This window comes from Nocardia sp. NBC_01503 (genome assembly GCF_036327755.1).
GTDB lineage: Bacteria > Actinomycetota > Actinomycetes > Mycobacteriales > Mycobacteriaceae > Nocardia.
The window spans coordinates 5,780,104-6,010,010 of record NZ_CP109596.1 but is presented as its reverse complement, the minus strand read 5'-3'; the positions used below and the strand labels follow the sequence as shown (position 1 = coordinate 6,010,010).

General features: G+C 66.5%; 226 protein-coding genes and 2 pseudogenes (2 of these 228 only partly in view). 79 read left to right on the top strand and 149 right to left on the bottom strand.

Annotated features, from left to right (window positions below; translation table 11 throughout):
* The 5 genes from OHB26_RS27320 to OHB26_RS27300 form a co-directional block, all read right to left on the bottom strand.
* Positions 1-18,839: the 5' portion of a non-ribosomal peptide synthase/polyketide synthase gene (locus OHB26_RS27320; protein WP_330180111.1), read on the bottom strand. 4,318 nt of this gene lie to the left of the window's left edge; the window shows 18,839 of its 23,157 coding nt (coding positions 1-18,839); the start codon lies at positions 18,837-18,839; its stop codon lies beyond the left edge, outside the window.
* 240 nt (positions 18,840-19,079) lie between these two features.
* Entirely contained in the window at positions 19,080-20,624 is a 1,545-nt protein-coding gene (locus tag OHB26_RS27315) for a molybdopterin-dependent oxidoreductase (protein WP_330180110.1), read from the bottom strand.
* Positions 20,621-21,370, bottom strand: a complete 750-nt coding sequence (locus tag OHB26_RS27310; RefSeq protein ID WP_330180109.1) for an anti-sigma factor — start codon at positions 21,368-21,370, stop codon at positions 20,621-20,623. Before OHB26_RS27310 ends, OHB26_RS27315 begins: the two co-directional genes overlap by 4 nt.
* On the bottom strand, positions 21,367-21,984 hold the full coding sequence (locus OHB26_RS27305; protein ID WP_442943045.1) for a sigma-70 family RNA polymerase sigma factor: 618 nt from the start codon (positions 21,982-21,984) through the stop codon (positions 21,367-21,369). Before OHB26_RS27305 ends, OHB26_RS27310 begins: the two co-directional genes overlap by 4 nt.
* Before the next feature lie 183 nt (positions 21,985-22,167).
* Positions 22,168-22,803 carry a fasciclin domain-containing protein gene (locus OHB26_RS27300; protein ID WP_330180107.1) on the bottom strand — a complete coding sequence of 212 codons (636 nt, stop codon included), beginning with the start codon at positions 22,801-22,803 and terminating at the stop codon, positions 22,168-22,170.
* 476 nt (positions 22,804-23,279) lie between these two features.
* Between OHB26_RS27300 and OHB26_RS27295 the strand changes: the two genes are divergently transcribed.
* On the top strand, positions 23,280-23,585 hold the full coding sequence (locus OHB26_RS27295; RefSeq protein ID WP_442942725.1) for a sigma factor: 306 nt from the start codon (positions 23,280-23,282) through the stop codon (positions 23,583-23,585).
* Entirely contained in the window at positions 23,578-24,306 is a 729-nt protein-coding gene (locus OHB26_RS27290; RefSeq protein WP_330180105.1) for an anti-sigma factor, read from the top strand. The genes OHB26_RS27295 and OHB26_RS27290 overlap by 8 nt, the downstream gene beginning before the upstream one ends.
* Before the next feature lie 63 nt (positions 24,307-24,369).
* Here OHB26_RS27290 and OHB26_RS27285 read toward each other — a convergent pair whose 3' ends face one another.
* The 7 genes from OHB26_RS27285 to OHB26_RS27255 form a co-directional block, all read right to left on the bottom strand.
* Positions 24,370-24,750: a hemophore-related protein gene (locus OHB26_RS27285; protein WP_330180104.1), complete on the bottom strand. Its 381-nt coding sequence runs from the start codon at positions 24,748-24,750 to the stop codon at positions 24,370-24,372.
* A 106-nt stretch (positions 24,751-24,856) separates the two neighbouring features.
* The gene (locus OHB26_RS27280; protein ID WP_330180103.1) at positions 24,857-26,329 is read right to left on the bottom strand and encodes an SDR family oxidoreductase; all 1,473 of its coding nucleotides are present in this window, start codon (positions 26,327-26,329) and stop codon (positions 24,857-24,859) included.
* Positions 26,330-26,490: 161 nt separating this feature from the next.
* Positions 26,491-27,366 (bottom strand): MerR family transcriptional regulator, encoded by an 876-nt coding sequence (locus OHB26_RS27275; RefSeq protein ID WP_330180102.1) that lies wholly within the window; start codon positions 27,364-27,366, stop codon positions 26,491-26,493.
* Positions 27,363-27,758, bottom strand: coding sequence for a hypothetical protein (locus tag OHB26_RS27270; RefSeq protein ID WP_330180101.1), 396 nt, complete (start codon positions 27,756-27,758; stop codon positions 27,363-27,365). The genes OHB26_RS27275 and OHB26_RS27270 overlap by 4 nt, the downstream gene beginning before the upstream one ends.
* Positions 27,755-29,068 (bottom strand): cyclopropane-fatty-acyl-phospholipid synthase family protein, encoded by a 1,314-nt coding sequence (locus OHB26_RS27265; RefSeq protein ID WP_330180100.1) that lies wholly within the window; start codon positions 29,066-29,068, stop codon positions 27,755-27,757. The genes OHB26_RS27270 and OHB26_RS27265 overlap by 4 nt, the downstream gene beginning before the upstream one ends.
* The gene (locus OHB26_RS27260) at positions 29,065-29,790 is read right to left on the bottom strand and encodes a DUF1365 domain-containing protein (RefSeq protein WP_330180099.1); all 726 of its coding nucleotides are present in this window, start codon (positions 29,788-29,790) and stop codon (positions 29,065-29,067) included. The genes OHB26_RS27265 and OHB26_RS27260 overlap by 4 nt, the downstream gene beginning before the upstream one ends.
* Positions 29,787-31,106, bottom strand: coding sequence for an NAD(P)/FAD-dependent oxidoreductase (locus tag OHB26_RS27255; RefSeq protein ID WP_330185800.1), 1,320 nt, complete (start codon positions 31,104-31,106; stop codon positions 29,787-29,789). The genes OHB26_RS27260 and OHB26_RS27255 overlap by 4 nt, the downstream gene beginning before the upstream one ends.
* Positions 31,107-31,306: 200 nt before the next feature.
* Between OHB26_RS27255 and OHB26_RS27250 the strand changes: the two genes are divergently transcribed.
* Positions 31,307-32,254 (top strand): SDR family NAD(P)-dependent oxidoreductase, encoded by a 948-nt coding sequence (locus OHB26_RS27250; protein ID WP_330180098.1) that lies wholly within the window; start codon positions 31,307-31,309, stop codon positions 32,252-32,254.
* Position 32,255: 1 nt separating this feature from the next.
* Here the strand turns inward: OHB26_RS27250 and OHB26_RS27245 are convergent, their stop codons facing one another.
* Positions 32,256-32,576 (bottom strand): ArsR/SmtB family transcription factor, encoded by a 321-nt coding sequence (locus OHB26_RS27245; protein WP_330180097.1) that lies wholly within the window; start codon positions 32,574-32,576, stop codon positions 32,256-32,258.
* Positions 32,577-32,604: 28 nt separating this feature from the next.
* A complete protein-coding gene (locus tag OHB26_RS27240) occupies positions 32,605-32,976 on the bottom strand; it encodes a hypothetical protein (protein ID WP_330180096.1) in 372 nt (123 codons plus the stop codon).
* Between the two features lie 195 nt (positions 32,977-33,171).
* On the opposite strand from OHB26_RS27240, the gene OHB26_RS27235 reads away from it, so the two are divergent.
* The gene (locus tag OHB26_RS27235; protein ID WP_330180095.1) at positions 33,172-33,615 is read left to right on the top strand and encodes a VOC family protein; all 444 of its coding nucleotides are present in this window, start codon (positions 33,172-33,174) and stop codon (positions 33,613-33,615) included.
* Positions 33,616-33,636: 21 nt separating this feature from the next.
* On the opposite strand, the gene OHB26_RS27230 is transcribed toward OHB26_RS27235, so the two are convergent.
* The 3 genes from OHB26_RS27230 to OHB26_RS27220 all read right to left on the bottom strand — a co-directional run bounded on the left by OHB26_RS27230 (position 33,637) and on the right by OHB26_RS27220 (position 35,873).
* On the bottom strand, positions 33,637-34,197 hold the full coding sequence (locus OHB26_RS27230; RefSeq protein ID WP_330180094.1) for an ester cyclase: 561 nt from the start codon (positions 34,195-34,197) through the stop codon (positions 33,637-33,639).
* Between the two features lie 194 nt (positions 34,198-34,391).
* Entirely contained in the window at positions 34,392-35,351 is a 960-nt protein-coding gene (locus tag OHB26_RS27225) for an acyl-ACP desaturase (RefSeq protein ID WP_330180093.1), read from the bottom strand.
* 186 nt (positions 35,352-35,537) lie between these two features.
* The gene (locus OHB26_RS27220) at positions 35,538-35,873 is read right to left on the bottom strand and encodes a hypothetical protein (RefSeq protein ID WP_330180092.1); all 336 of its coding nucleotides are present in this window, start codon (positions 35,871-35,873) and stop codon (positions 35,538-35,540) included.
* Between the two features lie 194 nt (positions 35,874-36,067).
* On the opposite strand from OHB26_RS27220, the gene OHB26_RS27215 reads away from it, so the two are divergent.
* Genes OHB26_RS27215 through OHB26_RS27205 form a run of 3 tightly spaced genes read left to right on the top strand, consistent with a single transcriptional unit; the run spans position 36,068 to position 38,845 of the window.
* Positions 36,068-37,783, top strand: a complete 1,716-nt coding sequence (locus OHB26_RS27215; protein WP_330180091.1) for a fatty acyl-AMP ligase — start codon at positions 36,068-36,070, stop codon at positions 37,781-37,783.
* On the top strand, positions 37,780-38,058 hold the full coding sequence (locus tag OHB26_RS27210) for an acyl carrier protein (protein WP_330180090.1): 279 nt from the start codon (positions 37,780-37,782) through the stop codon (positions 38,056-38,058). The genes OHB26_RS27215 and OHB26_RS27210 overlap by 4 nt, the downstream gene beginning before the upstream one ends.
* Positions 38,059-38,065: 7 nt before the next feature.
* Complete coding sequence (locus tag OHB26_RS27205) at positions 38,066-38,845, top strand: sigma 54 modulation/S30EA ribosomal C-terminal domain-containing protein (protein ID WP_330180089.1); 780 nt, start codon at positions 38,066-38,068, stop codon at positions 38,843-38,845.
* Here the strand turns inward: OHB26_RS27205 and OHB26_RS27200 are convergent.
* The 11 genes from OHB26_RS27200 to OHB26_RS27150 form a co-directional block, all read right to left on the bottom strand.
* Entirely contained in the window at positions 38,785-39,498 is a 714-nt protein-coding gene (locus tag OHB26_RS27200) for a response regulator transcription factor (RefSeq protein WP_330180088.1), read from the bottom strand. The genes OHB26_RS27205 and OHB26_RS27200 overlap by 61 nt on opposite strands.
* Positions 39,498-40,259: a sigma 54 modulation/S30EA ribosomal C-terminal domain-containing protein gene (locus OHB26_RS27195; protein WP_330180087.1), complete on the bottom strand. Its 762-nt coding sequence runs from the start codon at positions 40,257-40,259 to the stop codon at positions 39,498-39,500. Before OHB26_RS27195 ends, OHB26_RS27200 begins: the two co-directional genes overlap by 1 nt.
* A gap of 88 nt (positions 40,260-40,347) precedes the next feature.
* Positions 40,348-41,001 (bottom strand): class F sortase, encoded by a 654-nt coding sequence (locus tag OHB26_RS27190; RefSeq protein ID WP_330180086.1) that lies wholly within the window; start codon positions 40,999-41,001, stop codon positions 40,348-40,350.
* Between the two features lie 111 nt (positions 41,002-41,112).
* Complete coding sequence (locus OHB26_RS27185; RefSeq protein ID WP_330180085.1) at positions 41,113-45,273, bottom strand: hypothetical protein; 4,161 nt, start codon at positions 45,271-45,273, stop codon at positions 41,113-41,115.
* Between the two features lie 219 nt (positions 45,274-45,492).
* A complete protein-coding gene (locus OHB26_RS27180) occupies positions 45,493-45,639 on the bottom strand; it encodes a hypothetical protein (protein ID WP_330180084.1) in 147 nt (48 codons plus the stop codon).
* 42 nt (positions 45,640-45,681) lie between these two features.
* Positions 45,682-46,353, bottom strand: coding sequence for a hypothetical protein (locus OHB26_RS27175; protein ID WP_330180083.1), 672 nt, complete (start codon positions 46,351-46,353; stop codon positions 45,682-45,684).
* Between the two features lie 219 nt (positions 46,354-46,572).
* Positions 46,573-47,628, bottom strand: a complete 1,056-nt coding sequence (locus OHB26_RS27170) for an Lrp/AsnC family transcriptional regulator (protein WP_330180082.1) — start codon at positions 47,626-47,628, stop codon at positions 46,573-46,575.
* Positions 47,629-47,679: 51 nt separating this feature from the next.
* Positions 47,680-48,327: a response regulator transcription factor gene (locus tag OHB26_RS27165; RefSeq protein WP_330180081.1), complete on the bottom strand. Its 648-nt coding sequence runs from the start codon at positions 48,325-48,327 to the stop codon at positions 47,680-47,682.
* A 324-nt stretch (positions 48,328-48,651) separates the two neighbouring features.
* Positions 48,652-48,930 (bottom strand): WhiB family transcriptional regulator, encoded by a 279-nt coding sequence (locus tag OHB26_RS27160; protein WP_330180080.1) that lies wholly within the window; start codon positions 48,928-48,930, stop codon positions 48,652-48,654.
* Positions 48,931-48,963: 33 nt separating this feature from the next.
* On the bottom strand, positions 48,964-49,791 hold the full coding sequence (locus tag OHB26_RS27155) for a universal stress protein (protein ID WP_330180079.1): 828 nt from the start codon (positions 49,789-49,791) through the stop codon (positions 48,964-48,966).
* 168 nt (positions 49,792-49,959) lie between these two features.
* Positions 49,960-50,679: a sigma 54 modulation/S30EA ribosomal C-terminal domain-containing protein gene (locus OHB26_RS27150; protein ID WP_330180078.1), complete on the bottom strand. Its 720-nt coding sequence runs from the start codon at positions 50,677-50,679 to the stop codon at positions 49,960-49,962.
* Between the two features lie 352 nt (positions 50,680-51,031).
* Here OHB26_RS27150 and OHB26_RS27145 point away from each other — a divergent pair, with 352 nt between their 5' ends.
* Together OHB26_RS27145 and OHB26_RS27140 are read left to right on the top strand one after the other, a co-directional pair.
* Entirely contained in the window at positions 51,032-51,787 is a 756-nt protein-coding gene (locus OHB26_RS27145; protein WP_330180077.1) for a hypothetical protein, read from the top strand.
* Positions 51,788-51,901: 114 nt separating this feature from the next.
* Positions 51,902-52,336 carry a low affinity iron permease family protein gene (locus OHB26_RS27140; RefSeq protein WP_330180076.1) on the top strand — a complete coding sequence of 145 codons (435 nt, stop codon included), beginning with the start codon at positions 51,902-51,904 and terminating at the stop codon, positions 52,334-52,336.
* A 24-nt stretch (positions 52,337-52,360) separates the two neighbouring features.
* On the opposite strand, the gene OHB26_RS27135 is transcribed toward OHB26_RS27140, so the two are convergent.
* Positions 52,361-53,176: a DUF72 domain-containing protein gene (locus tag OHB26_RS27135; protein ID WP_330180075.1), complete on the bottom strand. Its 816-nt coding sequence runs from the start codon at positions 53,174-53,176 to the stop codon at positions 52,361-52,363.
* 105 nt (positions 53,177-53,281) lie between these two features.
* On the opposite strand from OHB26_RS27135, the gene OHB26_RS27130 reads away from it, so the two are divergent.
* Positions 53,282-53,653, top strand: coding sequence for an SRPBCC family protein (locus tag OHB26_RS27130; protein WP_330180074.1), 372 nt, complete (start codon positions 53,282-53,284; stop codon positions 53,651-53,653).
* 168 nt (positions 53,654-53,821) lie between these two features.
* Complete coding sequence (locus tag OHB26_RS27125) at positions 53,822-54,586, top strand: SDR family oxidoreductase (RefSeq protein ID WP_330180073.1); 765 nt, start codon at positions 53,822-53,824, stop codon at positions 54,584-54,586.
* Positions 54,587-54,656: 70 nt separating this feature from the next.
* Here the strand turns inward: OHB26_RS27125 and OHB26_RS27120 are convergent, their stop codons facing one another.
* Positions 54,657-55,604, bottom strand: coding sequence for a hypothetical protein (locus OHB26_RS27120; RefSeq protein WP_330180072.1), 948 nt, complete (start codon positions 55,602-55,604; stop codon positions 54,657-54,659).
* 90 nt (positions 55,605-55,694) lie between these two features.
* On the opposite strand from OHB26_RS27120, the gene OHB26_RS27115 reads away from it, so the two are divergent.
* The gene (locus OHB26_RS27115; protein ID WP_442942724.1) at positions 55,695-56,795 is read left to right on the top strand and encodes a lycopene cyclase family protein; all 1,101 of its coding nucleotides are present in this window, start codon (positions 55,695-55,697) and stop codon (positions 56,793-56,795) included.
* Between the two features lie 80 nt (positions 56,796-56,875).
* On the opposite strand, the gene alc is transcribed toward OHB26_RS27115, so the two are convergent.
* From alc to uraD, 18 genes are all read right to left on the bottom strand, one after another.
* Positions 56,876-57,898 carry an allantoicase gene (alc, locus tag OHB26_RS27110; RefSeq protein WP_330180070.1) on the bottom strand — a complete coding sequence of 341 codons (1,023 nt, stop codon included), beginning with the start codon at positions 57,896-57,898 and terminating at the stop codon, positions 56,876-56,878.
* A 31-nt stretch (positions 57,899-57,929) separates the two neighbouring features.
* Positions 57,930-59,105, bottom strand: a complete 1,176-nt coding sequence (locus tag OHB26_RS27105; protein WP_330180069.1) for a glycerate kinase — start codon at positions 59,103-59,105, stop codon at positions 57,930-57,932.
* Positions 59,102-60,904 (bottom strand): glyoxylate carboligase, encoded by a 1,803-nt coding sequence (gene gcl, locus OHB26_RS27100; RefSeq protein ID WP_330180068.1) that lies wholly within the window; start codon positions 60,902-60,904, stop codon positions 59,102-59,104. The genes OHB26_RS27105 and gcl overlap by 4 nt, the downstream gene beginning before the upstream one ends.
* Before the next feature lies 1 nt (position 60,905).
* On the bottom strand, positions 60,906-61,085 hold the full coding sequence (locus tag OHB26_RS27095) for a hypothetical protein (RefSeq protein ID WP_330180067.1): 180 nt from the start codon (positions 61,083-61,085) through the stop codon (positions 60,906-60,908).
* Complete coding sequence (locus tag OHB26_RS27090; protein ID WP_330180066.1) at positions 61,082-62,011, bottom strand: NAD(P)-dependent oxidoreductase; 930 nt, start codon at positions 62,009-62,011, stop codon at positions 61,082-61,084. Before OHB26_RS27090 ends, OHB26_RS27095 begins: the two co-directional genes overlap by 4 nt.
* On the bottom strand, positions 62,008-62,805 hold the full coding sequence (locus OHB26_RS27085; protein WP_330180065.1) for a hydroxypyruvate isomerase family protein: 798 nt from the start codon (positions 62,803-62,805) through the stop codon (positions 62,008-62,010). The genes OHB26_RS27090 and OHB26_RS27085 overlap by 4 nt, the downstream gene beginning before the upstream one ends.
* Positions 62,802-63,182, bottom strand: coding sequence for an allophanate hydrolase-related protein (locus OHB26_RS27080; protein ID WP_330180064.1), 381 nt, complete (start codon positions 63,180-63,182; stop codon positions 62,802-62,804). Before OHB26_RS27080 ends, OHB26_RS27085 begins: the two co-directional genes overlap by 4 nt.
* Positions 63,183-63,310: 128 nt before the next feature.
* Positions 63,311-63,907 (bottom strand): solute carrier family 23 protein, encoded by a 597-nt coding sequence (locus OHB26_RS27075; RefSeq protein ID WP_330180063.1) that lies wholly within the window; start codon positions 63,905-63,907, stop codon positions 63,311-63,313.
* Positions 63,908-64,036: 129 nt separating this feature from the next.
* Entirely contained in the window at positions 64,037-64,942 is a 906-nt protein-coding gene (pucL, locus tag OHB26_RS27070) for a factor-independent urate hydroxylase (RefSeq protein WP_330180062.1), read from the bottom strand.
* Positions 64,943-64,950: 8 nt separating this feature from the next.
* Positions 64,951-66,060, bottom strand: a complete 1,110-nt coding sequence (locus OHB26_RS27065; RefSeq protein ID WP_330180061.1) for an XdhC family protein — start codon at positions 66,058-66,060, stop codon at positions 64,951-64,953.
* Between the two features lies 1 nt (position 66,061).
* A complete protein-coding gene (locus OHB26_RS27060; protein WP_330180060.1) occupies positions 66,062-67,504 on the bottom strand; it encodes an NCS2 family permease in 1,443 nt (480 codons plus the stop codon).
* A 119-nt stretch (positions 67,505-67,623) separates the two neighbouring features.
* On the bottom strand, positions 67,624-69,957 hold the full coding sequence (locus OHB26_RS27055; protein WP_330180059.1) for a xanthine dehydrogenase family protein molybdopterin-binding subunit: 2,334 nt from the start codon (positions 69,955-69,957) through the stop codon (positions 67,624-67,626).
* Positions 69,954-71,333, bottom strand: a complete 1,380-nt coding sequence (locus OHB26_RS27050; RefSeq protein ID WP_330180058.1) for an 8-oxoguanine deaminase — start codon at positions 71,331-71,333, stop codon at positions 69,954-69,956. Before OHB26_RS27050 ends, OHB26_RS27055 begins: the two co-directional genes overlap by 4 nt.
* Positions 71,330-71,803 carry a (2Fe-2S)-binding protein gene (locus tag OHB26_RS27045; protein WP_330180057.1) on the bottom strand — a complete coding sequence of 158 codons (474 nt, stop codon included), beginning with the start codon at positions 71,801-71,803 and terminating at the stop codon, positions 71,330-71,332. Before OHB26_RS27045 ends, OHB26_RS27050 begins: the two co-directional genes overlap by 4 nt.
* Positions 71,803-72,675, bottom strand: a complete 873-nt coding sequence (locus tag OHB26_RS27040) for an FAD binding domain-containing protein (protein ID WP_330180056.1) — start codon at positions 72,673-72,675, stop codon at positions 71,803-71,805. The genes OHB26_RS27045 and OHB26_RS27040 overlap by 1 nt, the downstream gene beginning before the upstream one ends.
* Positions 72,676-72,691: 16 nt before the next feature.
* Positions 72,692-73,564 carry a factor-independent urate hydroxylase gene (gene pucL / locus OHB26_RS27035; protein ID WP_330180055.1) on the bottom strand — a complete coding sequence of 291 codons (873 nt, stop codon included), beginning with the start codon at positions 73,562-73,564 and terminating at the stop codon, positions 72,692-72,694.
* Positions 73,565-73,566: 2 nt separating this feature from the next.
* Positions 73,567-73,866 (bottom strand): hydroxyisourate hydrolase, encoded by a 300-nt coding sequence (gene uraH / locus OHB26_RS27030; RefSeq protein ID WP_330180054.1) that lies wholly within the window; start codon positions 73,864-73,866, stop codon positions 73,567-73,569.
* Positions 73,863-74,399 carry a 2-oxo-4-hydroxy-4-carboxy-5-ureidoimidazoline decarboxylase gene (gene uraD / locus OHB26_RS27025; protein WP_330180053.1) on the bottom strand — a complete coding sequence of 179 codons (537 nt, stop codon included), beginning with the start codon at positions 74,397-74,399 and terminating at the stop codon, positions 73,863-73,865. Before uraD ends, uraH begins: the two co-directional genes overlap by 4 nt.
* A gap of 162 nt (positions 74,400-74,561) precedes the next feature.
* Here uraD and OHB26_RS27020 point away from each other — a divergent pair, with 162 nt between their 5' ends.
* The 4 genes and pseudogenes from OHB26_RS27020 to OHB26_RS27005 all read left to right on the top strand — a co-directional run.
* A complete protein-coding gene (locus OHB26_RS27020) occupies positions 74,562-76,070 on the top strand; it encodes a PucR family transcriptional regulator (protein WP_330180052.1) in 1,509 nt (502 codons plus the stop codon).
* 63 nt (positions 76,071-76,133) lie between these two features.
* Positions 76,134-77,810, top strand: coding sequence for a bifunctional metallophosphatase/5'-nucleotidase (locus OHB26_RS27015; protein ID WP_330180051.1), 1,677 nt, complete (start codon positions 76,134-76,136; stop codon positions 77,808-77,810).
* Positions 77,811-77,858: 48 nt separating this feature from the next.
* On the top strand, positions 77,859-78,530 hold the full coding sequence (locus OHB26_RS27010; protein ID WP_330180050.1) for a hypothetical protein: 672 nt from the start codon (positions 77,859-77,861) through the stop codon (positions 78,528-78,530).
* A 159-nt stretch (positions 78,531-78,689) separates the two neighbouring features.
* Positions 78,690-79,487 (top strand): annotated as a pseudogene (locus OHB26_RS27005) (EamA family transporter); the annotation flags it as partial.
* 55 nt (positions 79,488-79,542) lie between these two features.
* On the opposite strand, the gene OHB26_RS27000 reads toward OHB26_RS27005, so the two are convergent.
* The 4 genes from OHB26_RS27000 to OHB26_RS26985 all read right to left on the bottom strand — a co-directional run bounded on the left by OHB26_RS27000 (position 79,543) and on the right by OHB26_RS26985 (position 83,156).
* On the bottom strand, positions 79,543-80,970 hold the full coding sequence (locus OHB26_RS27000) for an amino acid permease (protein ID WP_330180049.1): 1,428 nt from the start codon (positions 80,968-80,970) through the stop codon (positions 79,543-79,545).
* 161 nt (positions 80,971-81,131) lie between these two features.
* Entirely contained in the window at positions 81,132-81,929 is a 798-nt protein-coding gene (locus OHB26_RS26995) for a maleylpyruvate isomerase N-terminal domain-containing protein (protein WP_330185799.1), read from the bottom strand.
* A gap of 52 nt (positions 81,930-81,981) precedes the next feature.
* Complete coding sequence (locus OHB26_RS26990; RefSeq protein WP_330180048.1) at positions 81,982-82,638, bottom strand: GAF and ANTAR domain-containing protein; 657 nt, start codon at positions 82,636-82,638, stop codon at positions 81,982-81,984.
* 104 nt (positions 82,639-82,742) lie between these two features.
* Positions 82,743-83,156 carry a hypothetical protein gene (locus tag OHB26_RS26985; protein WP_330180047.1) on the bottom strand — a complete coding sequence of 138 codons (414 nt, stop codon included), beginning with the start codon at positions 83,154-83,156 and terminating at the stop codon, positions 82,743-82,745.
* A gap of 249 nt (positions 83,157-83,405) precedes the next feature.
* Between OHB26_RS26985 and OHB26_RS26980 the strand changes: the two genes are divergently transcribed.
* The 5 genes from OHB26_RS26980 to OHB26_RS26960 all read left to right on the top strand — a co-directional run bounded on the left by OHB26_RS26980 (position 83,406) and on the right by OHB26_RS26960 (position 87,568).
* On the top strand, positions 83,406-84,074 hold the full coding sequence (locus OHB26_RS26980) for a PAS and ANTAR domain-containing protein (protein ID WP_330180046.1): 669 nt from the start codon (positions 83,406-83,408) through the stop codon (positions 84,072-84,074).
* A 65-nt stretch (positions 84,075-84,139) separates the two neighbouring features.
* Entirely contained in the window at positions 84,140-85,411 is a 1,272-nt protein-coding gene (locus OHB26_RS26975) for a hypothetical protein (RefSeq protein WP_330180045.1), read from the top strand.
* A gap of 60 nt (positions 85,412-85,471) precedes the next feature.
* Positions 85,472-86,386 carry a non-homologous end joining protein Ku gene (gene ku / locus OHB26_RS26970; RefSeq protein ID WP_330180044.1) on the top strand — a complete coding sequence of 305 codons (915 nt, stop codon included), beginning with the start codon at positions 85,472-85,474 and terminating at the stop codon, positions 86,384-86,386.
* A gap of 69 nt (positions 86,387-86,455) precedes the next feature.
* Positions 86,456-87,031 (top strand): GNAT family N-acetyltransferase, encoded by a 576-nt coding sequence (locus OHB26_RS26965; RefSeq protein WP_330180043.1) that lies wholly within the window; start codon positions 86,456-86,458, stop codon positions 87,029-87,031.
* A 60-nt stretch (positions 87,032-87,091) separates the two neighbouring features.
* The gene (locus OHB26_RS26960) at positions 87,092-87,568 is read left to right on the top strand and encodes a hypothetical protein (protein ID WP_330180042.1); all 477 of its coding nucleotides are present in this window, start codon (positions 87,092-87,094) and stop codon (positions 87,566-87,568) included.
* Positions 87,569-87,621: 53 nt separating this feature from the next.
* Here the strand turns inward: OHB26_RS26960 and OHB26_RS26955 are convergent, their stop codons facing one another.
* From OHB26_RS26955 to lexA, 3 genes are all read right to left on the bottom strand, one after another.
* A complete protein-coding gene (locus OHB26_RS26955) occupies positions 87,622-88,245 on the bottom strand; it encodes a hypothetical protein (RefSeq protein WP_330180041.1) in 624 nt (207 codons plus the stop codon).
* A gap of 131 nt (positions 88,246-88,376) precedes the next feature.
* Complete coding sequence (locus OHB26_RS26950; protein ID WP_067564670.1) at positions 88,377-88,832, bottom strand: DUF4189 domain-containing protein; 456 nt, start codon at positions 88,830-88,832, stop codon at positions 88,377-88,379.
* Positions 88,833-88,919: 87 nt separating this feature from the next.
* On the bottom strand, positions 88,920-89,585 hold the full coding sequence (lexA, locus tag OHB26_RS26945; protein ID WP_330180040.1) for a transcriptional repressor LexA: 666 nt from the start codon (positions 89,583-89,585) through the stop codon (positions 88,920-88,922).
* A gap of 88 nt (positions 89,586-89,673) precedes the next feature.
* Between lexA and OHB26_RS26940 the strand changes: the two genes are divergently transcribed.
* Positions 89,674-90,300, top strand: a complete 627-nt coding sequence (locus tag OHB26_RS26940) for a hypothetical protein (protein ID WP_330180039.1) — start codon at positions 89,674-89,676, stop codon at positions 90,298-90,300.
* Between the two features lies 1 nt (position 90,301).
* Here OHB26_RS26940 and OHB26_RS26935 read toward each other — a convergent pair whose 3' ends face one another.
* Positions 90,302-90,877, bottom strand: a complete 576-nt coding sequence (locus OHB26_RS26935; protein WP_330180038.1) for a DUF7691 family protein — start codon at positions 90,875-90,877, stop codon at positions 90,302-90,304.
* A 127-nt stretch (positions 90,878-91,004) separates the two neighbouring features.
* On the opposite strand from OHB26_RS26935, the gene OHB26_RS26930 reads away from it, so the two are divergent.
* Positions 91,005-92,744, top strand: a complete 1,740-nt coding sequence (locus tag OHB26_RS26930; RefSeq protein ID WP_330180037.1) for a sensor histidine kinase — start codon at positions 91,005-91,007, stop codon at positions 92,742-92,744.
* Between the two features lie 80 nt (positions 92,745-92,824).
* On the opposite strand, the gene OHB26_RS26925 is transcribed toward OHB26_RS26930, so the two are convergent.
* The 4 genes from OHB26_RS26925 to OHB26_RS26910 all read right to left on the bottom strand — a co-directional run bounded on the left by OHB26_RS26925 (position 92,825) and on the right by OHB26_RS26910 (position 95,813).
* Positions 92,825-93,262, bottom strand: a complete 438-nt coding sequence (locus OHB26_RS26925) for a VOC family protein (protein ID WP_330180036.1) — start codon at positions 93,260-93,262, stop codon at positions 92,825-92,827.
* Positions 93,263-93,401: 139 nt separating this feature from the next.
* Positions 93,402-93,791: a hypothetical protein gene (locus OHB26_RS26920; RefSeq protein WP_330180035.1), complete on the bottom strand. Its 390-nt coding sequence runs from the start codon at positions 93,789-93,791 to the stop codon at positions 93,402-93,404.
* Positions 93,792-94,021: 230 nt separating this feature from the next.
* Positions 94,022-95,017 (bottom strand): aldo/keto reductase, encoded by a 996-nt coding sequence (locus OHB26_RS26915; RefSeq protein ID WP_330180034.1) that lies wholly within the window; start codon positions 95,015-95,017, stop codon positions 94,022-94,024.
* Between the two features lie 307 nt (positions 95,018-95,324).
* A complete protein-coding gene (locus tag OHB26_RS26910; RefSeq protein ID WP_330180033.1) occupies positions 95,325-95,813 on the bottom strand; it encodes an FBP domain-containing protein in 489 nt (162 codons plus the stop codon).
* A 203-nt stretch (positions 95,814-96,016) separates the two neighbouring features.
* On the opposite strand from OHB26_RS26910, the gene OHB26_RS26905 reads away from it, so the two are divergent.
* Positions 96,017-97,069 (top strand): fatty acid desaturase family protein, encoded by a 1,053-nt coding sequence (locus tag OHB26_RS26905; protein ID WP_330180032.1) that lies wholly within the window; start codon positions 96,017-96,019, stop codon positions 97,067-97,069.
* 209 nt (positions 97,070-97,278) lie between these two features.
* On the opposite strand, the gene OHB26_RS26900 is transcribed toward OHB26_RS26905, so the two are convergent.
* From OHB26_RS26900 to OHB26_RS26850, 11 genes are all read right to left on the bottom strand, one after another.
* Complete coding sequence (locus OHB26_RS26900; protein WP_330180031.1) at positions 97,279-98,130, bottom strand: alpha/beta fold hydrolase; 852 nt, start codon at positions 98,128-98,130, stop codon at positions 97,279-97,281.
* A gap of 102 nt (positions 98,131-98,232) precedes the next feature.
* Positions 98,233-98,649, bottom strand: a complete 417-nt coding sequence (locus OHB26_RS26895) for a metal-sulfur cluster assembly factor (RefSeq protein WP_330180030.1) — start codon at positions 98,647-98,649, stop codon at positions 98,233-98,235.
* Positions 98,642-99,130: a Fe-S cluster assembly sulfur transfer protein SufU gene (sufU, locus tag OHB26_RS26890; RefSeq protein WP_067564653.1), complete on the bottom strand. Its 489-nt coding sequence runs from the start codon at positions 99,128-99,130 to the stop codon at positions 98,642-98,644. Before sufU ends, OHB26_RS26895 begins: the two co-directional genes overlap by 8 nt.
* A 3-nt stretch (positions 99,131-99,133) precedes the next feature.
* Positions 99,134-100,387, bottom strand: coding sequence for a cysteine desulfurase (locus OHB26_RS26885; RefSeq protein WP_330180029.1), 1,254 nt, complete (start codon positions 100,385-100,387; stop codon positions 99,134-99,136).
* 12 nt (positions 100,388-100,399) lie between these two features.
* Complete coding sequence (gene sufC / locus OHB26_RS26880; RefSeq protein WP_330180028.1) at positions 100,400-101,170, bottom strand: Fe-S cluster assembly ATPase SufC; 771 nt, start codon at positions 101,168-101,170, stop codon at positions 100,400-100,402.
* 46 nt (positions 101,171-101,216) lie between these two features.
* The gene (sufD, locus tag OHB26_RS26875; RefSeq protein WP_330180027.1) at positions 101,217-102,419 is read right to left on the bottom strand and encodes a Fe-S cluster assembly protein SufD; all 1,203 of its coding nucleotides are present in this window, start codon (positions 102,417-102,419) and stop codon (positions 101,217-101,219) included.
* A complete protein-coding gene (sufB, locus tag OHB26_RS26870; RefSeq protein ID WP_330180026.1) occupies positions 102,419-103,879 on the bottom strand; it encodes a Fe-S cluster assembly protein SufB in 1,461 nt (486 codons plus the stop codon). The genes sufD and sufB overlap by 1 nt, the downstream gene beginning before the upstream one ends.
* Positions 103,876-104,685, bottom strand: coding sequence for a helix-turn-helix transcriptional regulator (locus OHB26_RS26865; protein WP_442942723.1), 810 nt, complete (start codon positions 104,683-104,685; stop codon positions 103,876-103,878). The genes sufB and OHB26_RS26865 overlap by 4 nt, the downstream gene beginning before the upstream one ends.
* A 137-nt stretch (positions 104,686-104,822) precedes the next feature.
* Positions 104,823-105,413, bottom strand: a complete 591-nt coding sequence (locus OHB26_RS26860; RefSeq protein ID WP_330180025.1) for a TetR/AcrR family transcriptional regulator — start codon at positions 105,411-105,413, stop codon at positions 104,823-104,825.
* Positions 105,414-105,552: 139 nt separating this feature from the next.
* Entirely contained in the window at positions 105,553-105,945 is a 393-nt protein-coding gene (locus tag OHB26_RS26855) for a DUF302 domain-containing protein (protein ID WP_330180024.1), read from the bottom strand.
* 24 nt (positions 105,946-105,969) lie between these two features.
* Positions 105,970-106,239, bottom strand: coding sequence for a metal-sensitive transcriptional regulator (locus OHB26_RS26850; protein WP_330180023.1), 270 nt, complete (start codon positions 106,237-106,239; stop codon positions 105,970-105,972).
* Positions 106,240-106,740: 501 nt separating this feature from the next.
* Between OHB26_RS26850 and mptB the strand changes: the two genes are divergently transcribed.
* The 4 genes from mptB to OHB26_RS26830 all read left to right on the top strand — a co-directional run bounded on the left by mptB (position 106,741) and on the right by OHB26_RS26830 (position 111,171).
* A complete protein-coding gene (gene mptB, locus OHB26_RS26845; protein WP_330180022.1) occupies positions 106,741-108,423 on the top strand; it encodes a polyprenol phosphomannose-dependent alpha 1,6 mannosyltransferase MptB in 1,683 nt (560 codons plus the stop codon).
* Positions 108,420-109,352: an ABC transporter ATP-binding protein gene (locus OHB26_RS26840; RefSeq protein ID WP_330180021.1), complete on the top strand. Its 933-nt coding sequence runs from the start codon at positions 108,420-108,422 to the stop codon at positions 109,350-109,352. Before mptB ends, OHB26_RS26840 begins: the two co-directional genes overlap by 4 nt.
* Positions 109,349-110,131 carry an ABC transporter permease gene (locus OHB26_RS26835; RefSeq protein WP_330180020.1) on the top strand — a complete coding sequence of 261 codons (783 nt, stop codon included), beginning with the start codon at positions 109,349-109,351 and terminating at the stop codon, positions 110,129-110,131. The genes OHB26_RS26840 and OHB26_RS26835 overlap by 4 nt, the downstream gene beginning before the upstream one ends.
* 65 nt (positions 110,132-110,196) lie before the next feature.
* Positions 110,197-111,171 (top strand): COX15/CtaA family protein, encoded by a 975-nt coding sequence (locus tag OHB26_RS26830; RefSeq protein WP_330180019.1) that lies wholly within the window; start codon positions 110,197-110,199, stop codon positions 111,169-111,171.
* Between the two features lie 27 nt (positions 111,172-111,198).
* Here the strand turns inward: OHB26_RS26830 and OHB26_RS26825 are convergent, their stop codons facing one another.
* On the bottom strand, positions 111,199-112,074 hold the full coding sequence (locus OHB26_RS26825; protein ID WP_330180018.1) for a class I SAM-dependent methyltransferase: 876 nt from the start codon (positions 112,072-112,074) through the stop codon (positions 111,199-111,201).
* A gap of 128 nt (positions 112,075-112,202) precedes the next feature.
* On the opposite strand from OHB26_RS26825, the gene OHB26_RS26820 reads away from it, so the two are divergent.
* Positions 112,203-112,574: a DoxX family protein gene (locus tag OHB26_RS26820; RefSeq protein ID WP_330180017.1), complete on the top strand. Its 372-nt coding sequence runs from the start codon at positions 112,203-112,205 to the stop codon at positions 112,572-112,574.
* Here the strand turns inward: OHB26_RS26820 and OHB26_RS26815 are convergent.
* From OHB26_RS26815 to OHB26_RS26790, 6 genes are all read right to left on the bottom strand, one after another.
* Positions 112,562-113,011 (bottom strand): hypothetical protein, encoded by a 450-nt coding sequence (locus OHB26_RS26815; protein WP_330180016.1) that lies wholly within the window; start codon positions 113,009-113,011, stop codon positions 112,562-112,564. The genes OHB26_RS26820 and OHB26_RS26815 overlap by 13 nt on opposite strands.
* Positions 113,012-113,191: 180 nt before the next feature.
* On the bottom strand, positions 113,192-113,974 hold the full coding sequence (gene nagB / locus OHB26_RS26810; protein ID WP_330180015.1) for a glucosamine-6-phosphate deaminase: 783 nt from the start codon (positions 113,972-113,974) through the stop codon (positions 113,192-113,194).
* Entirely contained in the window at positions 113,962-115,128 is a 1,167-nt protein-coding gene (locus tag OHB26_RS26805) for an N-acetylglucosamine-6-phosphate deacetylase (RefSeq protein ID WP_330180014.1), read from the bottom strand. Before OHB26_RS26805 ends, nagB begins: the two co-directional genes overlap by 13 nt.
* 79 nt (positions 115,129-115,207) lie before the next feature.
* Positions 115,208-116,863, bottom strand: a complete 1,656-nt coding sequence (ptsP, locus tag OHB26_RS26800; protein WP_330180013.1) for a phosphoenolpyruvate--protein phosphotransferase — start codon at positions 116,861-116,863, stop codon at positions 115,208-115,210.
* Complete coding sequence (locus OHB26_RS26795; protein WP_330180012.1) at positions 116,853-117,116, bottom strand: HPr family phosphocarrier protein; 264 nt, start codon at positions 117,114-117,116, stop codon at positions 116,853-116,855. The genes ptsP and OHB26_RS26795 overlap by 11 nt, the downstream gene beginning before the upstream one ends.
* A complete protein-coding gene (locus OHB26_RS26790) occupies positions 117,116-118,348 on the bottom strand; it encodes a PTS transporter subunit EIIC (RefSeq protein ID WP_330180011.1) in 1,233 nt (410 codons plus the stop codon). The genes OHB26_RS26795 and OHB26_RS26790 overlap by 1 nt, the downstream gene beginning before the upstream one ends.
* 111 nt (positions 118,349-118,459) lie before the next feature.
* Here OHB26_RS26790 and OHB26_RS26785 point away from each other — a divergent pair, with 111 nt between their 5' ends.
* On the top strand, positions 118,460-118,690 hold the full coding sequence (locus OHB26_RS26785) for a PTS glucose/sucrose transporter subunit IIB (RefSeq protein ID WP_330180010.1): 231 nt from the start codon (positions 118,460-118,462) through the stop codon (positions 118,688-118,690).
* Between the two features lie 5 nt (positions 118,691-118,695).
* Positions 118,696-119,145 carry a PTS sugar transporter subunit IIA gene (locus OHB26_RS26780; RefSeq protein ID WP_330180009.1) on the top strand — a complete coding sequence of 150 codons (450 nt, stop codon included), beginning with the start codon at positions 118,696-118,698 and terminating at the stop codon, positions 119,143-119,145.
* Positions 119,146-119,206: 61 nt separating this feature from the next.
* Here OHB26_RS26780 and OHB26_RS26775 read toward each other — a convergent pair whose 3' ends face one another.
* Both OHB26_RS26775 and OHB26_RS26770 read right to left on the bottom strand, forming a co-directional pair.
* The gene (locus OHB26_RS26775) at positions 119,207-119,902 is read right to left on the bottom strand and encodes a GntR family transcriptional regulator (protein WP_330180008.1); all 696 of its coding nucleotides are present in this window, start codon (positions 119,900-119,902) and stop codon (positions 119,207-119,209) included.
* Between the two features lie 61 nt (positions 119,903-119,963).
* The gene (locus tag OHB26_RS26770) at positions 119,964-120,314 is read right to left on the bottom strand and encodes a hypothetical protein (protein WP_330180007.1); all 351 of its coding nucleotides are present in this window, start codon (positions 120,312-120,314) and stop codon (positions 119,964-119,966) included.
* 80 nt (positions 120,315-120,394) lie between these two features.
* Here OHB26_RS26770 and OHB26_RS26765 point away from each other — a divergent pair, with 80 nt between their 5' ends.
* Positions 120,395-121,360: a quinone oxidoreductase family protein gene (locus OHB26_RS26765; RefSeq protein ID WP_330180006.1), complete on the top strand. Its 966-nt coding sequence runs from the start codon at positions 120,395-120,397 to the stop codon at positions 121,358-121,360.
* A gap of 1 nt (position 121,361) precedes the next feature.
* On the opposite strand, the gene OHB26_RS26760 is transcribed toward OHB26_RS26765, so the two are convergent.
* Complete coding sequence (locus OHB26_RS26760) at positions 121,362-121,967, bottom strand: TetR/AcrR family transcriptional regulator (RefSeq protein WP_330180005.1); 606 nt, start codon at positions 121,965-121,967, stop codon at positions 121,362-121,364.
* A gap of 87 nt (positions 121,968-122,054) precedes the next feature.
* On the opposite strand from OHB26_RS26760, the gene OHB26_RS26755 reads away from it, so the two are divergent.
* A complete protein-coding gene (locus tag OHB26_RS26755) occupies positions 122,055-123,542 on the top strand; it encodes an FAD-dependent monooxygenase (RefSeq protein WP_330180004.1) in 1,488 nt (495 codons plus the stop codon).
* Between the two features lie 211 nt (positions 123,543-123,753).
* Entirely contained in the window at positions 123,754-125,241 is a 1,488-nt protein-coding gene (locus OHB26_RS26750; protein WP_330180003.1) for a hypothetical protein, read from the top strand.
* A 64-nt stretch (positions 125,242-125,305) separates the two neighbouring features.
* Here the strand turns inward: OHB26_RS26750 and OHB26_RS26745 are convergent, their stop codons facing one another.
* Positions 125,306-125,773: a DUF6194 family protein gene (locus OHB26_RS26745; RefSeq protein WP_330180002.1), complete on the bottom strand. Its 468-nt coding sequence runs from the start codon at positions 125,771-125,773 to the stop codon at positions 125,306-125,308.
* Positions 125,774-125,856: 83 nt separating this feature from the next.
* Complete coding sequence (locus OHB26_RS26740; RefSeq protein WP_330180001.1) at positions 125,857-126,153, bottom strand: hypothetical protein; 297 nt, start codon at positions 126,151-126,153, stop codon at positions 125,857-125,859.
* Between the two features lie 334 nt (positions 126,154-126,487).
* Between OHB26_RS26740 and OHB26_RS26735 the strand changes: the two genes are divergently transcribed.
* Together OHB26_RS26735 and OHB26_RS26730 are read left to right on the top strand one after the other, a co-directional pair.
* A complete protein-coding gene (locus OHB26_RS26735; RefSeq protein ID WP_330180000.1) occupies positions 126,488-127,198 on the top strand; it encodes an LppP/LprE family lipoprotein in 711 nt (236 codons plus the stop codon).
* A 152-nt stretch (positions 127,199-127,350) separates the two neighbouring features.
* On the top strand, positions 127,351-128,247 hold the full coding sequence (locus tag OHB26_RS26730) for a hypothetical protein (protein WP_330179999.1): 897 nt from the start codon (positions 127,351-127,353) through the stop codon (positions 128,245-128,247).
* Positions 128,248-128,305: 58 nt separating this feature from the next.
* On the opposite strand, the gene OHB26_RS26725 is transcribed toward OHB26_RS26730, so the two are convergent.
* Positions 128,306-129,292 carry a heme o synthase gene (locus OHB26_RS26725; protein WP_067564605.1) on the bottom strand — a complete coding sequence of 329 codons (987 nt, stop codon included), beginning with the start codon at positions 129,290-129,292 and terminating at the stop codon, positions 128,306-128,308.
* Between the two features lie 386 nt (positions 129,293-129,678).
* Between OHB26_RS26725 and tkt the strand changes: the two genes are divergently transcribed.
* From tkt to pgl, 5 genes are read left to right on the top strand one after another with little or no spacing between them, the layout of a single operon-like run.
* On the top strand, positions 129,679-131,823 hold the full coding sequence (gene tkt / locus OHB26_RS26720) for a transketolase (protein WP_330179998.1): 2,145 nt from the start codon (positions 129,679-129,681) through the stop codon (positions 131,821-131,823).
* Positions 131,824-131,829: 6 nt separating this feature from the next.
* Positions 131,830-132,963, top strand: coding sequence for a transaldolase (gene tal / locus OHB26_RS26715; RefSeq protein WP_330179997.1), 1,134 nt, complete (start codon positions 131,830-131,832; stop codon positions 132,961-132,963).
* 2 nt (positions 132,964-132,965) lie between these two features.
* On the top strand, positions 132,966-134,531 hold the full coding sequence (zwf, locus tag OHB26_RS26710) for a glucose-6-phosphate dehydrogenase (protein WP_330179996.1): 1,566 nt from the start codon (positions 132,966-132,968) through the stop codon (positions 134,529-134,531).
* Positions 134,528-135,436, top strand: a complete 909-nt coding sequence (gene opcA / locus OHB26_RS26705; RefSeq protein ID WP_330185797.1) for a glucose-6-phosphate dehydrogenase assembly protein OpcA — start codon at positions 134,528-134,530, stop codon at positions 135,434-135,436. Before zwf ends, opcA begins: the two co-directional genes overlap by 4 nt.
* A complete protein-coding gene (pgl, locus tag OHB26_RS26700) occupies positions 135,429-136,166 on the top strand; it encodes a 6-phosphogluconolactonase (RefSeq protein ID WP_330179995.1) in 738 nt (245 codons plus the stop codon). Before opcA ends, pgl begins: the two co-directional genes overlap by 8 nt.
* Here the strand turns inward: pgl and OHB26_RS26695 are convergent, their stop codons facing one another.
* Positions 136,167-136,340, bottom strand: a complete 174-nt coding sequence (locus OHB26_RS26695; protein WP_330179994.1) for a hypothetical protein — start codon at positions 136,338-136,340, stop codon at positions 136,167-136,169.
* Between OHB26_RS26695 and OHB26_RS26690 the strand changes: the two genes are divergently transcribed.
* From OHB26_RS26690 to OHB26_RS26680, 3 genes are all read left to right on the top strand, one after another.
* A complete protein-coding gene (locus OHB26_RS26690) occupies positions 136,339-136,737 on the top strand; it encodes a hypothetical protein (protein WP_330179993.1) in 399 nt (132 codons plus the stop codon). The two genes, OHB26_RS26695 and OHB26_RS26690, sit on opposite strands and share 2 nt — an antisense overlap.
* A 34-nt stretch (positions 136,738-136,771) precedes the next feature.
* On the top strand, positions 136,772-137,659 hold the full coding sequence (locus OHB26_RS26685) for an LLM class flavin-dependent oxidoreductase (RefSeq protein ID WP_330179992.1): 888 nt from the start codon (positions 136,772-136,774) through the stop codon (positions 137,657-137,659).
* An 84-nt stretch (positions 137,660-137,743) separates the two neighbouring features.
* Complete coding sequence (locus OHB26_RS26680; RefSeq protein ID WP_330179991.1) at positions 137,744-138,388, top strand: dihydrofolate reductase family protein; 645 nt, start codon at positions 137,744-137,746, stop codon at positions 138,386-138,388.
* Between the two features lie 33 nt (positions 138,389-138,421).
* On the opposite strand, the gene OHB26_RS26675 is transcribed toward OHB26_RS26680, so the two are convergent.
* The 4 genes from OHB26_RS26675 to OHB26_RS26660 all read right to left on the bottom strand — a co-directional run bounded on the left by OHB26_RS26675 (position 138,422) and on the right by OHB26_RS26660 (position 141,274).
* Complete coding sequence (locus OHB26_RS26675; protein WP_330179990.1) at positions 138,422-139,033, bottom strand: class I SAM-dependent methyltransferase; 612 nt, start codon at positions 139,031-139,033, stop codon at positions 138,422-138,424.
* Between the two features lie 50 nt (positions 139,034-139,083).
* Positions 139,084-139,443 carry an ADP-ribosylation/crystallin J1 gene (locus tag OHB26_RS26670; RefSeq protein WP_330179989.1) on the bottom strand — a complete coding sequence of 120 codons (360 nt, stop codon included), beginning with the start codon at positions 139,441-139,443 and terminating at the stop codon, positions 139,084-139,086.
* Between the two features lie 48 nt (positions 139,444-139,491).
* Positions 139,492-140,301 (bottom strand): MerR family transcriptional regulator, encoded by an 810-nt coding sequence (locus OHB26_RS26665; protein ID WP_330185796.1) that lies wholly within the window; start codon positions 140,299-140,301, stop codon positions 139,492-139,494.
* A 166-nt stretch (positions 140,302-140,467) separates the two neighbouring features.
* On the bottom strand, positions 140,468-141,274 hold the full coding sequence (locus tag OHB26_RS26660; RefSeq protein ID WP_330179988.1) for an LLM class flavin-dependent oxidoreductase: 807 nt from the start codon (positions 141,272-141,274) through the stop codon (positions 140,468-140,470).
* A gap of 254 nt (positions 141,275-141,528) precedes the next feature.
* Here OHB26_RS26660 and OHB26_RS26655 point away from each other — a divergent pair, with 254 nt between their 5' ends.
* From OHB26_RS26655 to OHB26_RS26640, 4 genes are all read left to right on the top strand, one after another.
* Positions 141,529-142,188: a response regulator transcription factor gene (locus OHB26_RS26655; protein ID WP_330179987.1), complete on the top strand. Its 660-nt coding sequence runs from the start codon at positions 141,529-141,531 to the stop codon at positions 142,186-142,188.
* Positions 142,189-142,303: 115 nt separating this feature from the next.
* Positions 142,304-142,456: a hypothetical protein gene (locus OHB26_RS26650; protein WP_330179986.1), complete on the top strand. Its 153-nt coding sequence runs from the start codon at positions 142,304-142,306 to the stop codon at positions 142,454-142,456.
* A gap of 883 nt (positions 142,457-143,339) precedes the next feature.
* A complete protein-coding gene (locus OHB26_RS26645) occupies positions 143,340-143,810 on the top strand; it encodes an NUDIX hydrolase (protein WP_330179985.1) in 471 nt (156 codons plus the stop codon).
* A gap of 35 nt (positions 143,811-143,845) precedes the next feature.
* The gene (locus OHB26_RS26640) at positions 143,846-144,499 is read left to right on the top strand and encodes a L,D-transpeptidase family protein (RefSeq protein ID WP_330179984.1); all 654 of its coding nucleotides are present in this window, start codon (positions 143,846-143,848) and stop codon (positions 144,497-144,499) included.
* A gap of 48 nt (positions 144,500-144,547) precedes the next feature.
* On the opposite strand, the gene OHB26_RS26635 is transcribed toward OHB26_RS26640, so the two are convergent.
* The 3 genes from OHB26_RS26635 to OHB26_RS26625 all read right to left on the bottom strand — a co-directional run bounded on the left by OHB26_RS26635 (position 144,548) and on the right by OHB26_RS26625 (position 146,992).
* Entirely contained in the window at positions 144,548-144,982 is a 435-nt protein-coding gene (locus OHB26_RS26635) for a hypothetical protein (protein WP_330179983.1), read from the bottom strand.
* Positions 144,983-145,082: 100 nt separating this feature from the next.
* The gene (locus tag OHB26_RS26630; RefSeq protein WP_330179982.1) at positions 145,083-145,742 is read right to left on the bottom strand and encodes an RraA family protein; all 660 of its coding nucleotides are present in this window, start codon (positions 145,740-145,742) and stop codon (positions 145,083-145,085) included.
* Positions 145,743-145,957: 215 nt separating this feature from the next.
* On the bottom strand, positions 145,958-146,992 hold the full coding sequence (locus OHB26_RS26625) for an Lrp/AsnC family transcriptional regulator (protein ID WP_330179981.1): 1,035 nt from the start codon (positions 146,990-146,992) through the stop codon (positions 145,958-145,960).
* A gap of 104 nt (positions 146,993-147,096) precedes the next feature.
* On the opposite strand from OHB26_RS26625, the gene OHB26_RS26620 reads away from it, so the two are divergent.
* Together OHB26_RS26620 and OHB26_RS26615 are read left to right on the top strand one after the other, a co-directional pair.
* On the top strand, positions 147,097-148,257 hold the full coding sequence (locus OHB26_RS26620) for a lactate 2-monooxygenase (protein ID WP_330179980.1): 1,161 nt from the start codon (positions 147,097-147,099) through the stop codon (positions 148,255-148,257).
* 152 nt (positions 148,258-148,409) lie between these two features.
* Positions 148,410-149,555 (top strand): FG-GAP repeat domain-containing protein, encoded by a 1,146-nt coding sequence (locus OHB26_RS26615; RefSeq protein WP_330179979.1) that lies wholly within the window; start codon positions 148,410-148,412, stop codon positions 149,553-149,555.
* Here the strand turns inward: OHB26_RS26615 and OHB26_RS26610 are convergent.
* Positions 149,550-150,431 (bottom strand): helix-turn-helix transcriptional regulator, encoded by an 882-nt coding sequence (locus OHB26_RS26610; protein WP_330179978.1) that lies wholly within the window; start codon positions 150,429-150,431, stop codon positions 149,550-149,552. The two genes, OHB26_RS26615 and OHB26_RS26610, sit on opposite strands and share 6 nt — an antisense overlap.
* Before the next feature lie 64 nt (positions 150,432-150,495).
* On the opposite strand from OHB26_RS26610, the gene OHB26_RS26605 reads away from it, so the two are divergent.
* Positions 150,496-151,176 carry a class I SAM-dependent methyltransferase gene (locus tag OHB26_RS26605; RefSeq protein WP_442942722.1) on the top strand — a complete coding sequence of 227 codons (681 nt, stop codon included), beginning with the start codon at positions 150,496-150,498 and terminating at the stop codon, positions 151,174-151,176.
* 48 nt (positions 151,177-151,224) lie between these two features.
* Here the strand turns inward: OHB26_RS26605 and OHB26_RS26600 are convergent, their stop codons facing one another.
* Both OHB26_RS26600 and OHB26_RS26595 read right to left on the bottom strand, forming a co-directional pair.
* Entirely contained in the window at positions 151,225-151,773 is a 549-nt protein-coding gene (locus OHB26_RS26600) for a hypothetical protein (protein ID WP_330179976.1), read from the bottom strand.
* Between the two features lie 144 nt (positions 151,774-151,917).
* Positions 151,918-152,859, bottom strand: coding sequence for an alpha/beta fold hydrolase (locus OHB26_RS26595; RefSeq protein ID WP_442943044.1), 942 nt, complete (start codon positions 152,857-152,859; stop codon positions 151,918-151,920).
* 96 nt (positions 152,860-152,955) lie between these two features.
* Here OHB26_RS26595 and OHB26_RS26590 point away from each other — a divergent pair, with 96 nt between their 5' ends.
* The 4 genes from OHB26_RS26590 (at position 152,956) to OHB26_RS26575 (ending at position 157,206) form a co-directional block, all read left to right on the top strand.
* Positions 152,956-153,804, top strand: coding sequence for an SDR family NAD(P)-dependent oxidoreductase (locus OHB26_RS26590; RefSeq protein WP_330179974.1), 849 nt, complete (start codon positions 152,956-152,958; stop codon positions 153,802-153,804).
* 44 nt (positions 153,805-153,848) lie between these two features.
* Positions 153,849-155,042 (top strand): thiolase C-terminal domain-containing protein, encoded by a 1,194-nt coding sequence (locus OHB26_RS26585; protein ID WP_330179973.1) that lies wholly within the window; start codon positions 153,849-153,851, stop codon positions 155,040-155,042.
* A gap of 21 nt (positions 155,043-155,063) precedes the next feature.
* Entirely contained in the window at positions 155,064-156,671 is a 1,608-nt protein-coding gene (gene fadD8 / locus OHB26_RS26580; protein ID WP_330179972.1) for a fatty-acid--CoA ligase FadD8, read from the top strand.
* An 88-nt stretch (positions 156,672-156,759) separates the two neighbouring features.
* The gene (locus tag OHB26_RS26575) at positions 156,760-157,206 is read left to right on the top strand and encodes a nuclear transport factor 2 family protein (RefSeq protein WP_330179971.1); all 447 of its coding nucleotides are present in this window, start codon (positions 156,760-156,762) and stop codon (positions 157,204-157,206) included.
* Here the strand turns inward: OHB26_RS26575 and OHB26_RS26570 are convergent, their stop codons facing one another.
* The 7 genes from OHB26_RS26570 to OHB26_RS26540 form a co-directional block, all read right to left on the bottom strand.
* Positions 157,207-157,608, bottom strand: a complete 402-nt coding sequence (locus tag OHB26_RS26570; RefSeq protein ID WP_442942721.1) for an NAD(P)H-dependent oxidoreductase — start codon at positions 157,606-157,608, stop codon at positions 157,207-157,209. It lies immediately after the preceding gene.
* A 63-nt stretch (positions 157,609-157,671) separates the two neighbouring features.
* Entirely contained in the window at positions 157,672-158,109 is a 438-nt protein-coding gene (locus OHB26_RS26565) for a DUF2628 domain-containing protein (RefSeq protein WP_330179970.1), read from the bottom strand.
* 63 nt (positions 158,110-158,172) lie between these two features.
* Positions 158,173-158,991: an ESX secretion-associated protein EspG gene (locus OHB26_RS26560; RefSeq protein WP_330179969.1), complete on the bottom strand. Its 819-nt coding sequence runs from the start codon at positions 158,989-158,991 to the stop codon at positions 158,173-158,175.
* On the bottom strand, positions 158,988-159,803 hold the full coding sequence (locus OHB26_RS26555) for a hypothetical protein (RefSeq protein ID WP_330179968.1): 816 nt from the start codon (positions 159,801-159,803) through the stop codon (positions 158,988-158,990). The genes OHB26_RS26560 and OHB26_RS26555 overlap by 4 nt, the downstream gene beginning before the upstream one ends.
* Before the next feature lie 80 nt (positions 159,804-159,883).
* A complete protein-coding gene (locus OHB26_RS26550; protein ID WP_330179967.1) occupies positions 159,884-161,581 on the bottom strand; it encodes a hypothetical protein in 1,698 nt (565 codons plus the stop codon).
* Positions 161,582-162,632: 1,051 nt separating this feature from the next.
* The gene (locus OHB26_RS26545; RefSeq protein WP_330179966.1) at positions 162,633-162,839 is read right to left on the bottom strand and encodes a DUF397 domain-containing protein; all 207 of its coding nucleotides are present in this window, start codon (positions 162,837-162,839) and stop codon (positions 162,633-162,635) included.
* Positions 162,836-163,711, bottom strand: coding sequence for a helix-turn-helix domain-containing protein (locus OHB26_RS26540; RefSeq protein ID WP_330179965.1), 876 nt, complete (start codon positions 163,709-163,711; stop codon positions 162,836-162,838). The genes OHB26_RS26545 and OHB26_RS26540 overlap by 4 nt, the downstream gene beginning before the upstream one ends.
* Positions 163,712-163,968: 257 nt before the next feature.
* Between OHB26_RS26540 and OHB26_RS26535 the strand changes: the two genes are divergently transcribed.
* The 4 genes from OHB26_RS26535 (at position 163,969) to OHB26_RS26520 (ending at position 165,870) form a co-directional block, all read left to right on the top strand.
* Positions 163,969-164,295, top strand: a complete 327-nt coding sequence (locus OHB26_RS26535) for a hypothetical protein (RefSeq protein WP_330179964.1) — start codon at positions 163,969-163,971, stop codon at positions 164,293-164,295.
* 7 nt (positions 164,296-164,302) lie between these two features.
* Positions 164,303-164,551: a hypothetical protein gene (locus OHB26_RS26530; RefSeq protein ID WP_330179963.1), complete on the top strand. Its 249-nt coding sequence runs from the start codon at positions 164,303-164,305 to the stop codon at positions 164,549-164,551.
* Positions 164,552-164,650: 99 nt separating this feature from the next.
* Positions 164,651-164,848 (top strand): hypothetical protein, encoded by a 198-nt coding sequence (locus OHB26_RS26525; protein WP_330179962.1) that lies wholly within the window; start codon positions 164,651-164,653, stop codon positions 164,846-164,848.
* 539 nt (positions 164,849-165,387) lie between these two features.
* Positions 165,388-165,870: an MmyB family transcriptional regulator gene (locus OHB26_RS26520; RefSeq protein ID WP_330179961.1), complete on the top strand. Its 483-nt coding sequence runs from the start codon at positions 165,388-165,390 to the stop codon at positions 165,868-165,870.
* Between the two features lie 18 nt (positions 165,871-165,888).
* Here the strand turns inward: OHB26_RS26520 and OHB26_RS26515 are convergent, their stop codons facing one another.
* The 15 genes from OHB26_RS26515 to OHB26_RS26445 all read right to left on the bottom strand — a co-directional run bounded on the left by OHB26_RS26515 (position 165,889) and on the right by OHB26_RS26445 (position 177,134).
* Positions 165,889-167,142, bottom strand: coding sequence for an amidohydrolase (locus OHB26_RS26515; protein WP_442943043.1), 1,254 nt, complete (start codon positions 167,140-167,142; stop codon positions 165,889-165,891).
* Positions 167,143-167,300: 158 nt separating this feature from the next.
* Positions 167,301-167,747 carry a hypothetical protein gene (locus tag OHB26_RS26510; protein WP_330179959.1) on the bottom strand — a complete coding sequence of 149 codons (447 nt, stop codon included), beginning with the start codon at positions 167,745-167,747 and terminating at the stop codon, positions 167,301-167,303.
* Between the two features lie 98 nt (positions 167,748-167,845).
* Positions 167,846-168,292: a MarR family winged helix-turn-helix transcriptional regulator gene (locus OHB26_RS26505; RefSeq protein ID WP_330179958.1), complete on the bottom strand. Its 447-nt coding sequence runs from the start codon at positions 168,290-168,292 to the stop codon at positions 167,846-167,848.
* A 110-nt stretch (positions 168,293-168,402) separates the two neighbouring features.
* Positions 168,403-169,287 carry an ectoine hydroxylase gene (gene thpD / locus OHB26_RS26500; protein WP_330179957.1) on the bottom strand — a complete coding sequence of 295 codons (885 nt, stop codon included), beginning with the start codon at positions 169,285-169,287 and terminating at the stop codon, positions 168,403-168,405.
* A gap of 23 nt (positions 169,288-169,310) precedes the next feature.
* Positions 169,311-169,706, bottom strand: coding sequence for an ectoine synthase (locus tag OHB26_RS26495; RefSeq protein ID WP_330179956.1), 396 nt, complete (start codon positions 169,704-169,706; stop codon positions 169,311-169,313).
* Complete coding sequence (ectB, locus tag OHB26_RS26490) at positions 169,703-170,977, bottom strand: diaminobutyrate--2-oxoglutarate transaminase (protein WP_330185795.1); 1,275 nt, start codon at positions 170,975-170,977, stop codon at positions 169,703-169,705. The genes OHB26_RS26495 and ectB overlap by 4 nt, the downstream gene beginning before the upstream one ends.
* Positions 170,977-171,561 (bottom strand): diaminobutyrate acetyltransferase, encoded by a 585-nt coding sequence (gene ectA, locus OHB26_RS26485; RefSeq protein ID WP_442942720.1) that lies wholly within the window; start codon positions 171,559-171,561, stop codon positions 170,977-170,979. Before ectA ends, ectB begins: the two co-directional genes overlap by 1 nt.
* A gap of 73 nt (positions 171,562-171,634) precedes the next feature.
* Entirely contained in the window at positions 171,635-172,423 is a 789-nt protein-coding gene (locus OHB26_RS26480) for a sensor histidine kinase (protein WP_330179954.1), read from the bottom strand.
* Positions 172,423-173,148 carry a response regulator transcription factor gene (locus OHB26_RS26475; RefSeq protein ID WP_330179953.1) on the bottom strand — a complete coding sequence of 242 codons (726 nt, stop codon included), beginning with the start codon at positions 173,146-173,148 and terminating at the stop codon, positions 172,423-172,425. The genes OHB26_RS26480 and OHB26_RS26475 overlap by 1 nt, the downstream gene beginning before the upstream one ends.
* A 121-nt stretch (positions 173,149-173,269) precedes the next feature.
* Entirely contained in the window at positions 173,270-173,956 is a 687-nt protein-coding gene (locus OHB26_RS26470; RefSeq protein ID WP_330179952.1) for a DUF1361 domain-containing protein, read from the bottom strand.
* A 79-nt stretch (positions 173,957-174,035) separates the two neighbouring features.
* Entirely contained in the window at positions 174,036-174,269 is a 234-nt protein-coding gene (gene secG / locus OHB26_RS26465; protein WP_067564549.1) for a preprotein translocase subunit SecG, read from the bottom strand.
* A 73-nt stretch (positions 174,270-174,342) separates the two neighbouring features.
* Positions 174,343-175,074: a MerR family transcriptional regulator gene (locus OHB26_RS26460; protein ID WP_330179951.1), complete on the bottom strand. Its 732-nt coding sequence runs from the start codon at positions 175,072-175,074 to the stop codon at positions 174,343-174,345.
* 31 nt (positions 175,075-175,105) lie between these two features.
* Entirely contained in the window at positions 175,106-176,008 is a 903-nt protein-coding gene (locus tag OHB26_RS26455) for an alpha/beta fold hydrolase (RefSeq protein WP_330179950.1), read from the bottom strand.
* Positions 176,009-176,042: 34 nt separating this feature from the next.
* Positions 176,043-176,348, bottom strand: coding sequence for an MFS transporter (locus OHB26_RS26450; protein ID WP_330179949.1), 306 nt, complete (start codon positions 176,346-176,348; stop codon positions 176,043-176,045).
* A gap of 153 nt (positions 176,349-176,501) precedes the next feature.
* On the bottom strand, positions 176,502-177,134 hold the full coding sequence (locus tag OHB26_RS26445; RefSeq protein WP_330179948.1) for a TetR/AcrR family transcriptional regulator: 633 nt from the start codon (positions 177,132-177,134) through the stop codon (positions 176,502-176,504).
* A 161-nt stretch (positions 177,135-177,295) separates the two neighbouring features.
* On the opposite strand from OHB26_RS26445, the gene OHB26_RS26440 reads away from it, so the two are divergent.
* From OHB26_RS26440 to OHB26_RS26420, 5 genes are all read left to right on the top strand, one after another.
* A complete protein-coding gene (locus OHB26_RS26440) occupies positions 177,296-178,702 on the top strand; it encodes a lipase family protein (protein ID WP_330179947.1) in 1,407 nt (468 codons plus the stop codon).
* Between the two features lie 19 nt (positions 178,703-178,721).
* Entirely contained in the window at positions 178,722-179,504 is a 783-nt protein-coding gene (locus OHB26_RS26435) for an META domain-containing protein (protein WP_330179946.1), read from the top strand.
* A gap of 58 nt (positions 179,505-179,562) precedes the next feature.
* Complete coding sequence (locus tag OHB26_RS26430) at positions 179,563-180,117, top strand: 3'-5' exonuclease (RefSeq protein ID WP_330179945.1); 555 nt, start codon at positions 179,563-179,565, stop codon at positions 180,115-180,117.
* A gap of 139 nt (positions 180,118-180,256) precedes the next feature.
* Complete coding sequence (locus OHB26_RS26425; RefSeq protein WP_442942719.1) at positions 180,257-182,821, top strand: thiamine pyrophosphate-dependent enzyme; 2,565 nt, start codon at positions 180,257-180,259, stop codon at positions 182,819-182,821.
* 282 nt (positions 182,822-183,103) lie between these two features.
* Entirely contained in the window at positions 183,104-184,066 is a 963-nt protein-coding gene (locus OHB26_RS26420; protein ID WP_330179944.1) for a M56 family metallopeptidase, read from the top strand.
* Here OHB26_RS26420 and OHB26_RS26415 read toward each other — a convergent pair.
* The 7 genes and pseudogenes from OHB26_RS26415 to OHB26_RS26385 form a co-directional block, all read right to left on the bottom strand.
* Positions 183,978-184,355: pseudogene (locus OHB26_RS26415) on the bottom strand (hypothetical protein); the annotation flags it as partial. The gene OHB26_RS26420 and the pseudogene OHB26_RS26415 overlap by 89 nt on opposite strands.
* Before the next feature lie 193 nt (positions 184,356-184,548).
* Positions 184,549-185,016, bottom strand: a complete 468-nt coding sequence (locus OHB26_RS26410) for a hypothetical protein (protein WP_330179943.1) — start codon at positions 185,014-185,016, stop codon at positions 184,549-184,551.
* 180 nt (positions 185,017-185,196) lie between these two features.
* Positions 185,197-185,571, bottom strand: a complete 375-nt coding sequence (locus OHB26_RS26405) for a BlaI/MecI/CopY family transcriptional regulator (protein WP_330179942.1) — start codon at positions 185,569-185,571, stop codon at positions 185,197-185,199.
* Positions 185,572-185,695: 124 nt separating this feature from the next.
* Complete coding sequence (locus OHB26_RS26400) at positions 185,696-186,058, bottom strand: ACT domain-containing protein (protein ID WP_330179941.1); 363 nt, start codon at positions 186,056-186,058, stop codon at positions 185,696-185,698.
* 54 nt (positions 186,059-186,112) lie between these two features.
* Complete coding sequence (locus OHB26_RS26395) at positions 186,113-186,769, bottom strand: response regulator transcription factor (protein WP_330179940.1); 657 nt, start codon at positions 186,767-186,769, stop codon at positions 186,113-186,115.
* Entirely contained in the window at positions 186,736-187,914 is a 1,179-nt protein-coding gene (locus tag OHB26_RS26390) for a sensor histidine kinase (RefSeq protein WP_330179939.1), read from the bottom strand. The genes OHB26_RS26395 and OHB26_RS26390 overlap by 34 nt, the downstream gene beginning before the upstream one ends.
* Positions 187,915-187,919: 5 nt before the next feature.
* Entirely contained in the window at positions 187,920-188,408 is a 489-nt protein-coding gene (locus OHB26_RS26385; protein WP_330179938.1) for a hypothetical protein, read from the bottom strand.
* A gap of 132 nt (positions 188,409-188,540) precedes the next feature.
* On the opposite strand from OHB26_RS26385, the gene OHB26_RS26380 reads away from it, so the two are divergent.
* From OHB26_RS26380 to OHB26_RS26370, 3 genes are all read left to right on the top strand, one after another.
* Complete coding sequence (locus tag OHB26_RS26380; RefSeq protein ID WP_330179937.1) at positions 188,541-189,224, top strand: DUF4291 domain-containing protein; 684 nt, start codon at positions 188,541-188,543, stop codon at positions 189,222-189,224.
* A gap of 168 nt (positions 189,225-189,392) precedes the next feature.
* Positions 189,393-189,785, top strand: coding sequence for a hypothetical protein (locus OHB26_RS26375; RefSeq protein ID WP_330179936.1), 393 nt, complete (start codon positions 189,393-189,395; stop codon positions 189,783-189,785).
* An 88-nt stretch (positions 189,786-189,873) separates the two neighbouring features.
* On the top strand, positions 189,874-190,530 hold the full coding sequence (locus OHB26_RS26370) for a methyltransferase family protein (protein ID WP_330179935.1): 657 nt from the start codon (positions 189,874-189,876) through the stop codon (positions 190,528-190,530).
* On the opposite strand, the gene OHB26_RS26365 is transcribed toward OHB26_RS26370, so the two are convergent.
* The 8 genes from OHB26_RS26365 to uvrC form a co-directional block, all read right to left on the bottom strand.
* Positions 190,434-191,549 carry a hypothetical protein gene (locus OHB26_RS26365; protein ID WP_330179934.1) on the bottom strand — a complete coding sequence of 372 codons (1,116 nt, stop codon included), beginning with the start codon at positions 191,547-191,549 and terminating at the stop codon, positions 190,434-190,436. The genes OHB26_RS26370 and OHB26_RS26365 overlap by 97 nt on opposite strands.
* A gap of 205 nt (positions 191,550-191,754) precedes the next feature.
* Positions 191,755-192,540 carry a triose-phosphate isomerase gene (gene tpiA / locus OHB26_RS26360; RefSeq protein WP_330179933.1) on the bottom strand — a complete coding sequence of 262 codons (786 nt, stop codon included), beginning with the start codon at positions 192,538-192,540 and terminating at the stop codon, positions 191,755-191,757.
* A gap of 3 nt (positions 192,541-192,543) precedes the next feature.
* Positions 192,544-193,755 (bottom strand): phosphoglycerate kinase, encoded by a 1,212-nt coding sequence (locus OHB26_RS26355; protein WP_330179932.1) that lies wholly within the window; start codon positions 193,753-193,755, stop codon positions 192,544-192,546.
* A gap of 5 nt (positions 193,756-193,760) precedes the next feature.
* The gene (gap, locus tag OHB26_RS26350) at positions 193,761-194,780 is read right to left on the bottom strand and encodes a type I glyceraldehyde-3-phosphate dehydrogenase (protein WP_330179931.1); all 1,020 of its coding nucleotides are present in this window, start codon (positions 194,778-194,780) and stop codon (positions 193,761-193,763) included.
* Between the two features lie 172 nt (positions 194,781-194,952).
* Positions 194,953-195,936, bottom strand: coding sequence for a DNA-binding protein WhiA (gene whiA / locus OHB26_RS26345; RefSeq protein WP_067564519.1), 984 nt, complete (start codon positions 195,934-195,936; stop codon positions 194,953-194,955).
* The gene (locus OHB26_RS26340; RefSeq protein WP_330179930.1) at positions 195,927-196,997 is read right to left on the bottom strand and encodes a gluconeogenesis factor YvcK family protein; all 1,071 of its coding nucleotides are present in this window, start codon (positions 196,995-196,997) and stop codon (positions 195,927-195,929) included. Before OHB26_RS26340 ends, whiA begins: the two co-directional genes overlap by 10 nt.
* Positions 196,994-197,944, bottom strand: coding sequence for an RNase adapter RapZ (gene rapZ, locus OHB26_RS26335; protein ID WP_330179929.1), 951 nt, complete (start codon positions 197,942-197,944; stop codon positions 196,994-196,996). Before rapZ ends, OHB26_RS26340 begins: the two co-directional genes overlap by 4 nt.
* A gap of 171 nt (positions 197,945-198,115) precedes the next feature.
* Complete coding sequence (gene uvrC / locus OHB26_RS26330; RefSeq protein WP_330179928.1) at positions 198,116-200,116, bottom strand: excinuclease ABC subunit UvrC; 2,001 nt, start codon at positions 200,114-200,116, stop codon at positions 198,116-198,118.
* 220 nt (positions 200,117-200,336) lie between these two features.
* Between uvrC and OHB26_RS26325 the strand changes: the two genes are divergently transcribed.
* A complete protein-coding gene (locus OHB26_RS26325) occupies positions 200,337-200,501 on the top strand; it encodes a hypothetical protein (protein ID WP_330179927.1) in 165 nt (54 codons plus the stop codon).
* A 106-nt stretch (positions 200,502-200,607) separates the two neighbouring features.
* A complete protein-coding gene (locus tag OHB26_RS26320) occupies positions 200,608-200,940 on the top strand; it encodes a hypothetical protein (protein ID WP_330179926.1) in 333 nt (110 codons plus the stop codon).
* Positions 200,941-201,089: 149 nt separating this feature from the next.
* Here OHB26_RS26320 and OHB26_RS26315 read toward each other — a convergent pair whose 3' ends face one another.
* The gene (locus OHB26_RS26315) at positions 201,090-202,340 is read right to left on the bottom strand and encodes a winged helix-turn-helix domain-containing protein (RefSeq protein WP_330179925.1); all 1,251 of its coding nucleotides are present in this window, start codon (positions 202,338-202,340) and stop codon (positions 201,090-201,092) included.
* A gap of 80 nt (positions 202,341-202,420) precedes the next feature.
* Here OHB26_RS26315 and OHB26_RS26310 point away from each other — a divergent pair, with 80 nt between their 5' ends.
* The gene (locus tag OHB26_RS26310) at positions 202,421-204,085 is read left to right on the top strand and encodes an FAD-binding dehydrogenase (protein ID WP_330179924.1); all 1,665 of its coding nucleotides are present in this window, start codon (positions 202,421-202,423) and stop codon (positions 204,083-204,085) included.
* Positions 204,086-204,192: 107 nt separating this feature from the next.
* Here the strand turns inward: OHB26_RS26310 and OHB26_RS26305 are convergent, their stop codons facing one another.
* Together OHB26_RS26305 and OHB26_RS26300 are read right to left on the bottom strand one after the other, a co-directional pair.
* Entirely contained in the window at positions 204,193-204,690 is a 498-nt protein-coding gene (locus OHB26_RS26305) for a hypothetical protein (protein ID WP_330179923.1), read from the bottom strand.
* Positions 204,691-204,931: 241 nt separating this feature from the next.
* Positions 204,932-206,401 (bottom strand): amino acid permease, encoded by a 1,470-nt coding sequence (locus tag OHB26_RS26300; protein WP_330179922.1) that lies wholly within the window; start codon positions 206,399-206,401, stop codon positions 204,932-204,934.
* Positions 206,402-206,639: 238 nt separating this feature from the next.
* Here OHB26_RS26300 and OHB26_RS26295 point away from each other — a divergent pair, with 238 nt between their 5' ends.
* Positions 206,640-208,595: a gamma-glutamyltransferase family protein gene (locus OHB26_RS26295; protein ID WP_442943042.1), complete on the top strand. Its 1,956-nt coding sequence runs from the start codon at positions 206,640-206,642 to the stop codon at positions 208,593-208,595.
* Positions 208,596-208,646: 51 nt separating this feature from the next.
* On the opposite strand, the gene OHB26_RS26290 is transcribed toward OHB26_RS26295, so the two are convergent.
* The 4 genes from OHB26_RS26290 to OHB26_RS26275 all read right to left on the bottom strand — a co-directional run bounded on the left by OHB26_RS26290 (position 208,647) and on the right by OHB26_RS26275 (position 211,893).
* Positions 208,647-209,300: a PH domain-containing protein gene (locus OHB26_RS26290; protein ID WP_330179920.1), complete on the bottom strand. Its 654-nt coding sequence runs from the start codon at positions 209,298-209,300 to the stop codon at positions 208,647-208,649.
* Between the two features lie 2 nt (positions 209,301-209,302).
* The gene (ribH, locus tag OHB26_RS26285) at positions 209,303-209,782 is read right to left on the bottom strand and encodes a 6,7-dimethyl-8-ribityllumazine synthase (RefSeq protein WP_330179919.1); all 480 of its coding nucleotides are present in this window, start codon (positions 209,780-209,782) and stop codon (positions 209,303-209,305) included.
* Positions 209,783-209,818: 36 nt separating this feature from the next.
* Positions 209,819-211,087 carry a bifunctional 3,4-dihydroxy-2-butanone-4-phosphate synthase/GTP cyclohydrolase II gene (locus OHB26_RS26280; RefSeq protein ID WP_330179918.1) on the bottom strand — a complete coding sequence of 423 codons (1,269 nt, stop codon included), beginning with the start codon at positions 211,085-211,087 and terminating at the stop codon, positions 209,819-209,821.
* 179 nt (positions 211,088-211,266) lie between these two features.
* Entirely contained in the window at positions 211,267-211,893 is a 627-nt protein-coding gene (locus OHB26_RS26275; protein ID WP_330179917.1) for a riboflavin synthase, read from the bottom strand.
* Positions 211,894-212,328: 435 nt separating this feature from the next.
* Between OHB26_RS26275 and OHB26_RS26270 the strand changes: the two genes are divergently transcribed.
* Positions 212,329-212,775: a hypothetical protein gene (locus OHB26_RS26270; RefSeq protein ID WP_330179916.1), complete on the top strand. Its 447-nt coding sequence runs from the start codon at positions 212,329-212,331 to the stop codon at positions 212,773-212,775.
* Here the strand turns inward: OHB26_RS26270 and rpe are convergent.
* On the bottom strand, positions 212,761-213,426 hold the full coding sequence (gene rpe, locus OHB26_RS26265; protein WP_330185793.1) for a ribulose-phosphate 3-epimerase: 666 nt from the start codon (positions 213,424-213,426) through the stop codon (positions 212,761-212,763). The two genes, OHB26_RS26270 and rpe, sit on opposite strands and share 15 nt — an antisense overlap.
* 183 nt (positions 213,427-213,609) lie before the next feature.
* Between rpe and OHB26_RS26260 the strand changes: the two genes are divergently transcribed.
* The 3 genes from OHB26_RS26260 to OHB26_RS26250 all read left to right on the top strand — a co-directional run bounded on the left by OHB26_RS26260 (position 213,610) and on the right by OHB26_RS26250 (position 215,795).
* On the top strand, positions 213,610-214,032 hold the full coding sequence (locus OHB26_RS26260; protein ID WP_330179915.1) for an ATP-binding protein: 423 nt from the start codon (positions 213,610-213,612) through the stop codon (positions 214,030-214,032).
* Positions 214,033-214,250: 218 nt separating this feature from the next.
* Entirely contained in the window at positions 214,251-215,081 is an 831-nt protein-coding gene (locus OHB26_RS26255; RefSeq protein WP_330185792.1) for a SigB/SigF/SigG family RNA polymerase sigma factor, read from the top strand.
* Positions 215,082-215,099: 18 nt separating this feature from the next.
* Positions 215,100-215,795, top strand: a complete 696-nt coding sequence (locus OHB26_RS26250) for a hypothetical protein (protein ID WP_330179914.1) — start codon at positions 215,100-215,102, stop codon at positions 215,793-215,795.
* Positions 215,796-216,165: 370 nt separating this feature from the next.
* Here the strand turns inward: OHB26_RS26250 and OHB26_RS26245 are convergent, their stop codons facing one another.
* The 6 genes from OHB26_RS26245 to OHB26_RS26220 form a co-directional block, all read right to left on the bottom strand.
* Positions 216,166-217,533, bottom strand: coding sequence for an RsmB/NOP family class I SAM-dependent RNA methyltransferase (locus OHB26_RS26245; RefSeq protein ID WP_330179913.1), 1,368 nt, complete (start codon positions 217,531-217,533; stop codon positions 216,166-216,168).
* Between the two features lie 920 nt (positions 217,534-218,453).
* Positions 218,454-219,377: a methionyl-tRNA formyltransferase gene (gene fmt, locus OHB26_RS26240; protein WP_330179912.1), complete on the bottom strand. Its 924-nt coding sequence runs from the start codon at positions 219,375-219,377 to the stop codon at positions 218,454-218,456.
* The gene (def, locus tag OHB26_RS26235) at positions 219,377-219,937 is read right to left on the bottom strand and encodes a peptide deformylase (protein ID WP_330179911.1); all 561 of its coding nucleotides are present in this window, start codon (positions 219,935-219,937) and stop codon (positions 219,377-219,379) included. The genes fmt and def overlap by 1 nt, the downstream gene beginning before the upstream one ends.
* A 76-nt stretch (positions 219,938-220,013) precedes the next feature.
* Positions 220,014-221,063, bottom strand: coding sequence for a lipase family alpha/beta hydrolase (locus OHB26_RS26230; RefSeq protein ID WP_330179910.1), 1,050 nt, complete (start codon positions 221,061-221,063; stop codon positions 220,014-220,016).
* 60 nt (positions 221,064-221,123) lie between these two features.
* Positions 221,124-221,822: a PadR family transcriptional regulator gene (locus OHB26_RS26225; protein WP_330185791.1), complete on the bottom strand. Its 699-nt coding sequence runs from the start codon at positions 221,820-221,822 to the stop codon at positions 221,124-221,126.
* Between the two features lie 115 nt (positions 221,823-221,937).
* Positions 221,938-222,633, bottom strand: coding sequence for an HAD family hydrolase (locus tag OHB26_RS26220; protein WP_330179909.1), 696 nt, complete (start codon positions 222,631-222,633; stop codon positions 221,938-221,940).
* An 87-nt stretch (positions 222,634-222,720) separates the two neighbouring features.
* Between OHB26_RS26220 and OHB26_RS26215 the strand changes: the two genes are divergently transcribed.
* Positions 222,721-223,614, top strand: coding sequence for an ABC transporter ATP-binding protein (locus tag OHB26_RS26215; RefSeq protein ID WP_330179908.1), 894 nt, complete (start codon positions 222,721-222,723; stop codon positions 223,612-223,614).
* On the opposite strand, the gene OHB26_RS26210 is transcribed toward OHB26_RS26215, so the two are convergent.
* Positions 223,515-224,090, bottom strand: coding sequence for a TetR/AcrR family transcriptional regulator (locus OHB26_RS26210; RefSeq protein ID WP_330179907.1), 576 nt, complete (start codon positions 224,088-224,090; stop codon positions 223,515-223,517). The two genes, OHB26_RS26215 and OHB26_RS26210, sit on opposite strands and share 100 nt — an antisense overlap.
* A 75-nt stretch (positions 224,091-224,165) precedes the next feature.
* Here OHB26_RS26210 and OHB26_RS26205 point away from each other — a divergent pair, with 75 nt between their 5' ends.
* The 3 genes from OHB26_RS26205 to OHB26_RS26195 are packed head-to-tail and all read left to right on the top strand — an operon-like array spanning position 224,166 to position 225,945.
* A complete protein-coding gene (locus OHB26_RS26205; RefSeq protein WP_330179906.1) occupies positions 224,166-225,011 on the top strand; it encodes an NAD(P)H-binding protein in 846 nt (281 codons plus the stop codon).
* Between the two features lie 51 nt (positions 225,012-225,062).
* Positions 225,063-225,494, top strand: a complete 432-nt coding sequence (locus OHB26_RS26200) for a hypothetical protein (RefSeq protein WP_330179905.1) — start codon at positions 225,063-225,065, stop codon at positions 225,492-225,494.
* Positions 225,495-225,504: 10 nt separating this feature from the next.
* A complete protein-coding gene (locus OHB26_RS26195) occupies positions 225,505-225,945 on the top strand; it encodes a MarR family winged helix-turn-helix transcriptional regulator (RefSeq protein ID WP_330179904.1) in 441 nt (146 codons plus the stop codon).
* Positions 225,946-225,954: 9 nt separating this feature from the next.
* On the opposite strand, the gene OHB26_RS26190 is transcribed toward OHB26_RS26195, so the two are convergent.
* Positions 225,955-228,645, bottom strand: coding sequence for a primosomal protein N' (locus tag OHB26_RS26190; protein WP_330185790.1), 2,691 nt, complete (start codon positions 228,643-228,645; stop codon positions 225,955-225,957).
* A gap of 93 nt (positions 228,646-228,738) precedes the next feature.
* A protein-coding gene (gene metK, locus OHB26_RS26185) for a methionine adenosyltransferase (RefSeq protein ID WP_330179903.1) crosses the window boundary here: on the bottom strand, positions 228,739-229,907 show its 3' portion. 46 nt of this gene lie beyond the right edge of the window; only the last 1,169 of its 1,215 coding nucleotides appear in the window; its start codon lies off the right edge, out of view; its stop codon occupies positions 228,739-228,741.

Genomic DNA, 229,907 nt, shown 5'->3' with positions numbered 1-229,907 from the left:
GGCGCCCGGCCGGTGTCGATGACCGTCCAGGTCGGTGCGGGCAGCGCTCGCCGATCCAGTTTTCCGTTGGGCGAGAGCGGAATCGAGTCCAACATGACGAAGACCGAGGGCACCATATGCGCCGGGAGCCGCTGGGCGGCGACATCATGCAGTACGCGAGCCGCGGGCGACTGCCCGTCCAGCGCCACCACATAGCAGACGATATGCGCCCGGCCCGCCTCGTCATCGCGAACCTCGGTGTGCGCGAAGCGAACTCCCTCGCAGGCCGCGATGGTCGCGGTGATCTCACCCAGTTCGACGCGGAAGCCCCGCACCTTGACCTGGTCGTCGGCGCGGCCGGCGAAGACCAACTCGCCCTCGGCGTTCCAGCGCACCAGATCACCGGTGCGGTACATCCGCTCACCGGTGTCACCGAAGGGATTGGCCACGAACCGCTCGGAGGTCAGCGCGGGCCGACGGTGATAGCCCTGCGCCAATCCGATTCCGCCGACATACAGTTCGCCGATCACACCCGGCGGAACCGGGCGCATGCGCGCGTCGAGCACCACCGCGGTCACCCCGCGCATCGGGCGGCCCAGCACGATCGGCCGCTCCGGGCGCATGGGGTCGGAGAAGGTGGTGGCGATGGTCGCCTCCGACGGCCCGTACCCGTTCACCAGGTCGCGATCTCGGCCCCACTGTTCGACCAGCTCCCGATCGAAGGCCTCACCACCCACCACCATGGTGCGCGCCCGGGGCAGCGGCCAGCGGTCCGCGTCCATACTGGCCAGCGCGGCCGGGGTGATCACCACATGGGTCACCCCGCGCCGATCGATCAGTTCGGCCAGCGGATCGCCGCCGTACACATCGATCGGCACGATCACCATCGTCGCGCCCGCGGACCAGGCCAGCAGCAACTCGAGCACCGCCACGTCGAAGCTCGGCGAGGCCAGATGCAGTGTCCGCGAGGCACGCTGGACGTCGAACAGATCGCGTTGCACCTCGGCGCAGTTGAACAGACCCCGATGGGTGACGGCAACGCCCTTGGGCAGGCCGGTGGACCCGGAGGTGTAGATGACGTAGGCGATATCGTCCAGCCGCGGGGCGCGCGCGAGCTCGCGGTCGGACAGCGGTGTGGCGGCCAACTCCTCGTCCGTGTCGACGCGCATCCATTCGATGCCGAGGTCGGTCGGCAACGCCGCGGCATTCGCGGGCACGGTGAGACCGAAGCGCACCGCGGAATCGGTGAGCATATGCCGGATCCGATCCATCGGATGGCGCACATCGACCGGCAGGAACGCCGCACCGGTCTTGGCGATGGCCAGGGTGCCCACCACCGACTCCACCGACCTGGCCAGACCCAGCGCGACCACCTCGCCCGGACCGACGCCGTGCCGGATCAGCATGCGCGCCAAACGATTCGACCACGCGTCCAGCTCACCGTAGGTCAGTGTCCCGGCGTCGGTGACCAGCGCCGGGTGATCCGGTGCCACGACGCGCGCGAACAGCTCCGGCAAGGTGATCGACGCCGCCGCCCGCGCACCCCGCGCCGGGGCCAATACCGAACGCTCCCAGGCGGACAGCACATCCGCGTCCCCGACGGCCCGGGCCGGTTCGCTCAGTACGGCCGTGAGCAGGCGTACGAAGCGGCGACCGAGCCGATCGGCGGTCGCGGTGTCGAACAGATCGGTCGCGTAGGCCAGGCACATCTCGACACCGTCCGGATCCCCCTGCGGGGTCCGCGCTTCGGTGAAGGTGAACTGCAGATCGCACTTGGCCAGACCGGGATCGACGGGGAACGCCTCCACCGCGACCTCGGGCAGCCGCACCGTGGGCGTTCCCATATTGGTCAAGGACAGGCTGACCTGGAACAGCGGATGATGCGCGGTCGAGCGGACCGGATTGAGCACCTCGACCAGTCGCTCGAAGGGCAGGTCGGCGTGCGCGAAGGCATCGAGATCGCATTCGCGCACCGCCTCCAGCACCTCGACGAAGCTGGCGCCCGGATCGATCCGGGTGCGCAGTACGAGGGTGCCGACGAACATGCCGATCAGCTCGTCCAGGTCCGCGGCGCCGCGCCCGGCCACCGCCGTACCGATCGCGACATCACCGCTGCCGCTGGTGCGGGAGATGAGCACCGCGAGCACCGCGTGCAACACCATGAACACGGTGACATCGTGCGTTCGCGCCGAATCTACAAGGCGGGCATGGGTTTCGGCGTCGATACGCACCGAGGTGGTGGCGCCCCGATGCGAGGCCACCACCGGGCGCGGTCGGTCGGTCGGGAGTTCCAGGCACTCCGGCAGATCCGCCAGGCAGCGCGTCCAGTAGTTCAGCTGCGCGGCGGTCACGCTCTCCGGATCGTCTTCGCTGCCCAGCAGTTCCCGCTGCCACACACTGAAATCCGCGTACTGCACCGGCAGTGCCGACCACCCCGGCGCACCGCCCGCACAGCGCGCCGCGTAGGCCGTGGTGAGATCCCGGGCCAGCGGTGTCAGCGACCAACCGTCGGCGGCGATGTGATGGATCACCACGACGAGCACATGGTCGTCGAGCCCGACGCGCAGCAGCGTCGCGCGGATCGGAATCTCCAGTGCCAGGTCGAATCCCGCCTGTGCCACCTCGAAAGCATCGGCGTCCACCGTGCGCGGACTGGAGACGATGCGCGTGAACGGCACATCGGGTTCGTCCAGCACCACCTGATGCGGACCCGCCGCGTCCTCGGGGAACAGGGTCCGCAGTATCTCGTGGCGGGCGACCACATCCAGGACCGCCTGCCGCATGGCGTCGGCGTCGAGGCTGCCGACCAAGCGCAGACCCAGCGGGATGTTGTAGGTCGCCGCGCCCTGATCGAAGCGGTTCAGGAACCAGAGTCGCTGCTGGGCAAGGGATAACGGAACGCGCGCGGGCCGCGAACCGCCGGTCAGCGCGGGGCGGTCGACTGCCGACGCACCGGACTCGGCGTCCAGCAGCCGTGCCAGTTCGGCCGGGGACGGATGCTCGAAGATCGCGCGCACCGGGAGCTGATAGCCACTGGCCGTGGCGATCCGCGCGACCAGCTGTGTCGCCGAGAGCGAATTGCCGCCCAGATCGAAGAAGCCCTGGTCGGCGTAGACCGCGTCATGCCCGAGCAACTCGGCCATCACCGTCGCTACCAGTCTCTCATTGGGTGTGTGTGGCGCGCGTCCGCGCGCGACCGTGCCCCAAGCGGGTTCGGGCAGCGCGCGCCGGTCCAGTTTTCCATTGGGCGACAAGGGAATCGACTCCAACGGCACGAACACCGCGGGCACCATATGCGCGGGCAGTCGCTCCGCCGCGACGGCGCGCAGGTGGGCGAGGTCGAGCGGTGTACCCGGCGTCTGCGGTACGACGAAGCAGACGATGGCCGGACGCCCCGCCGCGTCCGCGCGGATCTCGGTGTGGGCGAAGCCGATTCCCTCGGCGGCGGCGATCACCGCGGTGATCTCGCCGAGTTCGATGCGGAAGCCGCGAATCTTCACCTGATCATCACTGCGGCCGACGAAGACGAGCTCCGCGGCGCGCGTCCAGCGCACCACATCGCCGGTGCGGTACAGCCGCTCCCCCGGCAGTGCCGCGTAGGGATTGGCCACGAAACGATGCGCGGTCAACCCCGGCCGCGCATGGTAGCCGCGCGCCAAACCCTCACCGGCGATGTAGAGATCACCGGCCACACCCGGCGGGACCGGTCGCAACCGCTCATCGAGCACCACGACGGCGGTACCGCGAATCGGGCCGCCCAGGACCACCTGATCGGCGGCGCGCAGCGGTTGGGAGATCGCGCTCATGATGGTCGTCTCGGTGGGCCCGTAACCGACGTGCAGGGCGCGACCCGCGGCCCAGCGCGCCACCAACTCCGCGCCGACCGCCTCACCGCCCACGGTGAGCGAGCGCAGCCGCGGCAGCGGCCACCGCCCGGCGTCGATGCTGGCCAGCGCCGCCGGGGTGAGGAAGGCGTGCGTCACGCCCTCCCGATCCAGCAGCGCGGCGAGTTCGTCGCCGCCGTAGACATCGGGCGGCACGATGATCACGGTCGCGCCCGCACACCAGGCGAACAGCAGTTCCAGCACCGAGGCGTCGAAGCTCGGTGACGCGAAATGCAGTGTCCGGCAGGAGGAGTCGACTCCGTAGCGGGCACGCAGTTCGGCGGCGAACCCGGCCAGACCACGATGGGTGACCGCCACACCCTTGGGCACACCGGTGGACCCGGAGGTGTAGATGACGTAGGCGATATCGTCGATCCCCAGCCAGCGGCGCCGATCCGAATCCACCAGCGGCGCGGCGGATTCGAACTCCTCCAGCGCGGCGAGGGTGACGCGGTTCAGCGATGCGGGCAGCGCCTCGGCATCGGCGTCGGTGGTAATGCCCAGTCGCGCAGCGGAGTCGGCGAGCATATGGGTGATCCGCTCGGCCGGATAGCGGATATCGATCGGTACGAAGGTGGCGCCGGTCTTGGCGACCGCCACCGTGGCCAGCACCGACTCCGCCGAGCGCGGCAGGCCGAGCGCGACGACATCTCCCGGGCCGACGCCACGCGCGATGAGCGCTCGGGCGATCCGATTTGATCGATCATCGAGCTCGCCATAGCTCAGCGAGCCCGAATCCGCTACCAGCGCAGTGGCTTCGCGATCGACGGCGGCCGCGGTGAACACCTCCGGCAGGGTGGCCGGAACCGCCGCCTGCCCACCGCGTGCCGGAACCAAGGCGGCGCGCTCGGACGCCGACAGCAGCTCGATATCGCCCACCGGAAGGTGCGGTCGGCCGGTCACCCCGGACAGCAGCCGCACGAACCGCGCACTCAACCGCTCCGCCGTCTCGGGCTCGAACAGATCGGTCGCATAGGTCAGGCGCACTTCGATACCGTCCGGATCGCCCTGCGCACTGTGGAATTCGGTGAAGGTGAAGTGCAGATCGAATTTGGCGATCTCGAGCGCGATCTCCTCGACGCTCACCCGCACGCCGTCCAGTCGCGGCGGTTCGGGCATGGCGTCCTGCACCGACAGCATGACCTGGAACAGGGGATGGTGCGCCGTGGAGCGCACCGGGTCCAGGGCCTCGACCAACCGCTCGAACGGAATCTCCGCGTGCGCGAAGGCATCCAGGTCGTGATCGCGCACCGTCGCCAGCAACTCGCTGAACGAGGCGGCCCGATCGACCTCGGTCCGCAGGGCGAGCGTACCGGCGAACATGCCGATCAGCGGGTGCAGCCGGGCATCGGCGCGACCGGAGATCGGGGTGCCGACGGTGACGTCACCGGTGCCCGACAACCGCGCCAGCAGGACCGCCGACACCGCGTGCAGCACCATGAACAGACTGGCATCGTGATCACGGGCCAGGCGCGACAGCGCCGCGTGTGACGCACCGTCCAGTCGGGTCGAGACCGTCGCACCGCGCTGGGTTCGCTGGGTCGGGCGGGGCAGATCGGTGGGCAGTTCCAGGCATTCGGGAATACCGGCCAGCCGCTGGGTCCAGTACCGCAGCTGCCGCGCCGCGAGACTGTCGGCAGCGTCCTCGTCACCGAGCAATTCGCGTTGCCAGACACTGAAATCGGCGTACTGCACCGGCAGTTGGGTCCACTCGGGCGACCGGCCCGCGCGGCGCGCGGCATAGGCGGTCGCCAGATCCGTGGCGAGCGGAACCGCGGATCCACCATCCGCGGCGATATGGTGCAGCACCACCACGAGCACATGATCGCGCTCGTCCACGCGCAACAACTCCGCCCGCACGGGCGGTTCGCTCGCCAGCTCGAATCCGCGAGCGGCGGACTCGCACAACCGATCAGCGACCTGATCGGCGGTCAGCTCGACCACCGGCAGTGCGAGGCCCGCCTCGACCGCGCTCGCCGTCATCGGCAGTACGAGCTGGTGCGGGCCGTCGGCGTCGCGCGGGAAGACGGTGCGGAGCGATTCGTGCCGGTCGATCACATCGCGCAGGGCGGCACCGAGCGCGATCGGATCGAGCGCACCGTGCAGGCGCAGCGCCACCGGGATGTTGTACGCGCCCGAATCGGTGTCGAACCGATTGAGGAACCACAGTCGCTGCTGGGCGGGCGAGAGCGGAATCCGCTCGGGACGCCGCACCGCGGACAGGTCCGGCAGGCCCGGATCATCCTGTGCCAGCAGCTCGTCCACGACGCGCGCCAGCTCCTCGGGGGTGGGGTGCTCGAAGACCGCGCGCACGCCGATCCGGCGGCCGGTCCGGGCGGCGAGCAGCGCCACCAGCCGGGTCGCCGAGAGCGAGGTGCCGCCGAGTTCGAAGAAGTCGTGGTCGGCGCAGACCCGTGCCTGCCCGATCACCTCGGACATGGCGGATGCCACCAATATCTCACTCGGAGTGCGCGGTTCCCGCCCCTCGCCGAGTTCCCAGCCGGGCTCCGGCAGTGCGCGCCGATCGAGTTTTCCGCTGGGCGAGAGCGGGATCGTCGCCAGTGCGACGACGGCCGTGGGCACCATATAGCCCGGCAGCTCTCGCGCCGCCGCCGCGCGCACCGCCCGCACATCCGGCTCCGCCGACCCGGTGGGCACGACATAGCTGACGATGCGCGGTGTCCCCGCCGTATCATGCCGGATCTCGGTGTGCGCGAAGCGGATTCCCTCCATGCCCGCGATCACCGTGCTGATCTCACCGAGCTCGATCCGGAAACCACGGATCTTCACCTGGTCGTCATCGCGACCGACGAAGACCAGATCGCCGTCGGCGGTCCAGCGCACCACATCACCGGTGCGGTACATCCGCTCCCCCGGCACGGCCGCGAACGGGTTGGCCACGAAGCGCGCCGCGGTGAGATCGGCGCGGCCCAGGTATCCGCGCGCCAGGCCCGCGCCCGCGACATACAGCTCACCCGCCACACCCACCGGCACCGGCCGCAGCCTGGTGTCGAGCACGGCCAGCGCGGCGCCTCGAATCGCGCGGCCGAGCACCACCTGCCCGCGCGGAGCGAGAGCGTGCGAGATGACCGGGGCGACAGTCGCTTCCGAGGGTCCGTAGGCATTGAACATGGCCCGGCCCACGGCCCATTTCGCGACCAGATCCGCGCCGACCGCCTCGCCGCCGACCACCAGGGCGCGCAGCTCCGGCAGTTCCCAGCGGGTGATATCGATACTGGCCAGCGCCGCGGGGGTGATGAAGGCGTGCGTCACCGACTCGAATTCCATCAGCACCGCGAGTTCGTCGCCGCCGTACACCTCGGCGGGGATCACCACCATGGTCGCACCGGAGCACCAGGCCAGCAGCAACTCCAGCACCGAGGCGTCGAAGCTGGGCGAGGCGAAGTGCATGGTCCGGCTCCGCGCGTCCAGCCCGTAGCGGTCGCGCTGTTCGAGGGCGAACGCGGCCAGGCCACGATGCGGTACGGCAACGCCCTTGGGCACACCGGTGGAGCCCGAGGTGTAGATGACGTACGCGACATCGTCGACGGACAATGCCCGTGAGCGATCCGAATCCGTCACCGGCGCAGCCGATTCGCCCACCGCCACCTCATCCACCAGCCGCCAGCTCACCGCCGGATCAGCGGGCAGCAGCTCCCGGTCGGTCGCGGTGGTCAGGCCCATGCGCACACCGGAGTCGGTGAGCATATGCCGGATGCGGTCGGCCGGATGCCGAACGTCCACCGGCAGGTAGGCGGCGCCGGTCTTGGCGACCGCGAGCGTGGCGACCACCGATTCCACCGATCGGGCCAGGCCCAATGCGACGATCTCGCCCGGACCCGCACCGTGCGCGATCAGCGTGCGCGCCAAGCGATTCGACCATTCGTCGAGTTCGCGATAGGTGATGGACCGGCCCGGAGTGACCATCGCGGGGTGATCGGGATCGGCCATCGCCGAGGCGAAAAGCTCCGGCAGGGTGAGCACGGTATCGGCGACGGGCCCCCGCACCGGGGCCAGCGCCAGCGACTCCGCCGCGGTGATGAACTCCAGATCGCCTACGGCGGTGCGTGGTTCGGCCACGGCCGCGGCCAGCGTGCGCAGGAAGCGGCGGCTCAGCTCGGTCGCGGTGTCCGCGTCGAACAGATCGGTGGCGTAGGTGAGGCACAGCTCGAGTCCGGCTCCCGCCGCCGCGGGGGTGAAGGCGAATTGCAGATCGAACTTCGCCACCGTGGAGTCGACCTGCCCGATCGCGACCTCGAGGCCCGGCAGCCGCGGTGACACCGAGGCGAAGTCGTCCACGGAGAGACTGACCTGGAACAGCGGATGATGCGCGGTCGTGCGCACCGGATTGAGCACCTCGACCAGTCGCTCGAAGGGAATATCGCTGTGCGCGAACGCGTCCAGATCCTGATCGCGGACCTCGCGCAGCAATTCGACGAAGGGCGTGCGCACATCGACGGCCGTCCGCAGCACCACGGTGCCGACGAACGCGCCGATCAGGTGATCCAGCTCCGGTTCGCCGCGGCCGCCGACCGCGGTCCCGACCGCGATATCGGTACCGCCCCCGAGCCGCGCCAGCAGTACCGCCAGCGCGGCGTGCAGCACCATGAACTCGCTGGCTCCGTTGCTCCGAGCCAATGCCGTTACCCGGGTGTGCAATTCGGTGTCCACCCGGAGCCGGACCGAGTCGCCACGCAGGGTCGCGACGGCCGGACGTTGCCGATCCGCGGGCAGTTCGATGCAGTCCGGCAGACCCGACAGGCGCGTGCGCCAGTACCCGAGCTGTTGTGCGGCAAGGCTGTTCGGATCATTCTCATCGCCGAGCAGCTCCTCTTGCCAGAGCGCGAAGTCCGCGTACTGCGCCGGCAATCCGGTCCACTCCGGGGCGTGCCCGGCCAGGCGGGCGGTATAGGCGGTCTGGAGATCGGCGACGAGCGGAGCCAGCGATGAGCCGTCCATGGCGATGTGGTGCACCACCAGCAGCAGCGCGTACTCCTCACCCCAGGTGCGCAGCAGGACCGCCCGCAGCGGAATCTGGGTGCTGAGGTCGAAGCCGTCCGCGGCCGCGACCTCGATATGCAGGGCGACCTCGAGCGGTGAGGATTTGAGCGGCTCCAGCACCGACGACACCTCGTCGACGGGGAGCACCACCTGGTGTGGTCCCTGCTCGTCCTGCGGGTATACGGTGCGCAGAATCTCGTGCCGGGCAAGCACATCCGCGAGCGCGGCGGCCAGGGCGGCTTCGTCCAGGGCGCCGCGCAGGCGAACATCGATCGCGATGTTGTAACCGCCCGAACTGGTGTCGAGCTGATTGAGGAACCACAGTCGCCGCTGCGCCGAGGAGAGCGGCAGGCGCGCGGGTCGCGGCTGCGCGCCCAGTCGCGGCCGATCCGCGGCCTCCGCACCGGCGGCCGCGTCCAGCAGCCGCGCCAGACCCTCCGGCGTCGGATGCTCGAAGACCTCGCGAACCGCGAGCCGGTGCCCGCCGACGGCGGCGATCCTGGAGACCAACTGGGTGGCCGAGAGTGAGTTACCACCCAGATCGAAGAAGCTGTGATCGGCGCAGACCCGATCGTGCCCGAGCACGCGCGCCATCTCGGCGGCCACCATGGCCTCGGTGCGGGTGGCCGGCTCGCGGCCCTCGGTGCCGAGATCCCACACCGGTGCGGGCAGTGCTCGGCGGTCCAGTTTTCCGCTGGGCGACAAAGGAATCGACGCCAGCGGTACGACCGCGGAGGGCACCATATGGGCGGGCAGCCGGGCGGCGGCCAGCGCCCGCAGCGCCCTGGTGTCGAGTTCGCCGTCCGTGCCGAGCACATAGCTCACGATGTGCGCGCGGCCGGCCTCGTCGTGGCGAACCTCGGTGTGCGCGAATCGAACTCCGTCGAGTCCGGCGACAACCGCGGTGATCTCACCCAATTCGATACGGAAGCCACGCACCTTCACCTGATCATCGCCGCGACCGACGAAGACCAGTTCGCGCTCGCCGGTCCAGCGCACCAGATCGCCGGTGCGGTACAGGCGTTCGCCCGGGGTACCGAACGGGTCCGCGATGAAGCGCGCGGCGGTCAGGCCGGGCCGGGCGATATAGCCGCGGGCCAGGGCGGCTCCGCCGATGTACAGCTCACCGACCACACCCACCGGAACCGGGCGCAGACGGCTGTCCAGCACCACCAGTTCCGCACCCCGGATCGGTCCGCCCAGGACGATTCGCCGGTGCGGTGCGAGGGTATTCGAGACAGCGACCGCGATGGTGGCCTCGGAGGGGCCGTAGGCATTGAACACGCGGTGCTCGACCGCCCAGCGCTCGAGCAGTTCGGGACCGACCGCCTCACCGCCGACGATCAGACTCCGCAGCTCGGGCAACGCCCGCGCGCCCGCGTCCAGGCTGGCCAGCGCCGCCGGGGTGAGGAACGCGTGCGTGATGCGCTCGCGTTCGAGCAGTTCGGCCAATTCGTCACCGCCGTACACCTGCGGCGGGACGATCACCACGGTGGCGCCCGCGCACCACGCGAGCAGCAGCTCGAGCACCGATGCGTCGAAGCTCGGTGAGGCGAAAAGCAGTGTCCGCGCGCCAGATTCGACACCGAAGCGGTCTGCCATGGTCCGCGCGAAGTTGGCCAGACCGGCGGCGGTGACGGCCACGCCCTTGGGCGTTCCGGTCGATCCGGAGGTGTAGATCAGGTACGCGGTATGCGCGATACGCGATGGTGCGATCCGATCCGCGTCGGTGACCGGACCGTCCGGTAATGCCGCGACGGCCGCGGCGGTCTCCGCATCGTCGAGTACCAGCCAGTGCACGCCCGCATCGGGCAATTCGGCGCGGTGCGCACCGATGGTGAGCCCGATCCGGGTACCGGAGTCGGTCACCATATGGTGTTTGCGCGCCGACGGGTAGGCGGGGTCGATCGGCAGGAAGGCCGCACCCGCCTTGGCGACCGCGACCGTCGCGCACACCCAGTCCAGGGTGCGCGGAATACCCAGGGCGACAATATGTTCCGGGCCGACTCCATGCCCGATCAACAGGCGGGCAAGGCGGTTGGAACGGCTGTCGAGTTCGGCATAGGTCAGCTCGCGGTCACCGCAGCGCACCGCGATCGCGGTGGGATCGACCGCGGCGGCGCCGTGGAAGATATCGGCGAGGGTGCCGACCGACGCCGAACCGGGCCCCGAAACCGGTGCCAGCGCGGCGAGTTCGGCGGGGGCCAGCAGTGGGAGGTCGCCGACCTTCACCTCGGGATCGGCGGCCACCGCGGTGAGCACCCGGGTGAACCGCTCGACAATGCTGTCCGCGCTCGCCCGCTCGAACAGATCGGTGGCGTAGGTGAGATTCAGCTCGACGCCCGCGGGATCGCCTTCCGCCCCATGCGATTCGACGAGGGTGAATTCCAGGTCCCACCGTGCCGCATCGGTGGTCAATGCGGTGGTCGCGCAGCGCAATCCGTCCAGCTCCAAAGCGTCCGGCACACTGTTGTGCACCGAGAGCATCACCTGGAACAGCGGGTGATACGCGGCCGAACGGACCGGCTCGAGCACGTCCACGAGACGCTCGAAGGGCAGCTCCGCGCTCGCGAAGGCGTCCAGGTCGGTCTCGCGCACCGCGTGCAGCAGTCGGGTGAAGGACGCTCCGGTGTCGACGGCCGTGCGCAGCACCAGAGTGCCCACGAACATGCCGACCAGATCATCGAGTGCGGGATCGATCCGGCCGGAGACCGGGGTGCCGATGGCCACGTCATCGGTGGCGGCCAGCCGCGCCAGCACGCTCGCCAGCGCCGCGTGCAGCACCATGAACAGGCTCACGCCGTGGCGCTGCGCCATATTCACGAGTGCCGCATGCAGATTCGAGTCCAGCCGGGCGTGAACGCTCGCACCCCGTTGGGAGGCGGTCGCGGGGCGGGGCCGATCGGACGGCAGTTCCAGGCACTCCGGCAGTCCGGCGAGGTGTGCTCGCCAGTACGCGAGTTGACGCGCGGCCGGACTGAGCGGATCGTCCTCGCGGCCGAGCAGATCCTGTTGCCACACAGTGAAATCCGCGAACTGCACCGGCAGCGCGGACCACCGCGGCGAATCACCCCGGCGGCGTGCGGAGTACGCGGTCACCAGATCGGCGGCCAGCGGGGTCAGTGACCAGCCGTCGGCGGCGATGTGATGGACGACCACCACCAGTACGTGCTCGTCCGCGGCCAGGCGCAGCAGCGCGGCGCGCAGCGGCGGTTGGACCGTGAGATCGAAGCCGGCGGCGGCGAACTCGGCGGCGTCGGCAGCCACGGTCGCCGGACCGGATTCCAGCTGTACGAACGGGACCACCGTATGCGGTGGCAACACCACCTGATGCGGGCCGTGCGCGTCCTCCGGGAAGAGGGTACGCAGCACCTCGTGCCGGGTGACCACATCCGCCAGCGCCTGCTCCAGCGCCGGAACATCCAGCGGCCCGGACAGATTCAAACGCGCCGCGATGTTGTATACCCCGGAGTCGGTGTCGAAACGGTTCAGGAACCACAGTCGCCGCTGTGCGGAGGACAGGGCCACCCGCTCCGGACGCGGCCCCGCGATCAGCGCCGGACGGGCCGCACCGGCGGCGGAGCGTTCCAGCAGGCGCGCCAGCGCACCCACCGTCGGCGCCTCGAACAGCGCCCGCACTTCGACCTGGGTGCCCAGCAGACGGCCCAGCCGTCCGGCGACCCTGGTCGCCATCAGGGAGTTGCCGCCGCGCGCGAAGAAGTCGTCGTCGAGGCCGATTCGCGTACCGCCCAGCACCTCCGAGAAGACCTCGGCCACCGCGCATTCGGCGGGGGTGACCGGCGCCCGGAAGCGGGCCGCGGTGAATACCGGCTCCGGCAGTGCCCTGCGATCCACCTTGCCGGTGGCGGTCATCGGCAGTTCGGGCAGCACCATGACGGCGGCGGGAATCATATAGGCGGGCAGCACCGTACCGAGCCGGGCGCGCAGCGCGTCGGGGTCGACGGTATATCCGGGCGCCGAAACCACGTGGGCGACCAGCTGATCGCCGCGATGCGCATCCGAATGCGCCACCACGACCGCGGTTTCGACGCTCGGCTCGGCCAGCAGCGCGGCCTCGATATCGCCCAGCTCGACCCGGAATCCGCGCACCTTCACCTGGAAGTCGGTGCGCCCGTGGTACTCGAGTTCGCCGGAGGCATTCCACGCCGCGAGATCGCCGGTGCGGTACATCCGCTCGCCCGCGCGCAGGGCGAACGGGTCGGGAATGAATCGCTCCGCCGTCAGCCCGCCCCTGCCGATGTAGCCGTGCGCCAACTGAACTCCGGCCAGGTACAGATCACCGACCACTCCGGCCGGCACCGGCCGCAACCGCGCATCGAGCACGTAGACGCGAGAGTTCCACTCCGGTCGGCCGATCGGCACGGTGTCGGTATCGATCTCGTCCACCCGATGCGCGGTGACCGAGACCGCGGCCTCGGTGGGACCGTACAGATTCCACAGCTCTGTATGCGGATTCGCGCGGCGGAATCGTTGGGCGATGGCCGCGGGCAATGCCTCACCGATCGCGAGCACCAACCGGAGGGTGGCGGGCAGTTCGGTCTGCGGGGCGGTGGTCAGGGCCGTCAGCATGGACGGCACCAGATGCAGCACCGATACCCGGCGATCGCGAATCAGCGCGGTCAGATAGGACGGATCCCGATGCCCGTCCGGGGTGGCGATGACGGTCGTACCCCCGGCCAGCATTCCCGACCAGAATTCCCAGACCGACAGGTCGAAGGTGGCGGCGGTCTTCAACAGCACGGTGTCATCGCTGTCCAGACCGAAAGTCTGCTGCTTCCAGAGCAATTGGTTCACCACCGCGCGGTGCGGCACCGCTACGCCCTTGGGGCGGCCGGTGGATCCGGAGGTGAAGATGACATAGGCGGTGTGCTGCGGGCGCAGCGTTGCGATCCGCTCGCGATCCAGTACCGGATACGGCGGCAGCGCGGACAGCGCCGGTGCGTCGATCTCGAGCACCGGAACCGAGGTCCGCGGTAGATCCTTCGCGTCCGAGGAGGTGCTCAGCACGCAACGGGGAGCCGCGGCGGCGAGGATGTACTCCACGCGTTCGGCGGGCTGATCGGGATCGATCGGTACATAGGCGCCACCGGCGACGGTCACCGCGTACATTCCGACCAGCAATTCGACCGACCGGCGGACGGCCAGTGCGACCCGGACCTCCGGACCGACACCGACTGAGATCAGATGGCGGGCAAGTCGATTGACGCGCTCGGAGAATTCCCGGTAGGTCAGCGTCACCGGCTGGGGCGCACCATCGGCGATCAGTGCCACCGCCGAAGGCGTACGTGCGGCCTGCGCCGCGAACAGCGCGGCCAGCGTCTGGCGGGGGTCCACCGGATGTCCGGTGTCGTTCCAGCCGTGCAGGATTCGCTGCCGCTCACCCCGCTCGAGCAGCTCGGCATCGCCGATCGGCCGATCCGGACCGGCGGCCACCTCGGCGAGCAGACGGTTGAGGCGATCGGCGAAACCGGCCACCGTCCCCTGATCGAAAAGATCGGTGGCATAGACGAAATGACCCGTGATACCGGCAGGCGCACCGGATTCGTCATAGTGATCGGTGAGCACCAGCTGCAGATCGAATTGGGCGACGCCGGTCTCGATCTCGCTGCCGCGCACCGTGATTCCGGGCAGCTCCACCTCGATCCGGCCCAGGTTCTGGAAGGAGAAGCCGACCTGCACCAGCGGGTGCCGGGCGGTGGAGCGAACCGGATTCAGCTCCTCCACCAGACGCTCGAACGGCAGCCGCGCGTGTGCGAAGGCCGCGAGGTCGATCTCGCGCTGGCGGGCCAGCAGGGCGTGGAAGGATTCACCGAGGTCCGGGCGGGCCCGGAACACCACGGTATTGACGAACATGCCGATCAATCCGTCCAGCCCCTGCTCACCGCGACCGGCCACGGGGGTGCCGACCGCGATATCGCGACCGCCCGACAGCCGGGCCAGCAGTACCGCGAAGGCCGAGTGCACCGCCATGAACAGCGTCGCGTCGGCCGCGCGGGCCACCCGCAGCAGCTCGGCGTGCACCCGCGCGTCCACCGCGAGCTCGACCTTCGCGCCCCGGAAGGACTGCACCGGGGGGCGCGGCCGATCGTAGGGCAGGGACAGCTCATCGGGCAGCTCCGCGAGCGCGGTCCGCCAGTAATCCAGTTGTGCCGCGGCCGGACTCGACGGGTCCGCGGTATCGCCGAGCGTCTCGGTCTGCCAGAGGCTGTAATCGGCGTACTGCACCGGCAGCGGCGTCCAGTCGGGGGCGTGCCCGATCGAACGCGCCGCATAGGCCCGGGACAGGTCGGCGAAGAAGGGCGCCAGCGACCAGCCGTCACCGGCGATGTGGTGAATCACCACGGCCAGCACATGTTCGCGGTCGCCGGTCCGCAGCAACTCCACCCGCAGCGCCGTCTCGGCGGTCAACTCGAAACCGCGAGAGGCGAAGGCGCGCAAGTGCTCATCGAGCCGCGCCGCGGGCACCTCGGTCGGTGACAGCTCCGCGCTGAACTCGGCGGCGGGCAGAATCACCTGATGCGGACCGTCCGCGCTGTCCGGGAAGACCGTGCGCAGCGGCTCATGCCGCGCGATGAGATCCGCGACCGCCGAACTCAATGCGCCGCAGTCGAGTTCGCCGCTCATGCGCACCGCGAACGGAATGTTGTAGGTGTACGCGTTCGAGTCGAAACGGTTGATGAACCACAGGCGCTGCTGGGCCGGGGAGAGCGGAATGCGGGCCGGGCGCGGGCGCGCCACCAGTTCGGCACCGGCGGATTCGGGCAGCAGCACCGCCACCCGGGCCGCCAGCCCCACCACCGTGGCCTCCTCGAGCACCAGCCGAACCGGTACGGCCACACCGAGTTCCGCACCGATCCGCGCCGCCACCCGGGTCGCGCTCAACGAGTTGCCGCCCAGGGCGAAGAACCCGTCGTCCAAGCCGACGCGGGCGACCTCGAGCACCTCGGCCAGCACCGCGGCCACCGCCCGCTCGGCGGCGGTGTGCGGGGGCCGATAGGCGGCGGTCACCGCGACCGGCGCGGGCAGGGCCCGCCGGTCGAGTTTGCCATTGGCCGTCAGCGGTATCGCCTCGAGCGCCACGAACGCCGCGGGCACCATGTACTCCGGCAGCCGCTGCCCGAGCGCGGTCCGCAGTCGCGAGATATCCAGGGCGACACCGGGTTCGGTGACCGCGTAGGCGACGATATCCGCCTCGCCGGAGTCACCGTGCCGGACGATCACCGCGGCCTGGCGAATATGCTCCTGCGCCAGCAGCGCGGCCTCGATCTCACCGAGTTCGATACGGAATCCGCGCACCTTCACCTGATCGTCCGCGCGACCCAGGTATTCGAGCTCACCGGCCGCGGTCCAGCGGCCGAGGTCACCCGATCGGTACAGGCGCGTACCGGGCGCACCGTAGGGGTCGGCCACGAAGCGCGCCGCGGTCAGTGCGGGCTGTCCGAGATAGCCGCGCGCGAGCTGTTCACCGCAGACGTAGATCTCGCCCCCGACACCGATGGGCGCGGGGCGCAATCGGTTGTCCAGCAACAGAATTCCGAGTCCCGGAAGCGCCCGGCCGATACCGCCGCCACCGGCGGCCGCCGCCGCGCGATCGAGGGCACGGTAGGTGACGTGCACGGTGGTCTCGGTAATGCCGTACATATTGATCAGGCGCGGCGCGGCGGCGCCGTCATGCCGCCGATACCAGTCGGCCAGCCGGCGCGGCTCCAGCTCCTCGCCACCGAAGATGATGTAGCGCAACGACAGTGGCGTCGCCAGCGGATCGAGCTCGGCCTCGATACGGTCGGCCGCCACCAGTTGGGAGAAGGCCGAGGGGGTCTGGTTGAGCACCGTCACACGCTCGCGCCGCAGCAGCGTCAGGAACAACTCGGGCGAGCGTGAGGTCTCGTAGTCGACGACCACCAGGGTGCCGCCGTACAGCAGCGGGCCCCACAACTCCCACACCGAGAAGTCGAAGGCGTAGGAGTGGAACAGGGTCCACACATCACGGTGGTCGAATCCGTAAGCGGCGGCGACATTCCCGAACAGTGTCAGCACATTGGCATGCGGGATCTGCACGCCCTTGGGTCGGCCGGTGGAGCCGGAGGTGTAGATGACGTAGGCGATATTCTCCGGTGCGAGCACGCCGATGCGCTCGGCGGCGGTGATGGGTGCGCCGTTCCCGGCCGGGTCGACGGCCGCCACATCGATGAGCGGCAGCCCGGCCGGGAATCCCGCCGCCAGGGCCGGGGTCGTGATCACGCAGGCGGGGCGCGCATCGCTGAGCATGTAGGCGATGCGGTCCGCCGGATAGGTCGGATCGACCGGCAGATAGCCGCCACCGGTCTTCACCACGGCCAGCAGCGCGATCACCAGATCCAGGGAGCGCGGCAGCGCCACCGCCACCAGCGTTTCGGGGCCGACACCGTGCCCGATCAGCGTGCGGGCCAATCGATTGGCCCGCTCGTCCAGCTCGCGGTAGCTCAGCGCCACCCCCGCGCATGTCACCGCGGTGGCGGTGGCGTGCGCGGCGACGGTCGCGTCGAACAGATCGGCCAGCGTATCCCGGCTGGGCCGGGCCTGCGCCGGGGTCAGCGCCCACTCCCGCAGCACCAGTTCCCGCTCCGCCGGACCCATGACGGTCACCTGCGCCAGCTTCGATTCCGGTGCCGTGCGGAGGAATTCGCCGAGGTAGTCCAGGAATCGGCGGTGGTGGGCGCGCAACTCGTCGACGGTGTAGCGCGCCGGGTTGCCGATGAAATCGATATGCAGCTCACCGGCTCCGGCGCCGTTGTAGATATTGACCGAGAGGTCCTCCACCGGTCCGGTGGACAGCAGATGCATGGTCGCGTCGGCAGATCCGAAGCGAATGCCGTTGTGGAACAGCATGATATTGACGACCGGGCCGAACAAGCTGCGTTGCGCTCCGGCCGCGCCCCGGTCACGCTGCATATCCTCGTGCCGGTAGCGCTGATGGCGCAGAGCGTCGCGAATGCTCGGGTCGACCGTGCCGACCAGTTCGGCCACGGTGGTATCGGCGGCGATCTCGACGCGTACGGGTACCACATTGGAGACGTACCCCGCCGACATGCGCAGTTCGGGAGTGGTGCGGGCGGTCACCGGCAGGCTGAGGGTGACCTCGGTACGGCCGGTGACCGCGGCCAGGTAGGCGGCCACACCGGCGGTCAGCAAGGCCGGGCGGGAGGCGCCGAATCGTTCCCGGACCGAATCGAGTTCGGCGCTGCGGGCCGGATCCAGCACACCGCTCTCGATCCAGCGATCGGTCTCGGCGGGACCGTAGTGGTCGCTGAGGCTGAAGATCGAGCCGATGGCATTCATGCGGCCGCGCCAGTACCGCTGGTCCTCGGCGAAATCGGGCGAATTCCGATAGGCGCGTTCGGATTCGTAGATGGAGTGCAGATCGCCCGCGGCCGTCGGGCTCGGCGGTACGCCATCGGTGAGCGCGTTGTAGTGCTCGGCGATGCGCGCCACGAGCAGCATCGCGCCGTACCCGTCGATGGCGATGTGGTGCATCTTCGCGTACCACAGGTATTCGCTCTCGCCGGTCCGCAGCACCGCGCTGCTGAACAGGCGCGCGCCGAGCAGCGGAATCGGGACGGCGGCATCACGACGCATCCAGGTCATGGCGGCCGCGTGCGGCTCATCGCAGGAACGGAAGTCGTGCCGTGCGATATCGACCGGTTCGTCCGGTCCCACCAGCTGACGCGGGGTTCCGTCCACCTCCACAATGCGCAATCGAAGGCTCTGCAAATCATCAGCACACAGACGCATGGCGTGCGACAGCCGCGCGACATCGAAGTCTCCGTGGATCGCGACGTACTGCGCGACCGTCAGCGGCCGGTCAGGCGCGATATGTTGCGCGTTCCATATCCCAATTTGCGCTTCGGACAAGGGAAAAGAGAAGACGGTGTCCGATGCGTCACGACCTGCGGGCTCCGAGGTCAGTGCGGTCATCAAAACACTCCAATCGCCGAGAGAGGATATGGACGGTGCCCCTAGGGCATGCAGCAACATTTCTGCAAAGCTCCAGAGGGAGTCGTCCAGACCAGGCGGCCGGATTGGTCAGATTGCGAAATCTTTTGGAGAACCAGTCAATTCGGACAATTGGCGTGATTCATTCACTGCCGCAGCACGTTTCGGCCGGACGTGCGCACGTCCGGCCGAGAGGGGACATACGGGTGATCAGGCGGGCGGTCAACGGACCGTCACCACGCGGCTGTGCCAGCCGGTGGAACCGCTCGGGAACGGCGGCGTGCGCTGCTCGGTCTGGAGCTCGCCCCGGCCGTCGGTGGCGCGCACCCGCAGCGTGTGATTGCCCGGGGTCGCCTGCCATTGCCAGGTCCATTGCCGCCAGGTGTCGATCGAGTATTCGGCGGCGAGCGTGGCGGACTGCCAGGGCCCGTCATCGACCCGCACCCGCACCGCGGCGATACCGCGCCGCTGCGCCCAGGCGGTTCCCGCGACCGTCACCGGTCCGGCCGCAACCGTCGCGAATGCCGCGGGCACATCGATCCGCGAGGCGGTCTTGATCGGCGCGCGATCGGCCCAGCCGCGCTCGGTCCAGTAGGCGCGCACGGCATCGAACCGCGTCAACTCGAGATCCACCACCCACTTGGTGGCAGAGACATACCCGTAGAGGCCGGGCACGATCAACCGCGCCGGATAGCCGTGCGCGAGCGGCAACGGCGCACCGTTCATCCCGATGGCGAGCAGGGCATCGCGCCCATCGAGAACCGCCGATAATGGTGTGCCGGCGGTGAATCCGTCGATACTGCGGGACAGCAGCATATCGGCGTCCGGCTGCGCACCGGCCTCGGTGAGCAGCTCGGCCAGCGGATATCCGAGCCAGCGAGCGGTACCGGCCAGCTCACCACCGACCTCGTTCGACACACAGGTCAGGGTGATGACGCGCTCGACGGCCGCACGCCGCCGCAGTCGATCCATATCGAATTCCACGGTGCGATCGGTCATTCCGTGAATCCGCAGCCGCCAGTCGCCGCTGGTGAGCGCGGGCACCTGCAATGCCGTATCGACCCGATAGAAGCGATCGGCGCCGGTGAGGAAGGGCGTGAGCCCGCCGACCTGCGGCTGGACCTCCTCGGTGATCGCCGGTGCGGATCGGTCGGGCCGCGGCAGTACGAAACGAGCCCGGTCCGCGACGACATCGCGCAACCGCGTACCCAGCCACCTCCCCGCCGCCGCGGCACCGACCGCGATCGCGCCGACACCGGCCGCGGAGATCAGAAAACGGCGGCGCGACATCGATATCGGCTCGGCGATACGCGGCGCGGGCGATCCGGTCGTCAGCGTGCGCAACGCCACGATTCCCGCGATGATGCCGACTATGGTCGGCACCGCGAACCATACGGTGGCGGTGGGCCGCCGCAGTGCGGCGGCCACGGTCAGCGCACCCAGTCCGATCAGCAGCAGACTCCCGAGCGGCCGACGGCGCTCCAGCATGCCCGCCAGCGCCGCGCCCAGTGCCATGACCATGCCCATGGAGACGAACAGCGCGAGCTTGTCATTGCTGCCGAAGCGCCGAATCGCGGCGTCCTTCAAGGCATGCGGCGTGTGATCGACCATGGTGGCGCCCAGAACGAAGAACGGCGAGGAGGCCGGATCGATCAGTACGGCCGCCAGATGTCCGACGCCCAGTACAGTGGCCGCCGCGAGCAGTCCGGCTGCCGCACCGCGTATTCGGCGGTGGCCGGCGCCCGGGCCCGCTCCGCCCGCGCTCATGTGACGAGGTTGAGGCTGACGATCGGCGTGGTCGTCGGCTGCGGCGATCCACCGAGTGGTTCCACGGTGACCGCCAGGGTGTCCACCGACTGGAACGGCATCACCAGCGGATCGCCGACGATCGTATCGAGTACGGCGGTCGAGCGCGGAGTGCCGCCCAGCGGCACCAGCCACATCTGGTAGGTGTGTCCGGCGGGCGGCTCCGGAACCGCAAGAAACCGGACAGAAGCGGCGGAAAGTGTTGCGGAGGTGTGAATCTCGAGCTCCCCGCCGGAGCTGACCGGCACCACCCGCGCCGTCATATCGGGCTGCCGATCGATCAGGGCAGCCGAGAGCACATCGGCGGCGGGGCGCTCGGCGGATCGAAAGACGGTGAACCCGAGCCCCATTCCGATCGCCACGATCACCACGGCCGCCGCGGTGAGCCAGTACCACCGATGGGGCTGGGTGCGGCGCCGAGCGGTCTCGGCGGGCGGCGGCACCGTCACCCGGTCGAGGGCGCGCATCAGTCGATCCTCGAGATCAGCCGGAGGAGAACAGGAGTCGGCGATGCTGAGATCCGCCATCGTCTCCCGCACCCAGGCCACGATGGCATCGAACTCGGCCGCGGTCAGCCGATCGGCATGCGCGCGCCGCAGCTCGATCTCCTCGCGTTCACCGTCGGTCACCGCGTCGATCGCATAGGGGTAAGCGAGCTCGAGCAGATCGCTGCCCGGCTCGATGCCGGGCCGCTCGATGGCGCTCATGGGAGTTCACCTCCTGTCAGACAGGCCGCTAGGCGCTTGAGACCGTCACGAATACGGGTTTTCACGGTGGGCACCGGTGTGCCCAGTTGTTCGGCGACCTCGGTGTAGGTTCGACCGCCGTAGTAGGCGAGCGCGATGGTGTCGCGCTGCAGCGGGGTCAATGTCGCCAGGCAGCGCAGCACATCCGACTCGTCCATCCGCTGTTCGACGGCTTCGAGTACGACATCGTGATCGCGGCCCATATGTAGTTGCCCGTAGACGAGTTCGCGATTCGCGGCGGAGTTCTCCACCCGAATGCGATCGACCGCGCGCCGGTGGGTCAGCATCATGAGCCAGCCCATCGGGCTCGACACGCGCTCGTCGTAGCGGTCCGCCAATGACCACGCCTGGAGGTACACCTCCTGCGTGACCTCCTCAGCCGTCGCGCGATTGCGCGACATACGTAGCGCCAGGCCGAAGACGCGGTGACTGGTCAGTCGGTACAGCTCGGTGAAGGCATCGCGATCACCGCCGCCCACCGCCACGACCAGACCGCTCAGGCGCCGGGTCAGCTGTTCGTCACGGGCGATCCCCCCGGTGGGGCAGGCCGGACCGGGCGCCGAATCCCCGGCCACGAATTCCCCGCCGAGATCCCGGAACAGTGGTACGACCCGCGAATGCTCTTCCTCTGTCACGCTGGCACCTGCGCTATTCCTCCAGTTCTGGCCCGGGTGAACGGAATTCGCGGCGTCGACATCTGTCCCTCGTCTCCTGACGGCGTATTGAATCTGAGCGACCATGGCGTATGAACCGTCCGATCAGGCGGGCGGCATGAGAACGCTGTCGATCATGTAGACCGTCGCGTTCGCGGTACGCACCCCACCGCAGATCACCGAGGCGTCACCGACTTTGAGGTTGTCCCCGCTGCCGGTGACGGTCACCTCGCCCCCCTCGACCGTCTTATGCGCACCGGCGATCTTGTCGGGCGCGATCTGCCCGGGCACGACGTGGTACGTGAGGATCTTGGTGAGCGTGGCCGAATCGGTCTCGAGCGAATCAACAGTAGCCGCTGGGACTTTCGCGAAGGCCGTATCCACCGGTGCGAAGACGGTGAATTGTCCGCCGTCGAGGGTGTCGACCAGGTTGACCTGCGGATTGAGTTGGCCCGAGACCGCCGCGACGAGCTTGGTGAGCAGCGGATTATGCGAGGCCGCGACCGCCACCGGATCCTGGGCCATACCGCTCACCGATCCGGCACCGGTGGGCACCTGCTGTGCGTAGTCCTTGCATCCGGGACCCACCAGGTCGGCCGCGGCCGCGGCGGAGCTGGAGGCCGCCATCGTGGTGGTCGAGGTGCTGCTCGAATCCGACTTGTCATTGCTACAACCGGAGATACCGGCGGCGGCCGCGGTCAGGGCGATGGTCACGGCAAGAGTTCGCTGGGTCAGGTTCATGTTCGTTTCCTTTGTGATCGGGCCCGGTCTCAGGGCCCGGGGCGTAAAAGATTTCGCAATCCCCCGGTCTCGCGCGATCACCGGCCGAATCAGGTCGGGGTGGACTGGGGCCGACCGGTGATCTCCGCGCACGGGGCTGGCTCAGGGCCCCGGTGGCCGTCGATATTCAACGACTACACAAAGGGTTTCGCCCAGACCCGGGCGAGGGTTTGGTCCAATCCGAAAAAACTCCGTGCCGAATCCAAATCGGGTGAGTGCGCATGTCGAAGCCGAGCTCCGGGGTCGCGACGTGATAACGCCGTGATCAGCGGTGCCGTCGCCGAACCTGCGGCGGCGCCGGCGCCGGGGGGGACACTCCCCGGTTCGCCACGCTGAATACCGGCGGGATGCTTCCCCTGGATCGACGAGCACAACTAGTCTCGCGGTGACGCGGCGTGACCCCACATCCCATGCCTCGCACCGACTGACCAGTTTGTTTGCCGATTTCGCCGCGGCGCCCGCAACGCTTTCCCCAGTGCTACCGATCCACCCATGACCGAGTATTCGGACCGGCCTTGCGCGTACCGCGCCGCGATACCGCGGCCGCGGAGATCACCCAGGAGGTCTACCTGTACGTCTGGAACGCGGCGACGCACTATGACGAACGACTGGCCAGTCCGATCGGCTGGCCGATGATGCGCACCCATCGCCGGGCAGTTGACCGAGTGCGCCTCGAACTACGCATCCGCGAGGGTCTGAAACGCCTGCGGACCTGTTTGGCAGGATCGATGAACGATGCCTGAGCACCATGAACCCGACCTGCTCGAGTCGGCGTACCCGTACGCCCTCGACGCGCTCACCGACAGTGAACGCGAGGCGGTCGAGCAGTTGTTGAACGCCGCCGACGAGAACACCGCGGCCGACTTCCGCAGCGCCGTCCACGAGATTCGCGAGACCCTGGCGGTAATGACGACGGCGGACGCCCATCCCGCGCCACCCGGCCTGGAAGCGGCCCTGCAACGCGCCCTGGACGATCAGCTCGGCACCACACCGCCGCAGTCGCCGCCCGAACATCGGGTGCGCGGGCGGCGCTGGGCACTCGCCGCGGCGGCCCTGATAGCGATGATCGCGATCGGGGCGGTGATCGCGGTGACCATGGGCCGTTTCGGTGAATCCGGCCGCGTCACCGCCGAACAGGTGCTCAGCCACGCCGACACCCACGGCCGAACCGCGCGACTCACCGGGGGCGGCACCATAACCGTCCGATTCTCGCGCGAATTGAACACCGCCACAGTATCTTTCGTCGCGGTACCGGATCCGCCGACCGGTCACGCGTACCAATTGTGGTTGATACTCCCGGCGGGGCAACCACAATCGGTCACCGTCTTCGCCGCGCTGCCCACCGACCGAGCTCCCCTGCTCGTGCGCCTCGATCATGCCGAACTGGTCGCCCTGTCGGTCGAACCCGCCGGAGGTTCGCCGCAACCCACCACCGCCCCGGTCGTCGCGGTGCAAATCATCTGATTCCGATATGGCACAACGGCTGCGGCGCCGAGACCGGTTGACCTCGGCGGCCGATACGTCAGCTCAGTACTGGTGGCAGGTGTCGACCACCTGGCTCATCTTGGCGCCGAAATCCTGATTGGCGGTCGCGGTGACACCCATTCGCTGCTGTTCGGCGATCAACTGCTGGAAGGAGGCCCGCCGCTGATCCGCCGGCTGGTCGTAGGCGTTCTTCAATGCGGCCTTCTGCCCCGGAGCCGCGTCCAACTGCGCGGCGGTATCGGGCGCCACCTGGTGCAGGGCCGAATCGATCTGCGCGAACGAACAGCTCGAGCTCAACAGCGGTTCGAGATCGCCCATCGGATCGGCATAGGCCGCGCCCGCCCCGAATAATGCTGTCCCGGCGGCAAATCCGCCGATGGCCAAGGCGGCGCCGATTCCGTGCAGGGTACTGATCGATGTCATGAACGAGCCCTCTCGAATTGTGGAGCAGCGAATGACCGCTCCCGAGTCGGAACGGCCAGGGAGGGTATCGGAGCCGATCCGCGATCGGATTGGTGCGAATTCGAATTCACCGGTGCTGGATGCGGCTCACCCGTTCCGCCGCGCCGGTGATATTGCGCGCCATGCCGCCGAAGATGACGGCGTGGAACGGGACGATCGTCTTCCAATACAGATGCCCGGCCAGGCCGTGTGGTTCGAAGACCGCGCGCTGACGGTAGAGCGCGCCGCCGCGCGCGGCCGGGGTGACCGACAGTTCCAGCCAGGCCCGGCCGGGAACCCGCATCTCCGCGCGCAGTCGCAGCACATTCGGACGGTCGATGGCGTCCACCCGCCACCAGTCCAGGGCCTCCCCCGCGCGCAACCGGTGCGGATCACGACGCCCGCGGACCAGTCCCGCACCGCCGGCGAACCGGTCGATCCAGCCGCGCAGCGACCAGGCCAGCGGGAAGGAGTACCAGCCGTGCACACCCCCGATGGATTCGATCACCCCCCATACCGCCTCCTGACTCGCGGTCGTATGCCGTTCGCGCACATCGAGATACAGCGAACCGCCGGACCAGTCCGGATCGGTGGGCAACGGATCCGACGGGGCCGGAACGGTTTCGGCGTCCGACCATCGGGTCGGCACCTCGCGATCGCGGATACGTTGCAGGGCCAGTTCCAGGGCGCGCCGATAGGGGGTCAACCCCGCGGGCGGATCCGGAATGTATTGCGCTATCGCGTGATCAGCGCAGACCACATCGTTCACCAGCGACTCCATCAGCGGCACCGCGATCGCCCGGGGCACCGGGGTGACGAGGTTGACCCATTGGGCCGAGAGCCACGGGGTCAGCACGGGCACCGGCAGGATGATCCGGCGGGCGAGTCCGGCGGTTCGAGCGTATTCGCGCATCATCAGCTCATAGGTCAGCACCTCCGGGCCGCCGATGTCGAAGGCGGCGCTCACGTCGGCGGGCAGCTCCGCGGCACGGGTGAGGTAGTACAGCACATCGCGCACGGCGATCGGCTGGATGCGATTGCGCACCCACCGCGGAGTGATCATGATCGGCAGTCGTTCGGTGAGATAGCGCAGCATTTCGAAGCTGGCCGAACCCGATCCGATGATCACCGCGGCCTGCAACACCACCGCCGGGACCGCGCCCGCGAGGAAGATCCGGCCCACCTCCGAGCGGGAGGACAGATGCCGGGACAGCCGTTCACCCGACGGGGCGATACCGCCGAGGTAGACGATCCGCGCGATACCCGCCTCGGCCGCCACCCGTGCCACCGTGGTCGCCGCCGCACGATCGACGGTCTCGAAATCGGTTCGGGTCAGCGAGTGCACCAGGTAGAACAGCACGTCCTGCCCCGACAGCGCGGCGGCGACATCGGCCTCGGAATCGGCGTCGCCCCGGACGATCTCGACATCATCGCGCCATGCGGCCTCGATCAGTTTGCCCGGATTGCGGGCCAGCACTCGAACGGTGTGACCGGCGGCGAGCAATTCCGGGACGAGGCGGCCGCCGATATACCCGGAAGCTCCGAATACGACGCAGCGCATAGTGTTGGCACCTTCCCTCGAGGTCGAGCCGAGACGCTGTTGTCATCGTCGCCGTACGGCCGGAGTGCGGGATGCTACTCCACAAGCCTACGCCGATCGATGCGAAATCGATGCATCGAGTGCCGCTTACCTGCCGCCACCACGACGCAGCTCGCCGCGGCCTAACGAATCACATCCAGAATCACGGCGAGCGCCTTCTCCAGTGAGCCGAGATACCTTCCGCCACCGGCGTATTCGGCCGCCGTCCAGCCAGGGCCCGCCCGCAGTACCGCCACGCCGTGCGACTCCGCGACCCGGACCGACTCCGCGGTCGCGGTCGCGGCGGTCTGCGACCACAGCACAACGACGTTCGCCGTGGTCTGCCGGTCCAGCGCGTCGGACAATGCCTCGGCGGGCAGGTCCGCACCGAGTGGCAAAGCGGCACAACGACGTTCGGCCAGCGCGGCCCGCAATACCTCCAGCGGCAGCGTATGCCGTTCACCCGCGGTGCAGGCCAGGAGTACGCGGGGTTCGCGGCCGGGACCCACCAGCGCCGGAACACCCCGGTAGAGACCGGTCAGCACCGCCCAGGACAGCAGATGCTCGACATCGATATATCCGCCACCCGCGTCCTGACGATCGACGATCGCCTCGAAAGTCGGGCGGCACAAGCGATTCCAGGTATCACAGACCCCGTGATGAGCCAGATGCCCGGAGATGAGACGCACCAGCGCGGCGACGTCCATGCGCTCGGCGGCCGCGAGCAGTGGTCCGAACTCACCCGGCGCCGGTGCGGGTTCGAGCACGATCAGCGCCGCCTGGGCCGCGCTGGCCGGGGTCGCACCGGCTCGGATCAGCTCGGTCATCCGGCGTGCGACGGACAGGTCGGCGACGCTGTAGTAGCGGTGTCTGCCCGGCAGATGATGCCGCGGGCCGATGCCGTACCGCTGATTCCAGCTGCGCAGCGTGGCCACCGGAACACCGAGCAGCCGGGCGACCGCTCCGACGGTGTACTCGGTCGACTCGCCCGGTTCGGGTGTGCCCGGCGGCGCTGTCATGGTGTCGCCGTACGCCGCGGCCAGCCCCCGCCCCGTACCTCGTACCCCGCGGCCAGCGCGCACAGCGCACCCCAACCCGCGGTCACCGCAAGGGTTTTCACGCGTTCCCGACGACCGTCCAGGGCGATGCCGAATACCGAGGTGTCCGCCGCGTCGCAGGCCACCCGGATGATCGCGGCGGTCCGGCGGGCCGCGGGATCGTCCGCGATCGCCAGGGCCAGACCCGAGACCAGATCACGCAGTGCGATCAGCCGAGCCGTGGCCCGCAACTCGGGTTCGGTGCCGCTGCCCAGCCCGGTCGGTCGCAGCAGCACCTCGGGCCGGATGACCACCGCCGCACCGTAAACCGCCGTCGCGACGCCGACCAGCCGCGCGGGAATGGTGGCGTTCACCGTGCGACCGCCGCGCCGAGATCCGCCGCAGTGTCCTCGCGATGCTCGAGCACCAACTGCACGACATCGAGGTAGCCGGACCGGAATCCCGCCTCGGAGTAGGCCAGGTAGAGACGCCACATGCGCTGGAACGTCTCGTCGAAGCCGAGTTGTTCGACGCCGGTGGTGGCTCCGTCGAACCGTTCCCGCCACAGGCGCAGGGTGTGCGCGTAGTGCGCGCCCAGCGCCCGCCGGTGTGTCGCCACCAGCCCGGAGTGTTCCGAGAGCTGCTGCGCCAGTAGCGTTTCCGATGGCAGGAAGCCGCCCGGAAAGATGTACTTCTGAATCCAGGTGTGCGTGCGCCGCCCGGCGAGCATCCGCTCATGCGGCATGGTGATCACCTGCACCGCGACGCGCCCGCCGGGTGCCAGCACGCGGGTCAGCGTCCGCAGGTATTCCGGCAGATATTCGAATCCGACGGCCTCCATCATCTCGACCGAGACCACCGCGTCGTAGACCCCGTCCACCGCGCGGTAATCGAGCAGCTCGATCGAGACCCGCTCCGCAACCCCGGCGGCGGCCACCCGTTCCCGCGCCAGCCGCTGCTGTTCCGCGGAGAGGGTCACCGATCGGACGATTGCCCCGCGCTCGGCGGCACGGATCGCCAATTCGCCCCAGCCGGTGCCGATTTCGAGCATTCGGGTGCCGGGGCCCACCTCGGCGTCGTCGAGCAGCGTATCGATTTTGCGGCGCTGGGCGTCGGCGAGGTCCCGCCAGGCCGGGGCGGGTTCGAGCCGGTCGAACAGCGCCGAGGAGTAGGTCATCGTCTCGTCGAGGAACAGCGCGAACAGCTCGTTCGACAGGTCGTAATGGTGCGCGGCATTGGTTTCGGCCCCCGAGGCCGTGGCGCGATGCGCGCGCGGCTGACTCGGCAGCAGCGCCGATCGCAACGATTGCAGGGGTGCGGGCACCAATCGATCGATGGCTCCGGCGAATACGGTCAGCACCGCGGCGGGATCGGGTGCGGACCAGTCACCCGCCATGTACCCCTCACCGAAGCCGATCAGGCCCGTCGCTGCGATACGCGCGGTGAAGGCTCGCGGATCATGCAGCACCATGACCGGGGCCGCCGGGTCGTTCGCCCCCGCGCCCAGTGCCCGACCGTGGGGCAGATCCACTCGAACAGGCAAGCGGGACACCGCGTTTCGGAACAGGCGCGATACGATCGGGCTGCCCAACGCGGGCCGGATTCCACGTGGCGCCCGCCGCAGCCCGGCCCACTGCTCGGGCATCGGCGCGGCCGGCGTCTCCGGGTACACGGTGGTGGTCATCGCAGAGCCTCCTGAGGCGAGGGCGTGGTTCGAGGAACGATCGGCAGACCGCGCAGCCACAGCAGCAGGCCCTGCCGGCGGATGCGGGCGGTGATCCGCCAGGTTTCGAGGGGATGCGCACACAGGATGCGCAGCAGGGTTCGGGTGTGCGCGGGAACCACGCGCCCGGTGACGGTCGCGTCGAATATCGTTCTGCCGTCGGGATTCTCGAGCGATATCGCCAGTCGCAACCGGTCGTCCGGGACGGGAAGGCGCAGGAGGTAGCGGCCGGATACGGGGTTGAACGGTGATACGTAGAACTCCTTGGCCACCTCCGCGCACGACTCCGGGGGAATCAGGTATCGATGCCTTCCGCCATAGGTGTTGTGCACCTCCGCGATCACACAGCGCAGTCGGCCGGTCGGGTCGTGACACCAGAAGACGGTCAATGGGTTGAACACATAACCCAGAACCCGGGCATTGGTGAGCATGAGAATCTGCCCGCCGCTCAGATCGATTCCAGCCTCGGCGAGGTATGCCTCGATATTCTGTCGCACCGTGGCGGCCGGATCGCCGAGATGGTCCCGAGCCTCGAAGCCCGCGAACGGACGCAGCGGCCGGGGCAGTACTGGCAGTTCGTCGAGGTCGACCAGCCAGCTGTAGCTGCGGTAGGTGAATGCGTGTCGCACCGGTTCACGCCGGGTATGCCCGATGACGGTGCGCGCCAACCGAGCTCGGGTCATGACCGGGTCCCCGAGGAGCGCACCGGCACCGACGGCCGGGCCGACCATCGCCCGCCGACACGTTCGGCCGCCCGCAGACCCGATACCGCGCCGTCCTCATGGAATCCCCACCCGTGATAAGCACCCGCGAAGGCGACGGTGTGGTCACCCAGATCGGGCAGCCGACGACGAGCGGCCACGGATTCGGTGGTGTACCGCGGGTGTTCGTACTCCATGGTGGCCAGCACGGCTTCGGGCGCGACCCGGTCGCCGTCTCCGAGGGTGACCAGGAAGCGGCGGTCCGCGCCGCCGGGCAGCCGCTGCAATCGGGACAGGTCGTAGCTGACCAGTACTCGGTCGGGCGCGGTGTGGCATTGCGGCAGTCGGTAGTTCCAGGAGGCGCGAGCGCCGGTGCTGCGCGGCAGCACCGATTCGTCGGTGTGCAGCACCGTCCGATTCGGCGAGTAGGGCAATGCGCCGAGCACCGCGGACTCCGTCGCGGTCGGCGTATCCAGCAGTCGCAGTGCCTGATCCGGATGTGTGGCGATGATCGCGGCATCGAAGAACTCGACCTGGTCGGCGTCATCGCGCACCGCGACCGTATGCGAGGCCCGGTGTACCGACCGCACCGGCACGCCCGCGCGGACCTCGTGCACGCCCGCGGCCACGGCCCGCACATAGTTGGCCGAACCACCCGAGACGGTTCGCCAGGTCGGTGAGCCGAAGACGGTCAGCATGCCGTGATGTTCGAGGAAGGTGAACAGGTAACGCGCGGGGTACTCCAGCGCCAGATTCGGCGGGCAGGACCAGACCGCGGCGACCAGCGGAACCATGAAATGCGCGGTGAAGTAAGCGGAGAACGCGGCTTCGCGCAGGAACTCCCCCAGGGTGCGCAGTTCGTCCCCGTCGCCCCCGAGCTCGGCGCGCGCCAAGCGATGAAAACGCGTGATCTCGCCGAGCATGCGCAGGTACGCGCCCCGGCGCAGGGTGCTCGGCGCCGGGAACAATCCGCGCGGTCCCTTCGCTCCGGCGTACTCCAGGCCGCAGCCGTCGCAGCGCACGGACATCGACATATCGGATTCCTGTGTGCGGATTCCCAATTCGCCGAACAGTCGCGACAGGGTCGGATACGTGCGGTCGTTGTGCACGATGAATCCCGAATCCACGCCCAGCCGTAGGTCCTGCCCCGCGGCCAGTTCGTGGGTGTGGGCGTGCCCGCCGAGCCTGGAATCCGCCTCGTACAGCACGACTTCGGAGTCGCGCGCCAATACCCACGCGGCGGTGAGACCCGAGACGCCGCTGCCGATCACCGCCACTCGGCGGGTGGCTCCGGTCAGCGCGCGCACAGCTGATCGGTCCTGTGAGATGTCGTGTTCATCGTTTCCTCCGGCGATCGAACGAGCCGATCGGAGATGTGGCCCGGCTCGTGCGATCGACGGTAGCATTGAATCGATGCAAAAACGATGCATCGGTTGACGCGACCGGATTCCGCCGGTCGAACCGCCAGCGACACCAGCCACCGAGAGATGCCCGCGACATGCACAATCGCCTCGACACCCTGCTCGACCGCACCGTCCTGCTCGGCTACGGCAAACCCGGCCTGCTGCTGCGTCGCACGTCCTGGGAACCCCTCGCACCGGATGCGCTGCGCGGGCGCACCGCGCTGATCACCGGCGCCAACTCCGGCATCGGTAAGGCCATGGCGGCCGGGATGGCCGAACTCGGCGCGGAGGTGACCCTGGTCGTGCGCGATACCGAGCGCGGGGCCGCCGCGGCCGCCGACATCACCGCCGACACCCCCGGCGCCACCGTGCGCGTGGCGCGCTGCGATATCTCGGACCTGACCGATGTGCGACGCTTCGCACACGAATTGCTCGACCACACCGACCGGGTGGACATCCTGGTACACAACGCGGGCGTGCTGCCGCGCACTCGCGCCGAAAGCCCGCAGGGCCATGAAATCTGTTTGGCCACACACGTTCTCGGCCCACTACTGGCCACCGAACTGCTGGCGCCCGCGCTGGAGCGCTCGGGCGCGGGCCGGGTGATCCTGGTGTCCTCGGGCGGCATGTACTCCCAGCCCCTGCCGGTCCAGGACATCGAATACCGCACGGGCGACTACCACGGTGCGACCGCCTACGCCCGCACCAAACGCATCCAGGTAGCCCTCACCCCGAAATTGGCCGAACGATATGCCGCACAGCACATTTCCGTACATTCCATGCACCCCGGCTGGGTCGACACACCGGGCGTGGCGACCTCACTCCCCCGGTTCCGCCGCCTGACCGGCCCACTGCTGCGCACCCCCGCCGAAGGCGCCGACACCGCCCTCTGGCTCGCCGCCACCGAGGTCCCGCCCGGCCACTTCTGGCATGACCGCCGCATCCGCCCCGAGCACTACCTGCCCCGCACCCGCACCTCCGAGACCGACCGCGAATATGTGTGGCAGTACTGCACAAACGCGGCCGGATTCGAATCGAGCTGATCTATCCGAGGGCTTCGACCTGGCCCGCGACCACTCCGGTGAGAATGGCGCGGGCCACGGCCAGCAATTCCGCGACGTGCGGGGAGGTGAGCTCGTAGGTGACCGACAATCCGGTCCGGCGAGCTCGCACCAATCCCGCACGCCGCAGAATCGAGAGTTGCTGGGACAGGTTCGCCGCCTCCACATCGATCTCCTCCAGCAACTCCGAGACCGCATGCGCACGGGCACTGAGCAATTCGAGGACGCGAATACGGACGGGATGGCCCAGAGTTTTGAAGAACTCCGCTTTCATCTGATAGAGCGGCCGCTGCATCGATGGCATTACGTGGCCACCCTTTCCGACAGGTGGGTCAGAGTTCGAGCTCTTCCTCGATGTCCTTCAGCCGATGCCGGGCCAGGGCGAGGTTGCCACGCTTGCGGTCAAGCGCCACATAGAGAAACAGACCTCGCGCCCGGCGACCACGCGTCGGCCGAATAATATGGTACTGACTGCCCAGCGTGATCAGGACGTCTTCGATCTCTTCATCCAAACCGAGCTGCTCCATGGTGCGCAGCTTGGCCCGCACCAATTCGGTGTTCCCCGCCGATGCGACCTCGACGTCCAAATCCCGTGAACCGCCCAGTATTCCGAGCGCCATACCGCTGTTGTAGTCGACGACCGCCGCGCCCAGCGCGCCATCGAGCATCATCATGTCCTTGAGCGTGACCTCTATGTCCGCCATGGTCTTTCCTCTCTCACATCGCCATTGGTTATGGCGTGCCGAGACGCTACACACGGGCCGGGTCGAATCACGCGCGTTTGCTGAAGGATTCCGCAAGGTATGCAGTTCGCTATTTCTGCAACCAGGCAGCCAACCCTTCCGGCCCAGTACAGCCATGTCAGGGGGGCATGACGGAATCGGTGTTACGGTCCAAACATGGGTTTCGCACAGCGCTTCGACCATGTGGGCATCACCGTCGCCGATATCGACACCGTGACAGCGTTCTTCGTCAGCCTCGGCTTGGAGGCCGATCAGAAGATGGCCGTGGAAGGCGAGTTCCTCGACACGGTCATCGGAATGAAGGGGGCCGCCACCGAGATCGTCATGCTCCGGGTGCCCGGTGGCGGAACCACCCTCGAACTCTCCAGTTTCAAACGCCCCGACCATCTCCCGGGCTCACCCGCCGCCCCCGCCAACGAACTGGGCCTGCGCAACGTCGCCTTCGAGGTCCAGAACCTCCGCGCCGCGGTCGACCACGCCGCCGCGGCGGGCTACGGCCTGGTGGGCGGCATCGGCGAATACGAGGGCATGTGGCGGATGGCCTACGTCCGCGGCCCCGAGGGCATCATCGTCTCCCTGGCCGAACAGATTCAGGACTGACAACCTGTCGAGTAGCTCCCGCTAGGACGCCTGGCCGATCTGGTGCAGGAAGGTGAGGTTGTCCTCGATATGCCAGTCCTCGGTGATGACGGTGTGGTCGCCGCCGAGGTGCTGTAGGTCGATGGCATTGAATTCGACGGGCTGACCTGTCCCCTGGGTTCCGTTGTAGGTGCCGGTGAAATGACCTCGGAATACCAGCCGGGCGGTGAGGGTGTCACCGGTGAGGTAGAGATCGGACAATTCGCAGGTCAGATCGGGTACGGCGGTGCGGAAGCTCTTCGAGGCCGTCGCGGGACCGGTCGGCCCCTGCGGTCGGCCGGGCGGCAGGGTGTTGTCCCGGAATGTCGGGGCGATCGCCCGATCCAGGTATCCGGTATCCCCGGTGTTCCAGAACGTGTACAGCAGTTGCGCCACCCGCACTTGCCGCTCGGCCTGCTCCGCACCCAGCCCACCGTCGATGTGCACCGCCTGCGGTATCAACAGCCTGCCGGACCGATCGACGGGGTCGGCCGATGGTTTCGCCTGCGTCGAGCAGGCGCCGAGCACTGTTGCGGCGCATACGAAGAGCACTGCGCCGAGCATCCGCGAACTCCGCACTCGCACCGTCCCATCGGTACGTCGGCTGACTCCCGCCCGAACGTCGGCGGTAACCGTTTTCTCGTCTTGCTGTGTCGTCATAACCGCTTCAGCAGCACGGCCACCGCCGATCATCCCGTCGCGATCTGAATCTTTTCAATCGAAGCCATCGATTTACCGAATACCACGACCGGCGACGATCAGGACCGCGCGCGCTCCCGAGCCAGGGCGCGATCTCGTTGCTCCTCGAAGCGAGGGATCTGTACGTACCGCAGATCATCGACGTACTTCGCCAAACGCTCCCTCGCCTGCTCGCCCACGGGGCCGAAGTCGTTGCGACCGAAGATGTTCCAATGTCGCAGTACCGGCATGAGCACGTCCTCGAGGTGCTGGCGTAGGTCGTAGATGCCATGTTTGGCCATCAATACACCGCGACGCCGGAAGTTCGGCATTCCAGCGCCCGGCATACGGAAGTTCTCCACGATCAGGTCGATGGCCCGCATCGCCTGGTCGGGAACGAGATCCAGCGCCGCGCCACACAATGTGCGGTAGAAGATCATGTGCAGGTTCTCGTCGAGCGCGAGCCGTTGCAACATACGATCGGCGATCGGGTCGTCGCAGACCCCGGCGGTATTGCGATGGCTGATGCGGGTGGCCAACTCCTGAAAACTGACATAGGCCACCGAGTACAGGAATCCCGCGTGCGCGGCAGCGGCAGCGGTATCGACCGGCGGAGCGAACCCGCTGGTCATATGCGCCATGCGGTCGTTCTCCAGTGCGACCGGGTCCACCCCGCGAGTGACGACCAGATAGTCGCGCAAGACGACACTGTGCCGGTTCTCCTCGGCTGTCCAGCGACCGACCCAGGTACCCCAGGCACCGTCACGGGAGAAGTTCTCGGCGATCTCACGGTGGTAGGAGGGAAGGTTGTCCTCCGTGAGCAGATTGGTCACCAGCGCCGCCTTCGCCACTTCCGAGAGTCGCGATTGCTCCGGATGCCAGTCGACGCCACCGAGTCGCGCGAAGTTCCGCCCGTCGTCCCAGGGCACGTAGTCGTGTGGATGCCAGTCCTTGAACACCGCCAGATGCCGGTCCAAGGCTTGCCCTGCGACCGGTTCGAGTTCGAGGAGAATCTCGCGCTGCGTCAACTCACGGGCCATGCCGGAATCCGCCTTTCTGTTCAGGACTGGGGAGTCCCGCTCAGCCTCGCGCGCGGTCAGCGCGGGGCATAAGGGGCGAATGTCCCACACATCGATTTGATATCCCACAGCGGATGTCTCGTATTTCTCGCCGAATGTCCCGAATCGGACGGCAAGCCTTGTCGCATTCTCGAGCGGGCGGTTACCTTACTTCCGGCCGGCCAATACTTCAGCGACCAGATGGGGAAACCACATGGGAAAGAAAAGAATTGCCATTCGAACACTGGCAGCAATCGCCGGTGCCGGAATCGCGCTTTCCGGAACAGGAATCGCCTCGGCCGCAACCGCCGAGGAATCACCACATGGATTCGGTTCGTCCGATATTCCGGAACTCGTCACCGGCTCGGCGGAGACAGGCAGTTCAATCGGATCGAAGGTTATCGAGACCGGTAGCGGTGCGGTATCCGGAGGTCTGAACCTGATCTTCCAGCTCATCGGCAGCGGGAGCTCGGCACTGGAAAGCGGGAGCTCGACCGTTCCCACCCTCTTCGACCTGTTGGGCTCGGGCAGTTCCGCAGCGAAGTCGCTGTCGTCCGCTCTTCCCGCGCACGACTGATCAACGTATCCGGGAGCGCTGCCGACCGGTCCGGGCCGGTCGGCAGCGCGTCACCGATCACCAATCGACCGAGGTCTCCATGCTCCCAGCAGCCAGAATCGATCGCGACGACTACACCGACGTGGTCACCATCGTCCGTCGGCACACCACGCACACTCCAGATCGCCCCGTCTTCACAATTCTTCCCGACGGCGACGACGCGGAGCCTTCGATAACATTTGAAATGCTCGATTCACGGGCACGCAGGATAGCCGATCTCCTCCTACGCCATACCGAATCCGGAGAACGCGTCCTATTACTGTGCCGACCGGGAAAGGAATTCATCTACTCGTTCTACGGCTGTTTGTACGCGAGTGTCATCGCGGTACCGACTTATCTCCCCGAACCCGGACAACGCACGCAAGGTACGGACCGATTGGCCGGAATTCTCGAGGACTGCACACCCGCAGTCATATTGTCGACCGATGAAATTCGGTCCGAAATAAAAAATGGAATCATCGAGTTTCCACGCTGGGAACACTCGGTCTGGCTGACGCTCGAGGCGGTGGAGCACGAAACTCCATCGGAATGGATACCGGAACCGGTACCATCGGCGACCGTCGCATTGCTGCAGTACACCTCCGGTTCGACCGCTGATCCGAAGGGCGTGATCGTCACTCACGGCAATCTGATCCACAATATCCGGCTCATCAACCGGTCCCTCGGTCTGGACGAATCGCCGGTCATCGTCGGATGGCTGCCGCCGTACCACGATATGGGCCTCGTTTCCATGATCGTCGCCCCGGCAATCCTGCCCGGCCACGCCGTCTTGATGCCGACCATCGCCTTTCTTCAGCACCCGATCCGCTGGTTGCGGGCGATCTCCGAATACGGGGGCACAGCGTCGGCGGCCCCCAACTTCGCGTTCGATCTGTGTGCGACGCGAATAAGCCAGCAGGCGCGCCGGACGGTGAATCTGTCGTCCCTGGCGGTGGTGGCGAATGGCGCTGAACCCATCCGGCCCGAATCGATGCGCAGGTTCGCCGATGCGTTCGCCGCCTCGGGATTCAGACCGGAAGCGATCGTTCCGATGTACGGGCTCGCCGAAAGCACACTGATGGTCAGCGGAACTTCTTCTCAATCCCCCTGGATACTCAGGGATTTCGACACCGAATCGCTCGCACGAGGCATAGTGCGAGAAGTACCGGAGGGGTCGGCGAACTGCCGCACCCTCGTCGGTTGCGGATCAAGCCACGACCTCGATGTGGTCATAGCCGATCCGGAGCACCGAACCCGTTGCGCCCCAGGGACGGTCGGAGAGATCTGGGTCGCGGGCGCCAGTGTGGCCGCAGGTTACTGGGGGCGCACGGAGCTCAGCAACGAAACGTTCGGGGCACGACTCGCGGACTCCGGCCAGGGACCGTACCTGCGGACCGGCGATCTCGGGTTCCAGATCGATGCGGGTCTATTCGTCGTCGGCAGAATGAAGGACGTCCTCATCGTCGCGGGGCGAAACCACTACCCCCAGGACATCGAACTCACCGTCGAAGGGGCGCACTCCGCGGTCAGACCGGGCTGCGCCGTGGCCTTCGCCGGTCGGCCCGATGCCCCGGAATCCGTCGTCGTCGCAGCCGAATTACGCGGTACGAGGGAACAAACGCCCGACCTGGATCAGACGAGAACCGCGATCCGGTGCGCCGTGATGCGAGAACACCACCTCTCGATCGGCGAGATCCTGCTGCTGCCACCGGGTTCCATCCCCAAGACACCGAGCGGCAAACCACAGCGCAGCGCGTTGCGAGGCGCCTACCTCTCGGGCGTATTGACACCCCACCGCGAAGAACGGAAGCAGCGATGAAACCCATCGAGTTCGAATCATGGCTCCGAGACCGAATAGTGGAGCTCTCGAGCATCGGATCACGCGATGAGATCCGCTTCGACGAGCCACTCGCCAGCCACGGCATGTCCTCGCCCGAACTGATCATGCTCACCGGCGAGATCAGCGAGCAGCTGGGTCGGCAGATCTCACCGACGGTCGTTTTCCGATACCCGACGCTGCGACTGCTCGTGCAGTACCTGACGTCACCGGGAGACGACCGATGCCCGCCGCCCCCGGCCGATCATGAGGAATGAGGCCCGGATGAGTAGGGAAATCGACCTTCCCGGTGACTCTCGGATCGATGTCCGCGGTACGCCGCTCTCCGAGGAATGTACGCAGGCCGCGGAACGAACCGTGCGGGATCTGCTCGGATCGCACTGCGTCGCCGGACCGGTGACCGTCCGGTTCACAACGATGATGAACAACCGTCTACTTGTTCAGATCAATGTCCGCACGCGCCTGCACACCGTCCGTGTTCAACTTCTGGACCGGACCGAGGTCGCCTTCGGGCTGGCCGTCCACCGACTGGACGAGCAACTCACCCGACTGGCAGCCGGAATTCTTTGCTTCCCTTGGCATCACCAGGGCTCGCGATTGACGCGCGCGAGCGATGTCAGGCCGATCGTTCGGCGCAAACTGTGCGGTCTGCGGACCTGCACCCCCGGCGACGCCGCCGAATTTCTACGCGCGATGAATTTCGACGCTCATCTCTTCATCGACCAGGAAACCGGCCTGGACGCGGTGGTCCACCGTGACGATACCGGCGACTTCGTCGATCAATCCGGGGCTACGAGCCTCCGCCTGATCAGGCAGACAACGGTGGGCCCGGTGGGCGGTGATCCGGTCTCCTCGCTCTTGTACGCGGGCTGCGCCGAGGTGCTGGAGGAGACCGCGGCAATGCGCCGGCTGTGTGATCAGGGCCTGCCGTTCCTGTTCTTCACCGATCGATATCAGCATCGCGGGCGGTTACTCTATCGCCGTTACGACCGCGACCTGGGTTTGGTCGTTCCGGTCGAGTCCGGCGTCTCGCGTGACGAGTAGGGCCCGGTGATCGGTGACCACAGTCCCCCCGCAAGGGCGGCGACCTCACCCGCCAGCAGTACGGCTTCTCGCCGACTCCGCATGCCCAGCCGGGCCAAGAGTCGAGATACGTTGTTGCGCACCGACTTCTCGCTGAGAAACAGCTGCGCCGCGATCTCGCGATTGCTCGCACCGGTGCCGATCAGGGTCAGCAAACCACGCTGCTGAACAGTCAGCCCCGACAGCCGGTGCTCCAGCCGGGCGCGAGATCGAACAGCCTGCACGACAACGAAACTCAGTCGTTCATCCAACAGCGTATGGTCTCCCCTGATCCCGGCATTCAGTTCCGCCGGTGACACCTCGGCGGGCAGCGCCGACGCCGCGCCGGCGCGGACGGCGCGGACCATCAGCTCCACGTTCAGCTCGTCGGCCAGCAATACACAGCGCAGTCCCTCGACACGCGAGCGTAAGTAGGCGCACAGGTCGATGCCATCGCCGTCTGCCAGGCAGGCCGCGAGCAGAACCACGTCCGGGGCGGCCTCGGGAATCAGGGCCTTCGCCGCACCGATGGAACCGGCCGCCCCGGCGAAGACGAGATCGGGAGCGGTGTCGATCACGCAGCGCAGTTGCTGCCGAATCCACCCGCGATCGGTCGCGTCGAAGATACGAATCATCAGCGCCGGGTGTCCGGTACCGGCTCGAGCAGCGCGAGATTCCCGTCGTACCGACGGTAGAGCAACCGCCCGCGCGCAGTCTCCGGCTCGGTGAAGAATACGAACGGCAAACCATTGCCGCACAATCGCTTCGCGGCCACCAACTCCGGGACGATCACGGTCGGCATCAGATCGACCGCCAGGCGGGCCGCGCCCGGACCGGCCGGAAGACCGACCCGTTGCTGCCGGACCAACCGCATATCCTGAGGTCCTGCCCGGTAGACGATCGCGTCCTCGCCGGTGTCGGCATCGCGGAAGAAGAAGGCATCGAAATCCATCGAATCCATGATCTCCGCGGCGGCCATCGGAGTCAGTACCAGCATCCTGCACAACTTGCGCCGCACGATCGGACGCACCTCGGTGATCATCGCCAAAGTCCGCCCCGGCGAACAGCGCCACGGATCGGTTGCCCCGTAAGCGATTCGAGCGATCTGGTTATCCAGGCGCTCGGCGATCGCCCGGGCCCCACCGGAGCTGTTGCCGGCTGATTGAACCCGGCACTGACGGCCCTCGATACTGGCATTGATCTGGAAGACGGTCATACCGATCTCCCGCCGATGCCTCGTCACCCGCAGGTGGCCGATGGTATCGACCAGTCGGCTCCGCAGCACACGACTGACCGCCAGCACCGCGCACGCCAGGTCGGCGGCTGGTACGGGCCCGTTCGTGTTCACGGTAAGACCGCGATCGATATCCGCCGCCGGCAGTTCTTCCCATCGCATGCGATACCCGCCTCATTGATTCGCCCTGCCGCGGCGGCGCATAGCGCTGACACGGCCAGGCTGATCGGTCTCCGATTCTTCGACCGCGCTAGGCCGAACCGACTCGCTCGGCGATGACGACGATGTTGTCCGCACTCGCTCGGCGATCGGCGTCGAACAATCCACCGCAGGTGATCAAGGCGATGCCCGCGGTGTCCGCGTGATCGGACAGCACCCGGGACAGGTTGCCCGGGTCACGTTTGTCGATACCTGAAACAACCTCACGCACAACGAAACTCGCGGCGGCATCGACTCCGGTCACATCGATCCGCTCTCCGGGCCCCAGGGTGCCGATATCGTTGAAAACCCCGTATCCGCCACCGATCTGGGTATGTCCGAGGATGACCGCCAGTCCCCCGGAACCGGGTGCCGGGCCCTCCGACCACCACGTGGTGGAGCGCATATCGTCGGGAACACCGAAACTGTCCACCGCTCGGCCGAGGAAGGGGTCATAGGCGACCGTGGTACCGGCGGGCGTGACCGCGGCATCGATACTCAAGCGCGGCAACCTGATTCGGTCCGGGCGGAAGCCCTCCCCCGCTGGAAGCGGCGGCGCCACGATAACCGGCGCGGTCTCGTGGACCGTTTCGGCAGAGCTCTCATCGGGAGGCCCGCCATGAGGTATCACCGTCGGTAACGCGACGGCGAGCAGTACCCACAGCAGCAGCCAGAGCAGTGCCGACCAGACGGCCCGCGGTCTCATCCCACCGATTCGATCCGCTCGCACCATCATCGTCCTTTCCCGCGCATCGCCGATCGCGAGCGGATGCCGGGGCGAAGTGATGAGTCCGCCACCGGCATCCGCCGCTTTCATCTACTGATCGACGCGTTCACGCCGCGTCGCCGCCGCGGCGACCAAGGCCGCCAGCAGCATTCCCAGTGCGGCCATACTCATTCCGGTCAGCGGCGCCGACGAGGACTCGGCCGAGCCGGCATCCTCTCCGGTACCACCGGTGCCGGCCTGTAGCGGATAGTGCTGCTCGGACCCCTGCGAAGTACCGGGGGTCTCGACCACCACCGGCGCCTCCGGGACAGCCGGTTCGGCACCACCGCAACCGCTTTCGGCCGGAGCGGACGCACCGGGCGCCGGGCTCTCCTGGCAACCGCAGCCCTGCGGAACACATACGTGTCCGTCCAGGATCCGGTCCAGCGCGGACAAGGCCCTGTCCCAATCCACCTCCGGGACGTCACCGTCCCGGCGCGGCAGGATCGCACCGACGCCCGCGCCCACGGCGAGACCGAGCCACGCACCGGCACCGCCGGCGAACGACCCGGCCGCGACCGCACCGAAACCGGCATGCGCCACCGCGGTAGCCAGCACCGCGAACAACGCCGCCAGTACCGCGCCGGGCACGATCCCGGCAGTGGCACCGAGCACCCAGCCGAATCCCATTCCGACAGCGGCGCCGGGCGCCGCGCCGAACAGGTTGACCGGATTCGACAAGCCGACCACCGCACCGAGCAGTGCGCCCAGCAAGGCCCCGAGCCCGCCGACCACCGGACTGACCAGCAGTCCCGTCAGTCCACCGAGCACCGCGCCCACCACAATGGCCGCCGGGAAGGCGAACACCGCGGTCACCGCGGTCACCACGCCCTGCACCATCAGCGCGACAGCTCCGCCGACCGCGACCACGAGCGCTGCCGTGGCAGCCAGCGCGAGTGCGGTGAGCACACCCGCCAGCACCAGGATCGGCAGACCCGCCAGCGCTTGGAAGGCCAGATAGGCCGCAATGGCCAGTGGCACACCGACAATCACCGTGAAGCCGATCGACAGCACCACTGCCAGCGCGGCCGCACCGGCGAGCACGGCGAGAGCACCGAGCAGCGCCACCGCGAACACCGGCAGTGCGAGCGGCCCCAGGAACAAGGCCGCCACCGCACCGACGACCAACGCGCCGATCACCAGGATCACCGCGGGAATCGCCGCCAGCACCAGCACCGCACCGATGACAAGCACCGGAACGATCAGCGGCGCGATGAAGGCCGCCACCGCCGGCACGAGTCCGGTCAACAGCACCACCGCGGCAGCCACCGCGAACGGCAGCACCGACAGCACGCCGAGCACCACCGCGGTCACCGCGCTCGCACCGAATCCTGTTGCCAGACCGGCAACTCCACCGACCAGCAGCGTAATGATGCTTGCCGATGCGGCGCCGAGACCGGCACCGGAGAGCGCTCCGGTGCCCACCGCCGACACAGTCCCGGACAGATAGCCCGTGACCGCCCCGAGCACGGCGGACAACACCGTGTCGGTGATCGTCGCGACGACGATCCCCGCCAACGCGCCGGGCAACGCGGCCAGCGCGGCACCGACGATCCCGCCGATCTGCGCACCGAGCACCGCTCCGAAGAGCCCGCCCGGGATGCCGGCCACCAGGTTCAGCGGGCTGAGCAGCCCACCGGTCGCACCCAGCACCGCCGCGACCGCACCGGCCAGACCGGTGGCCACCAGCGCACCGACGATCGCGCCGAAACCGATGTTCTCGGCATCGACATGACCGCGGCGCCAGGCATCGAGCTCCGCGACAACCTCATCGAGGTCGCATGTGAAGCGCGCGGTGAAGCCGTCCAGGAACCGTTTCAGACTGCTGTGTTGCCATGCCACACAGGCGGATTGCCACAACCGACTCCGCTGCGCGAGGTCGGCCGCACCCATCCCCGCCTGCCAGGCGGTGACATGGTTCGCCACGAGCAACGCGCCCACCGCGACAGCGGCCAGCGCGGCCCACGGCAGCGCCGCGAGGACCAGCACCGAACCACCGAGCAGCACGCCCGGAGGCGCGGCCAGCAGGAATCCCAGCAGACCCGTGATCAGTGCCGAAACCAAGGCCACCAGCAACGAACCCAGCAGCGCGCCGAGTACCGCACCGATAACGACACCGGCGATACCACCGGCGATCATCCCGATCAGCACACCGAGCACGGCACCGGCCAACGCTCCCAGCAGATTCAGCGGATTCAACGCACCCAGCAGCGCACCCAACAGGGCGCCCAGCGGAGTCGTGATCACCGCGACCACCAGACCCGCCAACAGGCCCAGCAGCGCTCCGGCGAGCATCCCGGGCAGCGCCGCAACTGCCAGCGCCAACGGCGCCAGCAGCAGACCCAGACCCAGCACGGTCATCGCCAGGGCTCCGCCTATCGCGCCCATCAGTGCGAACGCGGCGCCGGCGAGGATCGCGACGGGCAGCATCAGCACCATCGACAGCAGATACACCACCGCCCCCAGCGCCAACCCGGCCGCGAACATCGCCAGTGGCAGCACCAGCAGGAAGAACAGTGCCAGCGCGGGCGTGATGATCGCGACGGCTGTCATACCGGCCAGAATCAGGCCGACGACAGGCCACCAAATCGGCAGTGACACAACAGCGATGGCGAGGATGGCCACGCCTCCGCCGATCACCATGGCCGCCATTACGACGACTCCGGCGATGACGAAGGGCAATCCGATGATGCCGATGATCCCGATCGGTGTCGCCAGCACGAAGCCGACCACGATCCAGAAGATCGACCAGACCACGTAGCCGATCGCGATGACGATCACGATCGGAATCCAGATCGGCGCCAACAGGATCGTCAGCACCAACGCCACCGCTCCGATCGCCAGCAGCGCACCGCCGACCAGCACGGTGATCAGTGCGGCGACAGCGCCGATGATCAACGCGGGCAGCATCAACGGCAACGCGACCAGCAATGCCGGAATGAGCGGAATCAGCACCAGCGGCAATGCCAGCAGCAGGACCGGCAACCATATCGGTGCGGTCAAGGCAGCCAACGCGATTCCGAGTGCGCCGAGTAGCAGCACACCGCCGCCGAGCACGGCGCTGACGGCTCCGCCGAGCAGCGCGCCCAGCAACGGAAGCAGCAGGTTCGGGCCCAGGAATCCGGCCCCCGCACCGAGCAGAGCGCCCAGCAGGGCATCCGCCACGGCCGTGAGCAACCAGCCGATCAGAGCGCCACCGGGCAGACCCGTGAGCGCTCCGATCACCAGACCCGGAATCGCGCCCAGCAATCCGCCCAGCACCGCACCCGGAACACCGCCGAGTATCGGAGCCAGTGGATTCAGCAGACCCAGCAGGCCACCCGCGAACGCACCCGAGATTCCGGTGGTGATTCCACCCAGCACGCCGCCGAGGGCTCCGGCTCCCAGCGAAACCGCCGCAGCGCCACCGACGGCGGCCAGCAGGTCACCCGCCAGGGGCAGCACACGCGAATCGAACAACACATCCACGCACGCGGCCAACTCCGCTCCGCCGACCGCCGTCGCCGCGGCGGCCAGTGCCGCACGCGGATCGACCAGCACGGCTCCCGGCGCCGCCAACGCGGTCACCGCGGCTCGCACCGACTCGCCCGGATCGGCGAGAAAGTGCCGCACCGCGGGATCGATGACGGTGTGGGCGAAGCTCTCCGGATCGGCGATGAACGCACCGAACGCGCGATCGGCCTCGATCCCGAGATCCAGGGCGGCGGCGCCGACCTGGTTCTCGCATCCTGCTGCCGTGCAACCACTTTCGTCGATAGACGGCAGAATCAGATCGGTGGGCGGATGATCGGGTGCGCGCGGCTCCACCTGATGCCGGAGTCCGGAGACCGCATCGGAGACCGTGTCCACCAAGGGTTGCGCGGCGGTCCGCAGATCCGCCAGCGCACCTTCGACGGGCGAATCCTCCAGTACGGTGGCGGGAATCGGATCCGCGGTCACGGGGGCCGGTGCGTCGTGACGTTGCTGATCCACGAACACCGCGGCGAGCGCGTCACCGAGCTGGCCCAGCGGCTGCCCCGCCGGGTCGGGAACCGCGGGTGCGCCGCCGTCGATGTCAGTCACCGCGGGACTCGATTCCGGCAAGACGATCGCCGGAACGGACCGGGCGAAATCGTTCACCTGATCACTCAGGCCCGCGAACGGATTGTCCGGACCTTGCGCCTGCGCCGATGACCCGCTCAACAGCAGAAACCCGATCGCCGGAATTCCCACGGCCAGTAACCGAAGACACCAGGACGCTACCCCCCACCCCCTTTCGACCGTATCGAGGCGTGTGTTTTCCACCATCTGTACCTTTCTTTTCTCGAGATTCATCCGATTCGCCGGGCTCGGGGTATCGCCTCCACAACCGGCGAAATGCGGTCGAGGGCGGATCCCTGCCGCCGCGCAGTCTTTGGTACATGGTCGAAATCTCTTCTTGCCGAAGGCGTTTCAGTGCCATCCAATGGTGACGCCGAGTGCCACGAGGACCTGTGCGATAGGCCGGGTCATGAGGATCGCGACCAGCAGGCCGATGATTCCCCAGACGGCGGTTCGCCGCAGTCGATCGTTTCGGCGCGAACGAGAATGGGCGTACATGGGAATTTCCCTTCGTGAATATCCGGAAGATCGCGGGCGGTGTCAGTCCTTCGAGAAGGCGCACACACCCGAAGAGCGAAGTGCCGCATCGGTTTCCGAGTTCGGGATCGGCAGTCGAGACATCACGTCGTCGATGGCGGCACCGAGCGCGGAGAGCCGCGTCCCGGCCGCATCGTTCGCGCCGCTGAGCGCCCCCGATGCCGCGGCCGCATCGGCGTATCGGTGCGCGTCCAAACCGTCACCGATACCACGCAGCACACCGCTCGTGTCCCGGAAAGCACCCGCGGCCTGAACACGCAGCGACCGCCAGGTCTCGCCGTCGACTCCGGGGGTGAGCACCCGGTCGGTAGCGGGAAGTGCGACCGAATCGATCCGGTCCGCGGCCAGCGCCGCCGCGTCGGCGAGCCCTCGCAGGTCCGACTTCGATTCCGCGACAGCGCGTTCCACGGTCCGGGGTTCATCCGACCGCTCGGTCACCGCGGTCCGAACCGATTCCGTCGCGGTACAGACGGCGTCCGCGAACGTGATCACGTCGGCGTGCACATCATGCTTGTGTGCTGCGAGATATTCGCGGTCCCCGGCCGCGACTGCCACCGATCGAACCTGCTCGTCCTGCTGGCGGCTCGCGGTGGAGCCGGGATCCAACAGACCGCCGTCGATATCACAGCGGGCCGCTCCGACCGCGGCGACCGAAAGGACACCGCCGATCAGCACTGCCCTGAAGAATTGTTTTTGCCAGGATTTCGGCGTCTTTTCGTGAGACCGGCCGCGAGCACCGGGTCGAACTTGTCGCATGACTCCTCATTCGAACGAAGAAACTCTCCATTCCAGAAGACCACCGCGGCGGTATCACCCCTAGGGGCTAATGTCCCGGATAATTTCTCCGGTGATGCGAGTCACCCCATTCAATATGAATGAGAGGTGAACAGATAATTACGACCAGATTCTTATGGGGATGAATTCCAGGGCCCTTCCCTGGTCATCCAGAACACGGCCCATCCGCTTGACAGTCCGCAGACTGACCTGGCGATCGATGATTCGCAATTCAGGAAACGCGCGGGACAGACGCGCTTCCAGATCGATAGCATCATGCGCCATGCGCAACCAGGCGATAATGATCAGATTGGTATCGCCGCCGAAGGTCGCGGTGCACAATCGGATTTCACCCCAATCGGCGACGGTCAGGCCGAGACTCCGCAGTTGTTCGGCGGGCAACTCGGCCCGGTAGGTGACTGCGATCGGCCAACCCGCTATCTGCCGCGACATATCGCAACGCAGGATCAACCTGCCCGAGGCAAGCAATTCTCCGAGTCGGCGGCGCACCGTCGTCTGACTCGAGCCGACGGCGGTCGCGAGCTCGGCGAGGGGAAGGCGCGCATCCTCACCGAGGGCCGCCACCAGTAGACGGTCGGTCTCGCGCCGGACCGAACGGACCAACCGAGCATGCTCGTCATCATCGGTCAATCTGGCGCGCTCATCGCGGTCGAGGGCCTCGGGACGCCAATCCGCGCCCTCCACGTACATATCGAGCCCGACCACCGCTCGAATCGCCGCAACACCCGGCAGCGCACCCAACCAGCGAACGACGAAATCATCGAAGGCCGCGAGATCGGCAACAGCGACCGTGAGATCGAACTGGAAGCTGCCACCGGTGCTCTCGACGCTGTAGATACTCGGACACCGGCATACCAGCTCCGCCACTCGCCCCAGCGAGTCCGGCCCGCAACGCAATTGAACCCACCCGACCACCGCGTATTCGGGCGCGTACGCGGTGGTCCAGGCCAGGCCCGCCGCCGTCAGCCGCTGCCAGTGCCGGGCCGCGGTGGCCGCGTCCACACCCAGGGCGGGACCGATCCGAGACCATGGCGCCCGTGGGTTGATCTGCAGGGCGTTGACGAGATTCAGATCCCATTCGCTGAAACGTGTATCGGCATGCGGCGGTGGCCGGGTCGAGTCGGGCGTTCTCGGGCCATTCGGTGATTCCACCACGAAGGCCATTCTCCGGGCCGCGAAGCGACCTCGGTGTATGGCGCGCGGAGGTCAATCCCGTTCGCCCCGGAGTCGCTCGCGCATCCCGACGGCGAGCACAGCGGCCTGCGTCCGAGTCCGCACACCGAGCTTGGCGAAGAGGCCGGTCAGATGATTGCGCACCGTCTTCTCCGCGACGTACGAGCGCTCGGCGATTTCCTTGTTGGTGAGCCCCTCCGCGAGCATGGCGAGCAGCCTCCGATCCCGCTCGCTCAAAACATCCAGATCCGCGTTCCGGTTCCGCCGCCGATCCAGGGCGGCTGCCACACGCGCGTCGAACAGCGATCCTCCGGCCCCCACCTCGCGGATCGCCCGCACCAGTTGCCCGCCGTCGACGTCCTTGACGATGAATCCGCTCGCTCCGGCGTCGATGGCGTCGGACAATGCGGCTTCGTCGCCGGTCGCGGTGAAGATCACGCAACGCAAGCCGTCCATCCGTGCCAGCAACTCACTACACAGATCGATACCGCTGCCGTCCGGGAGGTGGACATCGATCACCACCACATCGGGGCGTTGTACGGGTATGCGAGCCATGGCCTGCAGGACCGTCGCAGCCTCGCCGGTCACGTGCATCCCGGACTGGTCGCCGAGCAGAGTGGCAACGCCTCGCCGCACGATCTCGTGGTCGTCCACCACGAAGACACGCAGTTCCGCCGGCACGTCAGGCCGTTCCGGCCGTTCGCCACGCCGATTGATCGAAGCGTGGGCGGAGCAGGAACGGCACCGTCGAGGCAACGGTGAGGACTCCGGACGTCGTGCGACGCGGCGATCGTGACCGACCGAGTGCCGGATCGTCTCTCTCACGCTGCTGTCCTTTCAATCCGTCTGCGTCCCGACGCGGAACCGAACCGATGACACGGCCGGGAAATCGGCGATCCGGCTCGAATACCGCTCTTCGAGAATCACCCCGATGCCGGATACTTCGCCCGAATTGCCAGAAAACACCGATTACCATCTCGATCTGCCTGGATTCGCCAGCCCACCTCACCGCTCGTACTCGCCCTCTCCGGAATCGGCGATCCGACGCAGTTCCTGCAGCGAACCCTGCTTCGGTGGCCCCTCGGCCCCCAGATCCACTCCGGCGAAGATCCCGCACACCACCGCCTGCTCGAGCGCGAAGGTCGCACAAGCACGTCGCACCCGGCACCGCTCACAGATCGCACGCGCCCGGGCCACCTCACGGGCCCGGGATTGACGGCATGGAAAGAACACCTCGGGGTGAATCACCCGGCATGCCGCGTCCTGCGCCCACTGATAGTTCATTTCGCATCACCTTGAAATGTCGGCGCGGGTGGATCACCTCGCGCGGGCCACCAACATCGGGCAACGCACCGAGTCCAGCAATGCCGCGACGGTGGATCCGGACAGTGCGCGCGGGTCGCCGCCGTGCCCGATCACCACCAGCTGAGCCAGCTCCGACTGCTCCCGCAATGAACGGATCGGCTTGTCACACAACAGCTCTCGACGCACTCGCACATCCGGATAGCGTTCCGCCCAGCCCGCCAGGCTCTGCCCCAGCGCAGCCGCCTCGCGGTGGTACCGCGGGTTCCAGATGCCCGGCAGCGCCAGTCCGGTGTCATCGCACCACGCGTGCAGTGCGACCAGTTCCACCCCGCGGCGTGATGCGGCGTCGAACCCGGCGGCGATCGCGGGGACGCTGCGCTCGGTACCGTCGATCCAGACCAGCACCGGGCCGTCGATCGGAGCTCGATCCGATTCCGAGGGCACGACAGCCACCGAGCATCTGGCATATCGAGCCACCATGGTGCCGACCGAACCGTGCGCGACACAGCTCACGTCCTCCATCGAGCCGCCGACGACCAGGATTCGCGCGGTACGCGAAGCCGCGACCAGGACCGGAAGAATCGGCCGGGCCGCACGTTCGGTGCTGACGATCAGGTCGTGACCGGCCGCGACGGTTCGGGCCACGCGGGCCGCGGCCTCGAGCACCGGTCCGGCACCGGCCCATGACGGATCACCTTGACTGCCGGAGAAGAGGCAGGGGGAGATGATATGCAGTGGGGAACGACGCAGAACCGCCTCGGCGGCAGCCCACACCGTCGCTCGAAACGAACTCTCGGAACCGTCGACCGCCGCCACCACCGGCGAGGAATCAGAGCACATACCATTCCGTCCGTTTTCTCGATCGGGCCGGCGGTGGTCGGAGTACCACCGGCGGGTAACTCCACAGCACCACAGCTACTTTGCGGCAAATAGTGCCGAATGTCCCTGTGCCACATGCGCATCCCCGCATGCCAGGACGCGGATCGAGCCCACGGTCGCGATCTCACGCTACGAAGTCAGCCCGCCACACTCCCCCTGCACCAATCCCAATTCACCAGCGTATCGGCGGTAGAGCAGCCGCCCCCGCCGCTCGATCACATCGGTGTAGAACAAGAACGGCAATCCGTATCCGCACAGCCGCTCGATCGCGGCCCGCTCCGACAAATACAGGGCGGGAATGGGATTGACCGTGAATGACCCCGACAAGGACGGTGGCTCCATCCTCGACTGCCGAGCAAGTCTGGCACCTCGCGGCCCTGCCCAATAGACGACCGCGTCCTGCCCGGTCTCCGCGTCGATGAACAGATGCGCGTCGAAATCGAACGCATCCATCACCGCCATCGCGGCCTGCGGCGTAGCGACCATGAGCCGACAGCGCTTACGCCGGACGATCGACCCCGGCCCCGATACGAGCCCCATCGTGGGGCGGAGCGGATCCGGCCAAGGACGAACCGGCATTCCCGTCAACTGGCGTCGAATATGGCAGTCGAGACGATCGGCAACCGCCGCAACACCGTCCTCACCACCGATCGGCAGCTGAATCCGCAGAACGACGAGGGGGGATCGATAGTTCACCTGAGCCACGATCCGATCGACGGCGCCCAGCGCTCGCTGCAGGCGCAGATGTACGGATCCGCCGAACCCATACCTGCGCAGCACACACATCAACGCCTCGACCGCCTGCTGCGCGCAATACGGCGAGATGACCTCGGTACGGTGCACAGACATGGCGAGATCGCCTGCGGTCGAATAGAACTCGTGGATCCTCATAACCAGCCGCCCAGTTTGATCACCATTACCGACGGGTGAATCCCACCATCGAGCCGACGGCCGAAACAGAGGCGAATGTCCCGGTTCTTCATGTTGATGGTTACACAAGGGATTCGAAATAATCCGGCCGCGTGAACTCGTTGACCATCGACGTATCAGTTACCGCGCGAAAAACTTACGCGCTCAATTTGCAGGGCAATCGAACACTGCGAATTCACGACAACAGAGTCGAATACCGACAAGAAAGAACGAGAGAACAATGCGCTCACGGATCACGAAAATCACAACCTCGGCGACAGCAGTACTGGCAATGATGGTCACGGGTTCGGCAATCGCCTCGGCGGGGGATGTCGATCAGGTCGAGCCAGGAACCGCATCCTCGGTCGAAGTGGTCGACGCACCGCCATCCCCCGGCAAACCACGCGACCTGCCGGATTTCACGCCCGCCGACCCGGAGTCCCGGCAAGCGCCCACACCGGCGCCCGAGTACCTTCCGCTGATTGATCAGCGCCGCCGTGACCTGGTCGGCGCAGCAGCGGTTCAAGGTGCCGCCGACGGCGCGGCCCAAGGTGCCGCCCAGGGAGCCCTGGTGGGCGCCGGGGTCGGAGTAGGCATCGGCGCGGCCACGGCAGCGATCACAGCGACAACCGGCGCCGGACTCGGTGCGGCAGTGGGCACGGCCGCCGGACTCGCCGTCGGCCCGCCGATCGGTGCGACCGCCGGAGCCACTGTCGGGTGCATTGCCGGAGCTCCGGTGCCGATTGTCGGTTGTATGGTCGGCACCGTCGTAGGCGGCGCGATCGGCGGTGCGGCCGGAGCTGTAGTCGGGCCGGTCGCCGGAGCCGGGGCGGGCGCCCTGGCCGGAGCGGGTGTCGGCGCGGGCGTGGCGGTGCTGGGCGCACTTCCGGTCACCGCGGCCACCACAGCCATCGGCAGTGGAATCGGCGCTGGAGCAGGGGCGGCCGCCGGCGCCGCGACCGCCGCGGCGCAAGCCAACATCGAGCTGGCACAGCAAAACCTGGACGATCTCGCCGCCTTCGCTTACCCCCCGGTTCTCGGATATTGACCCGTTTGCTGCGCGTCTGCGCGGGTAGCTCACAAGCACACGACCATGTCCGGGCAGCGGTTCACCGCACGCTCGGCGCGTGACCCGGTTGGCTCTATCTGGAAGGTAACTCCCATGCCGGACCGCAGCACCCACCACACCGGCAAGCGGGCGCGGCCGACGACAATGCCGTCCGAGGTCACCGGCAAGCTGTCGTTCTTCGACCGGTTCGCCACCGCGACAGCCACTTTCGCCTCACACGCGGGCTTCTTCGCATTCTGCGTCCTACTGGTGGTGCTCTGGGTGCCGAGCTTCCTGATTCTGCCCAGCATCGACACCTGGCAGCTGGTCATCAATACCGCCACCACGATAATCACCTTCCTGATGGTGGCGCTGTTGCAGAACACCCAGGCACGCACAGATCGCGCGACCCAGCAGAAGCTCAACGCCATCGCGGACGGGCTCGCCGAGATGATGGGCGAACTCAGCGACAATTACCCGGAGCTGCAACGGCACCGCACCGAGCTACGTGACGCTGTCGGTTTGGAGAACCGCGAGGGATCCGACTGACGCGAACCAGCCGAACGGATCCGTTCACTTCAGCCGGGGCGACGCCGCGGCCGTATCGGGATGTCCGACATCGCAATTCGTTTCCGCCGCCGGGCGGGACGCGCGAGTCACCGGCCAGCCTGCCGCACCGGCGAGTTCGGCGAAGCGGATCGCGTCGAGAATCGCCGCGCCACCCGGGTCATTGTTGAAGTACACGAAGACATCTCGATCCCGGCCCCACGACGCGTCGATGCGGATGACCCAATCGGACAGCACCTCGTCACGGTAGCTCGGCGACGGTTCGCCCGTGCCTTCGTGGAAACGCAGGTAGCCCCAGCCCGCGGTCGGCCACAGCGGCGTCGCCGACTGATCCAGCCGGTCCGCCCAGCAGAGCGCGACATCATGTGCCTCGAGCACCTCTCGCACCTCGTCGGTCCACCAGGTCTCGTTCCGCGGCTCGACGACCACCCGAAGGCCGGTGGGAACGAGCTCCAGCACCGAGCGAAGACGGTCGGGTTCGGCAGGCAGGTTCGGGGGCAGTTGGAGCAGCAGCGGACCCAGCTTGTCACCGAGCCCCCGCGCGGCCTCGACCGAGCGCTGCAACGGAATCTCCGGATCGAGCAGTCGGTGAAAATGGGTGATCACCCGGCTGGCCTTCACCGCCATCACGAAATCGTCCGGCGTCCGCTCCCGCCAGCCCTCGAAAGTGGCGCGCGGCACCGGCCGGTAGAACGAGGCATTCAATTCCACCGTCGCGAAGGATCGCGCGTAGAACTCCAGCCATCGCCGCTGGGCCACGCCCTGCGGGTAGAAGACCCCACGCCAATCGGCGTACTGCCACCCGGACGTACCGATCAACATCGTCATACGGCAGTGATTCCCGCTACCGTCGGGCGCAACCGCAACCGCATCCGAGCCGCCCACGCCACAGGAAAACGGACGAACATCGTCCGCGGATCGCGTTTCATGGCCGGCGTCGAACGCGTCGACCAACTCGATGACACCCATATGCATTGGAAGGTCAAGGTGGGCCCCGTCGAGCGCGAGTTCGATGCGACCATCACCGAGCAGCATCCCGACGAACGCGTGGCGTGGCGATCCGACAGCGGCCCCGAACACGCCGGTGTGGTGACCTTCCACCGCATCGACGACGAAACCACCCGAATCATCACTCAGATGGACGTCGATCCGGAGGGATTCATCGAGAACGTCGGCGACAAGCTGGGGCTGCTCGACCATCGCGTGAAGGGCGACCTCGAGCGTTTCAAGACGTTCATCGAAGACCGGCCCCACGAAACCGGCGCCTGGCGCGGAGACGTCCCGCGTCCCGGCGTGTAAGGCCACACTCGCCGACCGTGCCCGAGCTGCCGCGAGCGTGCTCGGGCACGGCCCGGTGAGCCGAGTGCCTACCCCGCATCAGCGACCCGCAGGAACTCATCGGTCCATGAGGTGGGGTTGATCAGCCCGATCAACCCGGATGATGTGACTGAAGTACGCTGCCGTCACATGAGCGATGATCTGGTTGGGAAGAGTGCGCTGGTTACCGGTGCGAGCCGGGGGATCGGGTTCGCGGTGGCTGCGGAGCTGCTGCGGCGAGGGGCCGATGTGGTGGTGACGGCGCGGAAGCAGGGGCCGTTGGAGGAGGCGGCCGAGGAGCTCAGGGGGCTGGGGTATTCCGGTAAAGTTGTTGCGGTAGCGGGGAATTCGGGGGAAGCCGAGGCTCGGGCGGAACAGGTTGCCGCCGCTGTGGCGCAGTTCGGGTCGCTGGATGTGCTGATCAACAACACCGGGATCAATCCGGTGTACGGGTCGCTCATGGAGGCTGATCTGGATGGGGTGCGCAAGATCTTCGATGTGAATGTTGTTGCGGCGCTCGGGTATGTGCAGGAGGCGTACAAGGCTTGGATGGGTGAGCACGGTGGGGCCGTGGTGAATGTGGCCAGTGTGGCCGGGTTGCGGTCCACCGGGGTTATCGCCGCCTACGGGGCTTCCAAGGCCGCGCTCATTCGGCTCACCGAGGAGTTGGCCTGGCAGCTCGGGCCGAAGATCAGGGTGAACGCGGTCGCTCCGGGCGTGATCAAGACCAAGTTCGCGGATGCGCTGTACTCGGCCGATGAGGAGGCGGCGGCGGCCGTTTATCCGATGAAACGGCTGGGGTCGCCGGAGGATGTGGCGGGGCTGATCGGGTTCCTGGCCTCCGCCGAATCGGCGTGGATCACCGGCACCACCGTTCGCGTGGATGGCGGCCTGCTCGCCACCGGCGGTATCTGACCGGCAGTAGCCGAGAATACGAAAATTTCCGCCCCGCATCGTGATTCGATGCGGGGCGGACGTCCGCGAGCTAGCGGAAGATCAAGGCGCCGAGGGTGTCGCTGTGGCGGTAGCGCAGGTACTTCTCCACGGTGGGCTCGTCGACGGTGGTGTCCGCCGTGGCGAGGGTGATCACCAGGAACTCCGATTGGCTGCCGTCACGCCATTTGCCGGTCTCGAAGTGCGAGATCGTGCTGCCCGCGGGCAGCTTGATGTCATTGTCGTCGAATTGACCTTCGGCGGCCGAGGCTTTGCCGGCATCGCTCATGGTGAGGATGAACTGGGTCAGCATGAGACCGCCGTTCTCGGACTTCCAGACCAGTTCGGACGCGTATTGGCAGCCGAGGCCGGTGAGTTTGGCCGCCTCCTCGATGGGGGCACAGGAGCTGTAGTCGTGCCCCTCCACCCAGTCGGCCTGCAGCGCCACATCACCGAGCCGGAAGTTCCACGCCTCGCCGTACTCGGTGTACGTGAAGCGCCCACCGGCCGGAGCGGCCTTGGTGGTCGTCGTCGGACGGGTGGTGGTCGCCTCGGTGCGGGTCGGCGTCTCCGTGGTCGTGGTGACGGTCACCGCCTGATCGGAGCTGTCCTTGCCGGTGAGGACGACGATCGCGCCCACACCGACGGCCAGCATCGCGACCACCGCGAGCGCGAGACCGACGATCAGACCGGTATTGGAGCGCTGCGGCGGCGGTGCGCCGTACCCGGGCGGCGTTGAATATCCTTGCTGCCCAGGCCATCCCGGCTGCGCCGCGGGCTGCTGCCAGGTCGGGTCGCTCTGCTGACCGGGCCAGCCCGGTTGCGCGGCGGGCTGCTGCCAACTCTGATCACCCTGCGGGCTCGGCCAGGCCGGCTGCGGCGGTTGCGTGGGTTGCGACGGCTGGTCCCACCAGGCGGGGTTCTCGGGCTCCTGCCCGCCCTGCCCTTGCGGATCGCCACCGAATCCGGGTCCGGACGGCGGTCCGGGTGGATAAGTCATGTAGTCAACCTTTCACGGTGCGCCGGAACCTCCCGACCCGGCGACAGTCCCGAAAGCGTATGACGGTCGTCGATCATGATCCAATCAGGTGTGTCTTCCGATCTCATTGTCTGCGGAGCCGGCCCGGCCGGGCGGGCGCTGGCGCATCGCGCGCTGGCCCAGGGGCAGTCGGTGACGGTCATCGACCCGCGACCGGAGTTCCGGTGGACCGCCACCTACGCGGCCTGGGCCGATGAGCTGCCCGAATGGGTGCCGTCGCATACCTTCGCGGCCACGGTGGAGCGTCCGGCCGTGTGGACCACACGGCGCATCGAATTGGATCGTGAATACGTGGTTTTCGATACCGCGGCACTCCAGGATTCGCTCGATCCGACCGGTGCCACGATCATCACCGACCGGGTCGTGGATATCGTTCCGCCGTCCCGATCCGGCTCGCACGCCCTGGATATGCCCTCGGTGCGCCTGGCTTCGGGTTCGATGCTCCCCGGCGGCCGCGTCATCGATGCCCGGGGCATCCCCCGCTCCCCCGGGCTCGCCGAGCAGACCGCGTACGGCGTGGTGATCGATCGCGCGCAGTGGGCCGAACCGGAGACCCTCTTCATGGACTGGCGATCGGACAATGGCGCGGACTCCGTGGAACCACGTTCGTTTCTCTACGCGGTTCCCCTGAGCGACAACACAATTCTGCTCGAGGAGACCTGCCTCGCCGGTCGCCCCGCCCTGGACACCCAGCTGCTCCGGGACCGTCTGGCGCACCGATTGCGTTCTCGCGGAATCACCCTCACCGGTACGGAGCGAATCGAACGCGTCCGCTTCCCCCTCGAGGGCGGCGCCCCGCGCCCCGGATCCTTCGGTGCCGCGGGGGCGCTGACCCATCCTGCCACCGGCTACAGCGTCGCCGCCGCCCTCCACACCGCCGATACCGTCGCGGCCGGTGACGGCATCTGGCCGTCCTCGGCGCGCGCGGTATATCGCCTGCGCCAGGCCGGATTACAAGCCCTGCTCAGCCTCCCACCGCAGGACCTGCCCTTGTTCTTCGACGCCTTCTTCGTCCTCTCCCCCGCCCGTCAGCGCGCCTACCTCTCGGCCCGCGACGACCTGCCCGGTACCGCCGCCGCCATGTCCGCCCTCTTCGCGGCACTGCCGTGGCGAATACGGCGCGGACTCGTCACCTCGATCATGCGCCCCTGAAAGGAGTCGCCGGTGGCCGACCCAGGCATCAGCGGCCGACCACCGGCGAATTCACCCGCCGGACCGCGTGGGTGTACCGGTCAGGCCGCACCCCAGCGGGTGACGAGCGCCTCGAGACCCGCCGGAGTGAGAGCACCCAGCAGTCGCAGACGGGCGATACCGCCGTCCGGATAGATATCGAGACGCACGTGTGTGACCGGCCGGGCGCCCTGCACACGGAAGCGGTGCGGGGTGTCGGGCTGGATCGCCACCGTCGGCAGCAGTTCGAACCAGGCCGGGGAGTCGGCGGCGGGAACCGGTGTGCCGCTGGGCAGATCGACGCCGAGCAGGCGCACTTCGGCCGGTGCGTTGAACACCAGGTTGGTGGTGTCGACCTCGATCAGCTCCGGAACACCTTGGGCCGCAAGACGAATCACCGCCCAGTCATTGTCGTCATCGCGGCGGCGAGCGGTCTCCCACCCCTCGGCCTGATTGCGCGCGAGGCCGGGCGCGAGCATATTGTCCGCACCCGAATAGAACAGATTCGAGCAATCGACGGCGCGGCCACCGTGTTCGAGCGCGGCCAGATCCACGGTCAGGCCGCTCAGCAGGACCGGATCCGGCACCACGTCACCGTGCACGCGAAAGCGGGCGATACCGCCGTCCGGATGCATATGCAGGCGCACGTGGGTGAAGATCAGCTCGCTGTCGACGGGCAGCTCATGTTTGGCGTCACCGTGTAGCGGCGTCTTCGGCACGATCTCGACCCATTCGGCCGAATCCAGCTCCGCCACACCGGGATAACCCGATACCCGGCAGGCGTCCACGGAGGCGAAAGGCGGATAGTTGCCCTTGAACCACGCGGTGTCGATGACCACGCCGCGCACGATGCCCGGCATACCCAGTCGCACGATCGCCCAGTCGCTTCCGGGCGCGTTGCGCCGACGTCGGGTCTCCCAGCCGTCGTACTCCTGCCCCTTGGTGCCGAAGGTCTCGGCGGAGAAGCGCGGTTCCCAAGGCTGGATGAGGTTTTCGCGCTCTTCGAAGGATTCGTCGCTGGCGGCGATCACGCTGGCGCGGTAGCTGCGCAGCGCCAGGTCCGGCAGGCTGGTGAAGTCCGACATCGCTTCCTCTTTCAGTAGATGTGTTCGGGCGCTACGCGTTTCGGGACAGCAGATCGCCCAGGCGGGTTTCGGCTATCCGCACGGCGAGCAGTTCCAACAGCGGCCCGGCATTGCTGATGCACAGCCGCGGATCGGGCTCGATATCGGTGAGCGCGTAGGCGTCCTCGAATCCGAAGCGGCGCAACATATCCCGGGTCAGCAGCCGCTGACCCGCGACGGCCAGCACCGGAACCCCGGCCGCGGCGGCGGCCCGGGCCACGCCGATCGGGGCCTTGCCGTGCAGGGTCTGCCGATCCAGGCAGCCCTCACCGGTGATCACCAGTCGCGCACCCTGCAATCGATCCCCGAAATCGAGGTGCCGCAGCATCAATTCGATTCCGGGTTCACTGCGCGCACCCAGGAAGGCGATGGCGGCGAATCCGACGCCACCGGCCGCACCGGCCCCGGGCCGATCCGCCAGATCGACTCCGAGATCGCGGCGCGCGACCGCGGCGAAGCGCGCCAGTCCTCGTTCGAGTGCCGCGACATCTTCCGCGCCGGCGCCCTTTTGCGGCCCGTACACATGGGCGGCACCGCGCACGCCCAGCAGTGGGTTGTCCACATCGGAGGCGACCGTCACCGGAACACGCATCATCTCGCCGATATCGATGCGCTCCAGGTGCACCAGCGCCGCACCGCCGGGCGGCAGCTCGACGCCGTCGGCATCGAGGAAGCGCGCCCCGAGTGCGCTCAGCATGCCCGCCCCACCGTCGGCACAGGCACTTCCGCCGAGCCCCAGCACAATTCGCCGGGCGCCGCGGGTGACCGCGGTGCGCATCAACTCTCCGGTTCCCGCACTGGTGGCGGTGCGCGCGGTGGCCGGGGTGGGCCGGTCGGGTAAGCGCCGCAGCCCGGAGGCTTCGGCGAGTTCGATAACGGCCGTCTCGCCCCTCATCGCGAACGAGGCGACCACTCGATTCCCGACCGGCCCGGTGACGGCGGTCTGCAGGCCGGCGAAGCCCGCGGCCACCATCGCGTCCACGGTCCCGTCCCCGCCATCGGCAACGGGGACGGTGACCACGGGCAGCTCCGGACGGATGCGCCGCAGCCCGGCCGTGATGTGCGCGGCCACCTCCGCGGCGGTGAGCGAGCCCTTGAACTTATCCGGGGCGACGATCACCTGCCCGTCCCGCCAGCCCCGTGCCGAACCACCGCGCGCGTGAATCACGAAGGGCTCCCGGCCGATTCGTATTCGGGCTGGGCGGCGATGGCGGTGGGTGCGTCGTCGAAGGAGTCCGCGAGCTCCTCGAACTCGTTGATATTGTCGATCTCGAGCCCCATCGACACATTGGTGACGCGTTCGAGGATGACCTCGACCAGTACCGGCACCCGATGTTCGGCCGTCAACCGCTTGGCCTCGGCCATGGCGGAGCCGATCCGATCGGGGTCGGTGACGCGAATCGCCTTGCAGCCCAACCCTTCCGCGACCTTGAGGTGATCCACGCCGTAGCCGCCGACCTCCGGACTGTTGATATTGTCGAACGACAGCTGAACGTAGTAGTCCATATCGAAGGCACGCTGGGCCTGGCGAATCAGCCCCAGGTACGAATTGTTCACCACCACATGCACATACGGGATATTGAACTGTGCGCCGACGGCCAACTCCTCGATCAGGAACTGGAAGTCGTAGTCACCCGAGAGCGCCACGACCGTCTCATCCGGCACCGCGGTGGCGACACCGATGGCGGCGGGCAGGGTCCACCCGAGCGGACCGGCCTGTCCGGCGTTGATCCAGTGCCGGGGCTTGTACACGTGCAGCATCTGCGCCGCCTGGATCTGCGACAACCCGATGGTGGTGACATAGCGGACGTCGGGCCCGAACGCCGCGTTCATCTCCTCGTACACCCGCTGCGGTTTGATCGGCACGGTGTCGAAGTGCGTCTTGCGCAGCAGGGTTCGCTTGCGATCGCGGCAGGTGGCGGCCCAATCGCCGCGCTCGCGCAACTGACCGGCGAGCTCGAGCTCATGCGCCACATCCAGGAATTCGGCCAGCGCCGCGCCCGCATCCGAGACGATCCCGTAGTCGGGCGCGAACACCCGCCCGATTTGGGTCGGCTCGATATCGACATGCACGAAAGTGCGGTCCCGCGTATAGGTTTCGACACCACCGGTATGACGATTGGCCCAGCGGTTACCGATGCCGAGGACGAAGTCCGCCTCCAGCATGGTCGCATTGCCATAGCGATGCGAGGTCTGCAATCCGACCATGCCCGCGTGCAGCGGATGATCATCGGCGATGGTGCCCCAGCCCATCAGCGTCGGCACCACCGGAATGCCGGTCAGCTCGGCGAATTCGACCAGCAGATCCGCCGCGTCGGCGTTCACGATGCCGCCGCCCGCCACGATCAACGGCCGCTCGGCCGCGTTCAGCATGGCGATGGCCTTCTCGGCCTGCGCCCGGGTGGCGGTGGGGCGCTGTACATCCAGGGGCGTATAGGTCTCGATATCGAATTCGATCTCGGCGAGCTGCACGTCGATCGGGAGATCGATGAGCACCGGTCCCGGACGCCCGGAACGCATGAGCTGGAACGCCTTCTGGAACGAACCGGGCACCTGCGCGGGCTCCAGCACCGTCACCGCCCACTTGCTCACCGGTGCGGCGATCGAGGCGATATCGACCGCCTGGAAGTCCTCCTTGTGCAGCTTGGACACCGGAGCCTGCCCGGTGATGCACAGGATCGGAATGGAATCCGCACTCGCCGAATACAATCCGGTGATCATGTCGGTGCCCGCCGGACCGGAGGTGCCGATGCAGATACCGATATTGCCCGCGGCGGCGCGGGTGTACCCCTCGGCCATATGCGAGGCCGCCTCGACGTGCCGGGCGAGAATATGTTTGATCCCGCCGTGCGCCCGCATAGCGCTGTAGAAGGGGTTGATCGCCGCGCCCGGCAGCCCGAATGCCTGTGTCGCGCCTTCTTTTTCGAGAATGAGCACCGCGGCGTCCACGGCCCGCATACGTGTCATATCAGATCCCCTTTCGGATCAGCGTCAGTGGCCGACCGGTCGATGCGGCGGATATCGGAGCGTTGCGCGGCTGCACCGTGCACTCGTGCACCACCCAGCCCGTGGGTACGCCGATGGCGCAGATTCCGTGTCCGTCCGCCATGCGTGGTCCGTGACCGGTGCGCAGGGTCTGCGCCGTCACGCCTGTCCCTTACCCGAGAGCGCCTCGGCGACCAGCAGCAGCGCGGAGTGATCGAGGGAACCGTGGCCCATGGCGCGGGCGGCGGCGATGAGCTGCGCGGTGAGCGCGCCCATGGGGATGGCGACCTCGGCCTGGCGCGCGGCGGCCAGGATGATGCCCATATCCTTGTGATGCAGGTCGATGCGGAAGCCGGGCTGGAAACTACGCTCCAGCATGGTCTTTCGCTTCAGCTCCAGGATCTTGCTGCCCGCCAGGCCACCGGCGAGCACATCCAGTCCCGCCTCGGCGTTCGCACCCAGGTTCTCCATGAGCAGGATGGCTTCGGCGACCAGGGCGTAGGTGCCGCCGACCACGAGCTGGTTGGCGGCCTTGACGACCTGACCGGCACCGTTCGGTCCCACCAGGGCGACGGTCTTGCCGACGGCCTCGAAAACCGCTCGGGCGGAATCGAAGTCGTCGCGCGAGCCGCCGACCATAATCGACAGCGCCGCGTTCTTGGCACCGGGCTCGCCACCGCTGACCGGGGCGTCCAGTACGCGCAGCCCCTTCTTCGCGCCTTCGGTGGCGGTCCACTCGGAGGTGCGCGGGGTGATGGTGGAGAAGTCGATGTACAGCGTGCCGGGGGCGGCGTGCTCGAGCACCTCGGCGAAGACCGACTCCACATGCTCGTCCTGCGGCAGCATGGTGATGACAATGTCCTTGTCGCGCACCGTCTCCGCGGCATTCGCGCCCGCCTTGCCACCGGCGGCGGTGAGGCGATCGACCGCGGCCGAGCTGTGATCGTAGCCGGTGACCTCGTGCCCGGCAGCGACCAGGTGACCGGCCATCGGGCCGCCCATGATGCCGAGTCCCACGAATCCGATGCTGCGCCCACCCGTCGCCCGACCGCCGCCCCGCACGGAATCGCTGCGCGATGCTTCACTCATTTGATCCACTCCCAATCCAGTTCGGGGTCTTTGTATTCCAGGCCGATCCAGCCGTCGTAACCGGCGGCGTCGAGGTTGGCGAAGAGCTCCTCGAAGTCCAGCGCGCCGGTGCCGGGACGTCCGCGACCCGGGGTATCGGCGATCTGTACGTGGCCGAAGTAGCCGCCGTAGGTGTCGATCACCCCGGCGAGGTTCTCGCCCATCCGGGCCAGGTGGTAGAGGTCGCAGAGGAACCGCAGATTCGGCTCCCCGACCTGCTCGATAATGCGAATCGCGTGCGCGGCCGAGACGATCGGATAGTCCTGCGACTCATAGGCATTGAGCGCTTCGAGCAGTACGGTCGCACCGATGCGCCGGGCCGCGGTAGCGGCCAGCCGCAGATTCTCCAGGGCGAGCTCGTCCTGCTTCTCCGCATCCTCGGCGGCAATCCGATTGCCGTACAGCGCGTTCAGCGCCTTGCATCCGGTGCGCTCGGCGATTCCGACCGCGATATCGATATTGTCCCGGAACCGGGTCTCTTGTCCGGGAATCGAAACCAGGCCGCGGCCCGCCGGAATCAGGTCGATGAAGTTCAATCCGACCAGCTGCACGCCCGCGTCCTCGATGGCCGAGACGAAGGCATCGATATCCGCGTCGGCGGGTGTCGAATCCTCGCCGAACGGCCACCAGAATTCCACCGCGTCGAATCCGGCGGCCTTGGCGGCGGCTGGCCGTTCCAGCAGCGGGAGATCGGTGAAGAGAATCGAGCAATTGACATCGAATTTCCGGAGCGCGCCCCCGGAGGTGTATTTCATCGAATTCCTTCGCGATAGGTCGTCCAGCTGCCGAATTCGGTGATGTCGATCAGCTGCGGATAGGAGACGGGCGGGCGGCGCAGCACCATGGAGAGCACCGAACGCTTGTCATCGAGTTCGATCACGCCGAGTTCGAGCTCCGGCGGTTCGGCCGGGAGCAGGCTGGTGCGCAGCACATCCATAGGCACATCGAATAATTCACCACTGACGGGGGCTCCGCCGTCGGAGACCGGGTGCAGTCCCGGGAAGCGATCGCCGACCGAATAGAACCGGTACTGCGGTGCGGTGGTCACCTCGCCGGCGAACGGTGCGCCCGCGAGCAGGTGATTCAGCGGCCCGCCGCGCATGGCGCCGCCGTTCAGGAAAATGAGGGGCATAATATGGTCCTTCCTCCCCCGTTGGTCGAAATTATGTCGGCCGTCACAGTGGGTTCGTAAGCCGTGATCAGCACAATGGTCGGAATCGTTCTGGGCGGGTTTTCGTAGGTTCATCCAGCCCGGGTCGATCAGTCCCGGATGTCGTCGTCGATGCGCTCGCCTAAGCCGTCGCGTTCGTCCTGTGCGGCGGCGAAGACCGAGGCGCCCGAGCGATTGCCGATGGTCAATTCGTTGAACAGCAGATTGAGCAGGATCGCCACTATGGCGGTCGCGCTGATCCCCGAATGCATGATCACGGCGAACGATTCCGGGAACGCGTCCCAGAATGTCGGGGCCGCAATGGGAATGAGCCCGGCGGCAATCGCCACGGCCACAATCAGCATATTCAGGTTGTCGTGGAATCGGACTCGGGTCAGGGTCCGAATCCCGCTCGCCGCAACGGATCCGAACAGCACGACTGCCGCGGTGGCGGCCATATCGGCGCGCAGGCCGTCCGCGACGCGACCCGAATCCACTTCGGTGCCTACGATCTCACCGATGGGGAGGATATCGGCGATGTTCTCGGTCATGATCACCAGAATCACGATGGTCATCGAGACGATGGCCCCCACCTCGAAAGTGGGTGTGCCCGACGGGAAGAACGTCGGCAGCGCGATCAGCTTCGCCCGGCCGACGTCGGAGAAGTCGGTCCGGCCCGCGACGGCGGCGATGACCGTGCCGACCACCCAGCCCGATCAGGATCGACAGCCGCGATATCGCACCCTGGAACACCCGGCTGATCACCAGGATGATCAGCAGCGTGAGCCCCGCTGTCGTTGTCGTCCTTGTGGTTTCATGGCGTCGCCCGCCTCTCCTCAACAGAATCCCGGTACGCCGAGCCAGGCATTGCCCGCGGGAATGGCGTCATCGCGATGCAGGCTCGCCTCGATGAGGCCGTAGGGCCGATCGGCGGCGATGAACACCTCGCCGTTGTTCTCCACATGGAACGGGCTCAGATCGACCAGGAAGTGATGCTTGTTCGGGGCGGAGAATTTGATCTCGGCGACTTCCCGATGCTGTTCCAGCACAGCGCGTCCCATGCTGTAGAGGGTCTGCTGCAGCGCCATCGAATGCACCACCGCGAACTGCCGCAACAGGGTGGAACGAATGGAGGCGAACGACTTGTCCCAGTCCACATCGGTGCGGTCGTAGCGCCAGCGCGCCACCAGCGAGGTCGCCATGACGCGATCCTTGGTGGGCCGCAGCGTGGTGTACTTGTCCTCGAAGAAGCCGTGGAACTCCGAACCGGTGGACTTGAGCAGCACCAGATCCCGGATGCCGGTCACCACGTGCGTGCGCCGGTCGTCGCCGTGGCCGTCCATATTGACCACGGTGGTGCGCACTCCCCCGCCCGCCTGCACGAATGAGAAGTCATGTCCTGCACCGTCGACCGGAATCCGGTCCCAGGCGTACTCCTCGATCTCGATGCGCGCGCCGTCCGCGCCCGGACAGCGCGAGATGAAGTGATCGGCCAGGGTCAGCCCGAAATCCTCGATGGCGTCGATACCCTTCTCCTTGGCGAAGGAGAAGGCGGTGTTCTTCTGCGTATCGGTGGGCAGGATGTCACCCTGATCGCCGGTGATGTGCGCGTCCTCGAAGCGCCCGCGCAGGGCGGAGGAGACATTGAGATCGCGAATGGTGTGCCGGGCGCTGTCGCGGTAGACGCGAACCACGCGGCTCTCGGCCTTGCCGTACTGATTCTGTCCAAGCTGGATTGCCATGGAAACTCTCAACTTCCTCGATAGGCGGTACACGCGAATGGGCTGAGCAGCAGTGGCACTGGGACGGCGTCACGGTGGATGGGCGCGCGGCTCACCCCGAGGGGAACACCGGAGCCGCCACGGCGCACCGCGATGATCTCCGCGGCAATGGAGACGGCCGTCTCCTCGGGCGTGCGGCCACCCAGATCCAGGCCGATGGGTGAACGCAGCCGGGACAATTCGGCTTCGGTCATCCCGACCGCGCGCAGACGCTCGAGCCGGTCATTATGGGTGCGCCGCGATCCCATCGCGCCGACGAAGGCCACCGGCAGGCGCAGGGCCACTTCCAGCAACGGCACATCGAACTTGGCGTCATGGGTGAGTACGCAGAGCACGGTGCGGGCATCTACGTGGATACCGGCGAGATACCGGTTCGGCCAATCCACCACCACCTCATCGGCTTCGGGGAAACGCGCGCGGGTGGCGAAGATGGGCCGGGCATCACAGACGGTGACGTGATAACCGAGGAATTTACCGATCCGCGCGACCGCGGCAGCGAAATCTATTGCGCCGAAGACGATCATGCGCGGCGCGGGTACCTCGGACTCCACGAAGACGGTGGTTTCGGCAGCATCGCAACCGATGGTGCGGACACCGGTCGCGCCGGTGTCGATCATGGCGCGCCCCTCGGCGAGCACGGTTTCGTCGAAACCCGCGCCGACGGTCCACCACGAGCCCAGGGCCATGGCGGCACCGGTAGTCAGGTCACGCACCAGGGCGACCGGCTCCTCCGAGCCCAGAAAGGCTTCGAAGGCAGCATGATTCGCGGCGGTGACCGGCTGTACGAGGACTTCGATCGTTCCACCACAGGTCAATCCGACCGCGAAGGCATCGGAGTCGCTGTAGCCGAACGTTTCTCGTTGAATCTCACCGGTGCGCAACGACTCGCGGCACAGCTCGTAGACCGCGCCCTCCACGCATCCGCCGGAGATGCTCCCGACGACCACGCCGTCGGAGTTCACCGCCAGCGCCGCGCCCACCGGCCGGGGCGCGCTGCCGCCGATTCCGATGATCGAGGCTACGGCGTAATCCTGCTGCGCCGCATGCCATTCCAAGAGTTGTGCCGCGATGTCGCGCATATCAGCCTCCCAGGACCGATTCGATGGCGTTGATTCCGAAGTAGGCGGCGAACACCACGCTGACCACGCTTACCAGCCAATGGATTTCCCGGAACTTGCCGCGTGCGAGCTTGATGACCGTGTAGCAGATCAGGCCCGCGCCGACGCCATTGGTGATGGAGTAGGTGAAGGGCATGAGCGCGATGGTCACGAAGGCCGGTACCGCGATCTCCAGGTCGTTCCAGTCGATCTTGCGGGCCTGGGTCATCATGAGCGCGCCGACCAGCACCAGCGCCGGAGCCGCGGCCTGGATCGGCACCACCGCGGCCAGCGGGGTGAAGAACACTGCCGCACAGAAGAATCCGCCGGTGACCACGCTGGTGAGTCCGGTACGTGCGCCCTCACCGACGCCCGTCGCGGATTCCACATAGACCGTGCTGCCCGCACCACCGCTGACGCCGCCGATGATCTGGGCGACACCGTCGACGGTGAGGATTTTGCCGATACCGGGCATGGTGCCCTGCTCGTCCAGGAGCTTCGCCTCGTCACAGACGCCGAAAACCGTTCCCATGGCGTCGAAGAAGCCGGTCAGCACCAGCGTGAACAGCACCACGCTCGCCACCAGTCCGCCGGCGCGGGCGAAGCCGCCGATCAGATCGATATTGAACATGAGGCCGAAATCCGGTGTGGCGAACAGGGAGTCGGGCCGCTGCGGCACCACGGTCCCCCACGCCTTGGGATCGATATCGGCGAGGGCGTTGATCACAATCGCGAGCAACGTCGACAGGGCGATGCTGATCAGGATCGCGCCGGGCACCTTGCGGACGTACAACCCCAGCATGAGCAGCAGGCCGAAGGCGAAAACGACGACGGGCCAACCCTGTAGGTGTCCGTCGACACCGAGCGTGACCGGTGGACCGCCCGGTGAACCGTGGCCGACGACTCCGGAGGAGACCAAGCCGATCATGGCGATGAACATGCCGATACCGACGCCGATGGCGTTCTTGAGCGCCACCGGAATGGCATTGATGATCATGGTCCGCAGGCCGGTCGCGGCCATGATCACAATGATCACGCCCATCAGGACCACCAGGCCCATGGTCTGAGGCCAGGTCATATGCGGCGCCGCTTGGAAGGCGACCACCGGGACCACCCCGAGACCCGCTGCGAGAGCGAGTGGTACGTTGCCGATCAGGCCCATGAGGACTGTGGAGAGTCCGGCCGAGAACGCGGTGGCTGTGGTGAGCTGAGCGATGCCGAGATGGTTGCCGTCGATATCGGTGACCCCGCCGAGGATGAGCGGGACGAGCAGGATAACGTAGGCCATGGCGACGAATGTGGTGATTCCGCCACGGATTTCGCGTGAGACGGTAGTGCGACGTTCACTCAACTTGAAGAACCGGTCGAGTGCCGAACCCCCGGCGATTGTGGTGGTTGTGGGGGTCGGGTCTTGGATTTGGGTCATGGCATGCCCTCCTAAGGGCGTAGCCGACCTACGGTCCGGGATTCATCGGCTCCGGACCGCGGATTCGGTTGCTGCTGTTGTGGAGTCCCTACCGGCATGCACCGGTCTGCCCCTGTTGATCAACTGCTCCGGATGATGTCTTCCGGTCGTACCGGCACGCGGGTGATATGCCCGGTGCCGCCCTGCTTGCGGCAAGCGTCGCGAATGGCTGCGGCAATCGCCGGTGTCGAGGAGAGGGTGGGCGGTTCGCCCGCCCCGCGTAGCCCGTACGGTGCGTGCGGGTCCGGATTCTCCAGGATCTCCAGCCGCTGCGGGGGTGTGTCGAGAATGGTGGGAATCAGATAGTCCGTGAAGGACGGGTTCCGCACCTTGCCATTGCTTACCTGGATTTCCTCCATCACTGCCAGACCCAATCCTTGAATCGATCCGCCGTGGATCTGGCCCTCGAGGGACAGGCGGTTCATGATCTTGCCAACGTCCTGGACCGCGTCCAGGGCAACGACTTTCACCAATCCGAGTTCGGTGTCGACATCGACCACGGCCCGGTGCACGCAGACCGCGAGCTGGGTGTGGCTATAGCCCTGACCGGTCACCGGATCCATACCCGTGGTGGGCTTGTGGTGGTATTCGCGGGTCGCCTCGACGACCTCGTCACCGAGGACATCGGCAATGGCCGAGAGGACCTCGCCGGTGCCCGAGACGACCTTGCCGCCGATGAGTTGCAACGCGCTGTGCGCACCGTGCTTGGCCTGGGCCAGGGCGAGCACGCGCTCGCGCACCGCCTCACACGCGGTCTTCACCGCGCCGCCGGTCATATACGTCTGACGCGAGGCCGACGAGGAGCCGGAGTCACCGACACCGTTGTCCGCCGGATGGATCACCACCCGTTCGATACCGAGTTCGGTGCGGGCGATCTGCGCCTCGACGGTGACCAGCCCCTGGCCGACCTCCGCGGCGGCGGTGTGTACCAGGGCCACCGGTTCACCGCCGATGACCTCCAGGCGGACCCGGGCGGTGGAGAGATCGTCGAAACCCTCGGAGAAGCAGATGTTCTTGATGCCGACGCCGTAACCGACACCGCGCACCACGCCCTCACCGTGGGTGGTCTGCGACGCACCACCGGGGAGATTGCGAATATCGCCGGCGTCCACGGCCTCCGGGAGCGGCATCGCACTCAGCGTGCCGAGCATCTCGGCCAACGGGGTCGGCGCGTGCACCACCTGGCCGGTGGCCAGCTTGGAGCCCTGCGAGACCACATTGAGCTGGCGCACCCGCACCGGATCCATATCCAGGGCCTCGGCGAGTTTGTCCATCATCGACTCGTGCGCGAAACACGCCTGGACAGCGCCGAATCCGCGCATCGCGCCGCACGGCGGGTTGTTGGTGTACACCCCGTACGCGTCGATCTCGATGTGCGGGATTTCGTAGGGACCTACAGCCAGTGAGGAGGCGTTACCGGTGACGTTCAGCGTCGCGGAGGTGTACGCGCCACCGTCCAGGACGATGAGAACCTTTGCGTAGGTGAGCTTTCCGGTGGCCGTGGCACCGTATTCGTAGAGCATCTTGGCCGGGTGCCGGTGCACGTGGCCGAAGAATGACTCCTCGCGGTTGTACACCATCTTGATGGGCTTACCGGTGTGCATGGCGAGCATGCCGGCGTGGATCTGCATGGACAGGTCCTCGCGGCCGCCGAACGCGCCGCCCACCCCCGCCATGGTCATGCGGATCTGATCGTCGGCCAGGCCCAGACACGGCCCGATCTGCGAGAGGTCGTTGTGCATCCACTGGGTCGCGACGTAGAAGTCGAGTCCGCCGTCTTCGGCCGGAATCACCATGCCGGACTCCGGGCCCAGGAACGCCTGGTCCTGGATACCGACCTCGAACTCCTCGGTGATCACCACCGCGGCCATCTCGCGGCCGACCGAGATATCGCCCACGCGGACCGGCTGGTGCCGGGCGATACCGCCGCGCTCCTGCACCGCGAGCTTCTTGGGAGCCGACAGCACCGCCATCGGGTCGGTAATGGGTTCCAGTACCTCCCAATCGATGTCGATGGCGGCGACGGCACGCCGGGCGATCTCGGGATGGTCCGCCGCGACCAGCGCGATGGGCTCACCGTGATGGCGCACCTCACCGATGGCCAGTACCGGCTGATCCCAGGTGTGATCGAGGCCGTACACCTTGCGTCCGGGCACATCCTCATGGGTGAGCACGGCGTGCACACCGGTCATGGCCAGTGCCGGAGCGATATCGATACTCCGGATGACGGCGCGCGGATGCGGGCTGCGCAGGGTCGCGCCCCACAGCATGCCGTCCATCCACAGATCCGAGGCGTAGGCGAACTCGCCCTTGACCTTCAGGGTGCCGTCGGGGCGCAGCGGGCTCTCGCCGACGCCGCCGCGACCGGGTGCGGCCACCTCGCCCGGGAATCGAGTGGTGCGGGATGTCGTCATCGGATCTCCTGACGCAGCAGGCGCTTACGGGCGAGTACACCCGCGCGGCCGACCTGATCGTGTGGGAGGGTGCGGAGTTCGTCGTTCCGCACCACGGTGCGGCCACCGACGAGCAGACGTGCCAGCGGCGGGGTGGGGCCGAAGACCAGGGCGCACACCGGATCCTCGACCGCGGCGCGGAAACCGTCGACACGCCAGATGGCGATATCGGCGAGTTTGCCGGGTTCGAGACTGCCGATCTCGTTCTGGCGGCCCAGGTTTCGCGCTCCGCCGAGGGTGCCCATCTCCAGGGCCTGGCGGGCGGTGAGCGCGGTCGGACCGTGTACGGCGCGCTGGAACAGCATGGCCTGGCGCATTTCGCCTGCCATGGAGGTCAATTCGCTCGATGCGGCTCCGTCGACGCCCAGGCCGACCGGCGCACCGGCGGCGAGCAGTTCGGAGACGCGGGCGATACCGGCGCCGAGGCGGGCATTGGAGCTCGGGCAGTGCGCCGAACCGGTGCCGGTCTCGGCGAAACGGCGGATATCGGCATCGTGCAGGTGCACGGCGTGTGCGAACCAGACATCGTCACCGAGCCAGCCGAGCTTGTCCATGTACTCGACCGGGGTACAACCGACCTGCTCGATGCAGTGCTGCTCCTCGTCCAGGGTTTCGGCCAAATGCGTATGCAGGCGAACACCTTTGGCGCGGGCGAGCTCGGCGGCGTCGAGCATCAGGCCCTCGCTCACCGAGAACGGCGAGCAGGGCGCGACGGCCACGCGCAGCATGGAGTCGAACGAGGCGTCGTGGTATCGGTCGATGATCTCCTGGGTGTTGATCAGGATCTCTTCGCGATTCTCGACCACCTCGTCCGGCGGCAGCCCGCCCTGGGACCGGCCGCGATCCATGGAGCCACGGCACGGGTGGAAGCGCAGTCCGATCTCGCGCGCGGCCATCACCTCGGCCTCGAACAGATCACCGCGGCCCTTGGGGAACACGTAGTGGTGATCACTGGAGGTGGTGCAGCCGGTCAGCGCCAGCCAGCCCAAACCGGCTGTGGCAGCGCCGTATACGACATCGGCGTCCATTCCCGCCCAGGTGCGGTACAGGCCGGTCAGCCATTCGAACAGCGTCGAATCCTGGAACATGCCCTGGGTGGCCCACTGGTAGAGGTGGTGGTGGGTGTTGACCAGGCCCGGGGTCACCAGGCATCCGGCGCCGGAGACGCGTTCGGCTCCCACCACCGTCGGAGCCGGTCCGGCTCCGAGGGCTTCGATACGGCCGTTGTCGACAATGAGGTAGCCCGAGGGGATCTCATCGCCGACGACCGGTGCGATATAGGCGTTCTCGATAACGATCTTGCCGGTATCGGGCAGGGAGAAGTTCACAGTGCTCACCGCGCGACCGCCTTCCGCTGAGCCGCGAGGCGCACGGCGTCCAGAATCTTCTCGTAACCGGTGCAGCGGCACAGGTTTCCGGCGAGGGCCTCACGGATCTCCACATCGGAGGGGTCCGGATTGCGCTCGATCAGGTCGTGCGCCTGCACAATGAGTCCCGGGGTGCAGAAACCGCACTGCACCGCACCGGCCTCGACGAAGGCCTGCTGCATCGGATCGAGCTTGTCGCCCGCGGCCAGGCCCTCCACGGTGCGCACCGAGCGCTCGTGCACCTGCCCGGCGGCCACCAGACACGAACACACCGGCGTGCCATCCAAATACACTGTGCAGGAGCCACATTCGCCCTGCTCGCAGGCGTTCTTGGAGCCGGGCAGCCCGGCGCGTTCGCGCAGCAGGTAGAGCAGGCTCTCACCCTCCCAGACATCGTCCACGGTCTCCGGGGTGCCATTGACGGTGAAGTTCACCCGCATCAGGCGGCCCTCCTCTCAGCTGTGTAGTCGTTCCAGGCCCAGCCGAGGCTGCGGCGTGCCATCACCGACAGGGCGTGCTTGCGATAATCGGCGGTGCCGCGCACATCGTCGATGGGCTTGGCGGCGGCGGCGACGAGCGTGCCGAATTCGCGCAACAGAGCATCGCTCAGCGGTCCCGGGTTCCCCCAAGGCAGTTGTGCCGCAAGGAAATCCTGGGCGTCATGCGCGCGCAGCGGAGTCGGACCGGCCGAGCCGATACCGGCGCCCACCGTGCGAGTATCCGGGTGCAGGGCGATGCCGAAGGAGCAGACCGCGATGACCATGGCATTGCGGGTGCCGACCTTGGCGAAGTACTGCGGACCGGTGGCGGGCTTCAGCCAGATGGCCCGAATCAGCTCGTCCGGCTCCATGGAGCTCTTCTTCACCCAGACGTAGAAGTCGTCGATCGGGATCATCCGGGTGCCGCGCTCGGCGGACTCCACCTCGATGGTGGCATTGGCGGCCAGCAGCGCGGGATGCGCGTCACCCGCCGGTGAGCAGCCGCCGAGATTGCCGCCCACGGTGCCGCGATTGCGGATCTGCGGGGAGCCGACGGTGCGCGAAGCCTGTGCCAGACCGGGCAATTGGTCACCGAGACGGCGGATGATCCGCTCGAACGGCACACCCGAGCCGATACGCAGCCGGGCATCGGCGGTCTCCTCGTATTCGAAGAGTTCGCGGCAGGGGTTCAGATCGAGCAGCGCGTCCGGGCGGTGCCGGTCGAAGTTCAGCTCGACCATCACATCGGTGCCGCCCTGAATCGGCTTGGCCTCGGGTCGCCGCGCCTTCAACGCGAGTGCGTCGGCCCAGCTGTCGGGTCGTAGGAAATCCATTGCATCACCTCCGAATTCAGGACCACGCCGGGCCGGCGGCGGGCACTTCGCGCACCACCGTGCCCTCGATGAGCCCGTAGGGACGGTCCGCGGCCCAGAACACCTCGTTGTCATTGACCATGCCGAACGGCGACAGGTCGACCTCGAAGTGATGCTTATTGGGCAGGGTCAGCTTGACCTCGGCGATATCGGAGCAGGTCCCGAGGACGCGCTCGCCCATCTCGTAGAGGGTCTGTTGCAGCGAGAGGCTGTGGGTGTCCGCGAAGGCTTGCAGCAGACAACGTTTCACCACTTCGTAGTTCTTGTCCCACTCGACGTTCTCACCGGAGTGCCGCCACTGCGCGTTCACCTCGGTGGCCAGCACGCGGTCGCGGGTCTCGCGCAGCGTGGTGTATTTGTCCTTGATGAAGCCGTGGAATTCGGACTTGGTGGTGTTCAGGACGGTGAGGTCCTTCAGACCCGAGACCACCCAGGCCCGATCACCGTCGTAATGCACCAGGGCGGTGCGGGTTTCGCGGCCCGAGCGTACGAACGAGTGCGGATGAGCGTTCAGCCCCACCACATTTCGCTCCCACTCGTACTCCTCGAGTTCGATGCGGGCGTGATCGATGGTGGGCTGGGAATCCACGAAGTGGCGGGCCAGCTTCAGGCCGAAATCCTCCGGGGAGGCGATCCCGTGCTGTTTGGCGAAGGCGAAGACGGTGTTCTTCTGGGTATCGGTGGGCAGCACCGCGGCATTGTCGCCGGTCAGGTGCACCTGCTCCATATCACCGGAGAGCGCGACGCTGACATTGAGATCGCGGATCTGGTGTTTGGTCCCGTTCTTGTTCACCCGCACCACGCGGGTCTCCGCCTTGCCATAGCGGTTGGGACCGAGCTTGATCGACATTGTCAGCTACCTCGATATGTGGAGAAGGAATAGGGGCTCAGCAGCAGCGGCACGTGATAGTGCTGCGCCGGATCGGTGACGGTGAAGGCGATGCTCACCTCCGGATAGAACGGGCTCAGGTCGCCGGTGTCGAAGACCAGCCGGTGCACACCCGGTTCGGGAGCGGGCAGATCCTTGATGCGACCGTCCGCATCGGTCGTGCCCTGAGCGAGCAGGGTGCCGTCGGCGGCTTCCAGCCGCACCGACACGCCGTCCGCGGGGCGACCGGTGGCCGCGTTCAGCACATGGGTGGAGAGGCTCATATCAACCCCAGCAGTTTGCGAATACGCAGCCGGGTGATGGCGGCCAGTTCGGCGCGGACCACGGCGCGTTCGGCCTCCACCGAATTGCCCAGGCGGCGCTCGAGCTCGGCGAGCATCTCCTCGGCGGTACGGCCGGTGGCGCGGATCAGAAAGACATGACCGAAGTGGTTCTCATAGGCCACGTTCAGGTCCGCGAGCCTGATCTTGACCGCATCGGAGGCCACGGTCGCACCGGACTGTTCGTCCCGCGACCACCGTGCCTCCCGTTCGGCGAACGTACCCGAAACACCTTCGGCGCGTGGGGTTTCCGCGCGCTCACCGATGCGGGGGTGGGCCTCGAGTGCCTCGGCTATATCCGTCCAGTCGAGGGCGTCCAGGCCCCAGAGCGCGGCCTGCATGAGGCTGGACTCGTCGATGTACGGCCGACCGGCCACCATCTTGCGGGCCCATTCCCGCGAGGCGCAGCAGGTGAGCAGCTGGGCCTCGGCCTCTTCCAGGGGCAGCGACCCGAGCCATTCCAGGCGACCCGACATCCGACCTCCATCCATTGGCGACTTGCCCGATAAGTACATCCGCCGGGGACCGTCGACGGCAGGGACGAGACCTCCGAACCTGTGGTCCAGTTCACAACACCCGTTTTGTAGATACATCCAAGCCGGTAACCCGGAGGTCATTGGCTGTTAGCGTTGGCAATCATGCGGTTGCGTTCTCTGCTCGCCCTGACCGAAGCCGGTCTGGAACTCGTCACCGGGGAGGACGAACTCGAAAGGTTCGTTCGCTGGGTGGTTACTACAGACATGCTCGACCCTGCCAGATATCTCTCCGGCGGGGAACTGGTGCTGACCGGATTGCAATGGCGGCGCGAGCCGCAGGACAGCGAGGTGTTCATCTCGGCGCTCGCGCGCGCCAAGGTCGCGGCGGTGGCCGCGGGTGACGCCAAGTACGGCGCGCCCCCGCCCGATCTGGTGGCGGCGTGCGAGCGGTATCGTATCCCGCTGTTCCGGGTGCCCGAGGATATTGCCTTCGCCACCGTCACCGAGCAGGTCAACCGGAATCTCTCCACCGGGCGGGCGGCGGATCTGGCCGCGATCCTGGACCGGCATCGCCAGCTGGTCTCCGGTGGTGGATTGAATTCGGTGCTCGAGCTCATCCATCGCAATCTCGGCACACCGTGCTGGGTGGTCTCCTCCACCGGCCGGGTTGTCGCCGGACCGCAGCAGCCGCTCTCGGCGCAGGTGCAGGCCGCCTGCCTGTCCGCTCAACGCCTACCGTCCACCTGTTCGCTGGACGGTAGCCAATTCTCACTTTTCGCGGTCGACGCGGATGGCACCTCGCGGGTCGCGGACTGGTTCATGGTCTTCGAGAGCGATTACAAGGACTGGCCCGAGGAGCATCGGGCGATTATCGGCGAACTCGCGGCAGTCGTGGCGCTCGAGCGTGTCCGACAGGACGACCGCCAGAATGCCGAGGGACGGCTGGCCCAGGAGCTCATCGAACTGGTCGTCTCCGATGCCAAACCGGCCGAGATCGTCTCGCGGCTCGAGCTCACCGGGCTGGCGCTTTCCGAACGGTATCTCGCCGTCGCGGCCACCGCCGATTCGGGGGCGGTGCGGCCCCGGGAATTACGGTCGCTGTTGCGCGAAATCCTTTACGGCAGAAGTCCGGCCGCCGGTGTGGTGGACGGTGAGGCCATCGCGCTGGTGCCGATCGACGATGACGGCAACCTCGAGGATCGCATTCATCGGGCGGTGGAGGCGCTCGAACCCGGCTTGCAGGGCAGTAGGCTCGCGGTGGGCATCAGCGGCGGGGTGGATGGCGAAAGTCTGCGTGGCGCAGTCGAAGAGGCGCGCTACGCCCGGCGGATGGCGGCCGAACGCAATCAGCCCACCAGTGTGGTGCGGCATGACGAACTGGCCACGCATATGTTGCTGCTGGCCAGCGTGCCCGATGAGGTGCGGCGGATGTTCCGGGTACGGCTGCTGGATCCGCTCGCCACCTACGACCGGGATAATCGCGCCGATCTGGTGCACACCCTGGAGACCTTTCTCCAGGTCTCCGGCTCCTGGTCCAAATGCGCGGATCTACTGCACGTGCACGTGAATACGCTGCGCTATCGGGTGCAGCGGATCGAGGAGCTCACCGAACGCGATCTGTCCCGGCTGGAGGATCGCGTCGACTTCTTCCTGGCACTGGCACTGCGCTGAATCGCTCCGGCGAATTCACCTGCCCGTTGTGCGGCTGCCAGCGGTATCTGCCAGAGTCGGCGTATGACTCGACGCACCCGCGGCGTATGCGCGGTCCTGTGCAGCGCGCTATTGTTCGCCGGATGCGGTAGCACCGACAGCCCCGCGCCCACCACATCCGCTGCGGCACCGGTGGTTTCGACCGGTGAGCTGCCCGCCGCGCGGCCCGGCGAGGTACATCTTTTCGGCATCAACGATCTGCACGGAAATCTGCGACCGCCGTCCGGGAGCAATGGGCAGATCGGCGGGGCGCAGGCGGGCGGGGCGGCCTATCTCGCCGCGCACCTGGCCAAGTTGAAGGCGGCCTATCCGGCCAGTGTCGTCCTGGCCTCGGGTGACAATGTCGGGGCGAGTCCGTTGATCTCGGCGCTGTTCCACGATGAGCCGACCATCGATTTCCTGAACTCGGTGGGGGTGGCGGCGTCTGCGGTCGGCAATCACGAATTCGACGACGGTGTAGTGGAATTGGCGCGGCTGCAGCAGGGCGGCTGCGCGATCGACGGGTGCGCACCGGGCGAACCGTTCACCGGTGCGAAATTTCCCTACCTGGCCGCCAATGTGACCGACGGCAATGATGTGCTGCCGAAGGGACTCCGGCCCTGGACCATGCTCGAGGTCGGCGGGCACAAGATCGGCGTGGTCGGCACCGTCACCCCGGACACCGCGAATATCGTGCTGCCCGAGGGCATTCGGGGATACTCCTTCGGCAATGAGGCCGATGCGATCAACAAGTATGTGCCCGAGATGAAGGCCGCGGGCGCGGAGACCGTGGTCGCGCTGCTGCACGACGGCGGGGCACAGCGGACCAAGGGCGCACCGGTCGACTACAACGGATGCGCCGATATCACCTCCCCCGTCACCGATTTGGCCAACCACACCGATGAAGCGGTCAAGGTGCTGCTCACCGCGCACACCCACCAGGCGTACAACTGCACCATCAATGGCAAGGTCATCACCCAGGCTGCTTCCTATGGCCGCCTGATCACCGACGTCACCCTGCGATTCCACGACGGCGCCGTGGACGCGAAGGCCGTCAACCGCGTGGTAACCCGGGATATCACCCCCGATCCGCCCGCCACCCAACTGGTGAATTTCTTCGCGGACCAATCCAAGCCGCTGGCCGAGCGCGTGATCGGCACCGCCACCGCCGCACTCCCCGCCGATATCGCCCCCTCCGGTGATTCACCGCTCGGAGATCTCTTGGCGGACACCATGCTCGACAGCACCACCGCCGCCGGAGCGGTGGCCGCGGTCATCAATCCCGGCGGTGTACGCGCGGGCCTGCCCGCCGGACCGATCACCTACGAACGGGCGTACACGGTGCAGCCCTTCGGAAATCAGGTGGTCACGGTCAGCTTGACCGGACAGCAGATCATCGACCTGCTCGAACAGCAGTGGGACAATGTCAGCAAACAGGCTGTGCTCTCCATCGCGGGCCTGACCTACGCCTACTCCGATGCCGCGCCCAAGGGGCACAAGATCCTCGCCGATACCGTCCGCATTGCCGGCCAACCACTGAACCCCGTTGCCTCCTATCGGATCTCGACCAATAACTTCCTCTCCTCGGGCGGTGACGGCTTCACCGTCTTCACCCGAGCCACGAATCTCCAGGTCGGGCCGACCGACCTCGACGCGTTCGAGTCGTACCTGCGCGCACACGGCGCGGTGACCCCCGCGCCCACCCGCATCGAGCGCCGCTGAGGACTTCACACACCCTGGGTTGGGCCGCACACTGCTACCGTCTGCGGCGTGAGCACAAGTCAGGGACCGCCACAACCGAAATATGTTCGTTCGCAGCGCCTTTGGCGGACGGTGCGCCGGATCGCGTTCGGCGGGCTGGTGATTGCCCTGCTGACGGTGGTGGGGTTCTTTCTGCAGGGGGTGCCGCAGGGGACCTGTTCGTGCGCGGTCGTCGATCCGGATGGGGCGGTGGCGGGGGCGGCGGGGGTCTTCATCGGGACGCCGACCAAGGTGTTGCACGGGCGGGACTCGGATCTGTACGAGATTCAGGTGACCGAGGTGTTCAGCGGTGAGGTGGGGGCCGTGACCACGGTGGGGACGAGTACCAATACCGAGTGCAGTACCAGCTTCGTGGTCGGGCGGCCGAGTCTGCTACTGGTCACCGCGCCGGTCTCGGCGGGTGCGCGGTGGCAGGCGCACGGGTGTGGACCCGATGTCAGTGCGGCCGAATTGCGGGCGACCGCGCAGACCACCTACGGGCCCGCGCACGCACCGGAGGGGGACCGCGCCGAGATCACGACGTGGACCCGCTTCAACTACAAAGTGCCTCGTACACTGCAGTTTCTGATACTCGCCGCGCTCGGTTGCGTGAGTGTGGCCGGGTATGCGACACGGGAGTTGCACCGGGCGCAACGGGCCGCTCCCAGCGAATCCGAGCGAGGCGATACGATCGCCGAGTGAGTACCTACTGGCACCGCGTCACGCCGCCGCCGCCCGGCTGAGCGGGCGCACCGGCTGAATCTCGCCGCACGCACCGGCTGACCCCCTGGGCAGCCCGGGTCTTCGTGCGCCCGTTCTCGAATTCTCGCTCACAGAAATTCGACGACGGAGTACACGACTGTGTCAGAGAGATTTTCGGGGACCGCTGCGATTCTGCTCGCCGCGGTGCTGTGGGGCAGTACGGGGACAGCGGCCGCGTTCGTGCCCGCCGGGACACCGGCGGGAGCGGTGGGATCGGCCGGGCTCGCCTTCGGCGGATTACTGCTGTTCCTCACCTCACGAGGTAATCGATTACAGCCCAATGGGTTCGAGTGCCGACTGCTCGTACTGGGCGCGGTCGCGGTCGCGGTCTATCCGGTGACCTTCTATCCGGCGGTGGCGCGGACCGGTGTCGCGGTCGCGACCGTGACGGCACTCGGGAGCGCGCCGGTCTTCGCCGGACTGCTCATCTGGACAACCGGACAGGGCAGGCCGAGCAGGCGATGGACAGTGGCGACTATATTCGCCGTAATCGGCTGTGCCGTACTGGTTCTGGGACCGGAGTTGACCGGCTCCGGGACGCCGGTGGACCCGATCGGCATCGCACTCGCCGCCTGCGGTGGCCTGACGTATACCGTCTATTCGCTCGCGGGCGCGAAACTCATCGCGCGCGGCCATCCTTCGGGCGCGGTCATGGGGATCATGTTCGGCATGGCCGGGCTCCTGGTGTCGCCGGTGGTCCTGCACGCCGGAATCCATTGGCTGGCAACACCGCGGGGTGCGCTGGTCGCACTGCACCTCGCGGTGTTCACCTGCTTCCTGGCCTACCGCCTGTTCGGATACGGGCTGCGGCACACCGGCGTCGGCACCGCGACCACACTCACGCTCGCCGAACCGGCGGTCGCCGCGATGCTCGGCGTCGGCCTTGTCGGCGAACGGCTACCGGCACTGTCCTGGTGCGGAATCGCGGTGCTGGCACTGGGTTTGGCGCTGCTCACGCTGCCGTCACCGAGCCCGTTTGCTCGAGTTTGGAGTGCTTTCGCGAGTAGGCGAAGTACACGACCAAACCGACGACCAGCCAGACCGCGAAGCGCACCCAGGTCTGCCAGGGCAACGACCAGATCAGGTAGATCGAGAATCCGATACCGACGACCGGAACCACCGGCATGAGCGGCAACCGGAATTCGCGGGGCTCATCGGGGCGCTTGTAACGCAGGATCATCACCGCGATGCTGACCACGATGAAGGCCATCAGAATGCCGATATTCGTCAGCTCCGCAACGGTATTGATGGGCAGCACACCCGCCAGGACGGCCGATCCGACGCCGACGATCCAGGTGACCCGGGTCGGCACCTTGCGGGTGGGATGGGTTTTGGCGAACCAGCCGGGCAGCAGACCATCGCGGCTCATGGCGTACCAGACGCGGGTCACCGCGAGCATGAACGCCAGCACCACCGTGGCGATACCGACAATGGCGCCGACCGCGATGATATTCGCGATGCCCGGCAGCCCAACGGCTTTGAACGCGCTCGAGAAACCACTGGTCGGATTGATCTCGGTGTACTTCTGCATACCGGTGAGCACCAGGGTCGCCAGCACATACAGCACCATGGCGATGGCCAGGGAGTACAGAATCGCCCTGGGCAGATGCTTCTTCGCCTCGGTGGACTCCTCGGCGGCGGTGCTCATGGCGTCATAGCCGAAGACCGCGAAGAACACCGTCGCCGCGCCCGTCCACACCGCGGCATGACCGTACGGGAAGTACGGCGTGTAATTCGCGCTGTCGATATGGAACACACCCAGCCCGATGATCAACAGCACCACCGCGACCTTGACCGCCACGAAGAACGCCTCGAAACGCCCGACGCTCTTGATACCGCGCGTCAGCACGTATGCGGTACCCAGGCAGAACAGCACCGCGAACACATCCACCACATGCCCGTCCCCGGTCCCGGACGCGCCGAGCATCCAATCCGGCAGGGTCAAGCCGATCTGATCGAGCAGAAAGTTGAAATACCCGGAGACGCCGATGGCCACCACCGCCGAGACCGCCGTGTACTCGAGCAGCAGATCCCAGCCGATGAACCAGCCACCCAACTCCCCCAGCGACACATATCCGTACGTGTACGCCGATCCGGCCTTGGGCACCATGCCCGCGAACTCGGCATAACACAGCGCCGCACACGCACTCGCCACACCGGCGATCAGGAAGGAGATCAGCACCGCGGGCCCGGCGGTCTTATTGGCCACCGATCCCGCCAGCGAGAAGATCCCCGCACCGATGATTCCGCCGACCCCGATGGCGGTCAGCTGCCACAACCCCAAATGCCGGGCCAGCCGCTCATCGACCGGCGTATCGTCCTCGATCTCCCCGATCGGTTTGCGCCGCACGATCTGACTACGCAACTCCGCAATGGACATACCGCGTCCCTCCGTCCCGCCGCGCCCTCGTCGGCGCAGGCTCGACTCGTCCGAGATCGCTCCATCCGATCATGGACCCCTGCGATTTGTCCGGATATCGGCGCGCTGTTATCGCCCGGTAACTGCCGACGGGTTGACAACCCGCCGTGAACTGACCGGGATCACACCAAATTGATCGAATCCAGCACTCGCTCGCCGAGCTCGGCATCACCGTCGATGGTCACATCGCAGCCGCGCCAGGCGCGGCGAGTGGTGGCCCAGGCCGGAAACTCCAACGCCTGACCGCGGATATGGGCAGCCGTTCCCACCTCGGCGGAAACATTGACCCGCAACCGATTTCGAGGAGCGGGCGTGATCCGCCAGGTTCCGCCACCGGGGCCCGACAGGGTGAGCGACACCGGTGCCTCCAGCCATCGCAACCGTGTCCGATGTGACTGCTCGAGCAGCGCCGTCAACCAGTCCAGGATGGCGGTCATCCGCCGCGCATCGGTCTCCGGTGCGGACAGCCCCAGCGCCGGTGCGATGTCGTGCCGCAGGTGGGTATGGCAGTCGAAGACGTAGAGCGCGGGCAGGATTCGCATCGGATACCAGCCGAGCTCACCGACGCGCAGTGGCATCGCACCGATTCCCGGCAGGGTGACGGCACTCAACCCGGTGATCCCCCGCCCGCTCCAGGTCGCGAAGTCCGCCAGCGCCGCTTCCGGTGTCCCCGCGGCGCTTTCGGCGACCACCTCGGCATTCATCCGCTCGATCTGCCGAGAAGTCATGGCCCGCACCGCCGCTGGCGTAATCGCGGTCCGGGTCACGGCCGTCATGTGCACCACCACATCTCGCACACTCCACCCGGACGCGGCACTGGGCATGGCCCACTCCCGCGCGCTCAGCGCACCGCAGAACTCGAGCACACTGGCTCGCTCATCCCGCAGTGCCGCCAAGGATTCCGAACGCCCCACCCGCATCGTCGCCACACCGACAACCTACCGGCGGCCGTTCGACGACCGCGGCGACAAGTCAATTCGGGGTGCTGTCGGTGAGCATGTCACTGCCGTCGTCGGTGCCGTCGACCACCGCTCGAGCGATATCGACCAGGCGACGGCGGGTACGCCGGGCGTGGCCGCGGATGAGATCGAAGGCGGCGTCCGGGGACAGGCCGGTGCGCATGGCCAGCATGCCCTTGGCCTGTTCGATCAGCACGCGACTGTCCAGCGCCTGTTGCAGGCGGCCGTTCAGGAGGCGGGTATCGGCCAGGACTCTGGTATGCCAGATGGCACCGGCAGCGAGGGCGGCGAGCGCACCACCGTAGCCCGCATCGTCGGCGATGGCCGCACCCGGTCTGTCGCCGAACAGGTTCAGCGCACCGAGCGCTTCGCCACGCCAGAGCAGTGGGAGAACCCGCACGCTGTGCAGGCCGAGGCGGGCGGAGCGGATCGCGAAGGCGGGATGACGCGGGCGCAGTCGGGAGATATCGTCGATCGCCAGGGAACGGCCGGCGCGACAGGCGTCCACGCAGGGTCCGGCGGTGGATTGCAACCGGAGCAGGGCGTGCCTGCGCGCGGCGTCCGCGGGCATCGCGGATCCGGACAGCTCCCCTTCGGGGTCGATGAGCAGAACCCCCGCCGCCGACACCAGGGGCAATCCGCCGACCGCCGTCAACAATTGATCCGTCACCCAGGTCGCATCCGTTCCTTCCATTGAGTCCATATATGCCGGGTGCCCAACAAATGACGCTCGATTCGTCTCCGCCACGATCGAATTCGACTCCCCGTCGCGCTTCAGCAAATCCGGCGCGGATCCAGTTGCGCCAGATAGCCTTCGGCTGGCTCCCATTCGGTGGCGTGCCACCTCGCCCCCGAGGCGTCCACCCGATTCACCCAGACGGCGCGGCTTTCCGAGATCAATCGACCGTTGCCCGGCTCCACCGTGGCGGGAATCGCGACCAGGTACCACGCATCCACCCGCACCGGTGGCAACGGCAGGCGTGCGCACATCTGATCGGTCGCCAGGTCCAGATCACCGGCGACCACCACACCGACCGGTAGCAGCTCCGCGGAGTCGGCGGCGAGCACCGCCGCGACCACCGCCCACTGCCGAGTACTTCGATAGCCCCGGGTGTCGGTGATCGTCCTCACCGTCGCACTGCCGCTCGACGCGAAATCGTCGGTCGGGGTGTGGTCCGCGTACATCATCGCTCCTGTCCAGATCAGCTCACGGTCAGCGGAGCCGCCGGGGTCTGGGGCGGTGGGCTCGGAATCACGCGGCCACCGGGAGCTGTGAGCGTGATCCGGGCACCATGGATACTATCGCCAATCCAGCTGCGGGATACGAAAATCATTGCAAGCCAGTCGGTCTCGGCCATCAGGCAGCTCGGTTCGGAGGTTTGTGCCAATCATCTGCGAAAAGAAGCCTTGTCACTCCATGTCGGCCATACTTGGCCGATGATGGACGAGCAGGAGAGGCGAACCATCGAACAGGTCATCGCCGCGGGTTCCCCGCAGGATATCGGCTGGTTCCGGTTCTGGTTCGGCGACAACCGCTGGGAGTGGTCGCCGGAGGTTGCCCACATGCACGGGTACGAAGCCGATGAGGTCACCCCGACCACCGAACTACTCCTGTCGCACAAACATCCGGAGGACCGCGAGCGGGTGGAGGCCGATCTGGTCACCTCGGTCCGCGACCACGCGCCGTTCTCCAGTCGCCACCGGATTGTCGACACCGCCGGTAAAACTCACCATGTCATCGTCGTCTCCGATGCCGTCACCGATGAGAAGAACGAAGTCATCGGCACCGCGGGCTATTACATCGACCTCACCGATATCGTCGCCGAACAGCGCAATGAGGTGCTGGACGAACTGCTTCCGGAGATGATCGAGCATCGCGCCCAGATCGAACAGGCCAAGGGACTGCTCATGATGACCTACGGCATCAATGCCGAACAGGCGTTCCGAGTCCTGGTGTGGCGCTCGCAGGAGACGAACATGAAGCTCCGCGTGCTGGCCGAACGGATCATCGCCAGACTCGACGAACTCCCGCCCGCCGCACCCGCGCTGCGCACCAGATTCGATCATCTCCTGCTCACGGTCCACCAGGACACGCCTCCGACCTAGCTGTCCCGGATTGCCGGTGTGTCGTTGCGGAGCAACATCTGAAATGTCCGATTTCATTGCGGTTGATGACGCGAATCGGCAGGACCTGGCGGGCGACATTCGTCGTGGCAATGGCACTGACCACGGTCTCGGTGTGGTCCGGCAGCGCGCAAGCGCGGCAGGAGACGGCCTGTCTCACCGGAACCCTTACCTATACCCGGCCCGACGCCGAAGCGGGCACCGGGCTGCCCATGGTGACCTCCCCTGCCCGCAACGCGAATTGGGCCCTTTACAGCACCGCGCATCCCGGATTCCTCGATCGACCGCTCGCCGCCGATCTCACCGATCGCGATGGCAACTTCAAAGCCTGCGCCGACGGAGTCGCGGGGTCGGATCTGTATTTGACCTTCATCGCCGAGAGCTCCGCGCTGTGGCAGGTGCTGCCCCAGCGCGGCGATGCCGAACAGCCGTACACCTTCACGGTTCCGGCGACATCGATCACCGGCACCCGCGACCTGGGCGCGATTGCCGTACCGGACGATATGGCCGGTGCGTGGAAGGTGCTCGACACCTTGAATCTGCTGTGGTGGAAACGCCCCGCCACCGCGGGCAATTGCTGGACTCCGCAGCCACACTGCACCTCGATTTCGGTGATCTGGCCCTCGGCGGGCGGTCAGAACGGGAATTCCTACTTCACCACGGCCGGATTCGTATATCTCACCGAGGACGATGCGAATACCCGGCATGTCACCCTTCATGAGGCCGGGCACAATCTGCAATGGCTCTGGCAGCACGAACAATGGGCGGACGTCACCAATTGCAGCCCGCACTACATCAACCTGGCCTCCTCGCCCTCGTGCGCGTTCACCGAGGGATTCGCCGACGCGGTCGCGATGCACGCCCTCGACGATTACCGATTCGTTTGGAACTCAGGCTTTTCGGCGAATCTGGAGAACGACGCCGACACCCGGAATTGGGATATCGGCGATTCGGTCGAAGGCCGCGTCGCCACCTCGCTCGTCGACCTGTGGAACGGCCCCGACCACGGCTGGGACGCCACCCTCGGCATTCTCGGCAAAACTGTCCCGGCCGACTTCCACGATTACTTCTACAACGCCCGCCCCACCGAAAACCTCAGCACCACAGGCCAAGCCGCCACCATCATTCACAATCACACCGCCGACCGGTCCAGCCCCAATGGCGCCGCCAGCCCGCAACCCATCGACGAAGCGGCCCGCAATAAACCTCTCGGCCCGCCGGACAATGATCCGGGCGTGAAACTCGAGCCCAGGCATCAGTGGAAGAGCGCTCGCCAACATTGGACGCTGCGCCCGCCGTATCCGCGCTCCGCACCGTGAATCCCGAGCTCGAGGGCGAGTTACCGACCGGAAAGTCTCGTCCGAGTTACGATCGGGATCATGCGGTCCATTTGGAAGGGCTCCATCGCGTTCGGGTTGGTCAATGTCCCCGTGAAGGTTTATACAGCCACGGAAGACCATGACATCAAGTTCCATCAGGTGCACGCTGCCGATGGGGGGCGCATTCGGTACGAACGGGTGTGCACGGTGGACGGGCAACCGGTGCAGTACGCCGATATCGACAAGGCATATGAATCACCGGATGGGGATCGGGTGATTCTCACCGATGAGGACTTCAGCAAACTGCCCGCGGCCGAGAAGCATGAGATACCGGTCCTGCAGTTCGTGCCCGCCGAGCAGATCGATCCGATTCTCTTCGACAAGAGCTACTATCTGGAACCAGATTCCAATACGCCCAAAGCCTATGTGCTGCTGGCCAAGACGCTCGAACAGACGGATCGGATCGCGCTGGTGCACTTCACGCTGCGGCAGAAGACGCGGCTCGGCGCGCTGCGCGTGCGGGACGGGGTGCTCGTCCTGCAGACCATGCTGTGGCCCGATGAAGTGCGGTCGGTGGCCTTCGACAAGCTCGACGATGTCTCCGAACCGCGGCCGCAGGAGTTGCAGATGGCCGAGACGCTGGTGGATACGCTCTCGGACGACTTCGATCCGACGCAGTATGTCGACGAGTATCAGATCGAGTTGAAGAAGATGCTCGACGAGGCCATTGCCAGTGGCAGCGGCAAGGTCACCCGGGCGCCCGAGGCGGCCGCACCGGAGATGGATGCCGAGGTGGTGGACCTGGTCGCGGCCCTGCAGCGCAGTCTGGAGGCATCCGGCCGGGGTGGGTCGAAGGCTCCGGCCGCGAAGAAGGCACCCGCCAAAGCAGCGGCGAAGGCCACCGCGGCAGCGAAGAAGCCCGCCAAGAAGGCCGCGAAGAAGGCTCCGGCCAAGCAAACTCGTAAGGGTGCTTGATTCCGGCCGGTCGATCGAATCGCGGGCCGGAGCCGGTGGAAATGGCATCCAACTGGCAAACTGTCCGGTATGGAACCCGCCATAGCCATCGTCCCCATGGGACTCGGACACCTGCGCCAGGTCCTGGATCTGGGCTACGAGGTGTTCGACACCTCCACCAAGCCGTACACGTCATGGTCGCTCACCTCGGTGGCCGAGCATATGGACAGCCCCAGCCGCTCCTGCTGGGTCGCGGTGGATTCGGACCGGGTGGTGGGTTTCGTCCTGGGATCGATGGAGTTCGAACTGCGCGATGACTGGGCATATCTGGAGTGGATCGCGGTCGCACCGGATATGCAGGGCCGCGGCATCGCCGGGCGACTCATGTCCGCGTGCTGCGACACGCTGTTCCAGAGCGGGGCGCGCCGGATTGTCACCGATGTGGAGATCCACAACACCGCCTCGGCGGCGCTGATGAAGCGCAACGGGTTCGGCGAGGGCACCACCGTCACACTGTTCGTGCGGCCGAATCCGGCGCCGGTCAGCGAAGAGGCCGCCGCGACGAGCGACAGCGATCAGGTCACGCTGACGCCGGGCACCAAGCGGGAGCTGATTCGCAAGGGGCGCATAGCCGGTGAGGGCGGACGACCGCGCATCAGCCGCTAACCGATCGGCATCGGGTTCGGCGATGAAGATCTGTCGGACCCCTTCACTATGGTGTGCGGCATGACCGATGCCACCATGACCGCCATCAATGACGCCGTAGTCCTCGGGCGGCAGGGCAACACCGCGCGGGCGCGGGAAGACCTTGCCGCACTGTGGAATTCGGTAGGCGTTGCCGGCGATCCGCTACATCGGGTCACGATCGCGCACTTTTTGGCCGATCTGTTCGATCACGCGGCGGATGCGCTCACCTGGGATGTGCGCGCACTCGATGCGGCGGACTCACTCACCGACGAGCGCGCCCAGCGGGAGCACTCCGCGCTGAGCGTGCGCGGCTTCTATCCGTCGCTACACCTGAATCTCGCCGACAACTACCGGCGACTCGGCGCGTTCGACACGGCGCGCCAGCATCTGAACGCCGCGCTCGAACGGGTCGACGCGCTCGAGGACGACGGCTATGGCGCGGGCGTCCGGGCGGGCATCAAGAATGTGGAAACCGCACTGGCCGAAGGTAATACGGACCGACTACCGACCCACTGAATCGCTGGACGCACCCGTCGAACATTCCCGACGGGCGCGTCGCGCGAATCCCCTCACGCGTCCGCGACGGCTCTCGCCTGGCCCTCCCGGAAGAATTCCAGCAGGCCCTGAACGGTCGGGACCTCCGTGCGTGCGCGTTTGGCTCCGAACGGCGCGTTCCAGAATTCACCATGCCGACGGGTCCACGGCCCGACATAGGCGTACGGGTGCGGATTTTCCCAATCACCCGGCGAGACACCGTAATTCACTTCACCCACCGATGCCGACAGGTCGAACCGCTCCGGCCATAGCACCGGTTGTTCGGTGGCGAAGCGCCGTAATGCGGTGTCCCCCACCGCGAACCAGTCGTGCACCGACGCCGCCGCTTCGGTATCGACGGTGAATGGCTCGTTCGGATCCATACCGGTGCCCTCGGAGTACAGGCCGTCCGGCGGACCGTCGGCCTCGAAACCCGCGGCCATGGCCAGATCGGTATACGTGCCGTGCAATCGGATACGCCCCTGCGGCCAGACCAGATCCGCGCCGGTCACCGAGACCGGCCATTTGACCCCGATGAAGCCACCCAGCACGATGCGCATTCGAATACTCCCGAAGCGACGGTACTGCGGACCCGCGATGAGCAGTTCCGCCGCCGCGTGCATGGCGAACCGGGTGTCCTCGTAGGTGATGTCGTCCACCCCGAAATCATCTCCGGCGGGATGGGCGTGTTGCTGGAGAATGGGGTCCGGCAAAACAAAAGTGCGCCGTACCGGAGGAATCCGGCACGACGCACAGTTGATCGCGCTGGATCAGCGCGGTCTCGGCAGAATCAGCGCGCGTTATCGGTGCACGCCGACAGGATCACCTTGGCCGAACGCGGCGAGGCGGAACCGACATCGGGGAACTTCGGCGCGCTGTTGCCCAGCACGTCGATCGCGCCCTTCTCCGCATCGACCTTGGTGGCCGCCCACGCCCAGCCGAAGCGGGTGTCGGCGCCCTGTGCGACAGCGCCGCACGCATTGGCGAAGTGCACGACGACCTCGCAGTCGCCGCCACCGCACTTGTTGACGGCGGCGCCATCGGCACCGCCCCAACTGCCATAATTGACCGCGTATGCGACATTTCCGGTGCTCCGCGACAGCGCCAGCGCGCCGTACAGATCACCGGAGGTGGCCGTAAATCCCGGCTGGTCTTCCGCCGCATTGGCGGGACCGGCGGCCATGACGCCCATCGCGGCCATCGAGGTGATGGCGAGGCCCATTCCGGCCTTGCGCAGCAACGACATTCGATACTCCCCGTGATGAATTGTTGGAACGGGTCGAATCCTTGTCGAGCGACTGCGCATTGTCCAATCCAGTCTTTTCGGACGGAATCACACCCGGCGCATAACAGAGACAACTTTTCCGAGCACCACGGCCTTGTCACCGTCGATCACGTCGTAGGCGGGGTTGCGGGGTTCCAGATACACATGGCCGTTGCGCCGGCGATAGACCTTGACGGTGGCTTCTCCATCGATCATCGCGGCCACGATCTCACCGGAGTGTGCCTCGGACTCCTGCCGGATCACCACGATATCGCCATCACAGATCGCCGCGTCGATCATCGAATCACCGCGCACGCGCAGGCCGAAGACCGTGCCGCGGCCGACCAATTCGCGCGGTAGCGAGAGCACGTCATCGGTGTGCTGTTCGGCCAGGATCGGGGTACCGGCCGCGATATCACCGACCACCGGAACCGGGACCGAATTGCCGGACTGCTGCCGCGACACCGTGGACTCGGCCAGGAACAGCCGCACATCCATCGGCCGGGTGACCGATTCACCGCGGGAGAGGAATCCGCGATCCTCCAGCGCCTTCAAATGTTTGGATACCGACGAACCGGACTTGAGCCCGACCGCATCGCCGATCTCGCGGCTGCTGGGCGAATACCCGTGCCGCTGCACCCAATCGCGGATCGCGCACAGAATCTGCTGCTGGCGCGGCGGCAGGGTGGAGGTGTCGAGGTGGGCGAACCCGTCGAAGTCGTCGTATCCGGTCACCCGGGCATCCTACGGTGTGGCGCGGCGGTTGCTCGCCGACTGCGGCCAACGCTCCGCGTGTGTCGCCGCGGTGGATTAGGTTGGTCGGGTGAGTTGCGAATTCGTCGTGCTACCGGCAGATTCCGTTGCTTCGGCCGCTGAGGTCGAAGAGTATGTGGCCGCCAGTGACGGCATACCGGCGGTGAGTCTGGGGCCGGTACTGGCCGGCCTGTGGCGTTGGAATACCGAGATCCCGGTGTGGAACGGGCGTATCACCCTGGCCGCGGTGGGCGAATGCGTGCGGGTCACGGTGCCCGAGCACGCCGCCTGGCGCGCACTACTGTGGATCGAAGAGCTCATCGCCGGAACCGAATTCGCGCTCTACGATTCGCGCGACGGTAGCCTGGACACGCCCGAGATGCGGCGCATGCGGGTCAACGTCGGCGGCCTGCGCTACTTCGATGTGCTCACCGAACGCCAACTGCATTCCTGGGTACCGGAACTGGCGAGCCTGGCGCGGGTCCCGTTCCTGATCGTCCAGGAGCCGGGCGATCAGGACACCTTCATCCAGACCCTGCGCCAGGCCGCGGACTCCTACCTGCTGGAGTACCGCGAGGGTGGCCATATGTTCAGCACCACCCTCGACAATCCCACGCGCATAGCCGATTACATGTGGGACTGGGCCGACGGCCGCCGCGACAACCTCGACAAACTCTTCTGGACCAAACGCCCCTGAGTCAGTAGTAGAAGCACACCAGGCCGAGACCCTCGGCCTGGCAGGTGCGCGCCCATTCGCGCAGCTCCGCGACCGAGCCGCGAATGGCGTCATCGGTGAGTCGATCCAACTCGACCGCGTTCAAAGTGTCTGCCATGGCGCCGATTCGGTGATTCTCCACGAATCCGATACTCGGAAAGTCGTCGATCGGCGGCAGCTCGATGGGCGCACCACCAAGCACCAACTGCGCCGGATCGAACTCCACCCCGATATCGGCGAGCGCCTGCTCCACCATCGAGAAATACCGGAACCGCATTCCCGCCCAATGCGCATTGTCCAGCAGCGTTCCCGCGTGATGGCACAGCACCTCGAGCGCATGTCCGTAGGTGGGCCCGAACTCCGAATCCATCGGCTCGCCCAGCAGCAGTTGACGCATCACGTCACGCGGTGTCAACCCGAGTTCCTCGGCCTCGTCCAGCCGATCGAGCACATGCTGCGGCGTCGACCGGACCACCGCGTCGACGAACTCCTGCCCGTACGAGCCGACCAGTCGAATCCCTTCCAGGTCAACGGCGTACGCGCTCACGATGTAGGACACACTTCCCCTTCCGATACGACCGGGCACACCCTAACAGCCGGGGCGTCACCGCGATCGGTCCCGAACAACCCCGTGGCAATTTTCCAGTTGCCAACACGAGGCGGCGCGACAGAGGAAAATGTCCCGCATGTCACTTGGCCTCGGAGCAGACGGCGGTGACCGCACACCGGTGGTCGAGGCGCTGTCCCAGTTGCGGTTACGCGAACTACTCGCGGGAGTGCAGGACCGCATCGCCCAACTCGTGGACGTGCACGACCGGATGGATCGGCTCATCGGAGCGATGCTGATCATTACGGCCGGCCTCGATCTGGACGACACCCTGCGGTCGATCGTGCACACCGCCATAGAACTGGTCGACGCCCGTTACGGCGCGCTGGGTGTACGCGAAACGCGCACCAGCACCCATCCGCTCTCGGAATTCGTCTACGAGGGCATCGACGACCGCACCCGGGTACTGATCGGCGATCTGCCACACGGCGGCGGCGTACTCGGACTCCTCATCGAACAGCCCAAACCGATACGGCTGTCCGATCTTTCGAAACATCCGGCCTCGATCGGATTCCCCGAACACCATCCGCCGATGCGCACCTTCCTCGGCGTCCCGGTCAAGGTGCGCGAGGAGGTGTTCGGCAGTCTGTATCTCACCGAGAAGGCGGGCGGGCTGGAGTTCACCGAGGACGATGAGGTGGTGGTGCGCGCGCTCGCCGCCGCGGCCGGTATCGCCGTGGAGAACGCCCGGCTCTACGAGGAATCCCGGCTGCGCCAGACCTGGCTGGAGTCGATCCGCGATGTCGCCACCGAACTACTCGGCGGCGGCGAACCCAACGAGGTGCTCGACCTGATCGCCGCCCGCGCGCTCACGCTCACCGATTCGGTCTGCGCCTTCCTGGCCCTGCCCGAGGATCTGGAACTACCGGACCACGAGGTAACCGAACTGATCGTCTCCGCCGGCGCGGGCCTGACCTCCGGGGAGCTCATCGCACGGCGCATTCCGGTCGACAACTCACATACCGGCGGCGTTTTCCGCAGCGCCGAACCGCTGATCACCGAAGGGCTGGTGTTCAACCCGTTTCCGGACCTGAGTCCGCAATTCGGTCCCGTGCTACTGCTGCCGCTACAGGCTCGCAAGCAAATGCTCGGGGTACTCGCGGTGCTGCGCGCACCGGGCACCCCGGAGTTCGATGCCTCCACCCAGGCGATGATGGCGGTCTTCGCCGGTCAAGCCGCACTGGCCCTGCGCCTGGCCGATACCCAATACCGGATGCGCGAACTCGATGTGCTCTCCGATCGCGACCGCATCGCACGCAATCTGCACGATCGAGTGATCCAGCGGCTCTTCGCCACCGGCCTGATGTTGGAGGGCACCGCACAGCGCATCCGCTCCCCCGAGATACGGAATCGCCTGGGCAACAGCCTCGATGATCTGCAGTCCATCGTGCAGGACATCCGGCAGTCGATCTTCGATCTGCACGAGCCGGACCCGGGCGCACCACGACTGCATCAACGACTGCACGGTCTGGTCGCGGAGATGACCTCGGAGACCCGGCACCGCACCACCGTGCACGTCTCCGGACCATTGTCGGTGCTCCCGGTCGCGCTGGCCGAGGATGTGGAATCGGTACTGCGCGAAGCACTCAGCAATGTGGTGCGGCATGCCGAGGCCAGCACGATCTCGATAAACCTGACCATCGCGGACAGTGTCACCATCGAAATCATCGATGACGGTATGGGTTTCGATGAGAAGTCCAGCCGCCGCAGTGGTCTGGCCAATCTCGAGATCCGCGCCAAGCACGCGCACGGGACCTTCGGCGTCGGACCGCATGCCGCCGGGGGCACGCGATTGCTGTGGGCCGCACCATTGCCGTGATTCACCCGGATGACCGGCTGCGGAAATGCCGCAGGGCTCTTGACTCGGAGTGCACTCCAAGTCGTAACCTGCCGAGCCGCTCAGTGGAGTTCCTGCACCAGCCCGATGAAGACGCCCTCGGGGCCGCGGACGTAGCAGTACCGGTAGATGTCCTCATATCGGGCCACCGTGCCCAGGAGTTCGCCGCCATGCGCACGCACGCGGTCCAGGGCGTCGTCGACATCGTCGACGACGAACGTCAAGCGGGGGATCCCCGGCGTGTTCACCGGCGCCTTCGGCGCAGCGCCCGCGATCCCCGGCGACCGGAACGTCGAGAGCTCAACTCGACTGTGCCCGTCCGGAGTCCGTACGACGGCAATGTCCGCTGCGACGCCATCCAACCCGAGGAGGTCATCGGCCCATTGCCCACCGACCCCAGCCTCCCCCTCCAGCTCCAAGCCCAATTCGACGAAGAACGCGACAGCCGCCGCGAGATCCTCGACCACAATGCCGACATTGTCCATCCGGCGGATCGCCATGATGTTCTCCTCCAGTCCGTCGCAGAGCCGGTTCGGCTCCTGGTATCCCGGGGACGGAGCCGCCCCGGCATTCTCGACATCGACGCGGAATTGGGCACAAGCACCGATTCGAAGCATTCGGGTGCGGCGAACCCCAGGACTAGGGGGTCAGTTCCGGGCTGTAGATGCGCGCCACGCCTTGGCCGTTGTGGGTGACTTCCGCATAACTGACATAGTGGTGCCCCGCCGTGACCCCTTCTTTGCCGACCACCAATGGCGGCGAAGGGTAGCTGCCGTTGAAACACGGCATGACGTCGCTGACCGCGACCTCTTCATCGGCCCCGGTCCGATACGCGTCCTTGTCCACGATCTTCACCACCATCGTGCAATTGTCGACGGATGAACCACCGGTCTTGGAGGTGAGGCTTCCGTAGGCTTTGAGTGCTCCCTCGTAGAGGTAGATGCAGGATTCGACCTCTGCCGAGCCGTCGTTGCTCAGGTAGACCCCGGAGCAGCTCTTGGCGACCTCCCATTCGGGTGGGTCGGCCATGGCATTCGGTGCGATTATGAAAAGCGCTGCGGCACTGGCGAAACTACCGGTCAAAACACGTGACAGCGAACTGAAGTACATCCCGAACCCCTATCGATTGCCCAACTTGTCAACGGCCGATATCGATCTCGGACAACTCTAGGGAATCCGCAGAACGGACACATGACCGCAATAGTCGGGTCATGCGGCGGTAAAGCTCCCGACACGACACCGAGCGATGTGAACTCCGTTCACTCCCAAGGCAATTCGGCGCGAGTGCGCCAATAGGTCGCAGCGGGTTCGGCCAGCGCGGCGAGGTCGGCCAATGTGTCCGGGGCAAGGGTGAGTTCGGCGGCCGTGAGGTTGGAAGCCAGTTGATCCAGGGTCGCGGCGCCGGAGAGCACGATATCGGCCCACGGGCGGGCAGCGGCCGCGGCCAAGGCGAGGGCGTCTTCGGGTACGCCGACGACAGCGGCCGCGGTGCGTAGCGCGGCCATGGCGGGGCCGACGGCATTGCGGCCCGCGAGACGGCCGTTGGCCATTGCTTCCTTCACCACCACCAGCCATCCGGCCGAATGCGCCTCGGCCAGGGCGGGACCGGCGGAGGGCTCGAGCAGATTCCAGGTGGATTGGACGGCGGCGAATACCGGCCGCCCGTCCACCGTCACCTCCAACGCCGCCCGCACGACCTGGGCCTGCGCCGGTCCACTGGTCGACAGGCCGACCCGCACCCCCTCGGCCGACAGCGCCGCCAATCGGGCCAGCAGTTTCGAATCGGTCAGGGCCGGGCTGTCCGGGGTGACCGAATGCACCAGGTACACATGGGGATTGCGACCCAACGCCACCCTGGTCTGCTCGATCTGCCGATCGAACACCTCGACCGTGTGTTCCTTGACCTCATGCACCGGCACTCCGGAGGCCCGCCAATCCGCGGTGTAGGTGTAACCCCATTTGCTGCCCACGACGACTTCGCGCGCGAGCTCGGGCCGCGCCGCCAGCCACGCACCGACGAACTCCTCGGCCCGTCCGTAGGAGCGCGCCGTATCGAAGTAGCGGACCCCCGCTGCCCAAGCGGCGTCGAGCAGCGCGTGCGTCCGGGCGCGCAGCGCCTCGACGGTGCGGTCCTCGGGCAGATCCCGATCCCGCCCGAGTGTGATGTAACCGGGCCGCCCGACCGCGGCCGTACCGAGACCGAACTTCGTGATCGCAGGATTGCCGGAGCGTTCGATGACCGGATCGGTCGACATATCGGAAATCCCTTCGGTGCGGTTCAGCGGCCCGAGCGGAATTCTGCCATCACCCGATCCTGGGCTGTCCGAACGTGCGGGAGTGCGGCTCATATCCTCGTCGCGGACATCGGGCTCACCGTTCGGCGAACTCGCCGATGCACCGTCGCCGATCCGAACCACGCTCAACACGGCGGGAGCGGAATAGCGAGCGCCCCGAGTGCGGGACTCGGGGCGCGGGGTTGGGTGATGCGGGGTCCTCGACTGTCGGCTCATGGCATCTACCTCCATTTCCTGTCGGTCAACTTCGGTCACCGAGGGCGGTGGGTCAGGTGTGGAGCCTGGTGATGAAGGCGCCTATATGGTTGGTCACTCGGGCGATCTTCTCGTCCAGTGAAAGATCCTCGCGGTAGCGGCGACCCAGGGCGGGAGTGCGCCTACCGCGCGCGTAGAGGGAGCATGCGAGGTCCGAGCACATGTATGTGCCGACCGTATTGCCGTTTCGGCCGGATTCGCCGGCCTTGGCGGCGACCATGAGCGCCACGCCGTTGCCGGGGTGAGAGGTCACGCAGATGGTGCACAGCTGCGGTTTACCGGATCCGCCGGTCTCGAAACGCAGGGCGATGCCGACGAGTTCTTCCTCGCGCGGCACGATCAGGTAGCCGCGGCCGGCGTACGAGGGGTCATGCCAGCCGAGGAAGTCCAGATCGGCCCAGGGCTGGGCGGCGAGGTCGCGGGGTACGTGCAGTCGTTTGGCGTCACCCTTCGAACAATTGATGAACGATGACCTGATATCGCGTTCTGTTACCGGTTCCATGACAGAGTCGGCTCCTTCCGTTGCTGGTCGAACAAACCGCATCGACGGTACGGACGGTCGCCGGCCCCGACAACGGATTTTCGGTGTCTCCGAATCACGTTCCGCGGCAATCGATAACGCCTCACCGGCCTCACTCCACGGTGCTATTCCATGCCATACCAGAGGATTACAGGTAACGAGAAAACGGCCGATAGCTTCGGGATATGACGACACCTGCGTTGGTTCCCGAGCCGAATCCACGGTCACCGCGGCGCGGCGGTGACGGTGACTATCCCCGGCTGTTGCGGCGGATCTCCGAGGCCGGATTGATGGAACGGCGACCCGTTTACTACGCCGTGCGGCTCGGTCTCGTCGCGGGCGCGTTCGCGGGCGCGTGGACGGCGTTCTTTCTCATCGGCGATTCGTGGTGGACGCTGCTGGTGGCAGGGTTCATGGCGGTGACGTTCGCTCAGATCGCGCTCGTCATGCACGATGTCGCGCATCGGCAGGTCTTCCGGTTGCGGCAGCCGACGGAGTTGGTGGGACGGATCGTCGGCAATGCCGGTATCGGGCTGGGGTACGGGTGGTGGCAGGACAAGCACACTCGCCATCACGCCAATCCGAACCATGAGGAGCTGGATCCCGATGTCGCGCCGGACATTCTGGTCTGGTCGCAGCGGCAGGCACGGTCCAGTCGCGGTCCGGCTCGGCTGATCGGGCGGGCGCAGGCGTTCCTGTTCTTCCCCCTCCTGCTACTCGAGGGCCTGAACCTCCACCTCGCCGGGGTGCGGGCGCTCGAGAACCGGACATTGAAACACCGCGGACTGGAAGGCGCACTCCTGTTCGCCCACTTCGCCATCTACCTGACCGCACTGTTCGCGGTGCTGCCCGCGGACAAGGCATTCGCGTTCATCGCCGTCCACCAGGGCCTGTTCGGCCTCTACATGGGCTGCATCTTCGCCCCGAATCACAAGGGCATGCCCACCCTGACCGGCGACGACCGACCCGACTACCTCCGCCGCCAGGTCCTGACCTCCCGCAATGTGCGCGGTGGCGTACTGACCGACGTCGCCCTCGGCGGCCTCAACTACCAGATCGAACACCACCTGTTCCCGAGCATGCCCACCCCGAACCTACGTCACGCCCGGCTGATCGTCCGCGACTACTGCGCCGAAATCGGTGTGCCCTACCACGAAACCGGGCTCATCACCTCCTACCGCGAGGCATTGAGACACCTGCATCACGTCGGCGCACCCCTGCGCGGAACAGATCGATAGTCGGTGGCCGGTGCCAACGCCGCTCTCGGCCCGGCGCTGGGACTACCCACACTGCCGGTGGTGAGATGGCCTGAGCAGACCGATGATCGGGTCGAACCGCGAATCGGATTGCGGCACACCGATTTCGCCGTATTCACCGAATGGCTCACCACGGGTTCCTCGGATCGGATATGAGCCTGGCACGCTGATCCGGCCAGGCGTGAAGGAGATCAGCGCAGGAAGGCGACCAGAGCCGCCGCGACCGGGGCCGGGTTCTCGACCTGGGGGTAGTGGCCGGTGGGCGGGTCTTCGTCGAGGACGAGGAACTGGGCGTTCGGGAGGCGTTCGCGCAGTCGGGACAACACATGTGCACCACTGACGGGATCCGCTGGGCCCCAGATGAATTGAATCGGGCCGGGGTAGGTCTCCAGGGCGGAGCGCCACTGGTCGGCGTGCGCGCGGCGCTCGTCTATGTAGCGGAGCAGGCGGTGTTGGACGCGTTTGCCGTTGTTCATGGTGGTGGCGAGCCACATATCGTGCAGGTCTTCATCGCTCACCGGGCGGCCGAAGACCTCGTTCAGCGACCTGCGGTACATCCGCTCGGTCGACAGATGCTGGAGTAGTGCACCGGCGGGGCCGTGCAGGAGTTGCTGGATTCGGATCGGGCGGTGCAGGTCGGGGTAGAGGCCACCGTTGAGGAAGGCCGCGGCGGTGATGCGACTCGCGTTGCGGTGCAGCAGTTCCTGGGCGACCGAGACGCCGTAATCGTGCGAGACCAGGGCCGTCTTGTCGATATCGAGGCGCTGCCACAGCTCCTCGACGATCGACGCCTGCTCGGTGATCCGGTAGTCGTGGCCAACGGGCTTGGCACTGGCGCCGAAGCCGAGCAGATCGAAAGTGGTTACCCGGCAACCGGATTCCGCCAGTGCCGGGACGATCGGAGCCCAATCGTGCGATGAGGTCGGAAAACCGTGCACCAGGGTCACCGGCCGACCGTCGGCCGGACCATCCTGCCGATGGAAGATCTCATGCCCACCCAGTCGTAGGTGCTCACCACCGGCGATCCACTCGTCAAGCCGCATACGGTATGCCTACCATCCCGACCGATGACTTCGACAGGCCGGGAACGAAGTCACCCCCACCGGATTCCGGCAGGGGTGATCATGGAACGTGCCCGGGTGTGGCTACACGGTGAAGCCGAGGGCGCGGAGCTGCTCGCGACCGTCGTCGGTGATCTTGTCCGGACCCCACGGCGGCATCCAGACCCAGTTGATCTGCAGGTCCTCGACCAGGCCGCTGCGGACCAGGGCGTTGCGCGACTGATCCTCGATCACATCGGTGAGCGGGCAGGCCGGGGAGGTCAGGGTCATATCGAGTTTGCAGATGCCGTCTTCGACCTGCATCCCGTAGACCAGGCCCAGATCCACGACATTGATGCCGAGTTCGGGGTCGACGACATCGCGCATGGCCTCTTCGAGATCCTCGAGGAACTTGGCGTCCTCTTCGCTCAATTCCGCCTGCGGCGCAACGGTTTCGGCGGTCTCGGCCACGACGGCATCCGCAACCGAGCCGTCGGCCGGAGTTCCGGTGGTGTCACTCATCGTTGTTCTTCTCCCCGTTCGACATCGGCAGCTTGGTCTCCTCGGCGGAGGCTATCTGAACGACCGCGTCCTTGAATGCCATCCAGCCCAGCAGTGCGCATTTGACCCGCGCCGGGTATTTGGACACGCCCGCGAAGGCGATACCGTCGCCGATCATGTCCTCATCGCCCTCGAGGGTGCCGCGGCTGGAGATCATCTCGTTGAACGAGTCGACCACCTTGAGCGCCTGCTGCACCGGCAGGCCGATGACCTGATCGGTCAGGACCGAGGTGGACGCCTGGCTGATCGAGCAGCCCTGGCCGTCATAGGACACATCGGCGACATCACCTTTGTCGTCCAGCTGTACGCGCAGCGTGATCTCGTCACCGCAGGTCGGGTTGACGTGATGCACCTGCGCACCGAACGGCTCGCGTAGGCCGCGGTGGTGCGGGTGCTTGTAGTGGTCCAGGATCACTTCCTGGTACATCTGCTCCATGCGCATGATCTATGCAACTCCGAAGAAGCTCTGAGCCTTCCGCACCGCGGCCAGCAGTGCGTCGACCTCGTCGAGGGTGTTGTAGACGGCGAAGGAGGCGCGCGCGGTGGCCGGAACGCCGAGGCGGCGCATCAGCGGCCAGGCGCAGTGGTGGCCGACGCGGATCGCGACGCCCTCGTCATCGAGGATCTGACCCACATCGTGCGCGTGGATGCCCTCGACCACGAAAGATACCGCGCCACCGCGGTTCACATTGTCGGTCGGGCCGACAATGCGCACACCGTCGATCTGCGCGAGACCGTCCAGGGTCGCCTGCACCAGCGAATGCTCGTGCGCGGCAACCGCATCCATGCCGATCCGCTCCAGATACCGCACGGCGGCACCGAGTCCGACCACCTGCGAGGTCATCGGCACACCGGCTTCGAACCGCTGCGGCGGGGCCGCGTAGGTGGTGGCCTCCATGGTGACCGTCTCGATCATGGAACCACCGGTGATGAACGGCGGGGTCTCCTCGAGCAGCGAGTACCGGCCGTACAGCACGCCGACACCCGACGGGCCGAGCATCTTGTGCCCGGAGAAGGCGGCGAAATCCACGCCCAGCTCACGGAAGTTCACCGGCATATGCGGCACCGACTGGCAGGCGTCCAGCACCGTCAGCGCGCCGACTTCCTTTGCCCGGCGCACCATTTCGTGCACATCGGCGATCGCACCGGTCACATTCGACTGATGCGTGAACGCGACAACCTTGGTGGCGGGCGACAATTCGAGCGAATCGAGATCGATACGCCCGTCATCGGTGATGCCGTACCACTTCAGCGTCGCACCCGTGCGACGCGCGAGCTCCTGCCACGGAACGAGATTCGCGTGATGCTCGAGCTCGGTGACCACGATCTCGTCACCCGGGCCCACGTGGTACGGGAACCGCGAATCGGAGAACGCGTAGGTCACCAGGTTCAGCGATTCGGTCGCGTTCTTGGTGAACACGATCTCGCGGGCGTCGACGCCGACGAACCGGGCGATATCCGCACGCGCCTCTTCGTAGGCGTCCGTGGCCTCTTCGGCCAGCTGATGAGCACCGCGGTGCACCGCCGCATTGCGCTGGGTCAGGAAGGTATGTTCCGCGTCCAGCACCTCCGTCGGCCGCTGCGAGGTGGCACCCGAGTCGAGATAGACCAGGGGTTTGCCATCGCGCACCGTGCGGCTGAGGATCGGGAAGTCGGCGCGAATGCGGGCGACATCCAAGGCGGGCACCGTAGTGGTCATGAGCAGTGGCTCCTAAACAGCAGCAGCGGACGTAAAGCGCACGTAGCCATTCGCATCGAGTTCCTCGGCGAGCTCGGCGCCGCCCTCGGCGACGATGCGGCCACCGACGAACACGTGCACGAAGTCGGGCTTGATGTAGCGCAGGATGCGGGTGTAGTGGGTGATCAGCAGGACGCCGCCCTCTTCGCGCTCCTTGTAGCGGTTGACGCCCTCGGAGACGATGCGCAGCGCATCGACGTCCAGACCGGAGTCGGTCTCGTCGAGGATGGCGATCTTCGGCTTGAGCAGGCTCAGCTGCAGGATCTCCTGGCGCTTCTTCTCACCACCGGAGAAGCCCTCGTTCACCGAGCGCTCGACGAAGGCCGGATCGATCTCCAGCTCCGACATCGACTCCTTGACTTCCTTGACCCAGGTGCGCAGCTTGGGGGCCTCGCCGCGGACGGCGGTGGCGGCGGTGCGCAGGAAGTTCGAGACCGAGACGCCCGGAACCTCGACCGGGTACTGCATGGCCAGGAACAGGCCCGCGCGAGCGCGCTCGTCCACCGACATCTCCAGCACGTCCTCACCGTCGAGGGTGATGGAGCCGGAGGTCACCGTGTACTTGGGGTGACCGGCGATGGCGTACGACAGGGTCGACTTGCCCGAACCGTTGGGGCCCATGATCGCGTGCGTCTCACCGGACTTCACGGTCAGGTTGACGCCCTTGAGGATCTTGATGGGCTCGCCGGACTCGTCCGGGTTGGCGACCTCGACGTGCAGGTCCTTGATTTCCAGGGTGGTCATCGAATTCGAATTCCTTTGCGAAGTAGAGGGAGTCGGACGACGGTGCTTAAACCCCGACAGCGGCGAGTTCGGCCTCGATGGCCGCCTCGAGCCGCTCCCGGACCTCGGGGACCGTGATCTTCTGGATGATCTCGAAGAAGAAGCCGCGCACCACGAGACGGCGGGCCGCCTCCTCGGTGATACCGCGCGAACGCAGGTAGAACAGCTGCTCGTCATCGAAACGACCGGTGGCCGAGGCGTGTCCGGCGCCGACGATCTCGCCGGTCTCGATCTCCAGGTTCGGCACCGAATCGGCGCGCGCGCCATCGGTGAGCACCAGGTTGCGGTTGGCCTCGTAGGTCTCGGTGCCCTCGGCGGCGGCGCGAATGAGCACATCGCCCACCCATACGGTGCGCGCATCGGGCTTGCCCGAGGTCGGATCGCCCTGCAGCGCACCCTTGTACAGCACATTGGACTTGCAGTTCGGCTCGGAGTGATCCATGAGCAGCCGCTGCTCGAAGTGCTGACCGTCATCGGCGAAGTACACGCCGAGCATCTCGGCATCGCCGCCCGGACCGTCGTAGCGCACGGTCGCGGTCAGGCGCACCAGTTCGCCACCGAGGGTGACATTGGTGTGCCGCAGTGTGGCATCGCGACCCAGTTTGGCGTGGTGCGCGACGGCGTGCACGGCATCGTCGGCCCAGTCCTGGATGACGATGACATTCAGCTTGGCGCTGTCACCGAGCACGAATTCCACGTTCTCCGCGTAGGTTCCGCTCCCGCGCTGGTCGATGACCACATTCGCGACGGCGAAATTGCCCAGTCGGATCTGGGTGTGACCGTAGGCGGTCTTACCCTCGCCCGGACCGGTGACCGTGAGCGTAACCGCCTCGGCCACTTCGGTTTCCGCGCCGACGGAGACGACCGTGGCCTGCTCGAAGCCCGAGTACGCCTGTGCGGCAACACGATCGGTCGGGGTACCGGCGACGCCCAGGCGGGCATCGGTGCGATCGACGGTCTCGACGGTGACGCCCTCGATGGAGGTCACCTCGACCACGGCCTGCCCGTCCCGAACGGCGGTGCCGTCGTGCAGTCCGCGCAGGCGGCGCAGCGGCGTGAATCGCCACGCCTCGTCATGCGCCGAGGGAACCTCGAACGCGTTGACGTCGAACGAGGCGAAGACCTCGCCCTTGTTCAATGCCGGAGGGCGAGCCTCGGCAGCTGCGACGATATTCGGCACCGCCGAAGCGGCAACATTCTCGACCGTCATCAGCCGACGGCTCCTTCCATTTGCAGCTCGATCAGGCGGTTCAGCTCGAGGGCGTACTCCATGGGCAATTCCTTGGCGATCGGCTCCACGAAGCCGCGCACCACCATGGCCATGGCCTCGTCCTCGGTGAGGCCGCGGCTCATCAGGTAGAACAGCTGGTCCTCGGAGACCTTGGAGACGGTCGCCTCATGACCCATGGTCACGTCGTCCTCGCGGATATCGACGTACGGGTAGGTGTCCGAACGAGAGATGTTGTCCACCAGCAGCGCATCGCACTTCACGGTCGACTTCGAGCCGTACGCACCCTTGTTCACCTGCACCAGGCCGCGGTACGAGGCACGACCGCCGCCGCGCGCCACCGACTTGGAGATGATGTTCGAGGAGGTGTGCGGCGCCAGGTGCAGCATCTTCGCACCGGTGTCCTGGTGCTGACCCGCACCGGCGAACGCGATGGAGAGCACCTCGCCCTTGGCGTGCTCACCGGTCATCCACACGGCCGGGTACTTCATGGTGACCTTGGAGCCGATATTGCCGTCGACCCATTCCATGGTCGCGCCCGCCTCGGCCTTGGCCCGCTTGGTGACCAGGTTGTAGACGTTGTTCGACCAGTTCTGAATGGTGGTGTACCGGCAGCGGCCACCCTTCTTCACGATGATCTCCACGACCGCGGAGTGCAGCGAATCGGAGCTGTAGATAGGCGCGGTACAACCCTCGACGTAATGCACGTAGGCATCCTCGTCGACGATGATCAGCGTCCGCTCGAACTGACCCATGTTCTCGGTGTTGATGCGGAAGTACGCCTGCAGCGGAATATCCACGTGCACGCCCTTCGGCACGTAGATGAACGAACCGCCGGACCAGGTAGCCGAATTCAGCGCCGAGAACTTGTTGTCACCGGACGGGATGACCGAACCGAAGTACTGCTGGAACAGCTCCGGGTGCTCCTTGAGCGCGGTATCGGTGTCCAGGAAGATGACGCCCTGCTTCTCGAGATCCTCACGGATCGAGTGGTAGACGACCTCGGACTCGTACTGCGCCGCGACACCGGACACCAGACGCTGCTTCTCGGCCTCCGGGATGCCCAGCTTGTCGTAGGTGTTCTTGATGTCCTCGGGCAGGTCTTCCCACGTGGCGGCCTGCTTCTCGCTGGAACGCACGAAGTACTTGATGTTGTCGAAGTGAATGCCGTCGAGGTCAGAACCCCAACTCGGCATCGGCTTCTTGTCGAAGATGCGCAGCGCCTTCAGCCGGAAGTCGAGCATCCATTCGGGCTCGCTCTTCTTCGCCGAGATGTCGCGCACGACCTCCTCGGACAGGCCGCGCTTGGCACTGGCACCGGCGACATCCTTGTCGGCCCAGCCGTACCCGTAGGTCCCAATGGAGGCGATGGTCTCCTCTTGGGTGAGAGGCGGAACCTGGGCGGTATCAGATTCGCGGCTCGCCGCGGCTGTAGTCGTCATTCGGCACTCCTTCCGGAGTCGTGTGTAGAAGTCGTTGCGGGCTGGGCAACGGGGGTTGTTTCAGCGGTATTCGTTTTGGGCGGCACGGTGAGCGTGAGCGGAACGTGCGTGGTGCACGCGCAATCGCCATTGGCGATGGTCGCCAAGCGCTGCACATGCGTGCCGAGTATTTGCTTGAAAGCCTCGAGCTCGGCGGCGCACAGCTCCGGGAACTCCTCGGCGACATGCGATACCGGGCAGTGGTGTTGGCAGATCTGCACTCCCGCACCGACTTTCCGGGTGGAGGCGGCGAACCCGGCCTCGGAGAACGCGTCCGCGATCTCATCGGCCTTGTCGATGGTCGACTCCGGCGTATGCCGCTCGAGCTGACCGATCCCGGCGACAATGGCACCGACCCGCTTGCGCGCGAATTCGACGATGGCCTTGTCCCCGCCGATCTCGCGCAGCTGACGCATCGCGGCACCTGCGAGGTCATCGTAGGCATGGCCGAGGCGGCCGCGGCCGGTGGCCGTCAACTGGTACTGCTTGGCGGGACGCCCGCGGCCCTTCTGCTGCCAGGCCGCCGAGCGCGCCGCCCGCGCCTCACCGGATTCGATGAGCGCGTCCAGATGCCGACGCACACCCGCGGGGCTCAGACCCAGCCGCTTGCCGATGGCGGTCGCGGTAATCGGACCTTCCTCCAGCAAGAGCTTGATAACGGCCTCACGGGTGTGCCCCTCACCGGCCGGTGCGGACACAACAGCAGCCCGGGCGCCCTGCTGGCGCCCGGTTTCGGCTGTCACATTCCGCAAACCCACGGTTTTCACAACATCAGTGTGACGGAATTACTTCCCACGTTCCAGTAAGGGTCACCTGACTTCACGGGACATGGAGGTGTGAACCTTTACACAGCATCCAACCGGGGGCGATGGGGCCGGCAGCACTTCACTCGGACAGCAAATATTTAGCTACGGTTCGTTTCGGCGGCCAACTCCGCCAGGCTCGCGCGAATGAGCCGGGTCATGGCCGCGGCTACAGTGTGCAGGGGTTCGTCGGAGCGACGAACCCGAGCCAGCAGGGTCGCACCCTCGTAGGCGGCGATCACCGTGGTGGCCAGCTCGCGCGACTCCTGTTCCGGCAGACCCATTTCCATGAGCAACTCCGCGAAACCCCCTGCCATGGCATCGAATGCAATAACGCACGCGGTGCGCACCGCTTCCACATCGCTACCGCCGTCGAGCGCGGGCGTACCCACCGAACAGCCGTCGGTCCATTCGGAGGCAGCGAGTTTCGCGGCCATGAACTCGAACAATGCTGCGGCCGTGGCGAACACATCCGCCGAACCATCCCGGATCATGCGCCCCACCTGCGCTCCGGTTCCGGTGATGGCCGATACCGCGATCTCCTCCTTCCCACCCGGAAAGTGGTGGTAGATGGACCCGTACGGCAGCCCGGCCGCATCACTCAGCTTCTTGAGACCGAACCCGTGATAGCCGTGACGTGCCAAAAGCCCCGCCGCGGCCACCTCGATCCGCCCCTTCGACTCGGAAACCATGCATCAAGCCTATGAGCCGGGTCCGACACCGGCAGGATGAACGAGCCGGTTCGCAGCCAATCCGATTGCACCGCGTGCACTTTCGCACTCGATGCGATATCCGGCGGGAACCACGAAACAGGCGGACCGGCGGGGCGGTTCAGCCGAGCGCTTCGATCGCGGCCCGAAGTTTGGCCGTGGCCTGGTCCGCGACCGCCCGCAGTGCGGACTCCCCCGCCACCTGCACCATCAGCTCCGGATTCATGGCCTCGACCAGCACGTCACCGCTCGAACGGTCCTCGCGGACAACCACATTGCAGGGCAGCAGCAATCCGATCTGCCGATCCACCTCCAGCGCGGCATGCGCCAGCGGCGGATTACACGCGCCGAGAATCAGGTACCGCTCCATCTCCGTACCGAGCTTGCTCCGCAGCGTGGCGGTCACATCGATCTCGGTGAGCACACCGAACCCCTGCTCGGACAGGGCCTTACGGGTGCGTTCGACGGCGTCGTCGAAGTCGGTGTGCAGGGTGGTCGCGAGTGCGATGCTCATGATCGGTCTCCTTCCGATCCCGGCTCAGGCCAGAGCCAGGAAGAGTTTCTCGAGTTCCTCGACCGAAAGCGGTTCGGCGCCTTCGGCGTTCTCACCGGTCAGACAGTCACGCAGCCCGGTGGCGACAATCTTGAAACCGGCACGGTCGAGCGCCTTGGATACGGCGGCGAGCTGGGTGACCACGTCCTTGCACTCGCGGCCCTGCTCGATCATGGAGATCACCCCGGCCAACTGCCCGTGCGCGCGGCGCAGACGGTTGAGTACCAGTGAGATGCTGTCTTCGTCGCCGACCATGCCGGTTCCTTCCCTAGGTTCGATACACCGATCATACCCCTGGGGGTATCCAAGGGATATGCGGTGCGGCTCACCATTCGAACAATCCGTCCTCAGTGCCCGAAACTGATACCCGGCAGCACGCACCACAACCAGCGCGGCGACCACCAGGCCGCATGCCCGGTCAACCGCAGCAGGATCAACTAGGCCGACGGGCATCTGGGTTTCCAACCGCTGACGTAGTCGACGGATCCCCGGCATGCTTTCCAGGCGGTGTCGGTGACATCACCAGGCTGCCCCCCAGGATCTCCACACGCAGACCCGTGGCCTGTTCGATCTGCTCGGCCACGACGCGCAGGTTCCCCGGGCGCGGACGCATAGCCGGGACAGTCACGGACGATCACTCCAATCCTTGCGGACGGTTCACCACTGAGATGGCTCGAACAGTCGATCCGGACGCGATTCCGGATACCACCATGCGATGGGCGGTCAGGCGATTGTTCCCTACTAGGCTTGGCGACCGTGGCGGTAGTGGATGGCGCGGCGCGCAGAGTGATCGACCTGGGACGCCGGGTGCTGGGCCTGGACGTCCAGCCGTCCGACCACACGATCGCGGTCCTGCACACCAATGAGACCGAGGTGCCGGGGCTCGACCGGCGAGAAACCCTGCAGCTGATGCGGATCCGGTTGCTCGGGGCCACCGGTGTGGTGATCATGGCGATCTCCGCGCTCGGCGTGGGTGCCCAGCCGGTGCATCAGAATCCGACGTCCGGGCTGCGGGTGCTGGGATTCTTCGCGCGGGCGCACACCTCGACGCTGGCCATGTGCATGATCGGCGCGACGCTCGTGGTGATGGCGTGGCTGCTGCTCGGACGATTCGCGGTCGGCGGATGGGGCGGGAATCCGCGGCACCGGCTGACGCGGTCGCAGATGGATCGGACGCTGCTGCTGTGGATCATTCCGCTCAGCGTCGCACCGCCGATGTTCAGCAATGACGTGTATTCCTATCTCGCGCAGAGCGAAATCGCGGCGCGTGGATTGGATCCCTATCAGGTGGGACCGGTCGACGGGCTCGGGCTCAGCAATGTGCTGACCAATAATGTGCCGAATATCTGGCGGGAGACCCCCGCGCCCTACGGTCCGCTGTTCTTGTGGATGGGGCGCGGTATCGCGGAATTGACCGGCAGCAACATTATCGCCGGGGTGTGGATGCACCGGCTGCTGGCGCTCGCGGGTGTGGCACTGATCGTCTGGGCGCTCCCCCGGCTGGCCCGGCGCTGCGGCGTGGCGCCGGTGAGTGCGCTGTGGTTGGGTGCGGCCAATCCGCTGGTGCTGTTCCACCTGGTCGGCGGGGTGCACAATGACGCGCTCATGCTCGGGCTCATGCTCGCGGGATTGGAGTTCTGCCTTCGGGCCATTGACGATTCACCGATATTCGACAGAAATGCCTGGGCCACCCTCATATTCGGCGCGGTGGTCATTACTTTGTCCTCGTCGATAAAGATCACGTCGATTGTCGCGCTCGGTTTCGTCGGAATGGCATTGGCCCGGCGGTGGGGTAACGGAATTCGGTCGATTCTCTTGGCGGGGGCCATATTAGGTGCGGTCGCCGTCGCCACAACGGCTTTCGTCAGCGGCTTCAGCGGTCTCGGATTCGGCTGGATATATACGCTGAATCAGGCCAGTGCGGTCCGCAGCTATCTGTCACTGCCCACGGCCATCGGCATCATCACCGGATTCGGGGGCGTACTGCTCGGACTCGGTGATCACACCACCGCCCTGCTCGATCTCATTCGGCCGATGGCGGAGATCGTGATGGCGTTCATCATCCTGCGCATGCTCGTCGCCACCTGGAAGGGACGGCTTAATCCGATCGGCGCGCTGGGGGTCGCACTCGGCGCACTCGTACTGCTGTTCCCGGTGGTGCAGCCCTGGTACCTGCTCTGGGCGATCGTTCCGCTCGCGGCCTGGGCGACCCGGCCCGCGTTCCGAGTTCCCGCGGTAGTCCTGTCCGTGGTGGTCAGCATGATGGTCATGCCGCGCGGCGCGGACTTCTATGTTTTCCAGATCGTCGAATCCGCCATCGCCACCGTGCTCGTGGGTTTGCTGCTGATTTTCCTCACCCGCAATGTGCTGCCATGGCGCAATCAGCCGGGGGTGTCGGCTCCGTCACAGCAGCCCACGGCCTACGGTGTCTCATCGTGACCGCAGCCTCCGAACCCGCCGTCAGAGTCGACGGCGTCGTCAAACGCTACGGCGACACCACCGCGGTCGACGGCCTCAGCTTCGAACTGCAACGCGCACAGGTGCTGGCACTGCTCGGACCCAATGGGGCGGGAAAAACCACGACCACCGAAATGTGCGAGGGATTCGTCGCCCCCGATGCCGGAAGCGTGCGAGTGCTCGGGCTGGATCCGATCGCGGACTCCGATCGACTGCGGCCGCGTATCGGCGTCATGCTGCAGGGCGGCGGGGCGTATCCCGGATCCAAGGCCGGGGAGATGCTGGATCTGGTCGCCTCGTACTCGGCCAATCCCCTCGATCCGAACTGGCTGCTGTCGACGCTCGGATTGCAGGACGCGCGACGCACCCCGTACCGGCGGCTCTCCGGCGGGCAGCAGCAGCGGCTGGCACTGGCGTGCGCACTGGTGGGACGGCCCGAGATCGTCTTCCTCGATGAGCCGACCGCCGGATTGGACGCGCAGGCAAGGCATTTGGTGTGGGAGCTGATCGACGCGCTGCGCCGCGACGGTGTGAGCGTGCTGCTCACCACGCATCTCATGGATGAGGCGGAGCAGCTCGCGGATCAGCTGGTCATCATCGACCACGGCCGGATCGTCGCGCAGGGCACGCCCGCCGAGGTCACCTCGCACGGCGCCGAGGGCCGCCTGGCCTTCACCGCCCCACCGAATCTCGATCTCGCGCTGCTGGCGGCCGCACTCCCGGAGGGCTTCACACCGAAGGAGACCACCCCCGGCTCCTACCAGCTGCACGGCGATATCACCCCGCAGGTGCTGGCCACCGTCACCGCCTGGTGTGCGCGAATCGACGTGCTGCCCACCGATATTCGCATCGACCAGCGCCGCCTGGAGGATGTCTTCCTCGAACTGACCGGACGGGAAATCAGAGGGTGACCGAGACCATCAACCGCTTCGCACCCGGTACCTTCACGCCCGCACCGCAGCCCACCACCCGGGCCAAGATGCTGACCGCGCAGACCCGCATGGAGCTGATCCTGTTGCTGCGCAATGGCGAACAGCTGCTGCTCACCATGTTCATCCCGATCACGCTGCTGATCGGATTGACACTGCTGCCGTTGAGCGGACTCGGCGACCATCGGGTGGATCGCGTCGTCCCGGCCGTGATGATGGTGGCGATCATGTCCACCGCCTTCACCGGCCAGGCCATCGCGGTCGGCTTCGATCGGCGCTACGGAGCGCTCAAACGCCTTGGGGCGACACCACTCCCGCGCTGGGGCATTGTGGCGGGCAAGTGCTCGGCGGTGCTCATCGTGGTGGTGCTGCAGTCGATCCTGTTGGGCGGCATCGGTATCGCACTGGGCTGGCGGCCCTCCCTCACCGGACTGCTGCTGGGTGCGATCGTGATCGCGCTGGGCACAGTCACTTTCGGCGCGCTGGGTCTGCTGCTGGGCGGCACCCTCAAGGCCGAGATCGTGCTGGCGCTGGCGAATATTCTGTGGTTCGTCATGCTCGGCACCGCGAGCCTGGTCTTCATGTCCGACGATCTGCCCGGCGCGGTCAGCTTGATCGCCCGCATAATTCCCTCCGGCGCGCTGTCGGAGTGCCTCGAGCAGGCGCTGCGCAACAGTATCGACTGGTACGGCCTGGCCGTACTGGCCGCCTGGAGCACGGTCAGCGGCTGGCTCGCCACCCGTTTCTTCCGCTTCGACTGAGGCTCCACGACAGGTTGTAGTAGGGCCGGTGACAGGCCCGAATACGCTCCCGCTACCATCGATCCGTGCTATCTCGCGCCTTCCAGCGATTCGCCGATCTGTTCCCGTTCGCGTCCCTGCGGGCGCAGCGCCTCATCGCCATCGCGGTGATCCTGTCCCAGGCCGGAATCGCGGTGACCGGAGCCATTGTTCGCGTCACCTCCTCCGGACTCGGCTGCCCCACCTGGCCGCAGTGCTTCCCGGGCAGCTTCGTCCCAACCGCGGTATCCGAGGTCCCGGCGATTCACCAGGCGGTCGAATTCGGCAATCGCATGCTGACTTTCGCGGTGACGCTCTGTGCGGCCCTGGTGGTGATCGCGGTGACCCGGGCGCGGCGGCGACGCAATGTGCAGATCTACGCGTGGCTGATGCCCGGCGGCACAGTGCTGCAGGCGATCCTCGGTGGTATCACCGTGCGCACCGGACTGCTGTGGTGGACGGTCTCGTTGCATCTGCTGGCCTCCATGCTGATGGTGTGGCTGGCAGTGCTGTTGTACGCCAAGATCAACGAACCCGATGACGGCATCGAGATCGTCCGAGCGCCCACACCGCTGCGATTGCTGACCGCCCTCAGCGGGATCGCCCTGTCGGGCACGCTCATAGCGGGCACCCTGGTCACGGGCGCGGGACCGCACGCCGGTGACAAGAGCATCGAGAAGCCGGTCGAACGCCTGCAGGTCGAGATCGTCACCCTGGTGCACCTGCACGCCGAACTGCTGGTCGCGTACCTCGCCCTGCTGATCGGGCTGGCCTGTGGCCTGGCCGCGATCGGCATGAACAAGGCCGTTCGCACCCGTCTGATCGTGCTGCTCGTGCTGGTCTGCAGCCAGGCGCTCGTGGGTCTGGTGCAGTATCTGACCGACGTCCCGGCCGCCCTGGTGGCCATCCACGTCGGCGGTGCCGCCGCGTGTGTCGCGGCGACGGCGGCGCTCTGGGCCGCCATGCGCACCCGGGAGACGGTCGTCGCGGAGGTCGGCGCACCCGCCACCCAGACCGCCTGACGGCGTCCGGGTTCGGCTGGGCCGGAGTCAGATCCGGTCCGCCACCACGATCCGCCCACTGCGCAGGAACGGCCCGCGCTCCACGGCCAGATCCAGTTCCTGCGCGACGGTGAGCTGGTCGATATCGGTGACGACTTCGAATCCGTTCGCATCCAGGAGTTCTCGCATGCGCTCGGGCGTCCAGGTCGATCGCATCGGTTCGTCGGCGATCGGATTCTGCCGTCTCGCCAAGGCCCACAACGGCCGGACGATCCTGCGTCCCAGCGTATTCCGCACCGACGGCGCGGGGTAGGTGATGATGAAACGGCTGCCCGGCGCACTGCGCGCAGCGACCACCGCGGCCGTGGCCGCGATCTGCTCACGCGTCAGATAGTTCACCACGCCCTCCCAGATCCAGGTGGTCGCGCGGGTCGTATCGTGTCCGGCCGCCGCGAGGGCCGCGTCCAGTGAATCGGTCGCGAAGTCCACCGGAACGAATCGCACCGATCCGGCGAGCAGCGTCCGCTCCCCCAGTCGCTGCCGCTTATCCTGTTGTGAGGCAGGCTGATCCACCTCGAAGACGGTCGCGTCGGCGAGCTCCTTCATCCGCCACGCCCGCGCGTCGAGCCCCGCGCCGAGAATCACCAGCTGGGTATTGCCGCGATCGCGCAGCGCGTCATCGATGGTGACGGTGCGAGTGGCAAGGGTCTCCGAAACCCCGGAGAGCAGACCGTATTCGATCCGATCCCCGAAGACCTGCGGCGCGACTCCGGAGCGCACCTGCTCCACCAGCACCCGCTCCGGCGCGGTCAGCAACTCGACCGCGACCGGATCGCTGAACCGCCCGACGGCCATCCGCCCATCCGCGACCGCCCGCCCCTGACACACCAGTACCGCCGTACGACTTGCCTTGCGCTCGGCCATGCGGCTCATTATTCAGCAGGTGTCCGGAGGATTGCTCGCCGACCGGGCTGCCCGCTCGGCGCGCGGGCGCGAAGGTTGGGCCCTAGCCTTCATGCGAGGCGGGGAAGATCAAGAAGGGTTCACCACCGATGAATGTGGCGCTGTGGGTTGTCGCGATCGTATTGGGATTGGCGTTCGTGGCGGCGGGAGTCGCGAAGAGTACACAACCCAAGGAGCAGCTCAACGAGAAGATGCCGTGGGTGGAGGATGTCACGCCCGCCCAGTTGCGGCTGATCGGAATCGTCGAATTCCTGGGCGGGCTGGGTTTGATCCTGCCCGCGTGGACCGGTATCGCACCGGTGCTGACTCCGCTGGCGGCGAGCGGTATCGCGCTGATCATGGCATTGGCGGCGGCCGTGCATATCCGGCGCAAGGAGTATGCGGCACTGCCGGTGAACGCGGTGATGTTCGCGCTGGCGGTATTCGTGGCGTGGGGCCGGTTCGGTCCCTACGCGTACTGACCACGTCCGCTCAGCCGTCGTACCCGAAGCGCGGTGACGCCCAGCGCGAAATCACTGATGATCTCGAAAATGGCTGCGAACCAAGAGATTCCGTTCACCTTGGCCGATGCGGGCGCATTGATGAAGCTGTCGCTGAACGGACCGAACCAATCCGGGAACAGGTGCACGAGGATGAATCCGGCGGCGCTGGCGAAGCCGATGCCGATCGCCGCCGGGATCGCCCACCGATGGTTGCGGAAGATCAGCACGATGGTGGCGGCGGCCAGGATCAACTGCACGGTGCCCAGCACCATGACGGTGCTGGAGACCGTATCCATACCGCGCCGCAGATGATCCGAACCGTGGACGAGCAGTGCGATCGCGAATACCACGGTGACCGTGCGGAGTTGCCGTTGCGCGGCGGCGGGTATGGCGGCCGGGGCGAGAGAATGAGTCATGGCGACCCCTTACGGGTGATTGCAGCCCTGAGTACTACTTATCGTAGTACAAACTCGGCGATCACGAGGAAGGGGGCAACTCCATCCACGCGCGCCGACCCATCATCGGTTCATCACAGCCGGAGACGCGAGGCTAGTCAAGCAACCGAGCGGCAATCCCTCGAGCGAAATATGCGGAGGTCAGAAGCTCTGCCAGGAGGGCTTGTTCTGCACCGCGAAGCGGTAGTAGTCGACGGCTTTGAGGTTCGCGGCCGCGGCGGGGTCGACGATGACGGTGACGTGCGGGTGCATTTGGAGGATCGAAGCCGGGCAGAAGGCGGAGACCGGGCCCTCCACTGCGGCGGCCACCGCGTCGGCCTTGCCCGCACCGGTGGCGATCATGAGCAGATGGTCTGCGTCGCTGATGGTTCCGAGGCCCTGGGTGAGCACGTGGGTGGGGACCTGGGTGAGGTCGTCGTCGAAGAAGCGGGCGTTGTCCTCGCGGGTTTTCGGGGTCAGGGTTTTGACGCGGGTGCGTGAGCGCAGGGACGAGCCGGGCTCGTTGAAGCCGATGTGGCCGTTCGCGCCGATGCCCAGGATCTGGACCGAGATTCGGCCGGTCGCGGCGATGGAGCGTTCGTAATCGGCTGCGGCGGCGGGGATATCGGCGGCTCGGCCGTCGGGGCTGTGCACATTGCCGTCCGCGAAGTCGACATGCGAGGTGAATTCGTCGCGGATGAACTGGGCGTACGACTGCGGATGACCGGGCGGCAGGCCGATGTACTCGTCGAGCAGGAAGGCCTGTACGCCTGCGAAACTCACCTCACCGGCCTGGTATTGGCGGATGAGTTCCTGATACGCGCCGAGCGGGGAGGAACCGGTGGCCAGGCCGATGGCGCGGGCGCCGCGGCGTACATGGTCGGCCATGATGCGGCCCGCCAGTACTCCGGCTTCGGCCGCGTTATCGGTGATCACGAGTTCCATTGCGCTCCGTCCTTGTACACGGTCGTCGGGTTCAGATGATGGTCGGTGACGAGCAGATCCGCTCGCATTCCGGGGCGCAGCGCGCCGATCTCGTCCGCGCGACCGAGCAGTCGCGCGGGGGTGGCGCAGGCCGCGACGGCGGCGGCGGTAAGGTCGACGCCCGCGTGGAAGACGGTGCGGCGCAGCACATCCGCGGCGCAGGCGGTACCGCCCGCGATGGCTCCCGCACCCTCGGGATCGTAGAGCCTGGACACGCCGTCCTTCACCACCACATCCAGACTGCCCAGGTGATAGCGGCCGTCGGGTTCGCCGGCGGCGGCCATGGCGTCGGTGATGAGGGCCAGATTGTGCGGGCCGATGGTATCGAAGACCATGCGCACGGTGCCGTCGGCCAAATGCACACCGTCGCCGATGACCTCGGCCACCACATCGCCGCGTCCGGCGGCGGCCATGGCGGCGGTCAGGAAGTTGGCGTCGCGGTGCGCGAGTTCGGGCATGGCATTGAACAGGTGGGTGATGGAGACCCGCCGGCCCCGGCGCATGGCATGGACGGAGCGGTCGTAGTCGGCGACCGTATGCCCCAGGGACAGCACCACATTCGCCTCCGCGAGCACATCGGCGAGGGCGTCGAAATTGGCGGTCTCGGGGGCGACGGTGACCGAGAGAATACGGCCACCGGCGTAGTCGACGAGCCGCTGCAGCATGACCGGATCGCCCGCGACAATGCGGTCGGGATTGTGTGCGCCCCTGCGGTGTTCGCTGATGAACGGGCCCTCGAGATGGATACCCGCGAGCAGACCGCCGTCGATGGCCTTGCCCAGCACGTCGATCCGTTCGCGCAGTTCGGCTTCGGTGGCCGAGACCAGCGAGGCGACCAGCGTGGTGGTGCCGTGCCCGCGGTGGAAGTCCGCGGCCACGGCCACACCGTCGGAATCGGTCTCCGGGAAACCGAATCCGCCGCCGCCGTGACAGTGCACATCGATGAGTCCGGGCAGGATGACCGGCGGCTCCCCCGCCGTTTCGGGGAGCTCACCGTCGAATCCTGTTGCCGGGCCGACATAGTCGAGCAGCGGTCCGTCGAACGACACCACACCGTCGGCGAGTTCGCCCGCCTCGGTGAGGGTGACGACCCGGCCGCGCAGTGTTGTTCTCACTGCGTCGTCGCCCCCGTATACGGCGTGATGTCCGCTCGCCGCCGTGACCCGAGTGCTGTCGCGAATTGCCTTGCCGCGCTCACTTCTTCCGCCCCAGTGCCGCCCCGGCCACGTCCACCGCATCGTCGGCGGTGCGTGCGGAGAGCACCGCTTCGGCCGCCGCCCGGCACTGCTCCAGGGTGACCTCGGTGAGCCGCGCCCGCACACCCGCCAGCGAGCGCGGGGCCATGGAGAGCGTCTCGACGCCGAGACCCACCAGCACACAGGCGAATTCGGGGTTCGAGGCCGATTCGCCGCAGACGCCGACCTTCACACCGTGCGTCTTCGCTCCGGCGACGACCATGGCGATGGTCGCGGCCAGTGCGGGCTGCCACGGATTGTGCAGCGCCGCCAGCGTGGCAGACATGCGATCCGCGCCGAACAGATACTGCGAGAGGTCATTGGTGCCGATGGAGAAGAAATCCACCTCCGCGCCAAGATGTTCCGAGCGGATCGCGGCGGCGGGAATCTCCACCATCACGCCCGGTGACCGCACCCCGGCCGCCCGGGCACGGGTGGCGAAGTACTTCGCCTCCTCGACGGTGCCGACCATCGGGGCCATCACGCTCACGCTGGCCCCGGTGGCCGCCCGCGCGGCCTCGATGGCCGTGAGCTGATCGAGCAGCGTCCCCTCATCGACGCTGCTCAACCGAAGGCCGCGCACGCCCAGTGCGGGGTTCTCCTCATCCGGCAGGTTGAGGAAGGGCAGCGGCTTGTCCGAGCCCGCATCGAGGGTGCGCACGGTGATCGGCCGCTCCCCCAGGACCCGGAAGATGTCCGCGTATTGTTCGGTCTGTTCGGCCACGGTCGGCGCGGATTGCCTTCCGAGGAAAAGGAATTCGGTGCGGAACAGGCCCACACCCTCCGCACCGAGTTCGACGGCCAATTGAGCGTCGCCGACGCTGCCCACATTCGCGAGCAGCGGCACCGCGTATCCGTCTGCGGTGCGACCGGGACCGGTAGGGGCGTCTGCCTGTCGTGCACGCACGGCAAGCACTTCCTCGCGACGCCCCGCCTCGGGCTCGATCTCCACCACACCGCCGGTGCCGTCGATCACGACCACGGTGTTCTCCGCGATCTCGCCCGCGCCGGGGCAGGCGACCACAGCCGGAATCCCCAGGGCCTTGGCCAGAATCGCGGTATGCGAGGTGGGACCGCCCGCGACGGTGAGCAATCCGACCACGATCGCCGGATCCAGGGTCGCGGTATCGGCGGGTGCCAGATCCTGTGCGGCGAGCACGAAAGGCGCTGCGCTGTCCGGGATTCCGGGCGGATCCTGACCGAGTAGTTCGGCGACCACGCGCTGTCCCACGTCCCTCAGGTCGGAGGCGCGTTCTGCCATCATGCCGCCCAATGCGGTCAGCTGATCGGCGAAGTGCGCGACCGCCTCGGTGACCGAATGCGCGGTGGGTCCGCCGGCACGGATACCCGCGCGCACCTGATCCAGCAGAGCCGGGTCGGCCGCCAGCGCCGATGTCATGAACAGGATGTCGGCGGCCGGACCTTCGGCATCGAGGGCCTGCGCGGAGTACCGCGCCGCCACCGTCTCGAAAGCCGCTTCGGCGCGGGAGATTTCAGCGTCGGCATCGCTGCCGGGGGCGTCGGAGGCGCTGGTGACGGGCGCGGCCGCCAGCCACTTCACCGGTCCGAGCGCCACCCCGGGAGCGGCGGCGACGCCGTGTACCTCATGCGTCAAGATCGGTCTCCAGCAGCTTGACCAGCTGGTCGAGGGTGTCCTCGTTACCTTCCTCGGTATAGAGGATGACCTCATCGCCCTGCTTCACGCCCAGGGTCATCACCTGCAACAGGCTGCCCGCGGCGACCGGGGCTTTCCCGTCGACCGAAATGGTCACCGGGACCGGCGATTTGGCGGCGGCCTGCGCGAAGAGCGCGGCCGGGCGGGCATGCAGACCGGTCTTCGAGGCGACTACGGCGGTGCGATTGATCATTACGCGACGTTCTCCTTCTCGATCTCTTCTTCATCGGGTTCACGGCCCGGGGTCGGCAGGTTCCAGCGCTTGATGATGAAGCTGAAGGTGACGTAGTAGAGCACCGCGTAACCCAGGCCGATGGGGATCAGCAGTAGCGGATGCGTCGCCTTGCCGAAGTTCAGCAGATAGTCGATGGCGCCCGCGGAGAAGGTGAAGCCGTCGTGGATGCCGAGCCAATTGGTCAGTGCCAGCGAGGTTCCGGTGAAGAACGCGTGGATGAGCAGCAGCGGCCAGGCCACGAAGATGAAGGCGAATTCCAGGGGCTCGGTGATACCGGTGACGAAGGCGGTCAGACCGGTCGAGAGCATGATGCCGCCGATCATCTTGCGATTCTCCGGCTTGGCATTGCGCCAGATGGCCAGTGCGGCGGCGGGCAGGCCGAACATCATGATCGGGAAGAAGCCGGTCATGAAGGTGCCCGCGTTCGGATCGCCGTGCAGGAACATGGCGATATCACCGTGGTAGGTCTGGCCGTCGACGGTGTAGTCACCGACGACGAACCACACCACCGAGTTCAGGATGTGGTGCAGGCCCAGCGGCAGCAGCATGCGGTTGGCGAAACCGAAGACGCCGCCACCGGCAACGGCGTTGTCCGACACCGTATTTCCGAGCCAGGTCAGTCCGGAGTTGAAAGCCGGGTAGACGAAGGCCAGGGCCACACCGATGAAGACGGCCGCGACGGCGGTCAGAATGGGCACCAGGCGGCGGCCGGAGAAGAACCCGAGATAGTCGGGCAGCTGGGTGCGGTGGAATTTGGTCCACAGCATGGCGGCGGTGATACCGATGACGATGCCGCCGAGGACACCGAAGTTGATCATCAGCTGGGAGCCCTTGGCGTCCAGCTTGCCGTCGAGCACGACCGGGGACATGGCTTTGAAAACGCCGCCCAGCGCCAGGTATCCGACGACAGCGGCGAGTGCGGTGGAGCCGTCGGCCTTCTTGGCCCAGCCGATGGCGATGCCGACCGCGAACAGCAGCGGCAGGTTGTCGATGAGCGCTCCGCCGGCTCCGGCGAGCACATTGGCGACGGTTTCCATGGCCGACCAACGGCCGAGCATGTCGTCCTGTCCTAGCCGTAGCAACAGGCCGGCAGCGGGTAGCGTTGCGATCGGCAGCATCAAGCTGCGGCCGAGCTTCTGCAGTCCGGACAGGTCGATTTTCTTGCGTGCGCCCTGGGCGGTATCGGCCATAGCGGTGGTCCTCGGTCTGTGAATAGGGTCACCAGAAGATAGGGTGACTGGTTATAACCACAGTAAACTGGTTATAACCAGCTTTGTCCACTCGACACGCACGGAGGAAAGATGTCGAAAGTCGATCAAATCGTCGCCGGTCTCGGCGGTACCGGCAATATCGTCGAGGTCGAGGGTTGCATCACGCGCCTGCGCGTGGAAGTCAAGGACCCTGCACTGGTGAACGAGAAGGATCTCAAGGCCGCGGGCGCGCACGGCGTGGTCAAGATGGGTGACGCGGTTCAGGTCGTGGTCGGCCCCACCGCCGACGCCCTGGCCGAAGACATCAACGATCTGCTCTGAACACCATGAGCACACAGATTCTCGCGCCCCTGCCCGGCACCGCGATCCCGCTCTCCGAGGTGCCCGATCCGGTGTTCGCGGCGGAGATGGTCGGCTCCGGCGTCGCCATCGAACCGCCCGATACCGATGAGTCGATCACGGTGGTCGCACCCATCTCCGGCTCGATCGTGAAGCTGCATCCGCACGCCGCGGTCATCGTCTCGGACGACGGCGTCGGGGTGCTGCTGCACGTCGGCATCGACACCGTCGGCAAGCCCGATCTCTTCGAGGTGAAGGCCGCCGAGGGCTCGCGCATCGAGGTTGGCGAACCTCTGGTTATCTTCTCCCCGAACGCCATTCGCCGCCTCGGCCTCAGCGCCGCGGTGCCGGTGGTCGTCATGGACACCCCGCCGGGATCGGCACAGCAGGCCGCCGCCGGTGCGGTCACCGCCGGTGAACCGCTCTTCGCCATCTGAGCGGTCTCCGGAACGAACCGAGCCCCGGCCTGAATCAGGCTGGGGCTCAGTCGTATCGGCGTCAGTCGGCCGCGGAGACCGTCATGTAGACCTGGTATCGATCTGCGCGATACCAGGATTGGGCGTGTTCGATACAGCGGTCACGGGAGTAGGACATGCGATCGAAGGCCAGCAGCGGGGAACCGACATCGGTGCCGAGCCAGCCCGCACCTCGCTCATCCGCGGCCACCGCGCGGACGGTCTGATCGGCGCGGTCGATGGGGCAGTCGTACTGCTTCTCCAGCAACGAGTACAGCGATTGCGTCAGGTCATGGTCGAGCAGACCGGGGAGCAGGTCCGCGCGGTACCAGCCGTCGTCGATGGAGATCGGCAGACCATCGGCCAATCGGAGCCGCACCAGATGAAAAGCCTTGTCGCTGGCGCTGGTTCCGAGCGCGTTGATCGAAGCGGGCGGCGGCACAGCGAAATCGGTGTGCAGCACCACCGTGCTGGGCGTGCGGCCGAGGCGGCGCATGTCATCGCTGAAGGACGCCATATGCAGGCGGGAGCGTGCCACCCGCTCGGCGACGAAGGTGCCCTTACCCGGAATACGGGTGATGACGCCCTCGGTCTCGAGCTGCCCCAGCACTTCTCGCACCGTCATGCGACTGACGCGGTAGTCGTCGCAGAGCTGGCGTTCGCTGGGCAGCATCTCACCGGGGCGCAGCTGCGCGCACAGGGTGGTCAGCGCGGAGCGCAGCTGCGCCTGTTTAGTCACTCGGCCCGACACGTCGTCCTCTGGGTCCGTACGCCCCCCGCGGATTGCGGGCTCATTCGACCTACTTCTCGTTGCGCGCCTTGGGGAATCGCTTCTGCTTGGCCACCCAGCCCGCCATCTTGGCCCAGTGGCCCTTGGCCGGGGTAACAGCGGAGACCAGCTCACGGTTCCACTCATCGGCCTCGGTGAGACCGTCGACGGCGGCCACGAGCGCCTTGGCGGTCTCCAGGTCGCCGACGACCCGATCACCGAGGATACCGTCGGCACCGACCAGGGTGACGCGGACGCCGATACGGCCGATGGGCTGCAACACCGCGGTGGCCGAACCACCGTGCTCGGCGAGGAATCCCTTGACGGAATCGACGACGGACGGCGACAGCTTTGCGGGTGCCTGGGCAGCGGTAGCGCTCATGGCTTGGAGTTTACCCATCGGTAGATCGGAGTCGATGAGCCGCCGTACAGCTCACAGTGGCGCGGGTGTAAAACGGAGCCATGCGCGCCATTCAGGTTTCCGAAAACGGCGGTCCAGAGGTTCTGCGTCTCACCGAGGTTCCGGACCCGCGGGTCGGGCCGGGACAGCTGCTGGTGGAGACCGAGGCGATCGGGATCAATTTCATCGATACCTACATCCGCAGTGGGCTCTATCCGTCGGCGCTGCCCTATGTTCCGGGCGCGGAGGGCTCGGGCGTGGTGACCGCCGTCGGGGCCGACGTCGAGGAGTTCAAGGTCGGGGATCGGGTGGCGTGGGCGGCCGCGCCGGGCAGTTACGCCGAGAAGGTGCTGGTGCCCGCGGCTTCCGCGATTCCGGTACCCGCCGGGGTGCCCGCACCGGTCGCGGCCTCCGCGCTGTTGCAGGGTATGACCGCGCACTATCTGATCGAGTCGATCTACCAGCCCGAGATGGGCGAGACGGTGCTCGTACATGCCGGTGCGGGCGGAGTCGGTTTGATCCTGACCCAGCTGCTGGCGGGGCGCGGGATACGAGTGATCACCACCGTGTCGACCGACGACAAGGAGAAGCTCTCGCGGGAGGCGGGCGCGGCCGAGGTGCTGCGCTACGACGACGAAATCGCCGCGCGGGTAAGGGAACTCACCGATGGGGTGGGTGTGGCGGCGGCCTACGACGGCGTCGGCAAGGACACCTTCGAAGCCAGTCTGGCGTCGGTGCGGATTCGCGGCATGGTCGCGCTCTACGGCGCGGCCAGCGGGCCGGTGCCGCCGTTCGATCTGCAGCGGTTGAATCCGGCCGGATCGCTGTTCGTGACGCGTCCGACGCTGGCGCACTACGTGCGCGATCGGACCGAATTGCTGTGGCGCGCAGGCGATATCATGAATGCCATTGCCGACGGATCGCTGACCGTGCGGGTGGGCGCGAGCTATCCGCTCGCCCATGCCGAACAGGCGCATCGGGATCTGCAGGGGCGCAAGACCACCGGTTCGGTTGTGCTGCTGCCCTGAGCTATTCGATATCGCGGCCGGTGAGGCCGCGATAGATGAACAGGGTCAGCGCGTCGACCGCCTCGGTATCGGTCAATGCGATCGCGCCCTCTTGCACGGCCTGAAGCAGGCCGCTGGTGGCCAGGAACATCATGGCGAGGCTGGTGTCCACGCTGCCGGGCAGTGTCAGCCCGGCGGCGGTGAAGCCGTCCAGATGATCCGCGATATCGGCGCGCTGCTCGGCCCCGAAATCGGTCACCAACTGGGCGAACTCCTCGTTCACCAGCGCGGCCTGGTTCATGGCGCGCATGACTGCCCAGTTGCGGCGGGCGAAGCTCCAGTACTGGTCGACGTGATAGCGCACGGCCTCCGGATCGGTGAAATCGGATTTGTGCTCGGGCGCCTCGGCCGAGGTATCGCTCTCCACCGCAAGGTCTTTCAGCAAGGACTGGAGTAGCTCCTCCTTGCTCGCGAAGTGGTTGTAGAACGAGCCCGCCGCGCGACCGGCCGCGGCGGTGATGTCGGTGATCTTGGTGTTCAGATAGCCGCGTTCGGCGAAGAGTCGCCGTGCGGCGGCCTTGAGCGCCTGCTCGGTCTCGGTCGACCGCTCCTGACGGCGTCCTGCCATTCTCGACCACCTCCTTGACAGCGGAAACTACCACCCACAATACTGAATCCGCATTCAGTGAATCTAAATTCAGTTTCAGGAGTCGCCATGTTGCCGCAGGTACTCATCGCCGGAGCCGGTCCCACCGGCCTGACCCTCGCCATCGATCTGGCGCGTCGCGGTATCGCGGTGCGCATTGTCGACCACGCCGACACGTTCTTCGACGGGTCGCGCGGTGACGGCATCCAGCCGCGCACCCTCGAGGTGTTCGACGATCTCGGCGTGCTGGACGCGGTGCTCGCGGCCGGGATGCCGCAGGCGCTGATGCGCATCCATATGGACGGGGAGTACGTCATGGAGCGCCGGATGACACCGCTGCGCGAGGCCACCCCCGATGTGCCGCATCCGAATCCGTGGGTGCTCGGGCAATCCGATACCGAAGGACTGCTGCGGGATCGGCTCGCGGAGTTCGGGGTGCAGGTCGAACTCGCGACGGGCGTAGTGGATTTCGTCGCCGAGCAGGACGGCGTGACCGTCACCCTGGCACACGGCGGGGATACCGAGACGGTGCGGGTGGATTATCTGGTGGGCGCGGACGGCGGGCGCAGTACCGTGCGCAAGGCGCTGGGCATCGCGTTCGAGGGCACCACCGACGAGTCGATTCGCATGCTGCTCGGGGATGTTCGGGCCGATGCCCTCGATCACGAGTTCGGGTACTGGTTCGCAGGCGCGTCGAACGCGATGACCGGAATAGCCATGACGCCACTGCCCGGCGGGCGCAAGTTCCAGTTCGGCGCACCGCTGGAACAGGATTCGGGAACAGATCTGGCTGTGCTGCAACGGCTGCTGCGGGAGCGCTCCGGTCGCACCGATATCGTGCTCAGCGAGCTGAGCTGGTCCACGGTGTGGCGGCCGAATATTCGCCTCGCGGAACGCTTTCGGGTCGGGCGGGTCTTCCTGGCCGGTGATGCCGCGCATGTACATCCGCCGACCGGCGGACAGGGGTTGAACACCGGGGTGCAGGATGCCTACAACCTGGGCTGGAAACTCGAAGCGGCGCTGCGGAATCCGGGGGTCGAGAGTGAGGCGCTACTGGATTCCTACGAGACCGAGCGGCGCACGGTGGCGGCGCGGGTGCTGGGTTTGAGTTCGTCGCTACTGGACAAGACCCTCGAGGGTGATCCCGATGCCATGGATCGGGAGGGGACCCAACAGCTCGATATCAGCTATCGGGATGTGGTCGCGGGCAATGACTCCGGGGATCCGATGGGGCACGATCCGCTCGCCGGGGATCGTGCGCCGGATGCGCCGCTGACCGACGGCTCCGGGCGCGCGGTCACACTGTTCGAGGTGTTCCGGGGGCCGCGGGCGACACTGCTGATGTTCGGCGGTGGAACGGCTTCCTCGGAGGAGATCGAGGTGCTCGGGCGGCCCAGGGTCGTCTCCGTGATGCGGCCCGGGACAGCTGTTGCGGACTCCCCCACCGGCGCTGAGCTGGTCGATATCGACGGTCACGCGTATCGGGCCTACGGCGTCACCGACGGCGCTCGGGCGCTCATCCGACCCGACGGATATGTCGGTTTCCTGCACCGCTGACCCCGCGCGGTGACGTCCCGGGCGGTTGGTCCTTTTGGTCCGGAACCCACGAGTAGGCCGCCCCGGGCGCGACAACACCGAGCACCATGCAGAATGATCTTGCTGCCGCGCAAGACGATTCATCGCGACCCCACACCGGGACACCGTAAGGTAGTCGCGGCGACCGTTCGGGCGGACGGCAGGTAGAGGCATCGGTCAGAGGTGGTCTTGGATGTTGGTGAAGGTCCGCAACGACGACCCGTCACGGCTGTCGGGCACCGAACGCACCGTGGTGAACTGGCTCAAATCCTGGAGCGGCCCGCACGCCGTACCCGGTATCGCCATCGTGCAGTGCCAGGACGCCGATATCGTGGTGTGGACACCGCAGACCAGCGTGGTGCTGGGGGTGCACGCCTTCGCCGAACGGGTCACCGGAACCCTCTCCTGCGCCGAGGGCGAGCCCTGGACGGTCGACGGTAAACCCGCGCCCATCGACGGTGACGCCGATCCCCTCGAACGGGTGCGACGCCAGACCATGGAGCTGGCCCGCCAGCTCCGCTCCGCGCCCGGGCGGGAGAATGTTCCGGTCAGCGGACTGGTACTGCTGGTCCCCCAGCTGGGTAGTCGCGTGAAGCTCGAAAAGGGCACGCTCCCACCCGGTATCGACGTGCTGATCGGCGATGGGCCGTCCTCGCTGCGCAACTACTTCACCAGTCTCGCCGAGGGCGCCGCACCCTCCTGGGATGCCGCACAGGTGGGCCAGGCGCTGGGCGCGCTCGGATTCGCCGCCGCGGCAACATACTCCGATCTCGTCTCGGAGGGTTTCCAACCGCCGGAGTCCGCGCGCAGTTCGGCCCTGCCGATGTCCGCCGCGCCGACCGTAGTGGTGCCGTCGGTTCCGGTGCAATCCGAGCCACCGGCCGCGCCACCGAGCCGCACGAGCGCGGTGGATACCGAATCATCCAGCGGCGTAGGCCCTTCCGGCGGCCAAGGGGAGCCGCGCAAGTCCGCCGCGCCCGGCGGTTCGGGCGAGTCCCCAGGCGGTGAACCCGCCCGGAAGTCCTCATCCACCGGCGGCCGTGTCGCCGCGGCGGGTGCGGGAATCGCCGGTGCCGCCGCGGCGGCCGCCGCCTATCGTGCCGTCACCGGCTCCTCCGAACACCACGACCAACCCGCCGGCGGAGCCCCACCGGGTCCGGGCGGACAAGGATCTCCGCAAGGCCCGGCCGGACAGGGTTACCCGCAAGGCCAACCCGCGCAGGGCTTCTCGCAAAGCCAAGCCGGGCAAGGGTTCCCGCAGGGCCCCGGCCCCCAGCAGGCCCGCCAGCCGCAGTCCGGATGGCAGGGCAATCAACCCCCACGCCAACAGGGCGGTCCACCCGTCGAATCGAGCCCGCAGGCAAGCTATTCCGCCGCACCGTCCCAACCCGCGGCTCCCGGTTTCCCCATCTGGAACCAGCCGAACAACGCGGCCGTACCCCCGCGTCCGCGCCGCCGCAAGGACCTCCCGATCGTCCTCGGCCTGATCCTGGTGGTCCTGATCCTGGCCGTGGCCGCCATGTGCACCGGCGGCTCCACCGGCAGCACGGATAAGAACACCCCCACCCACCCGACCTCCGCGGTCCACCGCCCCTCCTCGACCGCCACCACCACGACCGACCCCACCATCCCGAAGACAACCGTCGCTCCCCCCTGCTTCCCCCTCCAGCCCGGCTGCTGACCTTCCCCCTTCGGATTCCATCGATCCATCAACGCCTTCGGCACAGCCGGGTAGCTGCCCCGGGCTAGTCGGCGCGGCGGTCGTAGCGGGCGCGGGCGCGGGTGTGGGCTGCGTCCAGGAGGTCTCGTACCGTTCGGGCGGTGTGGGGGCCGGGGTTGATTACCGAGAGCCAGGCGGCAGTGGCGTAGACGGGGTGGGGGAAGAAGGCGTCTTTCGTGGTCGGGTCGGCGGGGTGGGTGGAGGATTCTCGTGGGGTGTAGCCCAGCTGGGCGGTGAAGGCTTCGGCGCCCGCGTGGATGTTCAGGCGGAAGGTGTTGGGGCGGTTGAGGTTCGAGGTGGAGTCGTCGGGATAGTCCTTGGTGATGATGGTGGCGAAGGGCTGGGTTGTGGTGGGGACTTCGCCGCCGGGGGCGTAGTAGAAGAAATGGTCGCCCCAGGCGATTTCGGGGTAGGCGGGGTCGCCGGGGGCGGGGGCCAGGGTGAGGGTGCCGCCGAGGGACTCGACGTGGGCGGTGATTTCTTCGATGGTCATGGATTCCAACGTGCCATTGAAGATCCCGGTGAGGATTTGTCTCTGAACTTCCTGTTCATGGCATCGAAAGTCTCAAACTGCTGTCAATGGGGGATGGTGAGGGTGGGGTTCGGGTTGGGGCGGGAGCGGACGGTGGAGTCGGTGGCCACCACCGAGGAGGCGCGGGAGCCCAGGCGGCCGTCCTTCTTGTAGACCACGGGCATACCGGCGAGGATGGCGTAGGCGCGGTCGCGCTCCACCAGGTATTCGCGGGCTCCGACATTGAAGACGTACATTTCGTCGTTCTCGGTGATGGTGCGGTCGTCGAGACAGAATGTGCCCCAACGCCAGTCGGATTCGAAGAACGCCTGAATGGTTTGCCGCGCCTGCTCGTACGTCACGCCCAAGGTTCTGGTTCCCAACCCTCATCGGTCACTGGTGTCGGTCATGCCACTGGATAACGCATTGTCCCTCATGGTGTTTGCTACGGGTGCACTCCGAGGACGGCGAGTCGGGTTCCGATGGAAGGTAATCGCAGACCAGACAGTCCCGAACCAAGCATTTGACCGGTGTTGCCGAATCATCGCCGGATTCCGGTACGAATGCCCATAATTCCTGGGGCACAGCATCTTTGGGCACCTCCGGAATGAACCCCCGGATAACGCGCCATCGAGCCGGTCCGATTCCCAGATAGTCCTCTCGCAATGCGGGATCGGGGGATCCGAAGGGAAATCGATGAAAGCCACCACAGCTGTGCTCGCCGCGGGTCTCACACTGGCGCTGAGCGGATGCGGTTCCACCACAACACAGTCCGCCGCACCCTCCACGACCCGCTCGGTCTCCGCCCCGGCCTCGGCCCCGGCGACCCAGACCACCAGGCCGACTCAACCGGTCGACCAGTCCGAACAGCCGGGTACGCAACCCGGTCAGACCGACCCGGGCGGCGGCATCGACGCCCCCGCCGTCGAGCCCGCGCCGGCCAGCACGGTCACCGAGAAGCCCGCGCCACAGACCGCCACCACCATCGCGGCCCCGAACGGCAGCGGCCACGGCCTCTGCTTCGATGTGAACTCCGCACTCGCCGATCAGGCCATCAAACGCCTCGCGGCGACCGCATCCGGCCCGTGGCAGGTCGAAGGGGGCAGCAATGACGCGATAGCCGACGGCTGCGACGGTGTGCTGTCCTACCTGATCGTCACCTCGGGCAATATCCACCCGTACACGCACATCCTGTACTTCACCAACGGCACCTACCTGGGCACCGCGACCTCGAAGCCCTACGGCTACACCACGGTCACGGGCAAAACCCGCACCACCGTCTCGGTCGACTACCGCTGGATCAAGTCCGACGAACCGCTCTGCTGCCCCGCCGGTGGCCCGAGCACCGTCACCTTCACCCTGACCGGCACCACGGTCCACGCGAACGGCCAGTTCCCGCCCAACTGATCATCGATCCGCATCCCCTCTGGTAGCCGTTCGACATCACCGCGTGTTCGGCACGCTGTCGCTGTCGGGTTCAGAGGGGATCCGCATATATCTTCAGTAGTGCAGGTTTTGGGGCTGGTGAGGAGAGAGCGGGTGCTATGCACTGGGATCAGATGAGAGATACCCCCGAGGACTTGCGCAAACGCGCGACCCGATTGCGGCGCGGCGTGGGGCAACTGGGGATTCTGGAGTCGATCATCGAGGCCGCGGAGGGGCCGTGGCTCGGCGCCATGGACGCCGACGGTCGCGGTGCCGCCGAATTGCGAATGCATCTGGCGGGGAAATATCGACTGCTCGTGGTGGTGACCAGCGCGGGCAAGATCAGCCTGGTGCATGTGAATTCGCTGTCCAAGGGTGAGGGCGGGGAGAAGATCCTCTCCACCAAGACCGCGCAGCGCAAGGGGTGGGATGAGGAGAAGATGCCCCGGCCGCAGGAGTGGCTGGAGTACGCGGTGCGGTGGGTCTCCGATGTCAGTGGCGAGGTCGATCGGCGCGCCGTGGTCGAGTGGCTGCTGGCGGGAGCCGATCGCAAGCTCTCCACGGTCAACGATGTGATCGAGAGTCTGCGGATCAGCCTGCGCGAGCAGGAGGAGGTGCGCGATGAGCGCGCCGCGGAGGTCGCGGAGCTCAAGGCGGAGTTGAAGTACCTCAACGCCGTTGCCGAGCGGCAGCCCGCGCCCGAGCCCCGGCCCGCACCGATCGCCGCACCCGAACCCGCGCCGATCCCCCGGCCCGAGCCGGTCGTCGAGGCCGAGCCGGTCGCCGAGGCCGAGACAGTCACCCACTCCGAGACAGTCGCCGAGGCCGAGCCGATCCCCCAGCGCGAGACAGTCGCCGAGGCCGAGCCGGTCGCCGAGGCCGAGCATGCCCCGATCGCCGAGGCCGACCCCGCATCAAGCGCCGAGCCTGAGATATCTATCGCCGAGCCCGAACCCGAACCCGAGTTCGTCGAGCCGCAGCCCGCTGCCCGAGAACCAGTCCTCGAGACAGTCGGCGCGAGCGCCGAATGAACGAAAACCGCCGCCGGACTTCGAGTCCGGCGGCGGTTTCCCTTCAGAGCGGGTGCGGTCAGCCGAAGGCGATGTGGCCCAGGGTGTTCCAGCCCATGACCGAGTCGACGGCCAGACCGCAGAAGACCACCGCGAGGTAGTTGTTCGACTGCAGGAACAGACGCAGCGGCTTCACCGGCTCACCGCGACGCACACCGGAGTACAGCTGATGCGCCATCAGCAGGAACCAGGCGCCGGCGGCGATCGCCACGGCGGCGTAGATGGCTCCGGCCGCGGGCACCAGGGCGAGCGTGGCCAGCACGGTCAGCCAGGTGTAGATGACGATCTGCTTGGTGACGACCTGCTCGGTGGCGACCACCGGCAGCATGGGCACGCCCGCGGCCTTGTAGTCCTCCTTGTAGCGCATGGCCAGCGCCCAGGTGTGCGGCGGCGTCCAGAAGAAGATGATCAGGAACAGCACGATCGCGGGCCAGCCGATATTGCCGGTGACCGCGGACCAGCCGACGAGCGCGGGCATACATCCGGCCGCGCCACCCCAGATCACATTCTGCGAGGTGCGGCGCTTGAGCCCGAGCGTGTAGACGAAGACGTAGAACAGGATCGTCGCCACCACGAGCACACCGCTGAGCAGATTCGCCTGCCACCACAGCCACGCGAACGATCCCAATCCGAGCGCGATGCCGAAGACGGCCGCGTTCCGGGTCGGTACCGCTTCACGCGCGAGCGGACGCTTGGAGGTCCGCTTCATCACCTTGTCGATATCGGCGTCCGCCACGCAGTTCAGCGTGTTCGCCGAGGCCGCGCCCATCCAGCCACCGAACAGCGTCGCCAGGATCAATCCCAGATCCGCATGCCCGCGATCGGCCAGCAGCATGGTGGGAATCGTTGCCACCAGCAGCAATTCGATGACGCGGGGTTTGGTGAGCGCGATATAGGCGAGTACCCGACGGACGCCAGCGGACAGCGGTCCGCTGCCCGTGACGCGGTCGGCCAGCACCGTCCCGGAGGAGCCGTGAGCGCCACCCGGCTGTTGCCCAATCCGCACTGTTTCTCCTCGCACGCCGTGCACTTGATCCGGTCTGGAACTAGCAGCGCGCTCTGCCGTTCCCCTTGAAGACAAGACTGTGCCGGCGCGGCTACTACTACAGAGCATGGTAGACCCACGCCGACCGTGCTCTCGTCCAGGTCCGGCCCTGGCGCACCGAGATATGTCCGCGACTCGATCTTGCGGGGGTCACGGACAGGTCCGCGCGAGGTGACGAACAGCGACACGTCGGCCGGTGAACGCGGGTTCCCGCGTGGCGCGGAATCCGTCACCTTTAGGGTGGTGGATAGTCCGGTGCGCTGTCGGATGATCGACTCGGCGCATCGCGCCGCCAGCGAAGCCGCCGACAATTCAGTGTTCACGAGAAGGTCAGGAGAACCTCGGTCGTGTCAGTCACAGACGACATCCGCGCCCTCACTCAGCCGCATCACCCCGCCGACTGGTCCGAAGTGGACACCAGGGCCGTGGATACGGCCCGAATCCTCGCCGCGGACGCGGTGCAGAACGCCGGAAACGGTCACCCGGGCACCGCAATGAGCCTGGCGCCGTTGGCATACACGCTGTTTCAGCGTGTCATGCGCATCGATCCGAGCGATCCGGAGTGGGTGGGGCGCGACCGTTTCGTGCTGTCCTGCGGCCACTCCAGCCTGACCCAGTACGTGCAGCTGTACCTGGCGGGTTTCGGTCTGGAGCTGAACGACCTTGTCAACCTGCGCAAGTGGGGTTCGCTGACCCCGGGTCACCCGGAGTACCGGCACACCAATGGCGTGGAGATCACCACCGGCCCGCTGGGTCAGGGTCTGGCCTCGGCGGTCGGCATGTCGATGGCGTCACGGCGTGAGCGCGGGCTCTTCGATCCGGCCGCGGCGCAGGGTGCGAGCGCGTTCGACCACTTCATCTACGTCATCGCCTCCGATGGCGATCTGGAGGAGGGCGTCACCTCCGAGGCGTCCTCACTGGCGGGCACGCAGCAGCTGGGCAATCTGATCGTCTTCTACGACGACAACCGGATCTCCATCGAGGACGACACCCGCATCGCCTTCACCGAGGATGTCGCCGCGCGCTACCGCGCCTACGACTGGCATGTGCAGGTCGTCGAGGGCGGCGAGAACGTGACCGCCATCGAAGAGGCCGTCACCGCGGCGCAGGCCGTGACCGATAAGCCCTCGATCATCCTGCTGCGCACCATCATCGGCTTCCCGGCCCCCACCAAGATGAACACCGGCGGCGCGCACGGCGCGGCGCTGGGCAAGGACGAGGTCGCCGCCACCAAGAAGGTGCTGGGCTTCGATCCGGAACAGAGCTTCGAGGTGGACGACGCGGTCATCGCCCACACCCGCGGCCAGGTCGCCGATCGCGCCAAGGCCGCCAAGGCCGCTTGGCAGGACCGGTTCGACGCGTGGGCCGCGGCCAACCCGGAGAACAAGGCGCTCTTCGATCGCCTGCAGACCCGCAGCCTGCCGCAGGGCTGGGCCGACTCGCTGCCGTCCTGGCCCGCCGACCCCAAGGGCATGGCCACCCGTAAGGCGTCCGGTGCGGTGCTCGCGGCGCTGGCCCCCGTGCTGCCGGAGCTGTGGGGCGGTTCGGCCGACCTCGCCGAGTCCAACAACACCACCATGCCGAACACCCCGAGCTTCGGCCCGCAGGACATCTCCACCGGTATGTGGAAGGCCGATCCGTACGGCCGCACGCTGCACTTCGGTGTGCGTGAGCACGCCATGGGCTCGATCCTCAATGGCATTGCGCTGCACGGTCCGACGCGGCCCTACGGCGGCACCTTCCTGGTGTTCTCCGATTACATGCGGCCCGCCGTGCGCCTGGGCGCGCTCATGCGCACCCCGGTCACCTACGTGTGGACGCACGACTCCATCGGCCTGGGCGAGGACGGTCCCACGCATCAGCCGATCGAGCACCTGGCCGCACTGCGCGCCATCCCGGGCCTGAATGTGGTCCGCCCGGGCGATGCCAATGAGACCGCCTACGCCTGGCGCACCATCCTGGAACGTGACTCCGCCGAACGGCATTCGCACTTCGTGCCCGCGGACGCACCGCATCAGGACGGCCCGTCGGCGCTGGCGCTGACCCGTCAGGACCTGCCGATCCAGGAGGGCACCTCCTACGAGGGCGTCCGCAAGGGCGGTTACGTGCTGGCCGAATCCTCCACCGCCACACCGCAGGTGATCCTGATCGCCACCGGTTCGGAGCTGCAGCTCGCGGTGGACGCGCGCGCTACGCTCGAGGCGCAGGGCGTCGGCACCCGCGTGGTGTCCATGCCGTGTGTGGAGTGGTTCGACGCGCAGGATCAGTCCTACCGTGATGAGGTACTGCCGCCTTCGGTGAAGGCGCGGGTCACGGTGGAGGCCGGAATCGGCATGCCGTGGTACCGATTCGTCGGCGATGCCGGTGAAATCGTGTCGATCGAGCATTTCGGTGCCTCGGCCGACTACAAGACGCTGTTCCGCGAGTTCGGCATCACCACCGAGGCAGTGGTCGAGGCCGCCAACCGCTCGCTCACCAAGGTGAAGGGATAAGCACTCATGACTCAGAACACCAACCTCGCGGCCCTGTCGGCCGCAGGGGTCTCGGTGTGGCTCGACGATCTCTCGCGTGATCGCATCAAGTCCGGAAACCTCCAGGGCCTGATCGATACCCGCAGCGTCGTCGGTGTCACCACCAACCCGACCATCTTCCAGGGTGCGCTCTCGCAGGGCCACGATTACGACGCTCAGGTGCGCGAGCTCGCCGCCCGGGGCGCGGATGTGGACTCGGCGATCCGCACCATCACCACCGATGACGTGCGCGCGGCCTGCGATATCTTCGCCGACGTGTTCGCCGCCTCCGGTGGTAAGGACGGCCGCGTCTCCATCGAGGTCGATCCGCGACTGGCCTTCGATACCGATGGCACGGTGGCGCAGGCCGTCGAGCTGTGGAAGATCGTGGACCGGCCCAATCTGCTGATCAAGATTCCCGCCACCGAGGCCGGTATTCCGGCCATCTCGCGGGTGATCGCCGAGGGCATCAGCGTGAATGTGACGCTGATCTTCTCCGTCGAGCGGTACACCGCGGTCATGGGCGCGTACCTCGATGGTCTGACCAACGCGCACACCGCCGGACATGATCTGGCCAAGATCCACTCCGTCGCTTCGTTCTTCGTCTCCCGCGTGGACACCGAGATCGACAAGCGCCTGGAGGCCATCGGCACCCCCGAGGCCCTGGAGCTGCGCGGTAAGGCCGGAATCGCCAACGCGCGCTTGGCCTATGCCGCATACCAGGATGTATTCGACGGTGGCGCACACACTTCGGTGTTCGCGCGACTGGCGGCCTCCGGTGGCGCGAACGCGCAGCGCCCGCTGTGGGCCTCGACCGGTGTGAAGAATCCGGAGTTCCCGGACACCATGTACGTCACCGAGCTGGTGGCGCCGAACACGGTGAACACCCTGCCGGAGAAGACCCTGCAGGCCGCCGCCGACCACGCCGAGATCACCGGCGACACCATGTCCGGCACCGGACCGGCGTCCCAGCAGATCTTCGATCAGCTGGTCGCGGTCGGGGTCAATCTGGACGAGGTCTTCGGTGTGCTCGAGGTCGAGGGCGTCGACAAATTCGTGAAGTCCTGGGAGGAACTGCTGGTGGCCACCACCGAGCAGCTCCAGTCAGCCGGAGGCAACTGACCGTGACGGACCGCGCGGCGACAACGGTCACGCAGGGGAACCCGCTCCGCGATGGGCGAGACAGCCGGGTTCCCCGTATCGCCGGACCGTGCAGCATGGTGATATTCGGGGTAACCGGTGACCTGTCGCGGCGCAAACTGCTGCCGGCCATCTATGACCTGGCGAACCGGGGGCTGCTGCCACCCGGTTTCGCCCTGGTCGGGTTCGCCCGACGGGATATGAGCGAGGCCGAATTCGCCACCCTGGTGAAGGATTCGGTCAGCTCCTCGGCCCGTACCCCGTTCCGTGAGGAAGTGTGGGAACAGCTGCGGGAGGGATTGCGGTTCGTTCAAGGCACTTTCGAGGACGGCGCCGCATTCCACCGGCTGGCCACGACTCTCAAGGATCTGGACCGGGATCGCGGAACCGGCGGCAATCACGCCTTCTACCTTGCGATTCCGCCCACCGAGTTCCCGGTGGTGCTCGATGAGCTGTCCAAAAACGGCCTGGCACAACCGAATCTGGCGCAGGCCGGGCAGACCCCGGCGTGGCGGCGCGTGGTCATCGAGAAGCCGTTCGGACATGATCTGGAGAGCGCTCGCGACCTGAACGCACTGGTCAATCGGGTGTTCCCGGAGTCCTCGGTATTCCGCATCGACCACTACCTGGGCAAGGAGACGGTGCAGAACATTCTGGCACTGCGCTTCGCGAACCAGCTGTGGGATCCGATCTGGAATGCCAATTACGTCGATCATGTGCAGATCACCATGGCCGAGGACATCGGATTGGGCGGTCGCGCAGGGTATTACGACGGTATCGGCGCGGCCCGCGATGTGATCCAGAACCATCTGCTGCAGCTGCTCGCGCTGACGGCGATGGAGGAGCCGGTCAGCTTTCAGCCCAAGCAATTGCAGACCGAGAAGATCAAGGTCTTGTCGGCGGTGAAACTCGTCGAGCCGCTGGACGAGACGTCCGCGCGCGGGCAGTACACCGCGGGCTGGCAGGGCAGCGAGCCCGTGGTCGGGCTGTTGCAGGAGGAGGGGTTCGACCCGAATTCGAACACCGAGACCTATGCCGCCATCACCCTGGCCGTGGAGACGCGGCGCTGGGCGGGGGTGCCGTTCTATCTGCGGACCGGAAAGCGGTTGGGCCGCCGGGTCACCGAGATCGCCGTCGTGTTCAAGCGCGCACCGCACCTGCCCTTCGATCAGACCATGACCGAGGAGCTCGGGCAGAACGCCCTGGTGGTTCGGGTGCAGCCGGATGAGGGCATCACCATGCGGTTCGGGTCCAAGGTGCCCGGCTCCAGCATGGAGGTCCGCGATGTGAATATGGACTTCAGCTACGGCGAAGCCTTCACCGAGGACTCCCCCGAGGCGTATGAGCGGCTCATCCTCGATGTGCTGCTGGGCGTGCCGTCGCTCTTCCCGGTCAACGAGGAGGTCGAATTGTCTTGGGAGATCCTCGATCCCGTACTCGAGCGCTGGGCGGCCGAAGGCAAACCGGACCCGTATGAGGCCGGTATGTGGGGTCCGGAATCCGCCGATGAGATGCTCGCGCGCAGCGGGCGGGAATGGCGGCGACCGTGATCATCGATATGCCCGATACCGATACCCGCGAGGTATCCAAGCGGCTCATCCAGCTGCGCGAGGCCAATGGCGTGGTCACCATGGGACGCGTGCTCACCCTGGTGGTGTGCACCCTGGACAGCTCCGAGGCCGAGGGGGCGATCGACGCCGCCAATGACGCCTCGCGTGAACATCCCTGTCGCGTAATAGTTCTCGCACGCGGCGATCGTCTGGCGGCCACGCGCTTGGACGCACAGATCCGCGTCGGCGGCGATGCCGGTGCGGCCGAGGTCATCGTGCTGCGATTGCAGGGCGAGCTGGTCGCGCACGAGAGCAGTGTGGTGGTGCCGTTCCTGCTGCCCGACACCCCCGTGGTGGCGTGGTGGCCCAGGGGCGCACCGGAATTCCCGTCCAAGGATTCGGTGGGCCGGCTGGCGACGCGGCGCATTACCGACGCCACCTTCGCGCCGGATCCGCAGGACACCATCAAGAAGCGGCGCGACAGCTACGCACCCGGCGACACCGATCTGGCGTGGAGCCGGATCAGCTACTGGCGGGCCCTGCTGGCGGCGGCGCTCGATGAGGCTCCGTTCGAAGCCGTTGAGTCGGTGACGGTTTCGGGCCTGCGCGAGGAACCTGCGCTGGACATGCTGGCCGGCTGGCTGGCCGCGCGACTGGACTGCCCGGTGGTGCGGCAGATCGGTGAACTGAAGGTGGAGATGCGCCGTCCGACGGTCACGATCTCCATCTCCCGCCCGCAGCACGGGCGTACCGCGACCCTGACCCGCACCGGCGAGCCCGATCAGCGATTCGCCCTGGCGCGCAGGGAGACTCGCGATTGCCTGGCCGAGGAGCTGCGGCACCTGGACGCCGATGACATCTATGCCGAGGCGCTGACCGGCATCGAAAGGGTGACCTATGAGTAAGCCCACCGTCGAAACCTTCGGCACCCCGGACGAGCTCGTGCGGGCCGCCGCCGCGCGGCTCGTGGTCCGGATCGTCGAGGCGCAGCGGCTGCGCGGGTCGGCCTCGGTGGTGCTGACCGGCGGCGGCACCGGTATCGGCCTGCTCGAATGGGTTCGCAAGGCCCCCGGTGACATCGACTGGTCCAAGCTCGACATCTTCTGGGGCGATGAGCGTTTCGTCCCCACCGGGGATCCCGAGCGCAATGACCTCCAGGCGCGTGAGGCGCTGCTGGATCACGTTCCGGTCGATCCGGCCCGGGTCCACCCGACCGAAACCTCCAGCGGTGACTACCCGGATGTCCTGGAGGCCACCGGTGAGTACGCCGCCACCGTGCACGCCCATCTGGCGCAGCACGGGGCGTTCGATATCCACCTGCTCGGTATGGGCGGAGAGGGGCATATCAACTCCCTCTTCCCGCACACCGCCGCCACCCGCGAGGAGCACGATCTCGTTGTGGCGGAGACACATTCACCCAAGCCCCCGGCCGTGCGCATCACGCTGACCCTGCCCGCCATCCGCAGGTCCCGGCACGTCATGATCATCACGGCGGGCGAGGCCAAGGCGGCGGCCGTGGCCGCGGCCCTGAACGGCGCATCCCCCCTTGATGTTCCGGCCGCCGGAGCGATCGGCACCGAATCCACCACCTGGCTCCTCGACGACGCCGCAGCGGCGGATCTTCCCCGCCCCTGATCAGGGAGTCTTGGCGAAATCCCGGAGCAGCGCGGCGGTTGTTCCGGGATCTTCCAGCATCGGGATATGCCGTATGCCCGACAGCATTTCGATCAGGTTCCGGAAGCGGGTTTCACTGCCTTTACGTGTCAGTGCGGTGAGGGCGTTCGGGTGGTGTGGCAGGCTGTCGGCCATGCTCGACCCCACAACCGTCTCCCCCAACCTCACGTCCCGCGGCCGCATCCCGTCGGTTCTGCGCTTCGGCACCGAACTGATCGCCTGGATCGCGACGCCCTGGGCGCTGGCCGATCACTCGGTGTTGCTGGCCGTCGCATCAGTAGTCGTGCTGATCGGCCTGCCAACGCTGTTCGCCACCCCCGGCGACAAGAAGCAAACCCTCATCGCGGTTCCGGGCACGGTCACGATCGCCCTGGTGGTACTCCAACTTGTTGCCGCGGTGACGAGCGCCTGGGCCGCCTGGTACCCCTGGCTCGCGGTGCTGATCACCGCCTTGGCGCTCGCCACCGTGATCGCCGAACTACCGCGTTGGCGATGGTTGTTGAAGGCTCCCGGCCGGACGCCCGGCGACTGACGATCGATACCGCCGCGGCTGGCATGATCGCGATGTGAACCTACGATTCGGGATTCAGTTGGCGCCGACCGTGACCGAGCTGCCGCAGTTGCGCGCGATGGCCGTGGTGGCGGATCGGGAGGGTTTGGATCTGCTCGGAATCCAGGACCATCCGTACTCGGGTGGGCTTGCCGATACCTTTGCGGTGATCGCGACGGTGCTGGCGGAAACCGAACGGCTGCGGGTGTTTCCGGATGTGGCGAGTCTGCCGTTGCGCGGGCCCGCGATGCTCGGGAAGCAGGCGGCGACATTGGATCTGCTCAGCGGCGGGCGATTCGAACTCGCGTTGGGGGCGGGGGCATTCTGGCCCGCGATCGGCGCTATGGGCGGACCTGTGCGGTCGAATCCCGAAGCGCTGCAGGCGCTCGAGGAGGCCACGGCGATTATCCGCGCCATGTGGTTGCCGGGGACGAAGGCGAAAGTCGAAGGCGCGCAATACCGGGTGCACGGCGTACAGGCCGGACCCGCGCCCGCGCATCCGGTCGGAATCTGGTTCGGCAGTGTCGGACCCAAGGCAAATGTGCTCACCGGGCGCATCGCGGATGGATGGGCCGCACCCATCCCGCATTACCTGCCGTATGAGAAATGGCAAGCGACACAGGACATTATCTCCGCCTCCGCGGTCGACGCGGGGCGCGATCCGGCCGATATCACCCGGATGGCACAGCTCGTCGGAACGATCACCGAGACTCCGGGACCGGTCACACTGCGCGGCGCGGATCCGATTCGCACCGACGCCTCGGGTTGGGCTCGCATTCTGGCCGATCTCGCCCTGGAGACCGGCTTCGGCACCTTCGTCTACTGGCCCGAATCCGCCGACGAAACCCAGTTGCGCCGCTGGATCGGCGACGTCGTTCCGGCCGCCCGAGCCCTGTGCGCCTGACCATCCGACGTGCGCCTATGGCGCACCGTCACGATTGTCGGTAGATTTCAACTGATTGCAGATTGCAACCGGAAGGAGTTTTCAATGCCACAACTGGTTCGGGTTCAGAACTTCAATATCTCCAGCGACGGATACGGCGCGGGCGTCGGCCAAACCTTGGATCAGCCCTTCGGCCATGCGGACCCGAGTGCCCTGTTCTCCTGGTGCGGCGCCACCGCCCACTGGGTCAACCGCACCGACCCCGGCGGCAGCTATGGACTCGACGACTACTTCACCCGCGACTACCGCAACAATATCGGCGCGGAAATCATGGGCCGCAACAAATTCGGCCCCCAGCGCGGCCCCTGGGAGAACTACGACTGGCAGGGCTGGTGGGGCGACGAACCCCCGTTCCGCACACCGGTTTTCGTCCTCACACACCACCCCCGCCCGTCGATCACCTTGGGCGAAACCATATTCCACTTCATCGACGCCTCCCCGAAGGAGGCACTGGAGCAGGCATTCGAAGCCGCCGACGGCAAGGACGTCCGCCTCGGCGGCGGCGTCTCCACCGTCCGCGATTTCCTCGCCGCCGACCTGGTCGACCAAATGCACATCGCCGTGGCCCCAATCGAACTCGGCAGTGGCGAACGACTCTGGACCACCCCGGACGAACTCACCGACCGCTTCCACCTGGAGCAGATCCCGAGCCCGAGCGGGGTCACCCACCACGTGTTCTGGCGCCGCTGAGGGAAAGCGTTTCGGGCGGAGTTCTCCTCGTCGTCACGGCCGGGAGAACACGGCCACCATGTAGTCGGACGCGTCGGCGTACGGGCGGAGATCCCAGGTTGAGAGTCGCACATCCAGTGTGAGACCGGCATTTTCGGCGTCGGACAGGAACTGCGGGAAGTCGTAGCCGCGATCGGCGCCGAAGCCGGTCACCAGTCGACCGGTGGGGGCGAGGTGACGGGCGAAGCCGGTCAGTACCGCGTCCCTGGTGGATGGCGCGACAAAGGTCAGTACGTTTCCCGCGCATACGATGGCATCGAAGTCGGCGGCGATCCCGCGGCTCGGCAGATCCAATTCGGCGAGATCGCCGACAAGCCAGGTCGGACCGGGATAGTCCTGCTCCGCCGCGGCGATCAACACCGGATCGACGTCGACTCCGACCACGGTGTGTCCGGAGCGGTGCAGGTAGCCGCCGACCCGGCCCGGACCACACCCCGCGTCCAGGACGCGACTGCCACGCTCGAGCATCGCGTCGACCAGCCGCGCCTCGCCGAAGATGTCCTGCCCCTCGGCCGCCATCTTCCGGAATCGCTCGACGTACCAGGTCGAATGCGCGGGATCGGCAGCGGTGAGCTCCTCCCACTGGCTGGGGACACGTGCACTCATCGCCTACTCCTCCTCGCTCGACCTTTCTCCGCAACACTGTGCCACCACCGTCACCGGAACTCGTGCACGACCTCGATAAGACCAACCAGATGAGCATTGAACTCGACTAATTCTTCAGCCGGAACCCACAGCTCCAGAATCGTCCGACCCCCGGCCTGCTGAACCGGATAGCGCTCCAGAAACGCCGACTCCACCCGAAAGCGCGTCACATAACCAACCCCGTCATGCGGAACATTCCACTCCCGCGCGATCCGGATCGCATAGTCCTCATTGAGTACGGGATAGAAGATCGGCTGCTCGGGAAGCCTGGGAGGCCAAGCGCGCCAACCCGATTGACGAACCAGCTCCAACTCCTGCGGCCCCGTCGGCCGCCACAGCTCGGTAACCGAAACCTGCCCACCCTGCGCCATTGTCAACCTTCGTCACGACCACCCGAACAACCTGCGCACCCTATCCGACTATTGACGCCCGGCCACAAGACTGCGGGAGAGAACACATTCGGGCTGGTTGCGTTGGCAGTTCGCGAGGATCGCGTCGTGGATGTATCGGGATAGGCCCGGTGCCATGTCGTCGTAGTTGCGGCCGAGGCGGCGGTTGGCTCGGTATTCGGCGGCCAGGGTGCGGTGGGTGTCGTAGTCGCAGTCGTGGAACCAGTGTTCGAGGTGGCGGCGGTGTTGTTCGGCGAGGTCCGTGGGTACGGGATCGGCGGCGGGGATACCGGCGCGCATTGCGTCGGCGAGGGCCTGGTGGATGGGGCGTTGTTCGGCGCGGAGGTCGAGCCAATCCTGTTTGGTGTATTGGCTGGTTCGCTGTCGGCGCTGTTGGAATTCGGGGGTGGCGCCCCAGCGGCGTTCGGCCTCCTCGGCGGTGTCGACCAGGCGGTCGCCGCCGAATACGTCGAGTCGTTCGGCGGAGGTGAGGGAGATTCCGGAGCGGCGGGCGGTCAATTCCTTGTCGATCAGGGCGAGCATGGACTGCTGGCGTGCGATGCGGTCGCCGAGGAGGTCACGCTGGCGGCGCAGCTGATCCTCGTCGGATATGCCCGGGTCGGACAGCATGGACGCGATATCGTCGAGGCCGAATTCGAGTTCTCGGTAGAACAGAATGCGTTGCAGCCGTTGCAGATCGGCGTCGTTGTAGAGGCGGTAGCCGGTCGTGCCGCGCGCACTGGGGCGCAGCAGGCCGATCTCGTCGTAGTGATGCAGGGTCCGTACCGATATGCCGGTCAGCTGCGCGACAACGCCGACGGTGTGTTCGATGGATTCCATATCGGTCACTGTGCCGCCTCACGTGAGGTGAGGGTCAAGGCATCGGCCCGGTGCATCTGAATTCTCCTGCGGACGTGAACTTTTCGTGCAGTAGGCGGGTCGCATTGCATGAGCCCCGGCACGGAGGCCGGTGTATCGCACGAAAAGTTCACCTCGGCGTGGCGGTCTAGGTTCCGGCGAGTTTGGCGACGATCGGGGCGAATCTTTCGGCGTAGTCGGCGCCGAAGATGAAGTAGGAGAAGCCGAGTTCTTCTCGGCGGCGCTGGATTTCCTCGGCGGCGGCCGAGGGGTCATCCGGGAGTGCGTTCACCGCGTTCGCCGCGTGGAATGGGGCGGGGTCGGTGCCGGGAGGTGCCATATGCGGCGCGACGTAGTCGCCGATGATCGGGATGGCGAGCGCGAGTTCGGTATTGCCGGTGGTGCGGAAGTCTTGGGTCAGGCGGGCGATTTCGGCGCGCGGCTGATCGAACAGCGGGAAGGTGACGGTATCGGCGAACTCGGCTGCCAGCGCACGGGCTTTGGGGCCGTATACGGCCATCGCCACGGGGGTGTGCTGGTCGGGGCCGTCGAACTCCCGCAGGGCCGTGAGAGTTTCGCGGATCGATGCCAGCCGGTCGCCGGGCGGCGGGACGGCGGGCATTCCCTTGTCGCGAAGCTCATCCTCGATACCCGGCCTGCCGGTGCCGATGCCCATCTCGAAGCGACCGCCGGTCATCAGCGACAGGGAATGCGCCTCCCACGCCGTCAGCCAGGACGGACGCAGCGGCGAGGCGTACACCCATGTGCCCACGCGTAGGTCGGTCACGGCCGCGGCGGTGGCCAGTACCGGAGCGGGTGCCGGTTGCGACAGCGGGAAGTCGGGCATCAGCAGCGTCGAGTACCCGCTGTCGGCAATGCGGCGCGCACGGTCCAGCCACGTCGGCAGGTCGGTGTAGATCGGGGTGACAACCCCGAATCGAAACGGTCTGGTCATACCTGAATTCCTTTCTGCGGTCGGCGAGATCACCTGCCAGCCCGAGGGAAGGCCCGTGATCGTCTCCTTAGTACAGTCGTATCGACGCCGGATCCGCCCGAAATTCATCGGTCCGGCCGAGATCGCGTCGTCATGCTCACCGGGCATCACGAGAACTGCGTGATCATCCTCGAACAAATGTTTGATATTCAGGCGTAGGCTGAGACTACGAAGCCCACAATTCGGGCAGGCGGAGTAGTTCTTATGACCTTCCGATGATCAAAGTCTTTCTGGTGGACGACCACGAGATCGTGCGTCGTGGTCTGGTCGACCTGCTCAATTCCGATCCGGATCTCAGCGTGATCGGTGAGGCCGGCACCGTTTCGAGCGCGCTGGCCAGAATCCCGGCGCTGCGGCCGGATGTCGCCGTGCTCGATGTGCGGCTGCCCGATGGCAATGGGGTCGAGTTGTGCCGCGATCTGCTCTCGACCCTGGACGACCTGCGCTGTTTGATTCTGACCTCGTTCGACGAGGAACAGGCCATGCTCGATGCGGTCCTGGCGGGCGCGTCCGGTTACGCGATCAAGGACATCCGAGGGTTCACCCTGATCGCCGCGGTCAAGCAGGTGGGACAGGGAGATTCGATGCTGGACCACCGCGCCGCCGCCGCGTTGATGCGCGAATTGCGCCGCCGCGATGACGACGCCCACGACTCCTTCGCCGGTCTCAGCGAACAGGAGCATCAGATCTTGGATCTGCTCGGGGAGGGTATGACCAATCGTCAGATCGGCGAGCGAATGTTCTTGGCGGAGAAGACCATCAAGAACTATGTTTCGCGTCTGCTGACCAAGCTCGACCTCGACTGCCGCACCCAGGCCGCGGTCCTGGTCGCCCAGCGCCACACGGGTGCGTCCCATGGATCCGCCCGCCGCTGAGGCAAATGCCCGCATGAAGGTAATCCGCGAGGGATCGTGAATCCCGAGGCGCGCGAGCTGGTATTGCCGGATCCGACCGACCTGTCCGCAATCGCTGGTTAGTTGCCGGAGTTCGATGCCCGCTTCCTCCGCCTCGGCGTGTCGGCGGACCGCCTATGACTTGACCGCGGAGGTCGCTCGCACATTGGCGGCGACGAACCCGAGGTTGACGTTCATCTACGTCTCCGGGCAGGGCACCGACAGCACCGAGCAGCGGCGCTCGATGTGAAGGCGATCCGGAGGCCGCCACATCGATCATGGCGCGACCGATCGCATAATCACGCCCCGGGATATCCATGCCCGAGCCATCCCTTGGCGGACGCGGCACGCTCTGAAGTCGAGCCGCTCGCAAGCGGCTCGACATTCATAAATAGGACTTATTGGGCAATATCACACTCGGTGGAATGGCTACCGGATCTCGAATGCACCGCCACGGTCTGTCGAATACGCTGGCGTGCAACCAATTCGGTCATCTCGATGAGGGAATCCGCCAGATGCGACCGTAGTCCCTCGCGCACATCGGCGACTACGGCTCGGATCACGGCGGACGGAACGCCGGGGAACTCCAGCGCGAGCCGCTGGACACACCGCCGACCGGGTGTCATTCGAATATCCTGTGCCGCAGCAGCTTCGAAGCTCCGAACAGGTGCTGATGCGATAGTTCTGGTTGGCGAGCCCATTACATATCCAATCCCATTGCCTGGTAATGCTCGGTCGGATTCGAACAGAGCCACCGGGGTCTGGAGTGGATCACGGGAGAGAAGTCCGGAGCGTGGAACAACTCCGGGTTGTGCGTACGCGAACAGGCTACGACCAATCATGACGATTGGGCAGCCCTTTCCGGCGAGTCTCTTACACCTCGCCGCACACAAGCCACTTTTCGGCATTGTGAGACAAAGCCATTCGTACCGGTAGCCCCGAAAATTCACTACGCTGAACCGAATCACACCCCTCAGTCGTTGCCGCGGATGTGCGGCCGATGTCACCGGCGACGCGTATCCTGATGTCGCCGAACGCATTCGCTCCAAGATAGCCACCATAGCGGTGGCGATCGAGGGCCGCTGCACCCTTCGCGCTCGATCCGTCGAGCCGCACCGTGAACGGAGATGCCGATGCCGTATACGAGCTTCGTCGATGTCCTGCTCATTCTGACCCGCGGGGATGAGGTACTCCTCGCGCGGCGGGCGAACACCGGGTATTCGGACGGGCTGTGGAATCTGCCGTCCGGGAAGCTCGAGGCGCAGGAGGATCTGGAGGCGGGGATGATTCGGGAGGCGCGGGAGGAGATCGGGATAGAGTTGTCCCGCAGCGACATTCGAATGGCGAATGCGGTGCACTATCAGCCGCCCGATGAGCAGAGCCGGGTGGGATTCTTCTTTCACGCCGATACCTGGTCGGGTGAGCCGTTCAATGCCGAACCGGACAAGTGTTCCGATCTGCGTTGGTTCCGGCTCGATGACATCCCGGAGGACACGGTTCCCTATACGAGCATCGGATTGGATCTGTTCCGGCGCGGTGAGCATTTCGGCCTGTCAGGCTGGACGGTGACGGCCGGGGACAGTCAGGGATACGAGCGAGATTGACCGACACCGGCGTTCGAACGGTAGGGCGGTGGATCATGGCGGTATTCGTCGTTGGATTGGGCATTGCGCTTTTACCGCGCACGAATCCGGACATACCGCCATTCGATCCGGAGGCAGTGCCCGGCACACAGGTCGTATGGGTGACCGCACCCCGCGGTGCGGCCCGCGCGACCCTGGAATTGTGGCAGCGGAATCGACTCCGGGATTGGAAGCGCACTTTCGCGGTGCCCGCATGGGTCGGGGCCGAGGGCATCTCGCCCGATGCCGCCGAGGGCCGCGCCTTCACCCCGCAGGGCACCTTCGCTTTGACCGAGGGATTCGGGCGCAAGCCCGATCCGGCGGCACAACTGCCCTATCTGGCGATCGACCGATCCAATACCTGGTGGTGGGTGTCGGATGTGCGGAGTCCGCTGTACAACACCGAGTATCGGTGTACCGCGCCGCACTGCCCATTCGACACCACGCGGGCGGAGAATCTCGGGCGAGTGGATCCGCAGTACAACCACGCGCTGGTCATCGACTACAACCGTGCTCCCGCTGTGCCCGGCGCGGGTTCGGCATTCTTCCTGCACGGCGATATCGGCGAACCGACGGCCGGATGTGTAGCGGTCTCGGAGGATGTGGTGCGTGCCCTGATCGCCACCCTGCAACCATCACGCCGACCGGTCATCGGAATGTACGCGAGCTGAGAAAACTCCGGCCCAATCGAACTCGGGCCGGAGCAAACAGCGCAGAACTCAGACGCACATACCGTTCAGATTCACCGCGTTGATGGTGGTCTGACCGACGGCGGGACGCATATCCGACGAATCGTCGAAGTAGAACGCGCTCACCGTGTGCTGGCCCGCGACCCCGGGGATCCAGAAAATGCTCGCGGTGCCATCGGTGACCGGCACCGTGCCGACCACATTGCCGCCCATATTCGCCAGGTGGCTGGTGAATTCGACACGCCCGTGCGTCACCGGCGTGCCATCGGCCATCTTCACCGTGGCGACCGCGGTCTGACCGCAGCCGACCGAGGCGATTTTCACCGGCCCGCCGCCGGTCATGGAGACCGACAGGTTAGGCGTGGCCGCCGCGGCCGCCTGCGGCGCGAGCGCCGCGACGGTCACCGCGATACATGCCGCCGCGACCGCCGTTCCGGCCCCGCGTGAAACTTCCAATCCGCTCATCGTGCCCCGTCTTTCGGAATTCCGGACCAATCGTGGACAGATCATCGAACCGGGTGGCAGGGTACCGGAAGCACGGGCGGCGGGGCGGTAGGCGGGGCGGTCAGACCAGGAATGTGAGGGCGGAGTCGGCTTCGTCGCGCAGCGCCTCGGCATGCGCGTCGATATTGACGCAATCGCTGAGCGTCGCGCCCGCATCGAGTTTCGCGATGACCCGCGCCTCGGCCTGTTTGATGGATGCCGCTGCGGCGAAAAGAGATTCGATTTCCGCCGGATCGACCACCACGATGCCCTCGACATCGGCGAGCACCAAATCGCCGGGACTCACCGGCACTCCCCCGCAAGTGACGCGAACCTGGAGTTCGCCGAGTTCGGTGGTGGAACCGGACATCGGGGTGATGAATCGGCTGTACACCGGCAGTTCGCAGTCGCGCACATAGCCGATATCGCGGTATCCGGCATCGACGATAATCCCGCCGAGTCCACGGACCAGCGCACCGCGTGCGAAAAGCTCTCCACCCAAGGCGATTTCACTGCTACCGCCGTCGACGACAAGGACATCACCGGGTGCGGCCGCCTCGATGGCCTGTAGGACGCCGAAGAAGTCGTCCTGACAGCGCACGGTGAATGCGGGTCCGAGAATTCTGGTGGCCGCCGAGCGCGGTCGAATCGCGCTGTCCATTACCCGCAAAGACTTGTCGGCATCGCAGAGTGCGGTGGTATCGACGGAGTGGAAGGCTTCGGCAAATCGGTCGGCGAGCATGAGCGACGCCTTTCGAGGTTCGAATGCTGGTGGTCCCTCGACCCTACTGGCCGATCACGGCCCGATTCGGCGAGTCGCGGGAAACGATCGCCGAGACCCGGCGATTTCGGGTAGTCCGCCAATGAACTACTGAACTTCCTGCCGCGGAACCCGATTGCCGATATCGGCCGGTATGCCGCCGCGGTGCGCGGCCTGCTCGGCTATCCGAACGCCACCTACCGAGCCGCGTCCGCCCAGATATCCGGTGGCACGATATCGCGGGATCGGCCGTGCGAGTCCAGGATTCGGCCGAGCAGCTTCTCATGCCGAAGGGTCACGGTGCGTTCGGTGACCATCAGGCCGGGATGCGTGGTGGCGAGCTGATTCTCGAAGCGGGTGACCTCGGCGACCGAATGCAGGCCCGCCTGCAGGATGAGATTGTGGGTGCCGCTCACGGCGGCGCAGTTGCGCGTCTGCGGTAGGCGGATGAGGGCGTAGCCGATCTCGGGGAGCGCGGCGGTGGGTGCGGTGGCGCGATAGGTGACGGCCACCGGCCAACCACCCAGCGCGCGTGCGAAATCGCAGCGGTAACTCAACATGCCGAGCCGGGTGAGTTCCTCGAGTCGGCGCTTCACCGTGGAGCTGCTGGTGCCCAGCGCGGCGGCGATCGCGCGGTGTGCGGCGCGCCCGTCCCGGGATAGCTCCCCCATCATGGCCCGATCGACCGCGGTGATGCGGCGGCGACCACGTTCGGCGGCGTTCGGCATCTCGGGCGCGCGGAGTCGATTGCGCTGCTCCGGGGCGAGCGCGTCGATTCGCCAACTGCCGCCCTCGGCGAACCAGTGCGTCACGATCTGCGTGCGGATGGCGGCGATATGCGGCACCGCCGGGAGCACGTCCAGGGTGTACCGGGCCATCTGATCGAAATCGCGGGTGGCGACGGTGGCGAATATGCGATTGCTGCCCCCGGAGCGTTCCAGGGTGAGCATATGGGGATGCCTGGCCAGCTCGGCCACCACACTGGCGGTTTCCCCTGCGGCGCAATCGATATCGACATATGCGGCGCAGACGTGATCGTAGAGGGCGGGCCCCGGCGACATACACACCCAGGCTTCACCGCGCTCACTCAGCCGCTGCCAGCGCCGGGCGACGGTGACCGGATCGACGCCGAGCACTCCACCGAGTTCGGTCCAGGAGGCGCGCGGCCGCAGTTGTAGCGCGTGAATGAGCGCCAGCTCCTCCTCGGTCAGCAGCCTGACATCATCCTGCATCCACGCTGGCCCTTCTGACTACATCCTGCGATTCATACCGCCTCACCGTCCAGTCTTGCACAATCGAGGAGACCCTCGATGCGGAGAGACTGGAGCTTGACGCCATGGCATTCGGCGATTACCAGAACGAGATCTACTTCAATGGCCTGCGCGGTGTGGTGCCGACGCTGCCGGTGAGCTTCGACGAACTTCAGGCGCGGGCGCAGACCGCCATGCCGCCCTCGGTGTGGTCGTATGTGGCCGGCGGTGCGGGCAATGAGCGCACCCAGCGCGCCAATGTCTCCGCGTTCGATCAGTGGGGGCTCATTCCCCGCATGTTCGTGGGCGCGACGCAGCGCGATCTGTCGGTGGATCTGTTCGGAATGACCCTGCCCACACCGGTTTTCATGGCTCCCATCGGTGTGATCGGCTTGTGTTCACAGGACGGTCACGGCGATCTGGCGACCGCTCGCGCCGCCGCCCGCACCGGCGTGCCCATGGTGGCCTCCACCCTCATGGTCGATCCGCTCGAGGAGGTCGCGGCCGAATTCGGTGATACGCCAGGGTTTTTCCAGCTGTACACGCCCACCGATCGCGATCTCGCCGCCAGTCTGGTCGAGCGCGCGGAGCAGGCGGGCTACAAAGGCATCGTGGTCACCCTGGACACCTGGGTCACCGGCTGGCGGCCGCGCGACCTGGCCACCGGTAACTTCCCGCAGCTGCGGGGGCACTGCCTGGCGAACTACTTCAGCGATCCGGTCTTCCTGAAGAGTCTGGCCAAATCCCCCGCCGAGGATCCGCAGTCCGCGATCCTGCGCTGGATTCAGGTCTTCGGCAATCCGCTCACCTGGGCGGATCTGCCCTGGCTGCGCTCGCTCACCAAGCTGCCGCTGATCGTGAAGGGCATCTCGCATCCCGATGACGCCCGCCGCGCTCGGGACGGTGGTGTGGACGGTATCTACTGCTCCAATCACGGTGGCCGCCAGGCCAATGGCGGTATTCCGGCGATCGATCTGCTGCCCGAGGTGGTGCGGGCGGCCGAGGGGCTGCCGGTGCTGTTCGACTCGGGTATCCGCTCCGGCGCGGACATCGTCAAGGCGCTCGCCCTCGGTGCGACGGCGGTCGGTATCGGCCGCCCCTACGCCTACGGTTGCGCCCTGGGCGGGGCGGACGGCATCACCCATGTGCTGCGCACCCTGCTCGCCGAGGCCGATCTCATCATGGCCGTGGACGGCTACCCCACCCTCGCCGACCTCACCCCGGATTCGCTGCGCCGCGTCCGTTAGTCAGCGACCTCGGTTGGCGGAGTGCACGAGAGAACCGATGCGAATACGGCAATCGGCCGAAAAGCGTTGAAGGCGTGCGAATGCCGGTTGCGGGTGTCTTAGAGTCCGTGGCCACCACCGCATGGTGGTGCCACTGCGAATCAGGAATATCTATGCAACTTCGCACTTTGCGCGCCGGTCTCTTGTTCACCGCTGCCTTTTCGGTCGTCGTTCTCGCATTACCCGGAACGGCCTGGGCGGCGGGCAGTATCCAATTCGCGGCATCGGTCGACTCACCCTCGGGCGGATCGTTTCCGTCCTGGGGTCCGGGACCGTCGCCGATCGGAATGGTGGGGGCCGATTTCACCGGGGACGGTGTACCCGATATCGTCGCCGCGGATTTCGGCGGTGACGGCCCGATCATTATGGCGGGCAAGGGAGATGGCACCTTCGCGCCAGGGAAGCGGGTCGGATCGGTCGGGAATGGCTACGGCGCGATCGCGGCCGGTGATCTCAATGGCGATGGGAAACCCGATGTGGTCGCGCAGGCGTGGACGCAGATCGCGGTATTCCTCAATAACGGTGACGGCACCTTCAAGGTCGGCAAGAAGTACACCGCCCTGGAGGGCGCGCAGCAGGAGGTCATCGTCGCCGACGCCAATGGTGACGGCAAAGCCGATGTGCTGAGCCTGATTCCGACCGGCGTGCAGACCTGGCTGGGGCAGGGCGACGGTACGCTGAAGTCGGGGCCGTCGGCGATCATCGCCGGTCCGGCGGCGGCGTTCACGACCGGAAAGTTCAACAGCGACAATAAGATCGATATCGCCGTCAATAATGATCTGCTGCAACAGGTGGAGGTGTTCACCGGGAATGGTGACGGCGGATTCACCCGGCGCGGCGCCAGCACCGCCGGACTCATCACCGAGGATGTGCGAGCCGGTGATTTCAATGGTGACGGTATCGACGATGTGGTGACGGCGGATTCGTTCTCCTTCAGCACCACCGTGCTCATCTCCGATGGCCAGGGCGGATTCAAGAAGACGAATCGGGTGAATCTCTCCGGACTCGGCCCGACCAGTATCGCGGTGGCGGACTTCGATCACAATGGCACGCTCGATGCCGCCATGTCGGCGGTGCTCGACTCGAAGATGGTGGTATTCAACGGAAATGGTGACGGCACCCTCACCATCGCCGACAGCTATCCGGTGACCGGACAGCCGCAAACCCCGGTGATCGCCGATTTCAACAAGGATGGCAAGCCGGATATCGCGGTGGCCGGGGCCGCCAATGCGGTCTCCTTCCTGCGCAATAATTCATAGGCTCGACGAACGCCAGGCGCGCGGGGTCATCCCTTGCTCACCGCGAAAGCGGCGGGCGAAGTACCCGGGATCGGATATCCCCACCCGCCTGGCGATCTCATTGACCGGCAGGTCCGACTCCGAGAGCAGGCGGCGGGCCTCGGTCATCCGGCGTTCGGTCAGCCAGTCCTGCACCGTTCGTCCGGTACGGCGGCGCACCAGGGTGGTGAGATAGGCCGGGGTCATCCCCACCGATCGCGCGATATCGCGCAGTGAAATGGGTTCGGTGAAGCCCTGTTCGATGGCATCGAAGACCTCGGCCAGCACGGTTTCATTGCTGCGGCGCAGATCGCCGACCACATCGTCGGCCAGGCGCGCGACATCCACCAGCAGCAGCGTCAGATGCGCGGCCGCGGCCTGCCGGAACCCGGCGCGGCGCGCGGACAACTCCTCCTCGATCGCGGCAATCGTGCTCTCCCACAACGGTTGCCGCTCCGCGGGGACAGTGAGCCGCAGTAATCCATCGGCATTGCCGTGCAGAAAGGGAAACAGCAGCGGATGTGCGCGCCAAGCGGGCCACGGCGCGCGGGTGTCGTCACCGAGGGCGGCGGGGTCGAAGAGCACCCCGTAGGCGCTCTCCATTCGCATTCCCGCGGCGTCGATGACCGCACCGGGCGCGACGACATACAGATCGCCGGTTCTGGATACCGCGGGGTCATCGGCACCGGCGGCGACGTACATCAGTACCGGGAAGTCGTGGATATGCGGCACTCCGTGCGCGGGCACCATGACGCCGGTGAAGCGCATGACCGACAGCGGCGGAACCGCCGGGTCGGTGGAGTAGCGGTACACCGGCACTCCCGCCTCGTACCGGACAGGGCGCATACGCTCGGACATGAACCAAAGATAGTCCTGATTCTGCCGAGAATCACCCAATTATGTTGCCGAGCAGCAGGCCACCATGGAAGGCATGACGAAAGATACTCCTGTCACAAAGGCCATGGGCAATGAGCACGACTACCTCCCGGCGGCCGGGCGCGATGCCATGCTGCCGTTCTACGACCTGTTCACCCGGGCGCTGGGGGTGGGCAAGGTGCATCGCGCGCTGATTCGGCAGGCCGGTCTCGCACCGGGCGATCGAGTGCTCGAGATCGGCTGCGGCACCGGTAATCTCACCATCGCGGCCAAGGACGATCAACCCGGCGCGGAGGTGGTCGGCACCGATCCGGATCCGCTGGCGCTCGTGCGCGCCCAGCGTAAGAGCAAGGGCCGCAGCGGTCTTCGCTATGAGCGCGCCTACGGTCAGCAGTTGCCCTTCCCGGACGGCAGCGTCGACCACGTGCTATCGGCATTCATGCTGCACCACCTCGATCCCCAGGTGAAGGAGGCCACCGCCGCCGAGGTACTGCGGGTACTGCGCCCCGGCGGACAGCTGCATCTGGTCGATGTCGGCGGAAACCTCACCGCCGCTGACGGATTCAGCGCGCGTCGAATGCTGAAGAACCCGCATGTGGCCGCCAATCTCGGCGATGGGATCCCGCGTCTGCTGCGCACCGCCGGATTCGACTGCGAAGTGGTCGACTCCCGCGTCTACCGGCACATCAGCCGCGTCACCTTCTACCGGGCCACCCGGCCGTCCTGATCCGAGCGCACCGGACGGCCACCGGCGCTCATCCGATCTCGCCGCCACTCACCACTTGAGCACGGGCAGCGGCGAAAGCGGATGCGTCCGTAGCCGTTCCGCGCCGAGTCGCAGCAGGCGGCGGTGGAAGCCCGCGTCCGGGAACTCCTCGGTGAGCCGGCGGTAGGCCGATCGCGAGACGCCGAAGCGGCCCAGGGCGGCCATCTCGACATCGATGGCGTCGGCCCGGCGGAAGATCTCGACCGGATCGTCCGGGCTACCCGCCGAGCGCAGCTTGTGATGCTGGTCGATCATCCTGACCACCAGCGGAATCGACTCGCCCTGGCCATTGCCCTCCAGCCAGTGGTTCGCGAGCTCTTCGGAGGGGGCGAGGTAGTCGAAGGTGCCCGCGGTCCAGATGCCCAGATCGTGAAAGACGGCCGCCGCCAGGAACTCCGGACGGTCACTCGGCGCGGGGCCGGTGTCGGGTGCGACCAGATCGCACAGGCTCAGTAGCCGGAGTACATGGTTGGTGTAAGCGACTCGATCGCTCCCGAGCTCGGTTGTCCACGGTTCCAGGCGGCGGCCGACTTCCTCACGCAGCGCAGTGCTGTCCATAGCCCTCGACGATAGAAGAACCATCGGCCGCCGGAGCCGCATTCGGGCTCCGACGCGGCCGATTTCTCTTGGCGCACGGCATTTTTCACCGCCGTGGCACATGTGTGCACGCGGGTGGCCCGCCGAGGTGGCGGGCCCTCGCGGCTACGAGCCGACGACCGAGGGCACTCCCAGTGACGCGAGCGTGTCCACCAGGAAGGTGTTCACCGCGTCGGGCCGCTCCAACTGGACCAGATGCCCGGCCGCGGGAACCTCGACCACCGCACGCAGATCGGGCACCCCGGCGCGCATGGTCGTCAAGGGATCGCGGCCGCTGAAACCCTCCATGTCCGGATCCTTCTCGCCGTAGATGAAGAAGGCCGGAACGGTCACCTTGGCGTCGGCGTACGCCTCGGTCAGCTCCCAGTTGCGGTCGAGATTGCGGTACCAGTTCAGGCCGCCGGTGAAGCCGGTGCGCTCGAAATCGGCTACGAGCGTGTCGAACTCCTCCTGCGAGAGCCACGGCCACGGCAGCGGCGGCGCGGTGGGGAGCACATCCAGGTAACCGAGGCCCGGCGGGTTCTTCCAAGTGTCCAGGTAGTGGTACTCGCCGCTGAGCGAGTAGTAGACGCGGGCCAGGAAGCCGCGCGGGTCCGCCGCCAGTTCGGCGTCGGCGATGCCCGGCGTCTGGAAGTACGACAGGTGCAGGAAGTGCCGTTCGGCGGCCTTGGTCCAGAAGGCCGAGGGTGCGCGCGGCGGGCGCGGGCTGAACGGATTGTTCAGGATGGCCACCGCCTCGACGCGTTCGGGCGCGCGCAGCGACAGCTCCCACACCAGTTGCGCACCGAAGTCCAGGCCGACGAAGACGGCCTTGTCGGCGCCGATGTCGTCGAGCAGGGCCAGCAGGTCCCCGATGACGGCCTCGTTGGTGTACGACTCCAACCCGGCCGGGGCATCGGTCCTGCCGTACCCGCGCAGGTCGGGCGCGATGGCGCGGTACCCGGCCGCGGCCACCGCTTCCAGCTGGCGATGCCACATGAACCAGGTGTGCGGGAACCCGTGGCAGAAGATGACCGGATACCCCTGTCCCTGCTCTGCGACGTGCATTCGGATCTCTCCGGTATCCACCGTCCGATGCGTCAGCTCCACTACCGCCTCCAATTTCTAGAACACGTTCTTATTTCAAGGTAGTGTCCAGAGGTCGTGAGCGAAATACCCAAGATTCTCGCCGGAACGGTCGCCGTGGTGACCGGAGCCAGCCGTGGCATCGGCAAGGGCATTGCCCTGGAGCTGGGCGCGGCCGGTGCGACCGTCTATGTCACCGGGCGCACCACCACGCCCGGGCATTTGCCCGGCACCGTGGCGGGCACCGCCGCCGAGATCGACGCGCTCGGCGGCGTCGGCGTGCCGGTGGTCTGCGACCACAAGGACGATGCCGCCGTGGAGAAACTGTTCGCGCAGGTGCGCGATGAACAGGGCCGCCTGGACGTGCTGGTCAACAATGTCTACAACTCCCCCGCCGCGGCACGCTGGCTCGGTCGCAAGTTCTGGGAGGTGCCCGCCAAGGCGTGGGACGAGACCTTCGATATCGGCGTCCGATCGCACTATGTGGCAAGCGTTCTCGCCGCACCGCTGCTGATCGAGTCGGGCGGGTTGATTGTGAATGTGTCCTCGCCGGGCGCGGTGCGGTACATGCACAATGCCGTCTACGGCGTGGGCAAGACCGCCCTGGACCGGCTGACCGCCGATCTGGCGCACGACCTGGCCGATACCGGCGCGACGGCGGTCTCACTGTGGCCCGGCATCGTGGATACCGAACTGCTGCAGATGGTTCCGGCCGATGCCAATGGTCAGCGGCTGGTCACCCTGCCCGGTGAGGGCACCTTCGATCTCGGCGACGCCGAATCCCCGCGTTTCCCGGGCCGCGCCGTCACCGCCCTCGCCGCCGATCCGAATCGCAAGGCGCGCAGCGGAAAAGCCTGGAAAGTCGCCGACCTGGCCGATGCCTACGGCTTCACAGATATCGACGGCCGCGTACCCCGCGCGGACTAGTCACAACCGAAAAACGTTCCCGGACAAGAGGAGTACAGCAAGTTATGCGTCGCGTTTTCGTCGTCGGTGTCAACATGACCCCGTTCGTCAAGATCGGATCCCGCGAGTGGACCTACCCCGAGATGGTCGGTGAGGCCGTTCGCGGGGCGCTCGGCGATGCCGGTGTCAGCTACGACCAGGTGCAGCGCGCCGCCGTGGGATATGTGTTCCAGCCGTCCGCCGCCGGTCAGCGGGCACTGTATGACGTCGGCCTGACCGGGATTCCGGTGGTCAATGTGAACAACAACTGCGCCACCGGCTCCACCGCGCTCATGCTGGCGCGCGAATGGGTCGGCGCCGGAATCGTCGATGTGGCACTCGCGGTCGGCTTCGAGCAGATGACCAAGGAGGCCATGGCGGGTCCGGCCACCCGGCCCAAGGCCACCACGGTCGATCACCACCTGGGTGTCATGCGCGGGCAGTACGAGTTCAGCCAGGCCCCTATCACCACACAGTTCTTCGGCAATGCCGCCATCGAGCATATGAAGCAGTACGGGACCACCCCCGAGCAGCTCGCCGCCGTGGCCGTGAAGAATCACGAGCATTCGACGCGGAATCCGCTGGCGCAGTTCCAGGATGCGTACACCCTCGACCAGGTGCTCACCGATAAGCCGGTGCACGGACCGCTGACGCGGTCGCAGTGCTCGCCCATGTCCGACGGCGCCGCCGCGGCCGTGGTGGTCAGCGAGGAGTACGTGCGGGCGCACGGGCTCGAGGATCAGGCCATCGAGATTCTGGCGCAGGAGCTGGCCACCGATGACGGCACCTCGTTCTCGACCGGTTCCATGATCGACGTGGTGGGCGCGCCCATGACCCGCGCGGCCGCGTCGAAGGTGTTCGCCACCGCAGGAATCGGCGTGAATGATGTCGATGTGATCGAGTTGCACGACTGCTTCACCATCAACGAACTCATCACCTATGAGGCGCTGGGCCTGTGCGGTGAGGGTGAATCCGGGGCGCTCATCGAATCCGGGGCGACCACCTACGGCGGCAAGTGGGTGGTGAATCCGTCCGGCGGGCTCATCTCCAAGGGACATCCGCTCGGTGCGACCGGGCTGGCGCAGGCCACCGAATTGTCCTGGCATCTGCGCGGACTCGCGGGCGACCGGCAGGTGCCGGGCGCGCGCACCGCGCTGGCGCACAACCTGGGTCTGGGCGGCGCGGTGGTCGTCACCCTGTACGCCGCCAATACGCTGTGATCTGGACGGAGTGAGATATCAATGACTGCAATCGATCCCGAGACCCTGCTGCGGCTTCCGGTGCACAACGGTCACGCCCTGGTGGCGGGGCTGCGGCGGCATAAGAACCGGCCGGTGCTCACGCTCGGCGACCAGATCCTCACCGGTGGTGAGGTTTTGGATGCCATCAGCCGGTATATCGCGGCCTTCGCCGAGCACGGTGTCGGCACCGGCACGCCCGTGGGTGTACTCGCGCTGAACCGGCCCGAGGTGCTGTTCACCATCGGCGCCGGACAGATCGTGGGTTCGCGGCGTACCGCGCTGCACCCCATCGGTGGCCTGGACGATCACGTGTATGTGCTTGCGGACGCGGGGATTACGACGCTGATCCTGGATCCGGTGCCCGCCTTCGTCAAGCGCGCCCGCGAGCTCGTGGACCGCGTCGAGGGCCTGAACCGGGTGCTGACCCTCGGGCCGGTGCCCGAGGAGCTCGCCGATGTGGGCGTGGATCTGCTCGCGGCGGCGGACAAGTACTCCCCGCAGCCGGTCGAGGCCGTAGAGCTGCTGCCCGATGACGTGATCTCCATCGCCTACACCGGTGGCACCACCGGTAAGCCCAAGGGCGTCATCGGCACCGCACAGGCCATGGCCACCATGACGCAGATCCAGCTGTCGGAGTGGGAATGGCCGACGCGGCCGAAATTCCTTATCTGCACACCACTTTCGCATGCGGGCGCGGCCTTCTTCCTGCCGGTCGTGCTGCTCGGCGGCCAGTGTGTGGTGGTGCCGCGCTTCGAGCCCGGTGAGGTGCTGCGCGCCATCGAGGAGCACAAGATCAGCGCCACCATGCTGGTGCCGTCCATGCTCTACGCGCTGCTCGATCATCCCGACTCCAAGACCCGCGACCTGTCCTCACTGGAGACGGTCTACTACGGCGCCGCCGCGATCGACCCGAATCGCCTGCAGGAGGCCATCGATCGCTTCGGCCCGATCTTCGCGCAGTACTTCGGCCAGTCCGAGGCGCCCATGGCGATCAGCTACCTGGGGAAGGAGGAGCACGACAAGGAGCGCCTGACCTCATGCGGCCGCCCCTCCACCGCCATCCGAGTCGCGTTGCTGGACAAGGAGGGCACCCCTGTCGCCCCCGGCGAGGTCGGCGAAATCTGCGTCTCCGGACCACTTCTCGCCGGCGGCTACCTCAACCTCCCCGAGGTCACCGCCGAAACCTTCCACAACGGCTGGCTGCACACCGGCGACCTGGCCCGCCAGGACGACGACGGCTTCCTCTTCATCGTCGGCCGCAGCAAAGATATGGTCGTCACCGGCGGCTTCAACGTCTTCCCCCGTGAGGTCGAGGACGTCGTCTCCGAACACCCCAAGGTCCTCAATGTGGCGGTGGTCGGCGTCCCCGACGCCTACTACGGCGAAGCCGTCACCGCGGTCCTGGTCCTGGACCCCGAAACCGCCGCCGACCCCGCCGCCATCGAGGTCGTCACCGTCGAAATCCAAGCCGCCGTGAAACAGCGCAAGGGCTCGGTCCAGGTCCCCAAGCACGTCCTGGTCATCGAGGAACTCCCCCTCACCGGCCTCGGCAAGCCGGACAAGAAGGCCATCCGCGTCCTAGCCGCGGACCGTCTCGGCCTCGCCTGATCGCATCGAACACCCGCGCCCCGTCGACCCTCGGTCGGCGGGGCGTTCTCGACCCGCGATGCGCGATATTTCCCTACGCTCACAAGTCATGAGCACAATCGCCGATACGACCGCCGTGACAAATCTGATCGTGAAGTACGCGGAGTTGGTGGATGCCGGGGACTTCGGCGGCGTGGGGACGCTGTTCGCCGATGGGGTGTTCGTCGGCGGCGGCGGGTCCGTGCGGGGTAGTGCGGGGGTCGAGAAGATGTTGCGGGGCATGGTGTTTCTGTATGAGGACGGGACACCGGGTACTCACCATGTCACCACGAACATTGCGCTCGAACTCGACGACGAGGCGGGTACGGCGGGAGCACGGTCGTATTTCACTGTCTTCCAGGCCGTTTCGGAGTTCCCGCTGCAGCCCATCGCCGCGGGGCGCTACCGCGATCGGTTCGAGCGGGTCGGCGGGGAGTGGCGATTCACCGAACGCGAGGTTGTCATCACCCTGGCTGGCGATTTGAGCCGCCATCTCCGCAAGCCAACGACCACATGATCAGTGCCGCACATGCAGGCCGAAACCTGCCGATTGTGACCGATAGCAACGCTTTTCGGCCCGCTGGGTGCCTTCGCCGAAGCGTTCACCGTAGCGGGTGTCGCTGTGTTCGCCCACACCGTAGGCGAAGTTGTAGGTGAAGACGCGATCCACCCAGCCTTTGAGGATAACGGGCATCGAATACCACCCCAGCGGGAATTGGAAGATGATCGTGTCGGCCCACAGGAGCTTCTCTTGTTCGGCGCGGACGTCGGCGGTGAGGGTTCCGGCATCGAACGCACGACCGGAGTCGCGGGCGACCGCAGCGGACTCGAGGCGGCGGGGCCGTAATCGGCCCCGCGACAGTGGCCCGTCAACATTCCTTTTCAGGCAGGCATGCACCCACGAGAGCAGGATCGGCACTGGGTCGCGGTGCCCACCGCGCTTCCGGGTCCGGATTGACCACCAGGCTAATGAGCCGGGCAGCTATCGTGTGGGCGCGCGTTTCCCCATCCCCTCGAACGGGTTCCAGCTCTGAATCCCTCGGGTGCGCTGGAGGTAATGGGCGTAGTTCGCGGTCGACATGTACAGCGCGGCCATTCCGAAACCGATTGCCTGGGGGAACGGGTCGGGTACCGTCACGCCGGTGATCACTTCCAGGCCGACGACCACGACGATAACGCCGACCCAGATGCCGAGCAGGGAGAGGTTCTTCTTCCACAGCCCGAGTACGAAGAAGTAGATCGGCCCGAACAGAAACGCTATGAAGTTCGAGGTGATGCGTGACCGCTGCCCGAAAGAGAGATTCCGCAGCGCCTGCCGGGATTCCGGAGACCCGGGGTGTCCGTAGCTGTCGAAGAAGGTGAACCGCTCGCGCCAGTTCGGATTTAGGTCATCGGCCGTGGTGGGATTTGGTTTGCTCATGGGATTTCGCGGCTTTCGGTGTGGTGGTGTCGATTGCGCTGGAGCACAAGCCGGTGACCGGCGTCAGTGCAGATGCTCGCGTTCTTCCTTGATGGCGTGGACTACCGCTGCGATCCGGGAGTTCAGCACCGACACAAACCGTTTCGGGTCGGCAGCCAGAGCTGCGGCGGGGCGGTCGGAGATGACATAGCGGCCGTGACCGTCGAGGTCGCGCCAGCCGACGGTGTGGCGTTTGACACCACGCGGCCCGAATATCGAGCTGCCCTGCGTAATTTGAATCTCGCCCGAGTTCGTTGCCGGAGCCCGTAGGAACCGTGCCGACCGCGAAGATACTTCGTCCTCATAGGGGTCCACCACAGATCTGGAGGACGCGTATTCCAGGTCGTCGGCCTCGGACCGATCGACATAGAGCATGGCATGGGCGTCGGACGACGTGAGTTCAATATCGCCTCTGGCCGCTGCAGGTACATCCGGAAGTGACTCCACGATTTTGTCGGCCAGCCGCAGCGGGTCGCATTGAGCGATGGTGTATCCACCTCGATCGAAATACGAGACACCTGGCAGCTGGGTGACAAGGTATCCGCGTTCGCCCTTGCGGGTGGCCAGCACGCGAATCATCGATCCCGAGTGGATCGGGTCACGATCATCACCACCGTAGACCGACAGGTGCAGATCCGATTTGGCCATCGCATCGATGATGTCGGTGACCTCGCGGGTCATCTTTTCCTGCAAACTTTCCCGCGCCGACTGCCGCGTCGCACGGTATTCCTGCGGGGACGCGGCGCGTGAGGTGAATAGAAATGGCGCGGGCAACTGGTCGCCGATCGTATCCCGCCAAAGCAGGGCAAACTCGACCTCGGTGAACCGCCACACATGCGTCACGAGTCAGCCGCCCGACGGTTGTTACCGGTATCGAGGACCCTGCCACGTCGAACACGCTTGACCGCCGCATCGGACTCAAATTCCGACCGAAATTCCGGATTCTTCCAGTAGTAGCGGATCGTGTGATAGAGGAGCGCAGAATCCATATCGAATTCAAGGGTATAGATCTCCACGAGCCATCGATGGCTACTTTTACGTATCCACCAGGACTTCCAGACGAGATCGACAGCGCCGGGTCGCGCTGTCAGCTTGATCGTGGCGAATCGGGGCCGGGAAGCTGCCTGGACTTCCAGAATGTCATCCCAATCGACGGCCTGATACATGAGTCCGTTGCTCATATAAACCCCGGTTGATGTCAACCATAGCCCTTGCACTCTTGTTGCAGCATAGAGCACGCGGGCCAGAAGCCATGAACCAATTAGCACGACGACTAGAAGGAGTGGAACAACCAATGGGCTACGCAATCGATAATTCATCGTAGCGGAGTCGGGGAACGTCAGCGCGAACAAGAAGAGAATGGCTGCGACGGTAATAACCAGGGAAAACAGCCCGGCGATTAACGAGAACCACCGCCATCTCGGGATGGGCAATGCGATTTCGCCATCGATATTATGTCCAGCATGAATGACAGGTACGACAGTTCGTCTGGTTTGGTACACGCGGATCGCCATAGGGGCAGCGATCGGAAAGAGCAGAGAACCTGCCGCTCCGATCAGCGCTTGTCCGGTATTACTTTGGCGTAGACCCGACATCATCATCCATACCGAAATGACAGCCATGACAAAGATCACCGGTAACGCGCCGAACAACATTGCGCGCCTGCGACTCTCGGGACCGAAGCCTGGAGGCCAGGGTACGTTTGCCGAACGTTGAATTGAATTATTCGAACGGCTCATTCACACACCGCTTTCGCTGTTGCCTCGCCCGCCATACCGCCGCCTGCGCCACCGACGAGGCCGCCGATTATTGCGCCGCCGATCGCGCCCGGCGGCCCCAACCAGGCCCCGCCGAGTGCGCCTAGCGCCATCCCACCCGCAATGCCTCCGGCTGAAGATCCGAGTCCATTGCCGATCGCTGCACAACCTGTCTTGAGTCCATTGTTGTAATCGTCCCACGAGTTGTATGTGGAGAATCCGATCGTCGCCAGGGGACCGCCGAATTTTCCAACGCCGCCGAGCCATTTGGCGTTGGTGGCGAGTTTGGTGGCGTCGTCGCCGATCTGTAGCGCCACCGATGTCTGTTTTCCAGGCAGACCCGTGCCGTCGGCGAGGTCCTGTAGGGCTCCTTGGCCGAGGAGCCGCGAGGTGTCTGCCATCATCGCGGCTTTCGCTGCCATCGATGTACCCCCTTCCTCCAGCCCGGCGGCGATGCCACTGGCTGACATGCCGCCCCAAGTGGTGTTGGGATGCCCCTCGAAGCCGAGGAAGGACGTGACCGCCTGCCAGGTCGACACAGGTTGTCCGGGCTCGGACGCCCGGATCGTACCGTCGCTGAACTGAGTGAATGCGCTGCCGTCAGGGAGTTGGGTGGTCTTGGCCCAGGTTCCGTCCGGGAACTGAGTGGAGATCGCACCGTCGGAGGCGACGGTGGAGCGGGTCCCGCTGCTGTCGTTGGTGGACAGCAGGCTCGGGTTGCCGTCGGCGTCGATGCCGTAGGTCTCGGTATAGCTGAATCCGTTGGGTTGGGTGAGTGTGTTGGTCACCGTTGCACTGTCGGGGTCGACGGTTTCGGTGAGCAGCTTGCCTTCGGGCAGTTCAGTGACAGCGGTTTCGAGGCCGGTGGTCCCATCCGCGTTGGTGGTGGTGTTCTTGAGTCGGCCGTCGCCGGTCGGGGTGGAGACCGTGGTCGTGACGGTGCCGTCCGGGTTGGTGGTGACGGTGTCAATGATGCCGCTGCCGTCGTTGCGGGGTGTGGACACCGATGTCACCGGTGCCCCGTCCCCGGTCGTGGAGACGGTGGTGACGCTGCCGTCTGGGGCGGTGGTCGACTTCGTCGTGGTCGTCGTGCCATCGGGATTGGGCGTGATGATGGTGTGGCTGCCGTCGGGGTTGACCACCTCGTAGGGAACTCCGTTGCGGAGATTCTCGAGCATGCGCAGGGGGTCGAGCTGCTCACCCGGTGTCTGGTCGCCGATCAGCAGTTCCGACAATGAGGTGGGCAGGCCCGCGCTGGGCGTGGTGACCGTGCTGCGTACCGGTGCGAATTCGGGGATATTGCCGGCGGTCAGCTTCGCACCCTCGACGAACCAACTGTCCCAGGCCGAGCGGATCTGACGCAGGTCCTCATCCAGACGCCGCGCGGAGTTGTTGGCGCGGTAGACCTCGTAGGTATTCAGCGGGAGGAAGGTTTGCAGCCGCAGCATCCAGCCCTGGGTGACCGCGAGATTGCGGCTCATCAGATCCATGCCGCTGATCAGCCGGGTCAACCCGCTCAGGTAGTCGTTGAGCGCGCTTTTGGCGCGGCCCGCCGCGGGCGATGCCCACGCCCCCCCGACCCGTTCGCGCCATTGAGCGAGCTTTGCAGGAGCGGATCGTATGCCTTGTGGAACGTCTCGGCTTGGGCGCGCAGGATGTCGGCGGCCTTCTTCCATGAATCGGCGAAATGCTCTAGTTGTCCGGGGATTTGCTGCCCGTCGACGTAGTCGTAGTGCGCGGCGAACTCGTCCCAGCTGTAGTCCTCGCCCCGGTTGCCGTCGAGGTCGACCGTCGACGGCTTGAGGGTCACACCTGTTTCTTTGGCGAGCCCACCGAGCGACGTCGCCTCACCGGTTGTGACCAACGAGTTGGCGTAGTCACGTTCGGCCGAATGCGAAAAGTACTCGTGCCCACGCCCACTGGAGGGCTTCCAGCCCGGGAGGTCCGCACCCTGGAAGTCAACCGCAGCAGGACTCGCGCCGTTCTTCAGCTTCAGAAACGCCGACTGCGAATCGCTTTCCGCTTTGTTATACAACCCACCTGCGATGACGAAGGTCTCACCCATATCGGTCAGAATCGTTCGATTCCCGTTCAGCAGTCGGTCGTTCAGATCGGCTGCGGCAGTGTTGACGATCGTCGCCAACTGCGGTCCCGCCGTCTTCTGACTCAGCGCCTTCAGCTGGCTCGAGGTCGCCATCGCGGCGGCGGCGGCCTCAACCGCGCTGAGCATGGACGCGCACTCCGCCGACAATGTGGTCGCGACCGAGGGGTCGAACGCGAGACCGAACCCGCCGTCGACGGCTTGCTGTTTGAGATTCCCACCCCAGATGTTGTTCGGATCGGTCACCAGGCTTCTCCCCACGCTGGAGCGTCTTTCGGTCCGCGCAACGCCGCTACTTCACACCCCGGCATCAGCATCCCCCACCAGCCAGTCGAACTGAACACGCGACCCACCGCTCGAGCCACGCCGCCGACCAGACTTCCCGGCACACCACTGGTAAAGATGCCGTAGCCGAGGACGTGACGCAAGCCGGGACCGGCTACAGCCGTTCCTTCGCGCATAGCATGTGGCGGGTGCGGACAATCGAATCCTATTGCAGCACAGCCGATAACGATTCCAGCGTGACAGGGCATGGGAGACGAAGGCTTGGCGTGGGTGATGCGCGGACAGACCGAACCGGGGAGCCCCAGCACTGCGCTGAACTCCCCGGCATCGTCCGTTGAGACTTACACGCGTTTGAACTCGTCGTCTTCTATCCCGGCGGCGAAGGCGTCCCACTCACCGGGGGCGAACACCAACGCCGGGCCATCGGGATTCTTTGAATCGCGAACCCCGACATGACCTCCTGCGAGCCAAGCGATTTCTACGCATTCGTTGTTGCCGCCGCTGTGCGACGACTTGAACCAGTCCGCGCCGGTAAGGTCGATGGTCACTGTTCGTATCTCCTTGCTATTTTCCTGATTCGATCCCGAGATGGTTGCTGCTCCATCGCGGCATGTCGGAGGGTGCCGTACAGCGCCTGGAAGCGCTTCACGTCTTCTTCGTCCTCGAACGTCATCGAACCGATAGCGGCCTCGGTATAGACCACAGATGGCTCGTTCTCCGGAAATTCCAGGACGATAAAGGGAGGGATGGCGCTGCCGGTCGGCAGGCCAGCGGAGAAGGGCACAAACCGGACCAAGATATTTTCACGGGTGCTCATATCTGCGATGTGCCGACACTGCGCCGCCATGGTCAGCCCCGAGCCGACTATCGTATGAAAGATGGTCTCGTGCAACAAGAATTCGGCGCGAACGGGCCAATGTTGCCGGGTAAGCCGTGCGGAGCGCTGCATCCGCAGTTCGACGCGCTGGTCGACTTCTACGGGTGAGTCCTCGGGCGCGAAGAGGCATTGAACAGCCCGGGCGTAGTCGGCGGTTTGGAGCAAGCCCGGAATGATGAGCGGCTGATAGAAGCTGAATTGATTTGCGTACGACTCGAGTTCGAGGTAGGTACTGAATCCGGGATCGAGCAAATGGCGGTAGTCCTGCCACCAGACCTTTGTATTCGCTTGCGACGCAAGCGACATGAGGTACTGGCTCTGCGCGTCTGGCAGGGAATAGTACCGGCAAAGGTATTCGATCTCACGGACCTTGATCTTGTCGTATTGCCCGAGTTCTACCCTGCTCAGGGTGGATCGACTGTTCTCGGTGTCATGCGCCACTTGATCGAGGGTCATCCCTCGCGCCTGGCGTGCATCCCGTAGCGCTTTGCCTAGCTGTCGACGTGGAAGCGTCGTGCCGCTGAGGTTTGCCTTGCTCGGCATCTCGTCCCCCTTTGGTTTCCCAACGGTGTGGCCTGCAGTTTCCCACTATGGGAATCAGCCTATGAGACGCCTAGGAATCGTGCTGGGCATTCGTGGCAATCCTGGGATCGTCCCGTATCGGGATTCTCTGGGCTGTTCCTTTGCGCAACCATAGCCGCATGGGCAGGAGCGCGGAACCCGCACGGGGATAGCGGTAGTCGCGTCGATCCTCGCATGAGTCAGCCGGTACGGAACACCGAGCAGAACGGACACACATCATGAAGTTTCGGCCAACCGCGATCGGCTACGTCCGATCCGATATCAGCGGCGCACGGCAGGCGTGGGACGAAACCAAGGTTCGTAGCACTGCGGCGCTGCGGGGGTTCGACTTCGCGAAGATGATCGTCATCGACGGCAGGACCGGAAAGCCGCTCCTCGCGGGGCTCAAGGCCACGATCGCTCGCATCAACGCCGAAGCCGTATTCGTCCCGAGCACAACGCATTTCGAGGGCGGTACCGTCCCGGGGGATCTTCGACAAGCGGTGGACGTGTTCACCGTGAGTCCCGAAAACGTCTACTCGCGGACCGGTTCCGATGGACATTGATGACGTAGTGGCGCTGATCGGTGACGAGCGGCCCACCGGTTGGATTCAGTACCGCGATGGGTCATGGGCTCCCGTCTGGCGGGACGGGCGTGTCGGGCCTTCGTTCAGGATCTCCGCGCTCGTCCGGCTCGCCGCCGACGACATCTCGGTGCTCGACGAAGCCGGACTGCCCGATCTCGTGATCGATGTAGAACCGCCCGAAGTGCTTGATGCGGATACCGGTGAGGGCTGGCCGCTGTCGTTGAATGCGGGCTGATCGGAGCCCCGCGCGGGTGGCCGCTGCCGCTCACGCATGTCGCGGCGAAACATGACGTCGATCCAATACTGGTGTTGTACTGCATTTCTGGGGGTTTCCATGTCCGGTCTGGCCCTGTTCGTAGCTGTTGCGCTGTCGTGGATCGGGATCATTGCCGCCGCCGGGTGGAGGATCTGCCTTGACCGGTCCACCATGCCGTCAATCCACGACGAGCGCCCGCTCTTCAGCGCCGCCGATTCGTTCCGCCGCGTCCCTGTGCACAATCTGCATCGCCTGCATGGGCGGCACCGCGCGTAGGTAGAGACGCATTCCGAGCACTTCCGAGAAATCAGGAGAGGGGCACCCGTTTCGGCGGGTGCCCCTCTCCTGGTTGTGCTTGCGTTTCGGGTGTCCCGATTTCGGGCCAAGTTGTCCAAAATCGGCCGAAATTCCGGGAGTACTTGGTAGTCGCGAACAGCCGACTCGGCGATCACCACCGGTCAGGAACATAGAGGAGTCCGGCGAGGCGATTCCCGGCGACAACGTCCAGACGGTGATCCATGGATGCACTTCAGGGGGTGTCGGTGACGTTCGCGCACCCACCCGGATCGCGGAGTCCGTGATCAGAAACAAAGGAGATCTTCTGCGATTTTTGTGGCCCTGCTTGGGTCGCCGGGGCACACCGGCCTTGATCATCGAGGAAAGATGTGCCGGGCGGTATTGAGCCCCGGCATCGGCCGGCTGTATGATCACGAATTTTTCGCGGCTTCCCACCGCGTCGTGTCGCAAACAGGGGGTGGGTTGGCAACTGGGGCAGCGAAAGGCAAATTTCTACCCGCGTTCGGAAGGAGTGTGCGATGTGGCCGAATCCCAGCCCCGCCTATGTGTCGAACTCGCGTTTCGGTACTGATTTCTCGCCGGTGCGTGTCGAAAACGGGGGGCCTGAGGAGGCCGAGCGCGGACACTACGCGGATTGGGAACAGTGCACCCTCGATGTCGTCGGGCAGCTGCGCCTGGCCGCGGGCGAGTATCCGGACGATCCGCGCCTGGCCTCACTCATCGGCGAACTGTCCATGGGCAGTGAGCGTTTCCGCCGACTGTGGGCGCGCGCGGATGTGCGCGCCCGGACCCACGGGCGTAAGGCATATCGGCATCCACTGGTCGGCTTACTGGAGCTGCATCAGGAGAACTTCGCGCTGCCGAATGAATCGGGTATGGAGTTGATCGTGCTGTCCGCCGCGCCCGACAGCGCCGCCGCGGACGGGCTGCGACTGCTCGCGGGTCTGGACGCGGTCGGCGAACAGGTGCGACCGACCGAGAACGCTCAGGTCCGCGAGTAGACCAAAGGTGTTGTGTCCTTACCGGTTCGAGTCCAGCCAGGCGAACGCCGCCGCGGTCAAGGCGGTGACGCCGCAGTCGATCGTGGGTTCGGCGAGCGGCGCGAAGAACGGCGAGTGATTCATCGGGATATCTTGTTCGACGGTGCCGTTCTGTTCTGCGGCAGCGAATTTCGCGGGATCGGCGCCGCCGAAGAACCAGAAGGACAGGGGCACACCGGCAGCCTCGGCAAGGATGCCGACATCCTCGCTCGCGGGGAAGGCGGCTATATCCAGGACCCGTTCCACCCCGAGTGCGGCAGAGAGCGCACCGCGCGTCTTCTCCAGCGCGACCGGATCATTGGCGGTCACCGGCAGCCGCATCTGTAGCTCGATGGTCGGCGGACGGTCCGCGCCCGAGGCCTCGGCCTCCGCGCACACTATGCGCCGCACCGCCTCGACCACCCGGTCGCGCACCTCCGCGGAGTAGGTGCGCACACTGACCCCGAGCACGGCCTCATCGGCGATGATGTTCTCCTTGACACCCGCGTGCAGACTGCCGATCGTCACGACGGCCTGATCCGCGGCGGCGACCTCACGCGAGACGATGGTCTGCAGACGCAGTACGGTGGCGGCGGCCATCACGATCGGATCGACGGTCGTCTCGGGCCGTGAGCCATGTCCGCCGCGGCCGTGCAGGGTGATCCGCAGGCTGTCATTGGCGGCGAGGAAGGCCCCCGAACGGGTCGCCACGGTACCCACCGGGATAGGCAGAACATGCTGCGCCAGTACGATTTCCGGCTTCCCGAAGCGTTCGAACAAACCGTCCTCGACCATGGCCCGCGCGCCGCGCCCGACCTCCTCGGCGGGCTGGAATACGGCCACAACGGTGCCCGACCATCGTGCGCGGGCCTCCATCAGCGCATCGAGCGTGCCGAGCAGACATGCGGTATGCATATCGTGGCCGCAGGCATGCATCACCGGTTCACCGCTCGCCGGATCGACAGCGGTCGACGCGTAGGAGAGTCCGGTCTGCTCACGCACCGGCAGCGCGTCCATATCCGCGCGGAGCAGCACCACCGGACCGGCCCCATTCACCAGTCGCGCAACCACACCCGTCCCGCCGACGCCCTCGGTCACCTCGAATCCGAGCGCCCGCGCGCGCCGAGCGACGATCCCCGCGGTGCGATGTTCGGCGAAGGATAGTTCGGGGTGTGCGTGCAGATCCCGGTACAGCTCCACAAGATCCGCGTTGATGCTTGCGACTCGACTGTTGATCCACGACACGGCACCAATCACGACAAATCCCTCCCGGTAGAAGAGAACTACACGCGTTGCAGCTTCGGCACCGATCAGAGGCAGCCACAGGGCGACCGTACAAACATACTGTTCTGCCGCTTCTCCCGTGGCCCGATACGCCCATACCTCTCGGCGCACAGGGGAAGTCGGCGATCTCAGTGCGCGCCGGGGCGAGCGATCATGAGGATGACCACGGCCGCCCAGAGCAGGTTGTAGATGCCGGAGGTCATGGACAGCGTGCGCAAACGTTGCCCGTCGTCGGGACGGTTGAGAGCTTCGCGCTGAAGCGGATGAATGAAGGCCGCCAGCAGCCCACCCGCCGCGAAGGTGAGTCCCATGGAGATGGTGATCCAGATTTCGCCCATCCGGCCCTGGAGTGCCGCGAGCGCGATGCCCACGATCGGGACGGTGAGCGCCAGCACCGCATAGGTGCCGGTGATGCGATGAAATGCCTTGGCGACAGCGATATTCCGCTCGGGTGCGGGAACTGCCGCGGTCTCCGCCAATGGCGCGTAGCGCGGGAACAGGCTTGCGGCGACAGCGGATCCGCCCACGAAAATAATGGCGACCAGTACGTGTATCGACAGCAGGACCTTCTGCATGACAATCCTCCAACCTTCAGTCCGGCTGAAGCATAGCGTCAGGCTTCAGCCTCATTGAAGGTTGTGGGAAAGGTCACCGCGGATGCGGAAAGCGAGGATCAGGAGACGTTTCGGGCGGCGAACGCGGACAGGACGGCGACACCGACCCGGCGCTGAAACGGATCGGCGGCCGGACCGAACAGCCGCTCATCCACCTCCGCGACGACCTCCTGCGCGGAGCTCAGCAACCGCTTCCCCTTCGCCGTCAACTCGATGATCGAGGCCGAACCCGCCCGCGCCGTGCGATCGCGCACCAGCCCCGCGGCCACCATCGCCTTCACCGCGGTGTGCACGCTCTGCACACTGATCGCACCCATCCGGGCCAGATCACTGAACGACGCACCGGGCACGCTCGCGATATGACCGAGCAGCGCCAGCCGGGAAACGGTGAGCTGCAGCGGCGTCAGGGCCGCACCGAGCTCGGCTTCGACACGATGCGCCAGGGTCAGCACGATGATCGACACGCTCGCGGGCGGCGGTTCGGGGTGATCGCTTTCGGTGGTCACCGACCCATCCTCTCGCACCGCCGGTCCCGGTTCGCACCGCGACAGCGCCTGAACGCCGATCGCCCCGCCGACCGGATCGATGCGGTCGGCGGGGCGGGTCGGCTCATCGGCTAGGCGATCGGGGTGAAGTCCCGACTGCCGATGTAGGTGGGGCGGGGATTCCTTGCCGCATAAGGGGCTTCGAGGGTGTTCTCGACACTGTTGAACACGATGAAGAGATTCGACCGCGGGAAGGGCGTGATGTTGTTCGAGGAGCCGTGCATGATGTTCGAGTCGAACAGCAGCGCCGAACCCGCGCCGCCGGTGAACTGGGCAATGCCGTGCCTCCCCGCGAGCTCGGTGATATCGCTTTCGGAGGGAATGCCGATCTCCTGCTCTCGCAGGGAATTTCGGTAGTGCGCATCCGGCGTTTCACCTTGACAGGGCACAAAGGTGCGGTGGGATCCGGGCATCAGCATCAGACTGCCGTTGAACGGGAAATTGTCGGTCAGGGCGATGGAGAGGCTGACTGCCCGAGGGGCGGGCATACCGTCCTCGGCGTGCCAGGTCTCGAAATCCGAGTGCCAGTAGAAACCGGTCCCACGTAGTCCCGGCAGAAAGTTGATACGGCTCTGATGAATATAGACCTCGGAACCGAGGATTTGGCGCGCCAACCCGGCGATTCGATTCTCGCGCACCAGATTCGCGACCACCGTGCTGAGCTTGTGCACCTCGAACACGGACCGGACGCGATTGGACTCCTTCTCGATGATGACGCGCTCGTCGAGCAGGAACTCCGGGTCGCGGGTCAGGTGGTCGAGCTCGGCGGCCACGACAGCCACCTCCTCGCGATCCAGCAGCGAATCCAGAATCGCGAATCCATCGGTCTCGAAATTGGCGAGCGCCGGTACGCCGACCTCACCCCATACGGACGGATCTGCCCGTTCCAGATGCGGTGCGGGTCCGGTGGTACGGGTGGGGTAGCGATCGATCAGGGTGTGGGTCGGCGACGACATTCCTTGCGAATTCCCATCATTGACTAGTCTGCGGAGACGGTGACGAGCGGGTAGACCCCGTGCTCGTCATGCACTTCCTGTCCGGTGACCGGCGGATTGAACACACACAGCATGCGCATGCGGGTATCGGTGCGCAGGCGATGCTTCTCATGCCCGTTCAGCAGATACATCGACCCCGGGCCCAGTTCGTAGGTGACGCCATTGTCGAGATCCTCGAGCGTGCCCGTGCCCTCGACCAGCCACACCGCCTCCACATGGTTGAGGTAGTGGAATTCGTGCTCGGTTCCGGCCTCGATGGTGGTCTCGTGGAAGGAGAAGCCCACGCCGTCGCCGCCGAGCACGATGCGTTTGCTACGCCAACCCGCCTCCGCCACATCGCGATCGGTGCCGGTGATCTCCGCGGTGGTGCGCACGATCATTTCAGTGCTCCTTCACAGACCGTGGCCACCGATTCGGCGAGGATGCCGAGGCCGTGTTCGAGTTCGGGATCGGTAATCGTCAGTGGCGGAAGTAGCTTCACCACCTCGTCGGAAGCACCGGAGGTCTCGGCGAGCAGTCCGCGCTCGAAGGCGACCTGGCAAACCTTGCCCGCCTGCGAGGGCTCATCGAAGACCAAGCCGTGCACCAGACCTCGTCCACGGGTGGAGAGACCTTCGTATGCCGAGCTCAGCTCGCTCAGGTTGCGGTGCACCAGTTCACCTTTGGCCATTGTCGCCGCGCTCAGCAGCGTATCGGACCAGTAGTGCTCGAGCGCCGCCTGCGCGGTCACGAAGGACGGATTGTTGCCTCGGAAGGTGCCATTGTGCTCACCCGGTGCCCACTGGTCGAGCTCGGGCTTCATGAGCACCAGCGCCATCGGAAGCCCGTATCCGCCAATTGATTTCGACAACGTGACAATATCGGGAGTGATGTCGGCGGCCTCGAACGAGAAGAACGGCCCGGTGCGTCCGCAACCCATCTGCACATCGTCCACGATCAGCAGAATTTCACGCGCGGAGCACAATTGGGCCAAGCCGCGCAGCCATTCGGGGCGTGCGATATTGACCCCGCCCTCCCCTTGCACGGTCTCGACGATCACCGCGGCGGGCTTGTCCACGCCCGAGGAGGCATCATCGAGGATGGCCTCCATCCAGGCGAACGGATCCGCAGCCGCGTCCGGTAGGTAGCCGTCATAGGGCATGGGTGTGGCATGCAACAGCGGCACACCGGCGCCGGCCCGCTTGGCGGCATTACCGGTGACCGCGAGCGCACCGAGGGTCATCCCGTGAAAGGCGTTGGTGAAGTTCAGGATCGCGGTCCGGCCGGTCACCTTGCGGGCCAGCTTCAGGGCCGCCTCGACCGCGTTCGCGCCGGTGGGTCCGGGGAACTGCACCTTGTAATCCAGATCGCGTGGCGCCAGGATCGTGCTCTGAATCGTCTGCAGCAGTCGACGCTTGGCAACGGTCGACATATCGAGACCGTGCGTAATACCGTCGGCCATAATGTAATCCACCAGGGCCTGCTTGAGCACGGGATTGTTGTGGCCGTAATTCAGCGCACCAGCACCCGCGAAGAAGTCGAGATAATCGCGCCCCTCCTCATCGCGCAGCCAGGCGCCGGAGGCCGTATCGAATACCGTCGGCCACGACCGGCAATAGCCGCGCACATTCGATTCGAGTTCGTCGAAGATAGTCATATCGAGGGTAGTCATCATCCAACCTCCTGGTCGGGTGCTATACGGAACAGATGCTCGGGCTCATGGCCGTCCGGAAAATGGCCGGGACCGAACAGTGGGCGACGGGTCAGCGGGGCACCATGGCGCCGGGCGAGGGCACCGAACATCGCGATGGAGGCGGCGTTGTCCGGTGAAACAGTGGTCTCGAGTGCGGAAACCCCATGCTCGGCGAGGCCGTCGAAGAGGAAGTCGAGCATGGCCACGCCCAGGCCCTTACCGCGGTGCGCGTGCTCTACCGCGACCTGCCAGACGAAGAAGGTGTCCGGCTGTTGTGGGCGCAGGTAGCCGATGACGAATCCGCCCACCTCGCCGTCGATTTCGACGACCACCGAAGTGGCCGCGAAATCCCGGCACCACAGCAGGTAGGCATAACTCGAATTGGTGTCGAGAACTCCCGAATTCGCGGCGATACGCCACAACCGCGCTCCATCGTCAAGATCCGGAGTGCGCAGGATCACTGTGTCCCCGCCACGAATCAGTCGGACCGGCGACAGAACCGGTGGTAGCCCCGGAGCGATTTGTCGAACTAGTGCGTCGAATTTCGTGAATTGGGTCTGCATGACCCTTTCCAGGTTGGCGAATGAAGTTTGAGGTCCTCTTTTCACTACATTACGATCACGTGACGATCCTGTGTCAGACGGCGGCACTGGGCAACCGGATGGTGAATCGCGCACCGCCGCCTGGGCGCGCGGTACAATCCACCCGGCCACGGTGGGCCGCAACGGTTTCCGCGACGAGCGCCAGGCCGATTCCGGTGCCGCTGGCCACACGGCGGGCATTGCGTACAGTCGCGAAGCGTTCGAAGATCCGTTCTCGCTCCGCCACAGGCACTCCGGAGCCCGCGTCGTCGACGGTGATAACCACCTCCGGACCCGCGCGAACGACCGAGACCGCCACAACTCCGCAGCCGTGCCGCTTCGCATTGTCGAGCAGATTACCGATCGCGCGCTCGAGCTCGAGTTTACGGCCGGTGATCATCACATTACCGGTCACCCGCAACAGCTCCGGCGGATACGAGCGTTCGGCCAGCATATGAGTGAGGAGCTCTGCGGCCGAGAGCAATTCGGTGTCACCGCGGTGCACACCGGCCTCGACCCGGGCCAGTTCGAGCATATCGTCCAGAATGTGCCGCAGATGTTCGAGCTCGGCGCTCACGAATTCGAGTGCACGGCGGGATCTTTCGGGCAGTTCATTCGAATGCCGGTTCAGTACACCGACACTGGTGATGAGTGTGGTCAGCGGGGTGCGGAGTTCATGACTGACATCTCCGACCAGGCGACGTTCCCGCTCCACCCGGCGTTGCAGCGAATCGACCATGGTGTTGAACTCGTCCACGGTGGTGGACAGCCGCCGCCGGGTGAACCAAACACCCACCGCCACACCGGATATGGCCGCGATGACCGCGACCACCAGCGTCAGCATCAGCGCTGGGTGTCGAGCCGGTAGCCGAGTCCTCGCACCGTGACCACGATCCGTGGATCGGAGGGATCCTGCTCTATCTTGGTACGCAGGCGCCGCACATGGACATCGACTATGCGCTCGTCACCGAAGAACCCCCGGTCCCAAATGCGTTCCAGCAGTGCGGTGCGGCTCAATACCCGCCCAGGACTCGCGGCCAACTCGCACAGCACCCGGAATTCGGTAATGGTCAAATGCAGCTCCTCCTCGCCACGGCGAACAGTGCCGCCGTCGGGGGAAAGCACCAGCGGCGCCTGCGGATCCGCGTCCAGGACCAACTCCTCCGGCGATTCGGGCTGCGGATCGTCCTGGGCGTTCGCCAGACGCGCACGGCGGCGCAGCGCCCGCATCCGCGCGGTGATCTCCTTGATCTCGAACGGTTTGGTGACGAAATCATCCGCGCCCGCTTCCAGCGCGGCGACCACATCGTGGGTGTCGTCACGGGCGCTCACCACAATGATCGGTACATCATGGTCGCGGCGGACCTCCCGAATACAGGTGAATCCGTCCATCTCGCCGAGCATGAGATCGACGATCATCACATCGGGTACGCCGTGATCGCGCAGATGCTCCAGGGCCGTCTCGGCCTCCTCGGCCTCGGCGACGTCATAGCCCTCGTCCTCCATGGCGAGCCGCAGAGCGCCGCGAACCCGGTCGTCGTCCTCCACGATCATCAGGCTCGCACCCATACACATCCCTCACCTGCACACGAGCGCGGCGGACCGCGCTCTCCCGATCGTGCGCCCGTGCGGGCACACACGAACAACCCGAGTACCCGGCCGCAGCGGGCTCAAACAGACGAGACCGCGATCACACCTGATCGGCCCTGGGTGGGGTCAGCCGCAGACTCCGCACCAATCGCGCGCCCCGGCGGGCACTGGCGACGCTCGCCTCCACCACCGCGCGAGTCACGAAGTGGCCCAGCGCCGTCGCGACGAAGACCGCGGCAATCAGGATCGGAGCCCACTCCCATGTCAATGCCAGCACCATGCGCTCGAGGGTGCCCTTGGGCTGCACCACCGGTTCCCAGCTGTTGAGCCGGACCCAGCGACCCAGGAAAACGCCTATGGCACAGAGGAAGTGGATGGCCAAAATGATCGGGGTACGCCACGCCCCGAATCCGGACCGCTCCAGGAACCCACGTAGCTCGGCGAGAACCAGGTAGTAGGCGACGAAACCGGAGATGATGAACACGCCGTACACCGGCAGCACCGTGCTCACCACCGGACCGTTGCCGATCGCCCTGATGTCATCGCGCAGATGCACCAGATCGGTCACCACATAGGGTGCGTTGGGCAGGAACAACAGCAGCAGCACCACCCCCGCCCACCACACCGGCGAGACCGGCAACCGCTTGCCTGTCTGCGGGTCGGAGCGGAACACCAGCAGCGCCAGCGCCACCGGTATCCATGCCAAGACGGTGTTCCACGTCATCCAGAACAGATCGCGGTGCAATACCCCCGAGAGGCTCGGCGTAACCGCGTTTACCAAGTCCATGCATTCATAATGCACGCGGACAGCACAAGTCGCCCGGGCGTCGCTGAAAGCGAGACCCGGGCGATTGTTTACGTATCAGCTAGGAGAACTTGATCTCGAGGCCGATACCGAGGATCGAGATCAACCAGATCACGCCGAGGAAGATGGTGATGCGGTCGAGATTCTTCTCGACGACCGTGGAACCCGACAGACTGGACTGCACACCACCACCGAACAGGCTCGACAGACCTCCGCCCTTGGCGCGGTGCAACAGCACCAGCAGCACCAGCAGCACGCTGGTGATGATCAGAAGGATGTCGAGGAACATGCGCATAGCTCGCATTGTATGCGGTCGTCAGCGGCACGATCGCATACACCCTGGTCGGTGCGGCAGCTGCTCGGCAAGATCATCGGGGCGGGGTGCGGCGCTGCTCGGCGCGGTGGGCCAGGGCGGCGACTATGCGCTGCCAGGCGGGTGAGGTCTCGGCGATCCGGGACATGACCAGCTTCAGGTAGCCGGGTTGGCCGCCGCCGCGTTCGTGTGCGATCTCCCAGGTGCCCAGATCGTCGATGAGGCGGTCCAGGCGGGGATCGTCCGGCTCCCAGTTCAGCGCCTGATCGCAGGCCAGGTAGACGCGGGTGGATTCGGGGTCGTCGAAGTGGGCGTTCTTCTCCCGGACCCGCTGCGCGACGGCCTGCGGGTCCAGCGCTCGCATCAGGATCCAGGAGTCGCGCTCGGTGCGGACGCGCTGTTCGCTGATGCCGAGGTCGCGCATTCGATTCAGGAGGGTGACCACCTCGGGTGGCAGGACCAGGCTTTCGCCGCTCGCCAGTTCGGCGATGCGGCGGCGGCTTTCGGCGAGCAGATCGATCTTGCGTTGCAACTCCGCGTCGAGATCGGTGATGGCGGAGGCGAATTCGTTCGGCTGGGCGTGCAGGAGGATGTCGATGCGGGCCAGCGGGACACCGGCGTCGGCCAGGGTCCGGATTCTGATGAGATCCACCGCCGCCTGGGCGCTGTACCTGCGGTATCCGGAGGCATCGCGTTCGGGCTCGGGGAGCAGGCCGACGTGGTGGTAGTGGCGAACGGTGCGCACGGTGACGCCCGCGGCGGCCGCGAGTTGCCCGATGGTGAGCACCGTTCCCCTCTCCTGGTCGATGCCGCCGAGTCTAGGTGCGGGCCACACGGCCGAGGACATCGCGGATCGCCCGGACCACCGCATCCGGGCGATCGAAGCAGAGGCGGTGGTGGAAGGTGTCGGTGAGAATGCGCTGTTCCCCGTGCGAGACCGAGTTCACCAGCGCCGCATCCATTCTCGTTCGGCCGTCATGCATCGCCCGCTGTATCGTCTCCGGCACGGCGGGATCAGCACCCACCACGGATAACGCGATCAGCGGAACATCGGGGATATTCGGGCCGGACTTCAATTCGGTGGCGACCTCGACCAGTCCCCCGCGCTCGGCGAACCCGACCCGAATCCATTCGTCACTCTCCTTCGCCTCGGTCAGCGCCATCCGCACCTGCTCCGGATAGTCGGCCGAAAGCTCCGCGTTCATCTCACGCAACGCCATGCGCATCTGCTCGAACTCTTCGGGGCCGGTGGACATCAGCTCGGCCGCGGCCAGACTCGCGGCGGCGGGCATGAATTCGTCCCAGTCTCGATTCAGGCCGTCCAGCCATACCAGGCCCGCGACATCGTGCGGATACAGCTGCGTGAACCGATGCGCGTAGAGCGCGCCGAGCGAGTGCGCCACGAGAACATAGGGGCCACCGATGTTCTCGGCCCGCAGCAACTCCCGCAGCTCCGTGGCGACCGCCTCGGCACCGCGCGGCAACGGCACCGAATCGCTGTACCCCGTACCTGCCCGGTCATACACCACAGCGGTGGCGAACCGCGAAACCGCTTCCTGCACAGCGTAATAGTCGAGGCCCACCGCACTCGCACCCGGCAGGAACAACACGGCCGGTCGCCCACTCCCCACTCGGCGCACGAAGATCCGCCGCCCCTCGATCAGTTGAAATCCGCCCACCGGCGGAGCGAACCGTCCCGTAGAAATGCTGTCATTCGTCATACCGCAACCCTCCAACCCTGACGCACGGTCAAGGTCAACCCCGTGACGTCAGGTACGCCACCAGGGATGGGTCGGAGCCGGTGGGGTGACGGCTACGAGGTGCAGGGTGCGGCCTTCGCCGATGGCGAACTGAGCGACCTTGTCCTCGGCGGCACTTCGGGAGCAGCAGTTGCATGGTCGAGTTCATGGTGGACATGGCGATCATCCAGCCGAAACCGCCGACAACGAGTAGGGCCAGGACGATCGGCATATTGGGAACCAGCGCCGCACCGATGGTGGCGGCACCGAAGGCCAGCGCGGCTACGGCCGGCATGTGCGTGGGTGAGAGATAGCGGCGCACTCGGCTCAACCGGGTCGCGCCGAAGACCGCGCCCGCGCGGCGGCGGGAATTCGATTGCGCGGCACCAGATCCGGTTGTACGGCCTGCCAGGCGGGGGCGGTCAGCCGGTCTGTCGCCATGCCGGTCAGCGCGCACCCACCCGTTCGGCCGGGCTCAAGCCTCCGGAGCGGGCGGCACGCGCTCGGCGTACACGGCGAGCATGTCCTCGATCAGCGTCAGGACGGCGGCGTCCACATCGGGTCGCGGATAGACGCCGCGGACCACGGCCTCACCCGAGAACAGGTGCAGCACCAGGAAGAAGATCGGTTCACGGACCTCGGCCGGATACACGTCGAGCAGTCCGGTGCGATCCAGGGTTGCCACGATTTCGCCGTAGTAGGTCTGCGCGATCGGTTCGATGCGCTGGCGCAGTTCGGCATCCGAGCGCGCGGCCAGGAAGATCTCGCGCAGCGCGTGCGAGAGGTTGGAGGATTGCGCCGCGCGCAGGAATCGCAGGGCGGTGTCCAGTGCATTGTCCTGCGCCCCAAGGTGTTCCATGGTCGACCGATAGGCGTCGAGCTGGCGGCCGAACCCCTCCTCGGTGGTACGCACGATCAGATCCAGGCGGGTGTCGAACTGCCGGAACATGGCCCCTGCCGAGAGTCCGGCGCGCCCGCAGATCTCCTGCACTGTCGAGCGTTGATAGCCGACCTCTCCGATCGCCGCGATGGTGGCGTCGACCAGCTTGGTCACCGTGGCGGTCCGGCGCTCCTGTTGAGTGCGGCGCGGACGCGAAACTTCAGTCACATCGCACCATCCTGCCGTGTACCGGGGGTGAAACGGACCAGCGCCCCCGAGTGACCGTTGACACACTCCACACCCGCACCCTAGGGTCGGCATAACAACTTAGAAACCAAGCGCTCTCTATCTTTGGAAGCGAGCGCTCGGGCGGTGTGGAGGAGTTCGAAATGACAGCGGGGACCCGGGCGACGATCGCCCAAGCCTGCCTGGCCGTGGCCGCCGGATTGACCGTGAGCCTGTGGCCGATCGCACCGAATACCGCTGCGGCGGAGCCGGTTACCGTCGACCCGGCACTCCCCTTCCCGCTGCCACCGGCTCCGCCGTACCTGGATCCCGGTTTCTACCAACCGGATTCGGCGAAGGTGGCGGCAGCACAGCCCGGCGAGATCCTGGCCGCGCGACAGGTGAATCTCGCCAACTTCTGGCTGCTTCCGTTGAATGTGAACGCCTGGCAGCTGTCCTACCGCAGCACCAACACCCGGGGCGAGGCGATCGCCGCCGTCGCCACCGTCATAGTCCCGCACCGCGCCGCGCCCAGCGGTGAGCGCGGCCTGCTCTCCTTCCAGTTCGCCGAGGATTCGCTGTCGCAGAACTGCGCACCCTCCTACACCCTGCAGATGGGATCACTGCCCAATCCGCTGAACCCGGTTATCGGTGCGGAGTTCATCGAGGTCCAGGCCATGCTGCAACGCGGACACGCCGTGGTCATCCCCGACCACCAGGGGCCGAACGCCGCCTACGCGGTCGGCCCGCTCGGCGGTCGTATCACCCTCGACGGCATTCGCGCGGCGGAGAACTTCGAGCCCGCCGCGCTATCCGGCGCAGCCACCCGCGTCACGATGTGGGGGTATTCGGGCGGGGCCATCCCCACCGCGCACGCCGCGGAACTCGCCCCCGAGTACGCCCCCGAACTGAATATCGTCGGCTCCGCCACGGGCGGTCTGATGGCCGATATCCGCATGGCCGTCGACTACAACAATGGCACCTCCACCTTCGGCGGCGCGGTGCTCGGCGGCCTGTTCGGCGTCGCCCGCGAGTATCCGGCGGTCAACCAGTTCATCGAGCAGCATATGAACCCGCTCGGCAAAGCCGTCCGCCTGGTGCATGAAAACCAATGCGTGGCACTGCAATTCGCGGGCTTCCCATTCATCAACATCAAGGGCCTATTCGACTATCCGGGCGATCCCATGCGCTCGCCCGAAATGCAGCCCGTCCTGGACGAACTCAGCCTCGGGCACCGCGGCACCCCGACCGCCCCCGTCTACCTCTACGAGGCCCCGCTCGACGAGGTGATGCCGATCAACGCGGTCAACAACCTCTACGACACCTATTGCCAGGACCCGAACGCCAGCGTCGCCTACACCCGGGACCTGCTCTCCGAACACGGCGTCGCCGCCGTCTCCGGCACGGCCAGCGCCGTCCTCTGGCTCGACGCCCGGCTCAATGGCGTTGCCGCCCAACCGGGTTGCCATCAGCGCGACGTCCCGACCGAATTCCTGGACCCGGGCGCGATCGCGGCCTTCGTACAGGCGATCGGCGGCACCCTCGCGTCCGCACTCGGCATGCCGGTGTGAGGTCCGTACGATCGGCTACATGTCAGCAACTCGCAGGTGGTGTGTGCTGCTCGCCGTGACGGTGGGCGCGGTGGCCGGATGCACGAATTCGCAGCAGGCCAGTGATCAACCGACCGAGACGCCGATGGGGCGATCGTTCGTATCGACCGAGGTGAAGGGGACCGCGATTCCCGGTGGCGGGCCATTGACGCTGCAATTCCGGGACGGGCGGGTGACCGCGAACGCGGGCTGTAATACCGCGACCGGGCCGGTCACCCTGGACGGCGGGATTCTGAAGGTCGGCGAGCTGGCGACCACCATGATGGGTTGCCCGGGCGAGAACGCGGGAGCCGATGATTGGGCGCTCGGGGTGCTGCGGTCCGCTCCGACCTGGAAACTCAGCGGATCCGATCTGACCATCACCGGTAATGGCAACACCGTGACCATGGTGGATCGCAAGGTCGCCAATCCGGATAAGCCGCTCGTCGGCACAGCCTGGATCGTGGACTCGCTGGTGCGCAATGACGCGGTCGAGCGCTCGCGGACCCTGGACGAGGTGCGCCCGACGCTGACCATCGCACCGGATGGATCGGTCTCGGGCAGCGCGGGCTGCAACACCATGACCGGGCGCGCGGAGATCAGCGGCTCGGAGATCAGCTTCCAGATCGCCACCACCAGGATGATGTGCGATCCGCAGGTCATGGACGTGGAGCGGGCGGTATTGCAGGCCCTGGACGGAAAGGCCACGGCCACAGTCGATGCCGATACACTGAACCTGCGGAACACGGGCAATGGAACCGGCCTGAAGCTGCACGCGCAGTAGCGGATCGAATCGAAAATCGTTGTCGCCGGGCGGTATCCGAGCGGTACCGTCCGGCGCTATGCATACCGAATACCTCAATGTGGTGGATGTCGAAGCCACCTGCTGGCGCGGGCCGAATCCGCCCGGCCAACCCATGGAGATCATCGAGATCGGGCTCTGTGTCCTGGATACCCGGACCCGGGAACGCGTCGCCGAACACAGCATTCTGGTGCGCCCGGAGCGCTCCACGGTCAGCAAGTTCTGTACCGAACTGACCACCCTCACCCCGGAGATGGTGGCCACCGGCATCACCTTCGCGCAGGCGTGCGAACTGCTGCGCACCGACTTCCACGCCGATTCCCGCCCGTGGGCCAGCTGGGGCGCGTACGACCGCCGACAATTCGAACGCCAGTGCGCCGCAACCGAAGTCCCCTACCCCTTCGGTTCGAAGCACACCAATGCCAAACTCGCCTTCTCGGCCTCGCGCGGCACCGAACACCGCTTCGGCATGGCGGGTGCGCTGAAGGCGGCCGAACTCCCCCTCGAGGGCACCCATCATCGCGGCGGCGATGACGCCTGGAATATCGCGGCCTTGATCATCGAGATGATGCGACGCGACAGCTGGCCCGAATAGCTCGCACGCCGCCCGCTTCCGCGCCACAATCGACTGAGTGCCGCGACCAGCCGATCCGACTGGAGTTGCGCCGGACCTGCGCTTTTCGCATCTAGTCTGATAGCCCGGCGTACGCGACATATGGGACATACGGGAGAGGGTGGGTCGCATCAACGAGCGGGAGTCCGAACTCGATGGGTGGTTTCGGGCGGAAGTCGCCGCCACGAGACCGGGAGCGGCTCGGCCACAACAGGAATCGCTCACGCCGGGCAGTCGGCTGACCGGGACGCAGGGGCTCGAACTCTTCGAGGCGCAGGCCACCTCGCGACATCTGGACCTGGCGGCGCGACAGCTCGCGCGCGATGGGCGCGGGTACTACAGCATCGGATCCTCGGGGCACGAGGGGAATGCGGCGGTGGCCGCGGCGCTGCGAGTCGACGATCCGGCGCTGCTGCACTATCGATCCGGGGCGTTCTTCGTGCAGCGGGCGCGACAGGTGGCGGGGCTCGATCCGATCAGGGATGTGCTGCTGGGGGTGGTGGCCGCGGTCGCCGATCCGATCTCCGGTGGGCGGCACAAGGTTTTCGGCAGCAAGGCCGCCCATGTCATTCCGCAGACCTCCACCATCGCCTCACATCTGCCGCGCGCGGTGGGTCTGGCCTTCGCGCTGGAGCGGGCCGCACAGCTGCACGTCGCCTGCGAATGGCCCTCGGATGCGGTGGTGGTGTGCAGCTTCGGCGATGCCTCGGCCAACCACTCGACCGCGACGGGAGCGATCAACACCGCCGTGCATACCGCACAGCTGGGCGTACCCATGCCGCTGCTGTTCGTGTGCGAGGACAATGGCATCGGGATCAGCGTGCCGACCCCGCGCGGATGGATCGATCAGGCGTACGGCTCCCGGCCCGGACTGCGATGGTTCGACGCCGATGGATCCGACCTCACGGAGGCTTTCGCCACCGCACAAGACGCCGCGAATTGGGTTCGCGCGCACCGCAAACCGGCCTTCCTGCGATTGCGTACCGTGCGACTGCTCGGGCATGCCGGATCCGACGTAGAGACCGCGTATCGTCGCCCCGCGGAATTGGCGACCGAGCTGCGCGGCGATCCGGTGACTCGGACCGCTCGGTTGCTCATTACCGCGGGCTTCGCCACACCCGGCGAAATCCTGCGCCGCTACAGCGATATCGGCGCACGCGTCACCGCCACGGCCGAAAGTGTCCGGGGCGAGGCGCAACTCACCTCCGCGAGCGCGGTCATGGCTCCGATCGCGCCGTCGCGGCCGACCGTGGTGCGCACCGACGCCCTGCGCACCAGCGGCTCCGCCACCGCGATCTCCACCGGATCGGGCGCCGTCAGCTCCACCGGCGCGGCCGCGGGGATCTCCACCGGTGCGGTTGCCACCAGCGCCACCAGCTCGGTCACCGTCGGCTCCACAGGATCGGTCACGGTCGGGCACACCGGGTCGGCCACGGTCGGCTCCACCGGCGCGGGCGCGGGCGGCCGCACCGGCTCGGTCACCCTCGGGTCCACCGGCGCGAGCGCGGGCCGCCTCACCGGCTCGGGCGCGGTCGGCTCTGCCAGCTCGGTAGTCACCGGCTCCGCGCGGTCGGTCGCGTCGGCATCCGGCAGCACCCGCGCGACCTCATCGAAGTACTCCGCCACGGGTCGAGCGGCTCCCGGCGCGAATTCGACGAGCGCCGACGCCGGAACTCCGATGACGTTGGCACAGGCCGTCAATCACACGCTGGGGCAGTTGCTGAGCCGCGATTCGGATGTACTGGTGTTCGGCGAGGATGTCGGACGCAAGGGCGGGGTCTACGGCGTCACCAAGGGTTTGCAACAGACCTTCGGCGTGCGACGGGTATTCGACACGCTCCTGGATGAACAGAGCATCCTCGGCACGGCACTGGGCTCCGCGCTCGCCGGTTTCGTCCCGATTCCGGAGATCCAGTACCTGGCGTACGTACACAATGCCGAGGATCAACTGCGTGGTGAGGCGGCGACGCTGTCCTTCTTCTCCAACGGGCAGTACCGCAATCCGCTGGTGGTGCGGATCGCCGGATTCGCCTATCAGAAGGGTTTCGGCGGCCACTTCCACAATGACAATTCCGTTGCGGCACTGCGGGATATCCCCGGACTGGTGATCGCCTCGCCGTCACGCGCCGATGATGCCGCCGCCATGCTTCGCACGTGCGTTTCGGCCGCGAGGGTGGATGGCCGGGTATGCGTCTATCTGGAGCCGATCGCGCTCTATCACACGCGCGATCTGCACCGGCCCGGTGACGGCGGCTGGCTCGCGCCCGCGGACGCGGTCCGTCATGTCGAGATCGGGCAGGCCCGGGTGCACGGCACCGGAACACATTTGACGATCGTCAGCTTCGCCAACGGCGTGCCGATGAGCCTGCGGGTGGCGCGGCGGTTGGCCGAACGCGGCGTGCACGCGCGGGTGCTGGATCTGCGCTGGCTCGCACCGCTGCCGATCGATGACCTTCTCGACAACGCGCGGGCGACCGGCCGAGTGCTCATCGCCGATGAAACCCGCCGCAGCGGAGGCGTTTCCGAGGCGATCTGCACCGCACTGCTGGATGCCGGATTCGACGGGCGCATTGCCCGCGTCACCAGTGCGGACAGTTTCGTCCCACTCGGTCCGGCCGCGAATTCCGTTCTGCTGGACGAGGATCGGATCGAGGCGGCGGCGGATAAACTCCTCGCCGCGCTCTGATTTTCCCTCGATTGAGGTGTGGCGACGAGCGGAGCAGGCCCGATGAGGGGTGGTCCCCCGTCCGCTCGTCGCCGACGCCGGTCCGGTCGGCGCCCCTGTGCCGATGAGGGGGCGGCACAAGCTTGTATCTACTATCTCCGTACGTAGATAGTATTACCGGACGAGAGTCGCCCGGCGCAATAGCCCGGGCGCGAAAGTAAGGGTTCCCTCAGGTTTCCTACGTACACTCGGGCCGGTCAACGGGAGGAGTTCGATGCGGGCGGCTGGACGGCAGAGAGCCCGATGAGCATTTCCGCATGTCTGGCGCTCTACGGATTCGCGGTCGCCGTACTCGCACCACGCCTGCTGCGCCGGGTGGGACATGAGGGCGCGACACCCCGGGTGGCGCTCGCGGCGTGGCTCGCATCGATGGCTTCGACAGTGCTCGCCTGGGCGGTCGCGCTCATCATTCTGATCCTGGATCTCGCCACCCACCGCGTGTCGACCGTTCCACAGCGTTTCATGGACAGCTGCCTGCTGCACCTGCACGATGCGGCGATCGGCCGCTACGGCATGCCGGTACAGGCGGGGCTCTTGATGCTCTCGGGCTTGTCCGCGCTGGCGGCCGGATTCGTGGCGGCCCGACTCGTCCAGACGCTGCTGCGGGCGCGGCGCACCACGCACGAGCATGCGCAGATGGCCCGTTTGGCCGGGCGACATCACGCTCGACTGGACGCGGTCATCCTCGATGTCGACCAGCCCGCCGCGTATTGCGTTGCGGGCAAACCACATACGGTCGTCATCAGTCGCGGTGTGATACGCGCGCTCACCGACGATCATCTCGAAGCCGTGCTCAGTCATGAACGCGCACATCTGGCGGGCAGGCATCATCTGGTGCTCGCCCTCACCCGCGGATTGGCCACCGTCATGCCGCGGATCGACCTGTTCACGGTCGGCGCGGCCGAGGTGGCCCGGCTGCTGGAGATGATCGCCGATGATGCCGCGGCCCGAATTCACGGCCGCGGCACCGTACTTCAGGCGCTGCTCACCCTCTCCGGCATCGCCCAGGGTCCCGTCGGCGCCCTCGGTGCCGCAGAGGTCGGGCTGGCGGCGCGGGTCGAACGCCTCTCCGCGCCCGCCGCACCCGCGCTGCGCCTGCGCGCCAGATTGGCGCTCATCACCGCCGCGGCCTCGGCGGCGCTGATTCCGCTGGCGTCGGTGGTCGCGGCGGCAATCGGTCTGGTGGTCTGCACTCCGATCGAGTGACCGCCCGGTCCTGCGAGTACAGCGCCGCGGTCGCCAGCACCCCGATCAGGATGAGACCGATCCACACCGCTCGATCCGCACCGGCCGCGCGGGCCGCACCCACCACCGCGCCGGTAACCAGATTGCCGACGAGGATGCCGACACCGACCACCGTGTTGTAGAAGCCGTAATGGGTTGCTACCAGCCGATTCTCCGATAGCGAGACGACGGTGTCCATTTCGAACGGGAATACCGCGGCCGCGCCGACCGCCAGCAGCGCCGCCGCGATGAGCAGGGCCACGACGGCGGCGACCAGGGCGCGCGGTTGCCGGGCCGCGCCGGGCGCGGAGACCACCTGTTCCTCGACCATCGCGGCGAGCTTGCCGATCGTGATCTTGTCCATGACTGTCGCTTTCGGTATCGAGCCGCCGACCGGCGGCAGGACGAGTGCGGGCAGCGGACACCGGCCGATGGCGTACCCACATCGGCCTGGCGCTGACCGATCAGCGTCGGGCGATACACAAGCGCGTCAACAGTATTCGGCCGCTGACGGTGGGGAGCGGACACGATGGCGGACCGCGTCCGGAGTGCGTGCCGACTGTCGGCCCGGAGTCGAGCACGGCATGCGCGAGAGCGCTCAGCGACAGCGACGGTGCGTGGATACCCTCCGGCGCGACCGCGAGCAGGCCCTCGGGACAGTGCCGATGATGCGGGGAGCAATCGACGAATTCACGTGCCGCACGGCGGGATTCGATGTCTGTCGCTGCCGGTTCTTCGACAGCGGGATGGCGCGAGCCGTCCGCATTCGCGATCCCCGAACCGGGTTCACCCCGCAGCGAGCTGCCGGCCACGGCGTGATCGTGCCCGTCCGCGTGCGACAGGGTGCAGTCGGCGAGCATCCCGAACAGCAGTAGTACGGCGCTCAGCAGTCCGATCAGCATGACCGGTGGCCACCGCCGCACCTGCTCCATGCCACCTCCCCCGCCGAATCCGATTGACCGGACGCCGTTTTCGCCGAATCATGCCAGCAGTGGCGACATGATTGACATCGTGCCGAAACAATCTACTATCTCCGTACGTACTTAGTTGAAACCGGATACGCGAGTCGATGCACAGCAGATGAATTCGAAGCGAAACGATGGGGGACGAAATTATGAGCGCTTGCCCCGGGTGAGTTTGCGCAGGGCAGCGCGCAGGCCCTCGGATTCCTCGGCGCTCATCTGCTCGACGAAGTGCGCGAGCACCAGATCGGATCGGCCGCCGCTGCCCAGGGCCTCGCGCATGAGGCGGGCGCTGTACTCCTCGCGGCTCAGCGTCGGCCAGTAGGCGTACGCCTTGCCGACGCGTTCACGCTCGAGCCAGCCCTTGCGATGCAGGTTGTCCATGGTGGACATGACGGTGGTGTAGGCGATATCGCGTTCGCCGGCCAGGCCGTCGAACACCTCTCGGACGGTGGTTTTCTCGGCGCGGTCCCAGATCCGTTCGATCACGACCGCTTCCAATTCGCCGAAGCCTCGCGCACCCATGGGTCTCATCTCCTCATCCGGTCCGCAGCGTATGCCCTCACATACGTTCTACGTACGTAGACAGTAGTATGGTGCACCCGGCGTGCGCCTATCGCAACCGCAGCCGAGATCGGGTGCCGCCCGGTCAGTCGGCGATGCGATGCCCGGCCGCACGCAGCACCGTTGACGCCTCCTCCAGGCGATGATCCGGGACCAGCACCAAATCGGCGTGATAGGTCGAGGCCACGAAAACCGGAATAGCCGCATCGGCGAGCGGTCCCACCAGCGCCGCCAGCATGCCCGGCTGATCCAGGCCGTGCGCACTGTCGCCGTAGATCCCCTTCCAGCGCTCACCCTCCGCCCAGCCCGGAGCCTCACGAACCGCGGTGAGCCCCTCCGGCGCTCGCACCAGCGCGATCCAGTCGTCATCCTCCGGGAACGTCGAGTTCGGCAGATGCTCCACCACGAACTGTGACGGGACGATGCGCAAACGCTGGCGGGCGGTCATGTAGGCATCGTAGAGGCGGGCACCGACCGATCCCGTCCGAGCCGGGTTCGGAGTTCAGCGCGCGAGTCCGGTGCGATGGGCGTAGGCGATGGCCTGGCCCCGATCGCGGACGCCGAGTTTGCCGAACAGCGAGTTGATATGGCTCTTGACAGTGCTCACACCGATGAAGAGTTCGCGGGCGATCTCGGAGTTGTTGCGGCCCTGGGCCATCAGGCGCAGCACATCGAGTTCGCGATCGGTGAGATCGGCGGCGGGTGCGACCGGGGCGTCCAGACCGGCGACCAGGCGCGCGCCGACATCCGCGGCGAGGGTGGTGTGACCGCTGGCGACCGAGCGAATGGCGGCGGCGATCTCGGCGCGACCGGCGTCCTTGGTGAGATATCCGCGAGCACCGGCGCGCAGGGCACCGGCGATGGAGGCGTCATCGGCGTAGGTGGTGAGCACCAGGACGGCCGTCTCCGGATGCGTGGCGGTGATTGTGGCGGTCGCTGCCACACCGTCGATACCGGGCATGCGCAGGTCCATGAGGACGACTCCGGGCGAGAGGCGGCGTACCAACTCGACCGCCTCCGCGCCGTCGCGGGCCTCGCCCACCACCTCGACATCCGGGAGCAGCGAGAGCACCGTGGTGAGGCCGTCCCGCACCGTGGTCTGATCATCGGCGACCACCACCGTGATCACCTGCGCGGCACTCGAATTCGCACCATCCATCGGCCATCCTCCTTCCCCGCCGTCACCGTGCCACCGACCGCCGCGATCCGTTCCCGCATACCGAGCAGGCCCGCCCCCGCCCCGGACCGCGCCAGCGAACCCATATGCGCCACGACATGATTCGATATCGTGATCTCGATATCGGCCGCCCCGTCGTGCCGGATGAGCGTCACCGGCTGTCCGGGAGCGTGTTTGCGCGCATTGGTCAGCGCCTCCTGCACCGCGCGCGCCAGCGCCACCGCCACCTGTTCGCTCACCGGATGCTCGACGGCCCGACCGCCCGTCACGGTCGGCGCGGCCCGCACTTCAGGGTTCATCTCGAGCGAATGGGCCTCGGTACTCAGGTCCACCGCCCCACCAGCGGCCCGATGCTCCGCGGTGAGCCGGTGCAGTTCGGCGGCGAGATCGAACTCCTCCGAACGGAGGGTGCCGACCACCCGCCGGGCGTCGGCCAGGCCCGAAACCGCCAGGGCGTGTGAGGCTTTCACCCGTTCGGCGGCCTTGTCGACCGCACCGGCCTCCAGCAGCGCATCGGCGGCGTCCAGTTGCAGCACCAGGCCGCCCAGGGTGTGGGCGAGCACATCATGGATATCGCGGGCGATGCGGCCGCGTTCGGCCAGCGCGGCGGCGCGGTCCCGTTCGACGCGAATCACTCGGCTCTGTTCGAGCAGGAGCCGATTCTGCTCGGCGGCTACGCGGGTCTGCCTGCGGTTCCAGCCCATCAGAGCGACCAGGCCCGCCGAGGTGACGATACCCAGAAAACCGGTCGGGGCGGATCCGGCCAGCACACCGGACAGACACATAGCCACCGCGGTCACGCCCGCCACCGTGAGCCCGAACCAGACCGGATCACTCAGCACCGCGATGGCGAAGACGATCACCACCAGCGCCGTCATCATCGATCCGGTGAGCTGCATCGCGGTGAAACCGCCGCCGATCGCCATGGCGCACAGGAAGATTCGCTCCGATCGAGCGGCGGCCGGAGCCACCACCCAGCCCGCCCAGCCGATCCAGGACACCAGCGCGGCGATCAACACCCACGGCTGGTGGATTTCCGGCGCGTGCCAGGAGGTCACGATCACCACGACCAGCCCGCCCAGGCGGAACAACCTGGTCAGGCCGGTCGGGGGCGTACCTATCAGCATCCGGTTCAGTCTGCCGTAACCAGCAGCGGTTGTCCGGCGCGACGGGCCAGCACCACACCGCGGCCCGCGCGGTTCAACGCCAGCATGAGCAGAATCGCGCCCAGTGACACGACCATGTCGGCACCGGCCTGCTCGGCACCGAGATCGATACCGATCCGGACTGCCAGCAGGACCAACCAGAGCAGTGAACCGAGCAGACCGGTGCGCGCCTGCCAGCCACTCTCGGCCCGGCGCACCTGCGACAGCGCACCCATGGCCAGGCCGACCGCGATACTCAGCACCGCGGAGAGCGCGAGCAGACAGGCGGCCGCCGCGCCGATGCCCGCCGCCGGAATCGCGTCCCGCAGCCGCACGAATCCGATGATGCCCAGGATGATCGGGCCGCGCCAGATTCGCGTCGGGTCCAGGTCCTGCCAGCGAGTCTGCCGGTACACGATCCACCCGGCCACCAGCACGATGATCACGCCTTCGACAACCGTGTTCTGCAAGTTCATGTTTCGAGCGTCCGCGAAACGAGTGCCGGAGCCCACCACCCGCGGGTGGATCACGGGTGGAGATCCCGAGATTTAGTAGTGGTGACCAAAAATAGGATGACGCGCGCCGGACAGGGCCGTACGGTCTGGGACATGAGCGCGAGTCCCACATACCTCACCGCCCGAAACGAGGAGATCGCGCCCGATTCCACTCCCCCACAGCACAATCCGGCACGGAAAGACATGACGAACGACTTCGAGATCAGAGCCGATTACGACCGCGACAGCATTGTCGTCTACCAGGCGTACAGCGAGCAGATCGCCGTACCGGCGGTGGCGGCGCAGCGGTTCGTGCCGCCGTTCTCCACCAATCGGATGACCTGGATCAAACCGTCCTTCCGATGGCTCATGCACCGCAGCAATTGGGCGCGCAAACCCGGTCAGGAACGTATTCTCGCGGTGCGCATCTCACGCATCGGCTGGGCGGAGGCGCTCGGACAGGCGGTCCTCACCAGCCCGGAGCGGCGGGTATACGCCGATTCGGCCGAGTGGCGAAAGCTGTTCGCGCACGCCATGGTTCACGTGCAGTGGGATCCGGAGTACTCGCTGCGCGATGCCAAGCTCGACCATCGCAGCATTCAGGTCGGGCTGTCCCGGCACATTATCGACCGATATGTCGACGAGTGGACCCTGGAGATCCGTGACCTGACACCGCTGGTGCACAAGATGTCCGCACAGCTGCGCGAGGGCCGCGCCGACCGCGCCAAGGCGCTATTGCCGCCCGAGCGGCCGTATCCACTCGACGCGGAGCTGGCGCAGCGGGTCGGCGCGAGCTGACCTCGCGCCCGCACGAACGCCGGGTTGCACGAAAGCGGGGACGGGGTGGCCGCGGAGACATTACTCTCCGAAACACTCCAATTTCACATGCTCTACGTCGGGTCGCCGACGCATCCTCGGCCCCGCCGCGGATATGCGCGCGCGGGTCCGCCGAAAGGATTCGCGTTCATGCGTAAAACCCTGTGGGTCAATGGTATTGCCCTCACCGCCGCCGCCCTCATGAGTGCGGCGGGACCGGCCTCGGCCACCGTCGCGGACTCGATGGGATACGACTCGACCTTCAAGGTCGGTGTCGATATCAAGCCCGGCGTGTACACCACGACCACCGCCGCCACCGTCTGCGCGTGGGCTCGGCTCTCGGCGATCACCGAGGATCTCAGCGCGGTCCTAGAAAGCGGCGGGGCGATCAACGGCAAAGTCACCGTCGAGATCAAGCCGGGCGATATCGCCTTCTTCACCACCGGGTGCGGCACCTGGAAGCTGCAGACCACCACCAGCATCAATACCGGGTCCGGCGGCAGCGGCTCCGGCGGCAGCGGCTCGGGCACCGGGTCCTCCTAGTCGACTCCGACCGCTGTCCACCCCCGGGTGGACAGCGGTCGTGCCGGGGGTGGTGGTCCGGCGAACGACCCGGTAGCACGCTGGAAATATGGTCATAATTCAGCTGCTGCCCGCCGCCGCGCTGGCGAGTCTGCAAGTGGTCGGAATCGTTTGGCTCGCCACGGCCGTCTGGTTCGCGGTACGGCGGGCGGGCACACCGCGGGACAAGCTCTGGCATTTCGCACGCACCCTGCTCCCCGAACCGTGGATGCTGCTCGGGCTCACCGTACTCATCGTGATCATGAACCTGCTGCCCGGCGGGATCTGGGAGACCACCACCTGGACCAATCCGGCACTGGCCGAGGTCGGTTCGGTATTCGTGATCGGATCCGCGGCGCTCATGGTGTGGGCGCGACTCGCGCTCGGCACCATGTGGGCCGGGCGGCCGATGATCCAGCAGGAACACGAATTACGTACGGGCGGGCCGTATCAGGTGGTGCGGCATCCGATCTACACCGGAATACTCGGGGTCATGACCGGCCGCATGCTCATGGCGGGATTCGGGGCCACCGTGGTCACCTTCGTCTTCATCCTGGGCTGGCTGCTGTGGCGAGTGCGAGAGGAGGACCGCATCCTGATCGACACCTTCGGCGACCGCTACCGGAGCTATCAGCAGGAGGTCGGCGCGCTGATCCCCATACCGCGCCGCGACCAGGTCCGGCCACGGTCCGAGCTACGGAAAAGCCCACCGTCACAACCGATATAGACGATGCCGGGCGCTCCGGGTTCGAAGGCGATGGCATGCTGATCGGTAGGGCTACCGCCGCTCTCCGGTTCGGCCCCGATATCCATCCAGGTCCACCCGCTCCCGCAGCGATCACCGCGATGGACGCTGATCGCACCGGCGTAGATCTGATTGGCATTATCGGGCGCGACCGCCAGAAACCAGTCGTACCAGGACTGCGCGGTGCGCACACCGGGCGGGAGTTGCTGTGCGCTCCAAGTGTTTCGGGCGCGCCGCCACAGGTAGGCGGTCGGATTGCCCTCGGAATCGAAGGGCTCGCCGGTACCCCAGGCGTATGCGATGGCGGGGTCGGTGGGCGCGGTCGCCACCGCCAACCGGGTGAACCGAGAGGGTGCACCCTCCAGCCGTACTCGTTTGAAAGTCTTTGCGTCATAGCCGGATTGCCAGACACCATCCGAGCTGGCCGCCAGTATCTCCGCGCGGCCCAGCGCCATCGACCAGGTGCATTCCGGATGCCGCCTGATCCACGTCGAACCCGCGTCATCGGAGGTGTACATTCCACCGGTGGTGGCCGCCAACAGTCGACCGGAATCCCTCGGGTCGACCAGCAACTGGTAAAAGCCCTGGCCCACAAAAGGATCCGAGCATCGAACGGACCAGGTAACTCCGCCGTCCACCGAGGCCAGCAACCCCGCCCCGAGAAAGAACCAGCAATCCCCCTCCCCGGTCCCGCAGTACACCGTCCCCGGCCGCCCCGGATCGAACGCGAGCGCCCCCACCGCCAGCGTCGACGCGCTCCCGGTACAGGCCCGCCAACTCTCCCCCCGATCCCAACTCCCCCAGACCCCACCATTGCCCGCCCCCACCAACACATGCGCCGCATCCCCCGGATCCACCGCTACCGCCGAAACCCGCCCCGCGGCCGGATCCCACCCCGCCTCCCGCAACACCCGCACCAACCGCAGCACCGACTCCCCACCCGGCACTCCGGCACCCCCGAATTCCCCTGCACCATCATCGGGTCCATCGAAGTAGCCCATCGGCCCTCCATACGAATTCGGAACGATGCACGGAGCCTATCGACGCGCACTCCCTTTGGCGGGCGATCCGACCACCAACTCGAAATCCGTTCCGCCCGAACCGCACTCGAGTCGTGGTGATGATCTCCGAAGCTCCGACAAAAGGGGCGAAGGCGACAAAAGGCCGGACATCCATTCGGATGTCCGGCCTTTCGGGTGGTGCGGTTTACGGCAGGGGGCCGCCGGCGGCGATGGCCGAAAGGGTGGCGAATTCGTCGCCCTTCAGGGAAGCGCCGCCCACGAGGGCTCCGTCGATATCGGTCTGGCCAACCAGTTCGCCGACGTTCTTGGCGTTGACCGAGCCGCCGTACAGGACGCGGACGCCCGCTGCCACTTCGGGATTCGCCAGGTCGGCGAGCTCCTTGCGGATGGCGCCGCAGACTTCCTGGGCGTCGGCGGGGGTGGCGACCTTACCGGTGCCGATGGCCCAGACGGGCTCGTAGGCGATGACGACCTTGGAGATCTCCTCGGCGGTCAAGCCCTTCAGCGAGCCGCGCAGCTGCTCGAGGTTGTACTCGACGTGGGTCTTGGACTCGCGGACGCCCAGGCCCTCACCGATGCAGACGATCGGGGTGATGCCGTACTTGAGCGCCTGCTTGGCCTTGGCCAGCACCGTCGCGTCGTCCTCCAGATGGTACTGGCGACGCTCCGAGTGGCCGACCACCGCGTAGGTGCAACCCAGCTTGGCCAGCATGGAACCGCTGATCTCGCCGGTGTAGGCACCCTCGTCATGGGTCGAAACATCCTGCGCGCCATAGGTGAGCAGCAGGCGATCACCCTCGACCAGGGTCTGCACGCTGCGCAGGTCGGTGAACGGCGGAATCACCGTGACATCGACCTTCGCGAAGTACTTCTCGGGCAGGGCGAATGCGATCTTCTGCACCAGAGCGATGGCCTCGAGGTGATTGAGGTTCATCTTCCAGTTGCCGGCGATCAAAGGCTTACGTGCCATGGTTCAGCCCTCCAGAACCGAAAGGCCCGGAAGTTCCTTGCCCTCCAGGTACTCCAGCGACGCACCGCCACCGGTGGAGATATGCGAGAAACCGTCATCCGGCAGACCGAGCGAACGCACGGCCGCGGCCGAATCGCCGCCACCGACCACGGTGAACGCGCCCTTACCGGTCGCGACCACGATCGCCTCGGCAACACCGCGGGTACCGGCCGCGAACTTCTCGAACTCGAACACGCCCATGGGCCCGTTCCAGAACACCGTCTTGGCCTCGGTCAACAGCGCACCGAACCGATCGGTGGACTCCGGACCGATGTCCAGACCCATCCAACCTTCGGGAATCTCGTTGGCGGGCACCACCTTCGACTCCGCATCGGCCGCGAACTTGTCGGCGACGACGATATCGCGCGGCAGATGGATCACATCGGCGTACTTGTCGAGCAGATGCTTGCAGGTGTCGATCATCTCTTCCTGCAGCAGCGAACCGCCGACCGGAAGCCCTTGCGCCGCAAGGAAGGTAAAGCACATGCCGCCGCCGATGACCAGGGTGTCCACCTTCGGCGCGAGCGCCTCGATGACAGCCAGCTTGTCGGAGACCTTGGATCCGCCGAGCACTACCGCGTACGGGCGCTCCGCGTTCTCGGTGAGCTTACGCAGCACCTCGGTCTCGGCCGCGACCAGCGAACCCGCGTAATGCGGGAGCAGCGTGGCCACGTCGTAGACCGACGCCTGCTTGCGATGCACCACACCGAAACCGTCGGAGACGAACGCACCGTCATCGCCGACCAGCTCGACCAGCGCGGCGGCCAGCTTGGCCCGCTGCGCGTCGTCCTTGCTGGTTTCGCGCGGATCGAAGCGAATGTTCTCCAGCAGCATCACATCACCGTCGGTGAGGCCCTCGGAGCGCGCGAGCGCGTCCTGGCCGACGACATCACCGGCGAGCTGCACATTGCGGCCCAGCTCCTCGGCCAGACGCGCGGCCACGGGAGCCAGCGACAGCTTCGGATCCGGCTCGCCCTTGGGGCGACCCAGATGCGCGGTGACGACCACCTTCGCGCCCGCCTCGGCGAGCGCCTTGATGGTCGGAGCCGACGCGATGATGCGGCCCGGATCGGTGATGACACCGTCATCGAGGGGAACGTTCAGGTCGGAGCGCACGAGCACGCCCCGACCCTCGACACCCTCGTTCAGCAGATCTGCGAGTGTCTTGATCGCCATCGTGCTCAGAGCGACTTGCCGACGAGACCGATGAGGTCGGCCAGGCGGTTGGAGTAGCCCCACTCGTTGTCGTACCACGAGGCGACCTTGACCTGGTTGTCGATGACCTGGGTCAGCGGCGCGTCGTAGATGGAGGAGTGCGGGTCGGTCACGATGTCCGAGGAGACGATCGGATCGGTGTTGTACTTCAGGATGCCCTTCATCGGGCCATCCGCGGCGGCCTTCATGGCGGCGTTGATCTCGTCGATGGAGGCGGCCTTGGCCAGATCCACGGTGAGGTCGGTGAGCGAACCGGTCGGAACCGGAACGCGCAGCGCGTAACCGTTCAGCTTGCCGAGCAGCTCCGGGAGCACCAGGCCGATGGCCTTGGCCGCACCGGTGCCGGTGGGCACGATGTTCAGGGCCGCGGCGCGGGCGCGACGCAGATCGGCGTGCGGGGCGTCCTGCAGGTTCTGGTCCTGGGTGTACGCGTGCACGGTGGTCATCAGACCACGCTCGATACCGAAGGAGTCGTTGAGCACCTTGGCAATCGGGCCGAGGCAGTTGGTGGTGCAGGACGCGTTCGAGATGATGTTCTGCGAACCGTCGTACTTGTCGTCGTTGACGCCCATCACGATGGTGATGTCCTCGCCCTTGGCGGGCGCGGAGATGATGACCTTCTTGGCGCCGGCCGCGAGGTGGCCCTTGGCCTTGGTCGCATCGGTGAAGATACCGGTGGACTCGACGACCACGTCGACGCCCAGCTCGCCCCACGGCAGTGCCGACGGGCCTTCCTTGATGGCGAGGGCCTTGATGCGCTGATCGCCGACCACGATGGTGTCATCGCCATCCAGCGAGACATCCTGCGGCAGCCGACCGAGGATCGAGTCGTACTTGAGCAGGGTCGCCAGCGTCGCATTGTCGGTGAGGTCGTTGACCGCGACGATTTCGATGTCAGTCTGGCCGAGCGCCTTCTGCGCCTCAACCGCCCTGAAGAAGTTGCGTCCGATACGACCGAAGCCGTTGATGCCTACCCGGACAGTCACGTTATCGCTCCTCAGCTTTCAAGCGGATCGTTTTCCCTTGTGTACTCACCCTAACGCCGTCACGGAAACATCACGGACACACCCCGGCAGATGTGAGGCCGCCGGGGCAGTCGGTTTTGTTCCAGTTACGACTGAGGCACCGTACCCGGTGGGTACGGTGCCTCAGACAGATTCACGCCTCTTCGAGGAGTTCGGCGGTGACAGCGGATTCGGTGTCGGGGACGCCCAATTCCTTTGCGCGGCGGTCGGCCATCGAGAGCAGGCGTCGAATGCGGCCTGCCACAGCGTCTTTCGTCATCGGCGGATCGGCCAGCTGGCCGAGCTCCTCCAGCGACGCCTGACGGTGCAGGACGCGCAGCTTGCCCGCGGCGGCCAAATGATCGGGGACATCGTCGGCCAGTATCTCCAGCGCGCGCTCCACACGGGCGGCGGCGGCTACCGCGGCCCGGGCCGAACGACGCAGGTTGGCGTCGTCGAAGTTGGCGAGACGGTTGGCCGTCGCGCGGACCTCGCGGCGCATGCGCCGCTCCTCCCACGTGAGCCGGGTGTCCTGCGCACCCATGCGGGTGAGCAGTGCCCCGATGGCCTCGCCATCGCGCACCACGACGCGATCGGTGCCGCGCACCTCACGTGCCTTGGCCGAGATACCCATGCGCCGGGCGGCACCGACCAGGGCCAATGCGGCCTCCGGTCCGGGGCAGCTGACCTCCAGTGCGGAGGAGCGGCCCGGTTCGGTGAGCGAACCGTGCGCGAGAAACGCTCCGCGCCAAGCCGCTTCGGCATCACCGATACTGCCGCCGACCACCTGCGCGGGTAGACCCCGCACCGGACGGCCGCGCACATCGAGCAATCCGGTCTGGCGCGCGAGCGCCTCGCCTTCCTTGGAAACCCGTACGACGTACCGGGAGGTTTTGCGAAGCCCGCCTGCACCCAGGACGTGCACATCGGAGCCGTAGCCGTACAGCTCGAAGATCTCACGACGCAGTCGGCGCGCGATGGAACCCATGTCCACCTCGGCTTCAACGATCACTCGACCACCGACGATGTGCAATCCACCGGCGAACCGCAGTAGCGCGGACAGTTCCGCCTTGCGCGAACTCACCTGTGAAATGGTGAGTCGGCTCAGCTCGTCCTTCACTTCCGCTGTCATCGCCACGAGACGCGCTCCTTTCCACCCAACCCGGACCGCACATGTTGGCCCATATGCCGTCCTTCGACTCGAAGCCCTGCTGATTCCGGCCGAGGTTGCCGGATCACCTGATCCAGTGCGGCGGCAAGCTTTCCGGGGTGGTGCCGGTCTGTCCCGGCCTCGGCAACATCAGCGAAGGTTACTCGTGCTCGCAGCTGTTCGGCAGCTCTTGCCACATGTTCGCGTTCCCTACCCTCGGGTACGGAGCCGGAATCCACCAAAACATGGTCGACCGTGAAATCCGGTGCGTGCTGGGACAATACATGTAGGTGGCGTTCCGCGGAGAATCCGGCCGTTTCGCCCGGTTCGGCAGCGAGGTTGAGCACCAACACTTTCCGCGCCCGAGTGTGAAGCAGAGCTTCGTGCAAATCGGGCACGAGGACGTGTGGAATGACGCTCGTGAACCAGCTGCCGGGCCCGAGTACGACCACATCCGCATGCTCGATCGCCGAGGTCGATTCGGGGCAGGCGGGCGGATCCGAGGGGATCAACCGCACCCGCCGCACCTTGCCCGGCGTGGTCGCCACAGCCACCTGACCTCGAATGCAGCGGCTCACCCGGGGGTCACCCTCCAGACCCGCCACATCCGCTTCGATGGTCAGCGCGATCGGCGACATCGGTAGTACGCGACCGGTGATCCGCAGAATTCTTCCTGCTTCGTCCAGTGCCGCAACGGGATCCCCGAGCTCCTCGGTGAGCCCCGCCAGAATGAGGTTGCCCACCGAATGCCCGGCAAGCGCACCGCTCCCGCCGAAGCGGTGCTGCAGTGTGCGCGCCCAGATGCCGTCGGACTCTTCGGCCAAGGCCGCCAAGGCCATTCGAAGATCACCCGGGGGCAGCATGCCGAGCTCGGCGCGCAGTCGTCCGGAGGACCCGCCGTCGTCGGCGACCGTCACCACCGCCGTGATCTTGCGGGTCAGCCGTCGCACCGCGGTCAACGTCGCGTACAGACCATGTCCGCCGCCCAGCGCGACAATCGCCGGATTGGTCATCCGGCTCGCCGCGGTATCGGTCTCGCGTGCACTCATTCCCGCCCCAAATCCCGGTGAACCACGCGAACAACGTCCCCCGCTCCGTTGTTCGCGTCGGCACCGAGTAGGTCACCCAGTGCCTCCGCTATTGCCACACTGCGGTGCTTACCGCCGGTGCAGCCCACTGCCACGGTCATGTATCGCTTCCCCTCTTGGCGGTAGCCCTCGGTGGTGAGATCGATGAGGTGGCGGCCGGTACCCAGATAGTCCTGGGCACCCGGACGCGACAACACGTACTCACTGACCGCGGCATCCTGTCCGGTCTGTTCGCGGAGTTCCGGCACCCAATGCGGATTGGGCAGGAAACGCAAATCCAACACCATGTCGGCGTCGAGTGGTACTCCGTACTTAAAACCGAACGATTGGATTGTTAATTGGAGGGCGGTCGGGGTGGCCCCGCCATACGCCTCTTCCAGCTTTCGGTGCAGCTGGTGAATCGATAGCGCGGTGGTGTCGATAACCAGGTCGGCCGCGGTCTTGACCGAGGCAAGACGCGCACGCTCGGCGGCGATACCCGCGGTCAGCGTGCCGTCGGCGCTCTCGCTCTGCAGCGGATGGCGACGCCGGGCGAACCCGTATCGACGGATCAGGACATCGTCGGAGGCCTCCAGGAAGAGAATGCGGGTGCGCACGCCCGCTGAGCGCAATTGTTCGGTGACCGCCGAGAGGTTTCCGGTGAAGAAGCGACTGCGCACATCCATCACCATCGCGAGTTTGCGAATGGGCGGATCGGCACTTTCGCCCAATTCGACCATGCGGCCGATCAACTCGGGCGGCAGATTGTCGGCCACGTAGTAGCCCAGATCCTCCAGCACCTTGGCGGCAGTACCACGGCCGGCCCCGGATAAACCGGTGACTATGACCACCTCGACCGGTTGCTCACCGATCCGGGTCGTACTGCTCTGGTTTGCGACCGCACTGCTGTTGGCTTCGACGCGCGTCATGTCCTACCGGGTTCGTCTCTGAGGGTCCCTCGATCATCCTGCACCGGTACCCGAATCCGGCGCAGGCGCACGCTCGAGGAGAGACATAGCTGTGATTCTCCCTCCCGACCTGCACAGACGGCGTGTCGCGCAACACGCTCTCGGCGTGTCGCGCGAATGCCGCCCGGGGACCTAGTCGGTATGCAAAGCAGCGAGTACCGCCTTGGCCGTGGCCATGCCGATGCCCGGGACCTCGGTGATCTGCTCCACCGTAGCCTCCTTCAGCTTGGCGACCGACCCGAAGTGCGTCACCAGCGCCGTTTTCCGGGTTTCGCCCAGGCCGGGAACGGTGTCCAGCACCGAGGCGGTCATCCGGCGCGAACGTTTGCTGCGATGGAAGGTGATGGCGAAACGGTGCGCCTCGTCACGCACCCGCTGCAGCAGATACAGCGCCTCACTGGTGCGCGGCATGATGACCGGATCCGGCTCATTGGGGACCCAGACCTCTTCGAGCCGCTTGGCCAGACCGATGACCGCGACATCGGTGATGCCCAGTTCGTCCAGGATCTCGGCGGCGGCATTGACCTGCGGGGCGCCGCCGTCGACCACGTACAGGTTGGGCGGATAGGCGAAGCGGCGCGGCTTACCGGTCTTGGGATCGATGCCCGGCAGGCTGGATTCTGTTGCCTCCGAATCGGATTCGGCGAGCTCGGCGGCCTCGGCGGCATCCAGATCGCGGCGTAGTTTGGCGAAGCGGCGCCGGGTCACCTCGGCGATACTGGCCACATCGTCGGAGCGACCGTCACCGGCGGCCTCCTTGATGGCGTAATGCCGATACTCGGACTTGCGCGCCAGACCGTCCTCGAAGACGACCAGGGAGGCGACCACATCGGTGCCCTGTACGTGACTGATGTCCACGCACTCGATGCGCAGCGGGGCGCTGTCCAGATCCAGGGCGTCCTGGATCTCCTGCAACGCGGCCGAGCGGGCGGTGAGATCGCCTGCGCGCCTTAGCTTATGACGCTGCAGCTCCTCCTGGGCATTGCGCTGCACGGTCTCGGCGAGCGCCTTCTTGTCACCGCGCTGCGGGACGCGCAGCTGCACGCCCGAGCCGCGGATGGCGGAGAGCCACTGCTGCACCTGTTCGGCATCGCGCGGCAGGGCGGGCACCAGCACCTCGCGCGGGACCACATTGCCGGGCTGCTCATCGCCCGACTGTTCGGCCAGGGTGGATTGTTCGCCATAGAACTGGGTGAGGAACTGTTCGACCAGCGCGGGCACCTCACCACCGGACTCCACCTCGTCGATCGCATCGCCGGATTTGTCGACCACCCAGCCGCGCTGACCGCGCACGCGGCCGTCCCGGACATGGAAGATCTGTACCGCGACCTCCAATTCGTCTATGGCGAAGTCGATTACATCGGCATCGGTACCGGTGCCGAGCACCACGGCCTGCTTCTCCAGCGCGCGGCGCAGGGCCTGTACATCGTCGCGCAGCCGGGCCGCGGTCTCGAAATCGAGCTCCTCGGCGGCGGCGTGCATCTTCTTCTCCAGCTCCTTGACCAAGCGGTCGGTCTTGCCGGAGAGGAAGTCGCAGAAGTCCTCGACGATCCGCCGATGCTCATCGGCATCGACCCGGCCGATGCACGGCGCGGAGCATTTGTCGATATAGCCGAGCAGACAGGGACGGCCGATCTGACTGTGCCGCTTGAAGACTCCCGCCGAACAGGTGCGCACGGGGAAGACCCGCAGCAGCAGATCCAGGGTTTCGCGAATGGCCCAGGCGTGCGCGTACGGGCCGAAGTACCGCACCCCCTTCTTGCGCGCGCCGCGATAGACGAACACCCGCGGATACTCCTCATTGAGGCTCACCGCCAGCACCGGATACGACTTGTCGTCCCGATAGCGCACATTGAAGCGCGGATCGAATTCCTTGATCCAGTTGTACTCGAGCTGCAGCGCCTCGACCTCGGTGGAGACGACCGTCCACTCCACGCTGGCGGCGGTGGTCACCATCTGCCGGGTGCGCGGGTGCAGCCCGGAGACATCCGCGAAGTACGAGTTCAGCCTGCTGCGCAGACTTTTCGCCTTACCGACGTAGATGACCCGCTTGTGGACGTCCCGGAACTTGTAGACGCCGGGCTCAACAGGAATCGTCCCCGGCGCGGGCCGGTACGTCGAAGGATCAGGCACGCACCCAGATTAACGATCCCCTCCGACAGGCCCGTCGCGCCCGGCTCCCGACCAATCCGGCGAAGGCGACACGACACTCGTGTAGGACCGCGCCACGCCGTCGAACTCATCCGCGAGCGTCTCGGCGACGAAGGTACCGGCAAGATCACCGAACCAGAGGGGAGCAGTTGCCATGATTCGCCTTCGCCGTCGACGCCGGTCGCTTGCGATCGGAGCCGCGTTGACCTTGGCCGCCGCCGCACTGGTGGCGGTGTCCGTCCCGGCGACCGCCGAATCCGCGGACGGAACCATATTCGTGTACGGGGACTATCTGATGCACCAATCCACCGTTGTGGTCTGCGGCGGCCCGGTGCTTTCCGAACCCGCACCGCTCCTGGTCGCCTAGGCGCGCCACGCCGCGCGCGTATTCCCGCATCGCGGCGGTGTACGAGGCCAGTATGGGTGCGCACGGTCATCGAACGATCTGTCCACGCACAAGGGGAGTATTGAAGATGAATCAGCAACACCGCCGGTCCATTGGGCTCGGCTCGGCCCTGAGCCTGGGAGCCGCCGCCCTGGTGAGCATTGCCGCACCGGCCGCGCACGCCGACGCGCCCTGCCGCATCGACCGCACCCTCGACACCGCGACCTACACCTGCCCCGAGGGCATGTGGTACGCCGCCGTCGTCGAATGCCTCGGCACCCGCCAGGTCGGCAACGGCTTCCAGTCCCCCACCTACATCGTGGGCGACTCTCCCCGCCCGCTCATCCCCATGACCATCGAATGCAATGGCGACGGCAAGCGGGGGATCGTCCTGAACGCCTACACCGACGGGCCGTTCTGAGGTTCGACTAGACGGCGTTCAGCCGTTCGACGCGCTGTGGCCGGAATCCACTGAAATTCGTTGCGGCACCTTCGGTGTGGATCCCGGCCACACGCACGCCGGGATGACGGGGCGCCCTCCTCGGCGGGTTCCCCTATCCGCGAGAGCGTTCAGACGCGCGGGCGCGGGCTCAACTCGCGCAGCAGTGCGGGGGCCAAGTCGCCGCGCTCGCCCACCTCGAGGGTGTCGAGTTCAAGCCAGTCGGCCATTTCCCGCAGTGCCGCAGCGAGTTCCGACGCCACGTAGGTTGCGTCCCGGCCGGGTTCGGAGAACGCGCCGGGCACGCGGAGAACGCCGGTGGTGCGATCCGCGCGCAGGTCGACGCGGCCGACGATCTCACCGTCGAGCAGGAACGGGAAGACGTAATAGCCGTGTACGCGTTTGTGTTCGGGCGTGTAGATCTCGATGCGGTAGTGGAAGTCGAACAGGCGCTCGGTGCGGGCCCGGAAGAAGATCAACGGGTCGAACGGGCACAGCAGGGCCGCGCCGGTGATTCGGCGCGGAGCGCGGGCCGCGGTGTGTAGGTAGGCGGGCTTGTCCCAACCCTCGACGGTGACCTGCTCCAACTCCCCCGAGGCGATGAGATCGGCTATCGCGGGTTCGGTTTGGACGCGGGTCAGGCGGTAGTAGTCGCGCAGATCGGTCTCGGTGCCGATGCCGTGGGCGGAGGCCGCGCGGCGGACGAGTTCGCGGATGGCGTCGGCTTCGTCGAGTTCCCGCTCGCAGACCTCGGCGGGTAGTACCCGCTCGGTGAGGTCGTAATGGCGTTGGAAGCCAACGCGTTTGGGGACCGACAACGCACCCGAGGCGAAGAGCTGCTCGCAGACCACCTTGGTCTCACTGTAGTTCCAGCCCCAATTGTCCTTGGCACGTGGACGATCCAATTCGAGATGCTTCTCGATCTCGCCGGCGGTGCTCGGGCCGAATTCGCGCACCACGCTCAGCACCTCGTCGGCGAGCTTCTCATCGCGATGGCGGCCGAGTCCGGCCCAGCGGCCGTGCCGGTACTTCACCATGCGCCAGCGCATGAGCGGCCAATCGTCCACCGGCAGCAGGGCCGCTTCGTGCGCCCAGTATTCGACCAGCTTGCGCGGGCGACGCGCGGAATCGCTCCACGACATCTCATCCAGCAGCGCGCGATCGTATGCCCCGATCCGGCTGAACACCGGTGCGTAGTGCGCACGCACCACCGCCGACACCGAATCGATCTGTAGCAGCTTGGTGTTGTCGAGCACCTTGGCCAGCGTGCGCCGGGTGGGCGCACCGCTCGGGCGGGCGGTGGCGAAGCCCTGAGCGCCCAGGGCAATGCGACGCGCCGCCGCGACGGTCAGAGCAGCAGATCCATTGGAGGAAATCGGCACAGTGGAACCATGCCATGTCCCACCGACAGACAAGTTCGATACAGTCGTGTATCGAACTTCTACGAACCGAGGAATTGGGCATGATCGAGAACCCGGATGTCATCGTCGTCGGCGCCGGTCTGGCCGGTCTGGTCGCGACCCACGAATTGGTCAAGGCGGGGCGCCGGGTACTGGTGCTGGATCAGGAGAACCGCGCCAACCTCGGTGGCCAGGCGTTCTGGTCGCTGGGCGGACTGTTCTTCGTGGACAGTCCGGAGCAGCGCCGCCTCGGCGTGAAGGACTCCCTCGAACTGGCCATGCAGGACTGGTTCGGCTCCGCGGGCTTCGACCGCGAGGACGAGGACCACTGGGGCCGCCAGTGGGCGCGCGCCTACGTGGAATTCGCGGCCGGCGAGAAACGGCAGTACCTGCACGATCTGGGGCTGCGGGTGACCCCGCTGGTCGGCTGGGCCGAACGCGGCGGCGAATTCGCCGATGGGCACGGCAATTCCGTCCCGCGCTTCCACCTCACCTGGGGCACCGGGCCGGAGGTGGTGCGGGTATTCCTGGAGCCGGTGCTCGCCGCCGAACAGCGCGGACAGGTCGGATTCGCGTTCCGGCATCGCGTCGATGAGTTGGTGGTCGACAATGACACCGTCACCGGTGTGCGCGGTAGCGTCCTCGAACCCTCGGAAGAGGCGCGCGGTGTCGCATCATCACGAAATGCGGTGAGCGACTTCGAACTCGCCGCGCAGGCGGTGATCGTCACCTCCGGCGGTATCGGCCACAATCACGATCTGATCCGCCGCAACTGGCCGGTCGATCGCCTCGGCCCGTGCCCGGAGCACATGATCTCGGGTGTGCCCGCGCATGTGGACGGGCGCATGCTCGGCATCACCGAGGCCGCCGGTGGACGGATCGTGAACCGAGATCGTATGTGGCACTACACCGAAGGCATTCACAACTGGGATCCGATCTGGCCCGATCACGCCATCCGCATCATTCCCGGACCGTCCTCGCTGTGGTTCGACGCCAATGGAAAGCGGATGCCCGCACCGTGTTTCCCGGGCTTCGACACCAATGCCACCATGAAGCGGATTCTCTCGACCGGCTACGACTACTCCTGGTTCATCCTGGATCAGTCGATCATCGAGAAGGAGTTCGCGCTCTCGGGTTCGGAGCAGAATCCCGATATCACCGGTAAGGACCTCAAACTCACGCTCAAGAGCCGCGTGGCCAAGGGCGCGCCGGGGCCGGTGGAGGCGTTCAAGCAGCACGGTGTGGACTTCGTGGTCGCCGACACTCTCACCGATCTCGTCGCGGGCATGAACAAGATCACCCGTGGTCCGCACCTGGATCCCGCCGATATCGAACGCCAGATCGTGGCGCGCGACCGCGATACCGAGCACAAGTTCAGCAAGGACGGCCAGCTCATGGCCATCGGCAACGCCCGCCGCTACCTGGGTGACAAGCTCGGCCGGGTGGCGACCCCGCACAAGATCCTGGATCCCGCGCACGGCCCGCTGATCGCGGTGCGATTGAACATCCTGACCCGAAAGACGTTGGGCGGCTTGCAGACCAACCTCGACTCACAGGTCATGCGCGCGGACGGCACCGCCTTCCCCGGGTTGTACGCCGCGGGTGAGGTCGCCGGATTCGGCGGCGGTGGCGTACACGGCTACAACGCCTTGGAGGGCACATTCCTGGGCGGCTGCATCTTCTCCGGTCGCGCGGCCGGACGAGCCCTGGGCCGCAGCCTGAAGTAATCGACGCGCCATGGATCCCGGCCAAAAGTACGCCGGGATGACGAGGGCGTGCGAAGTGACCGAAAGCGTTTGCCGCCCACGCATTACGCGTGGGCGGCACGTTGCCTTCAGGCGGCTACGAACCAGCGGTAGCAGTCCCCGCGCAGCAGTAGCGCGAGCACGATTCCCGACGTCATCACACCGAACAGCACCGCGAAAGGCCCGACCCCCGTGGGCATTTCAGCGGATACCAGCGTGAAGACGCCGTAGAAGGCTTGCAGGCTGGCCAATCCCAGTGCGGCCACCCAGACCCACTGCGAGCGCAGCCCGAAGAACAGTGCCACACCGCCGGTCACCCAGGCGGCGAAGAAATGCCCCGCGCTCCCGAGCAGCCCGCCGAACCCACTGGTCACCCCGAGCAGCACATGCACCAGCGCGAATCCCGCGGCCGTGAAAGCGGCGTATTGAGTTTCCCGCACCTTCGCGGGCAGTTCGATCTCGGAACAATTACGGCGGACCGTTCGCAGTACCACTGCGAATCGCTCGAAAATCGTGGCAGGAACACTGTTCCCGGCACTCGTCGGCGAGATATCCATCTCGTCGACCACAGCCGACTGCGAACTCACAGCACTCCTCATCGAGTATCCCCTGGTTGCGCGCCCCCTGCGAACGCGCAGAGCCTGACGCTAACCAAATATTCAGCTGCGAGACAATCGAGTTCGGGAAGTTATGACCATGGCCACAGCGGATAGCACGCGAGGAAAACAGTGATCTCGAACACATAACGGCCGCACACGATTTCCGTGTGCGGCCGTCGTAAGTGCAGGTCCTCCAGCGATTTTCCAGTATAGCGCCGGAAGCCGGAAACTACTTGTCGTCCATGGGGATGGGCGGAATCACCGGGAACTCACCGGTGTACCCGGCCCGCTGCTCGGCGATCGCCAGCACCCGCGGTTTGGCGACCTTCCACCCGATCATCAAGGCGGGCACGATGATCACCAGGCTGCCCACCGTCCAGGTGCCCACCGGATGGTCGAAGGCCATGAGCACCAGCACCGCGAACAGGAACACCAGCGTCGCGATACCCGACCAGGGCGCACCGAACATCCGGAACGCGGGCCGCTCGGCCCGGCCGTTCTTCCACCAGTACCAGAGCTTGAGCTGGCACAGCACGATCGTCGCCCAGGACGCCAGAATGCCCAGCGACGCCACATTCAGCACGATCTCGAACGCCTCGTCCGGGACGATGTAGTTCAGCCAGATACCGAACAGCGCGATGGTGCTGGTGAGCAGGATGCCGCCGTAGGGCACCCCGGCGCTGGACATGCGCGCGGTGAACTTGGGCGCACTGCCGTTCATGGCCATCGACCGCAGAATGCGCCCGGTCGAGTAGAGACCGGCGTTCAAACTCGACAGCGCGGCGGTCAGCACCACGAAGTTCATGATCGAACCCATATGCGCCACACCGATTTTGCCGAAGAAGGTGACGAACGGGCTCTCCCCGGCCTTGTACGCGGTGTACGGCAGCAGCAGTGCCAGCAGGATGACCGAACCGCAGTAGAACACCGCGATACGCACGATCACCGAGTTGATGGCGCGTGGCATGATCTTGGCCGGGTTCTCGGTCTCACCGGCGGCGATACCGACCATTTCCACTGCGGCATAGGCGAAGACGACACCGGAGGTGACGGTGATGAGCGGCAGGATGCCGGTCGGGAACCAACCCCCGGCATCGGCGACCATACCGAGGCCGGTCCGAGCGCCGTCGACATCGAAGCGTCCGGCCAGGAAGACCGTGCCGACGATCAGGAAGGTGACCAGGGCCAGCACCTTGATCATGGCGGCCCAGAACTCCATCTCACCGAACCACTTCACCGACGCCAGGTTGATACCCAGCACGATGATCAGCGCGCCCAGCGCCAGAATCCATTGCGCCACAGGCTCGAACGGGCCCCAGTAGTGCAAATACGTTGCCACGGCGGTGGTGTCGACAATGCCGGTCATGGACCAGTTCAGGAAGTACATCCAGCCCGCGACGAAAGCCGCTCGCTCACCGAAGAATTCGCGCGCGTAGGAGACGAACGAACCCGAGGACGGGCGGTGCAGCACCAGCTCGCCGAGCGCGCGCAGGATGAAGAAGACGAAAACACCACAGATCAGGTACACCACGAACAGCGATGGCCCCGCGCTGGCGAGACGACCGCCCGCACCGAGGAAAAGGCCGGTTCCGATGGCGCCACCGATGGCGATCATCTGCAATTGCCGGGGCTTGAGCGCCTTGTGATAGCCGCTGTCCTCGGCAGTGAGATTTGTGGCCTGTGTCCGGATCTCGGTCATACGCCGGTTAACCCTCCGCAATCGTGTATTGAGGCGGTCCGAGAGTACCTTGCAAATAACTGAGAACCACATCGCCGCTCCGAGCAGGGCTCGTTACCGGTGGTCAGAGCACTTCACGCGGTACGGACGACTTCCCAATGCTGGTAACCAGCGTGACGCCGGTAGTCGATATACCGCCCGAGCAACGCAAAAACCAGACCGCGCCGCGCACCGGCGCTAGAGTCCGATCATGAGGCGCATGCGACGGCATACCTGGAGCGGCGCCGCGGCCGCCCTGCTGCTGCTACTGGGAGCGGCCACGGCCTGTTCATCCGATTCGGAGTCGAAACTGGGCGCGTGCGAGACCTCCCCCAATGGCGTTCCCATCAGCGCCACCGCGGGCAGCGGCCCCACCAGCACAAATCTGAGCACCAATCCGGAGATCGCCACCGGATACCGCACCGGGATGAAACCCGTGCACACCAAGACCTTCGCGGTCTCCACCGCCAATCCCATTGCCACCGAAGCCGCGTGCAAGGTGCTGAAGGACGGTGGCACGGCCGCGGACGCGCTCATCGTGGCGCAGACCGTACTGGGTTTGGTCGAGCCGCAGGCCACCGGCATCGGCGGCGGCGCGTTCCTGCTCTACTACGACGCCGCGAGCAAACAGGTCGATGCCTACGACGGTCGCGAAACCGCACCCGCCGCGGCCACCCAGGACTATCTGCGCTGGATAAGCGATACCGACCGCACCACCCCCCAGCCCAACGCCCGCGCCAGCGGCCGATCCATCGGGACGCCCGGGGTACTGCGCATGCTGGAGCTGGCCCAGCGCGAACACGGTAAGCAAACCTGGCGCGATCTGTTCGCTCCGGCAATCTCCCTGGCGGACCAAGGCTTTCAGATCAGTCCACGCATGGCCGGTCAAATCGCCGACAGCGCAGCCGATCTCGCGCGTGACGACAATGCGCGGGCCTACTTCCTACAGGGCGACGGTAAGCCGAAACCGGCCGGAACGACGCTGACCAATCCGGCGATGTCCAAGACCCTCAACGCGATTGCCTCCGACGGCGCGGACGCCTTCTATACCGGGGCCATCGCCGCGGACATCATCGATGCCATCGGCACGACCACGGGCGGACGCACCCCCGGTCTGACCACCGCCGCGGATCTCGCCGCATATCAACCGAAGAAGCGCACCGTACTGTGCGCGCCGTACCGCACCCATGAGATCTGCGGCATGCCCAACCCGTCCTCCGGCGGCACCACCGTCGAGGCCACCCTGGGCATTCTGTCGAACTTCGATCTGGCGTCGATGAAACCGACCGATACCACCGGCGACAATGACACCGCCCGCGATGGCGGCAAGCCCACCGCCCAGGCCGTACACCTGATCTCCGAGGCCGAACGCCTCGCCTACGCCGACCGCGACAAGTACGTCGCCGACTCGGATTTCATTCCGATGCCGGGCAATTCACCGCACACGCTGCTGAATCCGGACTATCTGAAGCAGCGCTCCGGACTCATCGACCTCAACCACAGCATGGGCACCGCCCAGCCCGGCGACTTCGGCCCCGTACCCCTCGGCAATGGCGTCCAACAGCCCGAACACGGCACCAGCCATATCTCCATAGTGGACGAGTACGGCAACGCCGCCTCGATGACCACCACCGTCGAGTCCGCCTTCGGCGCCTTCCACCTGGTGGACGGGTTCATCCTGAACAACCAGCTCACCGACTTCTCCGCCGAACCGCTCGGCAAAGACGGTCTCCCCGTGGCCAATCGGCTCGACCCGGGCAAACGCCCCCGCAGCTCCATGGCCCCGACCCTGGTCTTCGACCGCGCCCCCGATGGCACCCGAGGCCAACTCGCGTACGTCACCGGCTCCCCCGGCGGCTCGGTAATCATCCAATTCGTGGTGAAAACGCTGGTGGCCATGCTGGATTGGGGTCTGAACCCCCAACAGGCCGTCTCCATGGTCGCCTTCGGTGCGGCCAACTCCCCCACCACCAATGTCGGCGGTGAACACCCGGCGATCAATGCCGCCGATAACGGCGACCAGGATCCCCTCGTCCAACAGCTACGCCAGCTGGGCCATCAGGTCTCGGTCCTGCCGCAATCCAGCGGCCTCTCCGCCCTGGTCCGGGACGGGAACGGCTGGGCCGGCGGTGCGGATCCCCGGCGTGAGGGCGTCGTACTCGGCGACCCGAACTAGCCTGGCACGGAAGGCGATTGCCCGGGGACCGCGACGCGGGCCCCGGGTATGTCAGCTCGGATTTCCGGCGGTGTACTTCGCGCCGAGTTCGCGGAAGCGATCCATGGCCGAGGCCGCGCGGAGTTTGTCGTTGGTGCGGATGGCCATCATGGGGACGTACTCGTCGTGCACGAGTTCCAGACGAGCCCAGGACTTCTTGTCCGCGAACGAGATGCCTCGAATGTCCTGCCAGCGGAATTCGCTGTCCCCGAGGATGTTCCGGACCACGACACCGCGCTTACCGACTCGGACGCGAGGGCGGGTCAGCAGGAGCACCCCGCCGCCGAGCAGCAGTCCGAAGACCGCCAGACCCAGCTGGTCCGCGAGGCGGAAGTTCACGCCGGTGGAGCCGTGTCGCAGGAAGATTCCGGCGATGATGAAGACCAGGGCCAGCAGGGCCGCGACAATGCGCGCGGTCATGATGGCGTGCTGCGGGCGCACCTCTAGATCCCATTCGGCTCCGGACGAGGCGGGGGGCTCGTTCTCCTCGGACGCCTCGGGAGCTGACTTCGCTTGCGCGCCAGCGGTTTCGGTGCCAGACACTGCGGTTTCACCGGCCTTCGATTCGGTCGCCGACGGCTGAGTCGATTCGGTCGCGGACGGCCGCTTCCGGCGGGGCGGTTCCTCCGCACCGCCGTCGCGCTTCCAGATCCGGACGACAGGCATGCTCAGACGGTCTGCGAGAGTTCGCGCAGTGTGAGCGCGGCATCGAGGGCGGCGGCGGACGCCTGCTCACCCTTGTTCTCGAACGAACCCGGCAGACCCGCACGATCCAGGGCCTGCTGTTCGGTGTTCACGGTGAGCACACCATTGGTGACCGGCACGCTCTCATCGAGCGAGACCCGGGTCAGACCGGCGGTGACCGAATCACAGACGTACTCGAAATGCGGTGTCTCGCCACGGATTACGACACCGAGAGCGACCACCGCGTCATGGCTGCGGGCCAGCGCCTGCGCCACCACCGGCAGCTCCATCGCGCCCGCGACCCGGACCACGGTGATATCGGCGACCCCGGCATCACGCGCGGTCTTCTCCGCATTGGCGACCAGTGCATCGCAGATGGTGGTGTGCCAGCGCGACGCCACGATGCCAAGCTTGAGATCCTTGGCATCGGCGAGCTCGAACGTGGGTACGCCCGTGCCGCTCATCGGTTTTCCGCCCTTCTCATATGTCCGTTGCCCGCATCAGTTCGCGGTTTCGCCCAGATCACCCAGGTCGAGATCATCCAGGCCGACCAGGTCGTGGCCCATGCGATCGCGCTTGGTGCGCAGGTAGTGCAGGTTGTGCGAGTTGGCGCGCACCGGCATCTGCACGCGCTCGGTGATGCTCAGGCCGTAGCCCTCGATCCCGGCGCGCTTATCCGGATTGTTGGTCAGCAGTCGCATCGAGGTGATGCCGAGATCGACCAGGATCTGGGCACCGGTGCCGTAGTCGCGCGCGTCGGCGGGCTGGCCGATGGCGATATTGGCGTCGTAGGTGTCCAGCTGCTGTTCGTCCTGCACCTGGTACGCCTGCAACTTGTGCATCAGTCCGATACCGCGGCCCTCGTGACCGCGCATGTACAGCACCACGCCGCGGCCCTCATCGGCCACCAGCTGCAGTGCGGCGTTCAACTGCGGACCGCAGTCGCAGCGCAGCGAACCGAAGACATCACCGGTGAGGCATTCGGAGTGCACGCGCACCAGCACGTCCTCACCCTTGCCGTCGGCACCGGAGATATCGCCCATCACCAGGGCGACATGCTCGGACTCGTCGTATTCGCTCTCGTAACCGATGGCCTTGAAATCACCGAACGCGGTCGGGATGCGAGCCTCGGCGACGCGGCGGACATGCTTCTCGTTCTTGCGCCGCCAGGCGATCATGTCGGCGATGCAGATGAGCGCCAGATCGTGCTCGTCGGCGAAGATGCGCAGCTCCTCGGTGCGCGCCATATCGCCTTCGTTCTTCTGACTGACGATCTCGCAGATGACACCGGAGGGGTGTAGTCCGGCCATCCGGGATAGGTCGACCGCGGCCTCGGTATGCCCGGCACGGCGCAGTACGCCACCATCCTTGGCACGCAACGGAACCACATGGCCCGGGCGGGTCAGATCATCGGATTTGGCCAGCGGATCGGCGAGCACCCGCATGGTGGTGGCGCGATCGGCGGCGGAGATACCCGTCGAGATGCCCTCGCGGGCGTCCACGGAGACGGTGTACGCGGTGCCGTGCTTGTCCTGGTTGACCGCGTACATGGGCGGCAGGCCCAGTCGATCGCAGTCCTCACCCGTGAGCGGGACACAGATGTAACCGGAGGTGTAGCGGATCATGAAGGCCACCAGCTCGGGGGTTGCCTTCTCCGCCGCGAAGATGAGGTCGCCCTCGTTCTCCCGGCCCTCGTCGTCGACGACGACAACTGCCTTACCCGCGGCGATGTCGGCGACTGCGCGCTCGATGGTGTCGAACCTGGTCACGTCTGTTGTGCTCCATCTCGAATTAGGTGCCGCTCCTACATTAGGGCAGTGTCTGATTTGCGCCGCCTCCGGCGTCGCGGTTCGCGGCCCCCGAAGACTCGGTTCTTCACTCCTCCGCTCAGTCGCTACGCTCCCTCGCTCCGTCGCTCCAGAACCGAGCCGGGCCGCGAACTTGCAGGTCAGCCGCGCTGTACCAGCCGCTCGACGTACTTGGCGATGACATCCACCTCCAGGTTCACGGTGGTGCCGACCGGCGCGGTGCCGAGCGTGGTGAGTTCACGGGTGGTCGGAATGAGCGAGACCTCGAACCAGTCCTTGCTGCCGTCCGCGGCGGCCTCATCGGCCAGACCCAGTCCGGAGACGGTGAGCGAGATGCCGTCGACGGTGATCGAACCCTTCTCCACCACGTAGCGAGCGATGCTGTCGGGCAACGAGATTCGCACGACCTCCCAGTTCTCGGAGGGGGTGCGGGAGAGCACCGTGCCGGTGCCGTCGACATGGCCCTGCACGATATGACCGCCGAGGCGGCTGTTCACGGCGGCGGCGCGCTCGAGGTTGACCCGCGAGCCGGTGGCGAGGCCGCCGATGCTGGAGCGATTGAGGGTCTCGGCCATGACGTCGACGGTGAAGGTGTCGCCCTCGACCTTGTGATCCACGACGGTGAGACAGACGCCGTTGACCGCGATCGAATCACCGTGTCCGGCATCGGAGGTCACCAGCGGGCCGCGGATGGTGAGCCGGGCCGCATCGGCCAGTTGCTCGGTGGCGACGATCTCGCCCAGCTCCTCCACGATGCCTGTGAACATGCCCTACCTCTCCCTGTCGCCTCGGGCCGCGAAACGTGCCCGTCGCTTGCGCCAACAGCCCGGACCATCGGTGCATTCCCCGATGACGGGCGTCCGCCTCCAGCCTAACGACAGCGAGTCGTAGTGGGCAGAGCGCCTCTCCTACAGGAAGATGTCAATTCGCGCAGAGGAATCGGGGCCTGTACCCAATTCCGACTCGCTTACACCATAATCTTGCGGATCTGCGGAAATGGTCGCAAGATTGTTATGCAGCTGATTCCTACAGTTCAACTTCGCTCATCATCACATCTCGGCGAGCAGTTCAGCGCGGAACAAGTCCCGCATCCGTCGTCGTGTCCGGCGCGGATCAGTCTTCGCAGCATGTCGAACCGAAGGAAGGTTGGGCCCCGTGCGGGGTCGGATCCAGGTGGACTACAACACAATTGGGAGTGCAGCGTGACCACGCTTCTCGATACCACCCTCGAAGTTCGTTGCGTGCAGTACCGGCGCGAATTTCATCTTCCGGCATCGATAGACCCGGCGTCACGACACATCCTGTTAGAGATAGGCAGCCGCTACGGCGCCATCACCATGCCCGCCGAACTAGGCGAACGGGTACGGCAGAGACTCGCCCAGGCCGAGCTGGCGGGGCCGGTCGTGCACCATCCGCGCGCGCGACGCTGGACCTTCATCACCGGTCCCGCCCGCCCGGAAACCCTCAGCACGCCCGTCAGCGCGGCACTGTTCCGGCTGTACGCGACCGTGGCGTGCGCGGGTGCGCAGGTGGTGCTGCCCTCCGCCGACGACGAGCGGACGGGCTACCGCACCTGGATTCAACCCCCGGAGACGGTCAGCTCGGTGCCGCCGCTGGAGTCGGTGGTCGAGGCCCTACTGGGCCGCTGACGCCTCCACCGCGATAACCTTCTGCCGCAGGGCTTCCACGGTCGCGGCCGGATCGGCGGTGCCGTAGACGGCGGAACCCGCTACGAAGCAATCGATTCCGGCCTCGGCGGCCTGTTCGATGGTGTCCATATTGATGCCACCGTCGATCTCCACCACCAGGCGCAGTTCGCCGGAATCGACGAGATTGCGCACGATGCGGGCCTTTTCGAGCACCTCCGCGATGAAGGACTGACCGCCGAAACCGGGCTCGACACTCATCACCAGCAGGGTGTCGAAGTCTCGCAGGATCTCCAGATACGGCTCGATCGGGGTGCCGGGCTTGACCGAGAGCCCGGCCTTCGCGCCCGCCGCGCGGATATCCCGCGCCACCGCGATCGGATTGTCGGTCGCCTCGGCGTGGAAGGTGACGTTGTACGCGCCCGCCTCCGCATAGCCCGGCGCCCAGCGCTCCGGATTCTCGATCATCAGATGGCAGTCCAGCGGAATGTCGGTGGCCTTCAACAGACTCTGCACCACCGGTAGCCCCAGGGTCAGGTTCGGGACGAAGTGGTTGTCCATCACATCCACATGCACCCAATCCGCTCCCTCGATCGCCTTGACCTCAGCACCGAGGCGCGCGAAATCGGCGGACAGGATGGACGGCGCGATCATGGGCGCGGGCCGCTGGAAGGGAGAGGAAGAGGTGCACACACGCGGCATTCTAACGGCCGCCCATAACTGAACCGACACCGTCGGTGGCGAGATGTTCGCGAAGGGGACCGGATCCGCGACCGAAGCGGCTCTTCGCGGCCATTGCGCTGATTGCCGCGCGGTGGAATGGGTAGCCTAGTGCAGGTGATCAACATTTCGGCGGACCAAGGGCTGCGGGCCACACCGGTCGAGATCGGTGTCGCCGCATCCGTCTCCCAGTTGCCCATCGTGCGCGGACTCGCCGAAACCCTGGTGCTACTCAGCGATTTCACCCTGGACGAGGTCGCCGATATTCGGCTCGCCGTCGACGAGGCCGCCTCCACCGTTATCGCCCTCGCGATGCCCGGCACGACACTCCAGTGCGTGTTCACCGTGGGTGACAGTGATTTGGTGATTCGAGTCAGCGGTATCGCGGGCTCGGAGGGGCTGCCCGATCAGCGCAGCTTCGGCTGGCATGTGCTGCGCACCCTCTCCGATGAGGTGACCGCGAGCCAGGGCGAGTACGACCCGGCAATCTCCGGATACCCGACGACGGTGGAGTTCCGGCGGGTCCGGGGGAAGGCGTAGTGACCGACGAAGACATGGTGTTCGCCTCTCCCGACGCATCAGAGCCCGATTCATCCGGATCCACCGCCGGGAGCGGTGCCGCCGACGACTCGGCTGCCGGTACCCCCGAGAACGGCACCGACAAAGAGAACGGCACACCGGCCACCGAATCCGGTTCGGGCACGGAGAATCTCACGCCGACGGATCCCGAGGCGAACGCCGAGGGTGACGCGGGCGCGGTGGCCCAGAACGAGGAACCCGCCGAGGCCGAGGAGGTCGTCGACGCCGAGGAAGCGGAGGAGGTCGCGCGCAGCGTCTCCGGATACGACGATGTGGCGGCGCTCTTCGAACAGTTGGCCGCCACCGATCCGAACTCGGCGCGGCGCAGCGCACTGCGCTCGGAGCTGATCAGCCGCTGCATTCCCCTCGCCGACCACATCGCCCGCAAATTCAGCGGGCGCGGTGAGCCTTTCGATGATCTCACCCAGGTGGCGCGGGTCGGGCTGGTGCACGCGGTGGACCGCTTCGACGTCGGGCGCGGCTCCAACTTCCTGTCCTTCGCGGTGCCGACCATCATGGGTGAGGTCCGCAGATACTTCCGCGACAACACCTGGGCCATGCGAGTTCCACGGCGGGTCAAGGAGACTCATCTACGCATCGGCTCGGCCATCGACGCGCTCTCCCAACAGCTCGGCCGGTCCCCCACCGCCAAGGAGATCGCCGCCCAACTCGGCATCGATCCCGATGAGGTGACGCAGGCTGTCATCGCCGGAAACGCGTACCAGCCCAGCTCCATCGACGCGGTCTCGGTCGGCCGCGACACCGAGGCGTCCCTGCTCGACACGCTCGGTGAGGAGGAGTCGCAATTCGATCGGGTGGAGGAGTACGTGGCCATCCGGCCGCTGCTCGCGGGCCTGCCCGAACGCGAGAGACGCATTCTCACCATGCGATTCTTCGAATCCATGACCCAGACCCAGATCGCACAGCAGATGGGCATCTCACAGATGCACGTCTCCCGGATTCTGGCGAAAACCCTTGCGCGCCTGCGGGAGCAGACCGCACGCGAGTGACACGCCCACCCGAATCCCATGGGCTTGCCCGCACGGCCCACCGGTGCGACGATCGATGCCACCCGGCACGCATCGCAATCGGGCGGCAGTATGACCCAGCACCGCGATCGACATATCGTGAACCAGATCGACCAGCTCGTGAACGACCAGCTGGCCGACGGTGAACCACGCACCGGCTACGACTACGGCGATCCGGAGTTCCCGCGCTGTCCGCACCCCTGGTGCGATGAGGAATGGCACGGGCTGCCCATCACCACGCGCATGGCCGAAATGCGTTGGCGCGGAGAGGTCGATCCGGGTTACCGCTACCCCGACGATGAATCACCGGTGCTCTGCCCCGGCTCCGACGATCCGGGCGACTTCACCCCCGCCGACCGCTTCCGCGCCCTGGCCGAACTACAGCATTCGGTCACCGCCGCCCGCACCACCCGGCGCAACCGCGCCCAAGCCCAATGGTGGTGCTGCTTCCACATCGCCGACCTCACCGTCAACACCGTGGTCCGCTACGGCAACGGCCGCCCCCAGCGATTCATCGAGGTCAACGGCGAAACCATAGAACTGGTACCGGATTCCGACGGCAGCTGCATGCTCGGCCGCACCGACCGCGGACCGGACAACACCGAGCGCCCACAGTGGATGGCAATCCGCTGCCGCCGCGTCCCGCGCGCGGGAGTCTGGGTGTCGTGGCGACCCAATCCCCCCGCGCGTCAGTAGAAGCAGGAATCCGTCCGCAGGCAGCCCCGCGAATCTCCCTGCACGACAACGGCACCCCACGACAATGCGTATCGGATTGTCGGTCAATCAGCCCGACGACAGTCCAGGCGAAGCATTCCTGCCCTCTCGGATACCGAAGACCCCCGCCTTCCGGAATACCCCCGCCTTCCGAAATACCGAAGCCCCGCCTTTCCGGATACCGAAAACCCCGTCATCCCGGCGCATTTCGGCCGGGATCCACTGCGTGCAGTTCAAGCTCTGCGACAGTGGATCCCGGCCAAAAGCATGCCGGAATGACGGGGATGCGGCGACGGAGGCGCGGCGACGCACCCCCATCGACGGGGGTGCGTCGACGCTCGGACGCTCCGGGCTACTTCGGGTCGAGCGGTTTGCGCAGGGCCGCGAGGAACATGGCGTCGGTGCCGTGGCGATGCGGCCACAGCTGGGCGCCGGGGCCGTCACCGAGATCGGGGACGTCCGTGAGTAGTTCGCGCGAGTCGAGCTGTTCCGCGCCGGTGCGGCGGACCATATCGGCGACCACCGATACCGTTTCGGGCAGGTGCGGTGAACAGGTGGAGTACACCACCACACCGCCGGGACGGACCAGATCCCATGCGGCGCTGAGCAATTCGCGCTGCAGCTTGACCAGGTCCTTGACGTCCGCGGGCTTGCGCCGCCAGCGCGCCTCCGGACGGCGGCGCAGTGCGCCCAGGCCGGTGCAGGGGGCGTCGACCAGGATGCGGTCGTAGCCGGGGGTCAATCCGCTGTCGCGGCCGTCGGCGATATGGATATCGACCGGCAGGCCGCGGGTCGCCTGGCGGACCAGGTCGGCACGATGCTCGGCGGGTTCGACGGCGTCGATATGGAAGCCGTCGATATCGGCGATCGCGCCCAGCAGTGCGGTCTTACCGCCCGGACCCGCGCACAGGTCCAGCCAGCGGCCGCCATCCTCGCCTTCCAGCGGCGCGCGCGTCACCGCGAGCGCCACCAGCTGACTGCCCTCATCCTGCACGGCCGCCAAACCATCGCGCACGGGTTCCAGCTTGCCCGGATCGCCACCGTCCATATACACGGCGTACGGCGACCACTTACCCTCTGCACCGCCGGTGATGAGCGCCAACTCCTCGGCGCTGATCTCGCCCGGCCGGGCCACCAGGTGCACGGCGGGCCGCGCGTCATCGGCCGCGAGCACTTCTTCCAACTCCCCGGCGCGCGCACCGAGCGCATCCGCGAACGCCTGCGCGATCCACACGGGATGGGCGTGCTCGAAAGCCATATGCCCCAGCGGATCCGACGGCGCGAGCGCCTCCACCCACTCCTCGACGGACTTCTCGGCCACCCGGCGCAGCACGGCATTCACGAAACCCGCACGCCCGACACCGTATTCGGCCCGAGCCATCGCGACGGAGGTATCCACCGCCGCGTGCGCCCCGATCCGGGTCCGCAGCAACTGATAGGTCCCCAGCCGCAAAGCATCCAGCAGCGGCCCGTCGATCTCCTCGACGGACCGACCCGCACCGGCCTCGATCACCGCGTCGAGCAACCCGAGCGACCGAGCCGCCCCATAGGTCAACTCGGTGGCCAGCGCCGCATCCCGCCCGCTGATCTTCCGCTCCCGCAACAGCCCCGGCAGCACCAGATTGGCGTAGGCATCGCGCTCCCGCACGGCCCGCAAGACATCCCGAGCCACCACACGCACCGGATCCAGCCCATGCTCGGCGTTATAGGCCGCCGTCACATCGACCTTGCGCGAATCTCCCCGGCCACCGGACTTCCCACCCGAATTCCGCCCCGCCGCACCGGACTTGCCCCGAGGGGCCCCGGTGTTGCCACTCCCTGATGTGGAATTACGCGGCGACGAGCCTGAATCGCGAGAAACGGAGCGGGCCTCGCGCGCGGCCGACCCGCCGGTGCCACTCGAAGCGCCGCCGCTCTCACGCCGATTATCTTGTGCCGCACCTGATTCCCGATCACTGCGCGGACGATCGCCGCCTTCGGAGCGTGCGGTACGCATCGGTCGATCCGATCCACCGCGCCCACCGGGAAAGCCATCGCCGGTCGCACCGGACCCACGCCCACCGGACGTGCGCGCACCCGCTGCGCCTCCGGACGCACTGGCACCGGACCGCGGCGACCCGGCGTTCTCCGAGCGTCCACGCGAACTCGCTCGAGCAGCAGAGCGATCACGATCACCGCCACGATTCAGGCTGTCACCACGACGGCCGGATTCGGCGGAATCGGCGCGCCGACGGTCGTCGCCACGCTCGCCCGCACCGGTGGCGGACTGCTTGCCGTAAGGAGCGTTGGCCGCGCGGGGACGCCAGTCGCGGCGTGGGGGTTGCCCACCGCGGTCGTCGCTCCGGTTCGCGGCATCGCGACGGTCGCCACCGGTGCGGGGTCCGCCCTTGCCACGGGGCTGGGTGTCGCCGCTGGGCCGCGAGCCGCGCGAATCCGCGCCGTACGTGCGCTTGGCGTCACCGGTGCCCCGCGAGTCGGCGGACGTGCGGGGGCGGCCCGGGTCGGCGGTGTCGCGGGCCTGGGCACCGGAGCTCGCCGATTTGCCATAAGGGGCGTTGGCGGCGCGGGGGCGCCAGTCACGTTTGGGTGGTTTGGCGGCGCGGCGGTCGTCGCCGGTGGAATCTCCCCGCTCGGGGCGGGTCATTCGGTGACCGCGCCGGGCTGGAGGCGGGCGCCGCGCGCCCAGTCGAGGGCAGGCATCATGCGCTTTCCTTGGGGTTGGACCTCGGTGAGGCGGACGGCTGTGGTGGCGGTGCCGATGAAAACGCCCGACTTGCGGACCTCGATCTCGCGTTCGGGGAGGGTCTCCTCCACCATTTCGACGGGGCCGAGCTTGATCCGCTTACCGTCGACCTCCGTCCAAGCTCCCGGGTTGGGGGTCACCGCGCGAATGCGGCGATTGATGGCCAGGGCGGGCTCGTCCCAGCGGACCCGGCCCGCCTCGACCTCCACCTTGGGGGCATACGAAACACCGTCTGCGGATTGCGGAACCGCTTGCAGCGCACCGGCTTCCACGCCGTCGAGGGTGGACTCCAGCAGCTGCGCGCCGCTTTCGGCGAGCCGGTCGAGCAGTACGCCCGAAGTATCGGTGACCCGGACCTTCTCGGTCACGGTGCCGAAGACCGGACCGGTATCGAGCCCCTTCTCGATCAGGAAGGTCGACGCGCCGGTGATCTCGTCACCGGCGAGAATCGCCGCCTGCACCGGAGCCGCACCACGCCAGGCGGGCAGCAGCGAGAAGTGCAGGTTGATCCACCCGTACCGCGGAATCGCGAGCACCGATTCGGGCAACAGCGCACCGTACGCCACCACCGGACAGCAATCCGGCGCGAGTTCGGTCAATTGCTCGATGAATTCGGGCTCGGATGGGCGACGCGGGGTGAACACCGGAATGCCGTACTCGTCCGCGAGCAGTCCGATGGGCGAGCGCGTCACCTTGCGCCCACGCCCGGCCACCGCATCCGGCCTGGTCACCACCCCGACCACCTCGTGCCGCTGCGATTCGATGAGCCGCCGCAGCGACGGCACCGCCGGCTCGGGTGTACCGGCAAAGACCAAGCGCATCAACGACTCCGTTCCCGGGTGCGACGGCCGCCGCCGATCTCGGAGGCGGCCAGCACCGTGATTCCCTTTGTGAACCAGGACGATTCACGCAGGGTGCGCATCGCCTCCTTACGCACCGCAGGGTCCAGCCGCTGCAGGAACAGCACACCGTCGAGATGATCGGTCTCATGCTGAACGCAGCGCGCCAACAACCCTTCGGCCTCGAACTCGACCGGCGCGCCATCCATATCGACACCGCGCGCCAGCACCTGATTGGGCCGCGTAACGTCTTCGCGCACACCGGGAATGGAGAGGCAACCCTCCGGCCCGGTCTGCGTCTCCTCCCCCACGACCTCGAAGGTCGGGTTGATCAGATGCCCCTGCGCGTCCCCGGTGTCATAGACGAAGACCCGCAGCCCCACCCCGATCTGCGGCGCGGCCATTCCGACCCCGCCGCTCTCGTACATGGTGTCGATGAGGTCGGTCACCAGCTGGCGCACCTGGAGATCGAACGTCTCGACCTCCGCCGCGCGAGCGCGCAGGATCGGATCGCCGAACAGGCGGACAGGCTGGATGGTCACGGGCAACTCCCGGTGGATACGAATACGGTCGTCTCATTTTACGGATAAGACCGGACCGCCACGCCGGGGCACTCGCTCAGGAATGCGCGGCGAGCACCACCTCACTGATACCGGTGCCCAATGCGACCGGCACACAGGCTGGTGTCACCGCATGCTCGGGATCGAGCACATTGCGCACCAACTGCTGCACGTACGGGTCGTAGACCTCGTGGAAGTGGCCGGTTTTGTTCACCGGGCACAGATCCTGCAGCACCAGATTGGTGGCCCCGTCACCGCGTAGCGCGATGTTCTCGAAGGGCTGGATCATCTCATCCACCCGACTGCCGATCGTGGTGTATCGCACTCCTGGCACGGTGTCGCCACCGGCATTGAGCTCGGTCATGAAGGGCGATCCGGCGGCCTGCTGCACCGCGGCGACGGAGCTGAAGAGCTCGGCGACCGAGTACAGGGCGGGCACCTTGTCCGCCACCGGCACCAGGCCGTACATGACACCGCCGTAGCTGGGTGAGGCCACGCCGAGCCATTGGCCGACCTTGGCCGCACCACCGAGCTTGTTGATGTAGAAGCGAGTTACGCTGGCGCCCTGGGAGAATCCGACCATATCCACCTTGGCGGCCCCGGTCGCGGTGAGGACCTGATCGACGAAGCCGCCGACCTGCGCCGAGCTGGCCCAGACATCCTCGGTGCCGTAGCTCTTGCCCCCGGGCTTACCCCCGTAGTTCAGCGCGAAGACGCAGAAGCCGGCCTGGACGAGTTGCGGTCCGATGACCGAGAAGTCGGAGTAGGCCGAGGAATCTGTGCCATGTGCCAGCACCACCGGGCGCGGATGTTCAGCGCTCGGCTTGCAGCCGAAATCGTTCGTGCCCGCGGGCGCGGCGTTCGGGTGCAGCTTCAAATAATTGGCCGCCGCAAGCGGTCCGTCCTGCGGCGGCCCTGCCTCCACCGGAACCACCGCCGGTAGATAGACAATCGTTCCCGCAACCGGTTGCCCGGCGGGGTCGGCCGTGGCCACCCCCGATTCGATCGGCAGCGCTGTCATAGCCGCGATCACGCCGATCACCAACACCCCGACCGGCACGACGCTGTGCAGCAGCGCCTTTCGCGTCCGGCTCCTCCGAATTCCCATAGAGAAATGATCTCTTGTGAGGAGTCACAATGGCTACCGAGTTGCGGTGTTGCGCACCCACTACTTTTCGGGTGTGTCGTCTTCGGCGAGGATCCGGTAAAGCGACCGGCGCGCCTCGGTGAGGACCTCGGCGGCCTTGGCTGCCTGATCCGGTGTTCCGGCGGCCGCGACCTGTGCCGCAGCGCCAATGAGCTGGCCGATCAGACTGCGCAGATCGAGCGCCTGATCGCCGACACCATCCTTGACGTCCTGCCAGGGATCGCCCAGATCGGCGCGATTCTCCTCCAGGTACGCGGTACCGGACTCGGTGAGCTTGGCGGTCTTGCGACCGGCGACCTTCTCGATGATGACCAGACCCTCATCCTCGAGCTGCGCGAGCGCGGGGTAGATGGAGCCCGGGCTGGGACGCCAGACGTCCTGGCTACGCTCGCGGATCTGCTGGATCAGCTCGTAGCCGTGCATGGGCCGCTCCTGCAGCAGTAGCAGGATGGCCGCGCGGACATCGCCGCGACGACCGCGTCCACCGCGACCGCGACCGCGACCGAAGTGCGGGCCGCCGCCGGGACCGAAGCCGCCCGGGCCGAAACCACCGGGACCGAAGTCCGGGCCGAAACCACGGCCGTGGCCGTGCCGATGTGCGTGCGGGCCGTGCTCGCCGCGCGGTCCACCGCGTCGCGAACGCGGGTGTTCGGGGCCTTGCTGCTCTTCGTTTCGCAGTCGCCGCCAGGGCCCGCGGCCCCTGTTGTCGAAGTTCTCCATGCGTTCCATGGTGCGCCTCCTGAGGCTTCGTCGTTGTTCTTGACGCTATCAACGATATATCGGCAGTCTATCTACAGCAAGTGTGTCGCGGGACACGAACCTGCCGGTTGGTTGTTTACCTGGGCCGGGCGATCAGACCGCGGTCGACCAGAGCGTCACGCAAGGCGGTCGGACGATCGGCAATGGGTAAGGGTTGAACCAGCGCGAAGTCCGCGCCGAGAGCCGTTGCGCCACCGTCGGCTTCGAGGCTGTCGCCGATCATGAGGGCGTTCTCCGGTGCGATACCGAGGTTTTCGAGCGCGGATTCGAAGATGCCGCGGTCGGGTTTGATCGCACCGATCTCGAAGGACAGCGCGAAGTGGCCGATATACCGATCCCAGCCGCGGGTCGCGAAGGCCGGACGGATATCCCAGGCGATATTGCTGACGATGGCCACCGGGATACCGCGCTCGTGCAGCTGCTCCAGTACCTCGCCGGTATCACCGTACGGGGTCCACCCCTTCGGATCGAGCATGCGCTCGTAGAGCTGTTCGGCCGGGACCTGCGGTACACCGGAGCGCTCGAGCACCTGGAGATAGGCGGTGCGATGTAGTGCAGGATCGAGATCCCTTCGGTCCCAGGCATATTGGCCCTGGTCGTCGAATTCGAAGAGTTGACCGACCGGCGCGGTCATGGCGCGCATGATCGCGGCGACCTCATGGGTATCGAGCGAACGCCCGTCGGCGTCGGTGAGTTCGGCGTCCCAGAACTCCGATTCCTCGAATCGGAACACGGTGCCGGAGAAGTCGAAGAGAACCGCCTCGATCGCCATATCGCCACCCTACACAGCGGGTTTCCGGCCAATCCGTGAATTCCTGCCACTCCTCAACTTGTCTGAGGAGTTTGCTACGGTGGGGTGATGACGGACTTCCCGGTGCTCCAGGTCGACGCGGTCGATGTCGTGCGAGACGCGAACCATATCCTGCAAGGGGTTTCGCTGACCGTACGCGCCGGGGAGCATTGGGCGCTGCTCGGTCCGAATGGTGCGGGCAAGACCACACTGCTGCGCATGCTCGGAGCCTTCGAGCACCCCACGCGCGGCGCGGTCGAGGTGCTCGGCAAACGGCTCGGGCGCGTGGATATGCGCGAATTGCGCACCGCCATAGGGCATGTCGACCCGCGGCATACGCCCCGCACTCCACTCACCGTGCACCAGGTGGTGCTCACCGGTATTACCAATACCGCCGAGCCGATCCCACGCCGGCATCCCACCGCCGACCAGCTCGCCGAGGTCGACCGGCTGATCGACCTGCTCGGCCTCGCGCACCGCCATAACGCGCCCTGGCCGATCCTGTCGCAGGGCGAGCGCGGCCGCGCCCTCATCGCCCGCGCGCTCATGCCGAAACCGCGCCTGCTACTGCTGGACGAACCCGCCACCGGACTGGATCTCGCCGGGCGCGAACAACTTCTGGAGCGCATCGACATTCTCCAGCGGGCACATCCGGATCTGTCCTCGGTGCTGGTGACCCACCATCTCGAAGAGCTGCCGCCCGGCACCACACACGCCATGCTGCTGCGCGGCGGCCGCGCCCTGGTGAGCGGACCGGTCGATGAGGTGGTCAGCACCGAAAACATCAGCGCCGCTTTCGATCACCCGGTGCGCATCATTCGCGAGGACCGTCGCTGGAGTGTGCGCGCCGCCCAACCGGCGCATCACCAGTCCAGCGAGTCGATCCAGCGTTCCAGGCGATCGCCCTCCCCCGCCATCATCTCCGGATCACGGAAGGTGTTGGCGAGCAGGGAGATTCCCTGATAGGAAGCGAACAGGGCGACGGCCAGTTCCCGCGCGTCCGCGCGCCCCATCGCCGCGAACTGGGTTTCGATCCAGTCCAGCAGGCCGCGCATGACCTCGGCCATCTCCTGATCCAGGCCGTCCGCGCGTTTATCCAGTTCGGCCGCGAGAGTGCCGGACGGGCAACCGAATTGGACCGCCAGATCGCGCTGGTCGACCCAGCCGCGCACCAAAGCCTTGAGTCGCTCGGCGGGTGTGCCGAACTGTTCCAGAGCCGTAGTGATCTCTTTCAGCGTGCGGTCGTGCGCGCCGATCGCGGCTTGGACCAGCTGATCCTTGGTCTTGAAGTAGTAGTAGACGTTGCCGACGGGCACCTCGGCCGCGCGGGCGATATCGGCGATGGTGGTCTTCTCCACGCCCTGCTCGTGGAAGACCCTCGCCGCGGCATCGGCCAGACGTTCACGTTTGCCCGCGCCGCGACTTACTGAGTTAGTCATACAACTAACTATAGACAACACCCGGTCATATCCCCTATGGTTCTTCTAAGTCAGCCAACTAACTCAGGAGTGGAAATGATCGTGGTTACCGGGGCAACGGGCAATGTCGGTGGCGCTGTAGTGCGGCTTCTCGCCGACGCGGGCGAGAAGGTGGTCGCGGTTTCTCGCGGCGAGAAGCCCGTGGAACTGCCCGCGGGCGTCGAGCATCGCACCGGGAATGTGGGCGACCTGGCCAGCCTCGCAGAGGTCGCGGCCGGGGCGGACGCGCTGTTCCTGCTCATTACCGGTGAACAACTCGTCACCGGGCCCGAGCCGACCGAGATGCTGGAAACCCTGGCCGCACAGGGGGTTCGGCGAGTGGTGTTCCTCTCTTCACAGGGCGCGGTGACCCGCCCGGAGAGCGATGGCTACGCCCGCACCATCGCCTTCGAAAAGGCTTTGGCCGCTTCGGATCTGGAATGGACCGCGGTGCGACCGGGCGCGTTCGCCAGCAATACCTTCGCCTGGATCGAACCCGTGCGCACGCAGCGCATGGTGCCCGCCCCCTTCGGGGATGTCGGACTGCCGGTGGTCGATCCCGCCGATATCGCGGCGGTGGCGGCGGCCGCACTGCGCGAAGAGGGTCACCACGGCCGGGCATACACGGTGACGGGTCCAGCCGTCGTCACACCGCGCGAACAGGCCGAGGCGATTGCCGTGGCGCTCGGCGAGCCACTGCGGTTCGTCGAACTCACTCGCGATCAGGCCAAGACCAACATGCTCCGATTCATGCCGGAATCCGTTGCGGATCACACGCTTTCGATCCTCGGCGCACCCACCGCGGCGGAGCAGCAGGTGAGCCCGGATGTCGAGCGCGTGCTCGGCCGCCCGGCGACCAGTTACGCCGAATGGGCTCGGCGCGTGGCACCGGCATATCGCTGAGCGTCGATTTCACCCTTGCGAGATTGATACGCATACGCTTATCGTCAGCACATGCTTACTATCTCGCACACCTTCTCCGACGGCACCGTGCTCATGCCTTGGAATCCCGGTCCACGCCAAGGCATTTCCGGTCCGGTGTTCGTCAGCGTCACCGACTTCCTGGTGACCACCGATGCGGAGGCACAGCGCGTCTACGAGACCGGATTCGAACTGGGCCGCACCTGGCCGGTCATGCAGGGTGCGGTCGGACTCTGGTTGTGGGCGCGCCCCACCGAGCGGCGCGGCGGGTCCATCTCGGTCTGGGAATCGGAGCGGGATATGCGCCGATTCGTGCGCTGGCCGGTGCACACCGACATCATCAAGACCTGGCGGGGGCGGGTCGCGGTCGGCACCGACTCATGGCAGGCCGATCGCTTCGAACCGGACGCGATCTTGACTCGCGCCGGGGACACGATCGAGCGACCGCATAGGAAGGCCGCATAATCTTGTCCATATGACGACTCCGCGCCGAGACCTGGCCGCCATGATCGCACCGCTCGGCCGCGCCCTGATGGCGGCCGAGCAGCCGATCCTGGAGGCACACGGGCTCAGCATGTGGGCGTATGTCGTACTGCTGGCATTGGATGAGGGGCCCGCGCGCGGACAAGGTGTGCTGGCACAGGAGATCGGCGCGGACAAGACGCGGATCATCGCGGTCCTCGATGATCTGCAGGGGCGCGGCTTGATCGAACGCACACCCGATCCGGCCGACCGCCGCGCTCGCGTCCTCGCCCTCACCCCGGAGGGACGGCGACTACGCGATGCGACACAGGCCGATATCCAGGCGCGGGAGAACCGCCTGCTCGCCAAACTGCCCGCCGCCGATCGGCGCGGATTCCTCAACGCGCTGGAAATCCTGGCGGGCCTGCCCCGCGATGAACTCACCGGCGACTGAGCGCCACCATCAGCCGATATCGACGGGGTCGATCTGCACGCGCAGGGGGTCGTCGGATTTGTGGGTGCTGCGAACGGCCTGGGCGATCGAGAGGGCGCGGGACAAAGCCGATCCGGCCGAGCGATCCACGCGCAGGATCATGCGCTCGACCTCGGCGGGAGAATCGCCGGAGGAGAAGGGTTTGCGCGCTCCGGGTGGCAGCGGGACCGGTCCGAGCACCTCGACCTCTTCGGGAAGCTTTGCCTCGGTGAGCAATTCGGCGATCGAATCGGTGGTGCCGTCGATGGCGGCCAAACGCACCGCGGGCGGAAAGCGCACCTCGGTGCGCTCGCTCAACTCGAAGTAGGCGTGCCCCACCGGATCCCAGCGCAGGAATGCCTGCACGGTCGCCAGCGCCGGATCGGCCATGACGATCACCTGGCCGCTCGGGCGCACGAGGGCGGCGGCGGACATCCAGCGGCGCATGGCATCCTCGGCGGCGCGCAGATCCGCGCGGCCGAGCAGCGCCCATCCGTCGAGCAGCATCGCCACCGAATACCCGCCCGGCACAACGGGTTCCGCACCGATGGTCGAAACCACCACTTGCGGCCCCTCCGGCACCGAACTCAACACGGTGGAACCACCGGAACCGCGAACCGGCACCCCGGGAAATGCCCGCCCCAACTCCTCGGCCGTGCGCTGCGCACCGATCACCACCGCCCGCAGGGCTCGCGACCCACACGTCCCGCACCGGAACGCCGCCTCGGTGATACCGCACCACCGGCAGGCCGGACTGTGCGCGACCTCGGCACCGCCGCGAGGAACCCCGACGCCCACCGCGACACCCAAATCCACGCGATCCCGCCGCGGCTGGGCACCGGAACCGCGACCCCGCTGCTCCGACTCACGGCCCCAGGAAAGTTGTTCCTGCGGAGCGATATTCCGGCTCGGGCGGGCGAAATCGTCACCCCGAGAACCGGAGCCGCGCTGTTGTGGCGCGGCAACGCCACCACCGGCCGCGCGAGCCGAACCGCCCGTTCCGGCGGGTGGCGCGGCGTGGGTGTTGTTGTCCGGCAGCGCCAATGGGCCGTTGCAGTGCCGACAACGGGCCGGGGTGCGACATTTCGAGCAGGACAGCGCGGGAATGTACCCGCGGCGCGGAACCTGCACCAGGACCGGCTCCCCCGCCGCGAGCGCCCGTCGGGCCGCCATGAAGGCCGCGGCGGGAATACGGATGGCCCGCGCCATCGGATCGCGTTCGAGCGCGGCATCGGTATCACCGGGCGCGATGAGCCGGGGCATCACCTGACGCAGCACACTGCGATCGGCGAGAAGGTCATGCGCCCAACCGGATTCGACGACCGCCTGGATCTCGGCCGTACGCGCGAACCCGCCGGCGACGAACGCCGCGCCGGTCTCGTGCACGCGCAGCATCGCCACCTCCCGCGCATGCGGATACGGCGAGCGCGGCTCGGCATAGGTGTCATCCCCGTCGTCCCACATGGCGATGAGCCCGAGATCCTTGACCGGCGTGAACACCGAACTGCGCGTCCCCACCACCACCCGGGCGGTCCCCCGCAGCGCGGCCAACCATCGCCGATACCGTGCCGACGGACCCAACCCGGCGGCCAGTCCCACCGCCGACTCCCCTACCAGCGCAACACATTCGGTCAGCACACGATCGAGATCCCGCTGATCCGGAACCATCACAATCGCACTGCGTCCACTGCCCACCACGGTCGCCGCCAGCTCCGCGAGCCGTCGTGCCCACTCGTCTCCGGGCAACGCCTGCCAAGCAGCCCGCGGCCCCCGCCCCGCCGCCAGCGCCGCCAAGAACGAATGCCCATGCGCATACCGCCCCCACCCGGGGTACAACTCCGAAACCCCAGGCTTATCAGCCTCTTCCGCAGTCGCCGAACCAGTCGCGGCATCGCCTGCCACTATGGCCGAGGCATCTCCCGCATCGACGGTCGAGACACCGGCATCGGGGGTCTCGTCCTCGGGCGCTGCGGTAGACCCGGCAGCGGTGGATGTGGAGTGCCCGGCCGGAACTTCGCTCGCGTCGGAATCTTCCGCCGGATTGCTCGAGACGGCCATGCCGGGCATGTCCGTGGAGTCGGTGCTCTCGGTCACGAAAGTCAGCGCCGTGGTCTCGGAATCTGCTGTCCTGGAGTCGGATTCGGAGGTCGAAGGCGTCTGCGCGGAAGATCCGGGCGTTGTCGCGGGAGCGCTGGACGCGGCGCGGGTCTCATCGGATTCGGCGTTCGCGGATGGCGCCGCTTCGACGGGGCCGTCCAGCTCGACGGGTGCCGGTTCGGCGGCCAGGCGTTCGGCGGCAGCGGCTTTCGTGCGGCGCTTCTTCGCGCTCGCGGGCTTGGGAGTGCTGCCTTCGGCTTCGGTTTTGGCGTGGCGGGGTGGGATGGCCAGGCGCAGGACGTCGGCTCGGGTGCCCGCGTAGCGGGCGGCGACCGCGGTGACCAGGCGCAGGATCTCCGGGGTGAGGACGGGTTCGGGTGAGACCACGCGTTCCAGGCGGACGAGTTTGCCCGCGTGGTCGGTCTTTTCGAGCCGTTCGAGGAGGTAGCCGTCAATCAGGCGGCCGGAGAAGCGGACTCGGACGCGGACGCCGGGTTGGGCTTCGGCGTCCAATTCCGCGGGGACCAGATAGTCGAAATCGCGGTCCAGGTGGGCGGGTTCGAGCAGGGGCAGGACCCGCGCGATGGGGCGGGGTGTACCTACGACGGCGGGAGCGCCGAGCTCGGAGGGACTCTCCGTGCTCGACGCTCCCGTCGATGCTTCTCCCGTGTCGGCCAATTACAGACCGGCGGCGGCGCGCAACTTCTCCGCGCGGTCGGTGCGCTCCCAGGGCAGATCCACATCGGTGCGGCCGAAGTGGCCGTACGCGGCGGTGGGTGCGTAGATCGGGCGCAGCAGATCCAGATCGCGAATGATGGCGCCGGGGCGCAGGTCGAAGACCTCGCCGATGGCGGCGGAGATCTTGGCCGGGTCGATCTGCTCGGTGCCGAAGGTCTCCACGAACAAGCCGACGGGGGCGGCCTTGCCGATGGCGTAGGCGACCTGAACCTCGACGCGCTCGGACAGACCGGCGGCGACCACATTCTTGGCGACCCAGCGCATGGCGTAGGCGGCCGAACGGTCCACCTTCGACGGATCCTTACCGGAGAACGCGCCACCACCGTGACGGGCCATACCGCCGTAGGTGTCGACGATGATCTTGCGACCGGTCAGACCGGCGTCACCCATCGGACCGCCGAGCACGAACTTGCCCGTCGGGTTCACCAGCAGCCGAATGTTGGAGGTGTCCAACGGATTCGGCAGCTTCAGCTCGGCCAGCACCGAGTCGACGACCTTCTCGCGGATATCCGGGGTCAGCAGGTTGTCCAGGTCGATATCGGCCGCGTGCTGGGTGGAGATGACGACGGTGTCCAGGCGCACCGGAATGTCGCCTTCGTATTCGATGGTGACCTGGGTCTTGCCATCGGGACGCAGGTACGGCAGCACACCGGACTTGCGGACCTCGGTCAGGCGGCGCGAGAGCTTGTGCGCCAACGAGATCGGCAGCGGCATGAGCTCGGGGGTCTCGATGGTGGCGTAACCGAACATCAGACCCTGATCGCCGGCGCCCTGGCGCGCGATGTCGTCATCCTCGCCGCCGACGCGGGCCTCGTGCGAGGTGTCCACGCCCTGCGCGATATCCGGGGACTGCGCGCCGATGGCGATGTTCACGCCACAGGAGGCGCCGTCGAAACCCTTTGCGGAGGAGTCGTATCCGATCTCCAGGACCTTCTCGCGAACGATGGTCGGGATATCCACATACGCCGAAGTGGTGACCTCACCGGCCACGTGCACCTGGCCGGTGGTCACCAGGGTCTCCACCGCGACACGGCTGCGCGGATCGGCCGCGAGCAACGCGTCGAGGATGGAATCGCTGATGGCATCACAGATCTTGTCCGGATGACCCT

Coding starts and splice junctions, on each gene's coding strand:
- OHB26_RS27315 (WP_330180110.1), bottom strand. CDS start 20,624: ATGAGCGCGGGCGGAGCGGGCCCGGGCGCCGGCCACCGCCGAATACGC.
- OHB26_RS27310 (WP_330180109.1), bottom strand. CDS start 21,370: ATGAGCGCCATCGAGCGGCCCGGCATCGAGCCGGGCAGCGATCTGCTC.
- OHB26_RS27300 (WP_330180107.1), bottom strand. CDS start 22,803: ATGAACCTGACCCAGCGAACTCTTGCCGTGACCATCGCCCTGACCGCG.
- OHB26_RS27290 (WP_330180105.1), top strand. CDS start 23,578: ATGCCTGAGCACCATGAACCCGACCTGCTCGAGTCGGCGTACCCGTAC.
- OHB26_RS27285 (WP_330180104.1), bottom strand. CDS start 24,750: ATGACATCGATCAGTACCCTGCACGGAATCGGCGCCGCCTTGGCCATC.
- OHB26_RS27280 (WP_330180103.1), bottom strand. CDS start 26,329: ATGCGCTGCGTCGTATTCGGAGCTTCCGGGTATATCGGCGGCCGCCTC.
- OHB26_RS27275 (WP_330180102.1), bottom strand. CDS start 27,366: ATGACAGCGCCGCCGGGCACACCCGAACCGGGCGAGTCGACCGAGTAC.
- OHB26_RS27265 (WP_330180100.1), bottom strand. CDS start 29,068: ATGACCACCACCGTGTACCCGGAGACGCCGGCCGCGCCGATGCCCGAG.
- OHB26_RS27260 (WP_330180099.1), bottom strand. CDS start 29,790: ATGACCCGAGCTCGGTTGGCGCGCACCGTCATCGGGCATACCCGGCGT.
- OHB26_RS27250 (WP_330180098.1), top strand. CDS start 31,307: ATGCACAATCGCCTCGACACCCTGCTCGACCGCACCGTCCTGCTCGGC.
- OHB26_RS27245 (WP_330180097.1), bottom strand. CDS start 32,576: ATGCCATCGATGCAGCGGCCGCTCTATCAGATGAAAGCGGAGTTCTTC.
- OHB26_RS27240 (WP_330180096.1), bottom strand. CDS start 32,976: ATGGCGGACATAGAGGTCACGCTCAAGGACATGATGATGCTCGATGGC.
- OHB26_RS27235 (WP_330180095.1), top strand. CDS start 33,172: ATGGGTTTCGCACAGCGCTTCGACCATGTGGGCATCACCGTCGCCGAT.
- OHB26_RS27230 (WP_330180094.1), bottom strand. CDS start 34,197: ATGCTCGGCGCAGTGCTCTTCGTATGCGCCGCAACAGTGCTCGGCGCC.
- OHB26_RS27225 (WP_330180093.1), bottom strand. CDS start 35,351: ATGGCCCGTGAGTTGACGCAGCGCGAGATTCTCCTCGAACTCGAACCG.
- OHB26_RS27210 (WP_330180090.1), top strand. CDS start 37,780: ATGAAACCCATCGAGTTCGAATCATGGCTCCGAGACCGAATAGTGGAG.
- OHB26_RS27205 (WP_330180089.1), top strand. CDS start 38,066: ATGAGTAGGGAAATCGACCTTCCCGGTGACTCTCGGATCGATGTCCGC.
- OHB26_RS27200 (WP_330180088.1), bottom strand. CDS start 39,498: ATGATTCGTATCTTCGACGCGACCGATCGCGGGTGGATTCGGCAGCAA.
- OHB26_RS27195 (WP_330180087.1), bottom strand. CDS start 40,259: ATGCGATGGGAAGAACTGCCGGCGGCGGATATCGATCGCGGTCTTACC.
- OHB26_RS27190 (WP_330180086.1), bottom strand. CDS start 41,001: ATGAGACCGCGGGCCGTCTGGTCGGCACTGCTCTGGCTGCTGCTGTGG.
- OHB26_RS27180 (WP_330180084.1), bottom strand. CDS start 45,639: ATGTACGCCCATTCTCGTTCGCGCCGAAACGATCGACTGCGGCGAACC.
- OHB26_RS27160 (WP_330180080.1), bottom strand. CDS start 48,930: ATGAACTATCAGTGGGCGCAGGACGCGGCATGCCGGGTGATTCACCCC.
- OHB26_RS27155 (WP_330180079.1), bottom strand. CDS start 49,791: ATGTGCTCTGATTCCTCGCCGGTGGTGGCGGCGGTCGACGGTTCCGAG.
- OHB26_RS27150 (WP_330180078.1), bottom strand. CDS start 50,679: ATGTCTGTGCACCGTACCGAGGTCATCTCGCCGTATTGCGCGCAGCAG.
- OHB26_RS27145 (WP_330180077.1), top strand. CDS start 51,032: ATGATGGTCACGGGTTCGGCAATCGCCTCGGCGGGGGATGTCGATCAG.
- OHB26_RS27140 (WP_330180076.1), top strand. CDS start 51,902: ATGCCGGACCGCAGCACCCACCACACCGGCAAGCGGGCGCGGCCGACG.
- OHB26_RS27135 (WP_330180075.1), bottom strand. CDS start 53,176: ATGTTGATCGGTACGTCCGGGTGGCAGTACGCCGATTGGCGTGGGGTC.
- OHB26_RS27130 (WP_330180074.1), top strand. CDS start 53,282: ATGGCCGGCGTCGAACGCGTCGACCAACTCGATGACACCCATATGCAT.
- OHB26_RS27125 (WP_330180073.1), top strand. CDS start 53,822: ATGAGCGATGATCTGGTTGGGAAGAGTGCGCTGGTTACCGGTGCGAGC.
- OHB26_RS27120 (WP_330180072.1), bottom strand. CDS start 55,604: ATGACTTATCCACCCGGACCGCCGTCCGGACCCGGATTCGGTGGCGAT.
- alc (WP_330180070.1), bottom strand. CDS start 57,898: ATGTCGGACTTCACCAGCCTGCCGGACCTGGCGCTGCGCAGCTACCGC.
- gcl (WP_330180068.1), bottom strand. CDS start 60,904: ATGACACGTATGCGGGCCGTGGACGCCGCGGTGCTCATTCTCGAAAAA.
- OHB26_RS27090 (WP_330180066.1), bottom strand. CDS start 62,011: ATGAGTGAAGCATCGCGCAGCGATTCCGTGCGGGGCGGCGGTCGGGCG.
- OHB26_RS27085 (WP_330180065.1), bottom strand. CDS start 62,805: ATGAAATACACCTCCGGGGGCGCGCTCCGGAAATTCGATGTCAATTGC.
- OHB26_RS27080 (WP_330180064.1), bottom strand. CDS start 63,182: ATGCCCCTCATTTTCCTGAACGGCGGCGCCATGCGCGGCGGGCCGCTG.
- pucL (WP_330180062.1), bottom strand. CDS start 64,942: ATGGCAATCCAGCTTGGACAGAATCAGTACGGCAAGGCCGAGAGCCGC.
- OHB26_RS27065 (WP_330180061.1), bottom strand. CDS start 66,060: ATGCGCGACATCGCGGCACAACTCTTGGAATGGCATGCGGCGCAGCAG.
- OHB26_RS27060 (WP_330180060.1), bottom strand. CDS start 67,504: ATGACCCAAATCCAAGACCCGACCCCCACAACCACCACAATCGCCGGG.
- OHB26_RS27055 (WP_330180059.1), bottom strand. CDS start 69,957: ATGACGACATCCCGCACCACTCGATTCCCGGGCGAGGTGGCCGCACCC.
- OHB26_RS27045 (WP_330180057.1), bottom strand. CDS start 71,803: ATGCGGGTGAACTTCACCGTCAATGGCACCCCGGAGACCGTGGACGAT.
- OHB26_RS27040 (WP_330180056.1), bottom strand. CDS start 72,675: ATGGATTTCCTACGACCCGACAGCTGGGCCGACGCACTCGCGTTGAAG.
- pucL (WP_330180055.1), bottom strand. CDS start 73,564: ATGTCGATCAAGCTCGGTCCCAACCGCTATGGCAAGGCGGAGACCCGC.
- uraH (WP_330180054.1), bottom strand. CDS start 73,866: ATGAGCCTCTCCACCCATGTGCTGAACGCGGCCACCGGTCGCCCCGCG.
- uraD (WP_330180053.1), bottom strand. CDS start 74,399: ATGTCGGGTCGCCTGGAATGGCTCGGGTCGCTGCCCCTGGAAGAGGCC.
- OHB26_RS27020 (WP_330180052.1), top strand. CDS start 74,562: ATGCGGTTGCGTTCTCTGCTCGCCCTGACCGAAGCCGGTCTGGAACTC.
- OHB26_RS27015 (WP_330180051.1), top strand. CDS start 76,134: ATGACTCGACGCACCCGCGGCGTATGCGCGGTCCTGTGCAGCGCGCTA.
- OHB26_RS27000 (WP_330180049.1), bottom strand. CDS start 80,970: ATGTCCATTGCGGAGTTGCGTAGTCAGATCGTGCGGCGCAAACCGATC.
- OHB26_RS26995 (WP_330185799.1), bottom strand. CDS start 81,929: ATGCGGGTGGGGCGTTCGGAATCCTTGGCGGCACTGCGGGATGAGCGA.
- OHB26_RS26985 (WP_330180047.1), bottom strand. CDS start 83,156: ATGATGTACGCGGACCACACCCCGACCGACGATTTCGCGTCGAGCGGC.
- OHB26_RS26980 (WP_330180046.1), top strand. CDS start 83,406: ATGATGGACGAGCAGGAGAGGCGAACCATCGAACAGGTCATCGCCGCG.
- OHB26_RS26975 (WP_330180045.1), top strand. CDS start 84,140: ATGACGCGAATCGGCAGGACCTGGCGGGCGACATTCGTCGTGGCAATG.
- ku (WP_330180044.1), top strand. CDS start 85,472: ATGCGGTCCATTTGGAAGGGCTCCATCGCGTTCGGGTTGGTCAATGTC.
- OHB26_RS26965 (WP_330180043.1), top strand. CDS start 86,456: ATGGAACCCGCCATAGCCATCGTCCCCATGGGACTCGGACACCTGCGC.
- OHB26_RS26960 (WP_330180042.1), top strand. CDS start 87,092: ATGACCGATGCCACCATGACCGCCATCAATGACGCCGTAGTCCTCGGG.
- OHB26_RS26950 (WP_067564670.1), bottom strand. CDS start 88,832: ATGTCGTTGCTGCGCAAGGCCGGAATGGGCCTCGCCATCACCTCGATG.
- OHB26_RS26930 (WP_330180037.1), top strand. CDS start 91,005: ATGTCACTTGGCCTCGGAGCAGACGGCGGTGACCGCACACCGGTGGTC.
- OHB26_RS26925 (WP_330180036.1), bottom strand. CDS start 93,262: ATGGCGATCCGCCGGATGGACAATGTCGGCATTGTGGTCGAGGATCTC.
- OHB26_RS26920 (WP_330180035.1), bottom strand. CDS start 93,791: ATGGCCGACCCACCCGAATGGGAGGTCGCCAAGAGCTGCTCCGGGGTC.
- OHB26_RS26915 (WP_330180034.1), bottom strand. CDS start 95,017: ATGTCGACCGATCCGGTCATCGAACGCTCCGGCAATCCTGCGATCACG.
- OHB26_RS26910 (WP_330180033.1), bottom strand. CDS start 95,813: ATGGAACCGGTAACAGAACGCGATATCAGGTCATCGTTCATCAATTGT.
- OHB26_RS26905 (WP_330180032.1), top strand. CDS start 96,017: ATGACGACACCTGCGTTGGTTCCCGAGCCGAATCCACGGTCACCGCGG.
- OHB26_RS26900 (WP_330180031.1), bottom strand. CDS start 98,130: ATGCGGCTTGACGAGTGGATCGCCGGTGGTGAGCACCTACGACTGGGT.
- OHB26_RS26895 (WP_330180030.1), bottom strand. CDS start 98,649: ATGAGTGACACCACCGGAACTCCGGCCGACGGCTCGGTTGCGGATGCC.
- sufU (WP_067564653.1), bottom strand. CDS start 99,130: ATGCGCATGGAGCAGATGTACCAGGAAGTGATCCTGGACCACTACAAG.
- OHB26_RS26885 (WP_330180029.1), bottom strand. CDS start 100,387: ATGACCACTACGGTGCCCGCCTTGGATGTCGCCCGCATTCGCGCCGAC.
- sufC (WP_330180028.1), bottom strand. CDS start 101,170: ATGACCACCCTGGAAATCAAGGACCTGCACGTCGAGGTCGCCAACCCG.
- sufD (WP_330180027.1), bottom strand. CDS start 102,419: ATGACGGTCGAGAATGTTGCCGCTTCGGCGGTGCCGAATATCGTCGCA.
- sufB (WP_330180026.1), bottom strand. CDS start 103,879: ATGACGACTACAGCCGCGGCGAGCCGCGAATCTGATACCGCCCAGGTT.
- OHB26_RS26860 (WP_330180025.1), bottom strand. CDS start 105,413: ATGGTTTCCGAGTCGAAGGGGCGGATCGAGGTGGCCGCGGCGGGGCTT.
- OHB26_RS26855 (WP_330180024.1), bottom strand. CDS start 105,945: ATGAGCATCGCACTCGCGACCACCCTGCACACCGACTTCGACGACGCC.
- OHB26_RS26850 (WP_330180023.1), bottom strand. CDS start 106,239: ATGGTCGGCGACGAAGACAGCATCTCACTGGTACTCAACCGTCTGCGC.
- OHB26_RS26825 (WP_330180018.1), bottom strand. CDS start 112,074: ATGGCCGAGCGCAAGGCAAGTCGTACGGCGGTACTGGTGTGTCAGGGG.
- OHB26_RS26820 (WP_330180017.1), top strand. CDS start 112,203: ATGAATGTGGCGCTGTGGGTTGTCGCGATCGTATTGGGATTGGCGTTC.
- OHB26_RS26815 (WP_330180016.1), bottom strand. CDS start 113,011: ATGACTCATTCTCTCGCCCCGGCCGCCATACCCGCCGCCGCGCAACGG.
- nagB (WP_330180015.1), bottom strand. CDS start 113,974: ATGGAACTCGTGATCACCGATAACGCGGCCGAAGCCGGAGTACTGGCG.
- OHB26_RS26795 (WP_330180012.1), bottom strand. CDS start 117,116: ATGATCAATCGCACCGCCGTAGTCGCCTCGAAGACCGGTCTGCATGCC.
- OHB26_RS26790 (WP_330180011.1), bottom strand. CDS start 118,348: ATGGCCGATACCGCCCAGGGCGCACGCAAGAAAATCGACCTGTCCGGA.
- OHB26_RS26785 (WP_330180010.1), top strand. CDS start 118,460: ATGTCGAAAGTCGATCAAATCGTCGCCGGTCTCGGCGGTACCGGCAAT.
- OHB26_RS26780 (WP_330180009.1), top strand. CDS start 118,696: ATGAGCACACAGATTCTCGCGCCCCTGCCCGGCACCGCGATCCCGCTC.
- OHB26_RS26770 (WP_330180007.1), bottom strand. CDS start 120,314: ATGAGCGCTACCGCTGCCCAGGCACCCGCAAAGCTGTCGCCGTCCGTC.
- OHB26_RS26765 (WP_330180006.1), top strand. CDS start 120,395: ATGCGCGCCATTCAGGTTTCCGAAAACGGCGGTCCAGAGGTTCTGCGT.
- OHB26_RS26760 (WP_330180005.1), bottom strand. CDS start 121,967: ATGGCAGGACGCCGTCAGGAGCGGTCGACCGAGACCGAGCAGGCGCTC.
- OHB26_RS26755 (WP_330180004.1), top strand. CDS start 122,055: ATGTTGCCGCAGGTACTCATCGCCGGAGCCGGTCCCACCGGCCTGACC.
- OHB26_RS26750 (WP_330180003.1), top strand. CDS start 123,754: ATGTTGGTGAAGGTCCGCAACGACGACCCGTCACGGCTGTCGGGCACC.
- OHB26_RS26745 (WP_330180002.1), bottom strand. CDS start 125,773: ATGACCATCGAAGAAATCACCGCCCACGTCGAGTCCCTCGGCGGCACC.
- OHB26_RS26735 (WP_330180000.1), top strand. CDS start 126,488: ATGAAAGCCACCACAGCTGTGCTCGCCGCGGGTCTCACACTGGCGCTG.
- OHB26_RS26730 (WP_330179999.1), top strand. CDS start 127,351: ATGAGAGATACCCCCGAGGACTTGCGCAAACGCGCGACCCGATTGCGG.
- tal (WP_330179997.1), top strand. CDS start 131,830: ATGACTCAGAACACCAACCTCGCGGCCCTGTCGGCCGCAGGGGTCTCG.
- pgl (WP_330179995.1), top strand. CDS start 135,429: ATGAGTAAGCCCACCGTCGAAACCTTCGGCACCCCGGACGAGCTCGTG.
- OHB26_RS26690 (WP_330179993.1), top strand. CDS start 136,339: ATGCTCGACCCCACAACCGTCTCCCCCAACCTCACGTCCCGCGGCCGC.
- OHB26_RS26695 (WP_330179994.1), bottom strand. CDS start 136,340: ATGGCCGACAGCCTGCCACACCACCCGAACGCCCTCACCGCACTGACA.
- OHB26_RS26680 (WP_330179991.1), top strand. CDS start 137,744: ATGCCACAACTGGTTCGGGTTCAGAACTTCAATATCTCCAGCGACGGA.
- OHB26_RS26675 (WP_330179990.1), bottom strand. CDS start 139,033: ATGAGTGCACGTGTCCCCAGCCAGTGGGAGGAGCTCACCGCTGCCGAT.
- OHB26_RS26670 (WP_330179989.1), bottom strand. CDS start 139,443: ATGGCGCAGGGTGGGCAGGTTTCGGTTACCGAGCTGTGGCGGCCGACG.
- OHB26_RS26665 (WP_330185796.1), bottom strand. CDS start 140,301: ATGGAATCCATCGAACACACCGTCGGCGTTGTCGCGCAGCTGACCGGC.
- OHB26_RS26660 (WP_330179988.1), bottom strand. CDS start 141,274: ATGACCAGACCGTTTCGATTCGGGGTTGTCACCCCGATCTACACCGAC.
- OHB26_RS26655 (WP_330179987.1), top strand. CDS start 141,529: ATGATCAAAGTCTTTCTGGTGGACGACCACGAGATCGTGCGTCGTGGT.
- OHB26_RS26650 (WP_330179986.1), top strand. CDS start 142,304: ATGCCCGCTTCCTCCGCCTCGGCGTGTCGGCGGACCGCCTATGACTTG.
- OHB26_RS26645 (WP_330179985.1), top strand. CDS start 143,340: ATGCCGTATACGAGCTTCGTCGATGTCCTGCTCATTCTGACCCGCGGG.
- OHB26_RS26640 (WP_330179984.1), top strand. CDS start 143,846: ATGGCGGTATTCGTCGTTGGATTGGGCATTGCGCTTTTACCGCGCACG.
- OHB26_RS26635 (WP_330179983.1), bottom strand. CDS start 144,982: ATGAGCGGATTGGAAGTTTCACGCGGGGCCGGAACGGCGGTCGCGGCG.
- OHB26_RS26630 (WP_330179982.1), bottom strand. CDS start 145,742: ATGCTCGCCGACCGATTTGCCGAAGCCTTCCACTCCGTCGATACCACC.
- OHB26_RS26625 (WP_330179981.1), bottom strand. CDS start 146,992: ATGCAGGATGATGTCAGGCTGCTGACCGAGGAGGAGCTGGCGCTCATT.
- OHB26_RS26620 (WP_330179980.1), top strand. CDS start 147,097: ATGGCATTCGGCGATTACCAGAACGAGATCTACTTCAATGGCCTGCGC.
- OHB26_RS26615 (WP_330179979.1), top strand. CDS start 148,410: ATGCAACTTCGCACTTTGCGCGCCGGTCTCTTGTTCACCGCTGCCTTT.
- OHB26_RS26610 (WP_330179978.1), bottom strand. CDS start 150,431: ATGTCCGAGCGTATGCGCCCTGTCCGGTACGAGGCGGGAGTGCCGGTG.
- OHB26_RS26605 (WP_442942722.1), top strand. CDS start 150,496: ATGGAAGGCATGACGAAAGATACTCCTGTCACAAAGGCCATGGGCAAT.
- OHB26_RS26600 (WP_330179976.1), bottom strand. CDS start 151,773: ATGGACAGCACTGCGCTGCGTGAGGAAGTCGGCCGCCGCCTGGAACCG.
- OHB26_RS26595 (WP_442943044.1), bottom strand. CDS start 152,859: ATGCACGTCGCAGAGCAGGGACAGGGGTATCCGGTCATCTTCTGCCAC.
- OHB26_RS26585 (WP_330179973.1), top strand. CDS start 153,849: ATGCGTCGCGTTTTCGTCGTCGGTGTCAACATGACCCCGTTCGTCAAG.
- fadD8 (WP_330179972.1), top strand. CDS start 155,064: ATGACTGCAATCGATCCCGAGACCCTGCTGCGGCTTCCGGTGCACAAC.
- OHB26_RS26575 (WP_330179971.1), top strand. CDS start 156,760: ATGAGCACAATCGCCGATACGACCGCCGTGACAAATCTGATCGTGAAG.
- OHB26_RS26565 (WP_330179970.1), bottom strand. CDS start 158,109: ATGAGCAAACCAAATCCCACCACGGCCGATGACCTAAATCCGAACTGG.
- OHB26_RS26555 (WP_330179968.1), bottom strand. CDS start 159,803: ATGTTGTTCGGCGCGTTACCGGTGATCTTTGTCATGGCTGTCATTTCG.
- OHB26_RS26550 (WP_330179967.1), bottom strand. CDS start 161,581: ATGGAAGAAGGCCGCCGACATCCTGCGCGCCCAAGCCGAGACGTTCCA.
- OHB26_RS26540 (WP_330179965.1), bottom strand. CDS start 163,711: ATGCCGAGCAAGGCAAACCTCAGCGGCACGACGCTTCCACGTCGACAG.
- OHB26_RS26535 (WP_330179964.1), top strand. CDS start 163,969: ATGAAGTTTCGGCCAACCGCGATCGGCTACGTCCGATCCGATATCAGC.
- OHB26_RS26525 (WP_330179962.1), top strand. CDS start 164,651: ATGTCCGGTCTGGCCCTGTTCGTAGCTGTTGCGCTGTCGTGGATCGGG.
- OHB26_RS26520 (WP_330179961.1), top strand. CDS start 165,388: ATGTGGCCGAATCCCAGCCCCGCCTATGTGTCGAACTCGCGTTTCGGT.
- OHB26_RS26510 (WP_330179959.1), bottom strand. CDS start 167,747: ATGCAGAAGGTCCTGCTGTCGATACACGTACTGGTCGCCATTATTTTC.
- thpD (WP_330179957.1), bottom strand. CDS start 169,287: ATGTCGTCGCCGACCCACACCCTGATCGATCGCTACCCCACCCGTACC.
- OHB26_RS26495 (WP_330179956.1), bottom strand. CDS start 169,706: ATGATCGTGCGCACCACCGCGGAGATCACCGGCACCGATCGCGATGTG.
- ectB (WP_330185795.1), bottom strand. CDS start 170,977: ATGACTACCCTCGATATGACTATCTTCGACGAACTCGAATCGAATGTG.
- ectA (WP_442942720.1), bottom strand. CDS start 171,561: ATGCAGACCCAATTCACGAAATTCGACGCACTAGTTCGACAAATCGCT.
- OHB26_RS26480 (WP_330179954.1), bottom strand. CDS start 172,423: ATGCTGACGCTGGTGGTCGCGGTCATCGCGGCCATATCCGGTGTGGCG.
- OHB26_RS26475 (WP_330179953.1), bottom strand. CDS start 173,148: ATGGGTGCGAGCCTGATGATCGTGGAGGACGACGACCGGGTTCGCGGC.
- OHB26_RS26470 (WP_330179952.1), bottom strand. CDS start 173,956: ATGGACTTGGTAAACGCGGTTACGCCGAGCCTCTCGGGGGTATTGCAC.
- secG (WP_067564549.1), bottom strand. CDS start 174,269: ATGCGCATGTTCCTCGACATCCTTCTGATCATCACCAGCGTGCTGCTG.
- OHB26_RS26455 (WP_330179950.1), bottom strand. CDS start 176,008: ATGACGAATGACAGCATTTCTACGGGACGGTTCGCTCCGCCGGTGGGC.
- OHB26_RS26440 (WP_330179947.1), top strand. CDS start 177,296: ATGACAGCGGGGACCCGGGCGACGATCGCCCAAGCCTGCCTGGCCGTG.
- OHB26_RS26435 (WP_330179946.1), top strand. CDS start 178,722: ATGTCAGCAACTCGCAGGTGGTGTGTGCTGCTCGCCGTGACGGTGGGC.
- OHB26_RS26430 (WP_330179945.1), top strand. CDS start 179,563: ATGCATACCGAATACCTCAATGTGGTGGATGTCGAAGCCACCTGCTGG.
- OHB26_RS26420 (WP_330179944.1), top strand. CDS start 183,104: ATGAGCATTTCCGCATGTCTGGCGCTCTACGGATTCGCGGTCGCCGTA.
- OHB26_RS26410 (WP_330179943.1), bottom strand. CDS start 185,016: ATGGAGCAGGTGCGGCGGTGGCCACCGGTCATGCTGATCGGACTGCTG.
- OHB26_RS26405 (WP_330179942.1), bottom strand. CDS start 185,571: ATGGGTGCGCGAGGCTTCGGCGAATTGGAAGCGGTCGTGATCGAACGG.
- OHB26_RS26400 (WP_330179941.1), bottom strand. CDS start 186,058: ATGACCGCCCGCCAGCGTTTGCGCATCGTCCCGTCACAGTTCGTGGTG.
- OHB26_RS26395 (WP_330179940.1), bottom strand. CDS start 186,769: ATGGATGGTGCGAATTCGAGTGCCGCGCAGGTGATCACGGTGGTGGTC.
- OHB26_RS26390 (WP_330179939.1), bottom strand. CDS start 187,914: ATGCTGATAGGTACGCCCCCGACCGGCCTGACCAGGTTGTTCCGCCTG.
- OHB26_RS26385 (WP_330179938.1), bottom strand. CDS start 188,408: ATGAACTTGCAGAACACGGTTGTCGAAGGCGTGATCATCGTGCTGGTG.
- OHB26_RS26380 (WP_330179937.1), top strand. CDS start 188,541: ATGAGCGCGAGTCCCACATACCTCACCGCCCGAAACGAGGAGATCGCG.
- OHB26_RS26375 (WP_330179936.1), top strand. CDS start 189,393: ATGCGTAAAACCCTGTGGGTCAATGGTATTGCCCTCACCGCCGCCGCC.
- OHB26_RS26370 (WP_330179935.1), top strand. CDS start 189,874: ATGGTCATAATTCAGCTGCTGCCCGCCGCCGCGCTGGCGAGTCTGCAA.
- OHB26_RS26365 (WP_330179934.1), bottom strand. CDS start 191,549: ATGGGCTACTTCGATGGACCCGATGATGGTGCAGGGGAATTCGGGGGT.
- tpiA (WP_330179933.1), bottom strand. CDS start 192,540: ATGGCACGTAAGCCTTTGATCGCCGGCAACTGGAAGATGAACCTCAAT.
- OHB26_RS26355 (WP_330179932.1), bottom strand. CDS start 193,755: ATGGCGATCAAGACACTCGCAGATCTGCTGAACGAGGGTGTCGAGGGT.
- OHB26_RS26340 (WP_330179930.1), bottom strand. CDS start 196,997: ATGAGTGCACGCGAGACCGATACCGCGGCGAGCCGGATGACCAATCCG.
- rapZ (WP_330179929.1), bottom strand. CDS start 197,944: ATGACGCGCGTCGAAGCCAACAGCAGTGCGGTCGCAAACCAGAGCAGT.
- OHB26_RS26320 (WP_330179926.1), top strand. CDS start 200,608: ATGAATCAGCAACACCGCCGGTCCATTGGGCTCGGCTCGGCCCTGAGC.
- OHB26_RS26310 (WP_330179924.1), top strand. CDS start 202,421: ATGATCGAGAACCCGGATGTCATCGTCGTCGGCGCCGGTCTGGCCGGT.
- OHB26_RS26300 (WP_330179922.1), bottom strand. CDS start 206,401: ATGACCGAGATCCGGACACAGGCCACAAATCTCACTGCCGAGGACAGC.
- OHB26_RS26295 (WP_442943042.1), top strand. CDS start 206,640: ATGCGACGGCATACCTGGAGCGGCGCCGCGGCCGCCCTGCTGCTGCTA.
- OHB26_RS26290 (WP_330179920.1), bottom strand. CDS start 209,300: ATGCCTGTCGTCCGGATCTGGAAGCGCGACGGCGGTGCGGAGGAACCG.
- ribH (WP_330179919.1), bottom strand. CDS start 209,782: ATGAGCGGCACGGGCGTACCCACGTTCGAGCTCGCCGATGCCAAGGAT.
- OHB26_RS26275 (WP_330179917.1), bottom strand. CDS start 211,893: ATGTTCACAGGCATCGTGGAGGAGCTGGGCGAGATCGTCGCCACCGAG.
- rpe (WP_330185793.1), bottom strand. CDS start 213,426: ATGATCGCGCCGTCCATCCTGTCCGCCGATTTCGCGCGCCTCGGTGCT.
- OHB26_RS26250 (WP_330179914.1), top strand. CDS start 215,100: ATGGGCTTGCCCGCACGGCCCACCGGTGCGACGATCGATGCCACCCGG.
- fmt (WP_330179912.1), bottom strand. CDS start 219,377: ATGCGCTTGGTCTTTGCCGGTACACCCGAGCCGGCGGTGCCGTCGCTG.
- OHB26_RS26230 (WP_330179910.1), bottom strand. CDS start 221,063: ATGGGAATTCGGAGGAGCCGGACGCGAAAGGCGCTGCTGCACAGCGTC.
- OHB26_RS26225 (WP_330185791.1), bottom strand. CDS start 221,822: ATGGAGAACTTCGACAACAGGGGCCGCGGGCCCTGGCGGCGACTGCGA.
- OHB26_RS26220 (WP_330179909.1), bottom strand. CDS start 222,633: ATGGCGATCGAGGCGGTTCTCTTCGACTTCTCCGGCACCGTGTTCCGA.
- OHB26_RS26215 (WP_330179908.1), top strand. CDS start 222,721: ATGACGGACTTCCCGGTGCTCCAGGTCGACGCGGTCGATGTCGTGCGA.
- OHB26_RS26210 (WP_330179907.1), bottom strand. CDS start 224,090: ATGACTAACTCAGTAAGTCGCGGCGCGGGCAAACGTGAACGTCTGGCC.
- OHB26_RS26205 (WP_330179906.1), top strand. CDS start 224,166: ATGATCGTGGTTACCGGGGCAACGGGCAATGTCGGTGGCGCTGTAGTG.
- OHB26_RS26200 (WP_330179905.1), top strand. CDS start 225,063: ATGCTTACTATCTCGCACACCTTCTCCGACGGCACCGTGCTCATGCCT.
- OHB26_RS26195 (WP_330179904.1), top strand. CDS start 225,505: ATGACGACTCCGCGCCGAGACCTGGCCGCCATGATCGCACCGCTCGGC.